200 protein-coding genes, 1 pseudogene, 1 riboswitch and 1 other annotated feature (1 of these 203 running past the window's edge) are annotated in these 230,686 nt (G+C 54.7%); of the genes and pseudogenes, 120 read left to right on the plus strand and 81 right to left on the minus strand.

The annotated features are described in order from the left end of the window. Positions 1-19 precede the first annotated feature (19 nt). Positions 20-1,402: a DNA repair protein RadA gene (radA, locus tag OGX84_RS04690; RefSeq protein WP_024130728.1), complete on the plus strand. Its 1,383-nt coding sequence runs from the start codon at positions 20-22 to the stop codon at positions 1,400-1,402. 138 nt (positions 1,403-1,540) lie between these two features. Further along, on the plus strand, positions 1,541-2,773 hold the full coding sequence (gene nadR / locus OGX84_RS04695) for a multifunctional transcriptional regulator/nicotinamide-nucleotide adenylyltransferase/ribosylnicotinamide kinase NadR (protein WP_012134180.1): 1,233 nt from the start codon (positions 1,541-1,543) through the stop codon (positions 2,771-2,773). A 71-nt stretch (positions 2,774-2,844) separates the two neighbouring features. Here the strand turns inward: nadR and ettA are convergent, their stop codons facing one another. Next, positions 2,845-4,512 carry an energy-dependent translational throttle protein EttA gene (gene ettA, locus OGX84_RS04700; RefSeq protein WP_024130727.1) on the minus strand — a complete coding sequence of 556 codons (1,668 nt, stop codon included), beginning with the start codon at positions 4,510-4,512 and terminating at the stop codon, positions 2,845-2,847. A 214-nt stretch (positions 4,513-4,726) separates the two neighbouring features. Between ettA and sltY the strand changes: the two genes are divergently transcribed. Together sltY and trpR are read left to right on the plus strand one after the other, a co-directional pair. Then, the gene (gene sltY, locus OGX84_RS04705; protein WP_112001211.1) at positions 4,727-6,664 is read left to right on the plus strand and encodes a murein transglycosylase; all 1,938 of its coding nucleotides are present in this window, start codon (positions 4,727-4,729) and stop codon (positions 6,662-6,664) included. Positions 6,665-6,754: 90 nt separating this feature from the next. Then, complete coding sequence (gene trpR / locus OGX84_RS04710) at positions 6,755-7,084, plus strand: trp operon repressor (protein ID WP_024130726.1); 330 nt, start codon at positions 6,755-6,757, stop codon at positions 7,082-7,084. A gap of 179 nt (positions 7,085-7,263) precedes the next feature. On the opposite strand, the gene yjjX is transcribed toward trpR, so the two are convergent. Beyond that, the gene (gene yjjX / locus OGX84_RS04715; RefSeq protein WP_049010538.1) at positions 7,264-7,779 is read right to left on the minus strand and encodes an inosine/xanthosine triphosphatase; all 516 of its coding nucleotides are present in this window, start codon (positions 7,777-7,779) and stop codon (positions 7,264-7,266) included. Positions 7,780-7,830: 51 nt separating this feature from the next. On the opposite strand from yjjX, the gene gpmB reads away from it, so the two are divergent. Continuing rightward, positions 7,831-8,478 carry a 2,3-diphosphoglycerate-dependent phosphoglycerate mutase GpmB gene (gpmB, locus tag OGX84_RS04720; protein ID WP_012134175.1) on the plus strand — a complete coding sequence of 216 codons (648 nt, stop codon included), beginning with the start codon at positions 7,831-7,833 and terminating at the stop codon, positions 8,476-8,478. Here gpmB and robA read toward each other — a convergent pair. Continuing rightward, on the minus strand, positions 8,475-9,344 hold the full coding sequence (gene robA, locus OGX84_RS04725) for an MDR efflux pump AcrAB transcriptional activator RobA (protein ID WP_012134174.1): 870 nt from the start codon (positions 9,342-9,344) through the stop codon (positions 8,475-8,477). The two genes, gpmB and robA, sit on opposite strands and share 4 nt — an antisense overlap. 211 nt (positions 9,345-9,555) lie before the next feature. On the opposite strand from robA, the gene creA reads away from it, so the two are divergent. Next, positions 9,556-10,026 (plus strand): protein CreA, encoded by a 471-nt coding sequence (gene creA, locus OGX84_RS04730; protein WP_024130725.1) that lies wholly within the window; start codon positions 9,556-9,558, stop codon positions 10,024-10,026. Positions 10,027-10,135: 109 nt separating this feature from the next. Here the strand turns inward: creA and arcA are convergent, their stop codons facing one another. Then, complete coding sequence (gene arcA, locus OGX84_RS04735) at positions 10,136-10,852, minus strand: two-component system response regulator ArcA (RefSeq protein WP_001194359.1); 717 nt, start codon at positions 10,850-10,852, stop codon at positions 10,136-10,138. A 95-nt stretch (positions 10,853-10,947) separates the two neighbouring features. Between arcA and yjjY the strand changes: the two genes are divergently transcribed. The 7 genes from yjjY to OGX84_RS04770 all read left to right on the plus strand — a co-directional run bounded on the left by yjjY (position 10,948) and on the right by OGX84_RS04770 (position 17,744). After that, entirely contained in the window at positions 10,948-11,088 is a 141-nt protein-coding gene (gene yjjY / locus OGX84_RS04740) for a YjjY family protein (RefSeq protein WP_001541509.1), read from the plus strand. A gap of 398 nt (positions 11,089-11,486) precedes the next feature. After that, positions 11,487-12,173: a tRNA/rRNA methyltransferase gene (locus tag OGX84_RS04745; RefSeq protein WP_104867795.1), complete on the plus strand. Its 687-nt coding sequence runs from the start codon at positions 11,487-11,489 to the stop codon at positions 12,171-12,173. Between the two features lie 212 nt (positions 12,174-12,385). After that, a complete protein-coding gene (gene thrL, locus OGX84_RS04750; protein ID WP_060815970.1) occupies positions 12,386-12,451 on the plus strand; it encodes a thr operon leader peptide in 66 nt (21 codons plus the stop codon). Beyond that, positions 12,387-12,507, plus strand: a sequence feature (Thr leader region). It overlaps the preceding gene by 65 nt. Positions 12,508-12,532: 25 nt before the next feature. Next, entirely contained in the window at positions 12,533-14,995 is a 2,463-nt protein-coding gene (gene thrA / locus OGX84_RS04755; protein ID WP_112001209.1) for a bifunctional aspartate kinase/homoserine dehydrogenase I, read from the plus strand. Position 14,996: 1 nt separating this feature from the next. Next, positions 14,997-15,926 (plus strand): homoserine kinase, encoded by a 930-nt coding sequence (gene thrB, locus OGX84_RS04760; RefSeq protein WP_012134169.1) that lies wholly within the window; start codon positions 14,997-14,999, stop codon positions 15,924-15,926. Between the two features lie 3 nt (positions 15,927-15,929). Continuing rightward, the gene (gene thrC, locus OGX84_RS04765) at positions 15,930-17,216 is read left to right on the plus strand and encodes a threonine synthase (protein WP_071257499.1); all 1,287 of its coding nucleotides are present in this window, start codon (positions 15,930-15,932) and stop codon (positions 17,214-17,216) included. 237 nt (positions 17,217-17,453) lie between these two features. Then, entirely contained in the window at positions 17,454-17,744 is a 291-nt protein-coding gene (locus tag OGX84_RS04770) for a DUF2502 domain-containing protein (RefSeq protein ID WP_012134167.1), read from the plus strand. 98 nt (positions 17,745-17,842) lie between these two features. Here the strand turns inward: OGX84_RS04770 and yaaA are convergent, their stop codons facing one another. After that, the gene (yaaA, locus tag OGX84_RS04775) at positions 17,843-18,619 is read right to left on the minus strand and encodes a peroxide stress protein YaaA (protein WP_047459033.1); all 777 of its coding nucleotides are present in this window, start codon (positions 18,617-18,619) and stop codon (positions 17,843-17,845) included. A gap of 77 nt (positions 18,620-18,696) precedes the next feature. Then, positions 18,697-20,127, minus strand: coding sequence for an alanine/glycine:cation symporter family protein (locus OGX84_RS04780; protein WP_024130724.1), 1,431 nt, complete (start codon positions 20,125-20,127; stop codon positions 18,697-18,699). Positions 20,128-20,413: 286 nt separating this feature from the next. Here OGX84_RS04780 and tal point away from each other — a divergent pair, with 286 nt between their 5' ends. The 3 genes from tal (at position 20,414) to OGX84_RS04795 (ending at position 23,500) form a co-directional block, all read left to right on the plus strand. After that, positions 20,414-21,367 carry a transaldolase gene (tal, locus tag OGX84_RS04785; RefSeq protein ID WP_012134163.1) on the plus strand — a complete coding sequence of 318 codons (954 nt, stop codon included), beginning with the start codon at positions 20,414-20,416 and terminating at the stop codon, positions 21,365-21,367. 113 nt (positions 21,368-21,480) lie between these two features. Next, positions 21,481-22,068 carry a molybdopterin adenylyltransferase gene (mog, locus tag OGX84_RS04790; RefSeq protein WP_012134162.1) on the plus strand — a complete coding sequence of 196 codons (588 nt, stop codon included), beginning with the start codon at positions 21,481-21,483 and terminating at the stop codon, positions 22,066-22,068. Between the two features lie 124 nt (positions 22,069-22,192). After that, complete coding sequence (locus OGX84_RS04795) at positions 22,193-23,500, plus strand: MFS transporter (protein ID WP_071257506.1); 1,308 nt, start codon at positions 22,193-22,195, stop codon at positions 23,498-23,500. 33 nt (positions 23,501-23,533) lie between these two features. Here OGX84_RS04795 and satP read toward each other — a convergent pair whose 3' ends face one another. After that, positions 23,534-24,100 (minus strand): acetate uptake transporter, encoded by a 567-nt coding sequence (gene satP / locus OGX84_RS04800; protein WP_012134160.1) that lies wholly within the window; start codon positions 24,098-24,100, stop codon positions 23,534-23,536. Between the two features lie 401 nt (positions 24,101-24,501). Here satP and dnaK point away from each other — a divergent pair, with 401 nt between their 5' ends. The 4 genes from dnaK (at position 24,502) to nhaR (ending at position 29,954) form a co-directional block, all read left to right on the plus strand. Beyond that, positions 24,502-26,418, plus strand: coding sequence for a molecular chaperone DnaK (gene dnaK / locus OGX84_RS04805; RefSeq protein ID WP_012134158.1), 1,917 nt, complete (start codon positions 24,502-24,504; stop codon positions 26,416-26,418). 87 nt (positions 26,419-26,505) lie between these two features. Continuing rightward, complete coding sequence (gene dnaJ / locus OGX84_RS04810) at positions 26,506-27,639, plus strand: molecular chaperone DnaJ (RefSeq protein ID WP_047463780.1); 1,134 nt, start codon at positions 26,506-26,508, stop codon at positions 27,637-27,639. 184 nt (positions 27,640-27,823) lie between these two features. Then, positions 27,824-28,990: a Na+/H+ antiporter NhaA gene (nhaA, locus tag OGX84_RS04815; protein WP_012134155.1), complete on the plus strand. Its 1,167-nt coding sequence runs from the start codon at positions 27,824-27,826 to the stop codon at positions 28,988-28,990. 67 nt (positions 28,991-29,057) lie between these two features. Continuing rightward, positions 29,058-29,954, plus strand: coding sequence for a transcriptional activator NhaR (nhaR, locus tag OGX84_RS04820; RefSeq protein WP_012134154.1), 897 nt, complete (start codon positions 29,058-29,060; stop codon positions 29,952-29,954). 97 nt (positions 29,955-30,051) lie between these two features. Here the strand turns inward: nhaR and rpsT are convergent, their stop codons facing one another. Beyond that, positions 30,052-30,315: a 30S ribosomal protein S20 gene (rpsT, locus tag OGX84_RS04825; RefSeq protein WP_001518655.1), complete on the minus strand. Its 264-nt coding sequence runs from the start codon at positions 30,313-30,315 to the stop codon at positions 30,052-30,054. A 102-nt stretch (positions 30,316-30,417) separates the two neighbouring features. On the opposite strand from rpsT, the gene OGX84_RS04830 reads away from it, so the two are divergent. From OGX84_RS04830 to ispH, 6 genes are all read left to right on the plus strand, one after another. Next, on the plus strand, positions 30,418-30,618 hold the full coding sequence (locus OGX84_RS04830; protein ID WP_049008862.1) for a DUF2575 family protein: 201 nt from the start codon (positions 30,418-30,420) through the stop codon (positions 30,616-30,618). A gap of 25 nt (positions 30,619-30,643) precedes the next feature. After that, positions 30,644-31,582, plus strand: a complete 939-nt coding sequence (gene ribF, locus OGX84_RS04835; protein WP_012134153.1) for a bifunctional riboflavin kinase/FAD synthetase — start codon at positions 30,644-30,646, stop codon at positions 31,580-31,582. 37 nt (positions 31,583-31,619) lie between these two features. Then, positions 31,620-34,436: an isoleucine--tRNA ligase gene (ileS, locus tag OGX84_RS04840; RefSeq protein ID WP_115609635.1), complete on the plus strand. Its 2,817-nt coding sequence runs from the start codon at positions 31,620-31,622 to the stop codon at positions 34,434-34,436. Continuing rightward, on the plus strand, positions 34,436-34,924 hold the full coding sequence (gene lspA, locus OGX84_RS04845) for a signal peptidase II (RefSeq protein WP_047459022.1): 489 nt from the start codon (positions 34,436-34,438) through the stop codon (positions 34,922-34,924). The genes ileS and lspA overlap by 1 nt, the downstream gene beginning before the upstream one ends. 180 nt (positions 34,925-35,104) lie before the next feature. After that, positions 35,105-35,554 (plus strand): FKBP-type peptidyl-prolyl cis-trans isomerase, encoded by a 450-nt coding sequence (gene fkpB, locus OGX84_RS04850; protein ID WP_112001207.1) that lies wholly within the window; start codon positions 35,105-35,107, stop codon positions 35,552-35,554. Position 35,555: 1 nt separating this feature from the next. Beyond that, positions 35,556-36,506 carry a 4-hydroxy-3-methylbut-2-enyl diphosphate reductase gene (ispH, locus tag OGX84_RS04855; protein ID WP_012134149.1) on the plus strand — a complete coding sequence of 317 codons (951 nt, stop codon included), beginning with the start codon at positions 35,556-35,558 and terminating at the stop codon, positions 36,504-36,506. Positions 36,507-36,553: 47 nt separating this feature from the next. Here ispH and OGX84_RS04860 read toward each other — a convergent pair whose 3' ends face one another. Further along, a complete protein-coding gene (locus OGX84_RS04860) occupies positions 36,554-37,246 on the minus strand; it encodes a response regulator (RefSeq protein ID WP_049010161.1) in 693 nt (230 codons plus the stop codon). Further along, positions 37,236-38,873, minus strand: a complete 1,638-nt coding sequence (locus OGX84_RS04865; RefSeq protein WP_012134147.1) for an ATP-binding protein — start codon at positions 38,871-38,873, stop codon at positions 37,236-37,238. Before OGX84_RS04865 ends, OGX84_RS04860 begins: the two co-directional genes overlap by 11 nt. 333 nt (positions 38,874-39,206) lie before the next feature. On the opposite strand from OGX84_RS04865, the gene OGX84_RS04870 reads away from it, so the two are divergent. From OGX84_RS04870 to rihC, 3 genes are all read left to right on the plus strand, one after another. Then, on the plus strand, positions 39,207-40,574 hold the full coding sequence (locus OGX84_RS04870) for a 2-hydroxycarboxylate transporter family protein (RefSeq protein WP_012134145.1): 1,368 nt from the start codon (positions 39,207-39,209) through the stop codon (positions 40,572-40,574). 24 nt (positions 40,575-40,598) lie between these two features. Continuing rightward, on the plus strand, positions 40,599-41,462 hold the full coding sequence (locus tag OGX84_RS04875; protein ID WP_112001203.1) for a fumarylacetoacetate hydrolase family protein: 864 nt from the start codon (positions 40,599-40,601) through the stop codon (positions 41,460-41,462). A 148-nt stretch (positions 41,463-41,610) separates the two neighbouring features. Further along, positions 41,611-42,525 carry a ribonucleoside hydrolase RihC gene (rihC, locus tag OGX84_RS04880; RefSeq protein WP_112001202.1) on the plus strand — a complete coding sequence of 305 codons (915 nt, stop codon included), beginning with the start codon at positions 41,611-41,613 and terminating at the stop codon, positions 42,523-42,525. A gap of 1 nt (position 42,526) precedes the next feature. Here the strand turns inward: rihC and OGX84_RS04885 are convergent, their stop codons facing one another. After that, complete coding sequence (locus OGX84_RS04885; protein ID WP_012134142.1) at positions 42,527-43,426, minus strand: LysR family transcriptional regulator; 900 nt, start codon at positions 43,424-43,426, stop codon at positions 42,527-42,529. Positions 43,427-43,516: 90 nt separating this feature from the next. Between OGX84_RS04885 and OGX84_RS04890 the strand changes: the two genes are divergently transcribed. From OGX84_RS04890 to caiF, 5 genes are all read left to right on the plus strand, one after another. Further along, positions 43,517-44,146, plus strand: a complete 630-nt coding sequence (locus OGX84_RS04890; protein ID WP_286457500.1) for an alanyl-tRNA editing protein — start codon at positions 43,517-43,519, stop codon at positions 44,144-44,146. A gap of 186 nt (positions 44,147-44,332) precedes the next feature. Next, positions 44,333-45,154, plus strand: coding sequence for a 4-hydroxy-tetrahydrodipicolinate reductase (gene dapB / locus OGX84_RS04895; protein ID WP_286457501.1), 822 nt, complete (start codon positions 44,333-44,335; stop codon positions 45,152-45,154). A gap of 456 nt (positions 45,155-45,610) precedes the next feature. Next, positions 45,611-46,759: a glutamine-hydrolyzing carbamoyl-phosphate synthase small subunit gene (carA, locus tag OGX84_RS04900; RefSeq protein ID WP_112001201.1), complete on the plus strand. Its 1,149-nt coding sequence runs from the start codon at positions 45,611-45,613 to the stop codon at positions 46,757-46,759. A gap of 18 nt (positions 46,760-46,777) precedes the next feature. Further along, positions 46,778-50,002, plus strand: a complete 3,225-nt coding sequence (carB, locus tag OGX84_RS04905) for a carbamoyl-phosphate synthase large subunit (RefSeq protein ID WP_012134136.1) — start codon at positions 46,778-46,780, stop codon at positions 50,000-50,002. Between the two features lie 258 nt (positions 50,003-50,260). Beyond that, a complete protein-coding gene (gene caiF / locus OGX84_RS04910; protein WP_012134135.1) occupies positions 50,261-50,653 on the plus strand; it encodes a carnitine metabolism transcriptional regulator CaiF in 393 nt (130 codons plus the stop codon). 84 nt (positions 50,654-50,737) lie between these two features. Here caiF and caiE read toward each other — a convergent pair whose 3' ends face one another. The 6 genes from caiE to caiT form a co-directional block, all read right to left on the minus strand. Then, positions 50,738-51,331 carry a carnitine operon protein CaiE gene (gene caiE, locus OGX84_RS04915; RefSeq protein WP_012134134.1) on the minus strand — a complete coding sequence of 198 codons (594 nt, stop codon included), beginning with the start codon at positions 51,329-51,331 and terminating at the stop codon, positions 50,738-50,740. A gap of 96 nt (positions 51,332-51,427) precedes the next feature. Further along, positions 51,428-52,213: a crotonobetainyl-CoA hydratase gene (gene caiD / locus OGX84_RS04920; RefSeq protein WP_058668554.1), complete on the minus strand. Its 786-nt coding sequence runs from the start codon at positions 52,211-52,213 to the stop codon at positions 51,428-51,430. A 40-nt stretch (positions 52,214-52,253) separates the two neighbouring features. Next, positions 52,254-53,807, minus strand: coding sequence for a crotonobetaine/carnitine-CoA ligase (gene caiC / locus OGX84_RS04925; protein WP_047459004.1), 1,554 nt, complete (start codon positions 53,805-53,807; stop codon positions 52,254-52,256). A gap of 65 nt (positions 53,808-53,872) precedes the next feature. Then, on the minus strand, positions 53,873-55,090 hold the full coding sequence (gene caiB, locus OGX84_RS04930; protein ID WP_024130718.1) for an L-carnitine CoA-transferase: 1,218 nt from the start codon (positions 55,088-55,090) through the stop codon (positions 53,873-53,875). A gap of 55 nt (positions 55,091-55,145) precedes the next feature. Further along, on the minus strand, positions 55,146-56,288 hold the full coding sequence (gene caiA / locus OGX84_RS04935) for a crotonobetainyl-CoA dehydrogenase (protein ID WP_286457502.1): 1,143 nt from the start codon (positions 56,286-56,288) through the stop codon (positions 55,146-55,148). A gap of 33 nt (positions 56,289-56,321) precedes the next feature. Then, complete coding sequence (gene caiT / locus OGX84_RS04940) at positions 56,322-57,839, minus strand: L-carnitine/gamma-butyrobetaine antiporter (RefSeq protein ID WP_012134129.1); 1,518 nt, start codon at positions 57,837-57,839, stop codon at positions 56,322-56,324. A gap of 480 nt (positions 57,840-58,319) precedes the next feature. On the opposite strand from caiT, the gene OGX84_RS04945 reads away from it, so the two are divergent. The 9 genes from OGX84_RS04945 to folA all read left to right on the plus strand — a co-directional run bounded on the left by OGX84_RS04945 (position 58,320) and on the right by folA (position 66,684). Next, entirely contained in the window at positions 58,320-59,090 is a 771-nt protein-coding gene (locus OGX84_RS04945; protein WP_024130717.1) for an electron transfer flavoprotein FixA, read from the plus strand. Between the two features lie 15 nt (positions 59,091-59,105). Further along, positions 59,106-60,047, plus strand: a complete 942-nt coding sequence (locus tag OGX84_RS04950; RefSeq protein ID WP_286457504.1) for an electron transfer flavoprotein subunit alpha/FixB family protein — start codon at positions 59,106-59,108, stop codon at positions 60,045-60,047. A gap of 61 nt (positions 60,048-60,108) precedes the next feature. Then, positions 60,109-61,395 carry an FAD-dependent oxidoreductase gene (locus OGX84_RS04955; protein ID WP_110494690.1) on the plus strand — a complete coding sequence of 429 codons (1,287 nt, stop codon included), beginning with the start codon at positions 60,109-60,111 and terminating at the stop codon, positions 61,393-61,395. Then, entirely contained in the window at positions 61,392-61,679 is a 288-nt protein-coding gene (fixX, locus tag OGX84_RS04960; protein ID WP_012134124.1) for a ferredoxin-like protein FixX, read from the plus strand. Before OGX84_RS04955 ends, fixX begins: the two co-directional genes overlap by 4 nt. 117 nt (positions 61,680-61,796) lie before the next feature. Beyond that, the gene (locus OGX84_RS04965) at positions 61,797-63,128 is read left to right on the plus strand and encodes an MFS transporter (protein WP_058669147.1); all 1,332 of its coding nucleotides are present in this window, start codon (positions 61,797-61,799) and stop codon (positions 63,126-63,128) included. 102 nt (positions 63,129-63,230) lie between these two features. After that, positions 63,231-63,464: a YgdI/YgdR family lipoprotein gene (locus OGX84_RS04970; RefSeq protein WP_012134122.1), complete on the plus strand. Its 234-nt coding sequence runs from the start codon at positions 63,231-63,233 to the stop codon at positions 63,462-63,464. Positions 63,465-63,568: 104 nt separating this feature from the next. Then, positions 63,569-64,099, plus strand: coding sequence for a glutathione-regulated potassium-efflux system oxidoreductase KefF (kefF, locus tag OGX84_RS04975; RefSeq protein ID WP_047458991.1), 531 nt, complete (start codon positions 63,569-63,571; stop codon positions 64,097-64,099). Beyond that, a complete protein-coding gene (kefC, locus tag OGX84_RS04980; RefSeq protein WP_275166247.1) occupies positions 64,092-65,954 on the plus strand; it encodes a glutathione-regulated potassium-efflux system protein KefC in 1,863 nt (620 codons plus the stop codon). Before kefF ends, kefC begins: the two co-directional genes overlap by 8 nt. Positions 65,955-66,204: 250 nt before the next feature. Next, the gene (gene folA / locus OGX84_RS04985) at positions 66,205-66,684 is read left to right on the plus strand and encodes a type 3 dihydrofolate reductase (protein WP_012134119.1); all 480 of its coding nucleotides are present in this window, start codon (positions 66,205-66,207) and stop codon (positions 66,682-66,684) included. Between the two features lie 116 nt (positions 66,685-66,800). Here folA and apaH read toward each other — a convergent pair whose 3' ends face one another. The 6 genes from apaH to lptD are packed head-to-tail and all read right to left on the minus strand — an operon-like array spanning position 66,801 to position 73,544. Next, the gene (gene apaH / locus OGX84_RS04990; protein WP_047458985.1) at positions 66,801-67,649 is read right to left on the minus strand and encodes a bis(5'-nucleosyl)-tetraphosphatase (symmetrical) ApaH; all 849 of its coding nucleotides are present in this window, start codon (positions 67,647-67,649) and stop codon (positions 66,801-66,803) included. 10 nt (positions 67,650-67,659) lie between these two features. After that, positions 67,660-68,037, minus strand: coding sequence for a Co2+/Mg2+ efflux facilitator ApaG/CorD (apaG, locus tag OGX84_RS04995; protein WP_012134116.1), 378 nt, complete (start codon positions 68,035-68,037; stop codon positions 67,660-67,662). A gap of 2 nt (positions 68,038-68,039) precedes the next feature. After that, positions 68,040-68,861 carry a 16S rRNA (adenine(1518)-N(6)/adenine(1519)-N(6))-dimethyltransferase RsmA gene (gene rsmA, locus OGX84_RS05000; protein WP_012134115.1) on the minus strand — a complete coding sequence of 274 codons (822 nt, stop codon included), beginning with the start codon at positions 68,859-68,861 and terminating at the stop codon, positions 68,040-68,042. Beyond that, the gene (gene pdxA / locus OGX84_RS05005; protein ID WP_112001192.1) at positions 68,858-69,847 is read right to left on the minus strand and encodes a 4-hydroxythreonine-4-phosphate dehydrogenase PdxA; all 990 of its coding nucleotides are present in this window, start codon (positions 69,845-69,847) and stop codon (positions 68,858-68,860) included. The genes rsmA and pdxA overlap by 4 nt, the downstream gene beginning before the upstream one ends. Next, positions 69,847-71,133 carry a peptidylprolyl isomerase SurA gene (gene surA, locus OGX84_RS05010; protein ID WP_047458976.1) on the minus strand — a complete coding sequence of 429 codons (1,287 nt, stop codon included), beginning with the start codon at positions 71,131-71,133 and terminating at the stop codon, positions 69,847-69,849. The genes pdxA and surA overlap by 1 nt, the downstream gene beginning before the upstream one ends. Positions 71,134-71,186: 53 nt before the next feature. Continuing rightward, positions 71,187-73,544: an LPS assembly protein LptD gene (gene lptD, locus OGX84_RS05015; RefSeq protein ID WP_049011438.1), complete on the minus strand. Its 2,358-nt coding sequence runs from the start codon at positions 73,542-73,544 to the stop codon at positions 71,187-71,189. A gap of 376 nt (positions 73,545-73,920) precedes the next feature. On the opposite strand from lptD, the gene djlA reads away from it, so the two are divergent. Next, complete coding sequence (gene djlA / locus OGX84_RS05020) at positions 73,921-74,736, plus strand: co-chaperone DjlA (RefSeq protein ID WP_200024054.1); 816 nt, start codon at positions 73,921-73,923, stop codon at positions 74,734-74,736. Between the two features lie 99 nt (positions 74,737-74,835). Here the strand turns inward: djlA and rluA are convergent, their stop codons facing one another. From rluA to araB, 6 genes are all read right to left on the minus strand, one after another. Continuing rightward, complete coding sequence (gene rluA, locus OGX84_RS05025; protein ID WP_012134110.1) at positions 74,836-75,495, minus strand: bifunctional tRNA pseudouridine(32) synthase/23S rRNA pseudouridine(746) synthase RluA; 660 nt, start codon at positions 75,493-75,495, stop codon at positions 74,836-74,838. 11 nt (positions 75,496-75,506) lie between these two features. Next, entirely contained in the window at positions 75,507-78,413 is a 2,907-nt protein-coding gene (rapA, locus tag OGX84_RS05030; protein WP_012134109.1) for an RNA polymerase-associated protein RapA, read from the minus strand. Between the two features lie 131 nt (positions 78,414-78,544). Next, entirely contained in the window at positions 78,545-80,896 is a 2,352-nt protein-coding gene (polB, locus tag OGX84_RS05035) for a DNA polymerase II (protein ID WP_012134108.1), read from the minus strand. Between the two features lie 97 nt (positions 80,897-80,993). After that, positions 80,994-81,689: an L-ribulose-5-phosphate 4-epimerase gene (gene araD / locus OGX84_RS05040; protein ID WP_049008529.1), complete on the minus strand. Its 696-nt coding sequence runs from the start codon at positions 81,687-81,689 to the stop codon at positions 80,994-80,996. A gap of 98 nt (positions 81,690-81,787) precedes the next feature. Beyond that, positions 81,788-83,290: an L-arabinose isomerase gene (gene araA / locus OGX84_RS05045; RefSeq protein WP_047458964.1), complete on the minus strand. Its 1,503-nt coding sequence runs from the start codon at positions 83,288-83,290 to the stop codon at positions 81,788-81,790. 10 nt (positions 83,291-83,300) lie between these two features. Then, entirely contained in the window at positions 83,301-85,010 is a 1,710-nt protein-coding gene (gene araB / locus OGX84_RS05050; RefSeq protein WP_112001191.1) for a ribulokinase, read from the minus strand. A gap of 339 nt (positions 85,011-85,349) precedes the next feature. Here araB and araC point away from each other — a divergent pair, with 339 nt between their 5' ends. Together araC and OGX84_RS05060 are read left to right on the plus strand one after the other, a co-directional pair. After that, positions 85,350-86,195, plus strand: a complete 846-nt coding sequence (gene araC, locus OGX84_RS05055; protein WP_012134104.1) for an arabinose operon transcriptional regulator AraC — start codon at positions 85,350-85,352, stop codon at positions 86,193-86,195. Between the two features lie 119 nt (positions 86,196-86,314). After that, a complete protein-coding gene (locus tag OGX84_RS05060) occupies positions 86,315-87,082 on the plus strand; it encodes a DedA family protein (RefSeq protein ID WP_012134103.1) in 768 nt (255 codons plus the stop codon). A gap of 92 nt (positions 87,083-87,174) precedes the next feature. Here OGX84_RS05060 and thiQ read toward each other — a convergent pair whose 3' ends face one another. The 4 genes from thiQ to sgrR form a co-directional block, all read right to left on the minus strand. After that, on the minus strand, positions 87,175-87,873 hold the full coding sequence (gene thiQ / locus OGX84_RS05065) for a thiamine ABC transporter ATP-binding protein ThiQ (RefSeq protein WP_047458959.1): 699 nt from the start codon (positions 87,871-87,873) through the stop codon (positions 87,175-87,177). Continuing rightward, positions 87,857-89,467 (minus strand): thiamine/thiamine pyrophosphate ABC transporter permease ThiP, encoded by a 1,611-nt coding sequence (gene thiP / locus OGX84_RS05070; protein ID WP_047458956.1) that lies wholly within the window; start codon positions 89,465-89,467, stop codon positions 87,857-87,859. Before thiP ends, thiQ begins: the two co-directional genes overlap by 17 nt. After that, positions 89,443-90,426: a thiamine ABC transporter substrate binding subunit gene (thiB, locus tag OGX84_RS05075; protein WP_047458953.1), complete on the minus strand. Its 984-nt coding sequence runs from the start codon at positions 90,424-90,426 to the stop codon at positions 89,443-89,445. The genes thiP and thiB overlap by 25 nt, the downstream gene beginning before the upstream one ends. A 31-nt stretch (positions 90,427-90,457) precedes the next feature. Beyond that, positions 90,458-90,579, minus strand: a riboswitch (TPP riboswitch). 33 nt (positions 90,580-90,612) lie between these two features. Next, the gene (gene sgrR / locus OGX84_RS05080) at positions 90,613-92,268 is read right to left on the minus strand and encodes an HTH-type transcriptional regulator SgrR (protein WP_012134099.1); all 1,656 of its coding nucleotides are present in this window, start codon (positions 92,266-92,268) and stop codon (positions 90,613-90,615) included. A gap of 93 nt (positions 92,269-92,361) precedes the next feature. On the opposite strand from sgrR, the gene sgrT reads away from it, so the two are divergent. Together sgrT and OGX84_RS05090 are read left to right on the plus strand one after the other, a co-directional pair. Next, positions 92,362-92,484 (plus strand): glucose uptake inhibitor SgrT, encoded by a 123-nt coding sequence (gene sgrT / locus OGX84_RS05085; RefSeq protein ID WP_024130713.1) that lies wholly within the window; start codon positions 92,362-92,364, stop codon positions 92,482-92,484. Between the two features lie 122 nt (positions 92,485-92,606). After that, on the plus strand, positions 92,607-93,785 hold the full coding sequence (locus OGX84_RS05090; protein ID WP_286457508.1) for a sugar efflux transporter: 1,179 nt from the start codon (positions 92,607-92,609) through the stop codon (positions 93,783-93,785). Between the two features lie 91 nt (positions 93,786-93,876). Here OGX84_RS05090 and leuD read toward each other — a convergent pair whose 3' ends face one another. The 5 genes from leuD to leuL all read right to left on the minus strand — a co-directional run bounded on the left by leuD (position 93,877) and on the right by leuL (position 98,735). Next, the gene (gene leuD, locus OGX84_RS05095; protein WP_112001189.1) at positions 93,877-94,482 is read right to left on the minus strand and encodes a 3-isopropylmalate dehydratase small subunit; all 606 of its coding nucleotides are present in this window, start codon (positions 94,480-94,482) and stop codon (positions 93,877-93,879) included. A gap of 10 nt (positions 94,483-94,492) precedes the next feature. Continuing rightward, positions 94,493-95,893, minus strand: a complete 1,401-nt coding sequence (gene leuC, locus OGX84_RS05100) for a 3-isopropylmalate dehydratase large subunit (RefSeq protein ID WP_012134093.1) — start codon at positions 95,891-95,893, stop codon at positions 94,493-94,495. Between the two features lie 2 nt (positions 95,894-95,895). After that, the gene (gene leuB / locus OGX84_RS05105) at positions 95,896-96,987 is read right to left on the minus strand and encodes a 3-isopropylmalate dehydrogenase (protein ID WP_012134092.1); all 1,092 of its coding nucleotides are present in this window, start codon (positions 96,985-96,987) and stop codon (positions 95,896-95,898) included. Next, the gene (gene leuA / locus OGX84_RS05110) at positions 96,987-98,558 is read right to left on the minus strand and encodes a 2-isopropylmalate synthase (RefSeq protein ID WP_012134091.1); all 1,572 of its coding nucleotides are present in this window, start codon (positions 98,556-98,558) and stop codon (positions 96,987-96,989) included. The genes leuB and leuA overlap by 1 nt, the downstream gene beginning before the upstream one ends. 90 nt (positions 98,559-98,648) lie before the next feature. Then, entirely contained in the window at positions 98,649-98,735 is an 87-nt protein-coding gene (gene leuL / locus OGX84_RS05115; protein ID WP_047458945.1) for a leu operon leader peptide, read from the minus strand. Between the two features lie 659 nt (positions 98,736-99,394). Between leuL and leuO the strand changes: the two genes are divergently transcribed. The 23 genes from leuO (at position 99,395) to mutT (ending at position 126,753) form a co-directional block, all read left to right on the plus strand. Beyond that, positions 99,395-100,339, plus strand: coding sequence for a transcriptional regulator LeuO (gene leuO / locus OGX84_RS05120; protein ID WP_012134089.1), 945 nt, complete (start codon positions 99,395-99,397; stop codon positions 100,337-100,339). 318 nt (positions 100,340-100,657) lie between these two features. Beyond that, positions 100,658-102,382 (plus strand): acetolactate synthase 3 large subunit, encoded by a 1,725-nt coding sequence (ilvI, locus tag OGX84_RS05125; RefSeq protein WP_286457511.1) that lies wholly within the window; start codon positions 100,658-100,660, stop codon positions 102,380-102,382. A 2-nt stretch (positions 102,383-102,384) separates the two neighbouring features. Beyond that, a complete protein-coding gene (gene ilvN, locus OGX84_RS05130) occupies positions 102,385-102,876 on the plus strand; it encodes an acetolactate synthase small subunit (protein WP_003829566.1) in 492 nt (163 codons plus the stop codon). Between the two features lie 264 nt (positions 102,877-103,140). Continuing rightward, positions 103,141-104,145 (plus strand): catabolite repressor/activator, encoded by a 1,005-nt coding sequence (cra, locus tag OGX84_RS05135; RefSeq protein WP_024130712.1) that lies wholly within the window; start codon positions 103,141-103,143, stop codon positions 104,143-104,145. A gap of 643 nt (positions 104,146-104,788) precedes the next feature. After that, on the plus strand, positions 104,789-105,247 hold the full coding sequence (mraZ, locus tag OGX84_RS05140) for a division/cell wall cluster transcriptional repressor MraZ (RefSeq protein ID WP_012134081.1): 459 nt from the start codon (positions 104,789-104,791) through the stop codon (positions 105,245-105,247). A 2-nt stretch (positions 105,248-105,249) separates the two neighbouring features. Then, positions 105,250-106,191 (plus strand): 16S rRNA (cytosine(1402)-N(4))-methyltransferase RsmH, encoded by a 942-nt coding sequence (gene rsmH, locus OGX84_RS05145; protein ID WP_024130711.1) that lies wholly within the window; start codon positions 105,250-105,252, stop codon positions 106,189-106,191. Further along, positions 106,188-106,553, plus strand: a complete 366-nt coding sequence (gene ftsL / locus OGX84_RS05150; RefSeq protein ID WP_012134079.1) for a cell division protein FtsL — start codon at positions 106,188-106,190, stop codon at positions 106,551-106,553. Before rsmH ends, ftsL begins: the two co-directional genes overlap by 4 nt. A 15-nt stretch (positions 106,554-106,568) precedes the next feature. After that, the gene (ftsI, locus tag OGX84_RS05155; protein ID WP_012134078.1) at positions 106,569-108,335 is read left to right on the plus strand and encodes a peptidoglycan glycosyltransferase FtsI; all 1,767 of its coding nucleotides are present in this window, start codon (positions 106,569-106,571) and stop codon (positions 108,333-108,335) included. Next, entirely contained in the window at positions 108,322-109,809 is a 1,488-nt protein-coding gene (gene murE, locus OGX84_RS05160) for a UDP-N-acetylmuramoyl-L-alanyl-D-glutamate--2,6-diaminopimelate ligase (protein ID WP_058668566.1), read from the plus strand. The genes ftsI and murE overlap by 14 nt, the downstream gene beginning before the upstream one ends. Continuing rightward, positions 109,806-111,164 (plus strand): UDP-N-acetylmuramoyl-tripeptide--D-alanyl-D-alanine ligase, encoded by a 1,359-nt coding sequence (gene murF, locus OGX84_RS05165; RefSeq protein WP_286457513.1) that lies wholly within the window; start codon positions 109,806-109,808, stop codon positions 111,162-111,164. Before murE ends, murF begins: the two co-directional genes overlap by 4 nt. Continuing rightward, positions 111,158-112,240 (plus strand): phospho-N-acetylmuramoyl-pentapeptide-transferase, encoded by a 1,083-nt coding sequence (mraY, locus tag OGX84_RS05170; protein WP_012134075.1) that lies wholly within the window; start codon positions 111,158-111,160, stop codon positions 112,238-112,240. The genes murF and mraY overlap by 7 nt, the downstream gene beginning before the upstream one ends. A 2-nt stretch (positions 112,241-112,242) precedes the next feature. Then, a complete protein-coding gene (gene murD, locus OGX84_RS05175) occupies positions 112,243-113,559 on the plus strand; it encodes a UDP-N-acetylmuramoyl-L-alanine--D-glutamate ligase (RefSeq protein ID WP_286457515.1) in 1,317 nt (438 codons plus the stop codon). Further along, on the plus strand, positions 113,559-114,803 hold the full coding sequence (ftsW, locus tag OGX84_RS05180) for a cell division protein FtsW (protein WP_024130710.1): 1,245 nt from the start codon (positions 113,559-113,561) through the stop codon (positions 114,801-114,803). The genes murD and ftsW overlap by 1 nt, the downstream gene beginning before the upstream one ends. Then, on the plus strand, positions 114,800-115,867 hold the full coding sequence (gene murG / locus OGX84_RS05185; protein WP_112001186.1) for an undecaprenyldiphospho-muramoylpentapeptide beta-N-acetylglucosaminyltransferase: 1,068 nt from the start codon (positions 114,800-114,802) through the stop codon (positions 115,865-115,867). Before ftsW ends, murG begins: the two co-directional genes overlap by 4 nt. 52 nt (positions 115,868-115,919) lie before the next feature. After that, positions 115,920-117,395 (plus strand): UDP-N-acetylmuramate--L-alanine ligase, encoded by a 1,476-nt coding sequence (murC, locus tag OGX84_RS05190; RefSeq protein WP_012134071.1) that lies wholly within the window; start codon positions 115,920-115,922, stop codon positions 117,393-117,395. Next, on the plus strand, positions 117,388-118,308 hold the full coding sequence (locus OGX84_RS05195) for a D-alanine--D-alanine ligase (RefSeq protein ID WP_286457519.1): 921 nt from the start codon (positions 117,388-117,390) through the stop codon (positions 118,306-118,308). Before murC ends, OGX84_RS05195 begins: the two co-directional genes overlap by 8 nt. 1 nt (position 118,309) lies before the next feature. Continuing rightward, positions 118,310-119,140, plus strand: a complete 831-nt coding sequence (gene ftsQ, locus OGX84_RS05200; protein WP_012134069.1) for a cell division protein FtsQ — start codon at positions 118,310-118,312, stop codon at positions 119,138-119,140. Further along, positions 119,137-120,399, plus strand: a complete 1,263-nt coding sequence (ftsA, locus tag OGX84_RS05205; RefSeq protein WP_003018755.1) for a cell division protein FtsA — start codon at positions 119,137-119,139, stop codon at positions 120,397-120,399. Before ftsQ ends, ftsA begins: the two co-directional genes overlap by 4 nt. Before the next feature lie 61 nt (positions 120,400-120,460). After that, the gene (gene ftsZ, locus OGX84_RS05210) at positions 120,461-121,612 is read left to right on the plus strand and encodes a cell division protein FtsZ (protein WP_004857884.1); all 1,152 of its coding nucleotides are present in this window, start codon (positions 120,461-120,463) and stop codon (positions 121,610-121,612) included. Positions 121,613-121,712: 100 nt separating this feature from the next. After that, positions 121,713-122,630 carry a UDP-3-O-acyl-N-acetylglucosamine deacetylase gene (lpxC, locus tag OGX84_RS05215; RefSeq protein WP_012134068.1) on the plus strand — a complete coding sequence of 306 codons (918 nt, stop codon included), beginning with the start codon at positions 121,713-121,715 and terminating at the stop codon, positions 122,628-122,630. A 401-nt stretch (positions 122,631-123,031) separates the two neighbouring features. Then, on the plus strand, positions 123,032-123,538 hold the full coding sequence (secM, locus tag OGX84_RS05220; RefSeq protein ID WP_024130709.1) for a secA translation cis-regulator SecM: 507 nt from the start codon (positions 123,032-123,034) through the stop codon (positions 123,536-123,538). A 61-nt stretch (positions 123,539-123,599) separates the two neighbouring features. Beyond that, positions 123,600-126,305, plus strand: a complete 2,706-nt coding sequence (secA, locus tag OGX84_RS05225; RefSeq protein WP_047458916.1) for a preprotein translocase subunit SecA — start codon at positions 123,600-123,602, stop codon at positions 126,303-126,305. Positions 126,306-126,363: 58 nt separating this feature from the next. Continuing rightward, complete coding sequence (mutT, locus tag OGX84_RS05230; protein ID WP_047458913.1) at positions 126,364-126,753, plus strand: 8-oxo-dGTP diphosphatase MutT; 390 nt, start codon at positions 126,364-126,366, stop codon at positions 126,751-126,753. Positions 126,754-126,841: 88 nt separating this feature from the next. Here mutT and yacG read toward each other — a convergent pair whose 3' ends face one another. Genes yacG through coaE form a run of 3 tightly spaced genes read right to left on the minus strand, consistent with a single transcriptional unit; the run spans position 126,842 to position 128,409 of the window. Next, entirely contained in the window at positions 126,842-127,036 is a 195-nt protein-coding gene (gene yacG, locus OGX84_RS05235; RefSeq protein WP_012134064.1) for a DNA gyrase inhibitor YacG, read from the minus strand. Between the two features lie 9 nt (positions 127,037-127,045). Continuing rightward, positions 127,046-127,789: a cell division protein ZapD gene (gene zapD, locus OGX84_RS05240; RefSeq protein ID WP_012134063.1), complete on the minus strand. Its 744-nt coding sequence runs from the start codon at positions 127,787-127,789 to the stop codon at positions 127,046-127,048. Continuing rightward, positions 127,789-128,409 (minus strand): dephospho-CoA kinase, encoded by a 621-nt coding sequence (gene coaE, locus OGX84_RS05245; RefSeq protein WP_112001185.1) that lies wholly within the window; start codon positions 128,407-128,409, stop codon positions 127,789-127,791. Before coaE ends, zapD begins: the two co-directional genes overlap by 1 nt. Before the next feature lie 225 nt (positions 128,410-128,634). Here coaE and OGX84_RS05250 point away from each other — a divergent pair, with 225 nt between their 5' ends. After that, entirely contained in the window at positions 128,635-129,678 is a 1,044-nt protein-coding gene (locus tag OGX84_RS05250) for a GMP reductase (protein WP_012134060.1), read from the plus strand. Between the two features lie 33 nt (positions 129,679-129,711). On the opposite strand, the gene hofC is transcribed toward OGX84_RS05250, so the two are convergent. The 4 genes from hofC to nadC form a co-directional block, all read right to left on the minus strand. Then, complete coding sequence (hofC, locus tag OGX84_RS05255; protein ID WP_112001183.1) at positions 129,712-130,914, minus strand: protein transport protein HofC; 1,203 nt, start codon at positions 130,912-130,914, stop codon at positions 129,712-129,714. Then, the gene (gspE, locus tag OGX84_RS05260) at positions 130,904-132,289 is read right to left on the minus strand and encodes a type II secretion system protein GspE (RefSeq protein WP_024130708.1); all 1,386 of its coding nucleotides are present in this window, start codon (positions 132,287-132,289) and stop codon (positions 130,904-130,906) included. Before gspE ends, hofC begins: the two co-directional genes overlap by 11 nt. Positions 132,290-132,299: 10 nt before the next feature. Continuing rightward, positions 132,300-132,737, minus strand: a complete 438-nt coding sequence (gene ppdD / locus OGX84_RS05265; protein WP_012134057.1) for a prepilin peptidase-dependent pilin — start codon at positions 132,735-132,737, stop codon at positions 132,300-132,302. Positions 132,738-132,981: 244 nt separating this feature from the next. After that, a complete protein-coding gene (gene nadC, locus OGX84_RS05270) occupies positions 132,982-133,875 on the minus strand; it encodes a carboxylating nicotinate-nucleotide diphosphorylase (protein WP_104869076.1) in 894 nt (297 codons plus the stop codon). Between the two features lie 87 nt (positions 133,876-133,962). On the opposite strand from nadC, the gene ampD reads away from it, so the two are divergent. Continuing rightward, positions 133,963-134,526 (plus strand): 1,6-anhydro-N-acetylmuramyl-L-alanine amidase AmpD, encoded by a 564-nt coding sequence (ampD, locus tag OGX84_RS05275; RefSeq protein WP_012134055.1) that lies wholly within the window; start codon positions 133,963-133,965, stop codon positions 134,524-134,526. Continuing rightward, positions 134,523-135,377 carry a beta-lactamase regulator AmpE gene (ampE, locus tag OGX84_RS05280; protein WP_049008868.1) on the plus strand — a complete coding sequence of 285 codons (855 nt, stop codon included), beginning with the start codon at positions 134,523-134,525 and terminating at the stop codon, positions 135,375-135,377. Before ampD ends, ampE begins: the two co-directional genes overlap by 4 nt. Positions 135,378-135,466: 89 nt before the next feature. On the opposite strand, the gene OGX84_RS05285 is transcribed toward ampE, so the two are convergent. The 3 genes from OGX84_RS05285 to aroP all read right to left on the minus strand — a co-directional run bounded on the left by OGX84_RS05285 (position 135,467) and on the right by aroP (position 139,352). Further along, a complete protein-coding gene (locus OGX84_RS05285; RefSeq protein WP_049008867.1) occupies positions 135,467-136,417 on the minus strand; it encodes a glycoside hydrolase family 43 protein in 951 nt (316 codons plus the stop codon). Then, positions 136,417-137,823: a glycoside-pentoside-hexuronide (GPH):cation symporter gene (locus OGX84_RS05290; protein WP_047458898.1), complete on the minus strand. Its 1,407-nt coding sequence runs from the start codon at positions 137,821-137,823 to the stop codon at positions 136,417-136,419. The genes OGX84_RS05285 and OGX84_RS05290 overlap by 1 nt, the downstream gene beginning before the upstream one ends. Before the next feature lie 155 nt (positions 137,824-137,978). Next, a complete protein-coding gene (aroP, locus tag OGX84_RS05295) occupies positions 137,979-139,352 on the minus strand; it encodes an aromatic amino acid transporter AroP (protein WP_012134051.1) in 1,374 nt (457 codons plus the stop codon). A gap of 539 nt (positions 139,353-139,891) precedes the next feature. Between aroP and pdhR the strand changes: the two genes are divergently transcribed. The 4 genes from pdhR to lpdA all read left to right on the plus strand — a co-directional run bounded on the left by pdhR (position 139,892) and on the right by lpdA (position 147,014). Further along, positions 139,892-140,656: a pyruvate dehydrogenase complex transcriptional repressor PdhR gene (gene pdhR / locus OGX84_RS05300; RefSeq protein WP_012134049.1), complete on the plus strand. Its 765-nt coding sequence runs from the start codon at positions 139,892-139,894 to the stop codon at positions 140,654-140,656. 163 nt (positions 140,657-140,819) lie between these two features. After that, positions 140,820-143,483: a pyruvate dehydrogenase (acetyl-transferring), homodimeric type gene (aceE, locus tag OGX84_RS05305; RefSeq protein ID WP_012134048.1), complete on the plus strand. Its 2,664-nt coding sequence runs from the start codon at positions 140,820-140,822 to the stop codon at positions 143,481-143,483. Positions 143,484-143,497: 14 nt separating this feature from the next. Beyond that, positions 143,498-145,387: a pyruvate dehydrogenase complex dihydrolipoyllysine-residue acetyltransferase gene (gene aceF, locus OGX84_RS05310; RefSeq protein ID WP_047458895.1), complete on the plus strand. Its 1,890-nt coding sequence runs from the start codon at positions 143,498-143,500 to the stop codon at positions 145,385-145,387. Positions 145,388-145,589: 202 nt separating this feature from the next. Then, on the plus strand, positions 145,590-147,014 hold the full coding sequence (lpdA, locus tag OGX84_RS05315; RefSeq protein ID WP_047463778.1) for a dihydrolipoyl dehydrogenase: 1,425 nt from the start codon (positions 145,590-145,592) through the stop codon (positions 147,012-147,014). Between the two features lie 125 nt (positions 147,015-147,139). Here the strand turns inward: lpdA and OGX84_RS05320 are convergent, their stop codons facing one another. Together OGX84_RS05320 and OGX84_RS05325 are read right to left on the minus strand one after the other, a co-directional pair. After that, positions 147,140-147,931: a DUF2950 family protein gene (locus OGX84_RS05320; RefSeq protein WP_286457550.1), complete on the minus strand. Its 792-nt coding sequence runs from the start codon at positions 147,929-147,931 to the stop codon at positions 147,140-147,142. 12 nt (positions 147,932-147,943) lie between these two features. Further along, positions 147,944-149,485, minus strand: a complete 1,542-nt coding sequence (locus OGX84_RS05325) for a DUF3300 domain-containing protein (RefSeq protein WP_110494673.1) — start codon at positions 149,483-149,485, stop codon at positions 147,944-147,946. Between the two features lie 400 nt (positions 149,486-149,885). On the opposite strand from OGX84_RS05325, the gene acnB reads away from it, so the two are divergent. Both acnB and yacL read left to right on the plus strand, forming a co-directional pair. Further along, the gene (gene acnB / locus OGX84_RS05330) at positions 149,886-152,483 is read left to right on the plus strand and encodes a bifunctional aconitate hydratase 2/2-methylisocitrate dehydratase (protein WP_047458888.1); all 2,598 of its coding nucleotides are present in this window, start codon (positions 149,886-149,888) and stop codon (positions 152,481-152,483) included. Between the two features lie 176 nt (positions 152,484-152,659). After that, positions 152,660-153,022 carry a protein YacL gene (yacL, locus tag OGX84_RS05335; RefSeq protein WP_012134038.1) on the plus strand — a complete coding sequence of 121 codons (363 nt, stop codon included), beginning with the start codon at positions 152,660-152,662 and terminating at the stop codon, positions 153,020-153,022. A 33-nt stretch (positions 153,023-153,055) separates the two neighbouring features. Here yacL and speD read toward each other — a convergent pair whose 3' ends face one another. The 3 genes from speD to OGX84_RS05350 form a co-directional block, all read right to left on the minus strand. Beyond that, on the minus strand, positions 153,056-153,850 hold the full coding sequence (gene speD, locus OGX84_RS05340) for an adenosylmethionine decarboxylase (RefSeq protein WP_012134037.1): 795 nt from the start codon (positions 153,848-153,850) through the stop codon (positions 153,056-153,058). A gap of 15 nt (positions 153,851-153,865) precedes the next feature. After that, a complete protein-coding gene (gene speE, locus OGX84_RS05345; RefSeq protein WP_012134036.1) occupies positions 153,866-154,732 on the minus strand; it encodes a polyamine aminopropyltransferase in 867 nt (288 codons plus the stop codon). A 118-nt stretch (positions 154,733-154,850) separates the two neighbouring features. After that, complete coding sequence (locus OGX84_RS05350; RefSeq protein WP_012134034.1) at positions 154,851-155,198, minus strand: YacC family pilotin-like protein; 348 nt, start codon at positions 155,196-155,198, stop codon at positions 154,851-154,853. Positions 155,199-155,365: 167 nt separating this feature from the next. Between OGX84_RS05350 and cueO the strand changes: the two genes are divergently transcribed. Then, positions 155,366-156,931, plus strand: coding sequence for a multicopper oxidase CueO (gene cueO, locus OGX84_RS05355; protein ID WP_112001181.1), 1,566 nt, complete (start codon positions 155,366-155,368; stop codon positions 156,929-156,931). 91 nt (positions 156,932-157,022) lie between these two features. Here the strand turns inward: cueO and OGX84_RS05360 are convergent, their stop codons facing one another. Next, a complete protein-coding gene (locus OGX84_RS05360) occupies positions 157,023-159,413 on the minus strand; it encodes a glucose/quinate/shikimate family membrane-bound PQQ-dependent dehydrogenase (protein WP_071257587.1) in 2,391 nt (796 codons plus the stop codon). Between the two features lie 205 nt (positions 159,414-159,618). On the opposite strand from OGX84_RS05360, the gene hpt reads away from it, so the two are divergent. After that, the gene (hpt, locus tag OGX84_RS05365; RefSeq protein ID WP_024130701.1) at positions 159,619-160,155 is read left to right on the plus strand and encodes a hypoxanthine phosphoribosyltransferase; all 537 of its coding nucleotides are present in this window, start codon (positions 159,619-159,621) and stop codon (positions 160,153-160,155) included. 86 nt (positions 160,156-160,241) lie between these two features. On the opposite strand, the gene can is transcribed toward hpt, so the two are convergent. Beyond that, a complete protein-coding gene (can, locus tag OGX84_RS05370; protein WP_012134030.1) occupies positions 160,242-160,904 on the minus strand; it encodes a carbonate dehydratase in 663 nt (220 codons plus the stop codon). 232 nt (positions 160,905-161,136) lie between these two features. Here can and OGX84_RS05375 point away from each other — a divergent pair, with 232 nt between their 5' ends. The 3 genes from OGX84_RS05375 (at position 161,137) to OGX84_RS05385 (ending at position 163,373) form a co-directional block, all read left to right on the plus strand. Beyond that, complete coding sequence (locus tag OGX84_RS05375; RefSeq protein ID WP_012134029.1) at positions 161,137-162,063, plus strand: ABC transporter ATP-binding protein; 927 nt, start codon at positions 161,137-161,139, stop codon at positions 162,061-162,063. Beyond that, entirely contained in the window at positions 162,060-162,830 is a 771-nt protein-coding gene (locus OGX84_RS05380; protein ID WP_012134028.1) for an ABC transporter permease, read from the plus strand. The genes OGX84_RS05375 and OGX84_RS05380 overlap by 4 nt, the downstream gene beginning before the upstream one ends. 102 nt (positions 162,831-162,932) lie before the next feature. Next, complete coding sequence (locus OGX84_RS05385) at positions 162,933-163,373, plus strand: PTS sugar transporter subunit IIA (RefSeq protein ID WP_012134027.1); 441 nt, start codon at positions 162,933-162,935, stop codon at positions 163,371-163,373. A gap of 55 nt (positions 163,374-163,428) precedes the next feature. On the opposite strand, the gene OGX84_RS05390 is transcribed toward OGX84_RS05385, so the two are convergent. From OGX84_RS05390 to thpR, 16 genes are all read right to left on the minus strand, one after another. Further along, a complete protein-coding gene (locus tag OGX84_RS05390; RefSeq protein ID WP_112001179.1) occupies positions 163,429-164,544 on the minus strand; it encodes a fimbrial protein in 1,116 nt (371 codons plus the stop codon). A gap of 8 nt (positions 164,545-164,552) precedes the next feature. Further along, the gene (locus tag OGX84_RS05395) at positions 164,553-165,161 is read right to left on the minus strand and encodes a fimbrial-like protein (protein ID WP_012134025.1); all 609 of its coding nucleotides are present in this window, start codon (positions 165,159-165,161) and stop codon (positions 164,553-164,555) included. Positions 165,162-165,179: 18 nt separating this feature from the next. Continuing rightward, the gene (locus OGX84_RS05400; RefSeq protein ID WP_012134024.1) at positions 165,180-165,746 is read right to left on the minus strand and encodes a fimbrial protein; all 567 of its coding nucleotides are present in this window, start codon (positions 165,744-165,746) and stop codon (positions 165,180-165,182) included. 26 nt (positions 165,747-165,772) lie between these two features. Then, positions 165,773-166,405, minus strand: a complete 633-nt coding sequence (locus tag OGX84_RS05405; protein WP_052194418.1) for a fimbrial protein — start codon at positions 166,403-166,405, stop codon at positions 165,773-165,775. Between the two features lie 27 nt (positions 166,406-166,432). Further along, a complete protein-coding gene (locus OGX84_RS05410; protein ID WP_024130698.1) occupies positions 166,433-169,033 on the minus strand; it encodes an outer membrane usher protein in 2,601 nt (866 codons plus the stop codon). Positions 169,034-169,097: 64 nt separating this feature from the next. Then, positions 169,098-169,841 (minus strand): fimbrial chaperone, encoded by a 744-nt coding sequence (locus OGX84_RS05415; protein ID WP_047458866.1) that lies wholly within the window; start codon positions 169,839-169,841, stop codon positions 169,098-169,100. A gap of 80 nt (positions 169,842-169,921) precedes the next feature. Beyond that, entirely contained in the window at positions 169,922-170,512 is a 591-nt protein-coding gene (locus tag OGX84_RS05420; protein WP_112001175.1) for a fimbrial protein, read from the minus strand. Between the two features lie 421 nt (positions 170,513-170,933). Then, positions 170,934-171,314: an aspartate 1-decarboxylase gene (panD, locus tag OGX84_RS05425; protein ID WP_012134019.1), complete on the minus strand. Its 381-nt coding sequence runs from the start codon at positions 171,312-171,314 to the stop codon at positions 170,934-170,936. Between the two features lie 92 nt (positions 171,315-171,406). Then, positions 171,407-172,261: a pantoate--beta-alanine ligase gene (gene panC / locus OGX84_RS05430; RefSeq protein WP_024130695.1), complete on the minus strand. Its 855-nt coding sequence runs from the start codon at positions 172,259-172,261 to the stop codon at positions 171,407-171,409. Positions 172,262-172,379: 118 nt separating this feature from the next. Next, on the minus strand, positions 172,380-173,171 hold the full coding sequence (gene panB, locus OGX84_RS05435; protein ID WP_012134017.1) for a 3-methyl-2-oxobutanoate hydroxymethyltransferase: 792 nt from the start codon (positions 173,169-173,171) through the stop codon (positions 172,380-172,382). 120 nt (positions 173,172-173,291) lie between these two features. After that, positions 173,292-173,771, minus strand: coding sequence for a 2-amino-4-hydroxy-6-hydroxymethyldihydropteridine diphosphokinase (gene folK, locus OGX84_RS05440; protein ID WP_112001173.1), 480 nt, complete (start codon positions 173,769-173,771; stop codon positions 173,292-173,294). Beyond that, complete coding sequence (pcnB, locus tag OGX84_RS05445) at positions 173,768-175,165, minus strand: polynucleotide adenylyltransferase PcnB (protein WP_204267647.1); 1,398 nt, start codon at positions 175,163-175,165, stop codon at positions 173,768-173,770. The genes folK and pcnB overlap by 4 nt, the downstream gene beginning before the upstream one ends. A gap of 69 nt (positions 175,166-175,234) precedes the next feature. Next, positions 175,235-176,131 (minus strand): tRNA glutamyl-Q(34) synthetase GluQRS, encoded by an 897-nt coding sequence (gene gluQRS / locus OGX84_RS05450; RefSeq protein WP_112001679.1) that lies wholly within the window; start codon positions 176,129-176,131, stop codon positions 175,235-175,237. Positions 176,132-176,276: 145 nt separating this feature from the next. Next, positions 176,277-176,732: an RNA polymerase-binding protein DksA gene (gene dksA / locus OGX84_RS05455; RefSeq protein ID WP_001155232.1), complete on the minus strand. Its 456-nt coding sequence runs from the start codon at positions 176,730-176,732 to the stop codon at positions 176,277-176,279. 177 nt (positions 176,733-176,909) lie between these two features. Beyond that, positions 176,910-177,614 (minus strand): DNA/RNA nuclease SfsA, encoded by a 705-nt coding sequence (sfsA, locus tag OGX84_RS05460; RefSeq protein ID WP_012134013.1) that lies wholly within the window; start codon positions 177,612-177,614, stop codon positions 176,910-176,912. 34 nt (positions 177,615-177,648) lie between these two features. Beyond that, a complete protein-coding gene (thpR, locus tag OGX84_RS05465; RefSeq protein WP_112001172.1) occupies positions 177,649-178,179 on the minus strand; it encodes an RNA 2',3'-cyclic phosphodiesterase in 531 nt (176 codons plus the stop codon). A 73-nt stretch (positions 178,180-178,252) separates the two neighbouring features. Between thpR and hrpB the strand changes: the two genes are divergently transcribed. The 6 genes from hrpB (at position 178,253) to fhuB (ending at position 189,708) form a co-directional block, all read left to right on the plus strand. Next, positions 178,253-180,682 (plus strand): ATP-dependent helicase HrpB, encoded by a 2,430-nt coding sequence (gene hrpB / locus OGX84_RS05470; protein WP_181574521.1) that lies wholly within the window; start codon positions 178,253-178,255, stop codon positions 180,680-180,682. 170 nt (positions 180,683-180,852) lie between these two features. Next, positions 180,853-183,393 carry a bifunctional glycosyl transferase/transpeptidase gene (mrcB, locus tag OGX84_RS05475; RefSeq protein WP_012134009.1) on the plus strand — a complete coding sequence of 847 codons (2,541 nt, stop codon included), beginning with the start codon at positions 180,853-180,855 and terminating at the stop codon, positions 183,391-183,393. 350 nt (positions 183,394-183,743) lie between these two features. After that, a complete protein-coding gene (fhuA, locus tag OGX84_RS05480; protein ID WP_012134008.1) occupies positions 183,744-185,993 on the plus strand; it encodes a ferrichrome porin FhuA in 2,250 nt (749 codons plus the stop codon). A 48-nt stretch (positions 185,994-186,041) separates the two neighbouring features. Then, positions 186,042-186,839: a Fe3+-hydroxamate ABC transporter ATP-binding protein FhuC gene (gene fhuC, locus OGX84_RS05485; RefSeq protein WP_286457531.1), complete on the plus strand. Its 798-nt coding sequence runs from the start codon at positions 186,042-186,044 to the stop codon at positions 186,837-186,839. After that, on the plus strand, positions 186,839-187,729 hold the full coding sequence (fhuD, locus tag OGX84_RS05490; protein ID WP_112001169.1) for a Fe(3+)-hydroxamate ABC transporter substrate-binding protein FhuD: 891 nt from the start codon (positions 186,839-186,841) through the stop codon (positions 187,727-187,729). The genes fhuC and fhuD overlap by 1 nt, the downstream gene beginning before the upstream one ends. Beyond that, entirely contained in the window at positions 187,726-189,708 is a 1,983-nt protein-coding gene (gene fhuB, locus OGX84_RS05495; protein WP_058668589.1) for a Fe(3+)-hydroxamate ABC transporter permease FhuB, read from the plus strand. Before fhuD ends, fhuB begins: the two co-directional genes overlap by 4 nt. Positions 189,709-189,778: 70 nt before the next feature. Here fhuB and hemL read toward each other — a convergent pair whose 3' ends face one another. Beyond that, a complete protein-coding gene (hemL, locus tag OGX84_RS05500; protein WP_101744224.1) occupies positions 189,779-191,059 on the minus strand; it encodes a glutamate-1-semialdehyde 2,1-aminomutase in 1,281 nt (426 codons plus the stop codon). 170 nt (positions 191,060-191,229) lie between these two features. On the opposite strand from hemL, the gene clcA reads away from it, so the two are divergent. The 3 genes and pseudogenes from clcA to erpA all read left to right on the plus strand — a co-directional run bounded on the left by clcA (position 191,230) and on the right by erpA (position 193,076). Then, on the plus strand, positions 191,230-192,651 hold the full coding sequence (gene clcA / locus OGX84_RS05505; RefSeq protein ID WP_130028353.1) for a H(+)/Cl(-) exchange transporter ClcA: 1,422 nt from the start codon (positions 191,230-191,232) through the stop codon (positions 192,649-192,651). 28 nt (positions 192,652-192,679) lie between these two features. After that, a pseudogene (gene yadW / locus OGX84_RS05510) lies at positions 192,680-192,739 on the plus strand (small protein YadW). After that, positions 192,732-193,076, plus strand: coding sequence for an iron-sulfur cluster insertion protein ErpA (gene erpA / locus OGX84_RS05515; RefSeq protein ID WP_012134001.1), 345 nt, complete (start codon positions 192,732-192,734; stop codon positions 193,074-193,076). The pseudogene yadW and the gene erpA overlap by 8 nt, the downstream one beginning before the upstream one ends. A gap of 105 nt (positions 193,077-193,181) precedes the next feature. On the opposite strand, the gene OGX84_RS05520 is transcribed toward erpA, so the two are convergent. The 3 genes from OGX84_RS05520 to mtnN are packed head-to-tail and all read right to left on the minus strand — an operon-like array spanning position 193,182 to position 195,333. Beyond that, complete coding sequence (locus OGX84_RS05520; RefSeq protein ID WP_012134000.1) at positions 193,182-193,805, minus strand: TRIC cation channel family protein; 624 nt, start codon at positions 193,803-193,805, stop codon at positions 193,182-193,184. Positions 193,806-193,841: 36 nt separating this feature from the next. Further along, positions 193,842-194,642: a vitamin B12 ABC transporter substrate-binding protein BtuF gene (gene btuF / locus OGX84_RS05525; RefSeq protein ID WP_012133999.1), complete on the minus strand. Its 801-nt coding sequence runs from the start codon at positions 194,640-194,642 to the stop codon at positions 193,842-193,844. Then, on the minus strand, positions 194,635-195,333 hold the full coding sequence (gene mtnN, locus OGX84_RS05530; RefSeq protein ID WP_012133998.1) for a 5'-methylthioadenosine/S-adenosylhomocysteine nucleosidase: 699 nt from the start codon (positions 195,331-195,333) through the stop codon (positions 194,635-194,637). Before mtnN ends, btuF begins: the two co-directional genes overlap by 8 nt. Positions 195,334-195,416: 83 nt before the next feature. On the opposite strand from mtnN, the gene dgt reads away from it, so the two are divergent. From dgt to cdaR, 3 genes are all read left to right on the plus strand, one after another. Continuing rightward, positions 195,417-196,931: a dGTPase gene (dgt, locus tag OGX84_RS05535; RefSeq protein WP_112001166.1), complete on the plus strand. Its 1,515-nt coding sequence runs from the start codon at positions 195,417-195,419 to the stop codon at positions 196,929-196,931. 132 nt (positions 196,932-197,063) lie between these two features. Further along, positions 197,064-198,485 carry a serine endoprotease DegP gene (gene degP / locus OGX84_RS05540; RefSeq protein ID WP_012133996.1) on the plus strand — a complete coding sequence of 474 codons (1,422 nt, stop codon included), beginning with the start codon at positions 197,064-197,066 and terminating at the stop codon, positions 198,483-198,485. Positions 198,486-198,643: 158 nt separating this feature from the next. Further along, positions 198,644-199,801, plus strand: a complete 1,158-nt coding sequence (gene cdaR, locus OGX84_RS05545) for a DNA-binding transcriptional regulator CdaR (protein ID WP_047458822.1) — start codon at positions 198,644-198,646, stop codon at positions 199,799-199,801. Positions 199,802-199,891: 90 nt separating this feature from the next. Here cdaR and OGX84_RS05550 read toward each other — a convergent pair whose 3' ends face one another. From OGX84_RS05550 to map, 4 genes are all read right to left on the minus strand, one after another. Beyond that, positions 199,892-200,278 (minus strand): DUF3461 family protein, encoded by a 387-nt coding sequence (locus OGX84_RS05550; protein WP_286457535.1) that lies wholly within the window; start codon positions 200,276-200,278, stop codon positions 199,892-199,894. A gap of 109 nt (positions 200,279-200,387) precedes the next feature. Beyond that, positions 200,388-201,212: a 2,3,4,5-tetrahydropyridine-2,6-dicarboxylate N-succinyltransferase gene (gene dapD / locus OGX84_RS05555; RefSeq protein ID WP_012133993.1), complete on the minus strand. Its 825-nt coding sequence runs from the start codon at positions 201,210-201,212 to the stop codon at positions 200,388-200,390. Between the two features lie 30 nt (positions 201,213-201,242). Next, positions 201,243-203,915 (minus strand): bifunctional uridylyltransferase/uridylyl-removing protein GlnD, encoded by a 2,673-nt coding sequence (gene glnD, locus OGX84_RS05560; protein ID WP_110494659.1) that lies wholly within the window; start codon positions 203,913-203,915, stop codon positions 201,243-201,245. Positions 203,916-204,021: 106 nt separating this feature from the next. Beyond that, positions 204,022-204,816 (minus strand): type I methionyl aminopeptidase, encoded by a 795-nt coding sequence (gene map / locus OGX84_RS05565; RefSeq protein ID WP_012133991.1) that lies wholly within the window; start codon positions 204,814-204,816, stop codon positions 204,022-204,024. Positions 204,817-205,140: 324 nt separating this feature from the next. Here map and rpsB point away from each other — a divergent pair, with 324 nt between their 5' ends. From rpsB to tilS, 20 genes are all read left to right on the plus strand, one after another. After that, positions 205,141-205,866 carry a 30S ribosomal protein S2 gene (rpsB, locus tag OGX84_RS05570; RefSeq protein ID WP_012133990.1) on the plus strand — a complete coding sequence of 242 codons (726 nt, stop codon included), beginning with the start codon at positions 205,141-205,143 and terminating at the stop codon, positions 205,864-205,866. Between the two features lie 134 nt (positions 205,867-206,000). Continuing rightward, positions 206,001-206,852 carry a translation elongation factor Ts gene (gene tsf, locus OGX84_RS05575; RefSeq protein WP_024130688.1) on the plus strand — a complete coding sequence of 284 codons (852 nt, stop codon included), beginning with the start codon at positions 206,001-206,003 and terminating at the stop codon, positions 206,850-206,852. A 147-nt stretch (positions 206,853-206,999) separates the two neighbouring features. Next, on the plus strand, positions 207,000-207,725 hold the full coding sequence (gene pyrH, locus OGX84_RS05580) for a UMP kinase (protein ID WP_012133987.1): 726 nt from the start codon (positions 207,000-207,002) through the stop codon (positions 207,723-207,725). 272 nt (positions 207,726-207,997) lie between these two features. Beyond that, positions 207,998-208,555: a ribosome recycling factor gene (gene frr, locus OGX84_RS05585; RefSeq protein ID WP_024130687.1), complete on the plus strand. Its 558-nt coding sequence runs from the start codon at positions 207,998-208,000 to the stop codon at positions 208,553-208,555. A gap of 95 nt (positions 208,556-208,650) precedes the next feature. Beyond that, a complete protein-coding gene (gene ispC / locus OGX84_RS05590) occupies positions 208,651-209,847 on the plus strand; it encodes a 1-deoxy-D-xylulose-5-phosphate reductoisomerase (protein WP_112001163.1) in 1,197 nt (398 codons plus the stop codon). Positions 209,848-210,102: 255 nt separating this feature from the next. After that, positions 210,103-210,861: a (2E,6E)-farnesyl-diphosphate-specific ditrans,polycis-undecaprenyl-diphosphate synthase gene (gene ispU / locus OGX84_RS05595; protein ID WP_049007937.1), complete on the plus strand. Its 759-nt coding sequence runs from the start codon at positions 210,103-210,105 to the stop codon at positions 210,859-210,861. A 12-nt stretch (positions 210,862-210,873) separates the two neighbouring features. Further along, a complete protein-coding gene (gene cdsA / locus OGX84_RS05600) occupies positions 210,874-211,731 on the plus strand; it encodes a phosphatidate cytidylyltransferase (RefSeq protein ID WP_012133982.1) in 858 nt (285 codons plus the stop codon). Between the two features lie 11 nt (positions 211,732-211,742). Further along, positions 211,743-213,095, plus strand: a complete 1,353-nt coding sequence (gene rseP, locus OGX84_RS05605) for a sigma E protease regulator RseP (RefSeq protein WP_012133981.1) — start codon at positions 211,743-211,745, stop codon at positions 213,093-213,095. Positions 213,096-213,126: 31 nt separating this feature from the next. Next, positions 213,127-215,556, plus strand: coding sequence for an outer membrane protein assembly factor BamA (gene bamA / locus OGX84_RS05610; protein WP_012133980.1), 2,430 nt, complete (start codon positions 213,127-213,129; stop codon positions 215,554-215,556). Positions 215,557-215,678: 122 nt separating this feature from the next. Beyond that, entirely contained in the window at positions 215,679-216,164 is a 486-nt protein-coding gene (skp, locus tag OGX84_RS05615) for a molecular chaperone Skp (RefSeq protein ID WP_024130685.1), read from the plus strand. A 3-nt stretch (positions 216,165-216,167) separates the two neighbouring features. Then, the gene (gene lpxD, locus OGX84_RS05620; RefSeq protein WP_047458811.1) at positions 216,168-217,193 is read left to right on the plus strand and encodes a UDP-3-O-(3-hydroxymyristoyl)glucosamine N-acyltransferase; all 1,026 of its coding nucleotides are present in this window, start codon (positions 216,168-216,170) and stop codon (positions 217,191-217,193) included. Between the two features lie 103 nt (positions 217,194-217,296). Further along, positions 217,297-217,752 (plus strand): 3-hydroxyacyl-ACP dehydratase FabZ, encoded by a 456-nt coding sequence (fabZ, locus tag OGX84_RS05625; RefSeq protein ID WP_003018528.1) that lies wholly within the window; start codon positions 217,297-217,299, stop codon positions 217,750-217,752. Between the two features lie 3 nt (positions 217,753-217,755). Next, positions 217,756-218,544: an acyl-ACP--UDP-N-acetylglucosamine O-acyltransferase gene (gene lpxA / locus OGX84_RS05630; protein ID WP_024130684.1), complete on the plus strand. Its 789-nt coding sequence runs from the start codon at positions 217,756-217,758 to the stop codon at positions 218,542-218,544. Beyond that, positions 218,544-219,692, plus strand: coding sequence for a lipid-A-disaccharide synthase (gene lpxB / locus OGX84_RS05635; protein WP_012133975.1), 1,149 nt, complete (start codon positions 218,544-218,546; stop codon positions 219,690-219,692). The genes lpxA and lpxB overlap by 1 nt, the downstream gene beginning before the upstream one ends. Beyond that, a complete protein-coding gene (rnhB, locus tag OGX84_RS05640) occupies positions 219,689-220,285 on the plus strand; it encodes a ribonuclease HII (protein ID WP_012133974.1) in 597 nt (198 codons plus the stop codon). The genes lpxB and rnhB overlap by 4 nt, the downstream gene beginning before the upstream one ends. Before the next feature lie 36 nt (positions 220,286-220,321). Continuing rightward, positions 220,322-223,804 carry a DNA polymerase III subunit alpha gene (dnaE, locus tag OGX84_RS05645; RefSeq protein WP_024130683.1) on the plus strand — a complete coding sequence of 1,161 codons (3,483 nt, stop codon included), beginning with the start codon at positions 220,322-220,324 and terminating at the stop codon, positions 223,802-223,804. 12 nt (positions 223,805-223,816) lie between these two features. Further along, the gene (accA, locus tag OGX84_RS05650; RefSeq protein WP_286457539.1) at positions 223,817-224,776 is read left to right on the plus strand and encodes an acetyl-CoA carboxylase carboxyl transferase subunit alpha; all 960 of its coding nucleotides are present in this window, start codon (positions 223,817-223,819) and stop codon (positions 224,774-224,776) included. A 129-nt stretch (positions 224,777-224,905) separates the two neighbouring features. Next, positions 224,906-227,044, plus strand: coding sequence for a lysine decarboxylase LdcC (gene ldcC / locus OGX84_RS05655; protein WP_286457541.1), 2,139 nt, complete (start codon positions 224,906-224,908; stop codon positions 227,042-227,044). 59 nt (positions 227,045-227,103) lie between these two features. Beyond that, entirely contained in the window at positions 227,104-227,493 is a 390-nt protein-coding gene (locus OGX84_RS05660) for a VOC family protein (RefSeq protein WP_071257623.1), read from the plus strand. 62 nt (positions 227,494-227,555) lie between these two features. Further along, positions 227,556-228,872, plus strand: a complete 1,317-nt coding sequence (gene tilS / locus OGX84_RS05665) for a tRNA lysidine(34) synthetase TilS (protein ID WP_286457543.1) — start codon at positions 227,556-227,558, stop codon at positions 228,870-228,872. 83 nt (positions 228,873-228,955) lie between these two features. Here tilS and rof read toward each other — a convergent pair whose 3' ends face one another. Further along, positions 228,956-229,216, minus strand: coding sequence for a Rho-binding antiterminator (rof, locus tag OGX84_RS05670; RefSeq protein ID WP_024130681.1), 261 nt, complete (start codon positions 229,214-229,216; stop codon positions 228,956-228,958). After that, the gene (locus tag OGX84_RS05675) at positions 229,203-229,403 is read right to left on the minus strand and encodes a YaeP family protein (protein WP_012133967.1); all 201 of its coding nucleotides are present in this window, start codon (positions 229,401-229,403) and stop codon (positions 229,203-229,205) included. The genes rof and OGX84_RS05675 overlap by 14 nt, the downstream gene beginning before the upstream one ends. Before the next feature lie 199 nt (positions 229,404-229,602). On the opposite strand from OGX84_RS05675, the gene OGX84_RS05680 reads away from it, so the two are divergent. The 3 genes in view from OGX84_RS05680 to nlpE are tightly spaced (at most 30 nt apart) and all read left to right on the plus strand, a layout consistent with a single transcriptional unit that may run on beyond the window. After that, on the plus strand, positions 229,603-230,148 hold the full coding sequence (locus OGX84_RS05680; protein WP_012133966.1) for a YaeQ family protein: 546 nt from the start codon (positions 229,603-229,605) through the stop codon (positions 230,146-230,148). After that, positions 230,145-230,567, plus strand: coding sequence for an alternative ribosome rescue aminoacyl-tRNA hydrolase ArfB (gene arfB / locus OGX84_RS05685; protein WP_012133965.1), 423 nt, complete (start codon positions 230,145-230,147; stop codon positions 230,565-230,567). Before OGX84_RS05680 ends, arfB begins: the two co-directional genes overlap by 4 nt. 30 nt (positions 230,568-230,597) lie before the next feature. Further along, a protein-coding gene (gene nlpE, locus OGX84_RS05690; protein WP_012133964.1) for an envelope stress response activation lipoprotein NlpE crosses the window boundary here: on the plus strand, positions 230,598-230,686 show its 5' end (the start). It continues 616 nt past the right edge of the window; only the first 89 of its 705 coding nucleotides appear in the window; the start codon lies at positions 230,598-230,600; its stop codon lies beyond the right edge, outside the window.

The raw sequence follows: 230,686 nt of genomic DNA on the forward strand, positions 1-230,686 counted from the left end.
TGAAATAAAGAGGTAAACCGTGGCAAAAGCTCCAAAACGCGCCTTTGTTTGTAATGAATGCGGGGCTGATTATCCGCGCTGGCAAGGGCAATGCAGCGCCTGTCATGCCTGGAACACCATCACCGAGGTGCGTCTTGCCGCGTCGCCAACGGTGGCGCGTAATGAGCGACTCAGCGGCTATGCCGGTAACGCAGGCGTGGCAAAGGTGCAGAAATTGTCTGACATCAGCCTTGAGGAGCTGCCGCGTTTTTCCACCGGGTTTAAAGAGTTCGACCGTGTGCTGGGCGGCGGTGTCGTGCCCGGCAGCGCCATCCTGATTGGCGGCAACCCCGGTGCGGGGAAATCCACGCTGCTGCTGCAAACGCTTTGCAAACTGGCCGAGCAGATGAAAACCCTGTACGTCACGGGCGAAGAATCCCTGCAACAGGTAGCGATGCGCGCGCATCGGCTGGGATTGCCGACGGCTAACATGAATATGCTGTCAGAAACCAGTATTGAACAGATCTGCCTGATTGCGGAAGAAGAACAACCGAAGCTGATGGTGATCGACTCCATCCAGGTGATGCATATGGCGGATATCCAGTCCTCGCCGGGCAGCGTGGCCCAGGTGCGTGAGACGGCCGCTTATCTGACGCGCTTTGCCAAAACGCGCGGCGTGGCTATCGTGATGGTTGGTCATGTAACCAAAGACGGCTCGCTGGCTGGCCCGAAGGTGCTGGAGCACTGCATTGACTGCTCGGTGCTATTGGATGGCGACGCTGACTCCCGTTTTCGCACGCTGCGTAGCCATAAAAACCGTTTTGGCGCGGTAAACGAGCTGGGCGTTTTTGCGATGACGGAGCAGGGGCTGCGTGAAGTCAGCAACCCGTCCGCAATTTTCTTAAGCCGTGGCGATGAGGTGACTTCCGGCAGTTCGGTCATGGTGGTGTGGGAAGGGACGCGCCCGCTGCTGGTAGAGATTCAGGCGCTGGTCGATCACTCGATGATGGCGAATCCGCGTCGCGTGGCGGTCGGCCTGGAACAAAACCGTCTGGCGATCCTGCTGGCGGTGCTGCACCGTCATGGCGGATTGCAGATGGCCGATCAGGATGTATTCGTCAATGTCGTGGGCGGCGTGAAGGTCACGGAGACCAGCGCGGATCTCGCGCTATTGCTGGCGATGGTCTCCAGCCTGCGCGACAGGCCGCTGCCGCAGGATCTGGTGGTGTTTGGCGAAGTGGGGCTGGCGGGGGAAATTCGCCCGGTGCCCAGCGGTCAGGAACGTATTTCTGAAGCGGCTAAACACGGTTTCCGCCGCGCTATCGTACCGGCTGCCAACGTGCCGAAAAAGCCGCCGGAAGGGATGCAGGTTTTTGGCGTTAAAAAGCTTGCGGATGCGTTAAGTGTGTTTGACGACTTATAATCATCTGTATGCACTGATGTTGTATAATTTGCCGGATAGCGACGCAGTGCGTCTTATCCGGCCTACGGATTGATGTTGTAGGCCTGATAAGCGAAGCGCCATCAGGCATTGTTACGCGTTTTTTAGCAGGAGGCTCTTGTGTCATCGTTCGACTATCTCAAAACCGCGATCAAGCAAAAGGGGTGTACCCTGCAACAGGTGGCGGATGCCAGCGGCATGACCAAAGGGTATTTGAGCCAACTTCTGAACGCGAAGATTAAAAGCCCCAGCGCGCAAAAGCTGGAGGCGCTGCATCGTTTTTTGGGGCTGGAGTTTCCCCGGCAGCGGAAAAACATCGGCGTGGTGTTTGGCAAGTTCTACCCCCTGCATACCGGGCATATCTATTTGATTCAGCGCGCCTGTAGCCAGGTGGATGAACTGCATATCATTATGGGTTATGACGATACCCGCGACCGCGAACTGTTTGAAGACAGCGCCATGTCGCAACAGCCTACCGTGTCGGATCGTCTGCGTTGGCTACTACAGACCTTTAAATATCAGAAGAATATTCGTATTCATGCCTTCAATGAGGAAGGGATGGAGCCGTACCCGCATGGCTGGGATGTGTGGAGCAACGGCATCAAAGCCTTTATGGAAGAGAAGGGGATTCAGCCCAACTGGATCTACACGTCCGAGGAAGCCGATGCGCCGCAGTATCTCGAACACCTGGCTATTGAAACGGTGCTGGTCGATCCGAAACGAACCTTTATGAGTATCAGCGGGGCGCAGATCCGTGAAAACCCGTTCCGCTACTGGGAATACATTCCGACGGAAGTGAAGCCCTTTTTCGTGCGCACCGTGGCGATATTAGGCGGGGAGTCGAGCGGGAAATCCACGCTGGTGAACAAGCTCGCCAATATTTTTAATACCACCAGCGCGTGGGAGTACGGGCGCGACTATGTCTTCTCGCATCTGGGCGGTGACGAGATGGCGTTACAGTATTCTGATTACGATAAGATCGCGCTGGGCCATGCACAATATATTGATTTTGCGGTGAAATACGCCAATAAAGTGGCCTTTATCGATACCGATTTCGTTACCACGCAGGCCTTTTGTAAAAAATACGAAGGGCGCGAGCATCCGTTTGTACAGGCGTTGATCGATGAATACCGCTTTGATCTGGTGATCCTGCTGGAGAACAATACGCCCTGGGTCGCGGATGGGTTACGGAGTCTGGGCAGTTCGGTGGATCGTAAAGAGTTCCAGAATCTGCTGGTGGATATGCTGCGGGAGAACAACATCAATTTCGTCCACGTAGAAGAGGCCGATTACGATGGTCGATTTTTGCGCTGCGTGGAGTTAGTGAAAGAGATGATGGGCGAGCAGGGTTAAGCCTGAAGCGCCGGATGGCGGCCTACAAGGTGTAGGCCGGATAAGCGTAGCGCCATCCGGCATCTGATACATTACTTGGCGATACGTTTGTACTTGATACGCTTCGGCTCCAGCGCGTCGGCGCCCAGCGTGCGTTTCTTGTACTCTTCGTACTCGGTAAAGTTACCCTCGAAGAACTCCACCTTGCCTTCATCCTGGTAATCCAGAATGTGCGTGGCGATACGGTCGAGGAACCAACGGTCGTGCGAGATAACCATTGCACAGCCCGGGAACTCCAGCAGGGCGTTTTCCAGCGCACGCAGGGTTTCGATATCCAGGTCGTTGGTCGGTTCATCGAGCAGCAGCATATTGCCGCCAACCTGCAACAGCTTCGCCAGATGCAGGCGACCGCGCTCACCGCCGGACAGTTCGCCCACGCGTTTACCCTGATCGACGCCTTTGAAGTTAAAGCGGCCCACATAGGCGCGGCTTGGCATTTCGGTGTTGCCGATCTTCATGATATCCAGCCCGCCGGAAACTTCTTCCCACACGGTTTTGCTGTTATCCATCGCGTCACGGAACTGGTCAACGGAAGCCAGTTTTACGGTTTCCCCCAGCGTGATGGTGCCGCTATCCGGCTGTTCCTGACCGGACATCATGCGGAACAGGGTGGATTTACCCGCGCCGTTCGGACCGATGATGCCGACAATCGCGCCTTTCGGTACTGAGAAGCTGAGATCGTCGATCAGCAGGCGATCGCCGTAGGATTTACGCAGGTTGCTGACTTCAACGACCTTGTCGCCCAAACGTGGTCCAGGTGGAATAAACAGTTCGTTGGTTTCGTTACGTTTCTGGTATTCGGTGCTGTTCAGCTCTTCAAAGCGCGCCAGACGGGCTTTGCCTTTAGACTGGCGGCCTTTAGTACCCTGACGCACCCACTCCAGCTCTTTCTCAATGGATTTACGGCGGGCCGCTTCCTGAGAGGCTTCCTGCGCCAGACGCTGATCTTTCTGTTCCAGCCAGGAGGAGTAGTTGCCTTCCCACGGAATCCCTTCGCCACGGTCAAGTTCGAGGATCCAGCCCGCTACGTTGTCGAGGAAGTAACGGTCGTGGGTAATCGCCACAACGGTGCCTTCGAAGTCGTGCAGGAAGCGTTCCAGCCACGCGACGGACTCCGCATCCAGGTGGTTGGTCGGTTCGTCGAGCAGCAGCATGTCCGGTTTTTCCAGCAGCAGACGGCACAGCGCGACGCGGCGGCGCTCACCACCGGAAAGATTCGCGATTTTGGCATCCCAGTCCGGCAGACGCAGGGCGTCAGCGGCGCGCTCCAGCTGTACGTTCAGGTTGTGGCCGTCATGCGCCTGGATGATCTCTTCCAGCTTGCCCTGTTCGGCGGCCAGCTTGTCAAAGTCCGCATCTGGATCGGCGTACAGCGCGTACACTTCATCCAGACGTTTCAGGGCGCCGACCACTTCGGCCACCGCCTCTTCGATCGATTCGCGAACGGTGTGTTCAGGGGTGAGCTGAGGTTCCTGCGGCAGGTAGCCAATTTTGATGCCTGGCTGTGGGCGAGCTTCGCCCTCAATATCTGTATCGATGCCAGCCATAATGCGCAGCAGGGTAGACTTACCGGCGCCGTTCAGACCCAGTACGCCGATTTTCGCCCCAGGGAAGAAGCTCAGCGAGATGTTTTTCAAAATATGACGTTTCGGCGGAACCACTTTGCCGACACGATGCATGGTATAAACGAATTGAGCCACGTTGGACTTCGCCTCTATAGGTTTATCGTGATGAAGAATAATTTTCAAAGGCGAAGTGTAGCCTTTTTCCCGGGCTAATCCCAGCCAGCAACTCTCACTCGCAATAAAAGTAAAAAAGTGTCCGTAACGTGGCGCATTTAGCAATGTCTGGTTAGCATAAATTCATTACGCGGCATGATGCTGCATTGATGTATTACGACAAGAGGAAGAGCTTGTGGACAAAGCCAAACCATTTACCTGGCGTCTTATCGCCGCCAGCGTATGCCTGCTGACGGTAAGTCAGGCGGCGCGAGCGGATTCTCTGGATGAGCAGCGCAATCGCTATGCGCAAATCAAACAGGCCTGGGATAACCGACAGATGGATGTCGTTGAGCAGATGATGCCTGGCCTGAAGAATTACCCGCTGTATCCCTATCTTGAGTATCGCCAGATCACCGACGATCTGATGAACCAGCCTGCGGTCACCGTCACCCAGTTTGTGCGCGCCAACCCTACGCTTCCTCCTGCGCGTACGCTGCAATCGCGTTTCGTTAATGAGCTGGCGCGTCGCGAAGACTGGCGTGGACTGTTAGCGTTCAGCCCCGAGAAGCCGGGCACCACCGAAGCGCAATGTAATTACTACTACGCGAAATGGAATACCGGGCAGACGGAAGAGGCCTGGCAGGGGGCGAAAGCGCTTTGGCTGACCGGGAAAAGCCAGCCGAACGCCTGTGACAAACTGTTCAGCGTCTGGCGCGCTTCCGGCACCCAGGACCCGCTGGCCTGGCTGGAGCGCATCCGCCTGGCGATGAAAGCAGGCAACACGGGGCTGGTAACGGTGCTGGCCGGGCAGATGCCTGCGCAGTACCAGACCATTGCTTCGGCGATCATCGCGCTGGCGAACGATCCCAATAGCGTGATGACTTTTGCGCGTACGACCGGCGCGACCGATTTTACCCGTCAGATGGCGGCAGTGGCCTTTGCCAGCGTGGCGCGTCAGGACGCAGAGAATGCGCGTTTGATGATCCCGTCACTGGTGCAGGCCCAGCAGCTTAATGAGGAGCAAACTCAGGAACTGCGCGATATCGTCGCCTGGCGGCTGATGGGGAACGATGTGACCGATGCGCAGGCGAAGTGGCGCGATGATGCGATTATGCGCTCGCAATCCACCACGCTGGTGGAACGCCGCGTGCGGATGGCGCTGGGCACCGGCGATCGGCGTGGGCTGAATACCTGGCTTGCCCGACTGCCGATGGAAGCGAAGGAGAAGGATGAATGGCGCTACTGGCAGGCGGATTTGTTGCTTGAGCGCGGGCGTGAGGCAGAGGCAAAAGAGATCCTCCATGCGCTGATGCAACAGCGTGGTTTCTACCCGATGGTCGCCGCACAAAAGCTGGGTGAAGCGTATGTACTGAAGATCGACAAAGCGCCGACGACAGTGGATGCTTCGCTTACGCAGGGCGCGGAAATGGCGCGAGTACGCGAACTGATGTACTGGAACCTGGATAATACGGCGCGCAGCGAGTGGGCGAATCTGGTCTCCAGCAGGACGAAGTCGGAGCAGGTGCAGCTGGCGCGTTATGCTTTCAATAACCACTGGTGGGATCTGAGCGTGCAGGCGACGATCGCAGGGAAACTGTGGGATCATCTGGAAGAGCGTTTCCCGCTGGCGTACAAGGATCTTTTCGCCCGTTACACCGGCGGCAAAGCGATCTCGCAAAGTTACGCTATGGCGATTGCGCGTCAGGAGAGCGCCTGGAATCCGAAAGTGAAATCCCCGGTAGGAGCCAGCGGTCTGATGCAAGTTATGCCGGGCACGGCGACGCATACGGTGAAAATGTTCTCGATACCGGGCTACAGCAGCCCCAGCCAGCTGCTTGACCCGGAGACGAACATCAACATTGGCACCAGTTACCTGCAATACGTTTATCAACAGTTTGGTAATAACCGTATTTTCTCTTCAGCGGCTTACAATGCCGGGCCGGGGCGCGTTCGTACCTGGCTTGGCAACAGCGCAGGGCGCATCGACGCCGTCGCGTTTGTTGAAAGTATTCCGTTCTCAGAAACGCGGGGCTACGTGAAGAACGTGCTGGCTTATGATGCCTACTATCGCTACTTCATGGGCGATAAACCAACGTTGATGAATGACGCAGAATGGCAGCGCCGTTACTGATCGCATCGGTTATGTTATGCTATCGTACTCGTTAAAGAGTACAATCGGGGGAGGCAGATACGTTTCCCCCTGCAACGATGGCGACATTCTATGACTCAGCAATCACCCTATTCAGCAGCGATGGCAGAACAGCGTCACCAGGAGTGGTTACGCTTTGTTGAGCTGCTCAAGCACGCTTGTGCGGAAGACCTGCATCTTCCCTTACTCAATTTGATGCTGACGCCGGATGAGCGTGAGGCGCTGGGAACGCGCGTGCGTATCATTGAAGAGTTGTTACGCGGTGAAATGAGCCAGCGCGAGCTTAAAAATGAGCTGGGGGCGGGCATCGCCACCATTACGCGCGGTTCCAACAGCCTGAAATCCGCACCGGTAGAGTTACGCCAGTGGCTGGAGCAGGTGTTGCTCAAGAGCGAAAGGTAATTTCGCCTGATGGCGCTACGCTTATCAGGCCTACGGGAATGGTGAACGCTCACGCCTGATGGCGCTATGCTTATCAGGCTTACAGGAATGACGGACGTTCACGCCTGATGACAGGCCTACAGAAACGGTGAACGTAGGCCGGATAAGGCGAAGCCGCCATCCGGCGTGGATCGCGAGCCTTACCGATACACCGCATTATGAAACGGACTGAGCGCCAGAATCACCGCCTGGTGATAAACGCTGGAGCGGGTCAGTTTTCCGGCGGTAAACACCCCGATAGCCCCCTCTTTACGGCCAATCTCATCAATACCGGTATACTGCGACATCACCGGGCCGAGCGCTTCGCCCTGACGAACTTTTTCAAGGATAACCGCAGGAAGCGGCAGCGTTGCCGATCGCGCCTCGCCTCGCTGGGCGGCACTCTCTATCACCACCCAACTGAACGTACTGTCATCATCAATCCCCGCTTCGATAGCCACCCAAAAATCGGCCTGAGGACGCAGACAGCGCGCATTTTCTACCCGATTCCGTGCGCCAGCGCGCGTTTCCTGACTTCCAAAAGGTTGTTCCGGCACGCCGCTCTCGACGGAGACGGACTCAATATGGCAGGATCCTTCACCGAAAATCTCGTTAAATGCTTGCAGAATTGCCTGAATTTTAGCGGGATTGGTGGTTGCTGAGACAACATGGTGCATAATCAGAATTACTCAGAAATGAATGTCATCGCAGTATAACGGATAAAAAGCATGTTACAGGTATACCTTGTTCGCCACGGTGAAACGCAGTGGAACGCCGAGCGACGTATTCAAGGCCAGTCTGACAGTCCGCTGACCGCTAAAGGTGAGCAACAAGCTATGCAAGTGGGAGAACGCGCCAGAACGCTCGGCATCACCCATATCGTCAGTAGCGATCTCGGTCGCACCCGCCGCACGGCTGAAATCATCGCCCAGGCATGCGGTTGCGATATCACTTTCGACGCCCGTCTGCGTGAGCTGGACATGGGCGTGCTGGAAAAACGGCACATCGACACCCTCACCGAAGAAGAAGAGAACTGGCGTCGCCAGTTAGTGAACGGCACGGTTGACGGGCGCATTCCTGATGGCGAATCCATGCAGGAACTGAGCGATCGCGTCAATGCCGCTCTCGCGTCCTGTCTGGAACTGCCGCAGGGCAGCCGCCCGCTGCTGGTCAGTCACGGTATCGCGCTGGGTTGCCTGGTCAGCACCATTCTGGGATTACCGGCCTGGGCGGAGCGTCGGTTACGTCTGCGTAACTGCTCTATTTCCCGCGTCGATTATCAGGAAAGTTTGTGGCTGGCGCCTGGTTGGGTCGTTGAAACGGCAGGGGACGTCTCGCATCTCGATGCCCCTGCGTTAGATGAGCTACAGCGTTAACGGCGAACGGGGATCAGGAATTCGCAACGCAGGTTAATAGGGCGACCACCTGTTTTGGCATCTTCTGCCGGGTAGTATCGCTCTATATCCTGCCCTTTACGGCGGGTCAGGTTCAGCATCGGCATACAGGTGCCGTATACCGTCAGGATAAACTCCTGTACCCCGGTTCCTAAACCTTCGTAGGTGAACATCACATATTCGCCGCCCTGTAGGGTAACAGGCTGCGCTGACGGCACATACCCGTTGGCATGTTCTTGCGGTAGCGCGGTGGTGTAGAACACCTCCTGTTCGTCATCTTTCTCAAGGCTGGGGCGCGTTTCGTTAAGGCCGTAGAGCAGCGGAGGAATCGTTGGCGCCTGGCTGAGAAAGTCTTGCCAGAACTGTACGCGCATTTCGTGTCGAAAATCGGAGATTTGCTCCAGCGAACAGGAATAGCTCTGGGTGGTGCCGAGCAGTTGCGTATCTTCCAGGGTGACAAACTGATGTTCAGGCATGGCGAACTCACCCAGACGCATCGGCGGACGAATGCCAAAGGCGCTCCATTCTGGAGAACGGCGATATAACGCCGGCGTCTGAGAGAACTGCTTTTTAAACGCGCGGGTAAAGGTTTGCTGAGAATCGAAGCGGTACTGCAACGCGATATCCAGAATCGGACGCGCCGTCAGGCGCAGGGCCACGGCGGATTTAGATAAGCGGCGAGCGCGGATGTAAGCGCCAATAGCATGGCCCGTCACGTCCTTAAACATTCTTTGCAGGTGCCACTTGGAATAACCTGCTTTTGCCGCCACATTGTCAAGCGACAGAGGCTGATCCAGATGGCCTTCCAGCCAGGTTAAGAGGTCGCGAATAATGCCAGCCTGATCCATAAAATATCCTCATCCTTTCCACAACGAGCACCTGACATCAGGTAAGTGGATAATAGCATTTTTTGCTGTTTTAGCATTCGGTGTTTTTTTTGCTCATCTGTGCTTTTTTGGGGCACACTAAAGCATGATTATTCTAATCCTGTGATCTGTAAACAGTTTATCCAGACGTGTCGAATAATTGCGCAGTGTAACTTTTATGAATGGTAACAATATGAAATACAAGAGCTTAATACTTTCCTCAATTCTGTTGATGCTGGGGCAGTTTGCGCATGCAGAACAGGTGGGTTCCGTCGATACCGTATTTAAAATGTTTGGGCCTGACCATAAAATCGTCGTCGAAGCGTTTGACGATCCCGACGTCAAAAATGTGACGTGCTATGTAAGTCGGGCGAAAACGGGGGGGATTAAAGGCGGTCTGGGACTGGCCGAAGATACCTCCGACGCGGCGATCTCCTGTCAGCAGGTAGGGCCGATTGAGCTGAGCGATAAAATTAAGAACGGGAAAGCGCAAGGGGATGTCGTTTTCCAGAAACGCACGTCGCTGGTGTTTAAAAAATTACAGGTCGTGCGTTTTTATGATGCCAAACGCAATACGCTGGCGTATCTGGCCTATTCTGACAAGGTCGTTGAAGGGTCGCCAAAAAATGCCATAAGCGCGGTGCCCGTTATGCCGTGGCGGTAACGTTCCTGACGCGTCATCTGGAAGTGATTCCCGTTATGGTCGGATAAGTCATTGACAGACAATAAAAAACGGCGCGTTTTGCGCCGTTTTTGCTGCCGGTGGTAACCGATTAGTCCTGTAGATCACCGCAGAAACGGTAACCTTCACCGTGAATGGTCGCGATGATTTCCGGGGTATCCGGCGTGGATTCGAAATGTTTACGAATACGACGGATAGTCACGTCAACAGTACGGTCATGCGGCTTCAGCTCGCGACCGGTCATTTTCTTCAGCAGTTCTGCACGAGACTGGATCTTGCCAGGGTTCTCGCAGAAGTGAAGCATGGCGCGGAATTCGCTGCGTGGCAGTTTGTACTGCTCACCATCTGGGCCGATCAAAGAACGGCTGTTGATATCGAGTTCCCAACCGTTGAACTTGTAGCTTTCGACGCTACGGCGCTCTTCACTGACCGTACCCAGATTCATAGTACGGGACAACAGGTTGCGCGCACGGATAGTCAGTTCGCGTGGGTTAAACGGCTTGGTGATGTAATCGTCTGCGCCGATTTCGAGGCCGAGGATTTTATCGACTTCGTTATCGCGGCCAGTCAGGAACATCAACGCAACGTTAGCCTGTTCGCGCAGTTCACGCGCTAACAGAAGACCGTTTTTCCCTGGCAGGTTGATATCCATGATCACCAGGTTGATGTCATATTCAGAGAGGATCTGATGCATTTCCGCGCCATCTGTCGCTTCGAATACATCATAGCCTTCCGCTTCGAAAATACTTTTCAACGTGTTGCGTGTTACCAACTCGTCTTCAACGATAAGAATGTGCGGGGTCTGCATGTTTGCTACCTAAATTGCCAACTAAATCGAAACAGGAAGTACAAAAGTCCCTGACCTGCCTGATGCATGTCGCAAATTAACATGATCGGCGTAACATGACTAAAGTACGTAATTGCGTTCTTGATGCACTTTCCATCAACGTCAACAACATCATTAGCTTGGTCGTGGGTACTTTCCCTCTGGACCCGACAGTGTCAAAAACGGCTGTCATCCTAACCATTTTAACAGCAACATAACAGGCTAAGACGTACCGGACACCCAATAAAACTACGCTTCGTTGACATATATCAAGTTCAATTGTAGCACGTTAACAGTTTGATGAAATCATCGTATCCAAATGCTAGCGTTCATCACAAATTTGCAATAATCCAACTAGTTGCGCATGCCAACTAATAAATGTAATGAATCCAATAGGTGTGATTCATTCTAAATTAAATTACCCTAAATAAACAGAAGGATATGTAGTATTTCTTAACATAAAACGCAATAGTAAAGATAAGAAATAGTTTAGTGCCTTTTACTGAATGTGAAATGGTTTTTCAACGGTTTTCGTTAAAAAATTGTAAATTCGTGCTGCGTAATATGTTGACACTGGTCACATTATTGCCAGCGGTTGGTCAAAAAGAGAATCGAAATGCGTGTAACAATTATTCTGGTCGCACCGGCCAGAGCGGAAAATATTGGCGCGGCGGCACGGGCAATGAAGACGATGGGTTTTGGCGATATGCGTATTGTCGACAGCCAGGCGCACCTGGAGCCGGCGACCCGTTGGGTCGCACATGGTTCCGCTGATGTTATTGATAATATTAGTGTTTATCCAACGCTGGCGGAAGCGCTGCACGATGTTGATTTCACTGTCGCCACCACGGCCCGCAGTCGCGCGAAGTTCCACTACTACGCAACGCCCGCAGAACTGCTGCCGCTGTTGCAGGAAAAATCGCAGTGGATGAACCATGCGGCGCTGGTTTTTGGCCGGGAAGATTCGGGCCTGACGAACGAAGAACTGGCGCTGGCGGACGTTTTAACCGGCGTGCCAATGGTTGCTGATTATCCTTCACTCAATTTAGGGCAGGCGGTAATGGTGTATTGCTATCAATTAGCAGGCTTAATGCAACAACCGGCGAAACAAACAGAGGTGACTGACGCACCTCAATTGCAGGCGTTACGCACACGCGTTTCGCAGTTACTGGCGACGCTGGATGTTGCTGATGACATCAAACTGGCGGACTGGCTGCAACAACGACTGGGGCTGTCAGGGCAGCGCGACACGGCCATGCTGCACCGTTTATTGCATGATATTGAGAAAAATATAACAAAATAAAATCTTGTTAAATTACTTAATGTAAGATTTTAAATCTGGTTTCAAGAGGTTGCTTCATTCCGTATTGGTTGAAAATAAATGCGCAAGCAGCAGCTCGTGAACATGTTGCGGAATGTGATCAAATTAAAAATTTATTGACTTAGGTCACGAGATACTTTAACCCTTTAAAGATACAAGACAGACAGATAATAATTACAGAGTACACAACATCCATGAATCGCATCAGCACCACCATTACCACAACCATCACCATTACCACAGGTAACGGTGCGGGCTGACGCGTACAGGAAACACAGAAAAAAGCCCGCACCTGAACAGTGCGGGCTTTTTTTTCGACCAAAGGTAACGAGGTAACAACCATGCGAGTGTTGAAGTTCGGCGGTACATCAGTGGCAAATGCAGAGCGCTTTCTGCGTGTTGCCGATATTCTGGAAAGCAATGCCAGGCAGGGGCAGGTAGCGACTGTTCTTTCTGCCCCCGCCAAAATTACTAACCATCTGGTGGCGATGATTGAAAAGACCATCAGCGGTCAGGATGCTTTACCGAATATCAGCGATGCCGAACGTATTTTTTCCGAACTTCTTACGGGTCTTGCAGCCGCTCAGCCGGGGTTCCCGCTGGCGCAGTTGAAAGTTTTCGTTGAGCAAGAATTTGCGCAAATCAAACATATCCTGCACGGAATCAGCCTGCTGGGCCAGTGCCCGGATAGCATCAATGCTGCGCTGATCTGCCGTGGCGAGAAGATGTCGATCGCGATCATGGCTGGCCTGCTGGAAGCGCGCGGTCATGGCGTGACGGTTATCGATCCGGTCGAAAAATTGTTGGCGGTCGGGCATTACCTCGAATCGACCGTTGATATCGCCGAATCTACGCGCCGTATCGCGGCGGGCCGCATTCCGGCTGACCACATGGTGCTGATGGCAGGTTTCACCGCCGGTAACGAAAAAGGCGAGCTGGTCGTGCTGGGCCGCAACGGTTCTGATTACTCCGCTGCGGTGTTGGCTGCCTGCTTACGCGCCGACTGTTGTGAGATCTGGACTGACGTCGACGGCGTGTATACCTGCGATCCGCGCCAGGTGCCGGACGCCAGGTTGCTGAAGTCGATGTCCTATCAGGAGGCGATGGAGCTTTCTTACTTCGGCGCCAAAGTCCTTCATCCTCGCACCATCACCCCCATTGCCCAGTTCCAAATCCCATGCCTGATTAAAAACACCGGAAACCCGCAAGCCCCTGGTACGCTGATCGGCGCCAGCGTGGATGAAGACGAACTGCCGGTGAAAGGGATTTCGAACCTGAACAATATGGCGATGTTCAGCGTTTCCGGCCCTGGAATGAAAGGGATGATCGGGATGGCGGCGCGCGTCTTCGCGGCAATGTCCCGCGCGGGGATCTCCGTGGTGCTGATCACGCAATCCTCTTCTGAATACAGCATCAGTTTCTGCGTACCGCAGGGCGACTGCGCGCGGGCCCAGCGTGCAATGCAGGATGAGTTCTACCTGGAACTGAAAGAAGGGTTGCTGGAGCCGCTGGCGGTGACTGAACGTCTGGCGATCATCTCGGTGGTTGGCGACGGTATGCGCACGCTGCGCGGCATCTCGGCGAAGTTCTTTGCGGCGCTGGCGCGCGCGAATATCAATATTGTCGCGATTGCGCAGGGCTCGTCCGAACGATCGATTTCGGTGGTCGTGAATAACGATGACGTCACAACGGGCGTGCGTGTTACCCACCAGATGCTGTTCAATACCGATCAGGTGATTGAAGTGTTCGTTATCGGCGTTGGCGGCGTTGGCGGCGCGTTACTTGAGCAGCTGAAACGCCAGCAGTCCTGGCTGAAAAACAAGCATATCGACCTGCGCGTCTGCGGCGTGGCGAATTCGAAAGCGCTGTTGACCAATGTGCATGGCCTGAACCTGGATAACTGGCAGGCGGAACTGGCGGAAGCGAAAGAACCGTTTAATTTAGGGCGCTTAATTCGCCTGGTGAAAGAGTATCACCTGCTTAACCCGGTTATTGTTGACTGTACCTCCAGCCAGGCGGTGGCGGATCAATACGCCGACTTCCTGCGTGAAGGCTTCCATGTGGTAACGCCGAACAAAAAAGCCAACACGTCGTCGATGGATTACTACCATCAACTGCGTTTTGCCGCGGCGAAATCCCGACGTAAGTTCCTGTACGACACCAACGTAGGCGCGGGCTTACCGGTTATCGAGAACCTGCAAAACCTGCTGAACGCGGGTGACGAACTGCAACACTTCTCCGGCATCCTGTCTGGATCGCTCTCTTTTATTTTCGGCAAGCTGGATGAAGGCATGAGCCTTTCGGCCGCGACCACGATGGCGCGCGAGTTGGGCTATACCGAACCCGATCCGCGTGACGATCTTTCCGGGATGGATGTGGCGCGCAAATTGCTGATCCTCGCTCGTGAAACGGGACGTGAGCTGGAACTGTCCGATATCGTGATTGAGCCGGTGCTACCGGAAGGTTTCGACGATTCCGGCGATGTCGCCACGTTTATGACCAATCTGTCGCAGCTTGACGACGCGTTTGCCGCCCGCGTGGCGAAAGCCCGTGATGAAGGCAAAGTATTGCGCTATGTTGGCAACATTGAAGACGACGGCGTGTGTCGCGTGAAGATCGCCGAGGTTGACGGCAACGATCCGCTGTTTAAAGTGAAAAACGGGGAGAACGCGCTGGCGTTTTACAGTCACTATTATCAACCGCTGCCGCTGGTTCTGCGCGGTTACGGTGCGGGGAACGATGTGACGGCGGCGGGTGTTTTTGCCGATCTGCTGCGCACCCTTTCATGGAAGTTAGGAGTCTAAAATGGTGAAAGTCTATGCTCCGGCTTCCAGTGCCAATATGAGCGTCGGATTTGATGTGCTTGGGGCGGCCGTCACGCCGGTTGATGGCTCACTGCTGGGCGATGTGGTCTCGGTGGATGCGGCAGAAAGCTTCACGCTGAATAATTTAGGGCGTTTTGCCGACAAGCTGCCGTCAGCGCCGCGTGAAAATATCGTTTATCAGTGCTGGGAGCGTTTTTGCCAGGAGTTAGGTAAACAGATTCCGGTGGCGATGACGCTGGAAAAGAACATGCCGATTGGTTCCGGGTTAGGATCCAGCGCCTGTTCCGTGGTCGCCGCGCTGGTGGCGATGAATGAGTTCTGTGGCAAACCGCTGAACGACACGCGTCTGCTGGCGATCATGGGGGAACTGGAAGGGCGTATCTCTGGCAGCATTCATTACGATAACGTCGCGCCGTGCTTTCTCGGCGGCATGCAGTTGATGATCGAAGAAAACGGCATTATCAGCCAGCAGGTGCCAGGATTTGATGAGTGGCTGTGGGTACTGGCCTATCCGGGGATTAACGTTTCGACGGCTGAAGCGCGGGCGATTTTACCCGCGCAGTATCGCCGTCAGGACTGTATCGCCCACGGGCGGCATCTGGCCGGGTTTATTCATGCCTGCTATTCCCGTCAGCCGCAGCTTGCTGCAAAGCTGATGAAGGATGTGATTGCCGAACCGTACCGCGCTCGTCTGCTGCCGGGCTTCAGCCAGGCGCGTCAGGCGGTGGCGGAAATTGGCGCGCTGGCCAGCGGTATTTCCGGGTCCGGGCCGACGCTTTTCGCGCTCTGTGATAAGCCGGATACGGCGCAGCGTGTAGCAGACTGGCTGGGTAAAAATTACCTGCAAAATCAGGAAGGCTTTGTTCATATTTGTCAGCTGGATACGGCGGGCGCACGAGTACTGGGATAAACAATGAAACTCTACAATCTGAAAGATCATAATGAGCAGGTCAGCTTTGCGCAGGCCGTTACGCAGGGGCTTGGCAAGAATCAGGGGCTCTTTTTCCCGCACGACCTGCCGGAATTTAGCCTGACTGAAGTTGATGAGATGCTGAATCAGGACTTTGTGAGTCGTAGCGCAAAGATCCTTTCCGCGTTTATCGGGGATGAGATCCCGCAGGAAATCTTAGAAGAGCGCGTCCGCGAGGCATTCGCTTTTCCGGCGCCGGTGCGTCAGGTGGAAGGCGATGTCGGGTGCCTGGAGTTGTTCCACGGCCCGACGCTGGCCTTTAAGGATTTTGGCGGTCGCTTTATGGCGCAAATGCTGACGCACATCAGCGGCGACAAACCGGTGACTATCCTGACGGCGACCTCTGGCGATACCGGCGCGGCAGTTGCTCACGCATTCTACGGTCTGAAAAATGTACGCGTCGTGATCCTCTACCCACGCGGCAAGATCAGCCCGTTGCAGGAAAAACTGTTCTGTACGCTGGGCGGCAACATCGAAACGGTTGCGATTGACGGTGATTTCGATGCCTGCCAGGCGCTGGTAAAACAGGCGTTTGATGATGAAGAACTGAAGGCGGCGCTGGGGCTGAATTCGGCGAACTCCATCAACATCAGCCGTCTGCTGGCGCAGATTTGCTATTACTTTGAAGCGGTCGCTCAACTGCCGCAGGACGCGCGTAATCAGTTAGTGATTTCCGTGCCCAGCGGTAACTTTGGCGACCTGACGGCGGGGCTGTTGGCGAAGTCGCTCGGCCTGCCGGTGAAACGCTTTATCGCCGCCACTAACGTCAACGATACGGTGCCGCGCTTCCTGAAAGAGGGGCAGTGGTCGCCGAAAGCGACGCAGGCTACCTTGTCGAACGCGATGGATGTCAGCCAGCCCAATAACTGGCCGCGTGTGGAAGAGCTGTTCCGCCGTAAAATCTGGCGTCTGACGGAGCTGGGCTACGCTGCGGTTGACGATGAGACGACGCAGGAGACCATGCGCGAACTGAAAGCGGCAGGTTATACCTCTGAACCGCACGCTGCCGTGGCGTACCGCGCGCTGCGCGATCAGCTGCACCCGGGGGAGTATGGCTTGTTCCTCGGGACCGCGCATCCGGCGAAATTCAAAGAGAGTGTGGAGGCGATTCTTGGTGAAACATTGGATCTGCCAAAAGAGCTGGCGGATCGTGCCGACCTGCCGCTGCTCTCACATAATCTGCCTGCCGATTTTGCCGAATTGCGTAAGCTGATGATGACACGCGGCTAACAGTTGTGCCCGGTGGCGCTTCGGGGCTATTGTAGCTATTGTAGGCCGGATAAGGCGTTAGCCGCCATCCGGCTTTTTTATGGAGAAAATAAGGAGAAATTTAGCAGGTAAAAAGGAGTAATTCTCAATAAATGCGGTAACTTAGAGATTAGGATTGCGGAGAATAACAACCCGCGTTCTCATCAAGTAATCTCCTTTCATCGACCCAAATCGGGCAATGGTAAAAAGGAGTACCTCATGAACAAGTTGAAACCCGTGCTTCTTGCACTTTCCATGATGCTGGTGGCTCCCCTCGCAGCACAGGCTGCCGAAATTACCCTCGTACCGGCAGTTAAACTTCAGATTGGCGATCGCGATAACCACGGTAACTACTGGGATGGCGGTCACTGGCGTGACCACGGCTGGTGGCAGAAGCATTATGAGTGGCGAGAAAACCGCTGGCAGCCACATGGACCACGTCCGCAACCGCATCATAATAAGCATGACGAGCATCGTCATGATGATCGCCGCGACGACCACCGCCATTAAGCACGCAAGCCTGATAAGCGTAGCGCTATCAGGCAGTTATGCGGTTTTAGCGCCGGATAGCGACAAAAGGCGTCTTATCCGGCCTGCGCTTCAGGGCATCAGTTTTGCTCGTGGCGTTTAAACACCAGTTCGCCTTTTCCTGACGCTTGCTCATCATAGAAATAGCCTTCGCTGTTAAATGCGGTGAGCTGTTCCGGCTTCGTCAGCCGGTTTTCAATGATGTAACGGCTCATCAGGCCGCGCGCTTTTTTGGCGTAGAAGCTGATAACTTTGAATTTGCCGTTTTTCTCGTCAAGGAACACGGGCTTGATAACCTCCGCATTCAGCTGCTTCGGCTTCACGGATTTATAATATTCATCCGAGGCCAGGTTGATGACGATTTTATCGCCTTGCGCAGCCAGCGCTTCGTTCAGCTTATCGGTAATCACATCGCCCCAGAACTGATAAAGGTCTTTCCCTTTGGCGTTCTCAAGGCGAATACCCATCTCCAGACGGTAAGGCTGCATCAGATCCAGCGGACGCAGGACGCCGTACAACCCGGAAAGCATACGCAAATGCTGCTGCGCGAAATCAAAATCGGCTTCGCTGAACGTTTCCGCCTGTAGTCCGGTATAGACGTCGCCTTTAAACGCCAGAATCGCCTGGCGGGCGTTTTCAGGGGAGAAGTCAGGCTGCCAGTCATGAAAACGGGTGGCATTCAGATCGGCCAGTTTGTCGCTAATGCCCATTAGCTTGCCAATCTGCGGCGCCGAGAGCTTGCGCGCCTCGCGGATCAACTGCTGGGAGTAATCCAGCAGTTCAGGCCGCGTATAGCGCGTCGTGGCCAGCGGGCTTTGGTAATCGAGCGTTTTTGCAGGTGAAATCAGAATCAGCATATCCAGTCCTTGCAGGAAATTTACTGCGACTTTAGCAAAAAAACCGACCGATTTGATCGATGGTTGTGATTGCCGCGCTAGTGACGCGGCAACTCATCCCATGTATCCGGCGCCAGTTGCTGCTCAATTTCAGGGTAGCGGAACGGGTCGAACACGGGTTGTACGCCGAGCTTACGCTGTCGCAGATAGTCGCTGGCGATCGTATGTACCACCGGCGAGAGCAGCAGAATCGCCGTCAGGTTGGTGATGGCCATACAGGCCATAATAATGTCGGCCAACTGCCAGACGAGCGGAAAGCTGAGTAACGTGCCCGCCACGACCATCCCGACGGTGACAATACGCAGCGCCCAGCGCATTCGCAGACTGTCCAGACGCAGAAAAATCAGGTTATTTTCGGCGTAAACGTAGTTGGCGACAATCGAGCTGAAGGCGAACAACACCACAATAAACGCGACAAGGCTTGCGCCCCATTCTCCGGTCAGTGAAATCATTGCCTGTTGCACCAGCTGGATGCCTTCCGTTGGCATATGCGAGGCGCCATTGCCTGCCAGCAGAATAATCATCGCGCTGGCGGTGCAGATAATAATGGTATCGGTAAAGACGCCGATCATCTGCACAATTCCCTGCGCGGCAGGGTGCGGCGGCCAGGATGAAGCGGCGGCCGCAATGTTAGGCGCAGAACCCATTCCCGCTTCGTTGGAGAACATGCCGCGCTGGAAACCGCTGGTAATCGCCTGGCTGAGCGTATACCCAGCCGCCCCAGCAGTGGCTTCCTGCCAGCCGAATGCGCTTTTCACAATCGACGCGATAATGTCGGGCAACTGTTCGATGTGCCAGAGGCAAATCACTAAACCGGTGAGCGTCCACAGAAGGGCCATCGCAGGGACGAACCATTGCATGAGCTTTGCGACATCTTTAATGCCGCGAACGATGACAAAAAAGGCCGCCAGCGCCAGCACGATACCGGAGATAATGGGCGGTATGTCAAAGGCAAAAGCGAGCGCCCGCGAGACGGAGTTCGCCTGTACGCTATTAAAAATCAGACCATACGCAATGAGTAAGAAAATCGCGAAGAGAACGCCCATCCAGCGCATACCCAGACCACGCGCCATATACCATGCCGGGCCGCCGCGATACTGTCCTGTGCTGTCGCGCTCTTTGTAGAGCTGGGCCAGAGAGCATTCGGCAAACGAGGTCGCCATGCCGATAAGCGCAGATACCCACATCCAGAATACGGCGCCTGGCCCGCCTGCGGCGATAGCCAACGCAACGCCTGCCAGGTTGCCGCTGCCAATACGCGCGGCAAGGCTGGTACACAGCGCCTGAAATGACGTAAGCCCGCCCGGCTGGGGATGTATGCTGTTTTTAAGACTTTTGCCAAACTGGCGGATATAGCGAAACTGAACGAATCCGGTACGGTAAGTAAACCAAAACCCTGCGCCAAGCAGGAGGTAGATCATTACCGAACCCCAGAGTATTTCATTAATAAAGGCGAAGAAATCAGGCATTAACATCCCTCTTGTTGATGCCGGTACGCTTTTGGGTTCCAGTGTAAGCGTTACCAATTCACGAACAGTATAGACCCTGTCAGGCTATTGAATGGGGGGAGTCTACCATACTATATGGCAATATCCTTTAATTGCGCGCAGCCCTGGCGAGGGGCTGAAAAAGGGGCAAACAAAGAGGGGGGTGGGATAACCGCATTGTCTGCGGTTGCGCTGTGAGTGCGTCGTGTTATCATCAAGGCAGACCGGTTACATCCCCCTAACAAGCTGTTTAAAGAGAAACACTATCATGACGGACAAATTGACCTCCCTTCGTCAGTTCACCACCGTGGTGGCCGACACCGGAGACATCGCGGCAATGAAGCTGTACCAGCCGCAGGATGCCACAACCAACCCTTCTCTCATTCTTAACGCAGCACAGATCCCGGAATACCGTAAGCTGATTGACGATGCCGTTGCCTGGGCGAAACAGCAGAGCAGCGATCGCGCGCAGCAGATTGTTGACGCGGCCGACAAGCTGGCGGTGAACATTGGTCTGGAGATCCTGAAACTGGTCCCTGGCCGTATCTCCACCGAAGTTGACGCTCGTCTGTCCTACGACACCGACGCGTCTATCGCCAAAGCAAAACGCATCATCAAGCTCTACAACGACGCGGGCATCAGCAACGATCGCATCCTGATCAAACTGGCGTCTACCTGGCAGGGGATTCGTGCTGCTGAACAGCTGGAAAAGGAAGGTATCAACTGTAACCTGACTCTGCTGTTCTCCTTCGCGCAGGCGCGTGCTTGTGCGGAAGCGGGTGTATACCTGATCTCTCCGTTCGTGGGCCGTATTCTTGACTGGTACAAAGCCAATACCGACAAGAAAGAGTACGCTCCGGCAGAAGATCCGGGCGTGGTTTCCGTTACGGAAATCTACGAATACTACAAACAGCACGGTTATGAGACAGTGGTGATGGGCGCGAGCTTCCGCAACGTCGGCGAAATTCTGGAGCTGGCGGGTTGCGATCGTCTTACCATCGCTCCGGCGCTGCTGAAAGAGCTGGCGGAAAGCGAAGGCGCTATCGAACGTAAACTGTCCTTCTCTGGCGAAGTGAAAGCGCGTCCAGAACGCATCACCGAGTCTGAGTTCCTGTGGCAGCACAACCAGGACCCGATGGCGGTAGACAAGCTGGCGGACGGTATCCGTAAGTTTGCTATTGACCAGGAAAAACTGGAAAAAATGATCGGCGATCTGCTGTAATCATTCGGCGTGACCAGACAGGTTTCTGGTCACGCTACCTCTTCTGAAACCTGTCTGTCCTTCCCTTTGCAGTGTATCATTCTGTTTAACGAGACTGTTTAGACGGAATAATCATGAACACCTTACGTATTGGTTTAGTTTCCATTTCTGACCGCGCGTCCAGCGGCGTATACCAGGATAAAGGCATTCCTGCTCTTGAAGAGTGGCTGGCCTCCGCGCTGACTACCCCTTTTGACGTGCAAACCCGACTGATCCCGGATGAGCAGGCGATCATTGAGCAAACGCTGTGTGAGCTGGTGGATGAAATGAGCTGTCACCTGGTACTGACGACGGGCGGTACGGGGCCAGCGCGTCGTGATGTCACGCCTGACGCGACTCTGGCCGTCGCCGACAGAGAAATGCCCGGCTTTGGCGAGCAGATGCGCCAGATCAGCCTGCACTTTGTTCCTACGGCGATCCTTTCCCGCCAGGTTGGCGTGATCCGTAAGCAGGCGCTGATCCTGAACTTACCGGGGCAGCCAAAATCCATCAAAGAGACCCTGGAAGGGGTGAAAGATGCCGAGGGTAAGGTTGTTGTGCCGGGAATTTTCGCAAGCGTACCGTATTGTGTACAGTTGCTTGAAGGGCCTTATGTGGAAACCGCAGCGGAAGTGGTAGCATCTTTCCGCCCGAAAAATGCCAGACGCGACATAAACGCCTGAAGTTGGCCTTTCTGTGACATAAATTACGCAGGTGGTGGAGTATTGAATTGTTTACGATATAGTAATTTTTGATTTACACATATCGATAAGCGCCCTCAATAACTCCACTGACTCATGGTTTGCTATGTCACAACACACACGACCTCTGAATCGCCAGGATTATAAGACTCTTTCACTTGCCGCTCTCGGCGGCGCGCTCGAGTTTTACGACTTCATCATCTTTGTTTTCTTCGCAGCGGTTGTGGGCGAACTATTTTTCCCCGCCGATATTCCTGAGTGGCTTCGTCAGGTTCAGACGTTTGGGATCTTCGCCGCCGGTTATCTGGCGCGCCCGCTGGGCGGCATTATCATGGCGCACTTTGGCGATCTGGTAGGGCGCAAGAAGATGTTCACCCTGAGTATTCTATTGATGGCTGTTCCAACGCTGGCGATTGGCCTGCTGCCGACTTACGCCTCAATGGGCATCCTTGCGCCGTTGTTATTGCTGCTGATGCGTATTTTGCAAGGCGCAGCGATTGGCGGCGAAGTGCCGGGAGCGTGGGTGTTTGTGGCTGAACATGTGCCGGAGCGCCGTATCGGCATCGCCTGCGGCACGCTGACTGCGGGACTGACGGTCGGTATCCTGCTTGGTTCTGTCGTGGCGACGCTGGTGAATACCAGTATGACCCAGCAGGCGGTGCATGATTATGGCTGGCGTATTCCCTTCCTGCTCGGCGGCGTATTTGGTCTGATTGCGATGTATTTACGTCGTTGGTTGCAGGAAACGCCCATCTTCCTTGAAATGCAGCAGCGCAAAACGCTCGCGCAGGAATTGCCCGTCAAAGCGGTAGTGGTGAAACATAAAAAAGCGGTGGCGATTTCGATGCTGCTGACCTGGTTGTTATCGGCCGGCATTGTCGTCGTGATTTTGATGTCGCCGGTCTGGTTGCAAAAGCAGTACGGGTTTGCGCCCGCGTTAACTTTACAGGCAAATAGCGTGGCGACCATTATGCTGTGCGTGGGATGCCTGCTGGCAGGGTTCATTGTCGATCGGGTTGGCGCCAGCAAAACCTTTATTGTAGGCAGTTTTCTGCTGGCCTGCTCAAGCTGGATCTTCTATCACCTGTCTGGTGCGCATCCCGAGCAGTTGTTTTTATTATACGGACTGGTGGGGCTGTGTGTTGGTGTTGTTGGCGCGGTGCCGTACGTAATGGTGCGAGCCTTCCCGGCGGAAGTGCGTTTCACCGGCATCTCTTTTTCTTACAACGTCTCGTATGCCATTTTTGGCGGCCTGACGCCAATTGCGGTCACCATGTTGATGGGCGTGTCGCCAATGGCGCCGGCCTGGTATGTGCTGGCGTTGTCACTGGTGGGGCTGGGGTTGGGCGTCTGGTTGCGACAGGATATTTATTATCGCGATGCGGATGTGCAGGCAGAATTACAACAGCTGTAAAAATTATCCCCCCGGTCGGGGGATAACGGAAGATTAGTGCGCTTCACCGATTGGCAGGATGGTGCGGCCAAACTGTTCGTTCAGCACTTCGCCCATCGCCAGGTAAATGGCGCTGGCGCCACACACTAAGCCAATCCAACCCGCAACGTGGATCACCGCTTCATTACCCGCGATGTTGCCGAAGGCCAACAGGGCGAACAGTACGGTCAGGCTCAGGAAGACAAACTGTAGCGCGCGAGCGGCTTTCAGCGTGCCAAAGAACATGAACAGTGTGAACACGCCCCACAGCCCCAGGTAGGCGCCCAGGAACTGCGCGTTCGGCGCTTCTGTCAGACCCATTTTCGGCATTAACAGGATCGCGACCAGCGTCAGCCAGAAAGAACCGTAAGAGGTAAATGCGGTTAAGCCGAAGGTATTGCCTTTTTTATATTCCAGCAGGCCAGCAAAAATTTGCGCGATACCGCCGTAGAAAATGCCCATCGCCAGAATAATGCCGTCTAAAGCGAAGAAACCCGCGTTGTGCAGGTTAAGCAGAATGGTGGTCATGCCGAAGCCCATCAGGCCCAGCGGAGCCGGGTTAGCCAACTTAGTGTTGCCCATAATTCCTCAAAATCATCATTAATCGAATGGTGAAATAGTTTCCCCGAACAACCGATACCGTATTCGGGGCGCGGCATGATAATCAGGGGAATAGAGGCTGTCTATGATCTAATAGGGGGAAAATGAAATATTTCCCCTTGTGATGACGATCACGGAAGAAAAAGGCTTAACCGCCGCACAGGCAGAGGTGTTTTCCGTATGCCCGGTGAAGAAAATTATCGTTTTTCGCAAAAAAAATTTTTCATGCCCCCCTTGATGACGTGGGTTACGACCCCATCTTGTAGTCAACCGCAGTGAGTGAGTCTGAAAAAAAACGATTCAGGGTAGTTGAAACCGCACGTTTCGCCCTTATTACAGATTCACAACCACATGATGACCGAATTTTTAGTGGAGACGTTTAGATGGGTAAAATTATTGGTATCGACCTGGGTACTACCAACTCTTGTGTAGCGATTATGGATGGCACAACTGCACGTGTGCTGGAGAACGCCGAGGGCGATCGCACCACGCCTTCTATCATTGCTTATACCCAGGATGGTGAAACTCTGGTTGGTCAGCCGGCTAAACGTCAGGCAGTGACAAACCCGCAAAACACCCTGTTTGCGATTAAACGCCTGATTGGCCGCCGCTTCCAGGACGAAGAAGTTCAGCGTGACGTTTCCATCATGCCGTACAAAATCATCGGCGCCGATAACGGCGACGCATGGCTTGATGTGAAAGGTCAGAAAATGGCACCGCCGCAGATCTCTGCTGAAGTGCTGAAAAAAATGAAGAAAACCGCAGAAGATTACCTGGGCGAACCGGTAACTGAAGCTGTTATCACCGTACCTGCCTACTTCAACGATGCTCAGCGTCAGGCAACGAAAGATGCCGGTCGTATCGCAGGTCTGGAAGTAAAACGTATCATCAACGAACCAACCGCCGCCGCGCTGGCTTATGGTCTGGATAAAGAAGTCGGCAACCGTACTATCGCGGTTTACGACCTCGGTGGTGGTACTTTCGATATCTCTATTATCGAAATTGACGAAGTTGACGGCGAAAAAACCTTCGAAGTTCTGGCAACCAACGGTGATACCCACTTGGGTGGTGAAGACTTCGACAGCCGTATGATCAACTACCTGGTTGAAGAATTTAAGAAAGATCAGGGCATTGACCTGCGTAACGACCCGCTGGCGATGCAGCGTCTGAAAGAAGCGGCAGAAAAAGCGAAAATCGAGCTTTCTTCCGCACAGCAGACCGACGTGAACCTGCCGTACATCACCGCAGATGCCACCGGTCCGAAACACATGAACATCAAAGTGACTCGCGCGAAACTGGAAAGCCTGGTCGAAGACCTGGTGAACCGTTCCATCGAGCCGCTGAAAGTCGCGTTGCAGGATGCTGGCCTGTCCGTATCTGATATCAACGACGTTATCCTCGTTGGTGGTCAGACGCGTATGCCGATGGTGCAGAAAAAAGTGGCGGAGTTCTTTGGTAAAGAACCGCGTAAAGACGTTAACCCGGACGAAGCTGTTGCTATCGGCGCAGCGGTGCAGGGCGGCGTACTGACCGGTGATGTGAAAGACGTTCTGCTGCTGGACGTTACCCCGCTGTCTCTGGGTATCGAAACCATGGGCGGCGTAATGACGGCGCTGATCAGCAAAAACACCACTATCCCGACCAAGCACAGCCAGGTGTTCTCTACCGCTGAAGACAACCAGTCAGCGGTAACCATCCATGTGTTGCAGGGTGAGCGTAAACGCGCGTCTGATAACAAATCTCTGGGTCAGTTCAACCTGGATGGCATCAACCCGGCGCCGCGCGGTATGCCGCAGATCGAAGTCACCTTTGATATCGATGCTGACGGTATCCTGCACGTTTCCGCGAAAGACAAAAACAGCGGTAAAGAGCAGAAGATCACCATCAAGGCTTCTTCTGGTCTGAACGAGGACGAAATTCAGAAAATGGTTCGCGATGCTGAAGCGAACGCAGAATCTGACCGTAAGTTCGAAGAGCTGGTTCAGACGCGCAACCAGGGCGACCATCTGCTGCACAGCACGCGTAAGCAGGTTGAGGAAGCGGGCGATCAGCTGCCAGCAGACGACAAAACGGCTATCGAGTCTGCACTGAGCGCGCTGGAAACGGCGCTGAAAGGTGAAGACAAAGCGGCTATCGAAGCGAAAATGCAGGAACTGGCGCAGGCTTCCCAGAAACTGATGGAAATCGCTCAGCAGCAGCATGCACAGCAGCAGGCTGGCGGCGCTGACGCTTCTGCAAACAACGCGAAAGATGACGATGTTGTCGACGCTGAGTTTGAAGAAGTGAAAGACAAAAAATAATCGCCCTTTGAACGGGTAAAATACTGGCACGGGCGAAGAGGGTTCCTCTCCGCCCGTGCACGCATGTTAGGGGCAGATAAAAAAAAGATGGCTAAGCAAGACTATTACGAGATTTTAGGCGTTTCCAAAACAGCGGAAGAGCGTGAAATCAAAAAGGCGTACAAGCGCCTGGCCATGAAATATCACCCGGACCGTAACCAGGGTGATAAAGAGGCCGAGGCCAAGTTCAAAGAGATAAAGGAAGCCTACGAAGTTCTGACCGATGCGCAAAAACGTGCGGCATACGATCAGTACGGGCACGCCGCGTTTGAACAAGGCGGTGGTGGATTTGGCGGCGGCTTCGGCGGCGGCGCTGACTTCAGCGATATCTTTGGTGACGTTTTCGGCGATATCTTTGGCGGCGGACGTGGTCGTCAGCGCGCAGCGCGTGGTGCTGATTTACGTTACAACATGGATCTCACCCTGGAAGAAGCCGTACGTGGCGTGACCAAAGAGATCCGTATTCCGACGCTGGAAGAGTGCGACGTTTGCCACGGTAGCGGTGCGAAAGCAGGCACTCAGCCGCAGACCTGTCCAACCTGTCATGGCTCTGGTCAGGTGCAGATGCGTCAGGGCTTCTTCGCCGTGCAGCAAACCTGCCCGCACTGTCAGGGGCGCGGTACGCTGATTAAAGATCCGTGCAACAAATGCCACGGTCATGGTCGTGTAGAGAAAACCAAAACCCTGTCGGTTAAAATCCCGGCGGGTGTGGACACCGGCGATCGTATTCGTCTCTCCGGCGAAGGTGAAGCGGGCGAGCATGGTGCGCCAGCGGGCGATCTGTACGTTCAGGTGCAGGTGAAGCAGCACCCGATCTTCGAGCGTGAAGGCAACAACCTGTATTGCGAAGTGCCGATTAACTTTGCAATGGCGGCGTTAGGTGGCGAGATTGAAGTCCCGACGCTGGATGGCCGTGTGAAGTTGAAAGTGCCGCACGAAACGCAAACCGGCAAGCTGTTCCGTATGCGCGGAAGAGGCGTGAAATCCGTACGCGGCGGCGCACAGGGCGATCTGCTGTGCCGTGTTGTGGTTGAAACGCCGGTAGGTCTGAACGAGAAGCAGAAGCAGTTGCTGAAAGATCTGCAAGAAAGCTTCGGTGGCCCGACAGGCGAGAAAAACAGTCCGCGTTCGAAGAGTTTCTTCGACGGTGTGAAGAAGTTTTTCGATGATTTGACGCGTTAATCACCGCTGTTACATTGCATAAAAAGCCCGGGATTGCACAATCCCGGGCTTTTTTTGTTTGTCGGCGGCGATTATTTTATTTCGTAAAAACCGAACATTTCACCATAAATAATCTAATTTTAACGATAGATCATGCGAGGTAAGATAGACGCCACGAGGTTTGATTATATTGAGAGAATAAAAAGTGAAACACCTGCATCGTTTTTTTAGCAGTGATGCCTCCGGGGGCATCATTCTCATTATCGCCGCTGTGCTGGCTATGCTGATGGCGAACAGCGGATTCACCAGCGGATGGTATCACGCCTTTCTGGAGACGCCCGTTCAGCTACGGGTTGGGGCGCTTGAGATCAACAAAAATATGCTGCTGTGGATCAACGACGCGCTAATGGCGGTATTTTTCCTGCTGATTGGTCTGGAGGTCAAGCGTGAGCTTATGCAGGGCTCGCTTGCCAGTTTACGTCAGGCGGCGTTTCCGGTGATTGCCGCCATTGGCGGTATGATTGTTCCGGCGCTGCTCTATCTGGCTTTTAACTATTCCGACCCGATTACGCGCGAAGGCTGGGCGATCCCGGCGGCAACGGATATTGCTTTTGCGCTGGGCGTATTGGCCTTGCTGGGCAGCAGGGTGCCGCTGGCGTTGAAGATATTCCTGATGGCGCTGGCTATTATTGACGACCTGGGCGCGATTGTGATCATTGCGCTGTTCTACACCAGCGATCTTTCGATGGTCTCGCTGGGGGTGGCGGCATTTGCGATTGTGCTTCTGGCCGTGCTGAACCTGTGTGATGTCAGACGAACAGGGGTTTATATCCTGGTCGGCGTGGTGCTGTGGACTGCCGTATTGAAATCTGGCGTTCATGCCACTCTTGCCGGGGTGATCGTCGGCTTCTTCATCCCATTGAAGGAGAAGCATGGTCGTTCTCCGGCGAAGCGTCTGGAACATGTGCTGCACCCGTGGGTGGCGTATCTGATTCTGCCGCTGTTCGCCTTCGCCAATGCGGGCGTCTCGCTACAGGGGGTAACGCTTGACGGGCTGACCTCAATACTCCCGCTGGGAATCATTGCCGGGTTGCTGATCGGTAAACCGCTGGGGATTAGCCTGTTTTGCTGGCTGGCGCTGCGTCTCAAACTGGCGAAGCTGCCGGAAGGAACACGTTTTCAGCAAATAATGGCAGTCGGTATTCTGTGCGGGATCGGTTTTACGATGTCGATTTTCATCGCCAGTCTGGCGTTTGGTAGTGTAGATCCGGCACTGATTAACTGGGCGAAGCTGGGGATTTTGATTGGTTCTCTGCTTTCGGCAGTGATCGGCTACAGCTGGTTACGTACACGTTTAAGCCCGGTGGTCTGAGTGGGGACAGAGGGTTGGGGGGCTGATGTGGCCCCCCTTGCGACACAGATCAGGGAGAGGAGTGAGCATGTCTCATATTAACTACAACCACCTTTATTATTTTTGGCATGTGTATAAAGAAGGTTCCGTTGTCGGGGCGGCAGAAGCGCTTTACCTGACGCCGCAAACTATCACCGGTCAGATCAAAGCCCTTGAGGAGCGCTTGCAGGGAAAATTATTCAAGCGTAAAGGGCGTGGGCTGGAGCCCAGTGAATTAGGGGAACTGGTGTTTCGCTATGCGGACAAAATGTTTACCTTAAGCCAGGAAATGCTGGATATCGTTAACTACCGCAAAGAGTCTAACCTGCTGTTTGATGTCGGCGTGGCGGATGCGTTGTCAAAACGTCTGGTCAGCAATGTGCTGGATGCGGCCGTGGTTGACGACGAACAAATTCATTTGCGCTGTTTTGAATCCACCCATGAGATGCTGCTTGAGCAGCTTAGCCAGCATAAGCTGGATATGATTATCTCGGATTGCCCAATCGACTCTACCCAGCAGGAAGGGCTGTTTTCGGTGAAGATAGGTGAATGCAGCGTGAGCTTCTGGTGTACGAAACCACTGCCTGCAAAACCCTTCCCGGCGTGTCTGGAAGAGCGTCGGCTGCTGATCCCTGGCCGTCGCTCTATGCTCGGTCGCAAATTATTAAACTGGTTTAATTCGCAGGGCTTAAATGTCGAAATCCTCGGCGAGTTTGATGATGCGGCGCTGATGAAAGCGTTTGGCGCTACCCACAATGCGATTTTCGTCGCGCCGACGCTCTATGCGCATGACTTTTACGCCGATGAGTCGATCGTTGAGATTGGCCGTGTGGAAAACGTCATGGAAGAGTATCACGCCATTTTTGCCGAGAGGATGATTCAGCACCCGGCCGTACAGCGTATTTGTCACGCGGATTATTCGGCGCTATTTAGCCACAAAGGGTAAGCGCTACAGGCCGGATAAGGCGTTTGCCCGCCATCCGGCAGACATAAAAAAACCCGCTTGCGCGGGCTTTTTTACAAAGCTGATAACAAGCGGGCGATTAAGCCAGTTTGTTGATCTGTGCAGTCAGGTTTGCTTTATGACGTGCAGCTTTGTTTTTGTGGATCAGACCTTTAGCAGCCTGACGGTCCACGATCGGTTGCATTTCGTTAAATGCTTTCAGTGCAGCAGCTTTGTCGCCAGCTTCGATAGCTGCGTATACTTTCTTGATGAAAGTACGCATCATAGAGCGACGGCTTGCGTTGTGCTTACGAGCCTTTTCAGACTGAACGGCGCGCTTCTTAGCTGATTTGATATTAGCCAAGGTCCAACTCCCAAATGTGTTCTATATGGACAATTCAAAGGCCGAGGAATATGCCCTTTTAGCCTTCTTTTGTCAATGGATTTGTGCAAATAAGCGCCGTTAATATGGCGGCACTCGTTACGTAGTGATGGCGCAGGATTCTACCAGCTTGCGGGTCGTGAATACAGCTTTTCCACGATAAAAATTACATTGAATGGGCAGTTTCTTGTTCTGATTTGCCCCATAACAATGAAAACAATCTTCTTTATGTTTCACAGGGGCAATCGTCGGTTAACCTTGACCGCTGTACAAGGTATACTCTGACGATTTTCACTGTTTTGAGCCAGACATGAAGCTGATACGCGGCATACATAATCTCAGTCAGGCCCCGCATGGGTGTGTGCTGACTATTGGTAATTTCGACGGTGTGCATCGTGGCCATCGTGCATTGCTGCAGGGCTTGCGGGAAGAAGGGCGCAAGCGGGGTTTACCAGTGATGGTAATGATTTTCGAACCGCAGCCGCTGGAACTCTTCGCTACGGAAAAGGCCCCTGCGCGCCTGACCCGCCTGCGGGAAAAACTGCGTTACCTGGCGGAATGCGGCGTGGACTACGTGCTGTGCGTACGCTTCGATCGCCGCTTTGCCGCCCTGACCGCACAAAACTTTATCAGCGATCTGCTGGTGAAGCGTCTCGGCGTGCGGTTCCTCGCTGTCGGTGATGATTTCCGTTTTGGCGCTGGTCGCGAAGGCGATTTCTTGTTATTACAGAAAGCCGGAGCGGAGTACGGTTTTGACATCACCAACACGCAGACCTTTTGCGAAGGTGGCGTACGCATCAGCAGTACGGCCGTGCGTCAGGCGCTGGCGGAGGACAACCTGCCGCTGGCTGAAAGTTTGCTGGGGCATCCGTTTACCATCTCCGGGCGTGTCGTCCACGGCGATGAGTTAGGGCGCACCATTGGTTTCCCGACGGCGAATTTACCGCTGCGTCGTCAGGTCTCCCCGGTAAAAGGGGTTTATGCGGTGGAAGTGATGGGGCTGGGTGATAAACCCATGCCTGGCGTTGCCAATATCGGCACGCGTCCGACAGTGGCAGGCGTACGCCAACAGTTAGAAGTGCATCTGCTGGACGTTGTAATGGACCTCTATGGTCGCCATATAGATGTAATACTGCGTAAAAAAATACGCAACGAACAGCGATTCGCGTCGCTGGATGAACTAAAAGCGCAGATTGCGCGTGATGAGTTAACTGCCCGCGATTTTTTTGGGCTATCAAAACCGGCTTAATGCCTATACGAGTTTTAAATACGGAACCGAGAATCTGATGAGTGACTATAAATCAACCCTGAATTTGCCGGAAACAGGGTTCCCGATGCGCGGCGATCTCGCCAAGCGTGAACCGGGAATGCTGGCGCGTTGGACCGATGATGACCTGTACGGCATCATTCGTGCGGCCAAAAAAGGCAAAAAAACCTTCATTCTGCATGATGGCCCTCCTTATGCGAATGGCAGCATTCATATTGGTCACTCGGTTAACAAGATTCTGAAAGACATTATCGTGAAGTCCAAAGGACTCGCGGGATTTGACTCGCCTTACGTTCCGGGCTGGGACTGCCACGGTCTGCCGATCGAGCTGAAAGTCGAGCAGGAATACGGTAAGCCGGGCGAAAAATTCACGGCTGCGGAATTCCGTGCGAAGTGTCGCGAATACGCCGCCACCCAGGTTGACGGCCAGCGTAAAGACTTCATCCGTCTGGGCGTGCTGGGCGACTGGTCGCATCCGTATTTGACGATGGACTTCAAAACTGAAGCCAACATCATTCGCGCGCTGGGTAAAATCATCGGCAACGGCCATCTGCATAAAGGCGCGAAGCCGGTGCACTGGTGCGTGGACTGCCGTTCCGCGCTGGCGGAAGCGGAAGTTGAATATTATGACAAAACATCTCCGTCTATCGACGTGGCGTTCCACGCCGCTGACCAGGATGCGGTGAAAGCGACGTTTGGCGTTTCCAGCGTCAATGGCCCGATCTCGCTGGTTATCTGGACCACCACCCCGTGGACGTTACCTGCGAACCGCGCGATCTCTCTGGCGCCGGATTTTGATTATGCGCTGGTACAAATTGATGGCCAGGCGCTGATTCTGGCGAAAGACCTGGTGGAAAGCGTGATGCAGCGCCTTGGCGCGGCTGACTATACCGTCCTCGGCACCGTAAAAGGCGCGGAGCTGGAGCTGTTGCGCTTTACCCATCCGTTTATGGACTTCGACGTTCCGGCGATCCTCGGCGATCACGTCACGCTGGATGCCGGTACGGGGGCGGTGCATACCGCGCCTGGTCATGGCCCGGACGACTATGTCATCGGTCAAAAATACGGTCTGGAAACCGCTAACCCGGTCGGACCGGACGGCGCTTACCTGCCAGGCACGTATCCGACGCTCGATGGTGTGAACGTTTTCAAAGCGAACGATATCGTCGTTGCGCTGCTGCGTGAAAAAGGCGCGCTGCTGCACGTTGAGAAGCTGCAACACAGCTATCCGTGCTGCTGGCGTCACAAAACGCCGATCATCTTCCGTGCGACGCCGCAGTGGTTCGTCAGCATGGATCAGAAAGGCCTGCGCGAGCAGTCGCTGAAAGAGATCAAAGGCGTACAGTGGATCCCGGACTGGGGTCAGGCACGTATTGAATCAATGGTTGCGAACCGTCCTGACTGGTGTATTTCCCGTCAGCGTACCTGGGGCGTGCCGATGTCTCTGTTCGTACATAAAGACACCGAAGAGCTGCACCCGCGCGCCATCGAACTGATGGAAGAAGTGGCGAAGCGCGTTGAAGTGGACGGCATTCAGGCATGGTGGGACCTCGATCCGAAAGAGATCCTCGGCGACGACGCTGACCAGTACGTAAAAGTGCCGGATACGCTGGACGTCTGGTTTGACTCCGGTTCGACGCACGCTTCTGTGGTCGATGTGCGTCCTGAGTTTGCCGGTCATGCGGCGGATATGTATCTGGAAGGTTCCGACCAGCATCGCGGCTGGTTCATGTCCTCCCTGATGATCTCCACTGCGATGAAGGGCAAAGCGCCGTACCGTCAGGTACTGACCCACGGCTTCACCGTGGATGGTCAGGGCCGCAAAATGTCCAAATCCATCGGTAACACCGTTTCTCCGCAGGATGTGATGAACAAACTGGGCGCGGATATTCTGCGTCTGTGGGTGGCGTCTACCGACTACACCGGCGAAATGGCCGTTTCCGACGAGATCCTGAAACGCGCTGCCGACAGCTATCGTCGTATCCGTAACACCGCGCGCTTCCTGCTGGCGAACCTGAACGGGTTTGATCCGGTAAAAGATATGGTGAAACCGGAAGAGATGGTGGTGCTGGATCGCTGGGCGGTGGGCTGCGCGAAAGCGGCGCAGGACGATATCCTGAAAGCCTACGAAGCCTATGATTTCCACGAAGTGGTACAGCGTCTGATGCGCTTCTGCTCCGTTGAGATGGGCTCGTTCTACCTCGACATCATCAAAGACCGCCAGTACACCGCGAAAGCCGACAGCGTGGCGCGTCGTAGTTGCCAGAGTGCGCTGTACCATATCGCAGAAGCGCTGGTGCGCTGGATGGCGCCGATCATGTCCTTCACCGCAGATGAAATCTGGGGTTATCTGCCAGGCGATCGTGAGAAGTACGTCTTTACCGGTGAGTGGTATGAAGGTCTGTTTGGCTTAGGCGAAACCGAAGCGATGAATGACGCTTACTGGGACGAGCTGCTGAAAGTGCGTGGCGAAGTGAACAAGGTTATCGAGCAGGCGCGTGCGGACAAGAAAGTCGGTGGTTCTCTCGAAGCGGCTGTCACCCTGTACGCTGAACCGGAACTGGCGGCGAAGCTGACTGCACTGGGCGATGAATTACGATTTGTCCTGTTGACCTCTGGCGCGAAAGTCGCTGACTATGCGGAGGCTTCTGCTGATGCGCAGCAGAGCGAACTGCTCAAAGGGCTGAAAGTCGCGTTGAGTAAAGCCGAAGGTGAGAAGTGCCCACGCTGCTGGCACTACACCACGGATGTCGGCAAGGTAGCGGAACACGCAGAGATCTGCGGCCGCTGTGTCAGCAACATCGCCGGTGATGGCGAAAAACGTAAGTTTGCCTGATGAGTAAGCCTCTTTGTTCAACAGGACTGCGCTGGCTGTGGCTGGTGGTGGTCGTGCTGATTATCGATTTAGGCAGCAAGTACCTGATCCTCCAGAACTTTGCTCTGGGGGATACGGTGTCGCTGTTCCCGTCGCTTAATCTGCACTACGCGCGTAATTATGGTGCGGCGTTTAGCTTCTTAGCCGACAGCGGCGGCTGGCAGCGCTGGTTCTTTGCCGGTATCGCCATCGGTATTTGCGTTATCCTGATGGTGATGATGTATCGCTCGAAGGCGACGCAAAAGCTGAACAACATCGCTTATGCGTTAATCATTGGCGGTGCGCTGGGCAATTTGTTCGACCGTCTGTGGCACGGCTTCGTTGTCGATATGATCGACTTCTATGTCGGCGACTGGCATTTCGCCACCTTTAACCTGGCCGATAGCGCGATTTGTATCGGTGCGGCGTTGATTGTGCTGGAGGGTTTCCTGCCGAAAAAGCAGGCGTAATAAAATGCCGGATGGCGGCGTAAGCGCCTTATCCGGCCTACAAAATAGCGCGATTCTTGTAGGCCCGGTAAGCGTAGCGCCACCGGGCAAACAGGTAGCCCAAAACAAGCCTCTTGTAGGCCCGGTAAGCGTAAGCGCCACCGGGCAAACAGGTGACCCAAAACAAGTGAGCAAACCTGCATGTCTAAATCAGTACAGAGTAACAGTGCGGTGCTGGTGCACTTCACCTTAAAGCTTGACGATGGCTCTACCGCTGAGTCAACGCATAACAATGGTAAGCCAGCGCTATTCCGCCTGGGTGACGGCTCCCTGTCTGAAGGGCTGGAGCAGCATCTTCTGGGACTGAAAGACGGCGACAAAACCACGTTTTCTCTGGAGCCGGATGCCGCGTTTGGCGTACCGAGCCCGGACCTGGTTCAATACTTCTCTCGCCGCGAGTTTATGGACGCGGGCGAGCCTGAAGTGGGGGCAATTATGCTCTTTACCGCAATGGACGGCAGTGAGATGCCTGGTGTGATCCGCGAAATTAACGGTGACTCGATTACCGTCGATTTCAACCATCCGCTGGCCGGGCATACCGTTCATTTTGATATTGAAGTGCTGGAAATCGATCCGGCACTGGAGGCGTAAAATGCAGATCCTGTTGGCCAACCCGCGCGGCTTTTGCGCAGGTGTAGACCGCGCTATCAGCATTGTAGAAAACGCGCTGGCTATTTACGGCGCGCCAATTTATGTCCGTCACGAAGTGGTGCACAACCGCTACGTGGTGGATAGCCTGCGTGAGCGCGGGGCGATTTTCATTGAGCAGATCAGTGAAGTGCCGGACGGCGCGATCCTGATTTTCTCCGCACACGGGGTTTCCCAGGCGGTACGTAACGAGGCGAAAAGCCGCGATCTCACCGTTTTTGACGCCACCTGTCCGCTGGTAACAAAAGTGCATATGGAAGTGGCGCGCGCCAGCCGTCGCGGCGAAGAGTCAATCCTGATCGGCCATGCCGGGCACCCGGAAGTGGAAGGGACGATGGGGCAGTACAGCAACCCGGAAGGGGGCATGTATCTGGTCGAGTCGCCGGACGACGTTTTGTCGCTTGATGTCAAAAACGAAGGCAAACTCTCCTTTATGACCCAGACGACGCTCTCCGTCGACGACACGTCTGATGTGATTGACGCGCTGCGTCAACGCTTCCCGAAAATTGTCGGGCCGCGTAAAGATGACATTTGCTACGCCACGACGAACCGCCAGGAAGCGGTGCGCGCGCTGGCGGAACAGGCCGATGTTGTGCTGGTGGTCGGTTCGAAAAACTCCTCCAACTCCAACCGTCTGGCTGAACTGGCGCAGCGTATGGGGAAAGCGGCGTTTCTGATCGACGATGCCACCGACATCCAGGAAGCCTGGGTGAAAGAGGCGAAGTGCGTTGGCGTGACCGCTGGCGCTTCCGCACCGGATATTCTGGTGCAGAACGTGATCGCTCGCCTGCAAGAGCTTGGCGGCGGCGAAGCCATTCCGCTGGAAGGCCGCGAAGAGAACATTGTTTTCGAAGTACCGAAAGAACTGCGTGTGGATGTTCGTGAAGTAGAGTAATTACGCTTTGACGCCGGTCTGCTATCCGACCGGCATCTTTTATGCCATTACGTTTCGCTCAGGCGATACATCCTGCGCGGATGTCCTGGCTTGCCATACAGCATCTCGACGCGAAGAAACCCCGTCTCGACACCGTGTTCAACATAGCGGCGTGCCGTGGTTTTACTTAACCCCGTTCCGGCAACCACATCGTCAACGGAGAAGCTGCGCGTGCTGTTTTCTGTAAAAAGCTTCTGCACCAGCGCCAGCGTGATTTCTTCAATCCCCTTACTGCCATTCTCCTGACGGTAATTTTTCGCCTGTAACAGGTAGAGTGAATCGACGTTTTGCTGATCGACAATTTTCCATACCCGCTGCTGTTCGGCAAACTGGACAAAACGTTCCAGCGACTGGCTGAGCCGTTTCCACGAGATTGGCTTCAGGATATAGTCAAACGCGCCGTTGCGAATCGCCAGGCTACAGGTATCCATATCACTGGCGGCAGTAATAAAGATCACTGAGCAATTCGTGTTCATGACTAACGGATCGCTGATGAGCGTAATACCCTTACCATCCGGTAGATAGTTGTCCAGCAGCAGTAGCTGAGGCCGCAGCTGGTTGAGTTTTTGCCGGGCATCGGCAAGCGTGGAGGCAATGCCAGCCAGTCGGAGTCTCGGATGTTTGTCGATCAGTTCAGCGTGCAGCTGCGCCAGTTCGTTCTCGTCCTCAACGATCAGGACATCGATAAGTTCAGGTTGCATAATCGGTACCTTCCAGTTCCTGTACGGGACTGCGGGAAATTCCCGTAGCGGGAATAAACAACGTAAATATGGCGCCGCGCGGTGAATTATCAGCGACTTCTATCACCCCTCCCGCCTGAGTGACATAACTTTCAATCAGATACAATCCAATGCCATGATCGCCCCGGGTTTTCGTGGTGACGCCACGTTCGAAAATATGCTCGCGAATCTCCGGTTTAATACCGACTCCCTGATCGGCCACTTCGATAATCAGCTCATGCTCGTTGAGTCTGATCAGCACGTCCACTGGCGCATGCGGTAATGGCGATCGCTGCGTTGCTTCGATCGCGTTATCGAGTAAATTGCCCAGGATCGAAATCAGTTCTGATTCTGCAAGTGGCGGAAAAGGCCTATCCATCCGGCAGCTGGGATCGAAATTCAGTTCCACCCCTTTTTCACCCGCTCTTGCCGCTTTACCTAACAGCAGGCCGCACAACGTCGGTGAACTGAAGCGCGATGAGATAAAGTCCAGCAGCTCCTGGGCATGTTCCGACTGGGCCTGAATATAATCAATGGCTTCATTGTAACGACCCATATGCAGTAAACCAGAAAGGGTCGTCATGCAATTGAGCTGCTCGTGGCGCATGATGCGCAAATTATCTACGTAACGTTTTACCTGGCTTAGCTGAGCGCTCAAACTGTCTATTTCATTGCGATCGCGGAAGGTTATCACCCATCCCTGAAGCGAGTTCTCCAGCATGATGCGCACCCGGCTGGCGATAACCGTCAATTCATTGAAACGGCAGATTTCATCATGAGTGTCATTCTTCAGCATTACCTCTTTAAGGAAGAAGGGGGATGGCGTAATCACTTCGGTAATGTGTTGACCGCGTATCGCCTGCGCAGGCTGGCCTAAACCCAGCAGCTCGCGGGCAGCCTGATTGATCACCTCAATGTGCAAATTATTATCAATGGCGATTACCCCTTCATAAATCGATTCCATCATCGCTTTTTGCTGACGAACCAGCAGGCCTATCTCTCGCGGCTCCAGTGAAAAAATCTGTTTTTTAATACTGCGGGTGAAGAACCAGGAAAAGACAAAAAGGGATATCAGCAGCAGGATGGCGGCAACCAGGATACTGACGGCTTTATTCACCGTAATGGTGTTGAGGTAACTGGTGAGGTATCCAACGGAGACGATACCAATAACCTCGCCCTGATCGTCAACAATGGGCGCTTTACTGCGCAGGGAGATGCCCAGGCCGCCACGGCGAATTGTCGTGGTGCTCTTTCCGTGAAGCACTTCAGTGTTATCGTCGCCAACCAGCTTTTTTCCTACTCTGTCGGCATAAACCGAATGAAACAGATGGATGCCTTCTTTATCTCCGATAACAATAAAACTGGCGTCGCTATGCGCGGCTATTTTTTGCATAAATTGATGAATCGCCGTGGTATCTCTTTCCACGACTTCTTTTCGCAAATTCGGAATAAGCGCAATTTCTTCCGCCTGTATTTTCGCCCTGGCTCCCATCTCCTGATAAAGCTGCTTTTCTACGTGCATATAATAGTATCCACCCAGTAAGGCAAATAATATGGAGAAAAAAGCAATCAGCGATATAAACAGTTTGATCTGAAATGAAACTTTCATAATGTTCAGGCATCGTCATCAGGGATACGTCACTGTATCATCTTTTGGCCTGAATGAAGCGATTTTGCCAGAAACCTGTGATCTTTTGCACAGCAGAATATATTGCGGTAGGCAGCGCGCAGGCGCAACGGTGTTACCAAACGTTGCTTTAAATACGCGCTGAAAAGAAACCATAAAAACCACGGCGTTAAATAAGAGATAAATCACATAAAATAATAGAAACCATTAAAACTATAGAGACCATTAAAACTTCTTTTTGAATTCGTCAGCACTCACACAAAGTAAATATTGAAGCCCATAAACTAGCCCTGAAAAATAACCGAGGGCTTAATAATGAGCACGACTGATGATTCTTTCTCTGTTACTCATGAACCGTTAAACATTCAGCGCTTGTCACTTAAAGAGCGCTGGTGGCACATTATGGATACATGGAAAATCGGTATTATTCCATTACCGATGTTTTTGTTGGCCGGCGCATTAATCGCGATTGATTGCCTGGGCGGGAAGCTGCCGAGCGATATTGTCGTGATGGTCGCCACGCTGGCTTTTTTTGGCTTTGCCTGCGGAGAGTTTGGAAAGCGTTTGCCCATCGTCGGCAAACTGGGGGCCGCCGCAATTTGCGCGACCTTTATTCCTTCCGCGTTAGTTTACTATGGCCTGCTGCCGGATGTGGTGGTGGAGTCGACGACCAAGTTCTATAAATCTACCAACATCCTGTATCTCTATATCTGCTGCATTATCGTCGGCAGTATTATGAGTATGAATCGCACCGTGCTGATTCAGGGTTTCCTGCGTATTTTCTTCCCAATGTTATGCGGTGAAATCGTCGGCATGGTTGTTGGTATGGGCGTCGGCCTGGCGCTTGGCCTCGAACCCTTTCAGATTTTCTTCTTTATTATTTTGCCCATCATGGCCGGCGGCGTTGGCGAAGGCGCCATTCCGCTTTCAATCGGCTATGCGACCCTGTTACACATGGATCAAGGGGTGGCGCTCGGTCGTATCTTACCGATGGTGATGCTGGGCAGTCTGACCGCCATTATCATCTCCGGCTGCCTGAACCAACTGGGCAAGCGCTTCCCGCATCTGACCGGCGAAGGTCAATTGATGCCAAACCGTGCGAATGCCGATGAACAATCGCCGTCACTGGCGGAAGGCGTCTCTGGCAAAACGGATGTGACCACGATTGCCGCAGGCGCGCTGTTGGCGATACTGCTCTATATGCTGGGGATGTTAGGGCACAAGCTGATTGGCTTGCCCGCACCGGTTGGCATGTTGTTTGTGGCTGTGCTGGTCAAGTTAGTTAACGGCGTATCGCCCCGCGTTCTTGAAGGCTCGCAGGTGGTGTACAAATTCTTCCAGACTTCAGTGACTTATCCCATTCTGTTCGCGGTTGGCGTCGCCATTACGCCGTGGGAGGAGCTGGTGAACGCCTTCACCCTGACCAATCTTCTGGTCATTATCAGTACCGTTGCTGCGCTGGTCGCGACAGGATTCTTCGTTGGTAAAAAAATCGGTATGCATCCTATTGATGTCGCCATTGTCTCCTGCTGTCAGAGTGGGCAAGGCGGTACGGGCGACGTAGCGATTTTAACCGCAGGCAACCGCATGAGCCTGATGCCATTCGCACAAATTGCGACGCGTATCGGCGGGGCGATAAATGTTTCCATTTCGCTGCTGGTGCTGGGTAACTTTCTTATTTAATTGAAGTATGCAGGATTGATAATTATGAAACTCGCAAGCTTTCTTTATCAGGGCACTCGCAGCTATGGCATCGTTACTGCCGAAGGCGTTATTGATTTGGGGAACCGCATCGGCGACCAGTATCGGGACCTGAAGGCGCTATTGCAGGGGGATGGTCTGGAGCAGGCGCGGCGCTTCGCGCAGGCGCCGGTCGATCTAAAAATGGATGCAATCACCTTTTTACCGGTGATAGAGCGACCGGAAAAAATACTCTGTGTCGGCATGAACTACGCCGAAAAGCGCCAGGAGTTCGATCAGCATGACCCCGCGCCGACGCTGTTTGTTCGTTTTGCGGATTCGCAAACCGGGCACAACATGCCGGTACTCAAGCCACGCCATTCGCATGAGTTTGATTACGAGGGGGAGCTGGCGGTGATCATCGGTAACGGTGGCGAGAATATCTCCCGCGACCATGCGCTTGACCATGTCGCCGGATACAGCTGCTATATGGATGGCTCCGCACGCGACTGGCAGCACAGCTGGTTTACTGCGGGGAAAAACTGGCGGCAGACCGGCGCTTTTGGCCCGTGGATGGTCACTGCCGATGAAATTCCCGACCCGCATCAGCTAGCGATCCGCACCTGGCTCAACGGCCGCATGGTACAGGAAGATAACACCAGCAGTATGATCCATAAAGTTGCTGAATTAATTGAGTATATAAGCACTTTCACCCGTCTTAATTCCGGGGACGTCATCATTACGGGCTCGCCGGGCGGCGTAGGGAAAAAGAGGAATCCGCCGTTATTCATGCAGGAAGGCGATCGTATTGAGGTGGAGATTGAGCACATTGGCCATCTGAGTAATGTCATTATGGAAGCCCCGCTACAGGCCTTTGCGGCGGCGCATTAATACGATGAGCCAACACGTTTTGGCGTATGGGATTAATGACAAATTTTGTTTCGTCTCCTTTTGTCGGTCGGTCGCTTGCCAACCGGCAAAAGGTTTGCCAATAATCGGATGCCAACCCTGGAGCTTGTCATCTTTTTATGGAGGAAACATGCGCCTGCCCATTATTCTGGATACCGATCCGGGTATCGACGATGCCGCCGCTATTGTCGCCGCCCTGTTTGCCCCGCAGCTTGACCTGCAACTGATGACCACCGTCGCGGGGAATGTCTCCGTAGAGAAAACCACCCGCAACGCGCTGCAACTGCTGCATTTCTGGAACATGGATATCCCGCTGGCGCAGGGGGCCGCCACGCCGCTGCTGCGCCCGTTGCGCGATGCTGCTTACGTCCACGGCGAGTCGGGCATGGAAGGCTATGACTTTGTCGCCCATGATTGCCAGCCATTGGCAAAACCGGCCTTTATCGCCATTCGGGATGCCCTGATGAGCGCCCCGGAACCCGTCACGCTGGTCGCGATCGGCCCGTTAACCAATATTGCGCTGCTGCTGACTCACTACCCGGAATGCGCTTTTAACATTCGTCGTCTGGTGATCATGGGCGGCTCTGCGGGGCGGGGGAACTTTACGCCGAACGCCGAATTCAATATTGCTGTCGACCCGGAAGCCGCTTCCCGCGTTTTTCAGAGTGGGATAGAGATTGTGATGTGCGGGCTGGACGTGACCAACCAGGCCCTGCTGGCGCCGGATTATCTGGCAAAACTGCCCGAACTTAACCGGACGGGAAAAATGCTGCATGCGTTGTTTAGCCACTACCGCAGCGGCAGCATGAACACCGGGCTGCGCATGCACGATCTCTGCGCCATCGCCTGGCTGGTTCGCCCGGATCTGTTCACCGTTAAACCCTGTTTTGTCGCGGTAGAGACGCAGGGGGAATACACCGCAGGCACAACGGTTGTTGATATTGAAGGCCGGCTGGGTAAAAGCCCTAACGTGCAGGTGGCGCTGGAGATTGATGTGGCTGGCTTCCAGCAGTGGGTCGCCGACGTGCTGGCGCTGGCGCCCTAGGCTAGGATTTTAGTTGTTGGCTAAGGTAATCAATCATGGCCCGTATTTTGAGCGGCATATGCTTGTTTCCAGCCCACAAAAGCCATAGCTCGCCGGAGTAGTTGCTGATAAACGTCCACTCCGGCAACACCTGCATGATTTCGCCGTCTTGTAACGCTTCTCTGGCCGTGAATGCAGGGAGACTGCCAATTCCCAGATGGCGCTTTACTGCGTCCAGTCTTACACCCGTATGATTAGCCGCATAGCGCCCCGTTGTTTGAACGACTTCTGTCTTGCCTTGTTTACGAAATTTCCAGCGTGAGTCCGTTGGCGTCTCTCCGAGGCTAATGCAACTGTGCTGACGTAAATCTTCCGGGTGCGTCGGTGTCCCCTGCTTTTGCAGATACTCTGGCGTGGCGCAGAGGATGTGGGTGATTGGCATTAACGGCTTGCCATGCAACCCGGGCGAGGGGGTATTGGTGATTTGCAGCGCCAGATCGACACCATCATCAATGAGATCCATATAGCGGTCTTCGAGCCTCAGGCAAACATCAACCAGGGGAAAACGTTCAAGAAATTGCGGGATCAGTGGATGAATAACGAAGCGTCCGACGGCTTTGGGTACGCTGAGCGTAATCTTTCCCTGAGGAACGTGTTGTACGCTTCCCCCGGAATCAATGGCCTGTCGCGCTGCTTCCAGCATCATTTTTGCATGTTCATACACCATCTTTCCTGTTTCACTTAATGCCAGCTTACGTGTTGAACGATGCAACAACTGGCTGCCCGTTTCGCGTTCAAGGCGTGAAACGCTGCGGCTCATGGCTGATGGGGTCACACCTGCTGCGCGCGCTGCGGCAGAAAAGCTACCGTGATCAACAATCAACACAAAAGTGGCCAGATCGGGAAGGAGTGTCAAATTCATTTGTGTTTCTCAGGCAAAGATTCATTGCCGGGCAGGCGGATTATCTGCTCCGGGATAAATAATATACTGCCCTTCACGACAGGAGGACATATGACAGAACGTCTTTATTACAACACCGATGATACAGAAGGCATGGCATGTGTGACGGGGTGCTCTCCACAAATGGATGGCCTGTATGCCGTTACGCTCGATAAAACATTATTCCACCCTCAGGGAGGTGGACAACCCGCAGACAAAGGCTGGATTGCGGATATTCCAGTTTGCGGAATCATGTTACGTGATAATCAAATTATACATATTCTGCCGCAACCCGTTGCAGCGGGAGTGGTGCAGCTAAAAGTCGATGCACAGACACGTTTGCTCAACTCTCGTCTGCATTCAGCAGGCCATCTTATCGGGTGTGCGGGAGAAACATGGGGTTGGTCGCCAGTGAAAGCGCACCACTGGCTGGGTGAGGGGCGCATTACCTTTTCAGCAGGTGAACATGCTCGTCTTCCTGATGCTGAAAATCTGCTGGCGTGTATTGAGCAGTGGCAGGCGAAGGATTATGCCCGTCGAATTGAGTTTGACGGTGAGCGACGTAAAGTGGGGTTTGGCGAACTTCCGATGTACTTCTGTGGAGGAACACATGTCACTTCGCTCGGCCAACTTGGTCGTATAATGATCGGTGGGATCAAAATGAAGAAAGGGCAGCTCATCATTAACTATTCCATTGAATAGCGTCCATTTGCTCTTGATCGCAGGCCGAGTTGCCTGCGGCGTCCCGCTTTTCCCGCATATAGCTTTTACTGATATCTCTCCCTGTTTATCATTAAATTCTAATTATCGACGTTTTTGGCTAGCGGCGCGGCGTGGCGCTGGTTAATCTGAAAACGATTTACGCAAAATTAACAAAAGAGAATAGCTATGCATGATGCACAAATCCGCGTTGCCATCGCGGGAGCCGGGGGACGCATGGGACGTCAGCTCATTCAGGCCGCCCTGGGGATGGACGGCGTTCAACTCGGCGCGGCGCTGGAGCGGGAAGGTTCTTCATTACTGGGCAGCGATGCCGGTGAATTAGCAGGCGCAGGGAAAACGGGCGTCACCGTGCAAAGTAGCCTGGAAGCGGTAAAAGATGATTTTGACATCTTTATCGATTTCACTCGCCCGGAAGGGACGCTGGCGCACCTGGCGTTTTGCCGTCAGCACGGTAAAGGCATCGTCATTGGCACGACGGGATTTGATGACGCAGGCAAGCAGGTCATTCGCGATGCCGCGCAGGATATCGGCATTGTGTTCGCTGCCAACTTTAGCGTCGGTGTTAACGTCATGCTGAAGCTACTTGAGAAAGCGGCGAAAGTGATGGGCGACTATACCGATATTGAAATTATCGAAGCGCACCATCGCCATAAAGTGGATGCGCCGTCAGGCACCGCGCTGGCGATGGGGGAAGCGATCGCCCACGCGCTGGACAAAGATCTGAAAGCGTGTGCGGTATACAGTCGTGAAGGTTATACCGGCGAACGCGTGCCGGGCACCATCGGTTTTGCGACGGTTCGTGCTGGCGACATTGTGGGTGAACATACCGCGATGTTTGCTGATATCGGTGAACGTATTGAAATCACGCATAAGGCCTCCAGCCGTATGACGTTTGCGAATGGCGCGGTCAGATCGGCTATCTGGCTAAAATCAAAGCCAAATGGTCTTTTTGATATGCGAGATGTGCTGGATTTAAACAATTTATAGCTGGTTTTTACCCTTCGTGATGTGGTTATGGTAATCATAATTTGTTGATTACATAGGGCAATAATTTATTGCCCTATTATTTTTAACTTTATCTTTCTATTTTTTATTTAAACTCGTGAATTAATCTTTTTTCTTCTGTTTATTTGTTGCTTTTATGTAAATTTTGACCAAGTGGTCCACTTTTTTCTTCTCACTGGTTTCATAATGCATTCTTTCAGCCACGCAAGCGTTTTCCAGGACAGGTTAGCTGATCTTTTTGCCTGTTAAATCAGAACATCCTTCCCTGAGTCGTAAAACAATACAAAAAATACCGCCTTTAAGTTGACTTTTACCCGCCTTATCTTCAGAATGCCGCCGTTTGCCAGAAATCCACGGGTAAGCAGATTTGCATTGATTCAGGTTATATAAATGAATTAATATGCAAATAAAGTGAGTGAATATTCTCTGGAGGGTGTTTTGATTAAGTCAGCGCTATTGGTTCTGGAAGACGGAACCCAGTTTCACGGTCGGGCCATAGGGGCAACAGGTTCGGCGGTTGGGGAAGTCGTTTTCAATACTTCAATGACCGGTTATCAAGAAATCCTCACTGATCCTTCCTATTCCCGCCAAATTGTCACTCTTACTTATCCTCATATCGGTAATGTCGGCACCAATGAAGCCGATGAAGAATCCTCTCAGGTTCATGCGCAAGGTCTGGTCATTCGCGATCTGCCGCTGATTGCCAGCAACTTCCGCAATACTGAAGACCTCTCTTCTTACCTGAAACGCCATAACATCGTGGCGATTGCCGATATTGATACCCGTAAGCTGACGCGCCTGCTGCGTGAGAAGGGCGCACAGAACGGCTGCATTATCGCGGGTGATAACCCGGATGCGGCACTGGCGCTGGAGAAAGCGAAAGCCTTCCCGGGCCTCAACGGAATGGATCTGGCGAAAGAAGTGACCACCGCTGAATCCTATAGCTGGACGCAGGGAAGCTGGACGCTTGCAGACGACCTGCCGGAAGCCAAATCAGAAACTGACCTGCCGTTCCACGTTGTGGCTTACGACTACGGCGCGAAACGCAACATCCTGCGTATGCTGGTAGACAGAGGCTGCCGCCTGACGGTGGTTCCGGCGAAGACCTCCGCCGAAGAGGTGCTGAAGATGAACCCGGACGGTATCTTCCTCTCTAACGGCCCTGGCGATCCGGCGCCGTGCGACTACGCTATCGAGGCGATTCAGGCATTCCTCGAAACCAATATTCCGGTTTTCGGCATCTGCCTCGGCCATCAGTTGCTGGCGCTGGCGAGCGGCGCGAAAACCATCAAGATGAAGTTCGGCCACCACGGCGGTAACCATCCGGTAAAAGATATCGATAACAATACCGTGATGATAACGGCGCAGAACCACGGTTTTGCGGTGGATGAGGCTTCTATGCCTGCAAATCTGCGAGTGACGCACAAATCGCTGTTCGACGGCACTCTGCAAGGGATTCATCGCACCGATAAACCGGCGTTCAGCTTCCAGGGGCACCCTGAGGCGAGCCCTGGCCCGCATGATGCCGCGCCATTGTTCGACCACTTTATCGAGTTAATTGAGCAGTACCGTCAGTCCGCGAAATAATCAGGAGTAAACAGAGCCATGCCAAAACGTACAGACATAAAAAGTATCCTGATTCTGGGTGCGGGCCCGATTGTTATCGGCCAGGCGTGTGAGTTTGACTACTCTGGCGCCCAGGCGTGTAAAGCGCTGCGTGAAGAAGGTTATCGCGTCATCCTGGTGAACTCTAACCCCGCGACCATCATGACCGACCCGGAAATGGCCGATGCGACCTACATCGAGCCGATTCACTGGGAAGTGGTGCGTAAAATTATTGAGAAAGAGCGCCCGGATGCGGTGCTGCCGACGATGGGCGGCCAGACGGCGCTGAACTGCGCGCTGGAGCTGGAGCGTCAGGGCGTGCTGGCTGAGTTCGGCGTGACCATGATCGGCGCCACTGCCGATGCGATTGATAAAGCCGAAGACCGCCGCCGTTTCGACGTGGCGATGAAGAAAATCGGCCTCGACACTGCCCGCTCCGGTATTGCGCATACGATGGAAGAGGCGCTGGCGGTTGCCGCTGACGTCGGTTATCCGTGCATTATCCGTCCATCCTTTACGATGGGCGGCACCGGCGGCGGTATTGCCTACAACCGCGAAGAGTTCGAAGAAATTTGCGCGCGCGGTCTGGATCTCTCCCCAACCAACGAACTGCTGATAGATGAGTCGCTGATTGGCTGGAAAGAGTACGAAATGGAAGTGGTGCGTGATAAGAACGATAACTGCATTATCGTCTGCTCCATTGAGAACTTTGACGCGATGGGCATTCACACCGGTGACTCCATCACGGTGGCTCCGGCGCAAACGCTGACGGACAAAGAGTACCAAATCATGCGTAACGCCTCGATGGCGGTACTGCGTGAAATCGGCGTGGAAACCGGCGGTTCCAACGTTCAGTTTGCGGTGAACCCGAAAAACGGTCGTCTGATTGTCATCGAAATGAACCCGCGCGTCTCCCGCTCCTCGGCGCTGGCGTCAAAAGCCACCGGCTTCCCGATTGCCAAAGTGGCGGCGAAACTGGCGGTGGGTTACACCCTCGACGAACTGATGAACGACATCACCGGCGGCCGTACTCCGGCATCGTTCGAACCGTCCATCGACTACGTTGTCACCAAAATTCCTCGCTTCAACTTTGAAAAATTCGCGGGCAGCAACGACCGTCTCACCACCCAGATGAAATCCGTCGGCGAAGTGATGGCGATTGGCCGCACTCAGCAGGAATCCTTACAGAAAGCGCTGCGCGGTCTGGAAGTGGGCGCCGCCGGTTTTGACCCGAAAGTGAGCCTGGATGACCCGGAAGCGCTGACCAAAATTCGTCGCGAGCTGAAAGATGCGGGCGCCGAGCGTATCTGGTACATCGCTGATGCGTTCCGCGCGGGGCTGTCTGTCGATGGCGTCTTTAACCTGACCAACATCGACCGCTGGTTCCTGGTGCAGATTGAAGAACTGGTTCGTCTGGAAGAAAAAGTGGCAGAGCTTGGCATCACCGGCCTCGACGCTGACTTCCTGCGGATGCTGAAGCGCAAAGGCTTCGCCGATGCGCGTCTGGCTAAACTGGCGGGCGTGCGCGAAGCGGAAGTGCGCAAATTGCGCGACCAGTTCAACCTGCACCCGGTTTACAAGCGCGTGGACACCTGTGCGGCGGAATTTGCTACCGACACCGCCTACATGTACTCCACTTATGAAGATGAGTGCGAAGCGAATCCGAACCAGGATCGCGACAAAATCATGGTGCTCGGCGGCGGCCCGAACCGTATCGGCCAGGGGATTGAATTTGACTACTGCTGCGTACACGCCTCGCTGGCGCTGCGCGAAGACGGTTACGAGACCATTATGGTCAACTGTAACCCGGAAACGGTCTCCACCGACTACGACACCTCCGACCGCCTGTACTTCGAGCCGGTCACGCTGGAAGATGTGCTGGAAATCGTGCGCGTCGAGAAACCGAAAGGCGTCATCGTACAGTACGGCGGCCAGACTCCGCTGAAACTGGCGCGCGCGCTGGAAGCGGCAGGTGTGCCAGTTATCGGCACCAGCCCGGATGCGATTGACCGCGCGGAAGACCGTGAGCGCTTCCAGCAGGCGGTTGACCGTCTGAAACTGAAACAGCCTGCTAACGCCACCGTGACGGCGATTGAACAGGCCGTTGAGAAGGCAAAAGAGATTGGCTATCCGCTGGTGGTTCGCCCGTCCTACGTGCTGGGCGGCCGCGCGATGGAAATCGTTTACGACGAAGCTGACCTGCGTCGTTACTTCCAGACCGCAGTCAGCGTCTCTAACGATGCGCCGGTACTGCTGGACCGCTTCCTTGATGACGCGGTGGAAGTGGATGTGGATGCTATCTGCGACGGCGAAATGGTGCTGATTGGCGGCATCATGGAACACATCGAACAGGCGGGCGTGCACTCCGGTGACTCCGCATGTTCTCTGCCGGCCTACACGTTAAGCAAAGAGATTCAGGACGTGATGCGCCAGCAGGTGCAGAAGCTGGCCTTTGAGTTGCAGGTGCGTGGTCTGATGAACGTGCAGTTCGCGGTGAAAGACAACGAAGTCTACCTGATTGAAGTGAACCCGCGTGCGGCGCGTACCGTACCGTTCGTCTCCAAAGCGACCGGCTTACCGCTGGCGAAAGTGGCGGCGCGCGTGATGGCGGGCAAATCGCTGACCGAGCAGGGCGTGACGAAAGAAATCATCCCGCCGTACTACTCGGTGAAAGAAGTGGTGCTGCCGTTCAACAAATTCCCGGGCGTTGACCCGCTGTTAGGGCCAGAAATGCGCTCTACCGGGGAAGTGATGGGCGTCGGCCGCACCTTCGCTGAAGCGTTCGCCAAAGCGCAGCTTGGCAGCAGCTCGACGATGAAGAAATCGGGCCGTGCGCTGCTCTCCGTTCGTGAAGGCGACAAAGAACGCGTGGTGGACCTGGCGGCGAAGCTGCTGAAACAGGGCTTCGAACTGGATGCGACTCACGGTACGGCGATTGTGCTGGGTGAGGCGGGTATCAACCCGCGTCTGGTCAACAAGGTGCATGAAGGTCGTCCGCACATTCAGGACCGTATCAAGAATGGCGAATACACCTACATCATCAACACCACCGCAGGTCGTCAGGCGATTGAGGACTCTAAACTGATTCGCCGCAGCGCGTTGCAGTATAAAGTGCATTACGACACGACCCTGAACGGCGGCTTCGCCACGACGATGGCGCTGAACGCCGATGCGACTGAAAAGGTGATCTCCGTACAGGAAATGCACGCGCAAATTACGAAGTAAGCGGCTGACGCATTTATCTGGTGATATAAAAAGGTTCCTGCAAAGGAACCTTTTTTTACGCCATAAGGTCATTCCTGGTCACATACGCTTCCTGGATGTGGTTTTCAATGTAACAAGCACGATTTCGCTCACACTAATCAACAATTAAGTCGCATACTATCCCCTTATATCCACAATTTATTTATGGTTAATGGCGTTATTTATATTCAGGCCATAACGAACCGTAGCAAGATTTTTAATTTGTAAAATGGTGTGCTTATGAGTGAAAAATATGTTGAGAAACCACTTTATTTGTTAATTGCTGATTGGGTAATGGCAGAAAACCGGTGGGTGAGCGCCAAAGAGATCGCGAAGCAATTTAATATGGATTATTGCAAAGCGATTAATACGGTTTCGTATATTCTTTCTGAAGTGGGGGAAATAGAGTGCGAGACCAGGACGATCCCTAATCAGCTGGAAGGGCGAGGATGCCAGTGCCAACGCCTGGTGCGTATTAAGCGTATTGACGCGCAGCTCTATGCGCGTTTGGGTCATAGCGCGCAGGAGAAGATGGTAAAAGCGGAGAGAACCCCGCGAATGCCGGTTCCGCCCGCAGAGCTAAACCGCGAGCAGAAATGGCAGATGATGCTATCAAAAAGTATGCGTCGGTAATGTCGGCGTAAATGCCTTATCCGGCCTGCAACGGTGTGTTGACTCGTAGGCCGGATAAGTGTCAGCGCCATCCGGCACAAAGCGTTACGCCGATTTTGGCTTCACCTCCGTCGTGCCTTTCAGGCGCGGCCGGTTCTTTTCGACCTGGGTTAAGGGTTGCGTTTCACATAGCGATGCCCGACAGCGTACCGCGAGATCCTGATATTCCTGCGTGTTGAGCCGTTTCCAGTGCAGCTCTTCATCCGTGACATCACGTTTGACGCGTGCAGGCGCGCCAACCAGCAGCTGCCTGGGCGCGCCGACAAAACCCGCTTTTACAAAACTCATGGCGGCGACGATACTCTCTTCGCCGATGATTGCGCCATCCATGATTACGCTGTTCATGCCCACCAACGCATCACGACCAATCACGCAGCCGTGAAGGATTGCGCCGTGCCCGATATGCCCGTTTTCATGCACGATGGTGTCGGTATCGCAATAACCGTGCATGATGCAGCCATCCTGAAGGTTAGCGCCCGCCTCAAGAATCAGACGCCCATAGTCGCCGCGCAGCGATGCAAGCGGGCCGATATAGACGCCGGCGCCGACGATGACATCGCCAATCAACACGGCGCTGGGATGCACGTACGCCTCTGGATGTACTACCGGAATCAGGCCTTCAAAGGCGTAATAGCTCATGGTTATTCCTCCGTGATTGTTGTCGGATGGCGGCTGCGCCTTATCCGACCGACGGCAGTAGGCGGATAAGCGTTAGTGTCATCCGGCAGCGCGGCGCTAGCGGCCTTTCCAGACCGGATCGCGTTTTTCGGCAAACGCCTGCGGGCCTTCGATCGCATCTTCAGAGTGCAGTACCGACGGGTAATGCTTCAATGCGCCGCTGCGAATGTAGCGATAGCCTTCTTCCACCGGCATTTCGCTGGTTGCGCGGTAGATCTCTTTGAGGGCGGCGATCGCCAACGGCGCGCTGTTCACCAACTGTTGCGCCAGTTCGCGGGCGCTGTCCATTAACGCTTGCTGGCTGACAACCCGGTTCACAATTCCCCAGCGCAAGGCTTCTTCTGCGTCCATTCGTCTGCCGGTCATCAGCATTTCGTTGACGATAGCAGGCGGTAGTAGCTTAGGCAGGCGCAGCACGCCGCCGCTGTCAGGCACAATGCCGAGCTTTGCTTCAGGCAGCGCGAAACTGGCGTTATCGGCGCAGACGATAAAATCCGCCGCCAGCGCCAGTTCGAACCCGCCGCCGAAGGCATAGCCGTTAACGGCGGCAATCACCGGTTTATCCAGGTCAAAGATCTCGGTTAAACCGGCAAACCCGCCGGGGCCAAAATCGGCGTCCGGGGCTTCGCCTTCGGCCGCCGCTTTTAAATCCCAGCCTGCGGAGAAGAATTTTTCGCCGCCACCGGTGATGATCGCCACACGCAATTCGGGATCGTCACGGAAATTGAGAAAAACTTCGCCCATCTCAAAACTGGTTTTTGCGTCTATTGCATTCGCTTTCGGGCGATCCAGCGTAATTTCCAGAATCGGGCCGTGACGGGTCAAATGTAATGATTCACTCATATCTTCACTCCATTATTTAAAATCGGACGGGTAAGAATGCTTATTTCAGGTTCTTTTTAATTATTTTTCCTGAACAATTTCGGGGCAGATCATTTCTTATCTCAAGAAAAGAGGGGACTTTGAATTTCGCCATATTCTGTTCACAGAAAGCGAAAAACTCCTCTTCCGTTAATGTTTCACCTTCATTAAGCACCACAAAGGCTTTAATGGCTTCATCGCGGATCGAATCGTGAATACCAATAACGACGATGTCCTGAATTTTGGGATGAGCCGAAATAATGTTTTCCAGTTCGACGCAGGAGACATTTTCGCCGCCGCGTTTAATCATGTTGCAACGCCTGTCAACGAAATAGAAAAATCCCTCCTCATCCCGATAGCCGGAATCACCGGTATGCAGCCAGCCGTTGGCTTCCAGCGCTTTGGCGGTGGCTTCCGGCCTGGCGTAATACTCTTTAAAGATGGTTTTTCCCGGCACGCCTTTAATACAGATTTCACCGATTTCTCCGGCGGGCAGCGAGCGGTTCTGCTCATCGCGGATGTCCGCCTCATAGCAAAATCCAGGGCGACCAATAGATGGCCAGCGCCGTTTATCGCCGGGACGATCGCCAATAATGCCGACAATGGTTTCCGTCATCCCGTAAGAGGTCAGCAGTCGGACGCCGAAACGTGCAATAAAAGCGTCTTTTTCCTGCACGGAAAGGTTGAGATAGAACATCACTTCGCGCAGACAATGCTGCCTCTCTTCCGGGGAAGCGGGCTGCACCATCAGCGTCCTGATCATCATCGGAATACATTCCGTGACGGTGGCACGATACTTTCGTACCTGTCCCCAGAACGCGCGGGCGCTGTATTTTTCGATCAGCACAAAGGTGCTGCCTGCGGAGAATGCCGCCATTGCCGCAGTACACTGACAGTCAATATGAAAGGCGGGCATCACCGTCAGATAGACGTCATCTTCACGCAGCGCACACTGCCAGGAGGAGTAGTAACCCGCAAAACGCAGGTTGTAATGGGTAATGACCACGCCTTTGGGCCGCGAGGTGGTGCCAGACGTAAACAGAATCTCCGCCGTGTCGTCAGTGGATAACGGCGGCGCATAGCACAATGTGGCAGGCTGCTGGTCTTTCAGTTGAGAAAAATGGCTAACGTTATCTTCAACGGGCGCATTTTCGCCAATCAGACAGATATGATTGAGCAGGGTATCGTCCTCAAGCAGTATCTGGCGATACATCGGATAAAATTCAGCGCTGGTGACGATGAGCTGCGCGCGGCTGTTTTGTAAAATCCAGGCGCTCTCTTCGCGCAGGAGCCTGGCATTGATCGGCACCATGATGGCGCCAATTTTGGCCAGACCAAACCAGCAGAAAAAGAACTCCGGGCAGTTATCCAGATGCAGCGCGACGTTATCGCCTTTCTGAATGCCTGAGGCGAGGAAAAGGTTCGCCGTGCGGTTGATCTCCTCATTCAGCGACGCGTAGCTGAATTGCCGGACAACGCCTTCGCTGGATTCAAAAATAAGCGCCGTTTTATTTCCGTATACCTCGGCCAGGTCGTCCCACATCTGACGTAAGTTTTGTCCGCCAACGATATCCATTGCACTGTTATCCGTTCGAAAATAGGCATGCGCGCTAACCGGATAAACCGGTTAGCGCTTTGCGTTTAATCCTCAACTTTGGCCAGACCCTTGCTGACCAGTTCCTGTATATCTGCTTCGTTGTAACCGATGTTTTTTAGAATGGCGGCGGTGTCCATGCCATGCGACGGCATGCCACGCCAGATTTTCCCTGGGTTGTTTTTGAATTTCGGCATGATGTTTGGCCCTTTACAGGTGCGGCCATCCATCGTGTGCCACTCGGTAATGGATTCGCGGGCGACGTACTGCGGGTTGCTTTCCAGTTCTGGAATGGTCAGCACTTTCGCGCAGGCGATATTCAGCTCGGCGAAACGCGCCTGCACGTCGGCGATGGAACGGGTCGCCAGCCACGCATCCAGTTTTTCCTCGACTAACGGCCCGTAAGGGCACTCAACGCGATGGATAAGCTGGGTGCCTTCCGGCACCTCTGGCGTACCCAGAATGTGCGCCAGGCCGATATCCTTAAAGCACTCGTTGATCTGCGTAATGCCGACCAGCTCCATCACGATGTAACCGTCTGCGCATTTATACAGCCCGCATCCGGCGTAGTAGGGGTCTTTGCCTTTGGTCATGCGCGGGCAAATTTCGCCGCCGTTGAAGTAATCCATCATGAAGTACTGACCCATGCGCAGCATCACTTCATACATCGCCACATCAATGCTTTCGCCTTTGCCGGTTTCACGCACTCTGTGCAAAGCCGCCAGCGCGGCGGTGGTGGCGGTCATCCCGGAAAAATAGTCCGCCGTATACGGGAACGCGGGCATGGGTTGATCGACATCGCCGTTCTGAATCAGGTAGCCGCTAAAGGCCTGGGCGATGGTGTTGTAAGCCGGGAGGTTGGTGTACTCCTCCGTGCCGTACTGGCCGAAACCGGAAAGGTGGGCGATCACCAGTTTGGGGTTGTGTTCCCACAGCACGTCATCGGTAATTCCGCGACGGGCAAACGCCGGGCCTTTGCTGGCTTCGATGAAGATGTCAGTGGTTTCCATGAGCTTCAGAAACGCTTCCCGACCTTCATCTTTGAAGATGTTAAGGGAGAGAGCATGCAAGTTTCGGCGTGAAAGCTGCGGATAGTTCGGCTGGACGCGAATGGTATCGGCCCAGGCGACATTTTCAATCCAGATCACTTCCGCGCCCCATTCTGCGAACATTTGTCCGGCGAACGGCCCGGCGATTTCAATCCCGGAGAACACGACCCGCAATCCGGCGAGCGGCCCGAAAGTGGGCATCGGTAAACGGTTCATAAATAAATTCCTGCATTTTTGTAGGCCCGGTAAGCGCAGCGCCACCGGGCAATGTTTAACGGTATTGCTTCAGCACGGCGCGGCCGAGCGTCAGGATCTGCATTTCGTCAGAGCCGCCGGAGACGCGGTCAACGCGCAGGTCACGCCAGAAACGCGTAATGCGGTGGTTGCCCGCAATCCCGACGCCGCCCAATACCTGCATGGTGCTGTCTACCACGTCAAACGCGGCGTTGGCGCAGAAGTATTTACACATCGCGGCATCGCCCGAGGTGATGGTGCCGTTATCCGCTTTCCACGCGGCTTCCAGCAGCATGTTTTTCATGGAGTTTAATTTGATCGCCATATGCGCGAACTTCTCCTGAATCAGCTGGAAGCGACCGATCGTCTCGCCAAACTGCACACGCTGATTGGCGTAACGCGCGGCGTCTTCGAACGCGCACATCGCCGTACCGTAGTTGGTTAAAGCCACCAGGAAACGTTCGTGGTCGAACTCTTCTTTTACGCGGTTAAAGCCATTACCTTCCCGGCCGAACATGTCTTTTTCGTCCAGCTCAACATCGTCAAAATTGATTTCACAGCAGCTGTCCATGCGCAGGCCGAGCTTCTCAAGTTTGTTAACCTTGATGCCGGGTTTGCTCATATCGACAAACCATTCGGTATAAATCGGTTTGTCCGGGGAGGCGCCGTCCCGTGCCATCACCACGATGTAGGGGGTGTAGGCGCTACTGGTGATGAAACACTTGCTGCCGTTAAGATAAACCTTACCATTTTTACGGGTATAGGTAGTTTTTAAACTGCCAACATCCGATCCCGCTCCCGGTTCGGTGATCGCCGAGTTCCACATCTGCTTGCCGGTTCCCTGGAACGCCATGATTTTATCAATTTGCTCCTGGGTCCCTTCACGCAGGAAAGTGTTAAAACCTCCCGGCAATTGGTACAACACGTAAGTTGGCGCGCCCAGACGCCCCAGTTCCATCCATACGGCGGCAACGGTGACGAAACCGGCTTCCAGCCCGCCGTGTTCTTCCGGGATCAACAGGCTGTCGATGCCCATATCCGCCAGCGCTTTCACAAAACGTTCCGGGTAGACGCTGTCGCGATCGCACTCGGCAAAGTAGGCTTCCCAGTTCTCACTGGCCATCAGTTCACGAATACCGGCGACAAACAGTTCCTGCTCGTCATTCAAATTAAAATCCATCTTCCAGCCTCATTTGTAAGGAGTTTATTGCGTTTATTTATCTTTCCAGTGCACTTTGGCGTCTTTGATAAAGGAGAGCGTTACCATGATGTTGACGAAGAACAGCGGGCATCCTCCGGCGATAATCGCGGTTTGAATGGGTTTTAACCCGCCGAGCGCTAACAGGACGATGCCGATAACGCCAACCAGCACCGACCAGCCGATACGTACCAGCAGCGGCGGCTCTTCACCGTCGCGCACTTCGCGGCAGGTGGACATGGCCAGCGTGTAGGAGCAGGCGTTAATCAGCGTGACGGTAGCGATAAAGCAGAGGATGAAGAATCCCCACATCGTAGCCGTGCTGAATGGCAGTGCGGCCCAAGTTTCGATGATGGCGCGCGCCACGCCGTGCTGTTCGATCAGTTGTGGAATATTGAGGATATTTTTATCCATCAGCAGCAGGGTGTTGCTGCCAAGAACGGTCCACAGAATCCAGGTGGAGGCGGTCAGGCCGAGCACCATCCCAAAGCACAGTTCGCGCACGGTACGGCCGCGGGAAATACGCGCGAGGAAGATACTCATCTGGATGGCATAAATGACCCACCATGCCCAGTAGAAAACGGTCCAACCCTGCGGGAAGCCGCCTTTGCCGATCGCATCGGTGTAGAACAACATGCGTGGCAGATACATCAACAGCATACCGACGGAATCGGTGAAGTAGTTCATGATGAAGCTGGCGCCGCTGACGATAAACACCCAGCCGAGCATCAGGAAGCTGAGATAGCTACGCACGTCACTGGCGATTTTCACCCCTTTTTGCAGGCCGCAGGCCACGCAAATGGCGTTCAGAACGATCCAGCAGGTAATGATGATGGCGTCCAGTTCCAGCGTATGAGGGATGCCGAACAGATACTGCATACACTCTGTCACCAGCGGCGTCGCCAGACCGAGGCTGGTGCCCATCGCGAAGATCAGCGCCACCAGATAGAAGTTATCGACAATAGTACCGAATAACCCTTTCGCGTGTTTCTCGCCCACTAAAGGCACCAGCGTGGAGCTGGGACGAATCACGTCCATTTTGCGAACAAAAAAGAAGTAGGCGAACGCGACGGAGAGGAAGCTGTAAGTCGCCCACGGTAACGGCCCCCAGTGAAACAGGCTGTAGGCGAGGCCGATCTCTTTGGCGCCGTTGGAGCCAGGTGCCAGAGCAAAGGGCGGCGTCGAGATGTAATAATAAATTTCGATTGAGCCCCAGAACAGCACGGCGGCGGAAGTGCAGGAGGCGAACATCATGAAAATCCAGCTGGCGGTGCTGAATTCCGGCGGTTCATCACCTAATCTTTTTTTAGCGTAAGGGCCGAAGACCAGCCAGAACCAGCCAAAAAGCATCACCACCATGTACCATTCAAATGCCCAACCCCAGATATTTGTGACATAACTGAAGACGGCATTAATAACAATATTCGCAGCGTCGAGATCTCTGACGGTTAGCCAACAAAGTATCCCTACAATTATTAACGGCGGGAAAAAAACCTTAGGTTCAATCCCGGACTTTCTCTTTTCATTTTTCATGAGTCAATTCCAGTGTCAAAACGAAATTTATGTTACGTTCCCGTTTGTTATATTTTGTTTATTTTTCTTAGTAATAATCTGATGACAGTTAGACCTCAGAGTCGCTTTGGCGAGTAACTCATAATGGGTATTCATTTTGCGGTAATCCGTTATGTTGATCACACTTTTTTGTCTGGTATTTTTGACCCTTATTTTCAAATAAAATCAATGTAAAACAATTGGATGTGTTGCATTTTGGTCGAATTGTGCGCATCTCTCATTCAATATTGGTGATCCATCAAACAATATTGAAATTTTTTATGTTCTACGGGGGCTGTTCAATATTAGTGAGGTGCTTAACAATATTGAAAGTTGTAAATATCAGCGTGTGACATTTTCAATATTGGTGATTAAAGTTTTATTTCCGAATTAAAGAGCGTGATATCTGTATTTAACACCGCCGATATGGATGACGTTTCCTTCATGATTTCTGGAGATGCAATGAAGATAATTACTTGTTACAAGTGCGTGCCTGATGAACAGGATATTGCGATCAATAATGCCGATGGTTCATTAGATATCAGCAAAGCGGATGCCAAAATCAGTCAGTACGATCTGAATGCGATTGAAGCTGCCTGCCAGTTAAAGCAGCAGACAAGCGATGCCCAGGTGATTGCCATGAGCGTAGGCGGCAAGGCGCTGACCAACGCCAAAGGGCGTAAAGATGTGCTTTCCCGTGGGCCAGATGAACTGGTCGTGGTGATAGACGAGCAGTTTGAACAGGCTTTGCCGCAACGCACCGCCGCAGCGCTTGCCGCCGCCGCGCAAAAATCGGGCTTTGATCTGATCGTTTGCGGCGACGGTTCCTCCGACCTTTATGCCCAGCAGGTCAGCCTGCTGGTGGGTGAAACGCTGAACATTCCGGCCATCAACGGCGTGAGCAAAATCCTCTCCCTGACGGAAAGTGCGCTTACCGTTGAGCGTGAACTGGAAGATGAAATTGAAACCCTGAGTATTCCCCTGCCTGCGGTGGTGGCGGTCTCCACAGACATTAACGCTCCGCAGATCCCGTCGATGAAAGCGATTCTGGGCGCGGCAAAAAAACCGGTGCAGGTCTGGTCTGCGGCGGATATTGGTTTCAGTGCGCCAGACGCGTACTCCGTCCAGAAGGTCGCCGCACCGAAACAACGCGAGCGTCAGCGCATCGTTATTGAAGGCGATGGTGAAGAGCAGATCGCCGCGTTCGCCGAACATCTGCGCAAAATCATTTAATTACCGGGGGATATTATGAACACGTTTTCTCATGTCTGGGTATTCAGCGATACCCCTTCTCGTCTGCCGGAACTGATGAGCGGCGCACTGGCTTCAGGCGAGCAGATTCATGCGTTTGTGCAGCACGACGCCGAGGGCGAGACGGCACGCCAGCTGGGGGCGAATCACATCTGGCATTTACGCGGTAAACCGGACGACTGCATGGTGGAAGATTACGCCGGGGTGATGGCGCAGACGATTCACCAGCAGAGGGATTCGGGTCTGGTGCTGCTGCCTAATACCCGCCGTGGCAAACTGCTGGCGGCAAAGCTGGGATTTCGTCTCGCGGCGGCCGTCTCTAACGACGCCAGTGCGGTAACGCAGCAGGAGGGCCATGCGACCGTCCGGCATATGGTCTACGGCGGGCTGGCGATTGGCGAAGAGACCATCACATCACCGTATGCGGTGATCACCGTCGGCAGCGGCACGTTCGAGGCGCAACAGGCGGACGCGTCCCGCCACGGCGAGTCGCATGACGTGCAGTGGCAGTCGCCAGATGTCGTCGTAACGCGCACCGCAACGCAGGCGCGCCAGAGCAACACGGTCGATCTTGATAAAGCGCGACTGGTGGTTAGCGTTGGGCGCGGCATCGGCAGCAAAGAGAATATCTCGCTGGCCCAGGCGCTGTGTCAGGCCATTGGCGCGGAACTGGCGTGTTCTCGTCCGGTGGCGGAAAACGAAAAATGGATGGAGCACGAGCGTTATGTCGGCATCTCCAACCTGATGCTTAAACCAGAGCTTTACCTCGCGGTGGGCATTTCCGGGCAGATCCAGCACATGGTGGGCGCGAACGGTTCACAAACCATCTGCGCCATCAACAAAGATAAAAATGCGCCGATATTTCAATACGCTGATTACGGCATTGTCGGCGATGTGATGAAGATTCTGCCTGCGCTTACGAGCGCTTTAGCACGCTGATCCACTCGGGCAGGGCTTGTGGGTATCGGCCCTGCCGCTGACAGGTAAATCTGGAGTTCTTATGTCCGAAGATATCTTTGATGCCATCATCGTGGGGGCCGGGCTGGCGGGTTCCGTCGCGGCGCTGGTGCTCGCCCGCGAAGGGGCACAGGTGCTGGTTATTGAGCGCGGCAATTCCGCTGGCGCGAAGAATGTCACCGGCGGGCGCATCTACGCGCACAGTCTGGAGCGCATTATCCCCGGTTTTGCTGAACATGCCCCGGTTGAACGCGTGATCACCCATGAAAAACTCGCTTTTATGACCGAAAAAGGGGCGATGGCGGTGGATTACGTCAATGGCGAGGATGCCGCGCCTTCGCAGGTCTCTTATTCCGTATTGCGCAGTAAATTTGACGCCTGGCTGATGGAACAGGCTGAAGAGGCGGGCGCGCAGCTGATAACCGGCATCCGCGTGGATAATCTTGTTCAGCGCGACGGCAAAGTGGTGGGCGTTGAGGCGGATGGCGACGTTATTGAAGCGAAAACGGTCATTCTCGCTGATGGCGTGAACTCGCTGTTGGCGGAAAAACTGGGAATGGCGAAACGTGTAGATGCCGCCCATGTCGCGGTAGGCGTAAAAGAGTTAATTGAGTTGCCTGAATCGGTCATTGTGGATCGCTTCGGATTACAGGGAAATGAAGGCGCAGCCTGTCTGTTTGCCGGTTCTCCGACCGATGGTCTGATGGGCGGCGGCTTCCTCTATACCAATAAAACGACCCTCTCTTTGGGGCTGGTTTGCGGTCTGCATCATCTGAAAGAGGCGAAAAAGTCGGTTCCACAAATGCTGGAAGATTTTAAACAGCATCCGGCGGTGGCGCCGCTGATTGCGGGCGGAAAACTGCTGGAGTACGCCGCGCACGTCGTCCCGGAAGCGGGAATGAATATGCAGCCGGAGCTGGTGGGCGACGGCGTGCTGATTGCCGGTGACGCCGCCGGTATGTGTATGAACCTCGGTTTTACGATTCGCGGTATGGACCTGGCCGTCGCGGCAGGGGAAGCGGCGGCGAAGACCGTACTTTCGGCCATGCAGAGCAACGATTTCAGCCGACAGGGGCTGGCGGAATATCAACAGCATCTCGACAACGGGCCGATGCGGGATATGCGTATGTACCAGCGCTTACCGGCGTTTCTGGACAACCCGCGTATGTTCACGCGCTACCCTGAAATGGCGGTGGGCATTGCCCGCGATCTGTTTACCGTCGATGGCAGCGCTCCCGTCCCTGTGCGTAAAAAAATCCTGCGCCACGCGAAGAAAGTGGGCTTCATCAACCTGATGAAGGATGGCATCAAAGGAGTGACCGTATTATGACTTCTCCCGTCAATGTGGACGTCAAACTGGGCGTCAATAAATTCAATGTGGATGAAGACAATCCGCACATCATCCTGAAAACCGAACCGGATAAGCAGGCGCTGGAGGTGCTGATCAAGGCGTGTCCGGCCGGGTTGTATAAAAAGCAGGACGACGGCAGCGTGCGCTTTGATTACGCCGGGTGCCTGGAGTGCGGCACCTGTCGAATTCTCGGGTTGGGGACGGCGCTGGAGAAATGGGAATACCCGCGCGGCACCTTTGGCGTGGAATTTCGCTACGGCTGAGGTTGATGCCGGATGGCGTCGCTGACGCGTCTTATCCGGCCTACAAAATACGTGATTCGTAGGCCTGATAAGCGTAGCGCCATCAGGTATCAAGTGAAAACAAAACAGGACGCGGCTATGCAGCAGCCCAGGAACTTTGACGACATTAAATTTTCCTCCATTCACCGTAGAATTATGCTGTGGGGAAGCGGCGGGCCGTTCCTGGACGGTTACGTACTGGTCATGATTGGCGTGGCGCTGGAGCAGCTCACGCCTGCGCTGAAGCTGGATGCGCAGTGGCTGGGGTTACTGGGGGCAGGCACGCTGGCCGGGTTGTTTGTCGGTACGTCGCTGTTCGGCTATATCTCAGACAAAGTGGGGCGACGTAAAATGTTCCTCATCGATATCATCGCCATTGGGGTGATATCGGTAGCGACGATGTTTGTCTCATCGCCGATGGAGTTGCTTGTCATGCGCGTGCTGATTGGGGTGGTGATTGGCGCGGATTATCCTATCGCCACCTCGATGATCACCGAGTTTTCCAACACCCGCCAGCGCGCCTTCTCGATCAGTTTTATTGCCGCGATGTGGTACGTCGGCGCCACCTGCGCCGATCTGGTCGGCTACTGGTTGTACGATGTGGCGGGCGGATGGCGCTGGATGCTGGGGAGCGCGGCAATTCCCTGCATTATGATCCTGATCGGGCGCTTCGATCTTCCCGAATCACCGCGCTGGCTGTTGCGTAAGGGGCGGGTGAAAGAGTGCGAGGAGATGATGATTAAACTGTTTGGCGAGCCGGTGGCGTTCGATGAAGAACCGCCCCAGAAGACGCGCTTCTTACAGCTGTTTAATCGCCGTCACTTCCCGTTTGTTTTGTTTGTCGCCGCCATCTGGACCTGCCAGGTCATCCCGATGTTCGCCATCTATACCTTTGGCCCGCAGATTGTCGGCCTGCTGGGGCTGGGCGTCGGGAAAAGCGCGGCGCTGGGCAATGTGGTGATCAGTTTGTTCTTTATGCTGGGCTGCATTCCGCCGATGTACTGGCTGAACAGCATAGGGCGACGGCCATTGCTGATCGGCAGCTTTGTCATGATGACGCTGGCGCTGGCTGTGCTGGGGCTGATCCCAGAAATGGGGATCTGGCTGGTGGTTGCGGCCTTTGCGGTGTACGCCTTTTTCTCCGGCGGCCCGGGGAACCTTCAGTGGCTCTACCCGAATGAGCTGTTCCCGACGGATATTCGCGCGTCTGCCGTGGGCGTCATTATGTCCCTGAGTCGAATTGGCACCATCCTTTCAACGTGGGCGCTGCCGATCTTCATCACCAGATATGGGATCAGCTACGTCATGCTGATGGGGGCGGGAATTTCACTTATCGGTCTGCTTATTTCCATCGCTTTTGCGCCGGAGACGCGTGGACTGACGCTTGCCCAGACGAGCAGTATGACGATTCGCAACAAGCCTCTGTGCTAGGGGATATCTTCAGAGTGTTCTGTATTTTCTTTTAAGGTCAGTCAGTTAGTCTATAGTTAATGGGTATACCACTGAAAATGACTGAAAAGCAGGGAGAACACCATGCAAAAACAACTTCTTATTGCGTCTCTTTTTGCCGCTGCGACGGTATTTACCGTAGCGGGCTGTTCATCAAACCAGGCCATAAAAACCACCGACGGCAAGACGATCGTCACTGATGGTAAACCACAGGTCGATGATGATACCGGACTGGTGTCCTACAAAAACGCAGAAACCGGTAAAACGGAACAGATCAACCGCGATCAGGTGAAGAACATGAGCGAACTGGATAATTAATTCAGTTTTATCCATTTAGCTGCTCAATAATATTCACTATTAGCCTGTTAAATTACTGACTACACTCTGTGGTAAAACAGAGATGTAAAATAACAGGCTACTTCATGATCCTCATTATTTATGCCCATCCGTATCCGCAGCACTCGCATGCGAATAAACGGATGCTGGAACAGGCAAGGACGCTGGATGGCGTCGAAATTCGTTCGCTCTATCAACTTTACCCTGACTTCAATATTGATGTTGCCGCCGAACAGCAGGCGCTGGCGCGCGCGCGTCTTATCATCTGGCAGCATCCAATGCAGTGGTACAGCGTTCCCCCTTTACTCAAACTCTGGATGGACAAAGTCCTCGCGCATGGCTGGGCCTACGGGCATGGCGGCACGGCGCTCCGGGGCAAAGATCTGATGTGGGCCGTGACGACCGGCGGAGGCGAAAGCCACTTCGCTATTGGTGCCTATCCGGGCTTTGACGTGCTCTCGCAGCCGTTACAGGCTACCGCGCTCTATTGTGGGCTCAACTGGCTGCCGCCTTTTGCGATGCACTGTACGTTTGTCTGTGATGACGAAACGCTCCAGGCGCAGGCGCGCCACTATAAGCAACGTTTGCTGGCGTGGCAGGAGGCAAATCATGGATAGCCATACGCTGATACAGGCGCTGATTTACCTGGGGTCGGCCGCGCTGATTGTGCCGATTGCCGTCCGGCTGGGCTTAGGGTCGGTGCTGGGCTACCTCATTGCCGGGTGTATTATCGGCCCGTGGGGGCTGCGTCTGGTGACGGACGCTGAAGCTATTCTTCATTTCGCCGAAATTGGCGTGGTGCTGATGCTGTTTGTGATTGGGCTGGAGCTGGACCCGCAGCGTTTGTGGAAATTGCGTGCGTCGGTTTTTGGCGGCGGCGCGTTGCAGATGGTGGTATGCGGTGGGTTGATTGGCCTGTTCTGTATGTTCCTCGGTCTGCGCTGGCAGGTGGCGGAGCTGATCGGCATGACGCTGGCGCTCTCTTCCACGGCGATTGCGATGCAGGCGATGGATGAGCGTAACCTGACCGTCTCGCAAATGGGCCGTAGCACATTCGCCGTGCTGCTGTTTCAGGATATTGCCGCTATTCCACTGGTGGCGATGATCCCCTTACTGGCCGCCAGCAGCGCCTCAACGACGCTGGGCGTCTTTGCGCTGTCTGCGTTAAAAGTGGCGGGAGCGCTGGCGCTGGTGGTGCTGTTAGGGCGCTATGTCACGCGCCCGGCGTTGCGTTTTGTCGCGCGTTCCGGTTTGCGTGAAGTGTTCAGCGCCGTGGCCCTGTTTCTGGTCTTTGGCTTCGGCTTGCTGCTGGAAGAAGTGGGGCTGTCAATGGCGATGGGGGCGTTTCTGGCGGGCGTGTTGCTGGCAAGCTCGGAATACCGGCATGCGCTGGAAAGCGACATAGAGCCATTTAAAGGGCTGCTGCTGGGGCTGTTCTTTATCGGCGTCGGCATGTCTATCGACTTTGGCACGCTGATCGATAATCCGTTACGCATTCTTATCCTGCTGGTCGGTTTCCTGGTAATTAAAACGGTAATGCTGTGGCTGGTCGCCAGGCCGCTACGGGTGCCGAATAAGCAACGTCTCTGGTTTGCCGTATTATTAGGACAGGGGAGTGAGTTTGCCTTTGTGGTATTCGGCGCGGCGCAAATGGCCAGTGTACTCGACCCGGAATGGGCGAAGGCGTTGACGCTCACCGTTGCGCTCTCAATGGCGGCGACGCCCATTTTTCTGGTGCTCCTGAGCCGTCTGGAAAAATCCGCAATCGGTGAAGCGCGTGAAGCGGATGAGATCGATGCGGAGCAACCGCGCGTGATTATCGCCGGATTTGGCCGTTTTGGGCAGATTACGGGGCGTTTGCTGCTGTCGAGCGGGGTAAAAATGGTGGTTCTCGACCATGACCCGGATCATATTGAAACGCTGCGCAAATTTGGCATGAAGGTCTTTTACGGTGACGCGACGCGCATGGATCTGCTGGAGTCTGCCGGTGCGGCGAAAGCGGAAGTGCTGATCAACGCGATTGACGATCCGCAAACCAGTTTACAACTGACAGAAATGGTAAAAGCCCATTTCCCCGACCTGCAAATTATTGCCCGCGCCCGCGATGTCGATCACTACATTCGTTTGCGACAGGCCGGTGTTGAGATGCCGGAGCGTGAAACGTTTGAAGGCGCGTTAAAAACAGGGCGTCAGGCGCTGGAGAAATTAGGGCTGGGACGCTACGAGGCGCGCGAGCGTGCCGATCTGTTCCGTCGTTTTAATACGCAGATGGTGGAAGAGATGGCGAAAGGGGAAAACGATCCAACGTCCCGCGCGGCTGTCTATAAACGCACCAGCGCTATGTTGAGCGAGATTATTACTGAAGACCGTGAACATTTATCGTTAATTCAACGCCACGGCTGGCAAGGCACGGATGAAGGTAAACATACGGGTGATGCAGCTGATGAGCCGGAAGTGAAACCGTCATCGTAGGCCAGGTAAGGCGTTTATGCCGTCATCCGGCAATTTGCCCGGTGGCGCTGCGCTTACCGGGCCTACAAACCATCGTAGGCCGGATGGCGCGTCTGATTGCCTGATGGCGGCCTGCGAGCTGACACCGCTTTAAATAAGTCGGGTTGCCAGCAGAACGGAAAATTTTCGTGCTATTCCTCTTTTCGTTAGTCGACGAAAGATTGCTCTTTCCGTATAGTGGCGACAATTTTTTGTATCCAGGAAATATTCAATGATCAGTCTGATTGCGGCGTTAGCGGTAGATCGCGTTATCGGCATGGAAAACGCCATGCCGTGGAACCTGCCTGCCGATCTCGCCTGGTTTAAACGTAACACCTTAAACAAGCCTGTGGTTATGGGGCGCCATACCTGGGAATCCATCGGGCGACCGCTGCCAGGGCGTAAAAACATCGTCATCAGCAGCCAGCCTGGCACTGACGATCGCGTGCAGTGGGTGAAATCGGTCGATGAAGCGATTGCCGCCTGCGGCGATGCGCCAGAGATTATGGTGATTGGCGGCGGACGCGTGTACGAACAGTTCTTGCCGAAAGCGCAGAAACTGTATCTGACGCATATTGATGCCGAAGTGGAAGGGGACACCCATTTCCCGGACTACGAACCGGATGACTGGGAATCGGTCTTCAGCGAGTTCCACGACGCCGATGAGCAGAATTCTCACAGCTACTGCTTCGAGATTCTGGAACGTCGTTAATCCGGCATGTTGTAATGCGGATTTGTAGGCCTGATAAGCGAAGCGCCATCAGGCAATAATGTGGCGTGAATGCCGGATAGCGGCGTAAATGCCTTATCCGGCCTACAAAATAACGCTCAGGCGTTTACCGCCTCGCCTTTGCCTGAATCAAGATGACGATTCGACGGCTGCACGAAGTAGCGCTTATCTTCCCAACGCAGGCAGGTTAAATCCCCGCCCCAGCAGCAGCCGGTATCCAGACCATAAATGCCTTCCGGCGTCCCTTTACCTTCCAGCGACGCCCAGTGACCAAAGACAATGCTGTATGCTTCGCTAACCGGTCCCGGAATGGCGAACCAGGGTTTCAGCGGCGCAGGGGCGTTTTCCGGCGACTCTTTGCTGTACATATCCAGTTGGCCGTTCGGGAAACAGTAACGCATACGGGTGAAGGCATTCGTGATAAAACGCAGCCGCGCCAGACCCGTTAGCTCCGGCGTCCAGTTGTTCGGCATATCGCCGTACATCGCGTCGAGGAAAAAGGGGTAGGAGTCGCTCGACAGCACGGCTTCAACATCGCGCGCGCAGTCTTTCGCTGTCTGTAAATCCCACTGCGGCGTAATGCCCGCATGCGCCATCACCAGCTTCTTCTCTTCGTCTACCTGCAACAGCGGCTGACGGCGCAGCCAGTTGAGCAGTTCGTCGGCGTCTGGCGCTTCCAGCAGCGGAGTCAGCCTGTCTTTCGGCTTATTGCGGCTAATGCCCGCAAAGACGGCCAACAGATGTAAATCGTGATTGCCAAGCACCAGACGCACGCAGTCGCCCAGTGATTTCACGTAGCGGAGCACTTCCAGAGAACCAGGGCCGCGAGCGACCAGATCGCCGGTAAGCCACAGGGCATCTGAACCGGGGGTAAATTCCACCTGGTGTAACAATGCGATCAGTTCGTCGTAGCAACCGTGAACGTCGCCAATGAGGTATGTTGCCATTGCTTTAGTTTTAATGAATAAGTGTTGGAACGGCGAGTCGGAACACGGGAATATCGATAGTAAAGGCGACGCCTTTTTCATCGATCATTTCGTAGTGACCCTGCATGGTGCCCAGCGGCGTTTCAATAACGGCGCCGCTGGTGTACTGGTACTCTTCTCCGGGCGCGATGTGCGGCTGCACGCCAACCACACCTTCGCCCTGTACTTCGGTTTCGCGGCCATGACCATTGGTTATCAGCCAATAACGCCCCAACAACTGCACTGGCGCTCGCCCCAAATTGCGGATGGTTACCGTGTATGCGAATACGTAACGTTCATCATCAGGTGAAGATTGCGCTTCAATGTAGACGCTCTGAACCTGAATACACACTCGGGGCGAATTGATCATGCTTAACTCTCCTTCGAAGGCGCGTTTTCTGACAGATAGTTCGCCATCTGGCAATATTGCGCGACAGAGATATTTTCCGCTCGCAATGCCGGGTCAATGCCCAGTTCCGTCAGCACCTCGACGCTGAACAGATTGCCGAGGCTGTTGCGAATCGTTTTACGACGCTGGTTAAACGCCTCGGTGGTGATGCGGCTCAACACGCGTATGTCTTTCACCGGATACGGCATCGTCGTGTGAGGCACCAGACGCACAACGGCGGAATCGACTTTAGGCGGCGGCGTGAAGGCGGATGGTGGCACTTCCAGCACCGGGATCACCTGGCAATAATATTGCGCCATGACGCTTAATCGACCATACGCCTTACTGTTCGGCCCTGCAACCAGACGATTGACCACTTCTTTTTGCAACATAAAGTGCATGTCGGCAATGGCATCAGTATAGCTAAAGAGGTGGAACATCAACGGGGTGGAGATGTTGTAGGGCAAGTTGCCGAATACGCGCAGCGGCTGACCTATCTTCTCAGACAGCTCACCGAAGTTCATGGTCATGGCATCTTGCTGATAAATCGTCAGTTTCGGCCCCAAAAACGGGTGCGTTTGCAGACGCGCGGCCAGATCGCGGTCAAGTTCGATCACCGTGAGCTGGTCCAGACGTTCGCCGACAGGCTCCGTCAGCGCCGCCAGACCGGGGCCGATTTCGACCATTGCCTGACCCTTTTGCGGGTTAATGGCGGAGACAATACTGTCGATCACAAACTGATCGTTGAGAAAGTTTTGCCCGAAGCGTTTACGGGCTAAGTGGCCCTGATGGACTCGATTATTCATTGGGTATTAACAATCATTTTGATGGCGAGATTAAGCGCCGTAATAAAACTGCCGACATCCGCTTGCCCCCGACCCGCCAGTTCAAGCGCGGTGCCGTGGTCTACGGATGTTCGAATAAAAGGCAGGCCCAGCGTGATATTCACGCCGCGACCAAATCCCTGGTATTTTAGCACGGGGAGACCCTGATCGTGGTACATCGCCAGCACGGCATCGGCATGATCGAGATATTTAGGCTGGAAAAGCGTGTCGGCGGGCAAAGGGCCGCTTAAGCGCATCCCCTGAGCGCGCAGATCATCCAGTACCGGAACGATCGTGTCGATCTCTTCGGTTCCCATATGGCCGCCTTCACCCGCATGCGGATTTAGCCCGCACACCAGAATATGCGGATTGGCAAGGCCGAATTTCGTGCGTAAATCATGATGCAGAATGCCGATCACCTCATGCAGCAAAGCGGGGGTAATGGCGTCGGCAACCGCTCTTAACGGCAGGTGCGTTGTCGCCAGCGCGACCCGCAGCTCCTCGGTGGCCAGCATCATCACCACTTTCTTCGCCTGCGAACGCGCTTCAAAAAACTCCGTGTGTCCGGTAAACGGTACGCCAGCGTCATTGATGACGCCTTTGTGAACCGGACCGGTGATCAGCGCCGCAAATTCCCCTTGCAGACAACCGTCGCAGGCGCGCGCCAGCGTATCCACCACATACTGCCCATTCTCAACGCTGAGTTGACCTGGGGTGACAGGAGCGCGAAGCGCTGTCGGCAACAGGGTCAGCGTGCCGGCGGATTGCGGTTTTACAGGGTGATTTGGCGAGTAGGGAAGAAGCGAGAGGGGCAAACCGAGCAACGCGGCCCGGTCGGTTAACAGACGGGCATCTGCGCAGACGACGAGTTCGACCGGCCACTCACGCTGTGCGAGCTGAACGACTAAGTCAGGACCAATCCCGGCGGGTTCGCCGGGAGTGATAACAACGCGTTGAACAGTAGCCATTAATTGCTCAGGATTTTGACGTAAGCGCTGGCGCGTTGTTCCTGCATCCAGGTCGCCGCTTCTTCCGAGAACTTACGGTTCATCAGCATACGGTAAGCTCTGTCTTTCTGCGCCGCGTCGGTTTTATCAACGTTACGCGTATCCAGCAGTTCGATCAGGTGCCAGCCAAATGAGGAGTGCACCGGGGCGCTCATCTGGCCTTTGTTGAGGCGGGTCAGCGCGTCGCGGAAGGCAGGATCGAAAATATCCGCTGCCGCCCAGCCCAGATCTCCGCCCTGGTTGGCAGAACCTGGGTCCTGTGAAAACTCTTTCGCTGCGGCAGCAAAGGTCGTTTTGCCGCTCTTAATGTCTGCTGCGATCTCTTCCAGTTTCAGGCGCGCCTGTTGATCGGTCATGATCGGCGAGGGTTTCAGCAGAATATGGCGGGCATGAACTTCAGTGACGGAGATGCTCTGGCTCTGGCCACGCAGATCGTTCACTTTCAGAATGTGGAAGCCAACGCCGGAACGAATCGGGCCAACGATGTCGCCTTTTTTCGCCGTGCTCAGCGCCTGCGCGAAAATGCCCGGCAGCTCCTGAATACGTCCCCAGCCCATCTGGCCGCCTTTCAGCGCCTGTTGGTCGGCGGAGTAGGTGATCGCCAGTTTGCCGAAATCACTGCCGTTACGCGCTTCATCAACAATCGAACGCGCCTGGGCTTCCGCTTCGCTTACCTGATCCGACGTCGGGTTTTCCGGCAGCGGGATCAGAATGTGGCTCAGGTTCAGCTCTGTGCTGGCATCGTTCTGGTTACCGACCTGTTGGGCCAGCGCATCCACTTCCTGCGGCAGGATGGTGACGCGACGGCGCACTTCGTTGTTACGCACTTCGGAGATGATCATCTCTTTGCGGATCTGGCTACGGTAGGTCGAGTAGCTCAGACCATCGTAAGCCAGACGGCTGCGCATCTGGTCCAGCGTCATGTTGTTCTGTTTAGCGATATTGGCGATAGCCTGATCCAGCTGTTCATCAGAGATTTTCACCCCCATCTTCTGACCCATCTGGAGAACGATTTGATCCATGATCAAACGTTCCAGGATCTGATGACGTAGCGTGGCATCATCAGGAAGCTGCTGACCAGCCTGACCCGCATTAAGTTTTACTGATTGCATTAAGCCATCAACGTCGCTTTCCAGCACGACGCCGTTATTGACGACGGCTGCGACTTTATCGACCACCTGCGGGGCAGCGAAACTGGTATTCGCGATCATGGCGATACCGAGAAGCAGCGTTTTCCAGTTCTTCATACTTTTTCCATTTCAATTAACCGCAATGCGGATTACGTGGTAAATCAATCAAATCACAGAGAGCTTTGATACGGCAAAATGTTCGAACGCAACATCTCTTTGGTGCCGAGACCGTAGTTGGAGCTCAGACCACGCAATTCAATGTTAAAGCCGATCACGTTGTCATAAACAGCGTGTTCTTTATCGTTATCCCAACCGTTCAGCTTACGCTCATAACCGAAGCGAATCGCATAGCAGCAGGAGTTGTACTGCACGCCGAGCATCTGGTCGGCAGGCTTATTCACATTGGTATCAAAGTAGTAAGCGCCTACGATAGACCAACGATCGGCAATCGGCCAACTGGCAACGCCCCCGACCTGGGAAATCCCGTTTTTATACTGCTCCGCAGTGGAATAAGACGGCAGCGTAGCCTGAATATATTCCGCGCTGGCATAACGGTAGTTCAACTGTAAGAGACGATTTTCATCGCGACGGTATTCGATTGTACTGCTGCTGGTCGCGACGCTGTCCAGACGCGTGTCGTACTGAATGCCGCTACGCAGTCCCCAGCGGTCGGAGATACGCCAGTAGGTGTCGCCCGCCCAAACCAGTGAGCCCGTTTTGTCGTCATTCTCCCAGGTTATGTTGTCATCGCCGGTGCGAGACTCCGTGAAATAGTAGATTTGACCCACGGAAACATTAAAACGTTCAATTGCGGCATCATCATAAATACGCGATGTGACGCCGGTCGTGACCTGGTTTGCGGAGGCGATACGGTCCAGACCGCCATATGTGCGGTCGCGGAACAGGCCGCTGTAGTCGGACTGCAATAATGAGGAGTCGTAGTTATTGATGCTGCTCTGGTTACGATAGGGAACGTACAGATACTGCGCGCGCGGCTCCAGCGTCTGGGTGTAACCCGGCGCCAACGTCGTCATATCGCGTTCAAACACCATCCTGCCATCGACTTTGAACTGCGGCATTACGCGGTTAACCGACTCATCGAGTTTATTGACGTTTCGCGAATTGTTGTTGTACGAGTCCAGATTGGTTTGCTGGTAGTGCGTCGCCAGCAGCTTCGCTTCAGTATTGATGCTGCCCCACTGATTCGATAACGGCAGATTGATGGTTGGCTCCAGGTGAACGCGAGTCGCTTCCGGCATGTTGTCTCGGGTGTTCACAAACTTCACGGCCTGGCCGTAAATACGCGTATCGAATGGACCAACGTCATTCTGGTAGAAGTTAACGTCTAACTGCGGCTCAGCGGAGTAACTGCTGGTATTCTGATCGCTGAATACCTGGAACTGTTTGGTTGACACCGTGGCATCAAAGTTCTGCACGGCATAGCCGACGCTGAATTTCTGCGTGGCGTAACCGTCGGTACTGGAACCGTACTTATTGTCAAAGTCATTGAAGTAGCTGGAGTCGCTGACCTTGGTATAGTCGACATTAAAGCGCCATACCTGATCCATCACGCCGCCATGACGCCAGTAGAACAACCAGCGACGGGAGTTGCTGTCGTTCGGATGCTCATCGTCGTAAACGCGATCGGAATTCAGATAGTCGAACTCCATTAAACCCGCGCCCGCCTGGCTGAGGTAGCGGAACTCATTCTCCCACATGACACCGCCACGGCGGTGCATATAATGCGGCGTAATGGTGGCGTCCATATTGGGCGCGATGTTCCAGTAATACGGCAGGTAGAACTCAAAATAGTTCTTGGTGGTGTACTTCGCGTTCGGAATCAGGAAACCGGAGCGGCGTTTGTCACCGACCGGCAGCTGTAAATAAGGGCTGTAAAAGACGGGAACCGGACCCAGTTTAAAACGGGCGTTCCAGATTTCCGCTACCTGCTCTTCACGATCGTGAATCACTTCGCTGCCCACAACGCTCCAGGTATCGGAGCCTGGCAGACAGGAGGTAAAGCTGCCATTTTCCAGAATGGTATAGCGGTTTTCGCCACGCTGCTTCATCAGATCCGCTTTCCCGCGCCCCTGACGGCCGACCATCTGGTAGTCGCCTTCCCACACGTTTGTGTCTTTGGTGTTCAGGTTCGCCCAGCCTTTCGGCCCCTTCAGAATAACCTGATTGTCGTCATAATGGACGTTGCCGAGCGCATCGACGGTACGCACCGGTTCCGGCTGGCCTGGCGCCTCTTTTTGATGGAGTTGCACCTCATCAGCTTGCAGGCGACTGTTACCCTGGTTGATATCGACATTACCGGTGAATACCGCGTCGTCCGGGTAGTTCCCTTTCGCGTGATCGGCGTTGATCGTCACGGGTAATTCGTTCGTCTCGCCTTTCACCAGAGGACGGTCGTAGCTTGGCACACCCAACATGCACTGCGAGGCAAGGTCGGCGGCCAGGCCCTGCTGACTATAAAGGGCGCTGGCGATCATGGTGGCCAGGAAAGTGGGAATACGTTTTTTCATACGTTGTATTTATTGTTCCATCATCAGTAGCGTTGCGCGTGACAAACGGTCAGAGACTAACGTACTCATCTTCACTACGCTAGTGTTAATCCTGTCCCTTTTCTACCCGTCGTCTTTCAGGTTGCGCTTTCGTGGACGTTATTCGCACGCCCCCGGCGACTTGCCTGGATAAGCGTCTGGCGGCTGTGCGGCGGTCTTGCTGCAACGTGAAATCCAATGGGTATGTGTCTGTGGTGTTAGGCACGGCATTGAATGACAGGTATGATAATGCAAATTATAGGCGATGTCCCACAATTGACCGCAGCCTTCATTCCAGGAAAAGCACTCTATATTGTGGGACATAGCCTCACTGTCAGCGTAAAGATTTGGGGAGTCTATGCAGTACTGGGGAAAGATTGTAGGTGTCGCAGTGGCGCTGATGATGGGAGGCGGCTTCTGGGGCGTGGTATTAGGTCTGCTGATAGGCCACATGTTCGACAAAGCCCGCAGCCGCAAAATGGCATGGTTCGCCAATCAGCGTGAACGGCAGGCACTGTTTTTCGCCACCACTTTTGAGGTCATGGGGCATTTAACCAAATCGAAAGGGCGCGTGACGGAAGCGGATATCCATATTGCCAGCCAGTTGATGGACCGGATGAACTTACACGGCGAATCACGTACCGCCGCCCAACACGCGTTTCGCGTGGGAAAATCGGATAATTACCCGTTACGTGAAAAAATGCGCCAGTTTCGCAGCGTCTGCTTTGGGCGGTTTGATCTGATACGGATGTTTCTGGAAATTCAGATTCAGGCGGCGTTTGCGGATGGAACGCTCCATCCGAACGAGCGGGAAGTGCTGTACGTTATCGCCGAGGAGCTGGGAATTTCCCGCGCTCAGTTCGATCAGTTCTTACGCATGATGCAGGGCGGGGCGCAGTTTGGCGGCGGTTATCAGCAACAGCAGGCCGGCGGCGGCTGGCAGCAGGCGCAGCGTGGCCCTACGCTGGAAGATGCCTGCAACGTGCTGGGGGTTAAGTCGACAGATGATGCGACAACCATTAAACGCGCGTACCGCAGACTGATGAGCGAACACCACCCGGACAAACTGGTCGCAAAAGGGTTGCCGCCGGAGATGATGGAGATGGCGAAGCAAAAAGCGCAGGAAATTCAGAAAGCGTATGAAATGATTAAAGAGCAGAAAGGTTTTAAATAATGGTTTTGCCGGATGGCGACGTAAAGCGTCTTATCCGGCCTACGTTGAGAACGGTAGGCCGGGCAAGCGAAGCGCCCCCGGCACAAATGGGCACAAAATTTAAAAATCTACCGGGGCTTTAAAGGTCATACTGTTGCCATACGCGGGATGGGTGATGGTTAGCGTTTCGGCATGCAGCAACAGACGCGGTGCCATCGCCAGCGCTTCTGGTGACGCGTAGAAGCGATCGCCGAGAATGGGGTGTCCCAACGCCAGCATATGCACACGTAGCTGATGAGAACGCCCGGTAATCGGTTTAAGCACCACCCGTGCGGTGTTATCCGCAGCGAAGTCCACCACCTCATACCCGGTTTGCGCAGGCTTACCTGTCTCATAGCACACTTTCTGTTTCGGCCTGTTCGGCCAGTCGCAGATCAGCGGTAAATCAACCAGCCCTTCGGCAGGGGCTGGATGCCCCCACACGCGCGCAACGTACTGTTTTTTCGGTTCACGCTCGCGGAACTGGCGTTTCAGTTCCCGTTCCGCCGCTTTGGTCAGCGCCACTACAATCACGCCGCTGGTCGCCATATCCAGACGATGCACCGACTCCGCCTGCGGATAATCGCGTTGAATACGCGTCATCACGCTATCTTTGTGCTCCTCAAGGCGGCCCGGCACGGACAACAAGCCGCTGGGCTTGTTGACCACCATAATGTGCTCATCCTGATACAGGATAATCAGCCAGGGCTCCTGCGGCGGATTGTAGTTTTCCATCCCCATTTTTTGCTCCGTTACTGATGCGTGACGACGATAAGACGCAAGGCATCCAGACGCCAGTTGGCCTGATCCAGGCTTTCCATTACCTGCTGACGGTTACTGTCGATCGCCGCAAGTTCATCATCACGGATGTTCGGGTTAACGGCGCGCAGCGCTTCCAGACGCGACAGTTCGGCAGACAGTTTTTCATCCGCTTCGCTACGCGCGGCGTCGATCAGCGCCCGGGCCGATTTCTCCGCCTGCGCTTCGCCCAGTTGCAGAATCGCGTGTACGTCCTGTTGCACCGCGTTGACCAGCTTGCTGCCGGTATGACGGTTAACGGCGCTCAGCTGGCGGTTGAAGGTTTCAAACTCCACCTGCGCGGCCAGGTTATTGCCGTTTTTATCCAGCAGCATGCGCACCGGCGTCGGCGGCAGGAAACGGTTAAGCTGTAAATGTTTCGGCGCCTGCGCTTCAACGACATACACCAGTTCCACCAGCAGCGTTCCCACCGGCAACGCTTTGTTTTTCAACAGCGAAATCGTGCTGCTGCCGGTATCGCCAGACAGAATCAGATCCAGGCCGTTGCGAATCAGCGGATGTTCCCAGGTAACAAACTGCGCATCTTCACGCGACAGCGCCACATCACGCTCGAACGTAATGGTGCAGCCATCTTCCGGCAGGCCAGGGAAGTCTGGCACCAGCATATGATCGGAAGGCGTCAGCACAATCAGGTTCTCACCACGGTCATCCTGGTTAATCCCGACGATATCAAACAGGTTCATGGCGAAGGCGATCAGGCTGGTGTCGTCATCCTGTTCTTCAATGCTCTCTGCCAGCGCCTGCGCTTTCTCGCCGCCGTTAGAGTGGATCTCCAGCAGACGGTCGCGCCCTTGCTCCAACTGCGCCTTCAGCGCTTCGTGCTGCTCGCGGCAGGTTTTGATCAGCGCGTCAAAACCGTCGGTGTTTTCAGGCGTCGCCAGGTAAGCGATCAGATCGTGATACACCGTATCGTAGATGGCGCGACCGGTTGGGCAGGTGTGCTCAAAGGCATCCAGCCCTTCGTGATACCAGCGAACCAGCACGGACTGCGCGGTTTTTTCCAGATACGGAACGTGGATCTGAATATCGTGCGCCTGGCCGATACGGTCCAGACGGCCAATACGCTGCTCCAGCAAATCCGGGTTAAACGGCAGGTCAAACATCACCAGGTTGCTGGCGAACTGGAAGTTACGGCCTTCAGAACCGATTTCCGAGCACAGCAGAACCTGCGCGCCGCTGTCTTCTTCGCTAAACCACGCGGCGGCGCGGTCGCGTTCAATAATGGACATGCCTTCATGGAATACGGCGGCGCGGATGCCTTCGCGCTCGCGCAGCACCTGCTCCAGTTGCAGCGCGGTGGCGGCTTTCGCGCAGATCACCAGCACTTTCTGCGAGCGGTGGCTGGTCAGATGCCCCATCAGCCACTCCACGCGCGGGTCGAAGTTCCACCAGGTGCCGCTATCCCCTTCGAATTCCTGATAAATCTGCTCCGGGTAGAGCATATCGCGCGCTCTGTCCTCCGCGCTTTTACGCGCGCCCATAATGCCGGAGACTTTAATCGCCGTCTGATATTGCGTTGGCAGCGGCAGCTTGATGGTGTGCAGCTCGCGTTTCGGGAAGCCTTTGACGCCGTTACGGGTGTTGCGGAACAGTACGCGGCTGGTGCCGTGTCTGTCCATCAGCATGGAGACCAGTTCCTGGCGGGCATTCTGCGCGCCATCGCGGTCGCTGTTCGCCGTTTGCAGCAGCGGTTCGATGTCCTGCTCGCCAATCAGGTCGCCGAGCATGTTCAGCTCTTCGTTGCTCAGCTTGTTGCCTGCCAGCAGCATGGCGACGGCGTCGGCGACCGGGCGATAATTTTTTTGCTCTTCGACAAATTGTTCGAAGTCGTGGAAACGGCTCGGGTCGAGCAGACGCAGACGGGCGAAGTGGCTTTCCATTCCCAGCTGTTCCGGCGTTGCGGTCAGCAGCAGGACGCCAGGCACGCGTTCCGCCAGTTGTTCAATCGCCATATATTCGCGGCTTGGCGCGTCTTCGCTCCACACCAGGTGGTGAGCTTCATCGACGACCAGCAGGTCCCATTGTGCGTCGCACAGATGTTCCAGACGCTGTTTGTTGCGACGCGCGAAGTCCAGCGAGCAGATAACCAGTTGCTCGGTTTCAAACGGGTTGTAGGCATCGTGCTGGGCTTCGGTGTAACGTTCGTCGTCGAACAGCGCGAAGCGCAGGTTGAAGCGGCGCAGCATTTCAACCAGCCACTGATGTTGCAAAGTTTCCGGGACGATGATCAGCACGCGTTCCGCCGCGCCAGACAGCAGCTGTTGGTGCAGGATCATCCCGGCTTCGATGGTTTTTCCTAAGCCCACTTCATCTGCCAGCAGGACGCGCGGCGCGTGGCGGCGACCGACATCATGGGCAATGTTGAGCTGGTGGGGAATCAGGCTGGTGCGCTGACCGCGCAGGCCGCTCCACGGCATGCGGTACTGCTCGCTCTGAAATTTACGTGCGCGGTAGCGCAGAGCGAATCGGTCCATCCGGTCGATTTGCCCGGCGAACAGGCGATCCTGCGGTTTACTGAAAACCAGTTTGCTGTCGAGCAGGACTTCACGCAGCGTGACGGCGGTTTCTTCGGTATCAAGGCGGGTGCCAGTATAGGCAAGCAGACCGTTTTCTTCTTTTACTTCATCGATTTGTAGCTGCCAGCCTTCATGGCTTGTAATCGTATCACCAGGGTTAAACATCACGCGGGTCACGGGGGAGTCACTGCGCGCATACAGACGGTTTTCACCTGTCGCCGGGAAAAGTAAGGTGACAGTTCGCGCATCCATCGCGACGACGGTTCCAAGTCCCAGTTCGCTTTCTGTATCGCTGATCCAGCGTTGACCAAGTGTAAAAGGCATATATGTTCGGCTCTATATCTTTAATTGCAGGCAATAATCACCCGCTACCAAAATAGAATGGCAGCAGTGTTAATTGGGTCCAGGAATGGAAAGGGCGCTATGGTAATGGATGGCGGCGCATTCGTCACGCGTCAAAATAACCCCAGTTGTCCTGTGAGTAGTGTAGCAAAATTATCATCGATGAAGGGAAGTATTCCCTCTGCGACCGGCTGTAGCTGGCGGGTTAAATAGTGCTCGTAATCCAGCGGTGAATGCCGGTAATCCAGCGGCTCAGGGCCGTTAGTCGTCCACACGTATTTGATCGTGCCGCGGTTCTGATACTGCGCCGGGCGCCCCAGTTTGATGTTTTGTTCATCGGCGAGCCGGGCGGCGCGAACGTGCGGCGGAACGTTACGCTGATATTCGCTCAACGGGCGGCGCAGTCGCTTGCGGTAAACCAGCTGTTCATCCAGCTTGCCCGTCATCAGGTTATCGATGGTTTCCCGGACATACTCCTGATAGGGTTCCTGGCGGAAGATACGCAGGTAAAGCTCCTGCTGGAATCGCTGCGCCAGCGGCGTCCAGTCGGTGCGCACGGTCTCCAGCCCTTTAAATACCATTCGCTGCTTCTCGCCTTCCTGAATCAGCCCGGCATAGCGCTTTTTGCTGCCGGTGTCCGCCCCGCGAATGGTCGGCATCAGAAAGCGGCGGAAGTGGGTTTCAAACTCTAATTCCAGCGCGCTGGTCAGCTTTTGCTGTTGCAGGGATTGCGTCCACCAGTCATTCACATGACGCACCAGCTCGCGGCCAATCCTTGCCGCCTCGTCTTCAGAATGCGCGCCTTTCAGCCAGACGAAAGTGGAATCCGTATCGCCGTAGATCACGTCATAGCCCTGCGCCTCGATCAGCGCTTTGGTCTGACGCATGATCGCGTGGCCGCGCATGGTGATCGACGAGGCCAGTCGGGGATCGAAAAAGCGGCAGGCCGTCGTCCCGAGCACGCCGTAAAACGCATTCATGATGATCTTCAGCGCCTGGGACAGCGGTTTATTGCCGTGGCGTTTGGCCTCATCGCGCCCGTGCCAGATCTGCGTGACGATCTCCGGGAGACAGTGCGTTTCTCGCGAGAACCAGGCGTCAAGAAAGCCTTCGGTGCTGTGTGTCGGGTCCGGTTGCGCCATCCCTTCCACCAGCCCAACCGGGTCGATCAGGAACGTGCGAATGATCGACGGGTACAGGCTCTTATAATCCAGCACCAGTACGGAGTCATACAGGCCAGGGCGCGAGTCCATCACGTAACCGCCAGGACTGGCATGCGGCGGGACTTCACCGAGATTCGGCGCAACGTAACCGGCGCGATGCATACGGGGAAAATAGAGATGACCGAAGGCGGCGACAGAACCACCGTGGCGGTCAGCGGGTAGACCGTTAACGGTGGCGCGCTCCAGTAAAAACGGCATGATCTCCGTCTTATGAAAAATCTGCGTCACCAGCTCGCAGTCCTTGAGGTTATATGTGGCGAGCGCGGGCTTATCTTCGGCGAAACGGCGGTCAATCTCGTCCATTCTGTCCCAGGGATTATCGATCGATTTCCCTTCGCCAAGCAGCTCCTGGGCCACGGTTTCCAGTGAAAATGATGAGAAATTCCAGAACGCGGATTTGAGCGCTTCAATGCCGTCAATGATCAACCGCCCTTTGGCCTGGGCGAAAAACACGCCGTTCTTGAAACCGTGCTCGCGCCATTCCAGCTCGGTGTTGTCGCGCCCCAGACGTAAAGGGATACGATAGCGCTCGGCATGTTTTTGCAGGACGCGTAAATCAAACTGCACCACGTTCCAGCCGATGATCACATCGGGATCGTGCCGGGCAAACCAGTCGTTGAGTTTTTCCAGCAGCAGCGGGCGGCTCGCCGCATACTCAAGCTGGAAATCCAGCGCCGATGCATCGCCATTCGCCGGGCCGAGCATAAAAACGACGCGTTGCCCGCAGCCTTGCAGGCCAATGCAGTACAGCTCGCCGTGTCGGGTGGTTTCAATATCCAGCGATACCCATTTCAGCGGGGGGCGGTAGTCTGGGTGCGGTTTCAGGCGGGCATTGACGATCGCGCCGTCTTTTGTGTCGCCCTCCAGCCAAACGGGAGCGGTGATAAACCGCTCCATCAGGTAACGTTCCGGCGGGCGTACATCGGCTTCATAGACCGTTACGCCCTGTTCTTTCAGCTGTTTTTCCAGACGCATCAGCTGTCGGTGCGAGCGGCAGTACAACCCCGAGACGGGCTGGCGATGAAAATCCTGCAAATTGAGCGGCGTCAGGCGATAGCCGTTTTCTGTGCGCAGCAGCGAGGTGACGCGGGCGGCCTGATGCGTAGGGATAAACGCGACCGACTCCTGCGGCGCGAGCGTGACCTGCAAAGGACCGGTGTCCGTTGCCAGCCAGAATGAGACCTCTGTTCCTTGCGGGGTATCCCGCCAGTGCCGGGTTAAAATAAAACCTGCCTGCGCCACGCTGCGTACTCATTAAAAAACCAGGCATGATTATAGCCTGGTTCGGAACGTTTTGCTGTGGTTTTATACAGGTATGGTTGCGCCGTCGGGCTATCCATTACTGCCCGTAATAGGCCTTCGCCCCGTGTTTGCGCAGGTAGTGCTTATCCAGCAGCGTTTGCTGCATATCCGGCAACTGTGGCGCAAGCTGGCGGCAGAAGATGCCCATACAGGCGACCTCCTCCAGCACAATGGCGTTATGCACCGCGTCTTCGGCGTTTTTTCCCCAGGTGAACGGACCGTGTGAATGCACCAGCACGCCCGGCATCTGCGCGGCATCGATACCCTGTTTTTCAAAGGTTTCGACGATGACGTTGCCCGTCTCCCATTCATATTCGCCGTTGATCTCCGCATCGGTCATTTTGCGCGTGCAGGGGATCGTGCCGTAAAAATAGTCCGCATGGGTCGTCCCCGTCGCCGGGATGGATTGCCCGGCCTGCGCCCAGATGGTCGCGTGGCGCGAATGGGTGTGGACGATGCCGCCAATCGACGGGAAAGACTGATACAACAGACGGTGGGTCGGCGTATCGGAGGAGGGCTTTTTCGTTCCTTCCACCACTTCACCCGTGGCAATGCTGACCACCACCATATCCTCTGCGCTCATCACGCTGTAGTCGACGCCGGAAGGTTTAATGATGAAGACGCCGCGCTCGCGATCGATGGCGCTGACGTTCCCCCAGGTGAGAGTCACCAGATTGTGTTTTGGCAGCGCCAGATTGGCTTCCAGCACCTGACGTTTGAGATCTTCTAACATAGCTGTCTCCACGCCGGATGGCGCTGCGCTTATCCGGCCTACAAGGTTGGTGCGACCTGTAGGCCGGATAAGGCATTTACGCCGCCATCCGGCAACTGTTAACGTTTGAAACCGTAATAAACTTCGTTCCAGCGCAGCGCGTCTTTAAAGGCGGGCAGACGGGTATCGTTATCGATGACGGTGATTTCGATATCGTGCATCTCTGCGAACTGGCGCATATCGTTCAGATCCAGCGCATGGCTGAAGACGGTGTGGTGCGCGCCACCGGCGAGAATCCACGCTTCGGATGCGGTGGTCAGATCCGGCTGGGCTTTCCACAGCGCGTTGGCGACCGGCAGCTTCGGCAGGTCATGCGGCGTTTTTACGGTGTCGATGCAGTTGACCAGCAGACGATAGCGATCGCCGAGGTCGATCAGGCTGGCGACGATCGCCGGGCCGGTTTGGGTGTTGAAGATCAGACGGGCGGGCGCGTCTTTACCTCCGATGCCGAGGTGCTGCACGTCGAGGATCGGTTTTTCTTCCACCGCGATAGACGGGCATACTTCCAGCATGTGCGAGCCGAGCACCAGATCGTTGCCCTTCTCAAAGTGGTAGGTGTAATCCTCCATAAATGAGGTGCCGCCCGGCAAACCGCCAGACATCACTTTCATGATGCGAAGCAGCGCGGCGGTTTTCCAGTCGCCTTCGCCAGCGAAACCGTAGCCCTGTTGCATCAGGCGCTGTACGGCCAGTCCTGGGAGCTGCTTCAGGCCGTGCAAATCTTCAAACGTCGTGGTGAACGCGTGGAAGCCGCCCTGTTCCAGAAAGCGCTTCATGCCCAGTTCAATACGCGCGGCTTCCAGCACGTTCTGCCGCTTGTCGCCGTGAATTTGCGTCGCGGGCGTCAGGGTATAGCGGCTTTCGTATTCATCCACCAGCGCGTTAATGTCGCCGTCGCTAACCGCATTCACGACCTGCACCAGGTCGCCCACCGCCCAGGTATTCACCGAGAAGCCGAACTTGATCTGCGCCGCCACTTTATCGCCGTCGGTCACGGCCACTTCACGCATGTTGTCGCCAAAGCGGCACACTTTCAGGTGGCGGGTATCCTGTCTGGAGACCGCCTGGCGCATCCATGAGCCGATACGCGCGTGCGCGTGTTTATCCTGCCAGTGACCGGTCACTACCGCGTGCTGCTGGCGCATACGCGCGCCGATAAAACCAAACTCGCGTCCGCCATGTGCGGTCTGATTCAGGTTCATAAAGTCCATGTCGATGCTGTCCCACGGCAGGGCGGCATTGAACTGGGTGTGGAACTGCAACAGCGGCTTGTTGAGAATACTCAGCCCGTTAATCCACATTTTCGCGGGCGAGAAGGTGTGCAGCCAGACCACCAGGCCCGCACAGCGATCGTCATAACTGGCATCACGACAAATCGCGGTGATCTCGTCAGGCGACGTCCCCAGCGGCTTCAGCACCAGTTTGCAGGGCAGTTTTGCTTCGGTATTCAGCGCCTTTACCACATGTTCGGCATGCTGAGTAACCTGGCGCAGCGTTTCAGAGCCATACAAATGCTGGCTGCCAATCACAAACCACACTTCATAGTTGTCAAAAATCGTCATTGTCGTGTCCTTAATGGGTCAGGGTTGCCTGGCTGACCGGGGTTTTTGGCGCCGGGGCGGCAGTCGGAAGATAGTGTTGTTCAGCGCTGACCGCCCACTGCCGGTAGCGCTGATAAAGCTGTTCGAAGCGTTGAGCCTGTTCCGGGCGCGGTTGCAGGGTGTTCTCTACGGCGCTGGCCATTTTTTGTTGTGCGGCAGGGATATCGACATGCGCTTTTGCGGCGACGGCGGCAAAAATGGCGGCGCCTAACGCGCAGCACTGATCTGAGGCGACAATCTGTAGCGGGCGGTTGAGCACGTCGCAGCAGGTCTGCATGATCACCTGATTCTTACGGGCGATGCCGCCCAGCGCCATCACGTTGTTGACGGCAATGCCCTGTTCGGTAAAGCATTCCTGAATGGCGCGTGCGCCGAAGGCGGTGGCGGCGATCAGCCCGCCAAACAGCGCTGGCGCATCGGTAGCGAGATTCAGATCGCTAATCACCCCTTTCAGACGCTGATTAGCGTTCGGCGTGCGGCGACCGTTAAACCAGTCGAGCACCACGGGCAGATGATCCAGCGATGGATTCTTCGCCCACGCCTCGGTCAGCGCCGGGAGTAGCTGCTTTTGGCTGATGGCGATTTGGTCTTTCAGTTCAGGATGCTGCGCCGCAAGCTGCTCCAGCGGCCAGCCGAGAATGCGGCCAAACCAGGCATAGATATCGCCGAATGCCGACTGTCCCGCTTCCAGACCAATAAAATCAGGCACGACGCTGCCGTCTACCTGGCCGCAAATGCCTTTCACCGCGCGGTCGCCGACGCTCTGCTTGTCGGCAATCAGAATGTCGCAGGTCGATGTGCCGATCACTTTCACCAGCGCATTCGGCTGCGCGCCCGCGCCAACCGCGCCCATATGGCAGTCAAACGCGCCGCCAGAGATGACCACGCTTTCCGGCAGGCCGAGGCGTTGCGCCCACTCCGCGCACAGCGTGCCAACTGGCAGATCGGCAGTGAAGGTGTCGGTAAACAGCGGCCAGGCGAGGTGGCGGTTGATGATGGGATCGAGGTCATCGAAGAAACTGGCGGGCGGCAAACCGCCCCAGCTCTCATGCCACAGCGATTTATGTCCGGCGCTACAGCGACCACGGCGAATATCCTGCGGGCGCGTGGTGCCGGAGAGCAGGGCAGGCACCCAGTCGCACAGCTCAATCCAGGAGGCGGCAGCCTGCGCGACGGCGCTGTCCTGACGCGTAACGTGCAGAATTTTCGCCCAGAACCATTCGCTGGAGTAAATGCCGCCGATGTAGCGGGAATAATCGGTTTTGCCCGGCGTATGGCACAGGCGGGTGATGGCTTCCGCTTCTTCGACCGAGGTGTGATCTTTCCACAGGACGAACATCGCATTCGGGTTTTCGGCGAACTCAGGACGCAGCGCCAGTACGTGGCCGTCGGCATCAATGGGGGCAGGGGTGGAGCCGGTGCTGTCGACGCCGATGCCGACCACCTCGCCACGCTGTGACGCGCTCAGGGTCGCGAGGACGTTTTTCAACGCGGCTTCCATTGACTCTATGTAGTCGCGTGGATGATGGCGGAACTGGTTGTTCGGGGCGTCGCAATAGCGCCCTTCCTGCCAGCGAGGATACCACTCTACGCAGGTGGCGATCTCTTCCCCGGTGGCGCAATCCACCGCCAGAGCACGAACTGAATCACTGCCAAAATCGAGGCCAATTGCAATCGCCATCGTCTTACTCCATCGAAAAAAACAGGTATGGAGAAACAGTAGATAGCGGGGATAAAAACCGTCAGGCAGGATCCGCTAATCTTATGGATTAAAATGCTATGGCATTGCAAAGTGTGACGCCGTGCAAATATTCAATGTGGACATTTCTGTCGTAGTTATAGACACTTTTGTTACCCGTTTTTATCGCCTTCGCAATCGGCCTTTGTTACAAATCTCTTTTCGCAAGCGGGGTTGATGGTCCGTAACCGCAATGACGGCGGGGCGCAGAGGGGAAGGTGAAGATGTCTCACTCAATATGGACAATTGGTTTCTTCTCAGAACGCCGGGAGTATTGAATTTATGGCTGAAACGCAAAATGATCCCCTGCTGCCGGGTTATTCGTTTAATGCGCATCTGGTTGCCGGGCTGACGCCCATTGAGGCGAACGGCTATCTGGATTTTTTTATCGACCGCCCGCTGGGGATGAAGGGGTATATCCTTAATCTTACGATTCGCGGGGAAGGGGTGATCAATAACCACGGCAAACAGTTTGTCTGCCGTCCGGGGGATATTTTGCTGTTTCCGCCTGGCGAGGTACACCACTACGGTCGCCATCCCAACGCGAGCGAATGGTATCACCAGTGGGTGTACTTCCGACCGCGCGCCTACTGGCAGGAGTGGCTCACCTGGCCGACGATTTTTGCGCAGACCGGTTTTTTCCGCCCTGACGAAGCGCACCAGCCGCGCTTTAATGAGCTTTTTGGTCAAATCATCAATGCCGGGCAGGGGGAAGGGCGCTACTCTGAACTGCTGGCGATTAACCTGCTGGAGCAGCTTCTGCTGCGACGTATGGAGGCGATCAATGAATCGTTGCATCCGCCGATGGACAGCCGGGTGCGCGACGCCTGTCAGTACATCAGCGATCATCTGGCGGACAGCCAGTTTGATATTGCCAGCGTGGCGCAGCACGTCTGTCTGTCGCCGTCCCGCCTGTCGCACCTGTTCCGCCAACAGTTAGGCATTAGCGTACTGAGCTGGCGCGAGGATCAGCGCATCAGCCAGGCGAAGCTGCTGCTCAGCACGACGCGGATGCCGATAGCCACCGTCGGGCGCAATGTCGGGTTTGACGATCAGCTTTATTTCTCTCGCGTCTTTAAAAAATGTACTGGGGCCAGCCCGAGCGAGTTCCGCGCTGGTTGTGAATAAAAAGTGAATGATGTGTCTGCAAAGATGTCATAACGCGTAATCTATTCAGACAATTGGCGACTTGACGAAGCGGGTGAGGGTTAGCAGAATCGCTGCTTCGTAAATCTGACGGACACATTATGCAAGCATTGCTGGAACACTTTATTCTCCAATCCGCTCTGTACTCGCTAATTGCGGTGGCGCTGGTGGCCTTTCTGGAGTCGCTGGCGTTGGTCGGTCTGATTCTGCCCGGTACGGTGATGATGGCGGGGCTGGGGGCGCTTATCGGCAGCGGTGAGCTGAATTTCTGGCATGCGTGGCTGGCGGGCATTATCGGTTGCCTGCTGGGGGACTGGATCTCCTTCTGGTTGGGCTGGCGCTTCAAAAAGCCGCTGCACCGCTGGTCTTTTATGAAAAAGAACAAAGCGCTGCTGGACAAAACCGAACACGCGCTGCATCAACACAGCATGTTCACTATTCTGGTCGGGCGTTTTGTCGGCCCGACGCGGCCGCTGGTGCCGATGGTGGCGGGGATGCTGGATCTGCCCGTCGCGAAATTTATCGTGCCGAATATTATTGGCTGCGTGCTGTGGCCGCCGTTCTATTTCTTGCCGGGGATTCTGGCGGGCGCTGCGATCGACATTCCGGCCGATATGCAGAGCGGCTATTTCAAATGGCTGTTGTTGGCAACGGCGCTGCTGCTGTGGCTGGCGGCCTGGCTGTGCTGGCGGTTATGGCGTAGCGGTAAGGCCGCCGCCGATCGCTTAACGCCGTTTTTACCGCGAGGCCGCCTGTTATGGCTGGCGCCGGTGATGCTCGGCGCGGGCATTGTCGCGCTGGTGATGCTGCTTCGTCATCCGCTGATGCCGGTGTATATCGATATTCTGCGTAAAGTCGTGGGTTACTGAGGAATCTTTTGCCGGATGGCGCTGATGCTTATCCGGCCTACAACGGATGCCTGTCCGTAGGCCCGGTAAGCGTCGCGCCACCGGGCATCCCATTACGCTTTAATGCCCAGTAATGCCGAAGCGCTGGTATTGCCGCTTAATAACTCATCCGTTTTGCCCTGCCATGCGATACGCCCGTCGGCCACGACAATCGAGCGTGACGCAATGCGCGCGGCATCCTCCACGCTATGCGACACCATCAGCAGGGTTAATTGCTGGTCGCGGCAGACGTCGCTGACCAGCGTCAGCATCTCCTGCCGCAGGGCGGGATCGAGAGCGGAAAACGGCTCGTCGAGCAGCAATACCGGCTGCTCGCGCACCAGGCAGCGCGCAAGCGCCACGCGTTGGCGTTGCCCGCCGGAAAGCTCGCCCGGCAGGCGCTCCAGCAGATTTTCGATCCCCATCTGGCGTGCAATATGATGCAGCTTCTCCCGCTGAGCCGCGTTCAGCTTTAGCCCTGGGTTTAACCCCAGCCCGATGTTCTGCTGCACGTTGAGGTGGCTGAACAGATTATTTTCCTGAAACAGCATGGAAACGGGACGGCGGGAGGGCGGTGTCGTGGTGTGATCCTGACCTTCAATCATTATTGTGCCGCTGGCCGGTGTCAGAAACCCGGCGATTAAATTCAGCAACGTACTTTTCCCGGCGCCGCTTGGCCCGAGAACCGCCACCTGTTCACCGCGCGCTACCGACAGTGTAAAGCGCATGGGCAAATGGTGATAAAGCCAGGTGATATCAGTCAGTTTTAACATTTCGCCCCGGTAATTTTTCGATAACGGTAAACAGCATAAAGCAGAGCATCAGCAGTAATAATGCGGTAACTGCGCCATCCTGGCTGCGATAGGAGCCAATTTGCTGATACAGATAAAACGGCAGCGTGCGGAAATCGTCGTTGCCAAACAGCGCCACCACGCCAAAATCACCGATGGAGAGCACGCAGGCAAAGGCCAGCGCCTGCGCCAGAGGGCGTTTCAGGGCGCGCAGTTCCACCACCTTCAGTCGCGACCATCCCTCAATGCCCAATGACTGACACAGCATACTGTAGCGTGCGGTCACGTCGCGCATGGGGTTTTCCAGCACTTTTAGCGCATAGGGAATCGCCATTAGCGCGTTGGTGAAAATCACAATACCGTCAGCCGACTCCGGTAGTCCAATGCTGTTGTTGAGCAGTAAAAAGAAGCCGGTCGCCAGCACGATGCCGGGCATGGCAAGGATCAACATCCCGCTCAGTTCCAGCGCCTGACCTGCCAGCACCTGCTGGCGGGCGCGCAGTTCGCGGCTGCTCCATAAAAGCATCATCGTCAGGATGACGCACAGCACTCCCGCCGCCAGCGCAATGCGCAGAGAGGTCCACAGCGCCTGCCACAAAATGGGTTGCGCCAGCACGTCCAACAGGCTGCGATTGACGCCATCAATAATAACCGCCAGCAGCGGCGGGAGAAGCAACAGCAGCGCCAGGGCGATCAGCAGGCTGTCCGTCAGGCGGCTGTGGAGCCGATCGTCAGGGTCGCGCCAGCCTTGCACCAGCGTGACGCCGGGGGCAATGGCTTTACTCAGCCGCTGGCTCAGCAGCACCAGCGCCAGACAACATATCATCTGGATCAGCGCCAGCATGGCCGCACGGGCAGGATCGTAGTCGTAGCTCAGCGCCTGATAGATGGCCAGCTCGATAGTGGTAGCCTGCGGGCCGCCGCCAAGTGACAACACGGTGGCGAAACTGGCGAAACAGAGCATAAAAATCAGCGCCGCCACCGGCGGGATTTGACGACGCAGCCACGGCCATTCAACAAAGCGGAAGAAGTGCCAGCCGCGCATACCTAGCTGCGCGGCGAGCTGTCGCTGTTCGCCGGGAATGTTTTCCAGCGCCTGAAGCAGCAGGCGGCTTGCCATCGGCAGGTTAAAAAAGACGTGCGCCAGTAAAATCCCCTGCAAGCCGTAGGGCGAGAAATGCCACTCCAGCCCCAGCGTATGCCACAGCGAGGCCAGCCAGCCCTGACGACCGTAGACGCTGAGGATACCGAAAACGGCGACCAGCACCGGTAAAATCAGCGTCATGGCGCACAGGCGCAATAACGCCAGACGTCCGGGAAAACGGCGACGATAGAGCGCTCTGGCGAGGAAAATCGCCGGGATGACGGAGAGCAGCGCCGACAGGAACGCCTGCCAGAACGAGAAACGCACGACGTGCCACAGGTAGCTGTCCTGCCACAGCGACGACCATTCACCCTGCGGCGCGTTAAGCCATAGCGCCAGAAATGCCGCCAGAGCCACTGCCACCATCAGCGCGGCGGCAGAAAGCCCGGGTATCAGCCAGCCGGGAATTAGCGGCTGACGGCGCGTTGCCATTCGCTAATCCATGCCTGACGCTGGGATGCCACTTCCGCAGGCGTAAATTCCAGCGTGGTGGATGGCTTCGTCAGTTGTTCAAATCCTGCGGGCAGGGCGACGTCAGCGACCGGATACATCCAGTTGCCGGTGGGAATGGCGTTCTGGAATGCTGGTGAAACCATAAACTTGAGGAATTTTTCTGCCAGTTCCGGCTGTTTGCTGGCGGCAGTGCGCGCAGCCACTTCCACCTGTAGGTAATGACCTTCGCTGAAGCTGGCGGCGGCGTAGTTATCTTTTTTCTCTTCGATGATGTGATATGCCGGAGAGGTGGTGTAGCTCAGCACCAGATCGCTTTCGCCTTTCAGGAACAGGCCGTAGGATTCGCTCCAGCCTTTGGTGACGGTGACCGTTTTGGCCGCCAGTTTTTGCCAGGCTTCCGGCGCGTTATCGCCGTAGACTTTCTGCATCCACAGCAGCAGACCCAGCCCTGGTGTACTGGTGCGCGGGTCCTGATAAATCACGCGCCATTTCCGATCGCTCTCTACCAGTTCTTTCAGGCTTTTCGGCGGATTTTTCAGTTTGTTTTTGTCATAGATGAAGGCGAAGTAGCCATAATCAAACGGCACGAATGTGTCGTTATGCCAGCCGCCTGGCACGTTAACCGCATCAGGTGCAATGCCGCTTTTCGCGAACAGGCGGGTTTGCGTGGCGGCTTCCAGCAGGTTGTTGTCCAGGCCAAGCACCACGTCGGCTTTGCTGTTTTTCCCTTCCATTCGCAGGCGGTTGAGCAGCGAAACGCCATCTTCCAGCGCCACCAGCTTCAGTTCGCAATCACAGTCAGCTTCAAAGGCTTTTTTGATTGTCGGGCCAGGCCCCCAGTCGGCAGCGAAGGAGTCATAGGTATAGACGGTCAGAACAGGTTTGGCGAAGGCAGGCGCTGCGCACAGGAGTAGCAAGGGAAGACATTTTTTTAACACTTTGCACCTCATAAAGTGGGTGGCAAAGGACTTGAGAAGCAGTCTCAAATCCCTTCGCCGGCGTTATCCGGATCAGGTTCGACGGGTATTTTCTCAGCCCATACACTTCACGAATGGTTTTGCGTATGTTTATCAGCACCCCGTTGAGGACGGCGTTAGTGTAGTGATTTTGTTGCTAAGCGGCAATCATGGGTCGGGTGGCGCAAACCATGCCGATTTGAAGTCAAACCAGCCGAGGGTGTTCATACGTAGCCCGCGCATACTGCGCTGCCCCTGGATGATCAGCCAGTGGTGGATCAGCGGGACGATCGCTTTACTGGCGAGCAATTGCTGGCACCACACTGCCAGGTTCATCTCGCCGTTTCGCCACTGCGCGGCGTCGCCCTCCCAGTCCAGCGGGATGCAATGCTGCAACAGCGGGACTTCGCACAGGTGCGCAAACAGGGAAAAATCGAGCGGTAGCGTAAAGTTGGCGCTGTTGAGCCAGATGTCGCTAGTGACCTCCCCCGCATGCCATTGATCGTAGTCGATCTCATGGATATCCAGATGGACCTGATGTTCAGCCAGCAGCTGGCTCATGATCTGCGCGATCACCCGATGTTCGATGTGGTCGTGGTAGTAGGTCAGCGTGATTGTCTCCAGCCCGGCGGGTTTTTCGCCGTGTCCCGGGCGGGCATGGTGCCAGCGGGGCAGTAATCCGTAAGCCGGGAACCAGTGGCGCTGGTATTGCTCGTCGGCATAGAAGAGCAAATTGCTGGGGGAGAGCACGCGGCTTATCCACTCTCTGACTTCCTGATTCGCGCCGCGATTCGTCCGGGCGTCGAACAGCATATAGTAGCAGCCCTCTTCCAGCCGGCTTTCGATGGCTTTTTCATCTTCGGTCGGCCCTTTTAACGTCAGACCGCCGTTCGGCTCGTCGCCAATGTCCGGCAATACCCAGACGTTCACTTCATCAATCAGCGCCCGATAGCCGAAGAAATCATCAAAGGCGTGGATTTTTAACTGGTTGCGCGTATTACGCATCACCGCGTAAGGGCCGGTGCCGATCGGATGGCTGGAGAAGTTATTCAGCGTTTCCCACTCCCGCGGCAGGATCATCGCCGGAACCTGACCCAGCAGCCACGGCAGCCAGCGATCCGGCTGCGACAGGTGAATATCCAGCGTCCAGGCGGTGGGGGAGACTATCTCGGTAATGTGCGAGTAGAGCGGCAGGGCGTTGATGCGCGTTAGTGAGGCAATGACATCCTCCATCTCCAGCTCACGTCCGTGATGGAAGTGAATCCCCGGACGAAGAAAAAAACGCCACTGCAAAGGGGAAATCTGTTGCCAGTGGTGGGCAATATCGGCTTCCAGTTCCCCATTTTCCTCATTTACGCGCGTCAGTGCGCTGAAAATTTGCCGGGCGATATGGGTTTCTGAACGACGCAATGCGGTGCCAGGCAGCAGGTTGTGCATTGGACGATAGTAGAGCACGCGCAGAATATGCCGCCCCTGGCGAAAGCTGCGCCCCAGGTGGGACACCAGCATTTGCCGCACGGCGGTTTTGTCGCCCACCAGCTGTACCAGCTGGTCGATGCGATCTTGCTCCAGCAGGTCTTCCGCCCGCTGCTGCTGTAGCGCCAGCCCGGTATAGAGGAAGGTCAGACGGGAGCGTTTCCCGCGTCCAACCTCCGCCTCCCACGTCAACCAGCCACGTTCCTGCATGGTATTCAGCAGCGTACGCATATGGCGGCGGGAGCAGCTCAGCAGGTCCGCCAGCTCGTTGAGCGTGGTGTCTTGCGTTTTGCCGTCGCAGCATTGCCACAGACGGATGAACTGTTGTTGCAGACGACCTGAAGACATAAAAGGGGAACTCCTGCGCAAAACTCAGCAATTTTACTATCCCCATATTAGGTCAATAATGGATTCCGATGAAGCAATATGGAGAGGTCTTCGATGCGTCAGTTTTATTTGAAGTACTTTACCGCGACAGAAGGGTTGTCCTGGTTGGCTTGTCCGAGCGCGCCGCAGCGCTTAAAGATGCTTGAAGAACTGATGCAGTGGGAGGTGACTGCCTGACCTCGGATTTCCGAATTGCAGACATCATGTGTGACTGAGTATTGGTGTTTATCGCCGCGCCAGCAGATAATTCCTGCTGGCTTTTTTCGTTTCGGCTGCGTTTATCCATAAAAAGGGAAAGTATGCTTTGGTTAATGACGATGGGACGGCGCCTCAACGGTGTTTATGCCGCTTTTATGCTGGTTGCCTTTATGATGGGCGTGGCGGGAGCGGTACAGGCACCGACGCTGAGCCTGTTTTTGAGTCGTGAAGTCGGTGCGCAGCCGTTCTGGGTCGGCCTTTTTTACACGGTCAACGCGATTGCCGGGATTCTGGTCAGCCTTGCATTAGCAAAACGCTCGGACAGTAAAGGCGATCGCCGTAAGCTGATTATGTTCTGCTGCCTGATGGCGATTGGCAACGCGCTACTGTTCGCCTTCAATCGCCATTATCTCACCCTGATCACCTGCGGCGTGTTATTCGCGTCGCTGGCCAATACCGCCATGCCGCAGCTATTTGCGTTGGCGCGGGAATATGCCGATAACTCCGCGCGTGAAGTGGTGATGTTCAGCTCGGTAATGCGTGCGCAGCTTTCACTGGCATGGGTGATTGGCCCGCCGCTGGCTTTTATGCTGGCGCTGAACTATGGCTTCACGGCGATGTTTTCCATTGCCGCCGGCATATTCGCCATCAGCCTGGCGTTGATTGCTTTTATTCTGCCCTCGGTGGCGCGCGTTGAGCAGCCTGCCGATGTTCCGGTCACGGAAGCGGGCGGCTGGCAGGATAAAAACGTCCGTATGCTGTTTATCGCCTCCACGCTGATGTGGACCTGCAACACCATGTACATCATTGATATGCCGCTATGGATAAGCCTTGAGCTGGGTTTACCGGATAAACTGGCCGGAATATTGATGGGAACCGCAGCAGGTCTGGAGATCCCGGCGATGATTCTGGCTGGCTACTCGGTGAAGCGCTTCGGTAAGCGGCGGATGATGGTTATCGCCGTGGCTGCGGGGGTACTGTTTTATCTCGGCCTGATTTTCTTTCACAGCCAGACGGCGTTGCTTATCCTGCAACTGTTTAACGCGGTGTTTATCGGCATTGTGGCGGGGATTGGCATGTTGTGGTTTCAGGATTTAATGCCTGGCCGCGCTGGTTCAGCCACCACGCTGTTTACCAACAGTATCTCCACGGGAGTGATTCTGGCCGGGGTGATTCAGGGCGCGGTCGCGCAAAGCTACGGGCATTTCGCTGTTTACTGGGTGATAGCGGCGATTTCGCTGGTGGCGCTGGTGATGACCGGGCGGGTGAAGGATGTGTAAAAAATGCCGGATGACGGCTTCGCCTTATCCGGCCTACACAGAGTGGCAGGCCGGATAAGGCGAAGCCGTCATCCGGCAGGTATGCTGAGAATCAGCGCATAAACGACGGTTGTTTCTCTTCGTATGCCGCAATTGCGCTTTCGTGTTGCAACGTCAGGCCGATGCTGTCCAGACCGTTCAGCATGCAGTGGCGGCGGAAGTCGTCGATTTTAAAGCTGTAGGACTTATCGCCCGCTTTTACTATCTGCGCTTCCAGATCCACTTCAAATTTAATCCCCGGATTGGCTTTCACCAGGGCGAACAGTTCATCGACCTCTTCATCGCTCAGTTTCACCGGCAGCAGTTGGTTGTTAAAGCTGTTGCCATAGAAGATATCCGCGAAGCTCGGCGCGATGACCACTTTAAAGCCGTAATCGGTCAGCGCCCACGGCGCGTGCTCGCGCGATGAACCGCAGCCGAAGTTTTCCCGCGCCAGCAGAATCGACGCGCCTTTATATTCCGGGAAGTTCAGCACGAACTCCGGGTTCGGCTGCTGACCTTTTTCATCCAGAAAACGCCAGTCATTGAACAGATGCGCGCCAAAACCGGTGCGGGTGACTTTCTGTAAAAACTGTTTCGGTATAATCGCGTCGGTATCGACGTTAGCAGCATCCAGCGGGACGACCAGGCCGGTGTGTTGGGTAAATTTCTCTGCCATGGTGTGCTCCTTATTTGATGCTGCGAATATCGGCGAAATGACCGGTGACGGCGGCAGCGGCAGCCATCGCCGGGCTAACCAGATGCGTGCGTCCGCCGCGCCCCTGACGACCTTCAAAGTTACGGTTGCTGGTGGAGGCGCAGCGCTCGCCCGGATTCAGTCGGTCGTTGTTCATCGCCAGGCACATGGAACAGCCTGGTAAACGCCATTCAAAACCGGCTTCGATAAAGATCTTATCCAGACCTTCCGCCTCTGCCTGCGCTTTTACCGGGCCGGAGCCGGGAACCACCAGAGCCTGAACGCCCGGTGCAACTTTACGCCCTTTGGCGATTTCCGCCGCCGCGCGTAAATCTTCAATACGCGAGTTGGTGCAGGAACCGATAAACACTTTGTCGATCGCCACGTCGGTTAACGGAATGCCCGGTTTCAGCCCCATATAGGCCAGCGCTTTTTCGGCGCTTGCGCGCTCGACAGGATCGGCAAACGAGGCCGGATCGGGGATATTGTCGTTGACGGAGATAACCTGACCCGGGTTGGTTCCCCAGGTAACCTGCGGCGCAATGTCTTCCGCTTGCAGGGTCACGACGGTATCGAACGTTGCGCCGTCGTCGGTTTTCAGGGTTTTCCAGTATGCGACGGCATCGTCAAAATCGCTGCCTTTCGGGGCGTGCAGACGCCCTTTTACGTAGTTGAAGGTGGTGTCATCCGGCGCGACCAGACCGGCTTTGGCACCCATCTCGATCGCCATGTTGCACAGGGTCATACGACCTTCCATGCTCAGATTGCGAATTGCTTCGCCGCAGAACTCGACCACATGGCCCGTACCGCCCGCGCTGCCGGTTTTACCGATAATCGCCAGCACGATATCTTTCGCCGTAATGCCCGGCGCAGCCGTGCCTTTCACCTCAATCTTCATGGTTTTTGCGCGGCCCTGTTTCAGGGTCTGCGTCGCCAGAACGTGTTCAACTTCGGAGGTGCCGATGCCAAACGCCAGCGCGCCGAATGCGCCGTGCGTGGCGGTATGGGAATCGCCGCAAACAATGGTCATCCCCGGTAAGGTCACGCCCTGTTCCGGCCCCATTACGTGGACGATCCCCTGATACGGGTGATTCAGGTCATACAGCTCCACGCCGAACGCTTTGCAGTTTTTGATCAACTCCTGCATCTGAATCCGCGCCATCTCGCCAGAGGCGTTGATGTCTTTGGTTTGCGTAGAGACGTTATGATCCATCGTCGCGAAGGTTTTACCCGGCTGGCGAACCGGACGACCGTGGGCGCGCAGACCGTCAAACGCCTGCGGGGAGGTTACTTCATGCACCAGATGCCTGTCGATGTACAGCAGCGGGGTTTCGTTCTGCGCCTCATAGACCACATGCGCATCGAACAATTTTTCATACAACGTTTTAGCCATGATTACACCCCTTCGGCGACATAACGGGCAATGATGTCGCCCATCTCATCAGTACTGACAGCGGCAGCGCCACGGGCTAAATCACCGGTGCGAATACCTTCTTCTAATGCGCGGTTAATGGCGCTTTCAATGGCGGTTGCCGCATCGTCGGCATCCAGGCTGTAACGCAGCAGCAACGCCAGCGACAGGATCTGCGCGATCGGGTTGGCGATGTTTTTCCCGGCGATATCCGGCGCAGAACCGCCCGCAGGTTCATACAAGCCGAAACCCTGCTCGTTCAGGCTGGCGGAAGGCAACATCCCCATTGAGCCGGTGATCATCGCGCATTCGTCAGACAGAATGTCGCCAAACAGGTTGGAGCACAGCAGCACGTCAAACTGAGAGGGATCTTTAATCAACTGCATCGTGGCATTGTCGATGTACATGTGCGCCAGTTCGACATCCGGGTACGCTTTGGCGACCTCATTGACGATCTCGCGCCACAGAATAGACGTTTGCAGGACGTTGGCTTTGTCGATCGACGTAACTTTACGGCGACGTTTACGCGCCGATTCGAAGGCGATGCGCGCAATACGTTCGATTTCAAAACGGTGATACACCTCGGTATCGAAGGCTTTTTCATGTTGCCCGCTGCCTTCGCGGCCTTTCGGCTGACCAAAATAGATCCCGCCGGTTAATTCACGCACGCACAGGATGTCGAAACCGTTGGCCGCGATGTCGGCGCGCAGCGGACAGAAGGCTTCCAGCCCCTGGTACAGCTTTGCCGGACGCAGGTTGCTGAACAATTTGAAGTGTTTACGCAGTGGCAGCAATGCGCCGCGTTCCGGTTGGCTGTCCGGTGGCAGATTTTCCCATTTCGGGCCGCCGACGGAGCCAAACAGAATGGCATCCGCTTGTTCACAGCCTTCAACGGTCGCCTTCGGCAGCGGTTGACCGTGGTTGTCGATAGCGGCGCCGCCGACATCGTAATGGCTGGTGGTAATGCGCATGGCAAAACGACTGCGAACGGCTTCCAGGACTTTCAGGGCTTGCGCCATCACTTCCGGGCCAATACCGTCACCCGGCAAAACAGCAATATGGTAATTCTTCGACATCACACGGTTTCCTTATTGTTCTCTTTATTCTGAGCTTTGCGTTGCAATTCTTTTTCGACTTCGGCGGCGCGCCAGATGTTGTTCAGGACATGCACCATCGCTTTCGCGGAGGATTCGACGATATCGGTCGCCAGACCGACCCCGTGGAAGCGACGGCCGTTATAGTTGGCGACGATATCCACCTGGCCCAGCGCATCTTTGCCGTGGCCTTTCGCCGACAGGCTGTATTTCACCAGTTCGATGTTGTAATCGGTGATGCGGTTGATGGCCTGGTAAATGGCATCGACCGGGCCGTTGCCGTTCGCGGCTTCCGCTTTGATGTCGTCGCCGCAGGCCAGTTTGACGGAGGCCGTGGCGATATCGTTAGAGCCGGACTGCACGCTGAAATAGTCCAGACGGAAATGCTCTGGCTCTTCCTGTTGTTTATTGATGAAGGCCAGCGCCTCCAGGTCGTAATCGAATACCTGACCTTTTTTATCCGCCAGCTTCAGGAAAGCGTCGTACAGGTTGTCCAGATTGTATTCACTCTCTTTATAGCCCATCTCGTCCATACGGTGTTTTACGGCCGCACGCCCGGAGCGAGAGGTCAGGTTCAACTGGATCTGGTTCAGGCCGATAGACTCTGGCGTCATGATTTCGTAGTTTTCACGGTTTTTCAGCACGCCGTCCTGGTGAATGCCGGAGGAGTGGGCGAACGCGCCGCTGCCGACAATCGCTTTGTTCGCCGGGATCGGCATGTTGCAGATCTGACTGACCAACTGGCTGGTGCGCCAGATCTCCTGGTGATTGATGCGGGTATGCACATTCAGAATGTCCTGGCGTACCTTGATCGCCATGATGACTTCTTCCAGCGAGCAGTTACCGGCACGTTCGCCGATACCGTTCATGGCGCCTTCAACCTGACGCGCGCCCGCGTGGACGGCCGCCAGCGCGTTGCCGACGCCCAGACCTAAATCATCATGGGTATGTACGGAGATGATGGCCTTGTCGATATTCGGTACGCGCTCATACAGCCCGGAAATAATACCGCCGAACTCGAAGGGCATGGTGTAGCCCACGGTATCGGGAATGTTGATTGTTTTCGCACCCGCATTGATCGCCGCTTCCACGACGCGAGCGAGATCGTCAATCGGGGTACGGCCTGCGTCTTCGCATGAGAACTCCACGTCATCAGTGTAATTACGTGCACGCTTAACCATATAGATAGCACGCTCAATCACTTCATCCAGCGTGCTGCGCAGCTTGGTGGCGATATGCATCGGCGAGGTGGCGATAAAGGTATGGATGCGGAAAGCGTCCGCGACCTTCAGTGATTCTGCCGCGACGTCGATGTCTTTTTCCACGCAGCGGGCTAACGCGCAAACGCGGCTGTTTTTGACCTGGCGGGCGATAGTCTGTACCGACTCAAAATCGCCAGGTGAAGAGACGGGAAAACCCACTTCCATCACATCGACGCCCATACGTTCAAGGGCCAGGGCAATTTGCAGCTTTTCTTTCACACTCAGGCTAGCCTGTAACGCCTGTTCACCGTCGCGTAAAGTGGTATCGAAAATAATGACTTGCTGGCTCATGGTTTAGGTCCTTGTCTCTTTAGGGCGCCTTGCTTCGAGCATAAAAAAACCCGCGCAACGGCGCGGGTTTTTAATCTTACTGATGCTGACTTAATGCTGAATGTCGCTCACCAGTCTACCGCGCAACGAAGATGCGTTTAGTAGTAGTAGACCGTTAAAGCGAGCGATACGAATCATTAAATCAACTCCAGATGAATGCGATATGCTTTTAGTGGTACTGGATACGCTGCGCGATGTCAACCCTGTTGCAGATAAACCCTCCCATGCAGAGGGGATCTTGCGTTCTGTACTTTAGCTAATTGTGCTGAACTTTCAGGCGAATGCAAAATAAATCGACAGGAGGTGCGTACATACTTTTCACTGTTTGACATATTTGAGCATGTTTATTTGCAACTACAGCAAGCTGAAAGGGGGGTAAAGGTATTGCAAAGGTCGTACTTATCTTTTTGATTTTATTTATTTTTATATCTTTCGTGAATAAATTAATGAATCCGTTGCACACGTTATTGATAAATTATTGTTAAGAGTAAAAGCACAACTAATATAAACAATTAATTAAAACTTAATTTATTATTCACCAAAAGCATGATTGTGTATTCGCCACGCTTATGTTTATATTGCTTTTGTAATTTAAACATTATGAATCATCGTGCTGTGGCCTCTGCCGTATTGTACTGGCATGGGCTTTCGCCTTTTCCTGAACGATGCCTTTATGTTTTCCTAATTTTTATGTTTTCTCTTTTTCTTATTTTATATGCATGATAAATCATATTTCCTGAGATTATTTCTGCATTTCGTCAAGAAAAAGGGAGTTTAGTGTGACAGTGGAGTTAACTATGCCAGAGATAGAAATAGATAAACCGCATCCGATAGAAATGGTTAAGCCTCAGCTTCGTATGGTTGATCTGAATTTACTGACCGTCTTTGACGCCGTGATGCAAGAGCAGAATATCACGCGGGCGGCCCACTCCCTGGGGATGTCGCAGCCCGCAGTCAGTAATGCGGTGGCGCGTCTGAAAGTCATGTTTAATGACGAGCTGTTTGTCCGGTACGGACGCGGTATCCAGCCAACGGCGCGCGCTTATCAGCTATTTGGTTCCGTTCGCCAGGCGTTACAGTTGGTGCAAAATGAGTTGCCCGGTTCAGGTTTTGAACCCGCCAGCAGCGAGCGTGTATTCCATCTTTGCGTGTGCAGCCCGCTGGATAATATTCTGACGTCGCTTATTTATAATCGCGTTGAAAAGATTGCGCCGAATATTCATGTCGTTTTTAAATCATCGTTAAATCAAAATACGGAACATCAGCTGCGTTATCAGGAAACGGAATTTGTTATTGGGTATGAAGAGTTTCGCCGTCCTGAGTTTACCAGCGTATCGTTATTTAAAGATGAAATGGTGCTTGTCGCCAGCAGAAAACATCCGCGTATCAGCGGTCCGTTGCTGGAGAGCGATGTTTATAATGAACAACATGCGGTCGTTTCACTCGATCGCTATGCCTCATTTAGCCAGCCGTGGTATGACACGCCAGACAGACAAAGCTGTATCGCTTATCAGGGAATGGCATTGATCAGCGTGCTTAATGTTGTCTCTCAAACGCAACTGGTGGCAGTTGCGCCGCGTTGGTTAGCCGATGAATTTGCTGAGTCATTAGCGTTACAGATATTACCGTTGCCTTTAAAACTGAATAGCCGGACCTGTTATCTTTCCTGGCATGATGCCGCGGGTCGGGATAAGGGTCATCAATGGATGGAAGAGTTATTGGTTTCTGTCTGTCAAAAGTGAATACGGGCGGAATAAATCAGAGTGAAATATCTGGTTTATTCTGCTTTTTCGTCTGTGTGTGAAATTTTATACTGAATTGTGCATCCAGGCGTTTTACGCATATCGCAAAAAATGGCGATATTGCTGTAAGTCCCCATTTTTAAGCGATTATTTATCATCACATCTGCTTATCCTGGTGTAATTCGCCGTTTCTTCTGCGCTTTCATCTCATTTATTCTTATTTATCTTCGAACGACGACATCAGCCTGAATTGCCTGCGTCATGGTGAGCAGTTAATGTGTTAGCAAAAGGTAAATCATCATAATAGTGGAGCAAGCCATGGAGATGTTGTCTGGAGCCGAGATGGTCGTCCGATCGCTCATCGATCAGGGCGTGAAGCAGGTATTCGGTTATCCCGGGGGCGCGGTCCTCGATATTTATGATGCGCTGCACACGGTCGGTGGTATTGATCATGTGCTTGTCCGTCATGAACAAGCGGCTGTGCATATGGCGGATGGTCTGGCGCGGGCAACAGGTGAAGTCGGGGTCGTTCTGGTCACTTCCGGGCCAGGCGCCACGAATGCGATCACCGGTATTGCCACGGCCTATATGGACTCCATTCCTCTGGTCATCCTTTCCGGGCAAGTGGCGACGTCGTTGATTGGCTATGACGCCTTTCAGGAATGCGACATGGTGGGGATCTCACGTCCGGTGGTGAAACACAGCTTCCTCGTTAAACAGACGGAAGACATCCCGCAGGTGCTGAAAAAAGCGTTCTGGCTGGCGGCAAGCGGGCGTCCTGGACCCGTGGTCGTGGACCTCCCGAAAGATATTCTGAATCCGGCGAAAAAGTTGCCCTACGTCTGGCCGGAGTCGGTCAGTATGCGCTCTTATAACCCGACCACGACAGGGCATAAAGGGCAGATTAAGCGCGCGCTGCAAACGCTGGCGGCGGCAAAAAAACCGGTGGTCTACGTCGGCGGCGGTGCAGTGAATGCGGGTTGTCATGAACAACTGCGGCAAACCATTGAAGCGCTCAACCTGCCGGTCGTCTCGTCGCTGATGGGGCTGGGCGCATTCCCGGCCACGCATCGTCAGTCGTTAGGGATGCTGGGGATGCACGGCACCTATGAAGCCAACATGACCATGCATCATTCCGATGTGATTTTTGCCGTCGGGGTGCGTTTTGACGATCGCACGACCAATAATCTGGCGAAATACTGCCCGAATGCGACCGTGCTGCATATCGATATCGATCCGACGTCTATCTCTAAAACCGTGACGGCGGATATTCCCATTGTGGGCGATGCGCGCCTGGTTCTGGAGCAAATGCTGGAATTACTGCCGCAGGAAGTCGCGCAGCAGCCGCTGGATGATATTCGCGACTGGTGGCAACACATTGAACGCTGGCGCGCCCGTCAGTGCCTGAAATATGACATCCAAAGCGAGAGCATTAAACCGCAGGCGGTGATCGAGGCTATCTGGCGTCTGACGAAAGGCGATGCGTATGTCACTTCTGATGTCGGCCAGCACCAGATGTTCGCCGCGCTCTATTACCCCTTTGATAAGCCGCGTCGCTGGATTAACTCCGGCGGTCTCGGCACGATGGGCTTTGGCCTGCCAGCGGCTCTGGGCGTGAAGATGGCGCTGCCGGATGAAACGGTGGTGTGCGTCACGGGAGATGGCAGCATTCAGATGAACATCCAGGAGCTGTCGACGGCGCTACAGTACGAACTGCCGGTACTGGTGCTCAACCTGAATAACCGCTATCTGGGAATGGTGAAACAGTGGCAGGACATGATCTACTCCGGGCGTCATTCGCAATCTTATATGCAATCGCTGCCGGATTTTGTACGCCTTGCCGAGGCTTATGGGCATATCGGTATCCAGATTAATCATCCAGATGAACTGGAGAGCAAGCTGGGCGAAGCGCTGGAACATGTGCGTAACCATCGTCTGGTGTTTGTCGATGTCACCGTCGATGGCAGTGAGCATGTCTACCCGATGCAGATTCGTGGGGGCGGGATGGATGAAATGTGGTTAAGCAAAACGGAGAGGACCTGATTATGCGCCGGATATTATCAGTATTGCTGGAAAACGAGTCGGGTGCATTGTCGCGTGTGATTGGCCTCTTCGCCCAGCGTGGATACAACATTGAAAGCCTTACCGTCGCGCCGACCGACGATCCGACGTTATCGCGTATGACCATCCAGACGGTTGGCGATGAGAAAGTCCTGGAACAGATCGAAAAGCAGCTTCACAAGCTGGTGGATGTTCTGCGCGTAAGCGAACTTGGGCAGGGCGCGCACGTTGAGCGAGAAATCATGCTGGTGAAGATTCAGGCCAGCGGATACGGAAGGGAAGAGGTGAAGCGCAACACGGAGATTTTCCGTGGGCAGATTATTGATGTCACGCCTTCTATTTATACCGTTCAGCTGGCAGGCACCAGCGATAAGCTGGACGCGTTTCTGGCGACGCTGCGTGAAGTGGCGAAAATTGTTGAAGTTGCCCGTTCCGGCGTCGTCGGGCTTTCGCGCGGCGACAAGATCATGCGTTAATCATTGTTTTGTCTTTCAATTGTAGGCCTGATAAGCGAAGCGCCATCAGGCATTATACCCTGCCGGATGGCGCTAATGCTTATCCGGCCTACAGGTGACGTCTCGACCTCCGCCGACGCTACCCGTTGGCTTTTTTTTGCGAAATCAGTGGTAACCCGGAATAAAAGCGGTTGCCGCAGTCACTATTCTGCGCTTAGATGTTAAGAAATTTAACCCATGCCGTCACAATGGTTATGGTTTGTACATTTTACGCAAGGGGCAATTGTGAAACTGGATGAAATCGCTCGGCTGGCCGGTGTATCGCGAACGACTGCAAGCTACGTTATTAACGGAAAAGCAAAGCAATACCGCGTGAGCGACAAGACCGTCGAGAAAGTCATGGCGGTGGTGCGTGAGCATAATTACCACCCGAATGCTGTGGCCGCCGGGCTGCGTGCTGGACGCACACGTTCTATCGGACTGGTCATTCCCGATCTGGAGAACACGAGTTATACCCGTATCGCAAACTACCTGGAGCGCCAGGCGCGCCAGCGCGGTTATCAACTGCTGATTGCCTGCTCAGAAGATCAGCCGGATAACGAAATGCGGTGTATCGAACATCTTCTACAACGCCAGGTGGATGCGATCATTGTATCAACCTCGTTACCGCCGGAGCATCCGTTCTACCAGCGCTGGGCCAATGGTTCCTTCCCCATCGTGGCGCTGGATCGCGCGCTGGATCGCGAACATTTCACCAGCGTTGTCGGGGCGGATCAGGATGATGCGGAAATGCTGGCGGCAGAGTTACGTAAATTCCCGGCGGAAACGGTGCTTTACCTGGGCGCGTTGCCGGAGCTGTCCGTCAGTTTCCTGCGCGAGCAGGGGTTCCGTACCGCATGGAAAGACGATCCGCGCGAAGTACACTATCTGTATGCCAACAGCTACGAGCGGGAAGCGGCGGCGCAGCTGTTCGAAAAATGGCTGGAAACTCACCCGATGCCGCAGGCGCTGTTTACCACGTCGTTTGCGCTCTTGCAGGGCGTGATGGATGTAACGTTACGTCGTGACGGGAAGCTGCCTTCCAACCTGGCGATCGCCACCTTTGGCGATAATGAGCTGCTCGACTTCTTGCAGTGTCCGGTTCTGGCGGTCGCACAGCGTCATCGTGATGTTGCTGAACGCGTCCTGGAGATCGTCCTGGCCAGCCTGGATGAGCCGCGTAAACCGAAGCCAGGTTTAACGCGAATCAAACGTAATTTGTACCGTCGCGGTATTCTTAGCCGCAGTTAGTCCATTTCTGTCGGCCGGATAAGGCGGTTATGCCGCCATCCGGCAAATCGCCCGGCGGCGTTGTCGCTGACCGGGCAAATATTCACCTGCCAACAATACTCACACCATAATTAAGATTATTCCTTAGAATTATCCGACTTATCTTTCAAATATGCTGATTTTAAACCTGTCGATACCGACTTCAGGTTTATTGAGACGTCGTATTGAACCCGTTTTGTATTATTTTGTTACATGCGGGCGACGAATTGCCGAATTAACAAACACTTTTTTTCGATGTGGCCTTCACGTCGCGGCTGGCTTGTCGGTGCGGGGCGTAGAGAGCGATAAACAGGTACTGTTATCTCGCTGCATATTGTCCTAAAATGCCGCTCGCGTCGCAAACTGACACTTTATATTTTTATCAGATGATATTGAGTCGTTTTAAACGGTGATGAGTTTTTGGATCTTTTTTCTTACAAATATTCATGACGTTAATTTGCTTCGCTCGTTGGACGGAATTTAATCAACGCTGATATTAGCCGTATACATTGGGTTTTTTACTCCGGTAAGCGTCCTGACTTGCTTGACAAGCTTTTCCTCCGCTCCGTAAACTCCTTTAAGTGGGAATTTGTGGGGCAAAGTGGTAATAAGGGGTGAGGCTGGCATGTTCCGGGGAGCAACGTTAGTCAATCTCGACAGTAAGGGGCGCTTATCTGTGCCCACCCGTTACCGGGATCAACTGATCGAGAACGCTACCGGTCAAATGGTTTGTACCATTGACATCCATCACCCGTGCCTGCTGCTTTACCCCCTGCCTGAATGGGAAATTATCGAGCAAAAATTATCGCGTCTGTCGAGCATGAACCCGGTTGAGCGCCGCGTGCAGCGTTTACTGTTGGGGCATGCCAGCGAATGTCAGATGGATAGCGCGGGTCGCTTATTGATCGCGCCGATTCTGCGGCAACATGCCGGGCTGACGAAAGAAGTGATGCTGGTTGGACAGTTCAATAAGTTTGAACTGTGGGATGAAACGACCTGGTATCAACAGGTCAAGGAAGATATCGACGCTGAGCAGTCAGTAACCGAAACCTTGTCGGAACGACTGCAGGACTTGTCTCTATAATGATGATGGAAAATTTTAAACACACTACGGTGCTGCTGGACGAGGCCGTAAATGGTCTGAACATTCGCCCTGACGGCATCTACATTGATGGGACATTTGGTCGCGGCGGCCACTCACGTCTGATCCTCTCCCGGCTTGGCGAAGAGGGACGTTTGCTGGCGATCGATCGCGATCCGCAGGCTATTGCCGAAGCCCAGGCCATCAATGATCCTCGCTTCTCCATCATTCATGGACCTTTCTCTGCGCTTGCTGATTATGTAAGTGAGCGCGAACTTATCGGCAAGATCGACGGGATTCTCCTTGATCTTGGCGTCTCTTCACCGCAACTCGATGATGCTGAACGTGGTTTTTCTTTTATGCGCGATGGCCCGCTGGATATGCGTATGGATCCAACGCGCGGTCAGTCTGCCGCAGAATGGCTGCAAACCGCGGAAGAAGCCGATATTGCCTGGGTGCTGAAAACCTTTGGCGAAGAGCGTTTTGCGAAACGTATTGCCCGCGCCATTGTGGAGCGCAACCGCGAACAGCCCATGACCCGCACCAAAGAACTGGCGGAAGTGGTCGCAGCGGCGACGCCGGTGAAGGACAAATTCAAACATCCCGCGACCCGTACCTTCCAGGCGGTGCGCATTTGGGTGAACAGTGAACTGGAGGAGATAGAGCAGGCGCTAAAAAGCTCGCTCAGCGTGCTGGCCCCGGGTGGGCGGCTTTCCATTATCAGTTTCCACTCGCTGGAAGACCGTATTGTGAAGCGCTTTATGCGTGAGCAAAGCCGCGGTCCACAGGTTCCAGCAGGGTTGCCGATGACGGAAGAGCAGCTCAAAAAACTGGGCGGTCGTGAGCTAAGAGCATTAGGCAAGTTGATGCCGGGCGAAGAAGAAGTGGCGGAAAATCCACGCGCCCGTAGTTCAGTTCTGCGTATTGCAGAGAGGACGAACGCATGATCAGCAGAGTGACAGAAGCCCTGAGCAAAGTGAAGGGATCGACGGGAATCACCAATCGCCATGCTTTGCCTGGCGTGATCGGTGACGATCTTTTGCGATTTGGGAAGCTGCCACTCTGCCTGTTCATTTGCATCATTTTAACGGCGGTCACCGTCGTGACAACGGCGCACCATACGCGCCTGTTAACCGCGCAGCGCGAGCAACTGGTGCTGGAGCGTGATGCGCTGGATATCGAATGGCGCAACCTGATTCTTGAAGAAAACGCGCTCGGCGATCATAGCCGGGTAGAACGGATCGCAACGGAAAAGTTGCAGATGCAGCATGTCGATCCCTCACAAGAAAATATCGTAGTGCAAAAATAAGGATAAACGCGACGCATGAAAGCAGCGGCAAAGACGCTCAAACCAAAACGCCAGGAAGAACAAGCCAACTTTGTCAGTTGGCGTTTTGCGTTGCTGTGCGGCTGCATTCTGCTGGCGCTGGGTTTCCTGCTGGGGCGTGTGGCCTGGCTGCAAATTATTGCGCCTGACATGTTAGTGCGTCAGGGCGACATGCGCTCTCTGCGTGTACAGGAAGTCTCCACCTCTCGCGGCATGATCACCGACCGCTCTGGTCGCCCACTGGCGGTGAGCGTGCCGGTAAAAGCCATCTGGGCGGACCCGAAAGAGCTGCATGATGCAGGCGGGATCACGCTGGACAACCGCTGGAAAGCGCTGGCGGACGCGCTGAAAATGCCGCTCGACCAACTGGCGGCTCGCGTCAATGCGAACCCGAAAGGCCGCTTTATCTATCTGGCGCGTCAGGTTAACCCGGATCTCGGCGACTACATCAAAAAACTGAAGCTGCCAGGCATTCATCTGCGCGAAGAGTCCCGCCGTTACTATCCTTCCGGGGAAGTGACCGCTCACCTCATTGGCTTCACTAACGTCGATAGCCAGGGGATTGAAGGCGTCGAGAAGAGCTTCGATAAGTGGCTGACCGGCCAGCCAGGCGAACGTATTGTACGTAAAGACCGTTATGGCCGGGTTATTGAAGATATCTCTTCTACCGACAGCCAGGCCGCGCACAATCTGGCGCTGAGCATTGATGAGCGCCTGCAAGCGTTGGTCTATCGCGAACTGAACAACGCCGTGGCCTTCAACAAAGCGGAGTCAGGCAGCGCCGTGCTGGTGGATGTCAATACTGGCGAAGTGCTGGCAATGGCGAACAGCCCGTCCTACAACCCGAATAATCTGACCGGTACGCCGAAAGACGCTATGCGTAACCGTACCATCACGGACGTGTTTGAACCCGGTTCAACCGTCAAACCGATGGTGGTGATGACCGCGTTACAGCGCGGGGTCGTGCGTGAAAACACCGTGCTGAACACGGTGCCATATCGAATTAATGGTCACGAAATCAAAGACGTGGCGCGTTACAGCGAATTGACCCTGACCGGGGTTTTACAGAAGTCGAGTAACGTCGGCGTTTCTAAGCTGGCGTTAGCGATGCCGTCCTCAGCGTTAGTAGATACTTACTCACGTTTTGGGCTAGGAAAGGCGACCAATTTGGGGTTGGTCGGAGAACGCAGTGGCTTATATCCTCAAAAACAACGGTGGTCTGACATAGAGAGGGCCACCTTCTCTTTCGGCTATGGGCTAATGGTAACCCCGTTACAGTTAGCGCGAGTCTACGCAACGATTGGCAGCTACGGCGTTTATCGTCCGCTGTCGATTACCAAAGTTGATCCTCCTGTACCGGGCGAGCGCGTCTTCCCGGAAGCGACCGTTCGTACCGTCGTCCACATGATGGAAAGCGTGGCGCTGCCGGGCGGCGGCGGCGTGAAGGCGGCGATCAAAGGTTATCGCATCGCCATTAAAACCGGTACGGCGAAAAAAGTGGGGCCGGATGGCCGCTACATCAACAAATACATTGCTTATACCGCAGGCGTTGCGCCTGCGAGTCAGCCGCGCTTCGCGCTGGTGGTTGTTATCAACGATCCGCAGGCGGGTAAATACTACGGCGGCGCCGTTTCCGCGCCGGTATTCGGTGCCATTATGGGCGGCGTACTGCGCACCATGAACATCGAACCGGATGCGCTGGCAACGGGCGAAAAAAGTGAATTTGTAATTAACCAAGGCGAGGGAACAGGTGGCAGATCGTAATTTGCGCGACCTTCTCGCTCCGTGGGTGCCTGGCGCACCGGAGCGAGCACTGCGGGAGATGACACTCGACAGCCGTGTGGCTGCATCGGGCGATCTCTTTGTGGCAGTGGTGGGTCATCAGGCGGACGGGCGTCGATATATCCCGCAGGCGATAGCGCAAGGTGTGGCTGCCATTATTGCAGAGGCCAAAGATGAGGCGACCGACGGGGAAATCCGTGAAATGCACGGTGTGCCGGTTATCTATCTGAGCCAGCTAAACGAGCGTTTATCTGCACTGGCGGGCCGCTTCTACCACGAGCCATCTGAACATATGCGTCTGGTCGGCGTGACCGGAACGAACGGAAAAACCACCACCACGCAACTGCTGGCGCAGTGGAGCCAACTGCTTGGCGAAACCAGCGCGGTAATGGGAACGGTGGGTAATGGCCTGTTGGGCAAAGTGATCCCGACGGAGAACACAACCGGTTCCGCCGTTGACGTACAGCATGTGCTGGCCGGTCTGGTTGAGCAGGGCGCAACATTTGGCGCAATGGAAGTCTCTTCCCACGGCCTGGTGCAGCACCGGGTCGCCGCGCTGAAATTTGCCGCCTCTGTTTTCACGAATTTAAGCCGCGATCACCTTGATTATCACGGTGACATGGAACATTACGAAGCGGCGAAATGGATGCTCTATTCAACGCACCATTACGGCGAGGCTATCGTCAATGCCGATGATGAAGTCGGACGCCGATGGCTGGTGAGGTTGCCGGATGCCGTTGCGGTTTCGATGGAGGATCATATCAACCCGAACTGCCACGGACGTTGGCTGAAAGCGGTTGAGGTGAAGTACCACGATAGCGGCGCGACGATCCGTTTCGACTCCAGTTGGGGCGAAGGCGAGATTGAAAGCCGTCTGATGGGCGCGTTTAACGTCAGCAACCTGCTGCTGGCGCTGGCAACGTTGCTGGCGCTTGGCTACCCCCTGGCGGATCTGCTGAAAACCGCCCCCCGACTGCAACCGGTTTGCGGGCGGATGGAGGTGTTCAGCGCGCCGGGCAAAACTACGGTGGTGGTCGATTACGCCCACACGCCGGATGCGCTGGAAAAAGCGTTGCAGGCTGCGCGGTTGCACTGTACTGGTCAACTGTGGTGCGTCTTTGGCTGCGGCGGCGATCGCGATAAAGGTAAACGTCCGCTGATGGGGGCGATTGCCGAAGAGTTCGCGGACGTGGTGGTCGTGACGGACGATAACCCTCGTACCGAAGAGCCGCGCGCGATCATTAATGACATTCTGGCGGGTATGCTGGATGCCGGGCACGCGAAAGTGATGGAAGGCCGCGCAGAGGCGGTGACCTGCGCCATTATGCAGGCGAAAGAAAACGACGTGGTTCTGGTCGCGGGTAAAGGGCATGAGGATTACCAGATTGTCGGTACTCAACGCCTTGATTACTCCGACCGCGTGACGGCTGCGCGTCTGCTGGGGGTGATCGCATGATTAGCGTAACGCTCAGCCAACTGGCCGGTATTCTGCACGGCGAATTACAGGGCGCCGACCTGACGATTGACGCAGTCACGACTGATACGCGTAAAGTGACGCCGGGCTGCCTGTTTGTGGCGCTGAAAGGCGAGCGTTTCGATGCCCATGATTTTGCGGATAACGCGAAAGCGGGCGGTGCCGGTGCGCTGCTGGTGAGTCGCCCGCTGGATTGCGATCTGCCGCAGCTGATCGTCAAAGATACGCGGCTGGCCTTCGGCGAACTGGCCGCATGGGTTCGGGCGCAGGTTCCCGCTCGCGTCGTGGCGTTAACCGGCTCCTCCGGCAAAACATCCGTTAAAGAGATGACCGCCGCCATTCTGAGTCAGTGTGGCAACACCTTATACACCGCGGGCAACCTGAATAACGATATCGGCGTACCGATGACGTTGCTGCGGTTAAACAACGATTATGACTATGCCGTCATTGAGTTAGGCGCCAATCACCAGGGCGAAATTGCCTGGACCGTCGGCCTGACGCGTCCTGAAGCGGCACTGGTTAATAATCTGGCGGCAGCGCATCTGGAAGGATTCGGTTCGCTGGCGGGCGTGGCGAAAGCGAAAGGCGAAATCTATACCGGCTTGCCGGTGAATGGAATCGCTATTATGAATGCCGATAACAACGACTGGCTGAACTGGCAGGGCATTATTGGCGATCGCAAAGTGTGGCGTTTTTCACCGAATGCCGCCAACAGCGATTTTACCGCGACCAATATCCATGTGACCTCGCACGGTACGGAATTCACGCTGCAAACGCCGACGGGCGACATTGACGTCCTGCTGCCGCTGCCTGGTCGCCACAATATTGCAAACGCGCTGGCGGCGGCTGCGCTGTCGATGGCGGTAGGGGCTACCCTTGACGCCATTAAAACCGGTCTGGCGAACCTGAAAGCCGTGCCGGGGCGCCTGTTCCCCATCCAGTTGAATGACAACCAGCTGTTACTTGATGACTCCTATAACGCCAACGTCGGTTCGATGACCGCCGCTGTGCAGGTGCTGTCTGAAATGCCGGGCTACCGGGTGCTGGTGGTCGGCGATATGGCGGAGCTGGGCGCGGAAAGCGAAACATGCCATGTTCAGGTCGGTGAAGCGGCAAAAGCGGCGGGTATCGACAGCGTGCTGAGTACAGGAAAACTGAGTCAGGCGATCGGCAATGCCAGCGGCGTTGGCGAACATTTTGCGGATAAATCGGCTCTGGTCGCGCGTCTTAACACGCTGATTGCGGAGCATCAGATTATTACTATTTTAGTGAAGGGTTCACGTAGTGCCGCCATGGAAGAGGTAGTACGCGCATTACAGGAGAATGGAACATGTTAGTTTGGCTGGCCGAACATTTGGTCAAATATTATTCCGGCTTTAACGTCTTTTCCTATCTGACGTTTCGCGCCATCGTCAGCCTGCTGACCGCGCTGTTCATCTCCTTGTGGATGGGCCCGCGTATGATTGCCCGCTTACAAAAATTGTCTTTTGGCCAGGTCGTGCGTAATGACGGCCCGGAATCGCACTTTAGCAAGCGCGGTACGCCAACAATGGGCGGCATTATGATTCTGACGGCGATTGTGGTCTCCGTCCTGCTGTGGGCTTACCCGTCTAACCCGTACGTCTGGTGCGTGCTGGTGGTGCTGGTGGGCTACGGCATTATTGGTTTTGTCGATGATTACCGCAAAGTGGTGCGTAAAGACACCAAAGGGCTGATCGCTCGCTGGAAATATTTCTGGATGTCGGTGATTGCGCTGGGCGTGGCGTTCGCGCTGTATCTGGCAGGGAAAGACACGCCGGCCACCGAACTGGTGGTGCCGTTCTTTAAAGACGTGATGCCGCAACTGGGTCTGTTCTACGTGCTGCTGGCGTACTTCGTGATCGTCGGAACGGGCAACGCGGTTAACCTGACCGATGGACTGGACGGCCTGGCGATTATGCCGACCGTATTCGTCGCCGCCGGTTTTGCGCTGGTGGCGTGGGCAACCGGCAACATGAACTTCGCCAACTACCTGCATATTCCGTACTTACGCCATGCCGGTGAACTGGTGATTGTCTGTACGGCGATTGTCGGCGCGGGCTTGGGCTTCCTGTGGTTTAACACCTATCCGGCGCAGGTCTTTATGGGAGACGTCGGGTCGCTGGCGCTGGGCGGCGCGCTGGGCATCATCGCGGTGCTGCTGCGTCAGGAGTTTTTGCTGGTGATTATGGGCGGTGTGTTTGTGGTGGAAACCCTGTCAGTCATTTTGCAGGTCGGTTCCTTTAAATTGCGCGGGCAGCGCATCTTCCGCATGGCGCCGATTCATCATCACTATGAACTGAAAGGCTGGCCGGAACCGCGCGTTATCGTGCGCTTCTGGATTATTTCGCTGATGCTGGTCCTGATTGGCCTGGCAACGCTGAAGGTACGTTAATCATGGCTGATTACCAGGGTAAAAAAGTCGTCATTATTGGTCTGGGATTGACCGGACTTTCCTGCGTGGACTTTTTCCTGGCGCGCGGCGTAACGCCGTGCGTAATGGATACCCGTGCGACGCCGCCGGGTCTGGACAAATTACCGGAAGCGGTAGAGCGTCACGTCGGCAGCCTGAATGATGACTGGCTACTGGCGGCGGATCTGATTGTCGCCAGCCCTGGTATTGCTCTGGCGCACCCTTCACTGAGCGCTGCCGCCGATGCGGGTATTGAGATTGTCGGCGATATCGAACTGTTCTGTCGCGAAGCGCAGGCGCCGATCGTGGCGATCACCGGATCGAACGGTAAAAGCACCGTGACCACGCTGGTAGGCGAGATGGCGAAAGCGGCGGGCGTGAACGTGGGCGTTGGCGGTAACATCGGTCTGCCTGCGTTGATGCTGCTGGACGCCGCTCGCGAGCTGTACGTACTGGAGCTTTCCAGCTTCCAGCTGGAAACGACATCCAGCCTACAGGCCGTTGCCGCAACCATCCTGAACGTTACCGAAGACCATATGGACCGATATCCGTTTGGCCTGCAACAGTATCGAGCGGCAAAACTGCGCGTGTATGAGAATGCGAAAGTTTGCGTGGTGAATGCCGATGACGCGCTGACCATGCCGGTACGCGGCGCGGATGCGCGTTGCGTCAGTTTTGGCGTCAACATGGGGGATTATCACCTCAATCGCCAGCAGGGCGAGACCTGGCTGCGGGTGAAGGGTGAAAAAGTGTTGAACGTGAAAGAGATGAAGCTTTCCGGCCAGCACAACTACACCAATGCGCTGGCGGCGCTGGCGCTGGCCGATGCGGCGGGTTTACCGCTCGCCAGCAGCCTGAAAGCGTTGACGACCTTTACCGGCCTGGCGCATCGCTTCCAGCTGGCGCTGGAGCATAACGGCGTGCGCTGGATTAACGATTCCAAAGCCACCAACGTAGGCAGCACGGAAGCGGCGCTGAATGGCCTGCACGTAGACGGTACGCTGCACCTGCTGCTCGGCGGCGATGGTAAATCGGCAGATTTCTCTTCGCTCACCCGTTACCTGGGCGGCGATCGCGTTCGCCTGTACTGCTTTGGTCGTGATGGCGCGCAGCTGGCGGCGCTGCGCCCGGAAATCGCAGAACAAACTGAGACGATGGAAGAGGCGATGCGTCTGCTGGCGCCGCGTTTGCAACCGGGCGATATGGTCCTGCTGTCTCCGGCCTGCGCCAGCCTCGATCAGTTTAAGAATTTTGAGCAACGGGGCGATGTCTTTACCCGTCTGGCGAAGGAGTTAGGTTGATGCGTTTATCTCTCCCTCGCCTGAGAATGCCGCGCCTGCCGGGATTTGGAATCCTGGTATGGGTCTTTACGGCGCTTAAAGGCTGGGTGATGGCGTCGCGCGATAAAGACGACGATAGCCTGATCATGTACGACCGCACGTTGCTCTGGCTGACATTTGGCCTGGCGGCGATCGGTTTCATCATGGTGACGTCGGCGTCAATGCCTGTCGGACAACGTCTGGCGAACGATCCTTTCCTGTTTGCCAAGCGTGACGCGCTGTACATACTCCTGGCGTTTTGCCTGGCGATGATCACGCTGCGTTTACCGATGGAGTTCTGGCAAAAGTACAGCACCACGATGCTGATCGCGTCGATCATCATGTTGTTGATCGTGCTGGTGGTGGGTAGCTCAGTTAACGGGGCATCGCGTTGGATTGCGCTGGGGCCGCTGCGTATTCAGCCTGCGGAATTTACCAAACTGTCGCTGTTCTGCTACCTCGCCAACTATCTGGTGCGCAAAGTTGATGAAGTGCGTAATAACCTGCGCGGCTTCTTAAAACCGATGGGCGTGATTCTGGTGCTGGCGATTTTGCTGCTGGCGCAGCCCGATCTCGGGACGGTGGTGGTGCTGTTCGTTACCACGCTGGCGATGCTGTTTCTCGCCGGGGCGAAGTTATGGCAGTTCATTGCCATCATCGGCATGGGGATATCGGCGGTGATCCTGCTGATCCTCGCCGAACCGTATCGTATTCGCCGTGTGACCTCTTTCTGGAACCCCTGGGAAGATCCGTTTGGCAGCGGCTACCAGCTGACGCAATCCCTGATGGCATTTGGCCGTGGTGAGATGTGGGGGCAGGGGCTGGGGAACTCGGTACAAAAACTGGAGTATCTGCCGGAAGCGCATACTGACTTCATCTTCGCCATTATTGGGGAAGAACTGGGTTATATCGGTGTGGTACTGGCGCTTTTAATGGTATTCTTCGTCGCTTTTCGCGCGATGTCGATTGGCCGTAAGGCGCTGGAGATTGATCACCGTTTTTCAGGATTCCTGGCCTGCTCGATTGGAATCTGGTTCAGCTTCCAGGCGCTGGTCAACGTCGGCGCGGCGGCAGGCATGCTGCCAACGAAGGGTCTGACGCTGCCGCTGATCAGTTATGGTGGTTCCAGTTTGCTGATCATGTCGACGGCTATCATGTTTTTGTTACGTATTGATTATGAAACGCGTCTGGAAAAAGCGCAGGCGTTTACACGAGGTTCACGATGAGTGGTCAACCGAAGCGGTTAATGGTGATGGCGGGCGGTACTGGCGGACATGTGTTCCCAGGACTGGCCGTCGCGCACCATTTAATGGACCAGGGCTGGCAAGTACGCTGGCTCGGAACCGCCGATCGTATGGAAGCGGATTTAGTGCCGAAGCATGGCATTGAGATTGATTTTATTCGCATTTCCGGTTTGCGCGGAAAAGGCGTGAAAGCGCTGCTGGCGGCACCGCTGCGTATTTTTAACGCCTGGCGTCAGGCGCGGGCGATCATGAAGCGGTTTAAGCCTGATGTGGTGCTCGGCATGGGCGGCTATGTCTCTGGCCCCGGCGGTCTGGCGGCGTGGTCGCTGGGTATTCCGGTTGTGCTGCATGAGCAAAACGGCATTGCAGGGTTGACCAATAAGTGGCTGGCGAAAATCGCCACGACGGTGATGCAGGCTTTTCCCGGCGCGTTTCCGAAAGCGGACGTGGTCGGAAACCCGGTACGTACTGACGTACTGGCGCTCCCCTTGCCGCAAGAACGCCTGGCCGGACGTGAAGGGCCGATTCGCGTGCTGGTGGTGGGCGGCTCTCAGGGGGCGCGGGTATTAAACCAGACGCTGCCGCAGGTTGCGGCAAAACTGGGCAATACGGTCACTATCTGGCATCAAAGCGGTAAAGGCGCGCAGCAGACCGTAGAGCAGGCTTATGCCGGGGCGGGGCAACCGCAGCATAAGGTGACGGAATTTATTGATGACATGGCCGCAGCCTATGCGTGGGCGGATGTTGTCGTTTGCCGCTCTGGCGCGTTAACGGTGAGTGAAATCGCCGCCGCCGGTTTGCCCGCGCTGTTTGTGCCGTTTCAGCATAAAGACCGGCAGCAGTACTGGAATGCCCTGCCGCTGGAGAAAGCGGGGGCCGCCAAAATTTTTGAGCAGCCGCAGTTTACTGTGGATGCCGTCGCCAGCACCCTGTCCGGGTGGTCGCGAGAAACGTTATTAACCATGGCAGAACGTGCCCGCGCTGCATCCATTCCAGATGCCACCGAGCGTGTTGCAAATGAAGTGAGCCGGGCTGCCCGGGCGTAATTGTGGCGGTGCCTTTTGCACCGCATGAATTGAGAAGTGAATGGCGTAAAGAATGAATACACAACAACTGGCAAAACTGCGTTCCATCGTGCCCGAAATGCGTCGCGTTCGGCACATCCACTTTGTCGGCATCGGTGGTGCCGGTATGGGCGGTATTGCCGAAGTTCTGGCCAATGAAGGGTATCAGATCAGTGGTTCTGATTTAGCGCCGAATCCGGTTACGCAGCAACTGGCGAGCCTTGGCGCCACCATTTTCTTCAATCATCGCCCGGAAAACGTGCGCGATGCGAGCGTGGTGGTGGTTTCCAGCGCGATCTCTGCGGATAACCCGGAGATTGTCGCGGCGCATGAAGCGCGTATTCCGGTGATCCGTCGCGCGGAGATGCTGGCGGAGTTAATGCGTTTTCGTCACGGCATCGCCATTGCCGGGACGCACGGTAAAACAACGACCACCGCGATGGTCTCCAGCATTTACGCGGAAGCGGGACTGGACCCGACCTTCGTCAACGGTGGGCTGGTGAAAGCGGCGGGCGTGCATGCGCGTTTAGGCCACAGCCGTTATCTGATTGCGGAAGCGGATGAGAGCGATGCGTCGTTCCTGCATCTGCAACCGATGGTGGCGATTGTCACCAATATTGAAGCCGACCATATGGATACTTACCAGGGCGACTTCGAAAATTTGAAGCAGACCTTTATTAATTTCCTGCACAATTTGCCGTTTTATGGTCGTGCAGTGATGTGTGTTGACGATCCGGTGATCCGCGAGCTGCTGCCGCGCGTGGGCCGTCAGACCACAACTTATGGTTTTAGCGACGACGCTGACGTGCGTGTGGAAGAGTACCAGCAGGTTGGGCCGCAGGGGCATTTTACGCTGCTGCGTCAGGATAAACCTGCAATGCAGGTGACGCTGAATGCGCCGGGCCGCCACAATGCGCTGAACGCGGCGGCTGCCGTGGCGGTGGCGACCGAAGAGGGGATTGACGACGAGGCGATTCTGCGCGCGCTGGAAAGCTTCCAGGGTACCGGGCGTCGCTTCGATTTCCTCGGCGAATTCCCGCTTGAGCCGGTAAACGGTAAAGCAGGGACGGCGATGCTGGTCGATGATTACGGCCATCATCCAACGGAAGTTGACGCCACCATTAAGGCCGCGCGTGCAGGCTGGCCGGATAAAAATCTGGTGATGGTTTTCCAGCCGCACCGCTTCACGCGTACGCGCGATCTGTACGACGATTTCGCCAACGTGCTGACGCAGGTTGACGCGCTGTTAATGCTGGATGTTTACGCCGCAGGCGAAGCGCCAATTCCGGGAGCGGACAGCCGTTCGCTGTGCCGTACGATTCGCGGTCGCGGTAAAATTGACCCGATTCTGGTCTCCGATCCGGCGCAGGTTGCGCAAATGCTGGCACCGGTATTAACCGGTAATGATTTGATTTTGGTGCAAGGCGCGGGAAATATCGGCAAAATTGCGCGCACCTTAGCTGAAATTAAACTGAAGCCGCAAACCCAGGAGGAGGAGCAACATGGCTGATAAAATCGCGGTCCTGTTGGGTGGAACCTCCGCCGAACGTGATGTTTCGCTGAATTCCGGCGCGGCGGTGCTGGCCGGGTTACGCGAAGGCGGCGTGGATGCGCATCCGATCGATCCGAAAGAGGTTGATGTCACCCTGCTGAAATCAATGGGTTTTCAGAAGGTGTTTATTGCGTTGCATGGTCGCGGCGGCGAAGATGGCACGCTGCAAGGGATGCTGGATCTGATTGGCCTGCCCTATACCGGCAGCGGGGTGATGGCTTCAGCAATCTCAATGGATAAACTGCGCAGCAAATTGCTGTGGCAGGGCGCCGGATTACCGGTTGCGCCGTGGGTGGCATTGACGCGCGCTGAGTTTGAAAAAGGGCTTAGCGACGACGCGCTAACGCGAATTTCTGCGCTGGGTTTGCCGCTGATTGTGAAGCCGAGCCGTGAAGGTTCCAGCGTCGGCATGTCGAAAGTGGTAGAAGAAAATGCTTTGCAGGCAGCATTAGCATTGGCTTTTCAGCATGATGAAGAAGTACTGATTGAGAAATGGCTCAGTGGCCCGGAATTTACGGTTGCGATACTCGGTGAAGAAATTTTACCGTCAATTCGTATCCAACCCGCCGGAACCTTCTATGATTATGAGGCGAAGTATCTCTCTGATGAGACACAATATTTCTGCCCGGCAGGTCTGGAAGATGAACAAGAGGCTATTTTGCAGACATTGGTCCTGAAAGCGTGGACCGCGTTGGGTTGCAAAGGATGGGGCCGCATTGACGTCATGCTGGACAGCGATGGCCAGTTTTATCTGCTGGAAGCGAATACCTCGCCGGGTATGACCAGCCACAGTCTGGTGCCGATGGCGGCGCGTCAGGCGGGCATGAGCTTCTCGCAGTTGGTGGTACGAATTCTGGAGTTGGCGGACTGATATGTCGCAGGCTGCGCTGAACACGCGAAACAGTGATGAAGAGGTGTCTTCTTCACGGCGCAATAATGGAACGCGTCTTGCAGGAATACTGTTCCTGCTGACGGTGCTCTGCACCGTGTTTGTCAGCGGCTGGGTTGTGTTGGGCTGGATGGAAGACGCGCAGCGTTTGCCGTTGTCGAAACTGGTGTTGACCGGCGAGCGGCATTACACGCGCAATGATGACATCCGCCAGTCGATTCTGGCGTTGGGCGCGCCGGGTACGTTTATGACTCAGGATGTGAACATTATCCAGAGCCAGATAGAGCGTTTACCGTGGATTAAACAGGCCAGCGTCAGAAAGCAATGGCCTGATGAATTGAAGATTCATCTGGTTGAATATGTGCCGATTGCGCGTTGGAATGATCAGCATATGGTTGATGCCGAAGGCAATACCTTCAGCGTACCGGCAGAGCGAACCAGTAAACAGGTATTACCCATGTTGTATGGCCCGGAAGGCAGCGCGAGTGAAGTGTTGCAGGGGTATCGCGATATGGGGCAGGTGCTGGCTAAGGACAGATTCACCCTGAAGGAAGCGGCAATGACCGCGCGTCGTTCCTGGCAGTTGACGCTGAATAACGATATTAAGCTCAACCTCGGCAGGGGCGATACGATGAAACGTTTGGCTCGCTTTGTAGAACTTTATCCGGTTTTACAGCAGCAGGCGCAAACCGATGGCAAACGGATAAGCTACGTTGATTTGCGTTATGACTCGGGGGCGGCAGTAGGGTGGGCACCCTTACCTCCAGAGGAATCTAATCAGCAACAGAATCAGGCACAGGCAGAACAACAATGATCAAGGCGACGGACAGAAAACTGGTAGTAGGACTGGAGATTGGCACCGCGAAGGTTGCCGCTTTAGTAGGGGAAGTTCTGCCCGACGGTATGGTCAATATCATTGGCGTGGGCAGTTGCCCGTCGCGAGGTATGGATAAAGGCGGGGTGAACGACCTCGAGTCAGTGGTGAAATGCGTACAGCGCGCCATTGACCAGGCGGAGCTGATGGCGGATTGCCAGATCTCCTCGGTGTATCTGGCGCTTTCTGGCAAGCACATTAGCTGTCAGAATGAAATTGGTATGGTGCCGATCTCCGAAGAAGAAGTGACGCAGGAAGATGTGGAAAACGTCGTGCATACCGCGAAGTCGGTGCGCGTGCGTGATGAGCATCGTGTACTGCATGTCATTCCGCAGGAATATGCGATCGATTACCAGGAAGGCATTAAGAATCCGGTTGGCCTTTCCGGCGTGCGTATGCAGGCAAAAGTGCACTTGATCACATGCCACAACGACATGGCGAAAAACATCGTTAAAGCGGTGGAACGTTGTGGCCTGAAAGTTGACCAACTCATATTTGCCGGGTTAGCGGCCAGTTACTCCGTTTTAACGGAAGATGAACGTGAACTGGGCGTCTGCGTGGTTGATATCGGTGGTGGTACAATGGATATCGCCGTTTATACTGGCGGGGCGTTGCGCCATACCAAGGTAATCCCTTACGCAGGGAATGTCGTGACCAGCGATATCGCGTATGCCTTCGGTACGCCGCCGAGCGATGCTGAAGCCATCAAAGTGCGTCACGGCTGCGCGCTGGGTTCTATCGTCGGCAAAGACGAAAGCGTTGAAGTGCCGAGCGTGGGCGGTCGTCCGCCGCGTAGTCTGCAACGTCAGACGCTTGCGGAGGTGATTGAGCCGCGTTACACCGAGCTGCTCAACCTGGTCAACGAAGAGATTTTGCAATTACAGGAACAGCTTCGCCAGCAGGGTGTGAAACATCATCTGGCGGCGGGGATTGTATTAACCGGCGGCGCGGCGCAAATTGAAGGTCTTGCTGCCTGTGCTCAGCGCGTGTTCCATACGCAAGTGCGTATTGGCGCGCCGCTGAATATTACCGGACTGACGGATTATGCCCAGGAGCCGTACTACTCAACGGCGGTGGGGCTGCTTCACTACGGGAAAGAGTCCCACTTAAGTGGCGAAGCGGAAGTGGAAAAACGTGTTACGGCATCAGTTGGCTCGTGGATCAAGCGACTTAATAGCTGGCTGCGAAAAGAGTTTTAATTTTTATGAGACCGGCGACTATTAACGGTCTCAGGCGACAGGCACAAAACGGAGAGAAACTATGTTTGAACCTATGGAACTGACCAACGACGCGGTGATTAAAGTCATCGGCGTCGGTGGCGGCGGCGGTAATGCCGTTGAACACATGGTGCGCGAGCGCATCGAAGGTGTTGAATTCTTCGCGGTGAATACCGACGCTCAGGCGTTGCGTAAGACTGCGGTTGGGCAGACCATTCAGATTGGTAGCGGCATCACCAAAGGTCTGGGCGCGGGTGCAAACCCGGAAGTCGGTCGCAATGCGGCGGACGAAGATCGTGAAGCACTGCGTGCAGCGCTTGACGGCGCAGACATGGTGTTTATCGCAGCAGGCATGGGCGGCGGTACCGGTACCGGTGCAGCGCCAGTGGTTGCGGAAGTGGCAAAAGATTTAGGTATCCTGACCGTTGCCGTGGTGACGAAGCCTTTCAACTTCGAAGGCAAGAAGCGCATGGCATTCGCGGAGCAGGGTATTACTGAGCTGTCCAAACATGTGGACTCGCTGATCACCATCCCGAACGACAAGCTGCTGAAAGTGCTGGGACGCGGTATCTCCCTGCTGGATGCGTTTGGCGCGGCGAACGACGTGCTGAAAGGCGCGGTGCAGGGTATCGCTGAGCTGATTACCCGCCCGGGTCTGATGAACGTCGACTTTGCAGACGTGCGCACCGTGATGTCCGAAATGGGCTACGCGATGATGGGCTCCGGCGTGGCAAGCGGTGAAGACCGTGCGGAAGAAGCGGCAGAAATGGCGATCTCTTCTCCGCTGCTGGAAGATATCGATCTGTCTGGCGCGCGCGGCGTGCTGGTTAACATCACTGCGGGCTTCGACCTGCGTCTGGATGAGTTCGAAACCGTTGGTAACACCATCCGTGCTTTTGCGTCGGATAACGCGACCGTGGTTATCGGTACTTCTCTGGACCCGGATATGAACGACGAACTGCGCGTCACCGTTGTGGCAACCGGTATTGGTATGGACAAGCGTCCTGAAATCACCCTGGTGACCAACAAACAGGTACAGCAGCCGGTGATGGATCGTTACCAGCAGCACGGCATGGCGCCGCTGACGCAAGAGCAGAAGCCGGTCGCAAAAGTGGTGAACGACAATACGCCGCAAACGGCAAAAGAACCGGATTATCTGGATATCCCTGCGTTCCTGCGTAAGCAAGCCGATTAAGAATTGGCTGGAATTTGGGATTCACGGCTCTTTGTGCTAAACTGGCCCACCGAATGTATAGTACACTTCGGTTGGATAGGTAATTTGGCGAGATTATACGATGATCAAACAAAGGACACTTAAACGTATCGTTCAGGCGACAGGTGTCGGTTTACATACCGGCAAGAAAGTCACCCTGACCTTACGCCCTGCGCCGGCCAACACCGGGGTCATCTATCGTCGCACCGACTTGAATCCACCGGTAGATTTCCCGGCCGATGCCAAATCTGTGCGTGATACCATGCTCTGTACGTGTCTGGTCAACGAGCATGATGTACGGATTTCAACCGTAGAGCACCTTAACGCTGCTCTGGCGGGTCTGGGCATCGATAATATCGTTATCGAAGTCGATGCGCCGGAAATCCCGATCATGGATGGCAGTGCTGCTCCGTTTGTCTACCTGCTGCTTGATGCGGGTATTGATGAGCTGAACTGCGCCAAAAAATTTGTACGCATCAAAGAGACGGTTCGCGTCGAAGATGGTGACAAGTGGGCTGAATTTAAGCCGTACAATGGTTTTACGTTGGATTTCACCATCGACTTTAACCATCCGGCGATTGATTCCAGCAGCCAGCGCTATGCGATGAACTTCTCTGCGGACGCGTTCATGCGCCAGATCAGCCGTGCGCGTACCTTCGGTTTCATGCGTGATATCGAATATTTGCAGTCCCGTGGCCTGTGCCTGGGCGGCAGCTTCGATTGTGCCATCGTTGTTGACGATTATCGCGTACTGAACGAGGACGGCCTGCGTTTTGAAGACGAATTTGTTCGTCACAAAATGCTCGACGCGATCGGTGATTTGTTCATGTGTGGTCACAACATTATTGGTGCGTTTACCGCGTATAAGTCCGGTCACGCATTGAATAACAAACTGTTGCAGGCTGTCCTGGCGAAACAGGAAGCCTGGGAATATGTGACCTTCCAGGACGACGCAGAACTGCCGTTGGCTTTCAAAGCGCCTTCGACTGTACTGGCATAATAGCTATACACAAAATCATTCAAGTTGCATCAAGACGGCAACTGAGCGAATTCCCAGGAGTGTACAACCAGTACGTGACTGGGGTGAGAGAAGGCAGCCAACAAAGAGGCAGCTTGAAGGATGAAGTGTATACCTGTCGCATAAATTCGACTGGTTAATCTGGCACCCTCTCCGGCCAGGTAAGCCAGTCGTTTTTTTATCTCTTCCGTCCGGCGTTTGCCTTCGCCTTTTTCTCTGCCGCTGAACCGAAATACAGTGCGTTCGCTGCTTTCTTAAGCATTTTTATCCTCAGCGCCATGTCATTACTGCTGTAGAGCGTACGCTTTAATGGTAAGATTTGTGCGCAAAAAACGTTTTGAATTCGTAAGCCCACATGCCGGGCATATCAGGGTGGCAATGACGTGAGTGGAATACTGACGCGCTGGCGACAGTTAGGTAGACGGTACTTCTGGCCGCATCTCTTATTGGGGATGGTCGCGGCTAGCTTTGGTCTGCCCGCTCTCAGTAACGCAGCCGAGCCTAATACGCCGGCGAAAGCGACCGCCAGTAATCACGATCAATCCGTTAAGGTTAACTTCAGCCAGCTCGCGCTGCTGGAGGCGAGTAACCGCCGCCCGAATTTTACCGTCGACTACTGGCATCAGCATGCGATTCGCACGGTTATCCGCCATCTCTCTTTTGCCATGGCGCCGCAAACGCTGCCGGTTGTTGAAGAGTCTTCGCCACTTCAAGCGCACCATATTGCGTTACTGAACACGCTCAGCGCGATGCTGACGCAGGAAGGCACACCGCCAACGATTGTACGTCGCGTCGCCCGTGCGCACTTTACGCCTCAGGCCTCATTTAGCGTTCCCGCCTGGATAAGTCAGGCGCAGGGAATCCGCGCTGGCCCTCAACGCCTCAGCTAAAAACAAAAAACCTTCAACTAATTATAGAGACTCCGCATCGCGGGGCGTTTGAGATTTTATTATGCTAATCAAATTGTTAACCAAAGTATTCGGTAGTCGTAACGATCGTACCTTGCGTCGTATGCGTAAAGCGGTCGGCATCATCAATGCCATGGAACCGGAGATGGAAAAACTCTCCGATGACGAACTGAAAGGGAAAACGGCAGAGTTCCGCGCGCGTCTGGAGAAAGGCGAAAGCGTTGAAAGCCTGATCCCGGAAGCGTTCGCCGTGGTTCGTGAAGCGAGTAAGCGCGTATTCGGCATGCGTCACTTTGACGTCCAGTTGCTGGGCGGTATGGTGCTGAACGATCGCTGTATCGCGGAAATGCGTACCGGTGAAGGTAAAACCCTGACCGCAACGCTGCCTGCTTACCTGAACGCGTTAAGCGGTAAGGGCGTACATGTCGTCACAGTGAACGACTATCTGGCGCAACGTGATGCTGAAAACAACCGCCCGCTGTTTGAATTCCTCGGGATGAGCGTCGGTATTAACCTGCCGGGCATGCCTGCTCCAGCAAAACGTGAAGCTTACGCCGCCGACATCACTTACGGCACCAACAACGAATACGGCTTTGACTACCTGCGCGATAACATGGCGTTCAGCCCGGAAGAGCGCGTACAGCGTAAACTGCACTATGCGCTGGTGGATGAGGTCGACTCCATCCTGATCGATGAAGCGCGTACGCCGCTGATCATTTCCGGCCCGGCTGAAGACAGCTCGGAAATGTACAAGAAAGTAAACAAGATCATCCCGCACCTGATTCGCCAGGAGAAAGAAGACTCTGATACCTTCCAGGGTGAAGGCCACTTCTCCGTTGATGAGAAAGCGCGTCAGGTCAACCTGACGGAACGCGGTCTGGTGCTGATCGAAGAACTGCTGGTGAAAGAAGGCATTATGGATGAAGGCGAGTCCCTGTACTCTCCGGGCAACATCATGCTGATGCACCACGTAACCGCCGCGCTGCGCGCGCACGCGCTGTTTACCCGCGACGTGGATTACATCGTTAAAGATGGCGAAGTGATTATCGTTGACGAACACACCGGTCGTACCATGCAGGGTCGCCGCTGGTCCGACGGTCTGCACCAGGCAGTGGAAGCAAAAGAAGGCGTGGAAATCCAGAACGAGAACCAGACGCTGGCATCCATCACCTTCCAGAACTACTTCCGTCTGTATGAGAAACTGGCCGGTATGACCGGTACAGCGGATACCGAAGCGTTCGAATTCAGCTCCATCTATAAGCTCGATACCGTTGTGGTTCCGACTAACCGTCCGATGATCCGTAAGGATATGCCGGATCTCGTCTACATGACCGAAGCGGAAAAAATTCAGGCGATCATTGAAGACATCAAAGAGCGTACCGCGAACGGCCAGCCGGTGCTGGTGGGTACGATCTCGATCGAAAAATCTGAAGTGGTCTCTAATGAGCTGACCAAAGCGGGCATCAAGCATAACGTTCTGAACGCCAAATTCCACGCTAACGAAGCGGCGATTGTCGCGCAGGCGGGCTACCCGGCTGCGGTCACTATCGCCACCAACATGGCCGGTCGTGGTACGGACATCGTGCTGGGCGGTAGCTGGCAGGCTGAAGTGGCGGAGCTGGAAAACCCAACGCCAGAGCAGATCGCGCAGATCAAAGCGGACTGGCAGGTTCGTCATGAGGCGGTGCTGGCGTCAGGCGGTCTGCACATCATCGGTACTGAGCGCCACGAATCTCGCCGTATCGACAACCAGTTGCGTGGTCGTTCCGGTCGTCAGGGTGATGCGGGCTCTTCCCGTTTCTACCTGTCAATGGAAGATGCGCTGATGCGTATTTTTGCCTCTGACCGTGTGTCGGGCATGATGCGTAAACTGGGTATGAAACCAGGTGAAGCCATTGAGCACCCGTGGGTGACTAAAGCGATTGCTAATGCGCAGCGTAAAGTTGAAAGCCGTAACTTCGATATTCGTAAGCAGCTGCTGGAATACGACGATGTCGCGAACGATCAGCGTCGCGCTATTTACACCCAGCGTAACGAACTGCTGGATGTCAGCGACGTCAGCGAAACCATCAACAGCATTCGTGAAGACGTCTTTAAAGTGACGATCGATGCGTACATTCCGCCGCAGTCGCTGGAAGAGATGTGGGATATTCCGGGTTTGCAGGAACGTCTGAAAAACGACTTCGATCTGGATATGCCAATTGCCGAGTGGCTGGATAAAGAGCCGGAGCTGCACGAAGAGACGCTGCGTGAGCGTATTCTGGCGCACTCAATCGAAGTGTATCAGCGTAAAGAAGAAGTGGTTGGCGCAGAGATGATGCGTCACTTCGAAAAAGGCGTCATGCTGCAAACTCTCGATTCGCTGTGGAAAGAGCACCTGGCGGCGATGGATTACCTGCGTCAGGGTATCCACCTGCGTGGCTATGCGCAGAAAGATCCGAAGCAGGAATACAAACGCGAGTCCTTCTCCATGTTTGCAGCAATGCTGGAATCGCTGAAGTATGAAGTGGTCAGTACGCTGAGCAAAGTTCAGGTTCGTATGCCTGAAGAAGTGGAAGCGATGGAACAACAGCGCCGCGAAGAAGCCGAGCGTTTAGCGCAGATGCAGCAGCTCAGTCATCAGGATGACGACAGCGCAGCGGCGGCCGCTCTGGCAGCGCAAACGGGCGATCGTAAAGTGGGTCGTAACGATCCTTGCCCTTGCGGTTCCGGTAAAAAATACAAACAGTGCCACGGCCGTCTGAGCTAAGGTCTGAATAAAGACAATGAGGCGCAGGTGACTGCGCCTTTTTTATGGATGTAACCGTATGAAAAAACTGCAAATCGCTGTCGGGATTATTCGCAACCCGAACCACGAAATTTTTATTACCCAACGTGCGGTCGATGCTCATATGGCCAACAAACTGGAGTTTCCCGGCGGGAAAATCGAAGCGGGCGAAACGCCGGAGCAGGCGCTGATCCGGGAGTTGCAGGAAGAAGTGGGGATCACCCCGCGTGAAGCGACGCTATTTGAAAAGCTGGAATATCAGTTCCCGGACAGGCACATCACACTGTGGTTTTGGTTAGTTGATCACTGGGAAGGGGAGCCGTGGGGAAAAGAGGGGCAACCGGGGCGGTGGATTGCGCAAGATGCTCTGAATGCGGAAGATTTCCCGCCCGCGAATGCGCCAGTAATTGAAAAGCTGATTGCTGGCTAATGGTGTTTGTAGGCCGGATAAGGCAACGCCGCCATCCGGCAAATTATGGCGGGGGCGCTACGCTTGCCCGCCCTACGTTTTAGTGGAATTACTTCTGCTCTTCACTCCAGTCGTCGCTTTCTGACAAGTCGCCAGAGCTTGGAATACGCTTCTCTTCAGCGGCCCACTCGCCGAGATCGATCAACTGGCAGCGTTTAGAACAAAATGGACGGAACGGACTCACTTCGCCCCAGACAACGGTTTTCCCGCAGGTTGGGCAGTTAACGGTGATAGTTTCTGACATCTTTACTCCTTAACAACATGCCAGTTCGAAATCGAGGCGCTCAGGCACCAGGCCATTTTCGCTATCCAGCGGCATAAAGCGAATCGCAAAGCGGCTCTTATGCCCGGAAATTTGTGGATAGAGCTGTGAATCAAGCGCCAGTTGCAAACGCAGCAGGTCGGCATCATCGCCATTGTCCTGATAAAAACCATTCAGGCTGGTTTGCTTACGGAACGGCGAGGAATTACGAATCAAATCCAGGATCAGCGTTAATGCCTGATTGAGCGGATTCAGGCTGGCGATCCAGGTTTCAACCTGCGCATCACGCTGTTCCTGCGGCAAATGCAGCCAGATATGCAGGGTCGGCAAATCAAAACTACAACAACCGCCAGGAATACTCAGGCGCTGACGAACCAGAGCAATCAGGCGATCTTCACGTAGCTGCTGCCCGATACGCGGAGCTGAAATCAAAATGCTGCCCGCCGTCTTCAATTGCTGGCGCAGAGCCTCAATTCGACTCTGGTCAACCCCCGGCACTTCAACCCAGGCCTGAAGTTTGCGCTGCTGACGCTCAAGCTCTTTTAGCAACTCGGTCCGCACTTCACCACGTTCGAACACATCCAGCAAATCCCCGATGTTACGGAAAAAATGCAGAGCGTCCGCATGATCTGCAAGGGGCAAATTGACGGAGAGTTGCTGAATCAGAAACTCAATGCGCAGCCATGTACGCATCTTCTCATTGAGAGGGTGTTCAAAAAGGACCTGGGTGTGCATTACGGTTTTTCCTGTGAGACAAACTGCGACGCAAGCTGTAAATAGCGCGCGTGCAGGCGGGCGACATCCGACGCGATAGCGTCCGGTGCGCCATTATTATCAATAACATCATCTGCCACGGTAAGGCGTGCTTCACGCGTTGCCTGGGCAGCCAGAATTTGTTCAACATGTTCACGCGTCACATCATCGCGCTGCATGGTTCGCAAGAGCTGCGTTTCGGGCGTCACGTCGACCACCAGAACGCGATTGGCTTGTTTATACAGCGCATTTTCGACGAGCAGGGGCACAACCCATAGCACGTAAGGGGACGTTGCCTGCTGAAACTGACGCCGGGTTTCCTGCTGAATTAACGGATGGAGCAGGGCATTCAGCCAGGATTTCTCTTCAGGACTGGCAAAGATACGTTCGCGCAACATCCGGCGTTGTAGCGAACCGTCTGGCGCGATAAGTGCAGAACCAAAATGTTCAGCGATCGCCATAAGGGCGGGTTGACCGGGTTCAACCACCTGACGCGCAATAATATCGGCGTCGATAACGTTTATTCCGAGGTCAGCGAATGCATTCGCAACGGTGCTTTTACCACTGCCAATGCCGCCGGTTAAGGCTACTGTATACCTCATAAGTCCAGATCCTGGGATTTAGGTTTGATAATCAAATGGTTAAAAGTTGAGCGCACGAAGGCGATATTACTGTAGGCATTATCTACTATTCGCCAGGTAAATTTATGGGATTGTAGCGTAAAAAAAGAGAATTTCGCAGTCTTGCGCAAGCCTGATTAGTGCGTATGATAACGTCACTGGAGTTGTGAGTTTCGCTTTTTTGCCATTAACCCCAGGAATCCGCACATGCGTATCGAAGAAGATCTGAAATTAGGTTTCAAAGACGTTCTTATCCGCCCTAAACGCTCTACTCTCAAAAGTCGTTCTGATGTTGAACTGGAACGTCAATTCACCTTTAAACATTCAGGTCAGACCTGGTCCGGCGTGCCGATTATCGCGGCCAATATGGACACCGTCGGGACTTTCGAGATGGCAAGCGCTCTGGCATCGTTCGACATTCTGACTGCCGTACATAAGCACTATTCCGTTGAGGACTGGAACGCCTTCACCAGTACCGCCTCTGAGGATGTTCTCAGGCATGTGATGGTTTCAACAGGCACCTCCGATGCTGATTTCGAAAAAACCAAACAGATTCTGGCGCAGAGCCCGGCACTGAACTTTGTTTGTATTGATGTGGCAAATGGTTACTCCGAACACTTCGTGCAGTTTGTTTCAAAGGCGCGTGAAGCATGGCCGACAAAAACCATTTGTGCCGGTAACGTGGTGACCGGTGAAATGTGTGAAGAGTTGGTTCTCTCCGGCGCGGATATTGTAAAAGTCGGGATTGGTCCTGGCTCCGTATGTACCACGCGTGTGAAAACTGGCGTGGGCTATCCGCAGCTTTCTGCGGTGATTGAATGCGCCGATGCCGCACATGGTCTGGGCGGTATGATTGTCAGCGATGGCGGTTGCACCATGCCTGGCGATGTCGCAAAAGCGTTCGGCGGCGGCGCGGATTTCGTGATGCTGGGCGGTATGCTGGCAGGCCATGAAGAAAGCGGCGGTAAAATTGTTGAAGAGAATGGCGAGAAATTTATGCTGTTCTATGGCATGAGTTCTGAATCCGCTATGACCCGTCACGTTGGCGGCGTTGCGCAATATCGTGCAGCAGAAGGGAAAACCGTTAAGCTGCCGCTGCGTGGCCCGGTGGAATACACCGCGCGTGATATCCTCGGCGGCCTGCGTTCAGCCTGTACTTACGTTGGCGCCTCCCGTCTGAAAGAGCTGACGAAACGCACGACGTTTATTCGGGTACAGGAACAAGAAAACCGCGTTTTCAATAGCCTGTAATCCCCTGCGCTGGCGCAGTACAATGCGCCAGCATTATCCCATACCGCTCATCGCATCCCCCAGATGGAAAACGGGCAAATACATTGCCACGACCAACGTACCAATAATGACCCCTGTGATAACAAGCAAGGCGGGTTCCAGTAGCGCCGCCAGGTTATCCGCCAGCGATAGCGTATTCTCGCCGTGGTGCCGGGCAAGGTTATGCAACATTGCATCCAGCGCGCCGGAAGTTTCACCGGTCATGACCAACTGTATGCACAATGGGCTGAACTCACCGGCATTTTTAAGCGCCTGCCAGACCGGTTTTCCGGCATGAATATCGCGATGAACCTGAGCTAAACGCTGAGACCAGTAAGGGCAATTCAGGGTTTCTGCGACACTTTCCAGCCCTTGTGAAAAGGGGATTCCGGCGCGTTGCGTTAATGCCAGGATGGTGAAAATCTGCGTGAGTTTTTGGCCTCTGACCAGGCGTGCAATAACGGGACAGCGCAGCAGAAGACGCTGGCGTTGAATCTGCCAGTACGGTTTTTTTATTATCAAACCGTAGATTACCCCCGTTGCGATACCGAGCAGCGCCATCAGCCAGCCCCATTGGGCACTCCACTGCGCCAGTGTGATGATGCCCTGCGTCAGTGCCGGTAACGGCGTATTGAATGTCCGGTAGATAGCGGCAAACTCTGGCAGGACAAAGTGCAGCATGGCGAAAACAACCATCACGGCCATCGTCAGAATTATGATGGGATAACGCAGCGCTTTTTTGACTTTGTCAGCAAGCTGTTTTTGGGCATTTTGCTGACGCGCCAGCTCAAAGCAGCATTCATCGAGTTTTCCGGTAAGTTCCCCGGTACGGATCATCGCCTGATAGAGTGGAGGAAAGACCTGCGGCCATTGCGCCAGCGCGGAAGAAAGCGGGGCGCCTTGCTCCAGGTTATGGGCCAGCGTTTGCAGCAGCGCCTGCCATTGTCGACTGGGATGCTGCCCGGCAAGCAATGTCAGTCCTTCGGAAAGCGTAAGCCCCGCTTTGAGAAGCGTCGCCAGTTGGTGGACGATCTCCGCGCTTTGCTCTGCGCGCCAGTGTGCCGCTTTAATGCTCAAGCGTTTTGCGCGTATCGGCATGATGTGCTGATGTTCCAGAGCAACGAGCAGTGCGGCACGATCGTCAGCCCATAAGGCCCCTTCTTCCGAATGGCCCGTGGCGTTAATCCCTTGCCAGCGCCAAAGCTGTTTAGCCGACATGGGGTAGCCCCAGAACGCGCAGGAGTTCTTCAAAGGTCGTCAATCCTTGTTCAACCGCATGACAGCCGTTCTCAAAAAGCGTACTCATCCCTTCCTGTCGGGCGCAGGACTCCAGCGCCTCAACGGTTGCATTGTTGATAAGCAACTGTCGCAATGCGGGCGTAACAGGTAAAACCTCGAAGAGTGCGGTACGCCCATAAAATCCGTGGTAGCAACGTTCGCAACCGGGTGCTTGCCAGCGGGGAAGCGTGGTAGGCCATAGCGCGGCGGGAAGTGAGACAGACTCTGCGGCAAGATGACGGCAGTACGGACATAATTTTCTGACCAGTCGCTGGGCGACGACCAGCGTCAGGGCGGATGAGATCATCCAACGCGCGACGCCCATCTGTTGTAAACGTATCAGCGTTTCACTGGTGGAGTTGGTGTGCAGCGTGGACAGCACCAGGTGGCCGGTTTGCGCGGCTTTAATCGCAATTTCTGCCGTTTCGCCATCACGGATTTCGCCCACCATTATAATGTCGGGGTCCTGACGCAGCAGCGCGCGTAATACGCTCTGAAAAGTAAGTCCGGCGCGCGGATGAATTTGTGTCTGATTAAGGCCCTCGACAGGGATTTCGACCGGGTCTTCTACGCTACAGAGATTCACATCCTGGGTGTTGCGCGCCTGTAGCGCGCTGTAGAGCGTTACGGTTTTTCCACTGCCGGTAGGGCCAGTTACCAGAACCAGTCCCTGCGGTTGCCGTAGTGCCTGCATGAACAGGGCGAGTTGCGTATCAGGCATGCCTAACGCGTTGAGATCAAGCGCCTGCTCGACCTGGTGAAGTAACCGCAGCACCACTTTCTCACCGTCCCGGCAGGGGAGGACCGCGACACGAAATGAAACCGCATTGCCCGCAAGCGTCACGGTAAATTGCCCGTCTTGCGGGAGTCGATGTTCGGCAATATCCAGATTGCCCAGTACCTTTAACCTTGCCGTCAGTGCCGCGCCGGTGACGGATGACACGCCGGGCAAGGCATGAAGTACGCCATCCACGCGCAGCCTGATTCGGTAGTGGTTTTCCGCAGGTTCAATGTGGATGTCGGAAGCGCGTTTTGCCAGAGCGGATTCCAGCGTCTGCTGCAAAAGTTCCGCCGCCGTGCGGCTATCGTCGGCGATGACGGCCGGGAGCATTTTTCGGGGCTTATGCATATGGCCTTCCATTTGTTGACGAGTCCAGCAGACAATGTCGATCCGCTTTGTTGTGGCAAAGTGCAGGGCGTCCAGCAGTTCATGGGACGGTGAATCCACGACAGCGACGTGAACCACCTCGTTATCGGCATCGAGCAATATTCCCTGATGACGCAGGCACAGCGCCGTAAGTTGCGTGATGTTCATCGCGTTCTCCTTAGCTGGCGTCAAAGCGGAAAACATCTTCACAAGCCTGTTGCAGCGCGCTGTCGCTCTGGATGTTGCAACTGCGCGTCCAGCCGGTGATGCCGTTGGCGTTATCCCAGTTGGGCGTCATGGTGATGCTCAGGCCGTTGAGACTCTCCTGCCCGGTGAGCATTACCACGCCTTTTTCTATGCTCATGCCAGAGACATAGCGGGTGGTGGTCGGAGAGGGGATGCCGTTGCTGCTGGCGTCGCAGGTTGTAATGCCGCCGTGTTCCAGCGCGCAGAGTTCGACGGCGGTGCGGTAAGGAACGAATGTCTGCAACATATCCGTCAGTGCGGCTTTGCGCAGGTAGTTCTGGTAGGCCGGAATGCCGATGGCGCTCAGGATGGCGATAATGCCGATCACCACCATCAGTTCGATAAGCGTAAATCCGCGTTGTTTGTCCATTGTCTGCTCCTTGAGTTAACAGGCGCTACTTTGACAAACGTAGGGGATAATTCGCGAGCGGCAAAAATCGAAACGGGAAAGAGGATTCAGAAGATTGTTAGCGGGTTGCATAGCAAGGCAACAGGTTTGCGAGGCCGCTCGAAAAAATGTGCCGGATGGCGGCGTAAACGCCTTATCCGGCCTACGGATTTACATCATTTGTAGGCCCGATAAGCGAAGCGCCATCGGGCATGACAATTCGGCGTTAGCGAAAACGCATGGAGAGATCGAGCGCTCTCACATGTTTGGTCAGCGCGCCAACGGAGATAAAATCCACGCCGGTTTCGGCAAATTCGCGCAGGGTTTCATCAGTGACATTGCCGGAAACTTCCAGCCGCGCCTGTCCGTTGGTGCGTTTCACCGCTTCACGCATCTGATCCGTTTCGAAGTTATCCAGCATGATGATGTCTGCGCCCGCTTTCAGCGCGTCGTCCAGCTCATCCAGATTCTCAACTTCAACTTCAACCGGCACATCAGGATGCAGCCAGAAGGCTTTCTCGACCGCCTGACGCACTGAGCCGGAAGCGATGATGTGGTTCTCTTTAATCAGAAAGGCGTCGGAAAGCCCCAGACGGTGATTCGCGCCGCCGCCGCACAATACGGCGTATTTTAATGCGGTTCGCAGACCCGGCAGGGTTTTGCGGGTGTCCAGCAGTTGCGTTTTTGTCCCCGCCAGCAAATCAACGTATTTACGGACTTCGCTTGCGACGCCGGAAAGCGTCTGAACAAAGTTCAACGCGGTGCGCTCGCCGGTCAGCAGGATGCGAGACGGGCCGTCCAGTTCAAACAGCGGCTGGTTGGTTTTAATGCTGTCGCCGTCCTGTACGCGCCAGGTGATGCTGACATCATCGCCGGCCAGTTGAATAAAGACCTCTTCTACCCAACGTTTTCCGCAGAATACGCCATCTTCACGGGTAATCACCGTGGCGTGAGAACGGGTGTTCTCCGGTAAAAGCTGCGCGGTAATATCGTTATTTGCGTCAACTTCTCCGCCTAAATCTTCACGCAGCGCCTGGGCGACAGCGGTGGGGATATCCAGATTTATGCGTTCCAACAGCGCGTCACGTCGGTAGTCGGGGTTGTAGCGGCGAGGCGGCATGATAAAACTCCAAATTGGTAACGAATCATAAGGTAGAAACATGCTACTCTGAACCGGATAACTGCACCATATAAAAGGAGGTTCTGTATGCTGTTAGACAAGGGCTGGCTGGCGGAGGCGCGACGCGTCCCCTCTCCCCATTTTGACTGCCGCCCGGATGACGAAACCCCTTCTTTGCTGGTGGTGCACAATATCAGCCTGCCGCCAGGCGAGTTTGGCGGTCCGTGGATTGATGCGCTATTCACCGGAACACTCGATCCCGCTGCCCATCCTTTTTTTGCCGAGATTGCCCATTTGCGCGTTTCGGCACATTGTCTGATTCGCCGCGATGGCGAAATTGTGCAGTATGTCCCTTTCGATAAACGTGCCTGGCATGCGGGCGTGTCGAACTATCAGGGGCGTGAGCGCTGTAATGATTTTTCCATTGGTATAGAGCTGGAGGGAACGGACACGCTGGCTTATACCGATGCGCAGTATCAGCAACTGGCCGCCGTGACGCGCACGCTGATTGCGCTTTACCCGGCGATAGCCGACAACATGACCGGACACTGCAATATTGCGCCTGAGCGTAAAACCGATCCCGGTCCGTCTTTCGACTGGGCGAAGTTTCGCGCGCTGGTCACCGCCTCGTCACACAAGGAGATGACATGACGCTGTTTACGACATTACTGGTGCTGATTGTTGAGCGCCTGTTCAAGCTGGGTGAGCACTGGCATCTCGACCACCGACTGGAGGTCCTGTTCCGCCGGACGACGCATTTTTCGATGGTGCGTACGTTGGGGATGACGATTGTTGCGATGGCGGTGACGTTCCTGCTGCTGCGTGCGCTGGAAGGTTTACTGTTTAACGCTCCCACGCTGGTGGTCTGGATACTGATTGGTGTGTTGTGTATTGGTGCAGGGAAGGTTCGTCTGCATTATCACGCGTACCTGAACGCAGCTTCCCGTAATGATGCCCATGCCCGTGAAGCGATGGCTAACGAACTGACGCTGATCCACGGCGTGCCGCCAGACTGCAATGAACGGGAGTTTTTGCGCGAGCTGCAAAATGCGCTGCTCTGGATAAATTTCCGCTTCTATCTGGCGCCGCTGTTCTGGTTTATTGTCGGCGGCCCGTGGGGGCCGGTGACGCTGGTCGGCTATGCGTTTCTGCGCGCCTGGCAGTCCTGGCTGGCGCGTTATCAAACGCCGCATCAACGTTTGCAGTCCGGCATTGACGCGATTCTTCATGTTCTGGACTGGATTCCGGTGCGTCTGGCTGGCGTGGTTTATGCGCTGCTGGGGCATGGCGAGAAGGCGCTGCCCGCCTGGTTTGTTTCGCTGGCGGATCTGCGCACGTCTCAGTACCAGGTGTTGACGCGTCTGGCGCAGTTCTCACTGGCCCGCGAGCCGCACACGGATAAGGTCGAAACGCCGAAAGCCGCTGTCTCAATGGCGAAGAAAACGTCTCTGGTGGTGGTGGTGGCGATCGCACTTCTGACCATTTACGGAGCGCTGGTGTAATGTCGTTTTGCCGGATGGCGCTGCGCTTATCCGGCCTACGTTTGCACGGACTGTAGGCCCGGTAAGCGCAGCGCCGCCGGGCAACGTGCTCAGACGGTATCCGCAGGCGGGATGCCAAAATCTGGCATTCCGTTTTCGTCCCAGCGAATCAGCTTCAGGCGGGTATGACGGTTCGGATCGTACAGCGGATCGCCTTCAATCTCCGTATAATTTCGTGCATGGTAGACCAGTACATCATCGCCTTCCGGCGTTTGGGTAAAGCTGTTGTGCCCTGGCCCATACTGGCGGTTTTCATTGCTGGTGGTAAAGACCGGACGCGGTGATTTGTGCCAGTTTGCCGGATTTTGCGGATCGGCATGCATATCAATCCACAGCAGACCCATACAGTAGTTTTCGTCGGTGGCGCTGGCGGAATAGCTGATAAACAGCTTATCGCCGTGCGTGATAACCGCAGGCCCTTCATTGACGCGAAAACCCCGACACTCCCAGTCATATTCCGGCTTGCTGAGCATCACCGGCGCGCCTTTGATCGTCCACGGATTTTCCAGCCCGGCAAGATAGATATTGGAATTTCCGGCGATATCCGGCGCTTTCTGCGCCCACAAATACCACTGTTTTCCCTGATGGCTAAAAGTCGTGGCATCCAGCGCGAAGGTATCAAATGGTGTTTTGATCTGACCTTTTTCTTCCCAGACGCCGCTGAGCGGGTCGGCATCTGTACACTCCAGGACAAACATACGGTGCTGGAACATTCCCAGTTTGTCGAGCGCCTGGGTATGCGCGGCGGCGAAATAGATGTACCACTTGCCGTCGATGCGGTGAATCTCTGGCGCCCAGATAAGCTCGCACATCGGGCCGCTTTCAGGTTTACGCCAGACGACGACAGGGGAGGCGGTGCGTAAGTTTTCCAGCGAGTTTGCCCGACGGATCTCCAGCCGGTCATACTCCGGCACCGAGGCGATAAAGTAATAATGGTTGCCGTCGCGAAGAATAAACGGATCGGCGCGTTGTTCAATAAACGGGTTGGGCCAGTTTTGCATCAGGCTTTCCTTACTGTTTCAGCGACGTTAAATTGCGGGTCATCGTTGAGCTCGCGGTAGTTGGCGCGGCGTTTTTCCAGGTCCTTCTGAATCTGTTTCATCAGTTCGCGATCCACTTTCAGCAGGCGAACCACGCCGGCGGTGATCAGATAGCCGACGCCGGGGATCACCGTGAAGAGCAGAACAATACCGCCGATTGCCGTGTCGCTCTGCGCTTTGGCGCCAGCGTCGTAGCCATACCAGGATAACAGGAAACCGACCATTGCTCCGGCAATCGCCAGACCCAGTTTCAGGAAGAACAGGTTGCCGGAAAAACTGATGCCGGTGATGCGCTTGCCGGTTTTCCATTCGCCGTAGTCATCGACGTCTGCCATCAGCGACCAGTGCAGCGGGGAAGGGATCTGATGCAGGATGTTAAGCAGGAAGTAAAGCACCACGATAAGCGTAGTGGCTTTTGGATCGAAGAAGTAAAAGGCGCAGGAGAACAGCGCCAGCGCGATATTGGTCCAGAAGAAGACCTTCAGTTTGCACCAGCGGTCGGTCAGCACTTTCGCCAGCATACTGCCGATCATCATTCCCACCACGCCAAGGCTAATGAAAAGGGTGGCGAAGTGAGTGCTTTGCCCCATTACCCAGGTCACGTAATACATGGTTGCCGCCATGCGGATAAAACCCGGACAGACGTTGCACAATGTCAGCAGCAGGATGCGCACCCATTGATCGTTTTTCCATACGTCTTTGAAATCGTTCTTCATGTCATCATGGGTAGGAACGGCAGGACGAATGCGTTCACGAACGGTGGCGAAGCAGAACAGGAACATGCACATGCCGATAATCGCCAGTACGGTCATCGCCATCTGGTAGCCTTTGGCTTTATTGTCGCCGCCAAACCACTCCACCATCGGCAGCAGCGTTAATGACAACAGCAGAGTGGCAATCCCGACCAGCACAAAACGGTATGACTGGCAGGCCACGCGCTCTTGCGGATCGTTGGTGATGACGCCGCCTAATGAGCAGTAGGGAATATTGATGGCGGTGTAGGTAATCGATAGCAGGAAATAGGTGACAAACGCATAGATAACCTTGCTGTTATATGTCCATTCCGGGGTGGTGAACATCAGGATGCTGAACAGCGCATAAGGGAAGGCAATCCACAGTAGCCAGGGACGAAATCGCCCGTATTTGCTTTGGGTACGATCGGCGATTGCGCCCATAATCGGGTCGGTAACGGCATCAATCACGCGAACGGAGAGGAGTAATACACCGACCAGAGCGGGAGCCAGCCCAAAAATATCTGTATAAAAATAGTTAACAAACAGCATTATGGCGCCAAAGATGATGTTGCATCCGGCGTCACCCATGCCATAGCCGATTTTTTCTTTTATCGACAGCTTACCCTTTTCCATTGAAACGTCTCCCATCAGATGATGTAGAGAATTATTCTGCGCAAGCGAAGTAATTGCGTTGCAGGATAACGCCGCTGATATGGATAAAATGGCTATACAGAGGAAAATGTGAGGCAGGTTGCAACCCTCACTCTTGCAAGTGAGGGCTGTGGGGATTAATGCGCTTTAACGGTTTTTGCGGTTTTCTGTTTACACAGATAGCCTACGCCCAGAATGACAATCCACACCGGAATCAGGTAGACCGAGATGGCCATGCCTGGCGTCATCAGCATAATGACCAGCACCGCCGCCATAAACAGCAGGCAGACCCAGTTACCCAGCGGGTAGAACAGCGCCGGGAAGCGAGTTTTCACTCCCTGCTGCTGTTTGGCGCGACGGAACTTTATGTGCGCGAGGCTGATCATTGCCCAGTTGATCACCAGAGCAGAGACCACCAGCGCCATCAGCAAGCCAAATGCCGAGTCCGGCGCCATATAGTTAATCAGCACGCAGAGCGCGGTAACCAGTGCGGAAACCAGAATGGTGTTCACCGGTACGCCGCGTTTATCCACGCTTAAAAACACTTTCGGCGCGTTGCCCTGCTGAGCCAGGCCGAACAGCATACGGCTGTTGCAGTATACGCAGCTGTTATAGACGGACAGCGCCGCGGTCAGTACCACGATATTCAGCGCGTTGGCTACGAGGGTATCGCCCAGTTCGTGGAAGATCAGGACGAACGGGCTGGTATCCGCCGTTACGCGCGTCCACGGCAGCAGAGAAAGCAGCACCGCCAGCGAACCAATATAGAAAATCAAAATACGGTAGATAACCTGGTTCGTCGCTTTCGGAATGCTTTGCTCCGGGTTGTCCGCTTCCGCCGCCGTGATCCCGACCAGCTCCAGTCCGCCGAAGGAGAACATGATAATCGCCATCATCATGACCAGCCCGGTGAAGCCATGCGGCAGAAAGCCGCCCTGTTCCCACAGGTTACGCACGGTTGCCTGCGGGCCGCCGTTGCCGCTAAACAGCAGCCAGCCGCCGAAGAGGATCATCGCCACCACTGCGATAACTTTAATGATGGCAAACCAGAACTCCATCTCACCAAACACTTTCACGTTGGTCAGGTTGATGGCGTTGATGAGCACAAAGAAGGCCGCAGCGGAGACCCAGGTGGGGATTTCAGGCCACCAGAACTGAATGTATTTCCCGACCGCCGTCAGTTCCGCCATTGCAACCAGCACATACAGCACCCAATAGTTCCAGCCGGAAGCGAAGCCTGCAAATCCGCCCCAGTATTTATAGGCGAAGTGGCTGAACGAACCGGCAACCGGCTCTTCAACCACCATTTCACCTAACTGACGCATGATCAGAAAAGCGATAAAGCCCGCGATGGCATAACCCAGAATAATCCCTGGCCCTGCTGACTGGATAACGGATGCGCTGCCCAGAAACAGCCCGGTACCGATTGCGCCCCCCAGGGCGATTAGCTGGATATGGCGGTTTTTAAGACCGCGCTTTAGCTGCTCACCATGCTGTTGACCTTCCATCATGAAACCTCGTGTGTGGTTATTTTTGAACTACGCAGTGACGCGTGTGTAAGTTTGCAATTCCATTTGTTGTATTAATATGTTTACGCTGATGAAATCTTAATTGTTACCGAAAGTCTTTCGTCGGCTAAAGAATAATGGTATGCGGGCGTTAAAGCACCTGCTTTATGAAGGGACGATGACGAGTTGAATAAAAAGAAACCATTTGTAAATACCACCTCTCCCACCTCAAATTTTAGCTGATAAATATTTATTCATTATTTGTGAATATAAAGTCATTAAATAAGCGGTTGAATCGGTTCAGATAAAATTTTTCCTCGTTTCAATTACGTTAAATCTACTCCCGGGGGAGTAAATTTAACATTTGTGCATAGTTACATCTTTGAAACGTTATTTCTGTAATCTTGTTAAAATGTGCGTGGTTTACTGATTTCAATCAAAACCTGTATGGACAGAAGGTGAATACTTTGTTACTTTAGCGTCACGAACGTGAAATTGGTAAGACCAATTGACTCCGGGCAAATGGCTTAAGACAGGAAATCATGGCCTACAGCAAAATCCGCCAACCAAAACTATCCGATGTGATTGAGCAGCAGCTGGAGTTTTTAATTCTTGAGGGGACTTTGCGCCCCGGCGAAAAACTCCCACCGGAACGTGAACTGGCTAAACAGTTCGACGTCTCCCGCCCCTCTTTACGCGAGGCGATCCAACGTCTCGAAGCGAAGGGTTTGCTGCTTCGTCGCCAGGGCGGCGGAACTTTTGTACAGAGCAGTCTGTGGCAGAGCTTTAGCGACCCACTGGTAGAACTGCTCTCCGATCATCCTGAATCCCAATTTGACCTGCTTGAGACGCGCCATGCGCTGGAAGGCATTGCCGCTTATTACGCGGCATTGCGTAGCACGGATGAAGACAAAACCCGCATTCGTGAACTCCATCATGCTATCGAGCTTGCTCAACAGTCCGGCGATCTGGATGCCGAATCCGACGCGGTTCTCCAGTATCAAATCGCTGTCACCGAAGCGGCGCACAATGTGGTGCTGCTCCATCTGCTAAGGTGTATGGAGCCGATGCTGGCGCAAAACGTTCGTCAGAACTTTGAATTGCTGTATGCGCGCCGGGAGATGCTTCCGCTGGTGAGCAGTCATCGCACCCGTATTTTTGAAGCGATCATCGCCGGTAACCCGATCGATGCGCGTGAAGCGTCGCATCGTCACCTGGCGTTTATCGAAGAGATTCTCCTGGACAGAAGCCGTGAGGAAAGCCGTCGTGAACGCGCCTTACGCCGTCTGGAGCAACGAAAGAATTAGTGATTTTTCTGGCAGAACGTTAACCAGAAGATGTTGTAAATCAAGCGCAAATTATAGCGCGCGGCAACTAAACGCAGAACCTGTCTTATTGCGCTTTCTAGCGAAAGCTCAATGGGACAGGTTCCAGACAAATCAACGTATTAGATAGATAAGGAATACCCCCATGTCAGAACGTTTCCCAAATGACGTGGATCCGATCGAAACTCGCGACTGGCTACAGGCGATCGAATCGGTCATCCGTGAAGAAGGTGTTGAGCGTGCTCAGTATCTGATTGACCAGCTTCTTTCTGAAGCCCGCAAAGGCGGCGTGAAAGTAGCGGCAGGTGCAGGGGCTAGCAACTATGTAAACACTATTGCCGTTGAAGATGAACCGGAATACCCGGGCAATCTGGAACTGGAGCGTCGTATCCGTTCAGCTATCCGCTGGAACGCCATCATGACCGTACTGCGTGCGTCTAAAAAAGACCTCGAACTGGGTGGCCACATGGCTTCCTTCCAGTCTTCCGCAACTGTTTATGATGTTTGCTTCAACCACTTCTTCCGCGCACGCAATGAGCAGGATGGCGGCGACCTGGTATACTTCCAGGGCCACATCTCCCCGGGCGTGTATGCACGCGCATTCCTGGAAGGCCGTCTGACTGAAGAACAGATGGACAACTTCCGTCAGGAAGTTCATGGCAAAGGACTCTCTTCCTACCCGCACCCGAAACTGATGCCGGAATTCTGGCAGTTCCCGACCGTATCTATGGGTCTGGGCCCAATCGGTGCGATCTACCAGGCTAAATTCCTGAAATATCTGGAACACCGTGGTCTGAAAGACACGTCCAAACAGACCGTTTACGCTTTCCTGGGCGACGGCGAGATGGACGAGCCGGAATCCAAAGGGGCTATCACCATCGCCACCCGTGAGAAACTGGACAACCTGGTCTTCATCATCAACTGTAACCTGCAACGTCTGGACGGCCCGGTAACCGGTAACGGCAAGATCGTTAACGAACTGGAAGGCATCTTTGACGGCGCTGGCTGGAACGTGATCAAAGTGATGTGGGGCGGTCGTTGGGATGAGCTGCTGCGTAAAGACACCAGCGGTAAACTGATCCAGCTGATGAACGAAACCGTTGACGGCGACTACCAGACCTTCAAATCCAAAGATGGCGCTTACGTACGTGAGCACTTCTTCGGTAAATATCCAGAAACCGCAGCCCTGGTTGCTGACTGGACTGATGAGCAGATCTGGGCACTGAACCGTGGTGGTCACGATCCGAAGAAAGTCTACGCTGCACTGAAAAAAGCGCAGGAAACCAAAGGCAAAGCAACAGTAATCCTGGCCCATACCATCAAAGGTTATGGCATGGGTGACACTGCCGAAGGTAAAAACATCGCGCACCAGGTTAAGAAAATGAACATGGACGGCGTTCGTTACGTCCGCGATCGTTTCAACGTGCCGGTATCCGATGCTGATATCGAAAAACTGCCGTACATTACCTTCCCGGAAGGTTCTGAAGAGCACACTTATCTGCACGCACAGCGTCAGAAACTGCACGGCTACCTGCCGAGCCGCCAGCCGAATTTCACTGAGAAGCTGGAACTGCCGACCCTGGAAGACTTCGGCGCGCTGCTGGAAGAGCAGAACAAAGAGATCTCCACCACTATCGCTTTCGTTCGTGCCCTGAACGTGATGCTGAAAAACAAGTCGATCAAAGATCGTCTGGTTCCGATCATCGCCGACGAAGCGCGTACTTTCGGTATGGAAGGTCTGTTCCGTCAGATCGGTATTTACAGCCCGAACGGCCAGCAGTACACCCCGCAGGACCGTGAGCAGGTTGCTTACTACAAAGAAGACGAGAAAGGTCAGATTTTGCAGGAAGGCATCAACGAGCTGGGCGCAGGTTCTTCCTGGCTGGCCGCTGCGACCTCTTACAGCACCAACAACCTGCCGATGATCCCGTTCTACATCTACTACTCCATGTTCGGGTTCCAGCGTATCGGCGACCTGTGCTGGGCAGCAGGTGACCAACAGGCGCGCGGCTTCCTGATCGGTGGTACTTCCGGTCGTACTACGCTGAACGGCGAAGGTTTGCAGCACGAAGATGGTCACAGCCACATTCAGTCTCTGACTATCCCGAACTGTATCTCTTACGATCCGTCTTACGCGTACGAAGTTGCGGTCATCATGCACGATGGTCTGGAGCGTATGTACGGTGAGAAACAAGAGAACGTTTACTACTACATCACCACGCTGAACGAAAACTACCACATGCCAGCCATGCCGGAAGGTGCTGAGGAAGGTATCCGTAAAGGTATCTACAAACTCGAAACCCTCGAAGGTAAGAAAGGTAAAGTTCAGCTGCTGGGCTCCGGTTCTATCCTGCGTCACGTTCGTGAAGCAGCAGAGATCCTGGCGAAAGATTACGGCGTAGGTTCTGACGTTTACAGCGTCACCTCCTTCACTGAACTGGCGCGTGATGGCCAGGATTGTGAGCGCTGGAACATGCTGCACCCGCTGGAAACTCCACGCGTTCCGTACATTGCTCAGGTAATGAACGACGCGCCGGCAGTGGCATCGACTGACTATATGAAACTGTTCGCCGAGCAGGTTCGTACTTATGTACCGGCTGATGATTACCGTGTACTGGGTACTGACGGTTTCGGCCGCTCTGACAGCCGTGAGAACCTGCGTCACCACTTCGAAGTGGATGCATCTTATGTGGTTGTTGCGGCTCTGGGCGAGCTGGCTAAACGTGGCGAAATCGATAAGAAAGTGGTAGCGGAAGCCATCACCAAATTCAACATCGATGCAGATAAAGTTAACCCGCGTCTGGCGTAAGAGGTAAAAGAATAATGGCTATCGAAATCAACGTACCGGACATCGGGGCTGATGAAGTTGAAATCACCGAGATCCTGGTCAAAGTGGGCGACAAAGTTGAAGCTGAACAGTCGCTGATCACCGTAGAAGGCGACAAGGCTTCTATGGAAGTTCCATCGCCGCAGGCGGGCGTCGTTAAAGAGATTAAAGTCTCTGTTGGCGACAAAACCGCGACGGGCGCACTTATCATGATTTTCGATTCCGCCGACGGTGCAGCTGACGCTGCGCCTGCTCCGGCAGAAGAGAAGAAAGAAGCCGCTCCGGCAGCCGCTCCTGCTGCTGCGGCAGCGAAAGACGTACACGTACCGGATATCGGCGGCGACGAAGTTGAAGTCACCGAGATCCTGGTGAAAGTGGGCGACACCGTTGCGGCTGAGCAGTCGCTGATCACCGTAGAAGGCGACAAAGCCTCTATGGAAGTGCCGGCGCCGTTCGCGGGTACGGTTAAAGAGATCAAAGTCAACGCTGGCGATAAAGTGTCTACCGGCTCTCTGATCATGGTCTTCGAAGTAGCGGGCGCTGCGCCTGCTGCTGCGCCCGCTCAGGCGGCAGCACCAGCAGCGGCGGCTCCGGCAGCAGCAGCTGGCGCGAAAGACGTTAACGTACCGGACATCGGCGGCGACGAAGTTGAAGTCACCGAAGTGATGGTTAAAGTCGGTGATAAAGTTGAAGCTGAACAGTCGCTGATCACCGTAGAAGGCGACAAGGCCTCTATGGAAGTGCCGGCGCCGTTCGCGGGCGTGGTTAAAGAGCTGAAAGTTAACGTTGGCGACAAAGTGTCTACCGGCTCTCTGATTATGGTCTTCGAAGTGGAAGGCGCTGCCCCTGCCGCGGCTCCGGCTGCTGCTCCGGCACCTGCCGCTGCACCTGCTCAGGCCGCTAAACCGGCCGCTGCGCCTGCGGCAAAAGCGGAAGGCAAATCTGAGTTTGCTGAAAACGACGCTTACGTTCACGCGACCCCGCTGATTCGCCGCCTGGCGCGCGAGTTTGGCGTTAACCTGGCGAAAGTGAAGGGTACTGGCCGTAAAGGTCGTATCCTGCGCGAAGACGTTCAGGCTTACGTGAAAGACGCTATCAAGCGCGCTGAATCCGCGCCAGCGGGCGCAACCGGCGGTTCTCTGCCGGGTCTGCTGCCGTGGCCGAAAGTGGACTTCAGCAAGTTTGGTGAAGTGGAAGAAGTTGAACTGGGCCGCATCCAGAAAATCTCTGGTGCTAACCTGAGCCGTAACTGGGTGATGATCCCGCACGTTACGCACTTCGACAAAACGGATATCACCGATCTGGAAGCGTTCCGTAAGCAGCAGAATGCGGAAGCTGAAAAACGTAAGCTGGACGTGAAATTCACGCCAGTGGTCTTCATCATGAAAGCCGTTGCCGCTGCTCTGGAACAGATGCCGCGCTTCAACAGCTCTCTGTCTGAAGACGGTCAGCGCCTGACGTTGAAGAAGTACATCAACATTGGTGTCGCGGTCGACACGCCGAACGGTCTGGTTGTTCCGGTGTTCAAAGATGTGAACAAGAAGAGCATTACTGAGCTGTCCCGTGAACTGACGACCATCTCTAAGAAAGCGCGTGATGGTAAGCTGACCGCTGGCGAAATGCAGGGCGGTTGCTTCACTATCTCCAGCATCGGCGGCCTGGGCACCACCCACTTCGCGCCGATTGTGAACGCGCCGGAAGTGGCTATCCTCGGCGTTTCTAAGTCCGCAATGGAACCGGTGTGGAATGGTAAAGAGTTTACTCCGCGTCTGATGATGCCGATTTCTCTCTCCTTCGACCACCGCGTGATTGACGGTGCTGATGGTGCTCGCTTTATCACCATCATCAACAACACGCTGTCTGACATTCGCCGTCTGGTGATGTAAGCAAGCAAAAAAGTCGGCCTGATGGCCGGCTTTTTTCTGGTAATCTCATGAAGTGAGTGAGGTTATCGTGCGAAAGACAAATCGGTTGCCGTTTGTTGTTTCAAAATTGTTAACAATTTTGTAAAATACGGGCGGATAGAACGACCCGGTGGATGATGGGCGACAAGACCAGGGATCGCCGGGAATAAATTAAGAGGTCATGATGAGTACTGAAATCAAAACTCAGGTCGTGGTACTTGGGGCAGGCCCGGCAGGTTACTCTGCTGCCTTCCGTTGCGCTGATTTAGGTCTGGAAACCGTAATCGTAGAACGTTACAACACCCTTGGCGGTGTTTGTCTGAACGTCGGCTGTATCCCTTCTAAAGCTCTTCTGCACGTAGCAAAAGTTATCGAAGAAGCCAAAGCACTGGCTGAACACGGTATCGTTTTTGGCGAGCCGAAAACCGATATCGACAAAATTCGTACCTGGAAAGAGAAAGTTATCACTCAACTGACCGGCGGTCTGGCTGGTATGGCGAAAGGCCGTAAAGTGAAAGTGGTAAACGGTCTGGGTAAATTCACCGGGGCCAACACCCTGGAAGTGGAAGGCGAGAACGGCAAAACCGTGATCAACTTCGACAACGCGATTATCGCAGCAGGTTCCCGTCCGATCCAACTGCCGTTTATTCCGCACGAAGATCCGCGCGTCTGGGACTCCACCGACGCACTGGAACTGAAATCCGTACCGAAACGTCTGCTGGTTATGGGCGGCGGTATCATCGGTCTGGAAATGGGTACGGTGTACCATGCGCTGGGTTCAGAGATCGACGTGGTTGAAATGTTCGACCAGGTTATCCCGGCGGCTGACAAAGACATCGTTAAAGTCTTCACCAAACGCATCGGCAAGAAATTCAACCTGATGCTGGAAACCAAAGTGACTGCCGTTGAAGCGAAAGAAGACGGTATTTACGTTTCCATGGAAGGCAAAAAAGCACCAGCAGAAGCACAGCGTTACGATGCGGTGCTGGTGGCTATCGGCCGTGTGCCGAACGGTAAAAACCTCGATGCTGGCAAGGCTGGCGTAGAAGTTGACGACCGTGGCTTCATCCGCGTAGACAAACAGCTGCGCACTAACGTACCGCACATCTTTGCTATCGGCGATATCGTCGGTCAGCCGATGCTGGCGCACAAAGGTGTTCACGAAGGTCACGTTGCCGCTGAAGTTATCGCCGGTAAGAAACACTACTTCGATCCGAAAGTTATTCCGTCCATCGCCTACACTGAGCCAGAAGTTGCATGGGTAGGTCTGACGGAGAAAGAAGCGAAAGAGAAAGGCATCAGCTACGAAACCGCCACCTTCCCGTGGGCTGCATCTGGCCGTGCTATCGCTTCTGACTGCGCAGACGGTATGACCAAGCTGATTTTCGACAAAGAATCTCACCGTGTTATCGGTGGTGCGATTGTCGGCACCAACGGCGGCGAGCTGCTGGGCGAAATCGGTCTGGCGATCGAGATGGGCTGTGATGCTGAAGACATCGCGCTGACTATCCACGCTCACCCGACTCTGCACGAGTCCGTTGGCCTGGCAGCCGAAGTGTTCGAAGGCAGCATCACCGACCTGCCGAACCCGAAAGCGAAGAAGAAATAATCTTCTGAGTTGATAAAGAAAAAGCGGCTTAGCGGCCGCTTTTTTATTGGGTCAAATCCTGCCCCGGGTTTTGCCGGATGGCGGCATCAACGCCTTATCCGGCCTGTAATCTTTGATAACCGCTTTTACTCAACGGTCTGCCAGTGGGCATCGGCATTGAATTTATTGATTGTCGCGACGTTCTTCTCCGTCTCTCTTCCCAGGTTCGCCTGATACACCTTATCGTCCTGATTCACCATAAAGCTCATGACGCCCGTCTTCCCCCAAATTACCGGCCAGGCCAGCAGGGCGAAACCGTTCTCTGTGCTATCGGGAATAATGCGGAAATGGTAGCCGTGATAACCCTCACCGGGTGCCGAAGGACTGAATGCCGGGCCTAACGGGCTGGGCATCTCGCCGGGTTGTGCCGGCCAGTACAGTCCATCCTGCTGACCTTTGCTACTGATGAGTTTTGTCGCGAACCTCTGTTTGCGTTGCCAGTAATCGTATTGGGCATCCACATAGGCGCGCATCGCTTCTATCGCCGACAGTTCATTGCGGCCGATGGCGCGGGTGAGGATCTCGTCCTGTGCGGCCGCCATATCAAAATGCCAGCCATCAGCATCTTTCATCATCGGTACAGGCAGTTGCCACTCGTCGCGCCCGACGTTCAGGTGCGCGGTATCGTCTTGCTGTACGATACGGTGGCTGATTTTCCAGTCGCGGTTAAAGCGGGCAACGGCTTCGGGGTCGGCGCCTTCCTGCGGCAGAAACTGTCGCCAGTTGTCGCCCAATAGCGCCGTCAACTGCGCCTCGTTTTGTGTGGCGACTGCGGTCGCGAACGCCGTTGCCGCGTCGTCAGGCGAAGGGAAGCGTTGTTGCGCGTAGCTCAACAACGGCAGCGACAGCAGCAGGGGGCTTAACAGGATTTTTTTCATCATCGACTCCGGTTAACGACGGCGAAATTCATGGCGCTCGGAAAGGTGTTCACGCGCAGCGGCACGCTGTTCAGTATTGAGATTGCCGACGTGACGACTCTGCTGGCCGCGCTGCTGCTGAGATTGCCAGGAGGGCGAACGGCTGTCGTTACCGCTGAACACATTGGCATGGTTCTGCCGGAAGGTCTGACGCTGCTGCGGCGTGGCGGATGCGACGCGCTGGTGAACGGTCTCCCGTTGCTGCTGTGACAGTGAATGTGACTGAACCGACTCCCTGTGAACGCTGTCTTGCCGGGTGTCGTAGCCGCGATAGTTATTCCGCTGGGCAATCTGGTTTAGCTGCTGCGAGGCCGCTTTGCGCTGAGCATCGCGGGACGTCGCGCCAGGTGGTTGGGTTCGCGTGGCGGGAGACGCGTGGCTATGCTGCTGGAATTGCGCCATCGCCGCCTGACGCTGGCCGTCGCGGGAGGCTGGCGTCTGTTGAGTAGCGCTTAACCCGCCGCTGACATCGGTTTGATGAAAACGTTGGGACACCGCGTTGTTCTGATAGGGCACGCCGTTGCGATACGCCGGGTTGTGCTGCCAGGCCATTGTCTGCCCTTTGAGATTTTGCCCGGTAATGTGATTGAAGTTATTCACATTGATATTGATGTTATCCCCGTTGTGCTGGTAGCCATTGCCGCCGTGATGGTCGTTATCATCGTGGTGGTGATGGTCATCGTCGTGGTGATGATGATCGTCGTCCCAGTCGATGCTGCTGAACAACGCGTAGGTGGTGGCGACGCCGAGGCTATAACCAAAGCCTTTCACGAAACTGTCGGCGAATTGCTGTCCGGGAGGCGGCGGCAGATACACGGGCGGGTAAGTGGTATTCGGCCAGGCGCCGTAAACGGTCGCGGGATTATAGTTGGGAACATAGACGACCTGTGGATCGGCGGGCTCAATTTTGATCACCGTCGGCGTCGTGCTTTGTACGTTAGCGGCGGCGCTCTGCTTTGGCGTGCTGCTAACCGTTTGCTGCGGCGTGGATTTCAGCGAGCCGGTTTGCTGCGCCAGTAAACGCAGCCGTTGCACCGCGTCCATGACGTCCTGCGGCTGGGCCAGAAAAGCGTCGCCAAGGTTTTGTACCCACGTTGGGTTTTCGCCCATCAGCGCCATCAACTGGGGAAACGCCACCAGTGATTTCACGCTCGGGTCCCAGGGCTGACCGGAGACGGCCTGTATTGCCGCATCGCCTTGCAGGGTTGGGTTGTCATGCGACCACTGCACTGCCTGAACCACGTTCGCCGGATAGGTGGCGGCCATCAGCACCTGAGAAAGCAGCGAGTCAGGGTAGAGCGCTATCGGGGCGACCCATTGATCGATTTGCGCTGCGGTAAACGCGGCTTTTGCTTCAGGTTCCGCGGCGGCGGTCGGCTGCGGCTGCACGGCGACGGGCGCGGGTTGAAGCGGGGCTTCGGGCGTGCGGCTTTTTACATACAACACACCCGAAGCGGCAAATAACCCTGCGCTGCATACCAGCGCAATTACATGGGGCTTAAAGGGCAACGTCATTTTATCTCTCCCGATTCCTGAAGAATCGTCATGGTCATTATGCCTGCCGCCAGCGGGTGCGGTGTTGCGTGAGTATAGGGCGGCGGGAGTTTAATTTTTGACTAATATTGGGATCGCTACCGTCAGGTGATGATTAGCGTTCGAAATAATGTGAGCAAACGTTGCAGGGGAAAATGTCTCTTTCCTGGAAAGGCGAAGGGCAATAGACCATGCGTAACGATTCAGCCACTTTTTTATGTTGCTTTTTTGTAAACAGATTAACACCCCACTAAAATCCTGCTATTCTGCCCGTTGCGGTATCGGGCATTTACCCTACAAACTGCTGTCTCACAGGAGCGTGAAGAGAATCGCCCATATACAAAAGCGCCGCACTATGACAATGAGAGCGAGGAGAACCGTCGTGCTAGAAGAATACCGTAAGCACGTAGCTGAGCGTGCCGCCCTTGGGATTGTGCCCAAACCCTTAGATGCAACCCAAATGGCCGCACTTGTCGAGCTGCTGAAGACCCCGCCTGTGGGCGAAGAAGAATTCCTGTTAGACCTGTTAATCAACCGTGTTCCCCCTGGCGTCGATGAAGCCGCCTATGTAAAAGCGGGCTTTCTCGCTGCCGTCGCGAAAGGCGACACCACCTCCCCGCTGGTTACTCCAGAAAAAGCCATTGAACTGCTGGGCACCATGCAGGGTGGTTACAACATTCATCCGCTGATTGACGCGCTGGACGATGCCAAACTGGCGCCGATTGCCGCCAAAGCGCTGTCTCATACCCTGCTGATGTTCGACAACTTCTACGATGTAGAAGAAAAAGCCAAAGCGGGCAACGAATATGCGAAGCAGGTGATGCAGTCCTGGGCCGATGCCGAATGGTTCCTGAACCGTCCTGCTCTGGCTGAAAAAATCACCGTTACCGTCTTTAAAGTGACCGGTGAAACCAACACCGACGACCTTTCTCCGGCGCCAGATGCCTGGTCCCGCCCGGACATTCCGCTGCACGCGCTGGCGATGCTGAAAAACGCCCGTGAAGGCATTGAGCCGGATCAGCCTGGCGTGGTGGGGCCGATCAAACAGATCGAAGCGTTGCAGCAAAAAGGCTATCCGTTAGCCTACGTGGGCGACGTTGTCGGCACCGGTTCTTCGCGTAAATCCGCCACCAACTCCGTGTTGTGGTTCATGGGCGATGACATCCCGAATGTGCCGAACAAACGCGGCGGCGGTCTGTGTCTTGGCGGCAAAATTGCGCCTATCTTCTTTAACACGATGGAAGATGCGGGCGCGCTGCCCATTGAAGTGGACGTGAATAACCTGAATATGGGCGATGTGATTGACGTTTACCCGTACAAAGGTGAAGTCCGCCATCACGAAACCGGCGAACTGCTGGCGAGCTTTGAACTGAAAACCGACGTGCTGATCGACGAAGTGCGCGCGGGCGGTCGTATTCCGCTGATCATCGGTCGCGGCCTGACCACCAAAGCGCGTGAAGCGCTGGGTCTGCCGCACAGCGATGTGTTCCGTCAGGCGAAAGACGTGGCGGAAAGCGCTCGCGGCTACTCGCTGGCGCAGAAGATGGTGGGCCGCGCCTGCGGCGTTGCCGGTATCCGTCCGGGCGCTTACTGCGAACCGAAAATGACCTCCGTAGGTTCTCAGGATACCACTGGCCCAATGACCCGTGACGAACTGAAAGACCTAGCGTGCCTGGGCTTCTCGTCTGACCTGGTGATGCAGTCTTTCTGCCATACTGCGGCGTATCCGAAGCCGGTTGACGTAACTACGCACCACACGCTGCCGGATTTCATCATGAACCGTGGCGGCGTCTCTCTGCGTCCGGGCGATGGCGTAATCCACTCCTGGCTGAACCGTATGCTGCTGCCGGATACCGTTGGTACCGGCGGCGACTCCCATACCCGTTTCCCGATTGGCATCTCCTTCCCGGCGGGTTCTGGCCTGGTGGCGTTTGCGGCGGCGACCGGCGTCATGCCGCTGGATATGCCGGAATCAGTGCTGGTGCGCTTTAAAGGCAAAATGCAGCCGGGTATCACCCTGCGCGATCTGGTACACGCGATCCCGCTGTACGCGATCAAACAGGGTCTGCTGACCGTTGAGAAGAAAGGTAAGAAAAACATCTTTTCTGGCCGTATTCTGGAAATCGAAGGGCTGCCGGATCTGAAAGTGGAACAGGCGTTTGAGCTGACCGATGCCTCTGCGGAGCGTTCTGCGGCAGGCTGTACTATTAAGCTCAACAAAGAGCCGATCATCGAGTACCTGAACTCCAACATCGTTCTGCTGAAGTGGATGATCGCGGAAGGTTATGGCGATCGCCGCACCCTGGAGCGCCGTATTCAGGGCATGGAAAAATGGCTGGCGGACCCGCAGTTGCTGGAAGCGGACGCAGATGCCGATTATGCGGCGGTGATCGAGATCGATCTGGCTGATATCAAAGAGCCGATCCTCTGCGCGCCGAACGATCCTGACGATGCGCGTCTGCTGTCTGATGTGCAGGGCGAGAAGATTGACGAAGTCTTTATCGGTTCCTGTATGACCAACATCGGTCACTTCCGTGCGGCAGGTAAACTGCTGGATGCGCACAAAGGCCAGCTGCCGACCCGCCTGTGGGTGGCGCCGCCAACCCGTATGGATGCCGCGCAGTTGACCGAAGAGGGCTACTATAGCGTCTTTGGTAAGAGCGGCGCGCGGATTGAAATTCCAGGCTGTTCACTGTGCATGGGGAATCAGGCGCGTGTGGCTGACGGGGCGACGGTTGTTTCTACCTCAACCCGTAACTTCCCGAACCGTCTGGGAACCGGGGCGAACGTCTATCTGGCTTCTGCGGAACTGGCGGCGGTTGCGGCGCTGATCGGCAAACTGCCGACGCCGGAAGAGTACCAGACCTACGTTGCGCAGGTGGATAAAACCGCCGTGGATACCTACCGTTATCTGAACTTCGATCAGCTTTCCCAGTACACCGAGAAAGCCGACGGCGTGATTTTCCAGACCGCGGTGTAACGGCTCCGACCTGTTCTGCGTAAAAACGCATCAATGCCCGGTGAACCTTGCGTCACCGGGCATTTTTATTTCTATTCCTTCCGCCCGTTCCGCTTTTTTTCTTCCGTTGTGCTGCGATAATTACAGCATGGGCGCAATGCGGTAATGGCGCATTGCCGGGAGCAGAGGAACACATTATGGATTACGAATTTCTGCGCGATATTACCGGAGTGGTAAAAGTGCGAATGTCCATGGGCCACGAGGTGGTGGGGCACTGGTTTAACGAAGAAGTGAAAGAGAACCTGGCCTTGCTTGATGAAGTGGAACAAGCGGCGCGTGCGCTAAAGGGCAGTGAGCGTTCCTGGCAACGGGCGGGACATGAATATACGCTCTGGATGGATGGCGAAGAGGTGATGGTTCGCGCTAATCAACTGGAGTTTACCGGCGACGAAATGGAAGAGGGGATGAACTACTACGACGAAGAGAGCTTATCGCTCTGCGGCGTGGAGGACTTTCTTCAGGTTGTTGCGGCTTACCGTCATTTCATTCAACAACGCTAAATACGGTGGAGCCTCCGTGCTCCGCCGTTACGCTTATACCGCAGGGATATTGCGGCCGTAGTAAATCTCGCGCATCTCTTTCCACAGCGCAGCGGTAATCTCTTTGCGCTCGGTTTCCGTCAGATCTTCCGGTTTAGTGTGGAACATGTAGTGCTTAAGATCGAACTCTTTAAGCAGCATCTTGGTATGGAAGATATTTTCCTGATACACGTTCACATCCACCATGTCATACAGCGACTTCATGTCGTCGGACATAAAGTTCTGAATGGAATTAATCTCATGATCGATAAAGTGTTTCATGCCGTTGACGTCGCGGGTAAACCCACGCACGCGGTAGTCGATGGTGACGATATCGGACTCTAACTGGTGGATCAGGTAATTCAGCGCCTTCAGCGGGGAAATCACGCCGCAGGTCGAAACTTCAATGTCGGCGCGGAAGGTGCACAATCCGCCTTCCGGGTGGCTTTCCGGGTAGGTATGCACGCAGATATGGCTCTTATCCAGATGGGCGACGACGGCCTCGGGCAGCGGGCCGGGATGCTCTGTTTTGTCGATAAGCTGCGGGTCGACCGGCTCTTCGCTTACCAGAATAGTGACGCTGGCGCCCTGGGGTTCATAATCCTGGCGGGCGATATTCAGGATATTCGCGCCGATGATGGAGCACGTCTCTGACAGAATTTCCGTCAGGCGATTGGCGTTATAGAGTTCATCGATATAGGCAATGTAACCATCGCGCTCTTCTGCGGTTTTGGCGTAGCAGATATCGTAAATACAAAAACTCAGACTTTTGGTCAGATTATTAAAGCCATGCAGTTTCAGTTTTTTCAATTTCTTATCTTCTCCTTAGGACGACGGTGTTGCGAGCGCGTCTTGCAAATACTGAGGTAAGGCAAAAGCTGCCGTGTGAACAGACGGATTGTAGTAACGGCATTTCAGGCCGGAGGTATGGAAACGCGCCTGAATAATCTCGGTCGACAGGTGGCGCAGCGCGTCATTGTCCGTCGCCCACGCGAAGGTCATAATGCCGCCGTAGTAGGTCGGAATGGCTGCCTGGTAGAAGCTGACATCGCCAAAGTAATGGCTGAGCTTGCGGTGGCTGTCAATGGCTTCATCCTGTTGCAGGAAGCAGACGCCGTTCTGTGCGACAAAGATCCCGCCCGGATTCAAACAGCGCTTGCAACCTTCATAGAAGGTTGAGGTGAACAGACTCTCGCCGGGGCCGATTGGATCGGTACAGTCGGAGATGATCACATCAAAGGTCTGGCTGGTCTGATTCACGAAGTTAACGCCATCGTCGATCACCAGATTAAAACGCGGATCGTCATAGCTGCCTGCGTTGTGATTCGGCAGATACTGACGGCAGAAAGAGACCACGCCTGCGTCGATCTCCACCATCGTGATCGTTTCGACATTTTTATGCCGTGTTACTTCACGCAGCATTGCGCCGTCGCCGCCGCCGATGATCAGCACATGTTTCGCGTGGCCGTGTGCCAGCAGCGGAACGTGGGTCATCATCTCGTGATAGATAAACTCATCGCGCTCGGTGGTTTGCACCACGCCGTCCAGCGCCATTACGCGGCCAAACGCGGCGTTCTCGAAAATAATCAGATCCTGGTGATCGGTTTTCTCGTGATACAGCACGTTGTCCACAGCAAAGTACTGACCAAACTGGTCGTGTAGCGTTTCATGCCACTTCGTATTTTCGGCCATTGGCTGATACCTCCATTGTTAACACCCGTAAAAAATGGGCGCAACATAATAGCTAACAATGACCGATGATGCACGGTCATTATTTCAGCAATAAGGTATCCGTTGGGTATAACGCGAGTTATTTTACGTAGGCCAGCAAACTCAGGGAATCGCGCGCCAGCGCTTTGCATTTTTTGGCGACGGGAATACCGATGCCGCTCAGATCGCGGTAGCTGTCTTCACCGAGGGATTTCATGTCGAAGGAGTCGTAATTGCTGAGGTCCCACTGGTTTTGCTGGGCAAAAAAGACCAGTGCGCGACGAATCTGACCGTTCGGGAGATTCTGGTAACCGCAGTCATTTTTCAGAAAGACGAACACCGCCGTTAAATCTGCCATATCTTCGGCTTCGGATTCACTGAGCGCATAGCTGTTTGCGCATACGGCCATCAGGCTGCCGAACAACACTGTTCTGAAAAACGTCTTCATTGCTTCTACCACTGCATCACGGAAATTAAACGTTAGCACACTGCGGGCGAGGCGACGACATTTATTATTGTATCCGACGGACGTCTGTGACTTGACCTTCCCGTAAGGGGAGGGTCTATGCTCAAAGGTCAGACTGCGTCCCGCCGGTTGAAAATAAGGAAGTGATTATGCAACGTCGTGATTTCTTAAAATATTCTGTGGCGCTTGGGGTCGCATCGGCACTGCCGTTGTGGAGCCGCGCCGTGTTTGCTGCGGAACGTCCCGCGTTACCCATTCCCGATCTTTTAACCGCCGACGCGCGCAATCACATTTCGCTGATTGTCAAAGCCGGACAGTCGACCTTCGCGGGTAAAACGGCAACGACCTGGGGCTACAACGGCACGCTACTCGGGCCGGCGCTTAAGCTGCACAAAGGTCAGCGTATTACCGTGGATATTCATAACCAGCTTGCCGAGGAGACGACGCTGCACTGGCATGGGCTGGAAGTTCCCGGCGAGGTGGACGGCGGCCCGCAGGGGGTGATTGCGGCGGGCGGCAAGCGCTCCGTCACCTTCACGCCTGAACAGCGTGCGGCAACCTGCTGGTTCCACCCTCATCAGCATGGGAAAACCGGTCGTCAGGTGGCGATGGGACTGGCGGGCCTGGTACTGATTGAAGATGAAGACATTGGCAAACTGCTCCTGCCAAAACAGTGGGGGATAGACGATGTGCCGGTGATTATTCAGGACAAACAGTTTTCCCCTGACGGACAAATCAATTATCAGCTGGATATGATGACCGCCGCCGTTGGGTGGTTTGGCGACACGCTGCTGACCAACGGGGCGATTTATCCGCAACATGCTGCGCCAAAAGGCTGGCTGCGTCTGCGCCTGCTGAATGGCTGCAACGCGCGTTCATTGAACATCGCCACCAGCGACAACCGCCCGCTGTATGTTATCGCCAGCGATGGCGGCCTGCTGGCGGAGCCGGTGAAGGTAAACGCACTGCCCATGTTAATGGGGGAGCGTTTCGAAGTGCTTATCGACATCAGCGACGGCAAAGCGTTTGAGTTGATGACGCTGCCCGTCAGCCAGATGGGGATGACGATCGCGCCGTTTGATAAACCGCACCCGGTTATGCATATTCAGCCGCTGGCGGTCACGGCCTCCGGCACTTTGCCGGATACGCTGACCACGATGCCTGCGTTGCCTTCTCTTGATGGCCTGACGCAGCGAAAACTGCAACTGTCGATGGACCCGATGCTCGACATGATGGGTATGCAGATGCTGATGCAAAAGTATGGCGATCGGGCGATGGCGGGAATGGATCATGGGCAGATGATGGGGCATATGAATCATGGTTCAATGGATCACGGCAATGGTGGACATATGAACCACGGCGGGAAGTTCGATTTCCACAATGCCAATAAGATCAACGGCCAGGCGTTTGATATGACGACACCGATGTTTGCCGCCGCCAAAGGGCAGTATGAGCGCTGGGTTATTTCCGGCGAAGGCGACATGATGCTGCATCCGTTCCATATTCATGGTACGCAGTTCCGCATCCTGTCGGAAAACGGCAGCGCTCCGGCGGCGCATCGCGCAGGCTGGAAGGATACGGTGCGGGTTGAAGGCGGGATCAGCGAGGTGCTGGTGAAGTTTGATCACGAGGCATCGCAAGAACATGCTTACATGGCGCACTGCCATCTGCTGGAGCATGAAGATACAGGCATGATGCTTGGCTTTACGGTATAAACATGCCGGATGGCGCTGGTGCTTATCCGGCCTACAGTAAAATGAGCATCCTGTAGGCCGGATAAGGCGAAGCCGCCATCCGGCATAAACGTTACTGCGCGTCGTCAGGCAGAGCGTACGCGACAATATAGTCGCCCATCTTCGTCCCGAACGAACCGTGACCCCCGGCGGAAATCACGACGTACTGCTTACCGTTGACTTCATACGTCATCGGCGTTGCCTGACCGCCTGCGGGCAGACGGCCTTCCCACAGTTTTTCACCATTGCTCATGTTGTAAGCGCGCAGGTAGTTATCTGCGGTCGCGGCAATAAACAGCACGTTGCCAGCGGTAGAGATTGGGCCGCCCAGCATTGGCATTCCCATATTGAACGGCACCTTAAACGGCATCGGGAACGGCATGCTGTCCTGCGGCGTACCAATACGTTTTTTCCAGACAACTTCGTTGGTTTTCAGATCCAGCGCGGAGATGTAACCCCAGGCAGGCTGTTTACACGGCAGACCAAACGGCGACAGGAACGGGTTCAGCGTCACGCCATACGGCACGCCATACTGCGGCTGAATACCCGATTCTGAACCAGTGCCTTTGGCATCTTCCGGCGGCTCCATCGGATTACCCGGGCCGCGTGGGATCAGTTTAGAGACAAACGGCAGCGCCATCGGGTTGGCAATCGCCACCTGACGGTTCGGATCGACGGAAATGCCGCCCCATTCGAACATACCGAGGTTGCCCGGGAAGACCAACGTGCCTTTTTCTGACGGAGGGGTAAAGATCCCTTCATAACGCATCTGATGGAACATCACGCGGCACACCAGCTGATCGAACATGGTGGCGCCCCACATATCTGCACCGGTCAGGTCTTTCGTCGGACGGAAGCTCAAATCAGAGAACGGCTGCGTTTTGGTGACGTAATCCCCTTTGGCCGCGCCCTGCGGCACCGGTTTTTCCGGGGCAGGCACCACAAGCTGACCATTGCGACGGTCCAGCACGAAAATATTACCGGTTTTTGCCGGGGCGTAGATGACCGGAACGGTTTGCCCTTTCACGGTGATATCCGCCAGCGTCGGCTGGGACGGCATATCCATATCCCACAGATCGTGATGAACGGTCTGATAGCTCCAGGCCAGTTTACCGGTCGTTGCATTGAGCGCCAGGATCGAGCTGGCATAGCGCTCCTGCTCTGGCGTACGGTTGCCGCCCCAGATATCCGGGGTGGTGACGCCCATCGGCAGATAGACCAGATCCAGCTTCGCGTCATACGCGGCTGGCGCCCAGGAGTTTGGCGAGTTTGGCGTGAAGTGGTGCTCATCCGACGGGATCGCGTTCGGGTCTTTCGCACCGGGATCGAATGCCCACAGCAGTTTACCGCTGTTCACGTCAAAGCCGCGAATAACCCCGGACGGCTCGCGGGTAGAGAAGTTATCGGTGACGGCGCCTGCAATGACGATCACCTTGTCGGTCACGACCGGCGGTGATGTGGGTTCATACATGCCCGGCGTAGTGACCGGCATATTGGTTTGCAGGTTCAGAATGCCGTTGTTGGCAAAGGATTCGCACAGCTTGCCGTTGTCTGCGTTGAGGGCGAAAATACGGCCATCGTTCACCGGCAGAATAATGCGGCGCGGGCAGTCTGAAACGACATCCGGCGAGGCGTTATCGGCCGTGGCTTCATGATAGGAGACACCACGGCAGGTGACATGCTGGAAGCTGGGATCGGTATTGAGCTGCGGGTCGAAATGCCACTTCTCTTTCCCGCTCGCCGCGTCCAGCGCGAACAGACGCTGGTGGGCGGTACACAGATACAGCGTATCGCCGACTTTAATCGGGGTCACTTCGTTGGTGATTTCACCCGGATCGTTCGGCTGCTTCAGATCGCCGGTACGGAACACCCACGCTTCTTTCAGGTTGTGGACGTTATCAGCCGTGATCTGCTTCAGCGGAGAGTAGCGCTGCCCTTCCTGATTGCGGCCATAGGCAGGCCAGTCCTGGTCCGCAACCGGAGAGATCGGTTCGGCAGGCACCGCGTCCGCGCTTAGCGTACCGTTGATCTCTTGCGGGTCGTTGAAGCCAGCCCAGGTGAGGATGCCGCCGCTTATCAGCAGGGCAACCACCAGTGCGCTGACAGCGCCGCTGGAAGGGACGCTCAGGCGATGCCAGACAAACGGTAAAATCAGCCAGATGCCGAAGAAGACCAGAATGTCGCTACGCGGGGTTAGCGCCCAGAAGTCGAAGCCGACTTCCCACACGCCCCAGATCATGGTGGCGAGGAGCAGGGCGGCATACAGCCACAGCGCGGAACGCTTGCTGCGCCATAATAGCCCGGCGACGCCAAGCATGACGATGCCCGCAATCGGGTAGTACCAGGAGCCGCCGATGGCGACCAGCCAGCCGCCGCCGATCAGCAGATACAGCCCGCAGAGTGCAGCGAAGAGGGCTGTCAGCGTCACGAGAAGCCGTGGCGCTTTTGCGTTGTTATTTGCCATAAAAAGATACCATCTCAATTTGTTAATTTTTTAGTAGCAATTAATTATAGGATTTAACAAGTGTGATCGTCATCACAAAATGAGCTTTATTAACAGATGCCGCGAATAAATACTTTTGCTGGTATACTGCGTGCCTTGCGCTTCGATGCTGTCTTATCAAGAGCAGGCATGAAGTGATTTGTTTTTAAATCATATGGTTAGAGATATGAAACATACTGTAGAAGTAATGATCCCCGAAGCGGAGATCAAAGCGCGCATTGCCGAACTGGGTCGTCAGATTACTGAACGTTATAAAGACAGCGGCAGTGACATGGTGCTGGTAGGTCTGCTGCGTGGCTCATTTATGTTTATGGCGGATCTGTGCCGCGAGGTACAGGTGTCTCATGAAGTCGATTTTATGACCGCCTCCAGCTACGGTAGCGGCATGTCCACCACTCGCGATGTGAAAATTCTCAAGGACCTGGATGAAGATATCCGTGGCAAGGATGTGCTGATTGTCGAAGATATTATCGATTCCGGGAATACGCTGTCGAAAGTGCGGGAAATCCTGAGCCTGCGTGAGCCAAAGTCTCTGGCGATTTGTACGCTGCTGGATAAGCCGTCTCGCCGTGAGGTTGACGTCCCGGTTGAGTTTATCGGTTTCTCGATCCCGGATGAGTTCGTTGTGGGTTACGGCATCGACTATGCTCAGCGTTATCGCCATCTGCCGTATGTTGGTAAAGTGGTGCTGCTGGACGAGTAAGAACGTTGTGCCGGATGGCGCTACAGGTGCTATGTCCGTAGAAATGTAGGCCGGGTAAGGCGTAGCCGCCACCCGGCAATACACGTTTACTTGTGGTTAATATGCTTTTTGCTGAGGTTTGAAACCCCCCGACGATAGCGCTGTTCCAGCGTTTCACGGTTGGTCGCCGTGACTTCCAGATCGCGCAGCAGGCCGTCGTGAATACCGTAGGCCCAGCCGTGAATCGTCACTTTCTGACCGCGTTTCCACGCGGACTGCATGATGGTTGAGTGGCCCAGGTTGTATACCTGTTCCATCACGTTCAACTCGCACAGGGTATCGATTCGACGCTCCTGCGGCATTTCTCCGAGTAATGAGCTATGTTTGAACCAGATATCGCGAATGTGCAGCAACCAGTTGTTAATTAACCCCAGTTCCGGGTTTTCAACAGCCGCCTGGACGCCGCCACAACCGTAGTGACCACAAATAATAATGTGTTCAACTTCCAGTACATCGACGGCATACTGCACCACGGAGAGGCAGTTGAGATCGGTGTGAATGACCAGGTTGGCAACATTGCGGTGAACAAATAATTCGCCCGGCTCAAGGCCGGTTAAACGTTCTGCGGGAACGCGGCTGTCGGAACATCCAATCCATAGAAAGCGCGGTTTTTGCGCTTGCGCCAGTTTCTCAAAAAATCCGGGATCCTCTTCCACCAGCATTTTTGACCATAGTGCATTGTTGCTGATGAGTGTATCTATGTCTTTCATGGAGGTTAACGACCTGTAACCAAATAAGTGCGTTGGGCTAATATAGGGCAACTCCGGGATTATTTAAACCATATACTCGTCATTCTTCACGTTGCAGGTGCGTTGGCTTCCTCGCTCACCCCGGTCACTTACTGGTGTAAGCTTCCGGGGATTCACTGCGTTGCCGCCTTCCTGCAACTCGAATTATTTAGAGTGTAAATAAAGTGTAAGAACGTAAGGTAAGTAAAAATTCATGACCATTGCACTGGAACTTCAGCAACTTAAAAAAACGTATCCGGGCGGCGTTCAGGCGCTCCGTGGGATCGATTTGCAGGTTGAGGCGGGTGATTTTTATGCGCTTCTGGGGCCAAACGGGGCGGGGAAATCAACCACCATTGGCATTATCAGCTCGCTGGTTAACAAAACCTCCGGGCGCGTCTGCGTCTTTGGTTACGACCTTGAAAAAGATGTGGTCAACGCCAAACGCCAGCTTGGCCTGGTGCCGCAGGAATTTAACTTCAACCCGTTTGAAACCGTCCAGCAGATCGTCGTCAATCAGGCGGGGTACTACGGCGTTGAGCGTAAAGAAGCCGTTGCGCGCAGCGAAAAGTATCTGAAACAACTCGATCTGTGGGAAAAACGTAACGAACGTGCGCGTATGCTCTCCGGCGGGATGAAGCGTCGTTTGATGATCGCCCGGGCGCTGATGCATGAGCCGAAACTGTTGATTCTGGATGAACCCACCGCAGGGGTGGATATTGAACTTCGCCGCTCAATGTGGGGCTTTTTGAAGGATTTAAACGACAAAGGCACCACGATTATCCTGACGACGCACTATCTTGAAGAAGCGGAAATGCTGTGTCGCAACATCGGTATCATTCAGCACGGCGCGCTGGTGGAAAACACCTCAATGAAAAATCTGCTCTCTAAGCTGAAATCCGAGACGTTTATTCTCGATCTGGCGGCGAAAAGCCCGCTGCCGAGGCTGGAAGGCTATCAGTACCGTCTGGTGGATACCTCGACGCTGGAGGTCGAAGTATTGCGGGAACAGGGCATCAATAGCGTCTTTTCGCAACTGAGCAGCCAGGGCGTTCAGGTTCTCAGTATGCGTAACAAGGCAAACCGCCTGGAAGAACTGTTTGTCTCTCTGGTGCATGATAAAAAAGGAGATCGCGGATGATGCAGCTGTATTGGGTCGCGCTGAAAAGCATCTGGGCGAAAGAGATTAACCGCTTTATGCGTATCTGGGTGCAGACGCTGGTGCCGCCGGTCATCACCATGACGCTCTATTTTATTATCTTCGGTAATCTGATCGGCTCACGCATTGGCGAGATGCACGGTTTTAGCTATATGCAGTTTATCGTGCCGGGCTTAATCATGATGGCGGTGATCACCAACGCATATGCCAATGTGGCCTCATCCTTCTTTAGCGCCAAATTCCAGCGCAACATTGAAGAGCTGCTGGTGGCGCCTGTCCCGACGCACGTCATTATCGTCGGATATATTGGCGGCGGCGTGGCGCGCGGGCTGTGCGTAGGGGTTCTGGTTACGGTGATTTCGCTGTTCTTTGTGCCGTTCCAGGTACACTCCTGGGTGTTCGTGGCGTTAACGCTGGTGCTGACGGCGGTGCTGTTTTCGCTGGCAGGGCTGCTGAACTCGGTCTTTGCGAAAACCTTTGATGATATCAGCCTGATCCCGACGTTCGTGCTGACGCCGCTCACCTACCTGGGCGGGGTGTTTTATTCCCTGACGCTGCTACCGCCGTTCTGGCAAGGATTGTCGCATCTGAACCCGATTGTCTACATGATCAGCGGCTTCCGCTATGGTTTCCTGGGCATTCACGATGTACCTCTGGTCACTACGTTCGGCGTGCTGGCCGTGTTTATCCTGGCGTTTTACCTGCTGTGCTGGTACTTAATCCAGCGCGGACGCGGCTTGCGCACGTAATGTTTTTCCTCTCCTCCGCCGGGGGAGGGGCAGACTTTGACGTTTATCACCCTTACTCATTTATCACACTGATAAACTACTTGCTTGCTAAGGAGGTAGGCTATGTTGGGTTGGGTGATTACCTGTCATGACGATCGCGCGCAGGAGCTACAGGATCGTCTGGAAGAAAAACATGGCCCGCTGGCGCAGTGCCGGGCGGTGAACTTCTGGCGCGGTCTGAGTACCAATATGCTCAGCCGTATGATGTGTGAAGCATTACACCAGGCGGATTCCGGCGATGGGGTGATCTTTTTAACGGACACGTCCGGCGCCGCACCTTATCGTGTGGCGTCGCTGATGAGCCATAAACATTCCGGCTGCGAAGTGATTGCCGGTGTGACGTATTCATTGCTTGAAGAAATGCTTGCCGCACGGGAATCCATGAGCAGCGCGGCGTTCCGTGACACCATTGTTTCTCTCGGCGCGCCCGATGTCACCAGTCTCTGGCATCAACAGCAAAAAAATCCGCCTTTTGTGCTGAAGCATGATTTGTACGCGTACTGACGGTCAATTAGTGGAGGCGATGATGCGTCTGACAGGCAGTCAGCCGCAGGGAACGTTATTCGTAGCTGAGGGTGAAAGTACCGACGGTTTCAAAAGTGCCGGCTTTAATTGTACCGATTTTGATTAACTGCCCGGTGAAATCCAGACCAATAGATTCATGATACCACTCGCGATTTCCGCTGTAGGTGATACCGACATGCTCCGAACCGTCTACCTTCATTGTTTGTGTGTTGTTATTGATAATGGAACGAATTTTTACGCCCACGCCCTCGGCGCTCCCTGAAGAGTTGGTGAGAATCGTATTGTCTGCGCCATGATTGCCGGTCAGGGTGACGGTAACGGTCGTCAATGAGCAGCGGAATAAGTTAAACGTAAACGGCTTTTCTACCGACTCGCCCGTTTTTTCGAAATCGGAACGGTAAAAGTCGCCAAAATCCACGTCCCGATCGTATTCGTCATTATTTATCCCCATTCCCTGGCAGGTCGGCTCCATGACGGAAAACGCCATCGATGCTCCACTCATCATAAGGTCGAGATCGTTTTGCCCGGCATCTCCTATGTGCAGAGTACCGATTTTCCCTGGCAGCGCGTTCCCGTCCGTCTGACCATTTCGGGGGTGGTAGTCTGGCGTCTGATACATCGTGACGAAGATATCCCAGTTGCGTGTTGCGCTAGGCCCCGTCCAGGGGGCATCGCCATGGCTTGGGAAGGTTGACGTTCCTCCGGGCAGCGGCAGGTTTAAATCCAGATCGTTAGTGTTGTTGCCGTTGTGGCAGTTCCCGATACACCTCACGGAATAGGTGTAAACAATGCCGGGAATCGAGGTTTTGAGCAGCCCGGTAGGGCCATCTGACCCCTGAGTGGTATATTGATCCCACAAATTGGCGTCGGTAGGGCCGGTCAACGTTACGGCATTGCTCCCACTACCTCCGCATGTGATGGGCGCCGCTCCCTGGAATAAAGGGAAATCACCCTCCATAGACTGAGGGTTCATAATGATGAGCGGCGTATCGATGCCTCCGATGGGGCCGATGAGCGTTCTGGCAGTCCAGAAAGCAGGTATACTGGCCTGCTGTGTCGTAAAATGACATGCGGTGTCTGCTAACGCTTGCCTGGCGAAAATGGAGAGCACGCAAAATAATAGCGGCAGTAAATAGCGTAATTTCATCATAAATCCCTTTACTGATAGGTTACATTGACCACCACATTGCTGGTCACCAGTCCGTTGCCGACATCGCCCGTGTTCTGGTAGCGGGCGTAAAACACATAATCTGCTGGAAAGAGCGGTGCCGCTTGCCCGCTAAGGTCATACGCTACGTCGGAACTGCCATCGCTATTCAATACGTTCGTGTGGTGTGTGGCGGAAAAAACAACCACACCGACATTTCTGGCCTGATCGCTGACCGCGTTATTGATAAATACCTGGCTGTTGTCGGGGTTTATACCGAATTGCGGTTCAAATCGAAAATGAAGCTGCTGGCTTCCTTCGCTTCCTGCTGGCGGCACGTCGCAGTTGACAACCTGAATGGTAAACGTTGTACCGCCAGCGTCCGTTTCCGGCCGCAGGCGATCGCTGTTGTCCGTATTGTAAAACCAACTGCGCGTGACGGTTGGCAACTCGACATTACCGCCATTTTCCAGGCTTACTTGGCAGGTATTGGCCAGAATCTTCGCCTTAAAATTGACGTCCATTCCGCTGTCGTCAGCCTGACTGACGACAGGCCACAGTCCTGCCAGGCCCACCAGCAGGGCGAAAGTAAATCGCATAAAAAATAGTGTCTGTCGCATAGTTGCCCGCTGGCTACATTACTGGTAGGTGACTAAAAAGGTGATAAGCGACGTCGCTTCACCTGTTGTGATATCAGCGGCTGTTTTACCATTCGCAACGACCCAGCGAGCCACCAGAGGATAGGTGTAGCTCTGGTTCATATTCTTCGAACCAAACGAATGCGTCAGTACATTCGAAGGGTTGCCCGTCTGGCAGGCTAACTGGGTGCCTGAGTCTGCGGCGGTTTCCCAGATCTCAACAGCGGTATTCGTGGCGCCTGTTGTCGCGTAGGAGTCGCCGGAACAGGTATTGCCCGCCCCTGGCTGAGCCGCTACGGTTGTGGTTAACACGCCCGCGCATTCGGTCAGTGCGATATTAAAGGATTCGGTACGCGTACCGACTTCGTTCTTATACAGATCGCCGAAGTCAATCGTGCTGGTCGGGCCATCTGCATCCGTCACCTGGGTGTTACAGGTGCCGGGGAGGATCTCAGTGGTAAAGATAGCCTGCAACTGATTGGTGCCTGTCACCGGGGCGGCGTGGGTCAGGCCGCTGAATAATCCACCAGCTACCGCCAGCGCGAGAAAAAGAGAATTAGATTTCATTATGATGCTCCGTTATATCGCAGGAATTATTCATAGCTAAAGTTAAAGGTTGCTGTTGCCTGGAAGGCGCCAACCGCCGGGGTTGTACCGGAGATCCTTGTCGTCACCAGACGCGCCACAAGGTCGACCTGTTTGCTGTCTATTTCAGCAGGACTCCATTTAATCACCTCGGCATCGTTATCTGAGGTCTCCGTTTCGTTGGCAAAAATAGCAAAATAGCTGGTTGGCGCACTGACACGAGAGAATTTCAGGCCAATCCCGGTGGGGCCTGTCTCACCCGTACCGGGGAGGAGGATGGTTTTCGGCGTACCGCCGTCGTAACCGGAGGTCGTGCCGCTGATGGAGGCTTTAATTCCGGTTACGGATTCCGGGCAGTTTTTAATTTTCAGGGCGAATTGCGCCATCGTTGGCCCTGACGCTGTCTCGCTGGTCTGGTATTTAATGATATCGCCCAGCGACACTTTGCCGTCGGCGCCGATGATGATGGTGGAGCTACTGTCCGAGTCATTAATCGTCATATCACAGGTTGTGTCCCGGATATTGGCTCGGAAGGTAATGTCGATGCTGTCGCCGTTGTCTGCATGAACGGATGAACACACCGCCAGCGCTAACATAGCGACAGGTAAACTGCGGAGATATTTATTACTTTTTAAAGTCATTAAGGGAACTCCCTGTAGAAAAATAACTTATTGCATATGACAGAGTTGATTGTTCAGGATTGTGGTTAATCCTGCCTTTTGTGCGCTGTCGGTAATGTGATAATTCACCGTACAGGCGCTACCTGCTTCTTTACCCCAGACAACTCGCAGGGTGCCCTGATCTTCTACGCCGCGCACATAAGCCTGCCCGGCCTGACCGACGGCGCCGACCAGCTCGCCTTTATCGGTCAGGACGTCTGCGCCGAGTGGAATAAAGCCTTTATCGTTGCGTAGAAGTTCAAGGATGAGAGAACGACCTTCGTCGGTTTCGAAGTTGACCAGCACCACGGCGCCATCACGCGGGACGATGGTTTCACTGGTGTTTTTGACCTCGACGTCGGCGTCCAGAGAACTGATATTCAGCCCAACGCGGTTCTCACGGTAAGCCGAGGCATACGGCATAATCGCGTATCCTGAACGACCTATTTCACCTTTGCCGTAACCGAGCTGCGCGCCTTTTGCGCCGCTGGCATGAACCAGAATGATGGGGCCGGTGTCACTTAACGTTCCTGGCGCCATCGTCAGGCCGCCAGTGTGAACCACCATGCCGCCGCTATAGTTGGCGGAATATTGTTTGCTGCTGTCATCGCTAAAAGAGGTAGAGACTGACAGGGGGCCATACGGACTGCTCCACGAGCCGTAACCGCTGATCTGATTCAAATCGCCATAATCACCGGTATTGCTTGCCGTACTGATGGAGTAGTTAATCTTACCGTCTTCAGTATTACCGCTGGCGGTGTTGTTAAAGTTGGCGCTGCCTTCCATATCCGTACGCGCGCTCATATTGACGTTGTTAAAACCGGCAATATTTTTACGTTCACTGGAGAACGTGCTTAACGGAATGCTGACGTTGAGATAAACGCTGTCATCTTTTTCGCCATCTTCATCATAGGTACGCTGGAGCGAGATGCTGTAGCTGCCATAGCGGAAGTCATTGCTGTAACCTGCGCTGTAGTTTGAGGTGGAACCACTCTCATTCCAGTAGTCTTCCCAGGTGCCGGTGACATAGAGCGAGCCGTAGTTTTCACCATTGAACGCCAGCGGTTGACTGACGCTAATCTGAAACTGGTTTTTCATACGCTGATAGTCAGAATAGAGTTCGTCGCTGGACTCATATGACTGATTCTTATAGCTGCCGTATTTCACGTCGTCCTGTAGCGCGGCGGCGTCCCGCAAGCTGAGGTAGTCTTCCGTCGAGAAACGGTATGCCGCCACATTGAATGAGGTGTCGGTGGTTTCGATGACCTTGCTGTACGTCAGGCGATAGCTTTGGCCGGTCAGCGTCCCCAGCTCGTCAATTTGTGCATGTGACTGCGTGACGTCTAACGCGAAGGCGCCGATCGCGGTGTTCATCGCCACGCCAAGCAAACCGGCGTAAAAATCCATGTCGCTGTACTGCACGCCCGCGTAGCCGGTAAAGGTGTTGTTGAGACCGTAATACCAGGTGGCGTAACCAATGTTCGGTCTGTCATGCAGCGAATCGTCGTTCAGTTCGCCCGCGCCAAACTCCCAGCGTGAGGTTCCCGGACGCATCATCTGCGTAACCGAGGAAAAAGGAACCGTGAAGGTTCTCTTGCTGCCGTCAGACTCTTCTACAGTCACCTGTAGATCGTTACCGTAGCCGGTGGTGCTGAGATCGCTCAGTTCAAACGGGCCTGGCGGTACGGTGGTTTCATAAATTTTGCTGCCGCTTTGCATGACGGTGACTTTGGCGTTGCTGTTAGCGACGCCACGAATGACCGGTGAGTAGTTGGTACGGCCTTCCGGGCGCATGCGATCGTCGCTGTACAGGCGCATCCCGCGCAGGCTGACGGAGTCGAAGGTATCGCCGTTGGTGTAGGTTTCGCCCGCCACAACCTGCGCGGTTAACGCCGGAATGTCGCGCTGGAGGTAAATGTCCTGGCTGGAGTAATCCGAACCGTTGTCTTTATCCCAGTTGTAGGTGCCGCGGGAGCGCAGCCGCCATGCGCCCAAATTCAGCCCATATTGCAGACCGGCGTAAGCCGTGTCGGAATTATTGCCATCGCTTTCGCTATGCCAGGCGTTGAGGTTGTACGACAGCAACGCCGCCGGAATACCTGCATCCCATAATGATGGATCGACATATCCCGCCGGGCGTTTGAGAACGTAAAGCTGCGGCATCGTCAATTCCAGAGTAAGTTTTGAGGTATCGAAATTCACCGACGAGTGGGGGTAATATTTTTTGATATCAATACAGGTTGTATCATCGTCGGAAATAGTATTCCCCAGCACGCTACTATCAACGCCCGCTTGTTTCAGCAACAATGCGGTAATACATGGCGTGGCGCGTGGCGTTCCGTTATCTTTAAATTCGATGTTTTGCGTCGATTTATTTTCACCGTTCAGGCTTATTTTCGCCCGGTAGGTTCCCGGTAATATTGGATTACCCTGAGCATAACGGCTTACATCGACTGCACTCCCCATATTCAGCAGGAATTGATCGTTAAACTCTACCATTTCCTCTGAGTCGGGAGCAGAGGACTGTGCAGGCGTATTTCCCGTCGCATGAACAGAGAACGGCAATGCCGCACTAATGGCGAGACATAATAGAGATCGTCGAAAAATCATAACAAGTCCAGTCGATTAAAGCGGGTTGCCGTTATATAAGAAGAAAAAATATATTTTTAATTTATTAATTAACGTTGGCGGTGAGTTTTTCCGTTCCGCCAAAATCATTGATAGCGATATACACCACTTCTCCGCTGGCGCTATTCGTTAATCCTTTAACCGTCATGGTTTCGCTGGAGAACGGCTTAATCGACTTACTGTCAATTTCATACTCTTTGGCGCCGACCTTAAACGTTGCGCTGGAGAGTGAAACGTTATAGGGCGAGTCGTTACGGCCAACTAAAGACAGGGTGTTGCCCTGGCGCGTTTGCGACCATTTAACCTGCTTCATCGCCTCACCTGGGGTGCCTTTTAAACCGTCCGGGCGGAAAAATAGCTTAATACGGGTACGGAAAGCGAGTTGCAGTTGGTTCTGGCTTTCGCCGTCTTTCGCCGTTGCTTTTTTGGGAATTTCCAGCACGTTAAACCAGAATAAGGATTCCCGATCCTGCGGCAGCGGCTGCTGTAAATATGTCACACGCACAGACTGGCCTTTCCCTGGATCGATGCGTGAAATGGGCGGGGTAATGACAAAAGGCAGTTTTAATTCCTGCGGGTTAACGTTCGGGCTCCCGTCATCCAGCCAGATCTGAAGTAACAGCGGGTTTTTGCCTCGGTTATCCAGGTTCACAATCACATCTTTCATGGATTGTTGATATACGATGCGTGTGCCGGAGATAACAACGTCGGCGCATGCCTGAAAAGAGGCGATGCCGATCATGGCGGCGGTGAGGGTTTTTAATCCGGTTTTTAACGTCAGGCTGAACATAATGCTACCCACTCCCTGTTGGATGTAACGAAAACATCCTCTGGCTTAAGCCAGAGGATGAAGAACAACAGTCCTGTTGCTTATTGGTAGTTCATGGTGAAGGCAACCTGTGCCTGCACGGAACCGCTGGTTACGCCAGTAGCCGGGCCCATATAAGCGACGGTGTAGTTCAGTTCGCCTTTGCCATCAGTCAGCGTGGTTGACTGAGTGTTGTTAGGATGATCGATTTTGATCAGATCGGTCTTCGTGTTGCCATCGTTGTGCAGAACCAGGCTTACGTTGGTTGCTGAACCTTGCAGGCCAGTTGGTGGAACCAGCGCGCCTTCGTTGCTCGCGGAAGAACCGCCCCAGGAATCAAACTGCGCATCAGCAGACTGCAACTGAGTATCCTCACAGGAAACGGACAGCGCGAACTTAGCCTGGCCCAGGGTACTGTTAACGTCGGCAGCAGTACCTGGGGTGAAGTCTTCTACTGACACGGTCGGCAGAGTGACGTTGAAGTCTTTAGTTGTCTGGGAGCTCAGTGGATCATCTTTCAGCGTGATGTTACAGGTATTCGGGGTGACCAGGCCGTGGAAGGTGATGGTGCCACGATCCGCGTCTGCTGCGAATGCTGAACTGGAAATAGTTGCCAGAACTGCCGCAGCTAATGCGTATTTTTTCAATGCCATTTTGATAAACATCCGTATTAGATAATAAGTGTACTTTACGTTTTTAGAAAAAGTACTTCGTCTGTTAAGCGTAAAGGCCGGCCGGGGAATTACATTAACTTTGCGGAGTATAGGAAAATATTTATTGATAATTGTAATTATCTTTACTTAAATGGTGTTTAAGTAAACTTAACTGATGGTTATTTTGTTGAAAGGTAAGTGTTTTTATTTTTGGTTATTCACCTGATGAATTTGTGAGGAAAAGAATTTAATGATATAAATAAATATAACGATGGATTGTTGAACGTTTGTTTAAATTTTCTGATAACGCCTCCACTAATATTATTAGTTGTCCTGATAAGAAAGGCCGGAATTATTTAAAATAAAAGGAGCTGAAGTTTTTCGGCTCCTTTTATTAATATAATAATATATTTGGGAAATATCAGGCAACCTGTACCGGGATCGCTTTCGCGGTGCGCTTCATTTCATTATCGCCTTCAAAATAGGCGACGTTGGGCTGCCAGCGACGCGCTTCTTCGTCTGACATGGTAACGAAACTTGCGATGATCACGATATCGCCCACCGCAGCGCAGTGCGCCGCTGCGCCGTTCACGGAGATGATTCTGGAACCACGCTCGGCGGCAATCGCATAGGTTGAGAAGCGCTTGCCGTTAGTCACGTTCCAGATATCAATGGCTTCATTTTCAAGAATACCGGCTGCGTCCAGAAAATCTTGATCAATGGCGCAGGAACCTTCGTAGTGCAGGTCCGCCTGAGTCACTTTCACGCGGTGGAGTTTGCCCTGCAGCATAGTGCGAATCATAACTTCTACCTTTAAATCTTAGCGATAACGAAGCAGGCGTCGCCTGCTTTGAGGAAATTCTCAGGCAGTATTGCCTGATTTTTAACCCCTGTCTACTGGGTTAATGTAACGGACTGATTGTCGATCAGGCGAGCCTGACCCAGCCATGCCGCCATCAGGATCACCGCGCGTTTGCTGCTATCGGTGAGTTCCAGCAGCGTGTCCGCGTCGCGAATCTGAATGTCATCGGCGCGGAAGCCTTTTTCATTCAGCTCCTGCTCGGCGACGGCGATCATCTCTTCCAGATCGCGATTACCCGCCAGCAATTTCTCGGCGACGCTGTTCATCACCTTATTTAAGCCAGGAGCAATTTTGCGCTGTTCGGCGGTCAGGTAACCGTTACGCGAACTCAGCGCTAAACCATCTTTGGCGCGAATAATCGGTACGCCGACGATCTCGATGTCGTAGCCCATATCGGCCACCATCTTGCGGATTAAAGCCAGTTGCTGGAAGTCCTTTTCGCCAAAGCAGGCGATGTCCGGCTGGACGAGATTGAAGAGTTTGCTGACGATGGTGGAAACACCACGAAAATGGCCCGGACGGCTGGCGCCTTCCAGCATGGTGGACAGCCCAGGAACATCAACGTAAGTCTGGCCGTCGGTGCCTTGCGGGTAAATTTCCGCTGGCGCCGGCGCGAACACGAAATCCACTTTGCGTTTGTTCAGCTTTTCGCAATCTTCCTGCAACGTTCGTGGGTAGCGTACCAGATCGTCCGGGCGGTCAAACTGCATTGGGTTCACGAAAATACTGACCACCACGACGTCAGCGCGCGCTTTCGCTTCCTCTACCAGTTTCATATGACCATCGTGCAGGTTGCCCATCGTTGGCACCAGCGCAATGCGTTTACCGTCCTGGCGCAGGCGGCGAATATGCTGTCGCAGCAGCGGCAGGGTTTCAATAATTAGCACAACAAGACTCCTTAAGTTGCCTGATGGACCGTGGTTTGTAGGCCTGATAAGCGTAGCGCCATCAGGCATTTTGCCGGATGGCGACGCAGGGCGTTTTATCCGGCCTACAAGCACCCCATTAATGGAAGCTGTGTTCTTCGCCCGGATAGACGCTGGACTCAACCTCGGCAATATACTGCCGCACGGCGGCGCGCATGTCGCCTGCTTCCGCCAGGAAATTTTTAGCAAATTTCGGAATGTGGCCGCCGGTAATGCCGAAGGCGTCGTGCATCACCAGGATCTGACCGTCGGTTACGTTGCCTGCGCCAATGCCAATGACCGGAATAGAGAGCGCTTCGGTGACGCGTTTAGCAAGCTCAACCGGTACGCATTCCAGCACCAGCAACTGCGCGCCTGCCGCTTCCAGCGCCAGCGCATCATCCAGCAGTACCTGCCCCGCATCGCCGCGCCCCTGGATCTTATAGCCGCCAAAGATGTTGACGGACTGCGGCGTCAGGCCCAGATGGCCGCACACCGGCACCGCGCGTTCGGTGAGCATTTTTACCGTATCGACCAGCCAGGCGCCGCCTTCGATTTTGACCATATTCGCCCCCGCGCGCATCACCACGGCGGCGTTTTCAAACGCCTGCTCCGGGGTGGCATAGGCCATAAACGGCAGGTCGGAGAGCAGGAGACAGTTAGGCGCGCCACGGCGCACCGCACGCGTGTGGTAAGCGATATCTTCTACGGTAACAGGCAGGGTGGAATCGTGTCCCTGAACCGTCATGCCCAGCGAGTCGCCTACCAGCATCACGTTGATACCCTCGTCAGCGAAGAGTCTGGCAAAGCTGTAATCGTAGGCGGTGATAGTTGCGAAGCGCTTTTTCTCTTGCTTACATTTTTGCAGCAAGGCGATAGTCGTCGGTTTCATAACGTTTCCTGATGGTGGAGGTCATATTAACCGGCATTTTAACAGCAGCATTGATGGGGGCAATGGATTTAAGCAATCGATTAACCCGAAAGCAGTAAACGCTAAAGAGGGGCGGGCAATTTACCAGTGGGCAGGTTTTTCTGCTGCGAGACGCGTGAGGTAATGATGCAGCGTGACGCCGTCCGGGAACACCAGGTTGGGGGCGATTTCAAAGAGCGGCCACAGCATAAAACCGCGATTTTTCATGTCGTAGTGCGGTATCGTCAGACGGGGCGTGTTTATTACGTTATCACCAAACAGCATGATGTCGAGATCGAGCGTGCGCGGCCCCCAGCGTTCGGCTTTGCGAACGCGGCCCTGTTGTAACTCAATACGCTGCGTGTGGTTGAGCAGTTCTTCCGGCGCCAGTTGGGTTTCCAGCGCAACGGCGGCGTTCAGGTAGTCGGGCTGATCCTGCGGGCCTAGCGGGGGAGTGCGGTAAAACGAGGAAACGGCAACAATGCGGCTGTCCGGGATGTCGCCGACAGCCTTCACGGCAGCATTAACCTGCTCCAGCGGAGAGGCTAAGTTGCTGCCGAGCGCGATATAGGCAACCGTCACGCGGTTCCCTCGCGGCGTGGCGCGCGTTTGCGCGGACGACGATGGCGGCGGCGCGGCGCGGGGTCTTCATCCAGTTCATTCAGCATGCCTTTCTGATCGGGCGGCGCTGAAACCTGGAACTCGCCCCACCACTGCGCCAGACGTTGCAGTTCAGCGTTGTTTTCCACCTCGGCGCGCAACGCCAGCAGATCGTATGCGGCGCGGAATTTCGGGTGCTCCAGCAGCTTCCAGGCGCGTTTGCCCTGGCGGCGGGACATCCGCAACTGGAGTTGCCAGATATCACGGGTTAACGTGGTGAGGCGTTTCGGGATCGCCAGCGAACGGCACGCTTCGTCCAGCACCTCGTTCATGGCCAGCGCAAAGGCGTCGTAATAGGCCAGGCCGCTCTCCTGAGCGATTTTCTGCGCCATTTCCAGAAGCGGATACCAGAACATGGCGGCAAACAAGAACGCCGGGTTAACGCGCATGTCGTTATGAATGCGGTTATCGGTATTTTTCAGCACCTGCGCAATGATGCGCTCCATCGCGCTGTCGCCGTTTTCGGTGAAATAACGCGTAATGGTGGGGAACAGGGGCTGGAACAGGCTGTATTCACGCAGCTTTTTGTAGGTTTCGAAACCATATCCCGCTTGCAGAAGCTTCAGGGACTCTTCAAACAGACGCGCGGGCGGAATATCGTTGAGTAAGGTCGCCAGGCGCGGAATCGGCTCTGCGGTTTCCGGGCTGATGCGCATATCGAGTTTTGCGGCGAAACGGACTGCACGCAGCATTCGCACCGGATCTTCGCGGTAACGCGTTTCAGGGTTGCCGATCAGGCGAATCACGCCGTCTTTCAGATCCTGCATACCGCCGACGTAATCGCGCACGGTGAAATCCGCCACGCTGTAATAGAGGCTGTTAATGGTGAAGTCGCGACGCTGGGCGTCTTCTTCAATGGAGCCGAAGATGTTATCGCGCAACAGCATGCCGTTTTGCCCGCGCTGGGAGGTGGCGCGGTCGCTGTCGTTGCCTTCATGGTGACCACGAAATGTCGCCACTTCGATAATCTCCGGGCCGAACATGACGTGCGCCAGACGGAAACGGCGACCCACCAGACGACAGTTACGGAACAACTTCCGCACCTGATCCGGCGTTGCATTGGTGGTGACATCGAAATCTTTCGGTTTTTTGCCGAGCAGAAGATCGCGCACGCCGCCGCCAACCAGCCAGGCCTCATATCCCGCTTTATTGAGCCTGTACATTACTTTCAGAGCATTTTCACTGATATCTTTGCGGGAAATAGCGTGCTGCTCACGCGGGATTACCGTCATATGTGGACGGGCGACGGCAAGCTCGGCCTCGCTCTCCTCGCGGTTTAGCACCTTGCGGCAAAAATTAGCGACTCGGGTAAAAATAGTGCACCTCGGTAGTGTCAAACATCAATCAGGACAAGTTACTGCGTAAAAATAGCGGCTAATCATAGCTCAGCAAGACGCATTTGAGAATGCTGGATTTACACTTGCCGATTTCGGCACCGTCGTAAGCGTCCAGTTATCCACCGCATACTGCAATAATTCGTCGGTATGCATATCCTGCCATTGCGCCGTGGCGTTCTGGCCCAGAAAGCGCAGCGCGGCAATGAGTACGGGGCGTGGATCACCCTCCGGCAAGGCTGGGGCATGATTCTGTTTGGAAAGTTTAGCGCCTTGTTCGTTGAGCGCCAACGGCAGATGAATATAGTCCGGCGCGCGCCAGCCGAACTGCTGGTACAACGAAATTTGCCGTACCGTGGGTTCGATTAAATCCGCGCCGCGCACGATTTCCGTGACGCCCTGAAAATGATCGTCCACGACCACCGCCAGGTTATAGGCGAACAGACCATCGCGGCGATGAATAATAAAATCCTCGCGCGCCAGCAGCGGGTCGGCCTGGATATCGCCGCGCAGCACGTCATGAAATTGCATCACCGGACTGAACTGTTTAATCCGCACGGCGGCATTTTCCGGCCCATGCTGCAAGGTTCGGCAATGGCCGTCGTAAACGCCGCCGATGCGTTGAATACGCGCGCGCGGGCAGGTGCAGTAATAGCTTAAATTCTGCTGGCGCAGCCAGGCGAGCGCGTCGCGGTAGGCGTCATGGCGTTGGGACTGCCACAATATATCGCCATCCCAGTGCAGGCCGTAATGTTCCAGCTGACGCAGAATTGTCTCTGCGGCACCGGGAACTTCACGAGGGGGATCGATATCTTCAATGCGTACTCGCCAGATCCCATGCTGAGAGCGGGCTCGCAGGTAACTACCGAGGGCGGCGATCAGTGAACCAAAGTGCAGCTCGCCAGAGGGGGACGGGGCGAAGCGGCCAATATAGTGTGCGTTGGTCATACCGGTGGACAATATAAAAGAATAAGGCGGGAGATAACCCCGCCCGGATTTTGCCGGATGGCGGCGCAAACCCTTCATCCGGCCTATGAATTGTTGCCAGGCAGGATAAGCGTAGCGCCATCCGGCGTTCTACGGTCTGACGGGATTAGCCCGCCATTTGTTTTTCGCGGATCTCAGCCAGCGTTTTGCAGTCGATGCACAGATCGGCTGTTGGACGCGCTTCCAGACGGCGAATACCAATTTCGACACCGCAGGATTCGCAGTAGCCAAAATCTTCGTCTTCCACTTTCTTCAGCGTTTTCTCGATCTTTTTGATCAGTTTGCGCTCACGGTCGCGGTTACGCAGCTCAAGGCTAAATTCTTCTTCCTGCGCGGCACGGTCAACCGGATCAGGGAAGTTAGCCGCTTCGTCCTGCATATGAGTCACAGTGCGATCGACTTCATCCCTGAGTTGATTACGCCATGCTTCAAGAATACGCTTGAAGTGCGACAGCTGGGCTTCGTTCATATACTCTTCGCCCGGTTTCTCCTGGTACGGCTCCACCCCAGCGATGGCGAGAATACTCAGGGACGATGTTTTACGGTTTTGCCCTTCTTGCATGTTGCTTCTCCTTAACACGCACTATCGATCCCCATTGTCGGGGGAAAAATCAGGTCGCTATAAATAGCAGATGCTTTTCAGGATAGCAATTATCTAAACGTAACACTTGACAACCCTGTGAGGAAAAGCGTATTTGCGTACGCGACCAGAATACTAATTAACCGATTGTTTACGCCATTATAAAGTCATGGGTAACGGTTCTTTTAGAGTCATACCTTCGGCAGAAAGTTCGGCTTTATAAACCAGAATTTCTACCCCCTTTAGCTGTGCTTCAATCAATAGTTGCGCATATTTTGCATCGATATGCCGCGCGGGTGAAAACCGTGTAATGGCTGAATGCAGCACCGCGAATAACACCACGGCGCGATGGCCTTCAGCCGCTACGCTCATCAGTTCCCGAAGGTGTTTTTGCCCCCGTAAGGTGACGGCATCGGGAAAATAACCATACTCTTGTTCCGCTAATGTGACCGATTTCACTTCAATATAGCAGTCGGGTCGGGAATCTGCCTGTAACATGAAATCAATACGGCTGCGTTCCGCGCCGTATTTTACTTCGCTTTTTAACAGGCTGTAGCCTGAAAGTTCTGAAAGCTGCTCATTCTGAATCGCTTCCTTCGTTAATCTGTTTGCCCACAGGGTGTTAACGCAGATAAGTGCGCCTGTCCGGGTTTGCGTTAATTCCCAGGTGTGCGGATATTTGCGTTTAGTATTTTCTGATGTCGAATACCAGACGGTATCGCCCGGCGTGGCGCATCCGGTCATCGCACCGGTATTTGGGCAGTGTAACGTTAATTCCGTGCCGTCCGGTGTAATGACATCGGCTAAAAAACGTTTGTAGCGCTGAATTAAGGTGGCACGCTGTAATGGCGGAGAGAACTGCATGTGATTTCCTTAAAGCCTGCTTTTGCAGACTATTTTATTCGGTAAGCGTCCAGCGCTGTAGTTGTGTGTAACGTGTGCGGCCGCGTTCGAACGACGAGGCATAAAGCGCAAATTCAGTGACCGGAAACGACCAGCAAAAACCCGGCGCTGGAATGGCGACCGCATGGCTGGCGTCGCGCAGCAGAGTAATATGCGGATGAAAAGGCTGCGGGCTTTGATAACAACCGCTGCGCGCCGCCTGGGCGCGTAACATGTTCGCCAGTTGCAGCAGCCCGCGCGGCGGCTGTCGCATCCCCAGCCAGACGACCCGCGAACGTAGCCACTGGCCCGCGTCATCCAGCCTGAGCGTAAAGCCCGGCTGACGGATGCGTCCGGCAAGCTGTGATAACGCCTGTTGCTTGCTCGCGCTCACCTCGCCTAAAAACGCCAGCGTCAGGTGCAAATTCGCTGCGGCGACCGGCCTGCCGTCGTCCGGGGAAAAATGACCGGCGCGCCAGGCGATGATCTGCTCACGAACCTCGTCGGGCAATTCAATGGCAAAGAACAGCCTTTTCGGCTCAGACATGATGGGTACTCGGTTATGAATTAACGCGATGCTACAATGCAGCGCGAAGAATGTTAACCCTCTGGAGCCATTTGTGACGTCGTTGCCCGTTGCCGCCGTACTGCCCGAATTACTTGCCGCGCTTGAAAGCGCGCCCCAGGTTTTGCTCACTGCCCCAACCGGCGCGGGGAAATCGACCTGGCTGCCGTTGCAGTTTCTGACGCATAAAGGCATTCAGGGGCGAATTATCCTGCTGGAGCCGCGCCGCCTGGCGGCACGCAATGTGGCGCAGCGGCTGGCGGAACTCCTGAACGAGAAGCCCGGCGAGACGGTCGGTTATCGGATGCGCGCGCAAAGCTGTGTTGGCCCGCAGACGCGGCTTGAAGTGGTGACGGAAGGGGTGCTGACAAGAATGATCCAGCGCGATCCCGAGCTGAACGGCATCGGGCTGGTGATCCTCGATGAATTTCATGAGCGTAGTTTGCAGGCGGATCTGGCGCTGGCCTTGCTGCTGGACGTGCAGCAAGGGCTGCGTGACGATCTGAAACTGCTGATCATGTCTGCGACGCTGGACAACGGGAAGCTGCAACAGCGGCTTCCTGATGCGCCGCAGGTGGTGTCTGAGGGGCGTGCCTGGCCCGTTGAGCGTCGCTACCAGTCACTTCCGGCCCAACTGCGTTTTGATGAGGCGGTGGCCATCGCCACGGCAGATTTGCTGCGTCACGAAACCGGCTCTCTGCTGCTGTTTTTACCGGGCGTTGGGGAAATTCTGCGCGTACAGGAACACCTGGCCGCGCGCGTGGCGGATGATGTGCTGTTATGCCCGCTGTATGGCGCGTTGTCTCTGGAGGCGCAGCGTAAAGCGATACTGCCTGCGCCGCGCGGGATGCGCAAAGTCGTGCTGGCGACCAATATTGCCGAAACCAGTTTAACCATCGAGGGTATCCGTCTGGTGGTGGACAGCGCGCAGGAGCGCGTGGCGCGCTATGACGTGCGAACCGGCCTGACGCGGCTGATTACCCAGCGCGTCAGTCAGGCCTCCATGACGCAGCGAGCCGGACGCGCCGGGCGTCTGGAACCGGGCGTGTGTGTTCACCTGCTGGCGAAAGAGCAGGCGGAAAGGGCGGCGGCGCAAAGCGAGCCGGAGATTTTACAAAGCGATCTGTCCGGTTTATTGCTGGAGCTGTTGCAATGGGGATGCAGCGATCCCGCGCAACTCAACTGGCTGGACCTTCCCCCGGCCGCCAACGTGCAGGCAGCCCGGCGGCTGTTGCAGATGCTGAATGCGCTGGATGGTGAGCGGCTGAGCGCGACGGGGCAGAAAATGGCGCGGCTTGGCAACGACCCCCGTCTGGCGGCGATGCTGGTCAGCGCCGGCAATGACAGTGAAAAGGCGACGGCGGCGAAACTGGCGGCGATTCTGGAGGAGCCGCCGCGCGCGGGCAATACCGACCTCAGCGTGGCGTTTTCGCGCCAGCAACCGGGCTGGCAGCAGCGTAGCCAGCAGCTCCTGAAACGGCTCAACGGGCGAGGCGGCGAGGTGGACGGCACGATGCTGGCGCCGCTGCTTGCGCAGGCGTTTGCCGATCGTATCGCGCGTCGACGCGGTCAGGAAGGGCGCTATCAACTGGCGAATGGCATGGGCGCGGTGCTCGACGCCGATGACGCGCTGGGTCGCCATGAGTGGCTTATCGCACCGTTGCTGTTGCAGGGGAGCGCGTCGCCGGATGCCCGTATTCTGCTGGCTTTACCGCTGGATATCGAGGCGCTTATTCAGGCATGTCCGGCGCTGTTGCAGCAGTCTGACACGGTAGAGTGGGACGACGCGCAGGGAACGTTAAAGGCGCTGCGCCGAATGCGCATCGGGCAACTGACGGTAAAAGTTCAGCCGCTGGCTAAGCCTTCGGAAGAGGAACTGCACCAGGCGATGCTCAATGGCATTCGCGATAAAGGGCTAAGTGTGCTCAACTGGACGCCGGAGGCTGAACAGTTCCGCCTGCGTCTGCTGCGCGCGGCGCAATGGTTGCCGGAGTACGACTGGCCCGCCGTTGATGACGCTTCTCTTCTGGCGACGCTGGAAAGCTGGCTGCTGCCGCACATGACGGGCGTTCATACGCTGCGCGCCCTGAAAGCCCTGAATATTACCCAGGCGTTACGCGGCCTGCTGGACTGGTCTATGCTGCAACGTCTGGATAGTGAGCTGCCCGCGCATTACACTGTGCCGACGGGAAGCCGGATAGCCATTCGTTATCACGAAGATAACCCGCCAGCGCTGGCGGTCAGAATGCAGGAGATGTTTGGCGAAGCGAATACGCCTGCTATCGCGCAGGGGCGTGTGCCGCTGGTGCTGGAGTTGCTCTCACCGGCTCAACGCCCGCTACAGATTACGCGCGATTTAAGCGCGTTCTGGCAGGGAGCGTACCGCGAGGTACAAAAAGAGATGAAAGGGCGTTATCCCAAACATGTCTGGCCGGACGATCCGGCGAATACCGCGCCGACGCGGCGCACGAAGAAGTATTTATGACTGCCGGATGGCGCTGTGCTTATCAGGCCTGCTCGCTCAAATGTAGGCTGGATAAGGCGAAGCCGCCATCCGGCATAAACATGGCAGAAAATTGAGAGATTTCTTCTTCTGTCGACTGACGGAAGGACAGAGAATCGGGCCTTTGCGCCTGTATGTTGCGGAGAAAAAGCATGGCCGGGAATGACCGCGAGCCAATTGGACGCAAAGGGAAACCACCGCGTCCGGTGAAACAAAAGGTAAGCCGTCGTCGACTCAGAGATGAAGAGTACGACGACGATTATGATGATGACTATGAGGATGAAGAACCGATGCCGCGTAACGGTAAGGGCAAAGGGCGTAAGCCTCGTGGCAAGCGTGGCTGGCTCTGGCTACTGCTAAAACTGTCGATTGTTTTTGTCGTGCTGATTGCGATCTACGGCGTCTATCTGGATCAAAAAATCCGTAGCCGTATTGATGGCAAAGTCTGGCAGCTTCCTGCGGCGGTATATGGCCGGATGGTTAACCTTGAGCCGGAAATGCCCGTCAGCAAGAATGAAATGGTGAAATTGCTGGAGGCCACCCAGTACCGTCAGGTGACGAAAATGACGCGTCCCGGCGAGTTTACCGTGCAGGCGAACAGCATCGAGATGATCCGCCGTCCGTTTGACTTCCCGGACAGCAAAGAAGGGCAGGTGCGTGCGCGTCTGACCTTTGACGGCGGCCATCTGGATACGATCGTGAATATGGATAACAACCGCCAGTTTGGTTTCTTCCGTCTCGATCCGCGCCTGATCACCATGCTCTCTTCGCCGAACGGCGAACAGCGCCTGTTCGTGCCGCGCAGCGGTTTCCCGGATCTGCTGGTGGATACGCTGCTGGCGACGGAAGACCGTCATTTCTATGAGCACGATGGCGTTAGCCTGTATTCCATCGGTCGTGCGGTGCTGGCGAACCTTACCGCCGGGCGCACGGTTCAGGGGGCGAGTACGCTGACGCAACAGCTGGTGAAAAACCTGTTCCTCACCAGCGAACGCTCCTACTGGCGTAAAGCGAACGAAGCTTACATGGCGCTGCTGATGGATGCGCGCTACAGCAAGGACAGGATCCTTGAGCTGTACATGAACGAAGTCTATCTCGGCCAGAGCGGCGATAACGAGATTCGCGGCTTCCCGCTGGCGAGCCTGTACTACTTTGGCCGCCCGGTTGAAGAGTTGAGTCTCGATCAGCAGGCGCTGCTGGTGGGGATGGTGAAAGGGGCGTCAATCTACAACCCGTGGCGTAACCCGAAACTGGCGCTGGAGCGTCGTAATCTGGTGCTGCGTCTGCTGCAACAACAGCAGGTGATCGACCAGGAGCTGTACGACATGCTGAGCGCGCGTCCGCTGGGCGTGCAGCCGCGCGGCGGGGTGATCTCGCCACAGCCAGCCTTTATGCAGATGGTGCGTCAGGAGTTGCAGGCGAAGCTCGGCGACAAAGTGAAAGACCTTTCTGGCGTGAAGATCTTCACCACTTTTGATTCCGTGGCGCAGGATGCGGCTGAAAAAGCGGCCGTTGAGGGCATTCCGGCGCTGAAGAAACAGCGCAATCTGAGCGATCTGGAAACCGCGATTGTGGTGGTAGACCGCTTCAGCGGCGAGGTGCGTGCGATGGTCGGCGGGGCGGAGCCGCAGTTCGCCGGGTACAACCGTGCGATGCAGGCGCGCCGTTCTATCGGCTCTCTGGCAAAACCGGCAACCTATCTGACGGCGTTAAGCCAGCCGAAGCTGTATCGCCTGAACACCTGGATTGCCGACGCGCCGATCGCGCTTCGTCAGCCGAACGGGCAGGTCTGGTCTCCGCAGAACGATGACCGTCGTTACAGCGAAAGTGGCAAAGTGATGCTGGTGGACGCGCTGACGCGCTCCATGAACGTGCCGACGGTGAATCTGGGGATGGCGCTGGGGCTTCCTGCCGTCACCGATACCTGGATGAAGCTGGGCGTGCCGAAAGATCAGCTGCATCCGGTTCCGGCCATGCTGCTGGGGGCGCTGAACCTGACGCCAATCGAAGTGGCGCAAGCGTTCCAGACCATCGCCAGCGGCGGCAACCGGGCGCCGTTGTCAGCATTGCGTTCGGTGATTGCGGAAGACGGTACGGTGCTGTATCAGAGCTTCCCGCAGGCTGAGCGCGCGGTTCCGGCGCAGGCGGCGTATATGACGTTGTGGACGATGCAGCAGGTTGTGCAGCGCGGCACCGGGCGTCAGCTGGGCGCGAAGTATCCGGGCCTGCATCTGGCGGGTAAAACCGGGACCACCAACAACAATGTCGATACCTGGTTTGCAGGGATTGATGGCAGCCAGGTGACGATTACCTGGGTGGGTCGCGATAATAACCAGCCGACGAAACTGTACGGCGCCAGCGGCGCGATGTCGATTTATCAGCGTTATCTGGCGAACCAAACGCCAACGCCGCTGACGCTGACGCCGCCGGAAGATGTGGTGGATATGGGCGTTGATTACGACGGTAATTTCGTCTGTAGCGGTGGAATGCGTGCGCTGCCGGTCTGGACGACCGACCCGGACGCGCTGTGCCAGCAGGGCGAAATGATGCAACAGCAGCAGCCGACCGGGAATCCGTTCGATCAGTCTTCTTCACAGCAACAGCAGCCTCAACAGCAGCAACCGGCGCAGCAGGAGAAGAAAGACAGCGACGGCGTGGCGGGGTGGATCAAGGATATGTTTGGTAGTAACTAACCGTTGTGCCTGATGGCGCTGCGCTTATCAGGCCTACAGAACCAATAAACGCATTGGATCTTGTAGGCCGGATAAGGCGCGTCAGCGCCGCCATCCGGCAAGATGGCAAAAACAGGCGCGAACCGTAGGCCGGATAAGGCGCGCCAGCGCCGCCATCCGGCAAATTTCCGCAGAATAACATTCCAGCCTAAATCATTAACCCTTCCTTTTCATCTGGTTATTTCTTAACCCCTTAGTTTTGATAGGGGCGCGTATTGCTTGCTATCGCGCCAACGTTTCGAATATTATGCTGCGGTCATAAGAATAATTCTCGTTTACGTTATCATTCACTTTTCATTAGAGATATACCAATGGCGCGTCTTAAAACTGCTCAGCCAAACTCTTCGCTGCGTAAAATCGCAGTCGTAGTAGCCACAGCGGTTAGCGGCATGTCTGTCTATGCACAGGCGGCGGTTGAACCGAAAGAAGAAACTATCACCGTAACCGCTGCACCTGCCCAGCAGGAAAGTGCCTGGGGGCCGGCGGCGACCATCGCGGCCAGACAATCCGCCACCGCGACCAAAACGGATACCCCCATTCAAAAGGTGCCACAGTCTATTTCTGTGGTAACTGCCGAGGAGATGGCGCTGCATCAGCCTAAATCTGTGAAAGAGGCGCTCAGCTACACTCCTGGTGTTGCCGTGGGCACCCGTGGCGCGTCTAACACTTATGATTACCTGATCATCCGCGGTTTCGCCGCTGACGGCCAAAGTCAGAACAACTATCTGAATGGCCTGAAGATGCAGGGTAACTTTTACAATGATGCGGTGATTGACCCTTATATGCTGGAGCGCGCTGAAGTCATGCGCGGCCCGGTTTCCGTTCTCTACGGAAAAAGCAACCCTGGTGGTTTGTTGAACATGGTCAGCAAGCGTCCAACCACGGAACCGCTGAAAGAAGTTCAGTTCAAGATGGGTACCGACAGCCTGTTCCAGACCGGTTTTGACTTTAGTGATGCTCTGGATGACGATGGTGTTTACTCTTATCGCTTAACCGGCCTTGCGCGTTCTGCGAATGCCCAGCAGCAAGGTGCGGAAGAGCAGCGTTATGCCATCGCGCCATCTTTCAGCTGGCGTCCGAATGATAAAACCAACTTTACCTTCTTGTCTTATTTCCAGAATGAACCGGAAACAGGTTATTACGGCTGGCTGCCGAAAGAAGGGACAGTGACTAAGTTACCGAACGGTAAGCGTCTCTCTACCGATTTCAACGAAGGTGCGAACAACAATACCTATTCTCGTAACGAGAAGATGGTGGGCTACAGCTTCGACCACGAATTTAACGACACCTTTACCGTGCGTCAGAACCTGCGTTACGCGCAAAATAAAGTCTCGCAGAACAGCGTGTATGGCTACGGTATGTGCTCCGATCCGCTCTATACAAAGGATCCGGCTAATAGTCCTTGCGCCAGCGTTCCTCAGTCAGATTGGGGTCATACGCTGACTCGTCAGTACGTTATCGATAATGAGAAATTGCAGAACTTCGCTGTCGATACCCAACTGCAAAGCAAGTTTGCAACGGCCGATGTGGATCACACGCTGCTGACCGGCGTTGACTTTATGCGTATGCGTAACGATATTGACTCCTGGTTTGGCTATGCTGGTTCTGTAACGCCGTCCGACATCTATAACCTTGATCGCAGTGACTTCGATTTTGGCTCACACCCTGGCCCTTCAGGCCCTTACAAAGTGCTGAACAAGCAGAAGCAGACTGGCTTGTACGTGCAGGATCAGATGCAATGGGATAAGGTGCTGGTTACCCTGGGTGGTCGTTATGACTGGGCTGACCAGGAGTCCTTCAACCGTGTTTACGGTACTACCGATAAGCGCGATGACAAACAGTTCACCTGGCGTGGCGGTGTTAACTACCTGTTCGACAATGGCGTAACCCCGTATTTCAGCTATAGCGAGTCGTTTGAACCGGCTTCGCAGACGGGGGAAAGCGGTAATATCTTTGCTCCATCCAAAGGTAAGCAGTACGAAGCTGGTGTGAAATACGTGCCGAGCGATCGTCCGATCGTGATTACCGGTGCAGTGTATCAGCTCACCAAAACCAACAATCTGATGCCCGACCCGAATGGATCGTCCTGGTCAGTCGAAGGCGGTGAAATTCGTTCACGTGGTGTGGAAATTGAAGCGAAAGCCGCGCTGTCTGCAAGCGTCAACGTGGTTGGTTCTTATACCTATACCGATGCGGAATACACTACCGACACCAGCTACAAAGGCAACACGCCTGCTCAGGTGCCTAAACATATGGCATCATTGTGGGGTGATTACACCCTCTATGACGGCGCGCTTTCCGGGCTGACGTTGGGTACGGGTGTTCGTTATACTGGCTCCAGCTATGGCGACCCGGCAAACTCCTTCAAAGTGGGGAGCTATACGCTGGTGGATGCGTTAGTACGTTACGATCTGGCGCGCGTTGGTATGGCTGGGTCTAACGTGGCGCTGCATGTGAACAACTTGTTTGACCGTGAGTACGTCGCAAGCTGCTTTAACACCTATGGCTGCTTCTGGGGCGCGGAGCGTCAGGTCGTTGCAACCGCAACCTTCCGTTTCTAATTTCTCTTTGGGCACGGTTCGCCGTGCCCGCTTTACAAGTTGGCCGCTATGCAGGAAAACACAACCCGTCCCGACACGACTTTTGCCCTACGTAATGTCTCCTTTCGTGTGCCTGGCCGCACGCTTCTGCATCCTCTTTCGCTGACCTTTCCGGTGGGTAAAGTTACCGGGCTTATTGGTCACAACGGTTCAGGTAAATCAACCTTACTGAAAATGCTGGGGCGGCATCAACCGCCGTCGGAAGGCGACGTGTTGCTCGACGATCAGCCGTTGAACAGCTGGAACAGTAAAGCGTTTGCCCGCAAGGTCGCCTATCTGCCGCAGCAGCTTCCGCAGGCGGAAGGGATGACGGTGCGCGAGCTGGTGGCGATTGGGCGTTATCCGTGGCACGGCGCGCTGGGGCGTTTTGGCGTAACCGACAGAGAAAAAGTGGAAGAGGCGATTACGCTGGTGGGACTAAAACCACTGGCGCACCGTCTGGTGGACAGCCTCTCCGGCGGGGAACGTCAGCGGGCGTGGATCGCCATGCTGGTGGCCCAGGATAGCTGCTGCCTGCTACTCGACGAACCCACCTCCGCGCTGGATATCGCGCATCAGGTTGATGTGCTGGCGCTGGTGCACCGCTTAAGCCAGCAGCGTGGGCTGACGGTGATTGCCGTTTTGCACGACATCAACATGGCGGCCCGCTACTGTGATTATCTGGTGGCGCTGCGCGGTGGCGAAATGATTGCCCAGGGTACGCCAGCAGAGTTGATGCGTGGTGAAACGCTGGAGCTGATTTATGGCATCCCGATGGGAATTTTGCCGCATCCGGCTGGTGCCGCACCCGTGAGTTTTGTCTATTAATGAGCGGCTTACATTCTATTACCCGACGTCGATTGTTAACGGCGATGGCGCTTTCTCCTCTGCTCTGGCAAATGGGGCAAGCCCGGGCCGCAACCGTCGATCCTCATCGTATTGTCGCCCTGGAATGGTTGCCGGTAGAGTTGCTGTTAGCGCTCGGCATCATGCCTTACGGCGTGGCGGATATTCCCAATTATCGCCTGTGGGTTAACGAGCCCGCATTGCCGGAGTCGGTCATTGACGTTGGGCTGCGTACCGAACCTAATCTGGAACTGCTGACCGAAATGAAGCCCTCATTTATGGTCTGGTCGGCAGGCTATGGCCCTTCGCCTGAAAAGCTGGCGCGTATCGCGCCGGGGCGCGGCTTTAGCTTCAGCGATGGCAAAAAGCCGTTAGCGGTAGCGCGTCAGTCGTTAATTGAAATGGCGCAACTGCTTAATCTTGAGTCTGTGGCCAGCCGCCATCTGGCGGAATACGATAGCTTTATCGACAGCCAGAAACCGCGCTTTGCCCGGCGTGGCGACCGGCCTCTGCTGCTGATGACGTTGCTCGATCCGCGCCATATGCTGGTTTTCGGCCCGAACTGCTTATTCCAGGAGACGCTGGACGCGTTCGGCATTCGCAATGCCTGGCAGGGGGAAACCAATTTCTGGGGCAGCACTGCGGTCGGTATCGACCGGCTGGCGGCCTATAAAGACGCTGACGTCCTCTGTTTTGATCACGGCAATAACCCGGATATGGCTGCGCTGATGGCGACGCCGCTGTGGCAGGCGATGCCGTTTGTGCGCGCCGGACGTTTTCAGCGCGTGCCTGCCGTCTGGTTTTATGGCGCGACGCTGTCGAGCATGCGTTTCGTGCGCATTCTGGATAATGCGCTGGGAGGTAAAGCGTGAGTCGACGTATTGCGCTATTTCCGGCGTTGCTGCTGGCGGTGTTATTTATCGCTGCTGCCTGGTTGACCTGGTTTAACTTCTCCATCGCATTGCCGCGCAGCCAGTGGCAGCAAGCGTTCTGGTCGCCGGATATCGACAGCATTGAGCAAATGATTTTCCACTATAGCCTGCTGCCACGCCTGGCGATCGCCTTGCTGGTCGGGGCCGGACTTGGGCTGGTGGGCGTATTGTTCCAGCAGGTGCTGCGTAACCCGCTGGCGGAGCCAACGACGCTCGGCGTGGCGACAGGGGCGCAGCTCGGGATTACGCTAACGACGCTATGGGCGATTCCCGGCGCGATGGCCACGCAATTTGCGGCGCTGGCAGGCGCGTGCGTGGTGGGGGCGCTGGTGTTTGGCGTCGCCTGGGGAAAACGCCTGTCACCGGTTACGCTGATTCTCGCCGGTCTGGTGGTGAGCCTGTATTGCGGGGCGATTAACCAGCTGATGGTGATTTTCCACCACGACCAGTTGCAAAGCATGTTCCTGTGGAGCACCGGAACGCTGACGCAAACCGACTGGAGCGGGGTGCAGAGGCTGTGGCCGCAGTTGCTGGGCGGCGTGATGCTCACCTTGCTATTGCTGCGTCCGATGACCCTGATGGGGCTGGATGACGGCGTAGCGCGCAATCTGGGGCTGGCCTTGTCGCTGGCGCGTCTGGCGGCTTTATCGCTGGCGATCGTGCTCAGCGCGATGCTGGTTAACGCCGTTGGGATTATCGGCTTTATCGGCCTGTTCGCCCCGCTGCTGGCGAAAATGCTTGGGGCGCGTCGCTTACTGGCGCGCCTGATGCTGGCGCCGCTGATTGGCGCGCTGATCCTCTGGCTTTCCGATCAGACCATTTTGTGGCTGACCCGCGTCTGGATGGAGGTCTCTACGGGTTCCGTGACGGCGCTGATTGGCGCGCCGCTGTTGCTGTGGCTGCTGCCGCGTCTGCGCAGCATGAGCGCGCCGGCAATGAACGCTAATGACCGCGTAGCGGCGGAACGCCAGCATGTGCTGAGTTTTGCGCTGGCAGGCGGTGTCGTGCTGCTGTTGGCGGTGTTCGTGGCGCTCTCTTTTGGCCGTGACGCGCACGGCTGGAACTGGGCGAGCGGCGCGCTGCTGGATGAACTGATGCCCTGGCGCTGGCCGCGTATTCTGGCGGCATTGATTGCGGGCGTGATGCTGGCGGTGGCGGGGTGCATTATTCAACGCCTGACCGGAAACCCGATGGCCAGCCCGGAAGTGCTGGGTATCAGCTCCGGCGCGGCGTTCGGCGTGGTGCTGATGCTGTTCCTGGTGCCGGGTAACGCTTTTGGCTGGCTGCTGCCTGCCGGGAGCATCGGCGCGGCGGCGACGTTGCTGATCATCATGGTCGCGGCAGGACGCGGGGGCTTTTCTCCGCACCGTATGCTGCTGGCGGGGATGGCGCTCAGTACGGCGTTTACGATGCTGTTGATGATGTTACAGGCGAGCGGCGATCCGCGCATGGCGGGAGTGCTGACCTGGATCTCCGGTTCGACCTACAACGCGTCGGAAGAACAGGTGGTACGCACCGGCATTGTGATGGTGATTCTGTTGGCGATTACGCCGCTGTGTCGTCGCTGGTTAACCATTTTACCGCTGGGCGGCGAGACGGCGCGGGCGGTGGGTATCGCGTTGACGCCATCGCGTGTTGGGCTGTTGTTGCTGGCGGCCTGTCTGACGGCGACCGCGACGATGACCATTGGGCCGCTGAGCTTCGTCGGGCTGATGGCGCCGCATATCGCGCGGATGCTCGGTTTTCGCCGCACGATGCCGCATATGATTATGTCGGCGCTGGCGGGGGGAATACTGCTGGTTTTCGCCGACTGGTGCGGCAGAATGGTGTTGTTCCCGTATCAAATCCCGGCGGGATTGCTCTCGACGTTTATCGGCGCGCCGTATTTTATTTATCTGTTACGTAAGCAGAGCCGGTAATGGTGCTTTATCCGGCCTACGGCGCCATATGTAGGCCGGGTAAGCGTAAGCGCCACCCGGCAATGACGATTTACAGTTTCGCAAATACCCGACGTGCGGCATCAATGGTGTTGTTGATATCGTCCATGCTGTGCGCTACGGACATAAAGCCTGCCTCGAAGGCGGACGGCGCCAGGTAAACGCCTTCATCCAGCATCATGTGGAAGAAACGTTTGAAGCGCTCAACGTCGCATGCCATTACATCCTGATAGCAGTTTACGGATTCCGCGTCGGTAAAGAAGATGCCGAACATACCGCCGACGTGATTCACCACCAGTGGAATATTGGCTTCCTGCGCGGCATCCAGCAGGCCTTCTGCCAGGCGGGTCGTCAGTTCGTCCAGCGTCTCGTGAATCCCCGGCTGGGCGACTTCGGTCAGGCAGGCGAAACCCGCCGCCATGGCAATCGGGTTGCCGGAAAGCGTTCCCGCCTGGTAAACCGGGCCAGTCGGCGCCAGTGCGTCCATCACATCGCGGCGTCCGCCAAATGCGCCTACCGGCATGCCGCCGCCGATGATTTTGCCCAGACAGGTCAGATCCGGCACTACGCCGTAATAATCCTGTGCGCCCGCCAGCGCCACGCGGAAACCGGTCATCACTTCGTCGATGATCAGCAGCGCGCCGAATTCGTCGCACAGGGCGCGCAGGCCCGGCAGGAATTCCGGCTGCGGAGGGATGCAGTTCATATTGCCCGCCACCGGCTCGACGATAATACAGGCAATCTCTTGCGGATATTGTTCGAACGCCGCGCGTACAGAAGCCAGATCGTTATAGGTGCAGGTCAGGGTATGTCTGGCGAAATCAGCCGGAACGCCCGGTGAGTTCGGCTGGCCCAGCGTCAGTGCGCCGGAACCCGCTTTCACCAGCAGGCAGTCGGCGTGGCCGTGGTAGCAGCCTTCAAATTTGATGATCTTGTCGCGACCGGTGAAGCCGCGCGCCAGGCGAATCGCACTCATTGTGGCTTCGGTGCCGGAGTTCACCATCCGCACCATGTCCATAGTCGGCACCAGTTCGGTGACCAGCTCCGCCATTTTAACTTCCATCTCGGTCGGCGCGCCGAAGCTCAGCCCGCGCGCAGCGGCTTCAATCACTGCATTACGGATGGCGGGGTGGTTATGGCCCAGCACCATCGGACCCCAGGAGCCGACGTAATCGATGTACGCTTTGCCATCGACATCATACAGATACGCGCCGTCTGCTTTTTCGATAAACAGCGGGGTGCCGCCCACGCCAGTGAAGGCGCGAACAGGGGAGTTGACGCCGCCGGGGATAAGCTCGCGCGCTGCGCTGTAGAGGTTTTCAGACTTGCTCATGGATGGGGTTCCTGGTTCGTAGAAAAAGTGAATGCCCTTTATTCTAAGTTATTCACAGAAGGTTATGAACATTTTGCGCATTTGAAACATGACGATTTACAGGGGATTTTCCCGAAACAGGCGGGTACAATGCCGCTTCTGTATTTGTATTACCAATTAATGATCATCTGATGAACACAGACACTCCCACTTTCGAAGCACAGCAAGTTGTGCGCTTACGGCGCGGGGATCTGATCCGCAGACTACTTCAGCGGGATAAAACGCCGCTGGCCATCTTATTAACGGCGGCGGTGGTCGGCACCGTCACGGGTCTTATTGGCGTCGCGTTTGAGAAAGCCGTGACCTGGGTGCAAAACTTACGTATCGGCGCGCTCGTTCAGACGGCCGATTACGCGATTCTGGTCTGGCCGCTGGCCTTTATCCTCTCTGCGCTGCTGGCGATGGTCGGTTATTTTCTGGTGCGTAAGTTTGCGCCGGAAGCCGGTGGGTCGGGCATCCCGGAAATAGAAGGCGCGCTGGAAGAGTTGCGTCCTGTTCGCTGGTGGCGCGTGCTGCCGGTGAAATTTGTGGGCGGTATGGGAACGCTGGGCGCTGGCATGGTGCTGGGGCGGGAAGGGCCGACGGTACAAATCGGGGGCAATATCGGGCGAATGGTGCTGGACCTCTTCCGTATGCGTAGCGCCGAGGCGCGTCACACCTTACTGGCAACCGGCGCGGCCGCAGGGTTATCGGCAGCCTTTAACGCGCCGCTGGCGGGGATCTTATTTATCATCGAAGAGATGCGCCCGCAGTTTCGTTACAATTTAATTTCGATCAAAGCCGTGTTTACGGGCGTGATCATGTCGAGCATTGTGTTTCGTATTTTTAACGGTGAAGCGCCGATTATTGAGGTCGGGAAGCTCTCAAACGCACCAGTTAATACGCTATGGTTATATTTAATCCTCGGCATGATTTTTGGCTGCGTCGGGCCGCTGTTCAATCATCTGGTATTGCGCACTCAGGATATGTTCCAGCGTTTTCACGGCGGCGAAATCAAAAAGTGGGTTCTGATGGGCGGCGTGATCGGCGGCCTGTGCGGTATTCTCGGCTTAATTGAGCCGGAAGCGGCGGGCGGTGGGTTTAATTTGATCCCCATTGCGGCGGCGGGGAATTACAGCGTAGGCCTGCTGCTGTTTATTTTTATCGCCCGCGTCCTTACCACGCTGCTTTGTTTCTCATCCGGCGCGCCGGGCGGAATTTTTGCGCCAATGCTGGCGCTGGGGACGTTGCTCGGCACCGCATTTGGTATGGCGGCGGCTGCGTGTTTTCCGCAGTACCATCTGGAAGCCGGAACATTCGCGATTGCCGGAATGGGCGCGTTGTTGGCGGCGTCGGTGCGTGCGCCTTTAACGGGAATCGTGTTAGTGCTGGAGATGACCGATAACTATCAGCTCATTTTGCCAATGATTATTACCTGTCTTGGCGCAACACTATTAGCACAATTTATGGGTGGAAAACCGCTATACTCCACCATCCTTGCGCGCACGCTGGCGAAACAGGATGCGGAGCAGGCGGCAAAAAGCCAGCGGTCGGCCGCTGGTGAGAATACTTGAATGAAATACCAGGGTATTAGATAATGCCATAACGATTGGGTTATAATTTGCCCAATTGCCAATGTCGTTTGGAGCAAAAAATGAGTGATGACGTAGCGCTGCCACTGCAATTTACTGAAGCAGCAGCCAAGAAAGTAAAAAGCCTGATCGCTGACGAAGATAACCCGAATCTGAAACTGCGCGTGTATATCACCGGCGGTGGTTGCAGCGGTTTCCAGTACGGTTTTACCTTTGATGATCAGGTGAACGAAGGTGATATGACCATCGAGAAGCAGGGTGTTGGCCTGGTGGTTGACCCGATGAGCCTGCAATATCTGGTAGGCGGCGCTGTCGATTACACCGAAGGTCTGGAAGGTTCCCGCTTTGTGGTTACCAACCCGAATGCGAAAAGCACCTGCGGGTGTGGTTCGTCCTTTAGTATCTGATGTATTGCCGGATGGCGACGCAGGGCGTCTTATCCGGCCTACGGTGCGTGTTGCTGCGTTCCTGAATGTAGGCCCGATAAGCGTCAGCGCCATCGGGCAGTGAAATCAACGCCCGTTCTCATCCAGAGCAAACGTCGGTAATTTTAAATGCCAACGAATTGCGGCCAGACGAATCATCAACGTCACAACCATCCCCATCATACTGGCGCTTTCCAGCGGCACGGAAAAGGTATAAAACGCCGTCGCATGCACGATGCCGCCGATAATACAGGCCGTGGCATAAATCTCCGTGCGTAAGATCATCGGCACTTCACGCGCCAGCACGTCGCGGATAATCCCGCCGCCGACGCCGGTAATCACGCCCATACAGATGGCGACCAGCGGGCCTGTTTCGGCAAGGAACGCCTTATTGACGCCGATACCGACGAACACCGCGAGGCCGACGGCATCCAGCACGGGAAGCATCCATTTAGGCAATCGTCTCGGCTGGCGCACCAGCAAAATGGTGAGCATGCTGGTGACCATCGCCACCACCAGATCGGTCGGATCTTTGACCCAAAAGACGGGCCCGTTATCCAGCGCCATATCGCGGATCGTCCCGCCGCCCACTGCGGTCACGACGCCCAACACCAGTACGCCAAACGGGTCCATACGCAACTTTCCGGCCAGCAATACGCCAGAGATAGCAAAGACAGCTGTGCCTACAATATCCAGCCAATAGACGAGCATTATCGAATCCCCACTGAGAACCTGACTGCGCAGGTTCTATTCTACTTGTGAAAGCGCATTACAGAGTTGTTTTGCGGCGAGGATGATACGCGGGCTTGCGCGTTCAAACCAGTCACCATTCAGCGGTATAACCGGGATTTTTAGCTGGTTTTGCCAGTATTGTTCTATTTTAGGAATTTCGCCCGCATCGCCGGTAACGACAATCGCCTGCGGATGTCGGGCCAGCACCTGCTCGCGGCTGACCTGCGGCCAGGGGACGCGACTGCCCGCAAAAATATTTTCTCCGCCGCAGACCTCCAGAACCTGGTGCTGGATGGAGCCTTTTCCGCTGGTGAATAACGGATTCGCGCCAAACTGGAGAAAAACGCGTTTTTTCGGTTTATCAGCGTACTGCGACTTTAGCGCAGCATACTCGTCCAGCAGCGTTTGCGCCGCGCGTCTGGCTTTTTCTGGCTCAGGACTCCATGCGGCAAGCTGGCGCAGTGCGTCGGCGACCTGCTCAATGGTTACGGCATCCACCCACATGATTTTAATGCCCAGGGACGCCAGCTGGTTAACCTGCCGTTCAGCATTGCCTCCTCGCCAGGCGATGACCAGATCGGGTTTGAGCGCCACAATACGTTCCAGATTCATCCCTTGCCAGGTGGAGACTTCTTCGATGTTTTTCGCTTGCGGGGGATAGTCGGAATAACTGCTGACGCCGACGGGCGTGATCCCTGCGGCAAAGGCAAGTTCGGTGTTGGAAGGGGAGAGGGAAACGACGCGCGGTGCGGCGCAAAGCCACAGCGGAAGGGCTAAAAGCAGGGCGGCCAGCGCCCTGGAGAATAATTTAGCCATGCGCCAGTTTCTGCACCAGCGTTTCAACCATCAGACTGGACTGCTTCGCGGCTACGGCCAGGAATTCGTCAAAACTGAGGTGGGATTGCTGATCGGCCACATCAGAGATGGCGCGAACCACCACGAAAGGCACGTTGAAGTTATGGCAGACATGCGCGATCGCGGTCGCTTCCATTTCCACGGCAATCGCCTGCGGGAAATTGTGGCGGATTTTCGCCAGGCCCACGGAACCGTTAATGAAAGCGTCGCCGCTGACGATCAGTCCGCGAACCGCATTCAGGTTGAGTTTTGCGATGCAGGATTCCGCCGCCGCGATCAGCGCGTCGTCGGCTTTAAAACCTGCCGGGCAGCCTGGGAGCTGACCAAATTCATAACCAAACGCGGTAACGTCGGCGTCGTGATAACGCGCTTCATCGGAAACGACGATATCGCCGACTGTCAGCGTCGGGGCCAGACCGCCAGCGGAACCGGTATTAATAATGACATCCGGCTTGCAACGTTCCAGCAGCAACGTTGCGCCCAGCGCCGCCGCGACTTTACCGATGCCGGATTTCAGCAGCGCAATCTCGGTCCCGTTCAGTTGGCCGGTGTAAATTTCACAACCGCCCAGGGTGATCGTCTGACGGTTTTCGATTTTGTCACGCAGCAGCGTAACTTCTTCTTCCATTGCACCAATGATGCCGATTTTCATAGATTTACTCGCGATAAGCCAGATTTGAGGGCATAGTCTATCATGCGCTTAAGGGGAAGCGCATTTCTCAGGCGGGAGAGGACATGGCACAGATCGATTTCCGAAATAAAATTAACTGGCATCGTCGTTATCGTTCACCGCAGGGTGTGAAGACCGAACATGAGATCCTGCGGATCTTTGAAAGCGATCGTGGACGCATCATCAATTCCCCGGCGATCCGTCGGCTTCAGCAAAAAACGCAGGTCTTTCCACTGGAGCGTAACGCCGCCGTTCGGACGCGGTTGACGCATTCTATGGAAGTGCAGCAGGTCGGGCGTTATATCGCGAAAGAGATCCTGAGCCGGTTAAAAGAGTTAAAGCTGCTGGAACAATACGGTCTGGATGAACTGACCGGCCCCTTTGAGAGCATTGTGGAAATGTCCTGCCTGATGCATGACATTGGCAATCCGCCGTTTGGTCATTTCGGCGAGGCGGCGATCAATGACTGGTTTCGCCAGCGCCTGCACCCGGCGGATGCGGAAAGCCAGCCGCTTAGCGACGATCGCTGCGCGGTGGCGGCGTTGCGTCTGCGTGAAGGCGAGGAGTCTTTGAATGATATTCGTCGCAAGGTGCGTCAGGATTTATGTCATTTCGAGGGCAACGCGCAGGGCATCCGCCTGGTGCATACATTAATGCGCATGAATCTGACCTGGGCGCAGGTGGGCGGCATTTTAAAATACACTCGCCCGGCATGGTGGCGAGGAGAAACGCCCGCGACGCACCGTTATTTAATGAAAAAGCCGGGGTATTATCTCTCTGAAGCGCCGTATATTGAGAGGTTACGTAAAGAACTTGCGTTAGCGCCTTACAGCCGTTTCCCATTAACATGGATTATGGAGGCCGCCGATGATATCTCTTATTGTGTGGCCGATCTGGAAGATGCCGTCGAGAAAAGAATCTTCAGCGTTGAGCAGTTATATCACCATCTTTACGAAGCATGGGGCCACCATGAAAAAGGATCGCTGTTTACTCAGGTTGTTGAGAATGCCTGGGAAAAATCTCGCTCAAATTCGCTAAGCCGCAGTACGGAAGATCAGTTCTTTATGTATTTGCGCGTGAATACGCTAAATAAACTGGTGCCCTACGCGGCTCAGCGTTTTATTGATAACCTGCCGCAAATCTTTGACGGCAGTTTCAATCATGCGCTGCTGGAAGACGCCAGCAGCTTCAGCCAGTTGCTTGAGTTATATAAAAATGTGGCGATAAAACATGTGTTTAGCCACCCGGATGTTGAACAACTGGAATTACAGGGCTATCGCGTCATCAGCGGGTTATTAGAAATTTATCAACCGTTATTACGTATGTCCCTGGTCGATTTCAGGGAACTGGTTGAAAAAGAGCGGGTGAAGCGTTTTCCAATAGAATCTCGTTTATTCCAGAAGCTCTCTACGCGCCATCGCCTGGCTTACGTGGAGGCCGTCAGTAAATTATCGTCGGAGGCGCCGGAGTACCCCACGCTGGAATATTATTATCGCTGCCGTTTGATCCAGGATTATATCAGCGGGATGACGGATCTGTACGCCTGGGATGAATACCGGCGTCTGATGGCGGTTGAATAATAAATACGCTTTTGTAAAGATGGACAATAAATTTTTACTTTTTCCAGAAACTTTATTCTGGAACTTCGCGCTATAAAACGAATCTGACGTACACAGCAATTTTGCGTTATCTGTTAATCGAGATTGAAACACATGAAAAAAACCACATTAGCAATGAGTGCACTGGCTCTGAGTTTAGGTTTGGCGCTGTCCCCCCTGTCTGCAACGGCGGCTGAGACGGCGTCTTCGGCAACGACTGCCCAGCAGATGCCAAGTCTGGCACCGATGCTCGAAAAAGTGATGCCATCGGTGGTGAGTATCAACGTGGAAGGTAGCACAACCGTCAACACGCCGCGCATGCCGCGTAATTTCCAGCAGTTCTTTGGCGATGATTCGCCATTCTGCCAGGACGGTTCGCCGTTCCAGAGTTCTCCGTTCTGCCAGGGCGGGGGTCAGGGCGGCGGTCAGCAACAGAAATTTATGGCGCTGGGCTCCGGCGTCATTATTGATGCCGCAAAAGGTTATGTCGTCACCAACAACCATGTGGTGGATAACGCGACGGTCATCAAAGTTCAGCTGAGCGATGGCCGTAAATTTGACGCTAAGGTCGTCGGTAAAGATCCGCGCTCTGATATCGCGCTGGTTCAAATTCAGGACCCGAAAAATCTGACGGCCATTAAGCTGGCGGATTCCGACGCGCTGCGCGTGGGGGATTATACCGTCGCTATCGGCAACCCGTTTGGTCTGGGCGAAACGGTGACTTCCGGTATCGTCTCCGCACTGGGTCGTAGCGGTCTGAACGCGGAAAACTACGAAAACTTTATCCAGACGGATGCCGCCATCAACCGTGGTAACTCCGGTGGCGCGCTGGTGAACCTGAACGGCGAGCTGATCGGGATTAACACCGCGATTCTTGCGCCGGACGGCGGCAACATCGGTATTGGTTTTGCTATCCCCAGCAACATGGTGAAAAACCTGACCTCCCAGATGGTGGAGTATGGCCAGGTTAAACGCGGTGAGTTGGGTATCATGGGGACGGAGCTAAACTCTGAACTGGCGAAGGCGATGAAAGTTGATGCCCAGCGCGGCGCGTTTGTCAGCCAGGTGATGGCGAACTCTTCTGCGGCGAAAGCCGGTATTAAAGCCGGGGACGTGATCACGTCCCTGAACGGTAAGCCGATCAGCAGCTTTGCCGCGCTGCGCGCCCAGGTGGGTACGATGCCGGTAGGCAGCAAAATTAGCCTTGGTCTGCTGCGTGATGGCAAGCCGGTGACCGTCAACCTGGAACTGCAACAGAGCAGCCAGAATCAGGTTGATTCCAGCTCCATCTTCAATGGTATTGAAGGCGCGGAAATGAGCAACAAAGGCCAGGATAAAGGCGTTGTCGTCAGCAACGTGAAGCCGAATACGCCGGCTGCGCAGATTGGCCTGAAGAAAGGGGATGTGATTGTGGGGGCCAACCAGCAGGCGATTAAGAACATCGCTGAGCTGCGTAAAATCCTCGACAGCAAACCTTCTGTTCTGGCGCTGAATATTCAGCGCGGCGATAGCACCATCTATCTGCTGATGCAGTAATTTCCTCTCTTGCCCTTTTCCTGTCCGGGAAAAGGGCATTTCTCACATTCTGTGAGGCCCCCCACAACTCCATACTTCTCTGCTTTAGTTTGTGCAGATGCACAATGATGCAGGTTAGCATCTTCCCTATGCTTGAGCTCTGCTCACAGGAGGGGATTATGGCTGGCTGGCATCTTGATACCAAAATGGCACAGGATATTGTGGCGCGCACAATGCGCATCATCGATACCAATATCAACGTAATGGATGCCCGTGGGCGTATTATCGGTAGCGGCGATCGGGAGCGCATTGGTGAATTGCACGAAGGCGCGCTGTTGGTGCTGTCGCAGGGGCGCGTGGTCGATATTGATGATGCGGTGGCGCGGCATCTCCACGGCGTGCGCCAGGGGATCAACCTGCCGTTGCGCCTGGAAGGGGAGATCGTCGGCGTTATTGGTTTAACCGGTGAGCCGCAACACCTGCGAAAATACGGTGAGCTGGTCTGTATGACTGCCGAAATGATGCTGGAGCAGTCGCGGCTGATGCATCTGCTGGCCCAGGACAGCCGTCTGCGTGAAGAACTGGTGATGAACCTGATTCAGGCTGAGGAAAATACGCCAGCGTTGACGGAGTGGGCGCAGCGGCTGGGTATCGACCTGAACCAACCGCGTGTGGCTGCCGTGGTTGAAGTGGACAGCGGGCAGCTTGGCGTTGACAGCGCGATGGAGGAGTTGCAGCAACTGCAAAATGCGTTAACGACGCCTGAACGCAACAATTTGATTGCTATCGTTTCTTTGACGGAAATGGTTGTGCTGAAACCGGCGCTGAATCAGTTTGGGCGCTGGGATGCGGACGACCATCGCAAGCGTATTGAGCAGTTGATTGCCCGGATGAAAGAGAACGGGCAATTGCGCTTTCGGGTCGCACTGGGGAACTATTTTACCGGCCCGGGCAGTATCGCCCGTTCCTGGCGCACTGCGCGTACTACCATGATGGTGGGCAAGCAGCGTATGCCGGAGCAACGTAGCTACTTTTACCAGGATTTGATGTTGCCAGTGCTGCTGGACAGCCTGCGTGGCGGCTGGCAGGCCAATGAGCTGGCGCGCCCGCTCTCAAAGCTGAAGGCGATGGATAATAACGGGTTGTTACGCCGGACGCTGGCCGCGTGGTTTCGCCATAACGTGCAGCCGCTGGCAACGTCGAAGGCGCTCTTTATTCACCGTAATACGCTGGAATACCGTCTGAACCGCATCTCTGAGTTGACGGGGCTGGATTTGGGCAATTTTGACGATCGGCTGTTGCTGTATGTCGCGTTGCAACTGGACGAGCAACGGTGATTGCCTGATGGCGCGACGCTTATCAGGCCTACCGGGAGTTACCTGTAGGCCGGATAAGGCGTAACACGCCGCCATCCGGCAACACACAGCTTACTTACGCGTTAGTTTTTCCAGATCCGCTTCGATTTCGTTGATCTTGTTGGCGACCACGCTTTCCAGATGACGTAAATCATCCAGGATCTTACGTTTGAGATCGACTTCCGTGCGATCGCGCTGGCAGATCTGATCCAGTTCATCGATCACATAGCGCAGGTTAGGACTGATCTCCTGCACCTCTTTGTAACCTTGTCCGATACCATCGGCGACGACGGTTTTACGCTGGCGGGGATATTTGAACTTTACGCTTTTGGCAAAGAACTCGCCTCTATCCTTCTGGAAATAGATTTTCAGGATATCGTTGTTGGCTTCTTGCCGCAGGCTGTAACGATCGATTTCTTCAGGATTGTTAATGCCCAGACTTTTCAGATTGTCATACATAGCGGTACCCTTCATCTCAACATAACCTATGAATAATTAACGAAAAGTTCTCTTTCCGCCAGCCACAGATGTAAAAAAAGCGGGCTCAGCCCGCTTTTTCAAATCATTGTTAGTCGATGGTACGTAACAACTCGTTGATCCCGACTTTGCCGCGCGTCTTCGCGTCGACTTTTTTCACGATGACCGCACAGTACAGGCTGTATTTACCGTCTTTCGACGGCAGGTTGCCGGAAACCACAACGGAGCCTGCCGGTACGCGGCCATAATGGATTTCGCCCGTTTCGCGATCGTAAATACGGGTGCTTTGACCGATGTACACGCCCATAGAGATGACGGAACCTTCCTCAACGATCACCCCTTCAACCACTTCAGAACGCGCGCCGATGAAGCAGTTATCTTCGATGATTGTCGGGTTCGCCTGTAGCGGTTCCAGTACGCCGCCGATGCCGACGCCGCCGGACAGGTGTACGTTTTTACCAATCTGCGCGCAGGAACCTACGGTCGCCCAGGTATCTACCATCGTGCCTTCATCAACGAATGCGCCGATGTTTACGTAGGATGGCATCAGCACGGTGTTGCGTGCGATAAACGCGCCCTGACGCACAGCGGCAGGCGGCACTACGCGGAAGCCTTCTTTCTGGAAGCGCGCTTCGTCATAGTCGGCGAATTTCATCGGTACTTTATCGAAGTAGCGGCTTTCCGCACCGTCGATAACCTGGTTATCGTTAATACGGAAAGAGAGCAGAACCGCTTTCTTCAGCCACTGGTGAGTCACCCACTGGCCATCAATCTTTTCTGCCACACGCAGCGCACCGGAATCCAGCAGAGAAATGACCTGGTTAACCGCTTCACGGGTCACGGTATCTACATTCGCCGGAGTGATGTCGGCACGGCGCTCGAAAGCGGACTCAATAACGTTCTGTAACTGCTGCATTGTTAAACTCTTTCCATATGAATAAACACACTACCCTTTATCGTTTGGATTGAGGGCCGCTGTCAACCGTTGATGCACTTCCTGCTGTAGCTCATTATTAAGGGCACGCCGGTCGGCTGTCGCGATTATGAATAAATCTTCTACTCGCTCGCCAATGGTTGTAATTCGGGCGCCATGAAGCGAAATTCCCAGATCGGCAAAAATTTGCCCGACCCGCGCCAGCAGGCCCGGCTGATCGAGAGCGATAAGTTCAAGGAACGATTTTCTGTCGGTGTGAGTAGGCAGAAAAGTGACCTCGGTATCGACGGTAAAGTGGCGCAGTTTGGCCGGCTGGCGACGCGGCTGCGGAGGCTGCCAGCTGCTCTGGGTAATCGCCTGCTCCAGTCCAAAACGGATGGCTTCGTGACGGTCGGCGGAGAGAGGGCTGCCGTCCGGCTCCAGCACAATAAAGGTATCCATCGCCATGCCGTCGCGGGTGGTGAAGATTTGCGCGTCATGAACGCTCAGATTGCGCCTGTCCAGCTCTGCGCAAACGGCGGCAAACAGATAAGGGCGGTCAGGACTCCAGATGAAGATCTCCGTTCCGCCGCGCGTGGCCTGTGGGCTGACCAGAATTAGCGGTCGGGTCAGATCGTGCTGTAACAGATGACGCGCATGCCAGGCCAGCTGATTCGGGCTATGGCGCACGAAATAGTTAGCGCGGCAGCGTGTCCAGATTTGATGTAGCGCCTCTTCGTTTATATTGTCCATTCGCAGCAGCGCCAGCGCCTGAAGCTGATGATGGCGCACGCGTTCGCGCATATCCGGCGTGTTTTGCATGCCGCGACGTAGCTGTTTTTCGGTGGCGAAGTACAGTTCGCGCAACAGACTTTGCTTCCAGCTGTTCCACAGCGTTTCGTTAGTGGCGCAAATGTCAGCGACCGTCAGGCATACCAGGAAGCGCAGACGGTGTTCCGTTTGCACCTCTTCGGCGAACTGTTTGATGACCTCTGGGTCCTGGATATCGCGCCGCTGGGCGGTAACCGACATCAGCAGGTGCTGGCGTACCAGCCAGGCGACCAGTTGCGTTTCGCGTGAGTTCAGGCCGTGCAGTTCGGCAAATTTGAGCACGTCCTGCGCGCCCAGTACCGAGTGGTCGCCGCCGCGCCCTTTGGCGATATCATGGAACAGCGCCGCGATCAGGATCAGTTCCGGTTGCCGCAGGCGCGGCCAGAGATCGACGCACAGCGGATGGCGCTGGCGGGTCTCTTCTTTGGCGAAACTTTCCAGCTTCAGCATCACGCGAATGGTGTGCTCATCCACCGTGTAGGCATGGAACAGGTCGAACTGCATTTGGCCGACGATATGCGACCATTGCGGCATGTAAGCCCAAAGCACGCTGTGGCGATGCATTGGCAGCAAACCGCGGCTGACGGCGCCCGGATGACGCAGCATACTGAGAAACAGAGAGCGCGCTTCCGGGATGTAGCACAGCGGCTGGGTCAGGTGGCGGCGGGCATGGCGCAGATGGCGCAGCGTGGTGGAATAGATGCCAGTGATGGTGCTATTGCGCACCATCGTATAAAACATCCGCAGGATCGCTTCCGGCGAACGGATAAACAGATCGTCATCGCGCAGGTCGATCAGCGTGCCGCGCAGTTGAAAATCGTCATCAATCGGGCGAGGTTTTTCATCGGCGGGTAGGGCGAGGATTGCTTCATCAAACAGCTGCAATAGCATCTGGTTCAGTTCGCTCACCCGACGCGTGACCCGGAAATAGTCTTTCATCATGTGCTCAACCGGCTCGTTGCCTTCGCCAGTGTAGTTGAGCCGCTGGGCAACGCTGAGCTGCCTGTCGAACAGCAGGCGGTTGTCGTAACGGCTGACCACCAGGTGCAACGCGAAGCGAATGCGCCACAAAATATGCAGGCATTCGTTTAGCTCGGCGCGTTCTGCCTGGGTTAAGAAGCCGAAGCCGACCATCTCATTGAGAGACGTTGCGCCGAAGTGGCGGCGGGCCACCCATTGCAGGGTGTGGATATCACGCAGGCCGCCGGGGCTGCTTTTAATATCGGGTTCAAGGTTATAGCTGGTGCCGTGATAGCGCTGGTGGCGCTGGTTTTGCTCTTCGACTTTGGCAGCGAAAAATTTCTCCGACGGCCAGAAACCTTCACTGAAAATATGCTTTTGCAGCTCCAGAAAAAGCGCCACGTCGCCGATCAGCAGACGTGTTTCAATCAGATTGGTGGCGACGGTTAAGTCTGACAGCCCTTCCAGCAGACACTCTTCCAGTGTGCGCACGCTATGCCCGACTTCCAGCTTCACATCCCACAGCAAGGTCAGCAGTTCCCCGACTTTTTGCGCCTGAGCGTCGGGCAGCTTTTTACGGCTCAGGATGAGCAGGTCAATGTCGGAAAGCGGATGCAGCTCGCCCCGGCCATAGCCGCCGACGGCCACCAGGGCCAGATCGGCAATTTGCCCGAATCCGGCGTCGATCCACAGTCGTTGCAGCAGCTGGTCGATAAATTCGGTGCGGGCTTCAATCAATTGCTCTGCGGAAATCCCGCTGTCAAAAGCGTCTCCCAGCCACTGCTGGAAAATATCAATGTGGGCTTTAATTCCGCTGACGGTAAGCTCGTCACGCGACCAGGCTCCCGGATTTTGCGGTTGGCCGGGTAGGGTGGGGAGAGCCGTATTCGCGTGCTGTTCAGGGAGAGTATTCATTATGCGCCACCCATTAAAAAGCCGGATGCGGCGTTAACGCCTTATCCGGCCTACGGGTAAACGCTGATTGTAGGCCTGATAAGCGGTAGCGCCATCAGGCAAAAGTTTATGCGTCGTGCGTGATAATCGCCGGGATGGTGTCATCCTTGCGTAACGTCAGAATTTCACAGCCGTTTTCGGTTACCACAATAGTATGCTCGTACTGTGCAGACAAGCTTCTGTCTTTGGTTTTTACCGTCCAGCCGTCTTTCATGGTGCGGATGCGGTAATCACCGGCGTTCAGCATCGGTTCAACGGTGAACGTCATTCCCGGTTGCAGAACCACGCCGCCGTCGTCCGCATCGTAGTGCAGAACCTGCGGTTCTTCATGGAAGCCGCGACCAATCCCGTGACCACAATATTCGCGAACGACAGAGAAGCCTTCGCCTTCCGCGTATTTCTGAATGGCCGCGCCCAGCGTGCGCAGACGGATGCCCGGCTTGACCATTCGCAGCGCCAGATACAGGCTTTCCTGGGTTACACGGCACAGGCGCTCGCCCAGAATCGTCGGTTTGCCGACGATAAACATTTTCGACGTATCGCCGTGGTATTCATCTTTAATTACGGTTACGTCGATATTGACGATATCGCCGTCTTTCAGCAATTTTCCGTCGTCCGGGATACCGTGGCACACCACTTCATTAATGGAGATGCAAACGGATTTCGGATAACCGTGGTAGCCGAGGCAAGCGGAGATCGCGTGTTGTTCATTGACGATGTAGTCGTTGCAGATGCGATCCAGTTCCCCGGTGCTGACGCCCGGTTTGATATACGGTTCGATCATCTCCAGCACTTCAGCGGCCAGGCGGCCAGCGACGCGCATTTTTTCGATTTCTTCAGGGGTCTTGATTGAGATAGCCATGAATTCTGTCCATCGGTGTCGATTATTTCGACAATAATTGTGTAAGTGCTGTCAATGGTATCAGTCCAAAGCGTAGCCTGCCAAATTGAGAATCATTAACAGCACATCGAGCCAACAATTATTGGTGTCTGCGGCGTATTTGTGGTATAAAGCGCGCCGGACTTCCGTTCCATTCGAAGACTACACAAGATGGACTGAAGCGACAAATCTCACTTTGTGTAACAACACACACGTATCGGCACATATTCCGGGGTGCCCTTTGGGGTCGGTAATATGGGATACGTGGAGGCATAACCCCAACTTTTATATATAGAGGTTTTAATCATGGCAACTGTTTCCATGCGCGACATGCTCAAGGCTGGTGTTCACTTCGGTCACCAGACCCGTTACTGGAACCCGAAAATGAAGCCGTTCATCTTCGGTGCGCGTAACAAAGTTCACATCATCAACCTTGAGAAAACTGTACCGATGTTCAACGAAGCGCTGGCTGAACTGAACAAGATTGCTTCTCGCAAAGGTAAAATCCTTTTCGTTGGTACTAAACGTGCTGCAAGCGAAGCGGTGAAAGACGCTGCTAACAGCTGCGACCAGTTCTTCGTGAACCATCGCTGGCTGGGCGGTATGCTGACTAACTGGAAAACCGTTCGTCAGTCCATCAAACGTCTGAAAGACCTGGAAACTCAGTCTCAGGACGGTACTTTCGAAAAGCTGACCAAAAAAGAAGCGCTGATGCGCACTCGTGAGCTTGAGAAACTGGAAAACAGCCTGGGCGGTATCAAAGACATGGGCGGCCTGCCGGACGCACTGTTCGTTATCGATGCTGACCACGAGCACATTGCTATCAAAGAAGCAAACAACCTGGGTATCCCGGTATTTGCTATCGTTGATACCAACTCTGATCCGGACGGTGTTGACTTCGTTATCCCGGGTAACGACGACGCAATCCGTGCTGTTAGCCTGTACCTGGGCGCTGTAGCTGCAACCGTTCGTGAAGGCCGTTCTCAGGATCTGGCTTCTCAGGCGGAAGAAAGCTTCGTAGAAGCTGAATAATAAGGCACGCTCGTTCGAGCCCCCTTATAAACCAGGTAGTATCACGTTTGGTTAGGGGCCCTTTAGGCCCCTTTTTCACTTTTAAATCTGTGCGGTTTGATGCCGGGCAGATCAAATCTTCCGAGGATTTTAGAATGGCTGAAATTACCGCATCCCTGGTAAAAGAGCTGCGTGAGCGTACTGGCGCAGGCATGATGGATTGCAAAAAAGCACTGACTGAAGCGAATGGCGACATCGAGCTGGCAATCGAAAACATGCGTAAATCCGGTGCGATCAAAGCAGCGAAAAAAGCAGGCAACGTTGCTGCTGACGGCGTGATCAAAACCAAAATCGACGGCAACTACGGCATCATTCTGGAAGTTAACTGCCAGACTGACTTCGTTGCTAAAGATGCTGGTTTCCAGGCATTTGCTGACAAAGTGCTGGACGCCGCTGTTGCTGGCAAAATCACTGACGTTGACGTGCTGAAAGCACAGTTCGAAGAAGAGCGTGTTGCTCTGGTGGCAAAAATCGGTGAAAACATCAACATTCGCCGTGTTGCTTCCCTGGAAGGCGACGTTCTGGGTTCTTACCAGCACGGTGCGCGCATCGGTGTTCTGGTTGCGGCTAAAGGCGCTGACGAAGAGCTGGTTAAACAGCTGGCAATGCACGTTGCTGCAAGCAAGCCTGAGTTCGTTAAGCCGGAAGACGTGTCTGCTGAAGTGGTAGAGAAAGAATACCAGGTACAGCTGGATATCGCGATGCAGTCTGGTAAGCCGAAAGAAATCGCAGAGAAAATGGTTGAAGGCCGCATGAAGAAATTCACCGGCGAAGTTTCTCTGACCGGTCAGCCTTTCGTTATGGAACCGAGCAAATCTGTTGGTCAACTGCTGAAAGAGCACAACGCCGACGTAACTGGCTTCATCCGCTTTGAAGTGGGCGAAGGCATCGAGAAAGTTGAGACTGACTTTGCAGCAGAAGTTGCTGCGATGTCCAAGCAGTCTTAATTGTCGAAAAGGAGCCGCCTGAGGGCGGCTTCTTTTTGCGTCCATCTTGTAAATTCAGCCAACCCCTATAGTGGCTGCGCTGAAAAGCGACATACAATGTCGCCGGAATTAACTCATCTCAATCGTTGACAGTCTCAGGAAAGAAACATGGCTACCAATGCAAAACCCGTCTATAAACGTATTCTGCTTAAATTGAGTGGCGAAGCTTTGCAGGGTTCGGAAGGCTTCGGTATTGATGCAAGCATACTGGATCGTATGGCTCAGGAAATCAAAGAACTGGTGGAACTGGGCATTCAGGTTGGTGTGGTGATTGGTGGCGGTAACCTGTTCCGTGGTGCTGGTCTGGCGAAAGCGGGTATGAACCGCGTTGTGGGCGACCACATGGGCATGCTGGCCACCGTGATGAACGGTCTGGCGATGCGCGATGCGCTCCACCGCGCCTATGTGAACGCCCGCCTGATGTCCGCTATTCCGCTGAATGGCGTGTGTGACAACTACAGCTGGGCAGAAGCCATTAGTCTGCTGCGTAATAACCGTGTGGTTATCCTGTCTGCGGGCACCGGCAACCCCTTCTTCACCACCGACTCTGCGGCTTGCCTGCGCGGTATCGAAATTGAAGCGGATGTGGTGCTGAAAGCCACGAAAGTCGATGGCGTATTTACTGCGGACCCGGCCAAAGATCCGTCCGCCACGATGTATGAGCAACTCACCTACGGCGAAGTGCTGGATAAAGAGCTGAAAGTGATGGATCTGGCCGCGTTCACGCTGGCTCGTGACCACAAATTGCCAATTCGTGTCTTCAATATGAACAAGCCGGGCGCGCTGCGTCGCGTCGTGATGGGCGAAAAAGAAGGGACTTTAATCACGGAATAATTCCCGTGATGGCCAATTCCGGGTAAGATTCGCCTTTACCCGGCAGGATTTATATATCCTGTGGCATGAATTAAACGAGACTATACTGAGCATACTCTGTATACACGAAATCATTCATGCTGCATCACGGCGGCAAGAGCGTGAATCCCGAGGCGCGTACACTGGTATGTGGCAGGGAAGAACGTTCGCAGCCAACGCAGAGGCAGCCTGAAGGATGAAGTGTATTGTGTGATTGTCTGGTCGACTGAGACTAGTTTTCAAGGATTCGTAACGTGATTAGCGATATCAGAAAAGATGCTGAAGTACGCATGGAAAAATGCGTTGAAGCGTTTAAAAACCAAATCAGCAAAATTCGCACGGGTCGTGCTTCTCCCAGCCTGCTGGATGGCATTGTCGTGGAATATTACGGCACGCCGACTCCGCTGCGTCAGCTGGCGAGCGTAACGGTAGAAGACTCCCGCACGCTGAAAATCAACGTGTTCGATCGCTCCATGAGCCCGGCGGTTGAGAAAGCGATTATGGCTTCTGACCTCGGCCTGAACCCGAGTTCTGCGGGTAGCGATATCCGTGTTCCGTTGCCGCCGCTGACTGAAGAACGTCGTAAAGACCTGACCAAAATCGTTCGTGGCGAAGCAGAGCAGGCGCGTGTTGCCGTGCGTAACGTACGCCGTGATGCGAACGACAAAGTAAAAGCGCTGCTGAAAGATAAAGAGATCAGCGAAGATGACGATCGCCGTTCTCAGGACGAAGTACAGAAACTGACTGACGCTGCCATCAAGAAAGTTGATGCGGCGCTGACGGAAAAAGAAGCGGAACTGATGCAGTTCTGATTTTCCTGTACGACTAAAACGCCGCTGGTTGACCCTGACGGGTCTTCCGGGCGGCGTTTTGCTTTCTATTCTGTCTCAATTCTTCTGGACGTTTCATGAAGCAACTAACCATTCTGGGCTCAACAGGCTCTATTGGTTGCAGCACGCTGGATGTGGTGCGCCATAATCCTGAAAGCTTCCGTGTTGTCGCGCTGGTTGCGGGTAAAAATGTCACCCGTATGGTAGAGCAGTGCCTGGAGTTTTCGCCGCGTTATGCGGTGATGGACGATGAACAGAGCGCTCAACGGCTGAAAACTGCGCTTCTGGAACATGGAAGCCGCACTGACGTCCTGAGCGGACAACAGGCCGCCTGCGATATGGCTGCGCTGGATGAGGTCGATCAGGTGATGGCGGCTATCGTGGGCGCGGCGGGTCTGCTGCCTACGCTTGCGGCGATTCGCGCCGGTAAAACCATCCTGCTTGCCAATAAAGAGTCGCTGATTACCTGCGGGTGTCTGTTTATGGACGAGGTGAAACGCAGTAAAGCCCGGCTTTTACCGGTAGATAGCGAACATAACGCGATTTTTCAGAGTATGCCCCAACCTATTCAAAACGATCTGGGATACGCTGAGCTGGAGCAAAATGGCGTGATGTCGATTTTGCTTACCGGGTCTGGTGGCCCTTTTCGTGAAACGCCATTGTGCGATCTGGCGGCCATGACGCCCGATCAGGCATGTCGTCATCCGAACTGGTCTATGGGACGAAAAATTTCCGTCGATTCCGCCACCATGATGAATAAAGGTCTGGAATACATTGAAGCGCGTTGGTTGTTTAACGCCAGCGCAAGCCAGATGGACGTGTTGATTCACCCGCAGTCGGTTATTCACTCAATGGTGCGTTATCAGGACGGCAGCGTTCTGGCGCAACTGGGGGAGCCGGATATGCGTACGCCAATCGCGCATACGATGGCGTGGCCGAATCGCGTGAACTCTGGCGTGAAGCCGCTCGATTTTTGCAAGCTCAGTGCGTTGACGTTCTCTGCGCCAGATTATCAGCGCTATCCGTGCCTGAAACTGGCGATGGACGCGTTTGAGCAAGGTCAGGCCGCGACAACCGCGCTGAATGCGGCGAATGAAATCACCGTCGCCGCATTTCTGGCTGAAGAGATTCGCTTTACAGATATTGCTGAGCTCAATTTATCTGTGCTGGAGAAAATGGATTTGCAGGAACCGGGAAGCGTTGACGACGTTCTCAGGGTTGATGCCGTCGCGCGTGACGTCGCCAGAAAACAGGTGATGCGACTCGCAAGCTGATGATAATCCCTCTACACAGGATCGTGCTATTTGTTAGCGTTGGGCTTCAGTGATATAGTCTGCGCCACCCGATCGCAGATATTTGGCTTTATGCGGTCAGGTAAGCCGTGGTTTGACACGGCTTTTTTGTGGATGCACAAAATCATTCAGGTTGCATCATTCATAGCCAACGAAGAGGCAGCCTGAAGGATGAAGCGCAAAAGGCTTCAGTATTCCTGAGTACCGTTAAATCCTTTCAGGGACTAAAAACGCGTTATGTTGTCTGCAACTCAACCACTAAGCGAAAATTTGCCAGCACATGGCTGTCGCCATGTAGCAATCATTATGGATGGCAATGGCCGCTGGGCGAAAAAGCAAGGGAAGATTCGCGCCTTTGGGCATAAGGCCGGAGCAAAATCCGTCCGTCGGGCCGTATCTTTCGCTGCCAACAACGGTATTGATGCGTTAACGCTGTATGCCTTTAGCAGTGAGAACTGGAACCGACCAGCGCAGGAAGTGAGTGCGTTAATGGAGCTGTTCGTGTGGGCGCTGGATAGCGAAGTAAAAAGCCTGCATCGCCATAACGTTCGTCTGCGCATTATTGGCGACACCAGTCGATTTAACTCGCGTTTGCAAGAACGTATTCGCAAGTCTGAAGCGCTTACCGCCCAGAATACCGGGCTGACGCTGAATATCGCGGCGAATTATGGCGGACGTTGGGATATTGTCCAGGGAGTCAGGCAACTGGCAGAACAGGTGCAGGAAGGACTGCTGCGCCCTGATCAGATTGACGAAGAGATGCTAAACCAGAAAATCTGTATGCATGAACTGGCTCCTGTAGATTTAGTAATTAGGACTGGGGGAGAGCATCGCATTAGTAACTTTTTGCTTTGGCAAATTGCCTATGCCGAACTTTACTTTACTGATGTTCTTTGGCCCGATTTCGATGAACAAGACTTTGAAGGGGCGCTGCATGCCTTTGCCAATCGAGAGCGTCGTTTCGGCGGCACCGAGCCCGGTGATGAAAAAGCCTGATGGGGGTCGCTTTTGCTGAAGTATCGCCTGATTTCTGCTTTTGTTTTAATACCCGTTGTCATCGCGGCGCTTTTTTTACTTCCGCCGGTGGGGTTCGCCATTGTCACGCTGGTCGTTTGTATGCTGGCCGCCTGGGAATGGGGACAGTTAAGCGGTTTTACCACGCGTACTCAGCGGGTCTGGCTGGCGGTGCTGTGCGGGTTATTGCTGGCGCTGATGCTGTTTTTGCTGCCTGAATATCACCGCAACATTCATCAACCGCTTGTTGAGGTTTCGCTTTGGGCGTCGTTGGGCTGGTGGGTCGTTGCATTATTACTGGTGTTATTTTATCCCGGTTCGGCGGCGATCTGGCGTAATTCAAAGACATTACGCGTAATTTTCGGGGTGTTAACCATCATTCCTTTTTTTTGGGGAATGCTGGCGCTGCGCGCCTGGCACTATGATGAGAATCATTACAGTGGCGCCATATGGCTGCTCTATGTCATGATCCTCGTCTGGGGGGCAGACTCCGGGGCATATATGTTTGGCAAACTGTTCGGCAAACATAAACTTGCGCCAAAGGTTTCTCCTGGTAAAACCTGGCAGGGCTTTATTGGCGGACTCGCGACTGCCGCCGTGATTTCATGGGGTTACGGCATGTGGGCGAATCTGGATGTTGCGCCTTCAACCTTACTGATTTGTTCTGTCATCGCGGCCCTGGCGTCAGTGCTGGGCGATCTGACTGAGAGCATGTTTAAGCGTGAAGCAGGAATTAAGGACAGTGGTCACTTGATCCCAGGGCATGGTGGTATTCTGGATCGTATTGATAGCCTGACGGCGGCAGTACCGGTCTTTGCTTGCCTGTTGTTACTGGTATTCAGGACACTCTAACGGAAGGTTTTATGCTGAGTATTCTCTGGAATCTGGCTGCATTCATCGTCGCACTGGGTGTGCTTATCACCGTGCATGAATTTGGTCATTTCTGGGTTGCCCGGCGCTGCGGTGTTCGTGTCGAGCGCTTTTCTATCGGTTTTGGGAAAGCGCTTTGGCGGCGTACCGATCGATACGGTACGGAATATGTGATCGCCATGATTCCCCTCGGCGGTTACGTCAAAATGCTGGATGAGCGCGCTGAGCCGGTTGTGCCGGAACTGCGCCACCACGCTTTCAACAATAAAACCGTGGGACAGCGGGCGGCGATTATCGCCGCAGGTCCGATTGCAAATTTTCTTTTCGCTATTTTTGCCTACTGGCTGGTTTTTATCATCGGCGTCCCTGGCGTTCGTCCGGTGGTTGGTGAAATAACACCCAACTCGATTGCCGCCCAGGCGCAAATTCTTCCTGGTACGGAACTTAAAGCCATTGATGGCATCGAAACCCCTGATTGGGATGCGGTGCGCTTACAGCTGGTGTCCAAAATCGGCGATGAGCGTACGACAATCAGCGTGGCGCCGTTCGGCAGTAATCAGCGCCAGGATAAAACGTTAGATTTGCGCCACTGGGCATTTGAGCCAGACAAAGAAGATCCTGTATCTTCTTTAGGGATTCGGCCGCGTGGTCCACAGATCGAACCGGTGCTGTCAGAAGTGCAGGCGAACTCCGCTGCAAGTAAGGCGGGTTTGCAAGCAGGCGACAGGATCGTTAAAGTCGATGGTCAGTCGTTAACGCAATGGATGACGTTTGTGACGCTTGTGCGCAACAATCCAGATAAGCCGTTAGCGCTGGAAATTGAAAGGCAGGGGAGTTCCTTGTCTTTGACGTTAATCCCGGATACAAAGCCGGTTAACGGAAAGGCAGAAGGTTTTGCGGGTGTTGTGCCTAAAATTATTCCTCTGCCGGATGAGTACAAGACTGTACGCCAGTATGGGCCATTCAGTGCCATCCTCGAAGCCACGGACAAGACGTGGCAGTTGATGAAGCTGACGGTCAGTATGCTGGGAAAATTGATAACCGGTGATGTGAAACTGAACAACCTCAGTGGGCCGATTTCTATCGCTCAGGGGGCTGGGATGTCAGCGGAATTTGGGGGCATTTATTACCTGATGTTTCTTGCGCTTATCAGCGTGAACTTAGGGATAATCAACCTGTTTCCGCTGCCCGTTCTTGACGGGGGGCATCTGCTGTTCCTGGCGATTGAAAAGCTGAAGGGCGGGCCGGTATCCGAGCGGGTTCAAGACTTTAGTTACCGCATTGGCGCGATTTTGCTGGTGTTGTTAATGGGGCTTGCACTTTTCAATGATTTCTCTCGGTTGTAAGAGAGTTAGTTAGGAAGAACGCATAATAACGATGGCGATGAAAAAGTTGCTCATAGCGTCGCTGCTGTTTAGCAGCGCCACCGTATACGGTGCTGAAGGGTTCGTGGTGAAGGACATTCATTTCGAAGGCCTACAGCGAGTCGCCGTTGGTGCGGCCCTCCTCAGTATGCCGGTGCGCACAGGCGACACGGTTAATGATGAAGATATCAGTAATACCATTCGTGCTCTGTTCGCCACTGGCAACTTCGAGGATGTCCGCGTCCTGCGCGATGGTGATACGCTTCTGGTTCAGGTAAAAGAACGTCCGACGATTGCCAGCATCACTTTCTCCGGTAACAAATCGGTGAAAGATGACATGCTGAAGCAGAACCTTGAGGCGTCTGGCGTGCGTGTTGGCGAATCACTGGATCGCACCACGCTCTCTGATATCGAAAAAGGACTGGAAGACTTCTACTACAGCGTTGGTAAATACAGCGCCAGCGTAAAAGCGGTCGTCACGCCGTTGCCGCGTAACCGTGTGGACCTCAAACTGGTGTTCCAGGAGGGTGTATCGGCGAAGATCCAACAGATCAATATCGTCGGCAACCATGCCTTCAGCACTGACGAACTCATTTCTCACTTCCAACTGCGCGACGAAGTGCCGTGGTGGAACGTCGTGGGCGATCGTAAATACCAGAAACAGAAACTGGCTGGCGACCTTGAGACACTGCGCAGCTACTATCTGGATCGCGGTTATGCCCGTTTCAACATCGATTCGACGCAGGTCAGCCTGACGCCGGATAAGAAAGGCATCTACATCACCGTTAATATCACCGAAGGCGATCAGTACAAGCTTTCCGGTGTGCAGGTGAGCGGTAACCTGGCTGGACACTCCGCCGAGATTGAGAACCTGACGAAGATCGAACCAGGCGAACTCTATAACGGTACCAAAGTGACCAAAATGGAAGACGACATCAAGAAACTTCTTGGTCGTTATGGCTATGCCTACCCGCGCGTGCAGTCGCAGCCTGAAATCAACGATGCCGACAAAACCGTTAAATTACGTGTGAACGTTGATGCGGGTAACCGTTTCTACGTGCGTAAGATCCGTTTTGAAGGCAACGACACCTCGAAAGATTCCGTCCTGCGTCGCGAAATGCGCCAGATGGAAGGGGCATGGTTAGGCAGCGATCTGGTCGATCAGGGTAAAGAGCGTCTGAACCGTCTGGGTTACTTTGAAACCGTCGATACCGACACGCAGCGCGTTCCGGGCAGCCCGGACCAGGTTGACGTCGTCTATAAAGTGAAAGAGCGTAACACCGGTAGCTTTAACTTCGGTATTGGTTACGGCACAGAAAGCGGCGTGAGCTTCCAGGCGGGCGTTCAGCAGGACAACTGGTTAGGTACGGGTTATTCCGTGGGTATTAACGGGACCAAAAACGACTACCAGACCTATACTGAACTGTCTGTCACTAACCCATACTTCACCGTTGATGGCGTCAGCCTCGGCGGCCGTATCTTCTATAATGACTTCCAGGCAGATGATGCGGATCTGTCCGACTATACCAACAAAAGTTATGGTACAGACGTTACGCTGGGCTTCCCGATTAACGAGTACAACACGCTGCGTGCAGGTTTAGGTTATGTACATAACTCCCTGTCCAACATGCAGCCGCAGGTTGCCATGTGGCGTTACCTGAACTCGATGGGTGAATATCCGTCCAATACGAATGACCGCAACTCATTCAGTGCTAACGACTTCACCTTCAACTACGGTTGGACTTATAACAAGCTGGACCGTGGCTTCTTCCCGACGGAAGGTACGCGTGTCAACCTGAATGGTAAAGTGACCATCCCGGGCTCTGATAACGAATACTACAAAGCGACGCTGGATACCGCGACCTATGTGCCGATCGATGACGATCACAAATGGGTGGTTCTGGGTCGTACTCGTTGGGGTTATGGTGACGGTATTGGCGGCAAAGAGATGCCGTTCTATGAGAACTTCTATGCCGGTGGCTCAAGCACCGTGCGTGGCTTCCAGTCCAATACTATCGGTCCAAAAGCGGTGTACTACCCGGCGAGCAGCCGTCATGACGGCGATGACGACTACGATAACGATTGTAAGAGCACTGAAACTGCGCCATGTAAGTCTGATGACGCAGTAGGCGGTAACGCTATGGCTGTCGCCAGCCTCGAATTCATCACCCCGACGCCGTTTATTAGCGACAAGTACGCTAACTCGGTTCGTACCTCCTTCTTCTGGGACGTAGGTACTGTCTGGGATACGAACTGGGATTCGAACGCGTATGCCGGTTACCCGGACTACAGCGATCCGAGTAATATCCGTATGTCTGCTGGTATCGCATTACAATGGATGTCCCCATTGGGGCCGTTGGTCTTCTCCTACGCCCAGCCGTTCAAAAAGTACGATGGAGACAAATCGGAACAGTTCCAGTTTAACATTGGTAAGACCTGGTAATTGTTCTGTGCAAAGGAATGTAATGGTAGTGTAGCGATGACTTTTGGCGATCTCGTCTGAGATCGCCTGGCCACGCAAAGAACTGTGCCTGCGGGCACAAATGGGATGGTAAGGAGTTTATTGTGAAAAAGTGGTTATTAGCTGCAGGTCTCGGTTTAGCGATGGTAACGTCCGCACAGGCTGCTGACAAAATTGCGATCGTTAATATGGGTAGCCTGTTCCAACAGGTCGCACAGAAGACGGGTGTTTCTAACACGCTGGAAAACGAGTTCAAAGGCCGTGCCAGCGAATTGCAGCGTATGGAAACCGATCTGCAATCTAAAATGCAGCGTTTGCAGTCCATGAAAGCAGGTAGCGAACGTACTAAGCTGGAAAAAGACGTGATGGCTCAACGCCAGACTTTCTCTCAGAAAGCCCAGGCTTTTGAACAGGATCGCGCGCGTCGTTCCAACGAAGAGCGTGGCAAACTGGTTACCCGTATCCAGACTGCTGTGAAATCCGTTGCTAACAGCCAGAGCATCGATCTGGTCGTTGATGCCAACACCGTTGCTTATAACAGCAGCGACGTGAAAGACATCACTGCTGACGTACTGAAACAGGTTAAATAAGTAATGCCTTCAATTCGACTGGCTGATTTAGCAGAGCAGTTGGATGCAGAATTACACGGTGATGGCGATATCGTCATCACCGGCGTTGCGTCCATGCAATCTGCGCAAACAGGCCACATCACGTTCATGGTGAATCCTAAATACCGTGAACACTTAGGCGTATGCCAGGCTTCTGCCGTTGTCATGACGCAGGACGATCTTCCTTTTGCTAAGAGTGCTGCGCTGGTAGTGAAGAACCCCTACCTGACGTATGCGCGAATGGCGCAAATTTTAGATACCACGCCGCAGCCTGCGCAGAATATTGCACCGAGTGCAGCGATCGATGCGACAGCGACGCTGGGTAACAATGTTTCAGTTGGCGCGAATGCGGTAATTGAGTCTGGCGTAGAACTGGGCGATAACGTGATTATCGGCGCAGGTTGCTTCGTCGGGAAAAACACAAAAATCGGTGCAGGTTCGCGTCTGTGGGCGAATGTAACGATTTACCACGACATTCAGATCGGTGAGAATTGCCTGATCCAGTCGAGCACTGTCGTCGGCGCAGACGGTTTTGGTTACGCTAACGATCGGGGTAACTGGGTGAAGATCCCGCAGCTTGGTCGCGTCATTATTGGCGATCGTGTTGAGATCGGCGCCTGTACGACGATTGACCGTGGCGCGCTGGATGACACTGTGATCGGCAACGGCGTTATCATTGATAACCAGTGCCAGATTGCACATAACGTTGTGATTGGCGACAATACGGCGGTTGCCGGTGGCGTCATTATGGCGGGCAGCCTGAAGATTGGCCGTTACTGCATGATTGGCGGGGCCAGCGTGATTAACGGGCATATGGAAATATGCGATAAAGTCACGGTGACGGGTATGGGGATGGTCATGCGTCCTGTCACTGAGCCTGGCGTCTATTCTTCAGGCATTCCGTTGCAGCCTAACAAAGTATGGCGTAAAACCGCTGCACTGGTGATGAACATTGATGATATGAGCAAGCGTCTCAAAGCGATTGAGCGCAAGGTTAATCAACAAGACTAGCGTTCCACCTGTAGTGCCATCCTTTTACGGCCTGTCACATTCATATGATTGCGGCAGGCCGTGTTATTATTGCCTTTTAGTATATTTGGACAGGAAGAGTATTTTGACTACTAACACTCATACTCTGCATATTGAAGAGATTTTAGAACTTCTGCCGCACCGTTTTCCGTTTTTGCTGGTTGACCGTGTGCTGGACTTTGAAGAAGGTCGTTTTCTGCGCGCAGTGAAGAATGTCTCCGTAAATGAGCCTTTCTTCCAGGGCCATTTCCCGGGTAAACCGATTTTTCCGGGTGTGCTGATTCTGGAAGCGATGGCGCAGGCAACAGGGATTCTGGCGTTTAAAAGCGTTGGAAAACTGGAGCCGGGTGAACTGTATTACTTCGCGGGTATTGACGAAGCGCGCTTTAAGCGTCCTGTCGTGCCTGGCGATCAGATGATCATGGAAGTGACTTTCGAGAAAACGCGCCGTGGCCTGACCCGCTTTAAAGGGGTTGCTCTGGTCGATGGCAAAGTTGTGTGCGAAGCAACCATGATGTGTGCTCGTAGCCGGGAGGCCTGATACGTGATTGATAAATCCGCCTTTATTCATCCAACTGCCATTGTGGAAGACGGCGCCTGTATTGGCGCTAATGTTCATATTGGTCCTTTTTGTATTGTTGGACCCCATGTCGAAATTGGTGAGGGTACCGTACTGAAGTCTCACGTTGTCGTGAATGGCCATACAAAAATTGGTCGCGATAACGAGATTTATCAGTTCGCCTCCATCGGTGAAGTAAACCAGGATCTGAAATATGCTGGCGAACCGACCCGTGTGGAAATTGGCGATCGTAACCGCATTCGCGAAAGCGTCACCATTCATCGTGGCACAGTGCAGGGTGGTGGGTTGACGAAGGTGGGCAGCGATAACTTACTGATGATCAATGCCCATGTGGCGCACGATTGTACAGTAGGCAACCGCTGTATTCTGGCCAATAACGCTACGCTTGCGGGCCACGTTTCGCTGGATGATTTTGTCATCATCGGCGGCATGACCGCAGTGCACCAGTTCTGCACCATTGGCGCGCATGTGATGGTTGGCGGCTGTTCTGGCGTTGCCCAGGACGTTCCGCCGTACGTTATTGCTCAGGGCAATCACGCGACGCCGTTTGGCGTCAACATCGAAGGGCTGAAGCGTCGCGGTTTCACCCGCGAAGCGATCACCGCGATCCGCAACGCTTACAAAGCGTTGTACCGCAGCGGCAAAACGCTGGATGAAGCTAAACCGGAAATTGCCGAACTGGCGAAGCAGTACCCGGAAGTGCAACTCTTTAGCGATTTCTTTGCCCGCTCAACGCGCGGTCTGATTCGTTAATGGCGGAACAGCGTCCCTTAACGATAGCCCTGGTCGCCGGAGAAACCTCCGGCGATATTCTTGGTGCAGGCTTAATTCGCGCGCTGAAGGCGCGTGTGCCCAACGCGCGTTTCGTCGGCGTGGCGGGGCCGCGTATGCAGGCTGAGGGCTGCGAAGCCTGGTATGAGATGGAAGAGCTGGCGGTAATGGGCATTGTTGAAGTGCTTGGTCGCCTGCGTCGTTTATTGCATATTCGTGCCGATTTGACCCGCCGCTTTACCGAGCTTCAGCCGGATGTTTTTGTCGGCATTGATGCGCCGGACTTCAATATTACCCTTGAAGGCAACCTGAAAAAGCAGGGCATAAAAACCATCCATTATGTCAGTCCGTCCGTCTGGGCGTGGCGACAGAAACGCGTTTTCAAAATAGGCAGATCCACCAATATGGTGCTGGCTTTTCTGCCTTTCGAAAAAGCGTTTTACGACAAGTTTAACGTGCCATGCCGTTTTATCGGGCATACGATGGCGGACGCTATGCCGCTGGACCCGGATAAAAACGCCGCGCGTGATGTGCTGGGAATCTCGCATGATGCACACTGCCTGGCGCTACTGCCCGGTAGCCGTGGCGCGGAAGTGGAGATGTTGAGCGCGGACTTCCTGAAAACCGCGCAGCTGCTGCGTCAGACCTATCCTGACCTTGAAGTTGTCGTACCGCTGGTGAACGCTAAACGCCGCGAGCAGTTCGAGCGCATTAAAGCTGAGGTTGCGCCGGAGCTTTCCGTGCATCTGCTCGACGGAATGGGACGTGAAGCGATGGTGGCCAGCGACGCCGCATTGCTGGCGTCTGGTACGGCGGCGCTGGAGTGTATGCTGGCGAAATGCCCGATGGTGGTGGGGTATCGGATGAAACCCTTTACCTTCTGGCTGGCGAAGCGCCTGGTAAAGACCGATTATGTTTCGCTGCCTAATCTGCTGGCGGGAAGAGAATTAGTCAAAGAGCTGTTGCAGGAAGAGTGTGAGCCGCATGCGCTTGCAGAGGCCTTGCTGCCGCTGCTGGCGAATGGCAAAACCAGCCATGCGATGCATGACACCTTCCGCGAGTTGCACCAGCAAATCCGTTGCAATGCCGATGAGCAAGCGGCGGACGCTGTCCTGGAGTTAGCACAATGATCGAATTTGTTTATCCGCATACGCAGTTGGTCGCGGGTGTGGATGAAGTTGGACGTGGCCCGCTGGTCGGCGCGGTGGTGACGGCCGCTGTGATCCTCGATCCGGCTCGCCCAATCGTGGGTCTCAATGATTCCAAGAAGCTCTCAGAAAAGCGCCGTCTGGCGCTGTATGATGAAATCAAAGAAAAAGCGTTAAGCTGGAGTCTGGGACGCGCGGAACCTCACGAAATTGATGAGCTGAATATTTTGCACGCCACGATGCTGGCGATGCAGCGCGCCGTTGCCGGTTTGCATATTGCGCCGGAATATGTGCTGATTGACGGCAACCGCTGTCCGGCACTGCCCGTGCCCTCTATGGCGGTGGTGAAAGGCGACAGCCGTGTGGCGGAGATCAGTGCGGCATCTATTATTGCGAAAGTGACGCGCGATGCCGAAATGGCGGCGCTGGACGGTATTTTCCCACAGTATGGTTTTGCCCAGCACAAAGGGTATCCGACCGCTTTTCATCTGGCGGCGCTTGCTGAACATGGTGCGACGGAGCATCATCGACGTAGTTTTGCTCCTGTCAAACGCGCCCTGGGACTTGCGTCCTGATTCTTGTGTCGAGATTAAGTAAACGGGAATCTGAAGATGTCTGAACCACGTTTCGTTCACCTGCGGGTGCACAGCGACTACTCCATGATCGATGGGCTGGCGAAAACTGGGCCGCTGGTAAAAAAGGCGGCCGCGTTAGGCATGCCTGCGCTGGCGATCACCGATTTTACCAACCTTTGCGGTCTGGTGAAGTTCTACGGAACGGGCCACGGCGCAGGGATTAAGCCCATTGTCGGCGCTGATTTCCATGTTCGCGGCACTCCGCTGGGAGATGAACTTTGCCAGTTGACCGTGCTGGCGGCAAATAATACGGGCTATCAGAATCTTACTCTGTTGATCTCAAAAGCCTATCAGCGTGGCTATGGCGCAGAAGGGCCGGTGATCGACAGGGAATGGCTGACTGAATTAAAAGACGGTCTGATTTTGCTTTCCGGTGGTCGGATGGGCGATGTGGGCCGCAGTTTGTTGCGTGGCAACAGTGCGCTGGTGGACGAATGCGTCGCCTTCTATGAAGAACATTTCTCCGACCGCTACTATCTGGAGCTGATCCGCACGGGTCGGCAGGATGAGGAAACGTATCTGCATGCGGCGGTTGAGCTGGCGGAAACGCGTGGCTTGCCGGTTGTCGCAACGAATGATGTCCGCTTTATTAACAGCGAGGACTTTGACGCGCACGAAATCCGCGTGGCTATTCACGATGGTTTTACGCTCGATGATCCTAAACGCCCGCGTAACTATTCGCCGCAGCAATATATGCGTAGCGAAGACGAGATGTGCGAACTGTTCTCCGACATCCCGGAAGCGCTGGAAAACAGCGTTGAGATTGCCAAACGCTGTAACGTGACCGTCCGTCTGGGCGAATACTTCCTGCCGCAGTTTCCGACGGGCGACATGACCACCGAAGACTTCCTGGTCAAGAAATCGAAAGAAGGTCTGGAAGAACGTCTCGAATTCCTGTTCCCTGACGAAGCGGTGCGTAAAGAGAAGCGTCCCCCCTATGACGAACGTCTGGACATTGAACTTCAGGTTATTAACCAGATGGGGTTCCCAGGCTACTTCCTCATCGTGATGGAGTTTATCCAGTGGTCGAAAGATAACGGCGTACCGGTAGGGCCGGGGCGCGGTTCCGGTGCGGGGTCGCTGGTGGCTTATGCGCTGAAAATTACCGACCTTGATCCGCTGGAATTCGACCTGCTGTTCGAACGTTTCCTTAACCCGGAACGTGTCTCCATGCCTGACTTCGACGTTGACTTCTGCATGGAGAAACGCGACCAGGTTATCGAACACGTAGCGGATATGTACGGCCGCGATGCGGTATCTCAGATTATTACCTTCGGTACGATGGCGGCGAAAGCGGTTATCCGCGACGTGGGGCGCGTGCTGGGGCACCCGTACGGTTTCGTGGATCGTATCTCGAAGCTGGTGCCGCCTGACCCGGGCATGACGCTGGCGAAAGCGTTTGAGGCGGAACCGCAACTGCCGGAAATTTACGAGGCGGATGAGGAAGTTAAAGCGCTGATCGATATGGCGCGCAAGCTGGAAGGCGTCACGCGTAACGCCGGTAAGCACGCCGGTGGCGTGGTTATCGCGCCGACCAAAATCACCGATTTTGCGCCGCTGTACTGTGATGAGGCCGGTCAGCACCCGGTAACGCAGTTTGATAAAAACGACGTGGAATACGCCGGGCTGGTCAAATTCGACTTCCTGGGGCTGCGCACGCTCACCATCATTAACTGGGCGCTGGAGATGATCAACGCCCGCCGCGAGAAGAATGGCGAACCGCCGTTGGATATCGCGGCGATCCCGCTGGATGACAAGAAAAGTTTCGACATGCTGCAACGCTCGGAAACCACGGCGGTCTTCCAGCTTGAATCCCGCGGCATGAAAGATCTGATTAAGCGTCTACAACCTGACTGCTTCGAAGATATGATCGCGCTGGTGGCGTTGTTCCGCCCCGGCCCGTTGCAGTCGGGCATGGTGGATAACTTCATCGACCGTAAGCATGGCCGTGAAGAGATTTCCTATCCAGACGTGCAATGGCAGCATGAAAGCCTGAAACCCGTACTGGAGCCGACCTACGGCATCATCCTGTACCAGGAACAGGTTATGCAGATTGCCCAGGTGCTTTCCGGTTACACCCTTGGCGGCGCGGATATGCTGCGTCGTGCGATGGGTAAGAAAAAGCCGGAAGAGATGGCGAAACAGCGTTCCGTCTTTGAAGAGGGCGCCAGAAAGAACGGCATCGACGGCGAACTGGCGATAAAAATCTTCGACCTGGTGGAAAAGTTCGCCGGGTACGGGTTTAACAAATCGCACTCCGCCGCCTATGCGCTGGTGTCTTACCAGACGCTGTGGCTGAAAGCGCACTACCCGGCAGAGTTTATGGCGGCGGTAATGACCGCCGATATGGACAACACCGAAAAAGTGGTCGGTCTGGTGGATGAATGCTGGCGCATGGGGCTTAAAATCCTGCCGCCGGATATCAACTCAGGGCTGTATCACTTCCACGTTAACGACGACGGCGAAATTGTTTACGGCATCGGCGCGATCAAAGGTGTGGGTGAAGGCCCGATTGAAGCTATCATCGAGGCGCGCAATAAAGACGGTTACTTCCGCGAGCTGTTTGATTTATGTGCCCGCACGGACACGAAAAAGCTCAACCGCCGGGTACTGGAAAAACTGATCATGTCCGGGGCGTTTGACCGCCTTGGGCCGCACCGCGCCGCGCTGATGAACTCGCTGGGCGACGCGCTGAAAGCCGCCGATCAGCATGCCAAAGCGGAAGCGATCGGGCAGGCGGACATGTTTGGCGTACTGGCTGAAGAGCCGGAACAAATTGAACAATCCTATGCCAGCTGCCAGCCGTGGCCGGAACAGGTGGTGCTGGACGGGGAACGTGAAACGTTGGGGCTTTACCTGACGGGGCACCCTATCAATCAGTATTTAAAAGAAATTGAGCGCTATGTCGGAGGCTACCGGCTGAAAGACATGCATCCGACAGAACGTGGTAAAGTCACCACGGCTGCGGGGCTCGTGATTGCTGCAAGGGTTATGGTCACCAAGCGCGGCAATCGTATCGGCATCTGTACGCTGGATGACCGCTCTGGACGTCTGGAAGTTATGCTGTTTACCGACGCTCTGGATAAATATCAGCAATTGCTGGAAAAAGACCGCATACTTATCGTCAGCGGACAGGTCAGCTTTGATGACTTCAGCGGCGGGCTTAAAATGATGGCCCGTGAAGTCATGGATATTGACGAAGCCCGGGAAAAATATGCTCGCGGGCTTGCTATCTCGCTGACGGACAGGCAAATTGATGACCAGCTTTTAAACCGACTCCGTCAGTCTCTGGAACCCCACCGCTCGGGGACAATTCCAGTACATCTCTACTATCAGAGGGCGGATGCACGCGCGCGGTTGCGTTTTGGCGCGACGTGGCGTGTCTCTCCGAGCGATCGTTTGCTAAACGATCTCCGTGGCCTCATTGGTTCGGAGCAGGTGGAACTGGAGTTTGACTAATACAGGAATACTATGAGTCTGAATTTCCTTGATTTTGAACAGCCGATTGCAGAGCTGGAAGCGAAAATCGATTCTCTGACAGCGGTAAGCCGCCAGGACGAGAAACTGGATATTAATATCGATGAAGAAGTGCATCGTCTGCGTGAAAAAAGCGTAGAACTGACGCGCAAAATCTTTGCCGATCTTGGCGCATGGCAGGTTGCTCAACTGGCGCGCCATCCGCAACGTCCATACACCCTGGATTATGTTCGCCTGGCGTTTGATGAATTTGACGAACTGGCGGGCGATCGCGCCTATGCGGATGATAAAGCTATCGTCGGCGGCATCGCGCGTCTGGATGGTCGTCCAGTGATGATTATTGGTCATCAGAAAGGCCGTGAAACAAAAGAGAAAATCCGTCGTAACTTCGGCATGCCGGCACCTGAAGGGTATCGCAAAGCGCTGCGTCTGATGGAAATGGCTGAGCGTTTCAACATGCCGATCATTACCTTTATCGACACCCCTGGCGCTTACCCTGGCGTGGGCGCGGAAGAACGCGGTCAGTCTGAAGCGATCGCACGTAACCTGCGTGAAATGTCACGCCTGAGCGTACCGGTGATTTGTACCGTCATTGGCGAAGGGGGTTCCGGCGGCGCGCTGGCGATTGGCGTGGGCGATAAAGTGAATATGTTGCAGTACAGCACCTATTCCGTTATCTCCCCGGAAGGCTGTGCGTCCATTCTGTGGAAAAGCGCGGACAAAGCGCCATTGGCCGCAGAAGCGATGGGTATTATCGCGCCGCGCCTGAAAGAGCTGAAGCTGATTGATTCCATCATTCAGGAACCGCTGGGTGGCGCGCACCGTAACCCGGAAACGATGGCGGCTTCTCTGAAAGCGCAACTGCTGGCTGATCTCGCCGATCTCGACGTGTTGAGCAAAGACGATTTGAAAAACCGTCGTTATCAGCGCCTGATGAGCTACGGCTACGCGTAAACATCATCAATGCCTGATGGCGCTTACGCTTATCGGACATGGAGTAAAAAGGGTCACATTTTGTGGCCCTTTTTTTTATCTGCGGTTTGACCAGGCTATGATTAGCTAAGGTTTTTCCAGGAGGAACGCATGAATATCATTGCCATCATGGGGCCGCATGGCGTTTTTTATAAAGACGAACCCATCAAGGAACTTGAGCTTGCCCTACAGTCGCAGGGGTTTCAGATTATCTGGCCGCAAAATAGCGTCGACCTGCTGAAATTCATTGAACACAATCCGCGAATCTGTGGCGTCATTTTTGACTGGGATGAGTACAGCCTCGATTTGTGTAGCGATATCAACCAGCTAAATGAGTACCTGCCGTTGTATGCGTTTATCAATACGCATTCGACGATGGATGTCAGCGTGCATGATATGCGTATGGCACTGTGGTTTTTTGAATACGCGCTCGGCCAGTCAGAAGATATTGCAACCCGCATCCGCCAGTATACGAATGAATACCTTGATAATATCACGCCGCCGTTCACCCGGGCGCTGTTTACCTATGTGAAGGAAGGGAAGTATACCTTCTGTACGCCGGGGCATATGGCGGGAACGGCGTACCAGAAAAGCCCGATTGGCTGTCTGTTTTATGACTTCTTCGGGGGGAATACGCTAAAAGCGGATGTGTCTATTTCCGTGACCGAACTGGGTTCGCTGCTGGACCATACCGGGCCGCACCTGGAGGCGGAAGAGTATATTGCCCGCACCTTCGGCGCCGAGCAGAGTTATATGGTGACCAACGGCACCTCCACATCGAACAAAATTGTCGGCATGTACGCGGCGCCGTCGGGCAGCACGCTGCTGATTGACCGCAACTGCCATAAATCTCTCGCGCACCTGTTGATGATGAGCGATGTGGTGCCCCTCTGGCTGAAACCCACGCGCAACGCACTCGGTATTCTGGGGGGCATTCCTAAGCGTGAATTTACGCGTGAGAGTATTGAACATAAGGTTTCGGAGACGGCGCAGGCGCAGTGGCCGGTACATGCGGTTATCACCAACTCGACCTATGACGGCCTGCTGTACAACACCAACTGGATTAAACAAACGCTGGATGTCCCTTCGATCCATTTCGACTCGGCCTGGGTGCCCTATACCCATTTTCACCCGATTTATCAGGGGAAAAGCGGGATGAGCGGCGAGCGGGTGCCGGGAAAAGTCATCTTCGAAACGCAGTCGACGCATAAAATGCTGGCGGCGCTGTCCCAGGCATCGCTTATTCACATTAAAGGGGATTACGATGAAGATACCTTTAATGAAGCGTTTATGATGCACACCTCAACATCGCCAAGCTACCCCATCGTGGCGTCGATTGAGACGGCTGCGGCAATGCTGCGTGGCAATCCGGGTAAACGATTGATCAATCGCTCCGTGGAGCGGGCGCTTCATTTTCGCAAAGAGGTACAGCGGCTGCGCGAAGAGTCAGAAGGCTGGTTCTTTGATATCTGGCAACCGGAAGAGGTGGATGAAGCGGAATGCTGGCCCGTTGCGCCCGGCGAGGAGTGGCACGGTTTTACCGATGCGGATGCCGACCATATGTTTCTCGATTCGGTGAAAGTCACCATTTTGACGCCCGGTATGGATGAGCAGGGCAACATGAGCGAGGAGGGGATTCCCGCCGCGCTGGTGGCGAAGTTTCTTGATGAGCGTGGCGTGGTGGTAGAAAAAACCGGGCCTTATAACCTGCTGTTCCTGTTCAGTATTGGTATTGATAAAACCCGGGCGATGGGATTGCTGCGCGGCCTGACGGAGTTTAAACGCGCTTACGATCTTAATCTGCGCGTTAAAAATATGCTGCCGGATCTGTACGCCGAAGATCCCGATTTTTATCGTAATATGCGGATTCAGGATCTGGCGCAGGGTATCCATAAACTGATCCGCCAGCACGATCTTTCCGGGTTGATGCTACGGGCGTTCGACACATTGCCCGAAATGAAAATGACGCCGTATCAGGCCTGGCAGAGGCAGATAAAAGGCGAAGTGGAGACCATCGCGATTGATCGACTGGTGGGGCGTATTTCCGCCAGTATGGTGCTGCCGTATCCGCCAGGCGTGCCGTTGCTGATGCCGGGGGAGATGATCACCGAAGCGAGCCGTGCGGTACTCGATTTTCTGCTGATGCTGTGTTCCATCGGCCACCATTACCCTGGCTTTGAGACCGATATTCATGGCGCAAAACAGGATGAAGATGGCGTTTACCGAGTGAGAGTCTTAAAAACGGCATGATGGCTTGCCTGAGCGACTGCAAGGCGGGTAACGTGCTGATAACACATTAAGGAGACGCTATGCTGGGATTAAAACAGGTTCACCATATTGCGATTATTGCGACGGATTATGCGGCGAGCAAAACGTTTTATTGTGACGTACTGGGCTTCACGCTGTTGAGTGAAGCGTACCGGGAAGAACGTGATTCCTGGAAAGGCGACCTGGCGTTAAACGGGCAATATGTGATTGAGCTTTTTTCTTTTCCCTTCCCGCCTGCGCGACCGAGCCGACCGGAGGCCTGCGGTCTGCGGCATCTGGCGTTCAGCGTGGAAGACGTAGACAAAGCGGTAGCGCATCTGGAGGCGAACAACGTTAAATGCGAGTCGGTTCGCGTTGACCCGTTTACGAATAAACGTTTTACCTTTTTCAACGATCCAGACGGACTACCGCTCGAACTGTATGAGCAGTAAAACTTGTCATCACGGTTTCTGCCCGGTAACGTGCCGGGCAGTGCCACAGTTAAGCAATGATCATGACAACACTCACCCTGAACGCCTCACTCCTGCCATACCGCCAGATTCTGGTGGCCTTTAGCGGCGGGCTGGATTCTACCGTACTGCTGCATCAACTGGTGCAATGGCGAGAACAGCAGCCTGATGTCACGCTGCGCGCCATCCATATTCATCATGGGTTAAGCTCTCATGCCGATAGCTGGGTGACGCATTGCGAGGCTGTGTGCCAGCAGTGGCAGGTGCCGCTGGTTGTCCGACGAGTGCAGCTTCAGGATGAGGGGTTGGGGATTGAGGCTCAGGCGCGCCAGGCGCGATACGCGGCCTTTGCACAGGTGCTGCATCCCGGTGAAGTCCTGGTCACGGCCCAGCATCTTGACGATCAATGTGAAACGTTTCTGCTGGCGTTGAAGCGCAGCAGCGGCCCGGCGGGATTGTCCGCTATGGGGGAACGCTCGTCGTTTGCCGGAACGCAGCTGATCCGCCCGCTACTTGGGGAAACCCGTGCGGCGCTGGAGCAGTGGGCAAAACGCTATGCGCTGCGCTGGATTGAGGATGAAAGCAATCAGGATGATGCCTACGATCGTAATTTCCTGCGCCTTAGGGTGCTACCGCTGCTGCAACAACGCTGGCCGCATTTTGCTGAAGCGACTGCCCGTAGCGCCGCGCTTTGCGCAGAACAGGAGCGCCTGCTGGATGAGCTTCTGGCAGAGGATTTAGCGGGCTGTATCACCGCTGATGGAGCATTGCAGTTAGCGCCGTTAATGGCGATGAGCGGCCCGCGACGTGCTGCGCTATTGCGCCGCTGGCTGGCTGCGAAGCATGCGCCGATGCCTTCCCGAGACGGGCTGGAACGTATCTGGCAGGAGGTGGCGCTGGCGCGTGAGGACGCCGCTCCCTGTTTGCGCTTTGGCGAGTACGACATTCGCCGTTATCAGTCACAGCTATGGTGGATAAAATCCGTTACCGGCCAAAGCGCGACGGTGATCCCGTGGCCATCGTGGCAAACACCGTTATCGCTGCCCGTTGGACTTGGGACGGTGCGGCTCGTTCCAGGAGGCGACCTGCGCATGCCGCGTGCCGACGAGCCAGTTAGCATACGCTTTAAGGCATCTGGGTTACTGCATATTATCGGGCGCAATGGCGGGCGTAAGCTAAAGAAAATCTGGCAGGAGCTGGGCGTACCGCCCTGGCGGCGGGATACCACGCCGCTGCTGTTTTATGGCGAGACGTTGATTGCTGCCGCAGGTATTTTTGTTACCTGTGATGGTCTGGCGGAGGAGGGAGCGGGCGTCAGGCTGGAATGGAAGGAAGAGACGTCGTCATCGCGTAATGCCTGATGGCGCTGCGCTTATCAGGCCTACGTATCGCATGGAAAGTAGGCCGGATAAGGTGCTTGCACCGCCATCCGGCAACAAAAGAATCAGGATTCGCTGACGATTACAGTACCGATTTGTGGATGACTGAAGCTGGTAATTTTGTCCAGACGCAGCTCGCGTGTTTCACCGGCGACATCCGCGATCAGATATTCCACGTTTTTGCGCGACACCAGATCGTTGGCTTTCGCCTGTAAAACTTCTCCATCCTTAAGTTCCAGCGTCAGTAACAGATGATGCTGGCAGGCGAGCTCAAGATTGTCGTAATCATCGCAGTTGATGGGTTGATACGTTTCATTCATTGACATAATCGCTCACCAGTAAGTTCGCGGCAGCATATGCCGCCTTTTCCCTGACCGACTCTGAAAGGGCATCGTCTGCTGCCACTTCATTAAGCACTTTCAATACACAACCCAGCGCATCCGGGACATACCCTAAGTCTCCGCTGGCGATTTCCGCATACCGCTTGCGTATTAACTCACAATATTTTTCCACATGCCCTCCTGTCAGCACTCTGACTTAACCGTGGATGCAAGTCTAAGCCTACGAAGATAAACTCTGTTTAGCAAGGTGACTATAACATACCCATCCAGGCAATATCAGCAGGTTGACGGTGCAGGTATACGACATCCGTTAACAGCCTTTTGACGCAGATTTCGCTACAATGTGTCCCTGATTCGAAAGGAGTTCTCTCATGGCGCTTAAAGCGACGATTTATAAAGCCGTAGTCAATGTGGCGGATCTTGACCGCAACCAGTTTCTTGACGCGGCATTGACGCTGGCGCGTCACCCTTCTGAAACGCAGGAGCGCATGATGCTGCGCCTGCTGGCCTGGATTAAATATGCCGATGAGCGCCTACAGTTCACGCGTGGTCTGAGCGCAGAAGATGAGCCTGAGGCATGGCTGCGTAACGACCATCTGGGGATTGATTTATGGGTTGAGCTGGGGCTGCCGGATGAGCGCCGCATTAAGAAAGCCTGTACCCAGGCTGCGGAGGTTGCGCTGTTTGCCTATAATAGTCGTGCCGCGCAAATCTGGTGGCAGCAGAACCAGAGTAAATGCGCGCAGTACGCTAACCTGTCCGTGTGGTATCTGGATGATGAGCAACTGGCGAAACTGAGTGATTTTGCCGGCCGAACCATGACGTTGCAGGCAACGATTCAGGATGGCGCCATCTGGCTGTCGGATTCTCAGAATAATCTGGAAATTCATCTGGCTGCATGGCAACAGCCTTCATGATTGTCATCTCCCGAAATGTCTCGATTCCCGACAATGAGCTGGAAATCACAGCCATTCGTGCGCAGGGAGCGGGTGGACAGCACGTTAATAAGACCTCAACGGCTATCCATTTGCGCTTTGACATTCGGGCCTCTGGCCTGCCAGAGTATTATAAGGAACGTTTGTTGGCTGCCAGCCATCATCTTATTAGCAGCGATGGCGTCATTATTATCAAGGCGCAGGAGTATCGCAGCCAGGAGCTCAACCGGGAGGCGGCTATCGCCCGGCTGGTGGCAGTCATCAAAGAATTAACCGCAGTGCAAAAAAGCCGACGGGCAACCCGCCCTACGCGCGCGTCGAAAGAACGCAGGTTGTCATCGAAGGCACAAAAATCCACAGTGAAGGCGCTTCGCGGTAGAGTTCGTCGTCCTCAGGAGTGACGAGCGGGGATAACATTTCATAAGGAATTTATGGTGAAAACAGCGATATTGTCAGTAGCGGCAGCATGTACGCTCTTTGCCTTGATCGGATGTAATAATCGTACTGAAGTGGAGGCGCT

The organism is Citrobacter sp. CK202, from assembly GCF_030333225.1.
GTDB lineage: Bacteria > Pseudomonadota > Gammaproteobacteria > Enterobacterales > Enterobacteriaceae > Citrobacter_B > Citrobacter_B koseri.

Bases quoted from the DNA above. Each gene is read 5' to 3' on its own strand.
- araA (WP_047458964.1), bottom strand. From the start codon at position 83,290: ATGACGATTTTTGACAACTATGAAGTGTGGTTTGTGATTGGCAGCCAG.
- ampD (WP_012134055.1), top strand. From the start codon at position 133,963: ATGCTGTTAGACAAGGGCTGGCTGGCGGAGGCGCGACGCGTCCCCTCT.
- ispH (WP_012134149.1), top strand. From the start codon at position 35,556: ATGCAGATCCTGTTGGCCAACCCGCGCGGCTTTTGCGCAGGTGTAGAC.
- OGX84_RS05360 (WP_071257587.1), bottom strand. From the start codon at position 159,413: ATGGCAAATAACAACGCAAAAGCGCCACGGCTTCTCGTGACGCTGACA.
- caiT (WP_012134129.1), bottom strand. From the start codon at position 57,839: ATGAAAAATGAAAAGAGAAAGTCCGGGATTGAACCTAAGGTTTTTTTC.
- yaaA (WP_047459033.1), bottom strand. From the start codon at position 18,619: ATGCTGATTCTGATTTCACCTGCAAAAACGCTCGATTACCAAAGCCCG.
- arcA (WP_001194359.1), bottom strand. From the start codon at position 10,852: ATGCAGACCCCGCACATTCTTATCGTTGAAGACGAGTTGGTAACACGC.
- clcA (WP_130028353.1), top strand. From the start codon at position 191,230: ATGAACACAGACACTCCCACTTTCGAAGCACAGCAAGTTGTGCGCTTA.
- caiF (WP_012134135.1), top strand. From the start codon at position 50,261: ATGAGTGAAAAATATGTTGAGAAACCACTTTATTTGTTAATTGCTGAT.
- mtnN (WP_012133998.1), bottom strand. From the start codon at position 195,333: ATGAAAATCGGCATCATTGGTGCAATGGAAGAAGAAGTTACGCTGCTG.
- OGX84_RS04860 (WP_049010161.1), bottom strand. From the start codon at position 37,246: ATGCAACCTGAACTTATCGATGTCCTGATCGTTGAGGACGAGAACGAA.
- ftsZ (WP_004857884.1), top strand. From the start codon at position 120,461: ATGTTTGAACCTATGGAACTGACCAACGACGCGGTGATTAAAGTCATC.
- fkpB (WP_112001207.1), top strand. From the start codon at position 35,105: ATGTCTAAATCAGTACAGAGTAACAGTGCGGTGCTGGTGCACTTCACC.
- tilS (WP_286457543.1), top strand. From the start codon at position 227,556: ATGACAACACTCACCCTGAACGCCTCACTCCTGCCATACCGCCAGATT.
- speE (WP_012134036.1), bottom strand. From the start codon at position 154,732: ATGGCCGAAAATACGAAGTGGCATGAAACGCTACACGACCAGTTTGGT.
- btuF (WP_012133999.1), bottom strand. From the start codon at position 194,642: ATGGCTAAATTATTCTCCAGGGCGCTGGCCGCCCTGCTTTTAGCCCTT.
- OGX84_RS05410 (WP_024130698.1), bottom strand. From the start codon at position 169,033: ATGATTTTTCGACGATCTCTATTATGTCTCGCCATTAGTGCGGCATTG.
- murC (WP_012134071.1), top strand. From the start codon at position 115,920: ATGAATACACAACAACTGGCAAAACTGCGTTCCATCGTGCCCGAAATG.
- OGX84_RS04870 (WP_012134145.1), top strand. From the start codon at position 39,207: ATGAGCACGACTGATGATTCTTTCTCTGTTACTCATGAACCGTTAAAC.
- caiB (WP_024130718.1), bottom strand. From the start codon at position 55,090: ATGAACCGTTTACCGATGCCCACTTTCGGGCCGCTCGCCGGATTGCGG.
- hpt (WP_024130701.1), top strand. From the start codon at position 159,619: ATGAAACATACTGTAGAAGTAATGATCCCCGAAGCGGAGATCAAAGCG.
- OGX84_RS05285 (WP_049008867.1), bottom strand. From the start codon at position 136,417: ATGCAAAACTGGCCCAACCCGTTTATTGAACAACGCGCCGATCCGTTT.
- carB (WP_012134136.1), top strand. From the start codon at position 46,778: ATGCCAAAACGTACAGACATAAAAAGTATCCTGATTCTGGGTGCGGGC.
- tal (WP_012134163.1), top strand. From the start codon at position 20,414: ATGACGGACAAATTGACCTCCCTTCGTCAGTTCACCACCGTGGTGGCC.
- OGX84_RS05320 (WP_286457550.1), bottom strand. From the start codon at position 147,931: ATGAAAAAAATCCTGTTAAGCCCCCTGCTGCTGTCGCTGCCGTTGTTG.
- OGX84_RS05060 (WP_012134103.1), top strand. From the start codon at position 86,315: ATGCAAGCATTGCTGGAACACTTTATTCTCCAATCCGCTCTGTACTCG.
- caiE (WP_012134134.1), bottom strand. From the start codon at position 51,331: ATGAGCTATTACGCCTTTGAAGGCCTGATTCCGGTAGTACATCCAGAG.
- ilvN (WP_003829566.1), top strand. From the start codon at position 102,385: ATGCGCCGGATATTATCAGTATTGCTGGAAAACGAGTCGGGTGCATTG.
- murD (WP_286457515.1), top strand. From the start codon at position 112,243: ATGGCTGATTACCAGGGTAAAAAAGTCGTCATTATTGGTCTGGGATTG.
- ampE (WP_049008868.1), top strand. From the start codon at position 134,523: ATGACGCTGTTTACGACATTACTGGTGCTGATTGTTGAGCGCCTGTTC.
- ldcC (WP_286457541.1), top strand. From the start codon at position 224,906: ATGAATATCATTGCCATCATGGGGCCGCATGGCGTTTTTTATAAAGAC.
- yacL (WP_012134038.1), top strand. From the start codon at position 152,660: ATGGATTACGAATTTCTGCGCGATATTACCGGAGTGGTAAAAGTGCGA.
- hemL (WP_101744224.1), bottom strand. From the start codon at position 191,059: ATGAGCAAGTCTGAAAACCTCTACAGCGCAGCGCGCGAGCTTATCCCC.
- rpsB (WP_012133990.1), top strand. From the start codon at position 205,141: ATGGCAACTGTTTCCATGCGCGACATGCTCAAGGCTGGTGTTCACTTC.
- OGX84_RS04955 (WP_110494690.1), top strand. From the start codon at position 60,109: ATGTCCGAAGATATCTTTGATGCCATCATCGTGGGGGCCGGGCTGGCG.
- ftsA (WP_003018755.1), top strand. From the start codon at position 119,137: ATGATCAAGGCGACGGACAGAAAACTGGTAGTAGGACTGGAGATTGGC.
- leuC (WP_012134093.1), bottom strand. From the start codon at position 95,893: ATGGCTAAAACGTTGTATGAAAAATTGTTCGATGCGCATGTGGTCTAT.
- thrB (WP_012134169.1), top strand. From the start codon at position 14,997: ATGGTGAAAGTCTATGCTCCGGCTTCCAGTGCCAATATGAGCGTCGGA.
- OGX84_RS04865 (WP_012134147.1), bottom strand. From the start codon at position 38,873: ATGAAAGTTTCATTTCAGATCAAACTGTTTATATCGCTGATTGCTTTT.
- folA (WP_012134119.1), top strand. From the start codon at position 66,205: ATGATCAGTCTGATTGCGGCGTTAGCGGTAGATCGCGTTATCGGCATG.
- cueO (WP_112001181.1), top strand. From the start codon at position 155,366: ATGCAACGTCGTGATTTCTTAAAATATTCTGTGGCGCTTGGGGTCGCA.
- fhuD (WP_112001169.1), top strand. From the start codon at position 186,839: ATGAGCGGCTTACATTCTATTACCCGACGTCGATTGTTAACGGCGATG.
- yjjX (WP_049010538.1), bottom strand. From the start codon at position 7,779: ATGCACCATGTTGTCTCAGCAACCACCAATCCCGCTAAAATTCAGGCA.
- mutT (WP_047458913.1), top strand. From the start codon at position 126,364: ATGAAAAAACTGCAAATCGCTGTCGGGATTATTCGCAACCCGAACCAC.
- OGX84_RS04945 (WP_024130717.1), top strand. From the start codon at position 58,320: ATGAAGATAATTACTTGTTACAAGTGCGTGCCTGATGAACAGGATATT.
- fixX (WP_012134124.1), top strand. From the start codon at position 61,392: ATGACTTCTCCCGTCAATGTGGACGTCAAACTGGGCGTCAATAAATTC.
- ftsL (WP_012134079.1), top strand. From the start codon at position 106,188: ATGATCAGCAGAGTGACAGAAGCCCTGAGCAAAGTGAAGGGATCGACG.
- can (WP_012134030.1), bottom strand. From the start codon at position 160,904: ATGAAAGACATAGATACACTCATCAGCAACAATGCACTATGGTCAAAA.
- apaG (WP_012134116.1), bottom strand. From the start codon at position 68,037: ATGATCAATTCGCCCCGAGTGTGTATTCAGGTTCAGAGCGTCTACATT.
- kefC (WP_275166247.1), top strand. From the start codon at position 64,092: ATGGATAGCCATACGCTGATACAGGCGCTGATTTACCTGGGGTCGGCC.
- OGX84_RS05660 (WP_071257623.1), top strand. From the start codon at position 227,104: ATGCTGGGATTAAAACAGGTTCACCATATTGCGATTATTGCGACGGAT.
- rihC (WP_112001202.1), top strand. From the start codon at position 41,611: ATGCGCCTGCCCATTATTCTGGATACCGATCCGGGTATCGACGATGCC.
- OGX84_RS05385 (WP_012134027.1), top strand. From the start codon at position 162,933: ATGTTGGGTTGGGTGATTACCTGTCATGACGATCGCGCGCAGGAGCTA.
- OGX84_RS05405 (WP_052194418.1), bottom strand. From the start codon at position 166,405: ATGACTTTAAAAAGTAATAAATATCTCCGCAGTTTACCTGTCGCTATG.
- OGX84_RS05325 (WP_110494673.1), bottom strand. From the start codon at position 149,485: ATGACGTTGCCCTTTAAGCCCCATGTAATTGCGCTGGTATGCAGCGCA.
- OGX84_RS05400 (WP_012134024.1), bottom strand. From the start codon at position 165,746: ATGAAATCTAATTCTCTTTTTCTCGCGCTGGCGGTAGCTGGTGGATTA.
- lspA (WP_047459022.1), top strand. From the start codon at position 34,436: ATGAGTAAGCCTCTTTGTTCAACAGGACTGCGCTGGCTGTGGCTGGTG.
- sgrR (WP_012134099.1), bottom strand. From the start codon at position 92,268: ATGTCTTCAGGTCGTCTGCAACAACAGTTCATCCGTCTGTGGCAATGC.
- panD (WP_012134019.1), bottom strand. From the start codon at position 171,314: ATGATTCGCACTATGCTGCAGGGCAAACTCCACCGCGTGAAAGTGACT.
- thrA (WP_112001209.1), top strand. From the start codon at position 12,533: ATGCGAGTGTTGAAGTTCGGCGGTACATCAGTGGCAAATGCAGAGCGC.
- nadC (WP_104869076.1), bottom strand. From the start codon at position 133,875: ATGCCGCCTCGCCGCTACAACCCCGACTACCGACGTGACGCGCTGTTG.
- dapB (WP_286457501.1), top strand. From the start codon at position 44,333: ATGCATGATGCACAAATCCGCGTTGCCATCGCGGGAGCCGGGGGACGC.
- rof (WP_024130681.1), bottom strand. From the start codon at position 229,216: ATGTCAATGAATGAAACGTATCAACCCATCAACTGCGATGATTACGAC.
- degP (WP_012133996.1), top strand. From the start codon at position 197,064: ATGAAAAAAACCACATTAGCAATGAGTGCACTGGCTCTGAGTTTAGGT.
- panB (WP_012134017.1), bottom strand. From the start codon at position 173,171: ATGAAACCGACGACTATCGCCTTGCTGCAAAAATGTAAGCAAGAGAAA.
- yjjY (WP_001541509.1), top strand. From the start codon at position 10,948: ATGACTAAAGTACGTAATTGCGTTCTTGATGCACTTTCCATCAACGTC.
- dnaJ (WP_047463780.1), top strand. From the start codon at position 26,506: ATGGCTAAGCAAGACTATTACGAGATTTTAGGCGTTTCCAAAACAGCG.
- murF (WP_286457513.1), top strand. From the start codon at position 109,806: ATGATTAGCGTAACGCTCAGCCAACTGGCCGGTATTCTGCACGGCGAA.
- glnD (WP_110494659.1), bottom strand. From the start codon at position 203,915: ATGAATACTCTCCCTGAACAGCACGCGAATACGGCTCTCCCCACCCTA.
- ftsW (WP_024130710.1), top strand. From the start codon at position 113,559: ATGCGTTTATCTCTCCCTCGCCTGAGAATGCCGCGCCTGCCGGGATTT.
- dnaE (WP_024130683.1), top strand. From the start codon at position 220,322: ATGTCTGAACCACGTTTCGTTCACCTGCGGGTGCACAGCGACTACTCC.
- OGX84_RS04745 (WP_104867795.1), top strand. From the start codon at position 11,487: ATGCGTGTAACAATTATTCTGGTCGCACCGGCCAGAGCGGAAAATATT.
- rseP (WP_012133981.1), top strand. From the start codon at position 211,743: ATGCTGAGTATTCTCTGGAATCTGGCTGCATTCATCGTCGCACTGGGT.
- bamA (WP_012133980.1), top strand. From the start codon at position 213,127: ATGGCGATGAAAAAGTTGCTCATAGCGTCGCTGCTGTTTAGCAGCGCC.
- OGX84_RS04780 (WP_024130724.1), bottom strand. From the start codon at position 20,127: ATGCCTGATTTCTTCGCCTTTATTAATGAAATACTCTGGGGTTCGGTA.
- rapA (WP_012134109.1), bottom strand. From the start codon at position 78,413: ATGCCTTTTACACTTGGTCAACGCTGGATCAGCGATACAGAAAGCGAA.
- thiP (WP_047458956.1), bottom strand. From the start codon at position 89,467: ATGGCAACGCGCCGTCAGCCGCTAATTCCCGGCTGGCTGATACCCGGG.
- OGX84_RS04965 (WP_058669147.1), top strand. From the start codon at position 61,797: ATGCAGCAGCCCAGGAACTTTGACGACATTAAATTTTCCTCCATTCAC.
- araD (WP_049008529.1), bottom strand. From the start codon at position 81,689: ATGTTAGAAGATCTCAAACGTCAGGTGCTGGAAGCCAATCTGGCGCTG.
- aroP (WP_012134051.1), bottom strand. From the start codon at position 139,352: ATGATGGAAGGTCAACAGCATGGTGAGCAGCTAAAGCGCGGTCTTAAA.
- map (WP_012133991.1), bottom strand. From the start codon at position 204,816: ATGGCTATCTCAATCAAGACCCCTGAAGAAATCGAAAAAATGCGCGTC.
- ftsQ (WP_012134069.1), top strand. From the start codon at position 118,310: ATGTCGCAGGCTGCGCTGAACACGCGAAACAGTGATGAAGAGGTGTCT.
- ftsI (WP_012134078.1), top strand. From the start codon at position 106,569: ATGAAAGCAGCGGCAAAGACGCTCAAACCAAAACGCCAGGAAGAACAA.
- lpdA (WP_047463778.1), top strand. From the start codon at position 145,590: ATGAGTACTGAAATCAAAACTCAGGTCGTGGTACTTGGGGCAGGCCCG.
- OGX84_RS05420 (WP_112001175.1), bottom strand. From the start codon at position 170,512: ATGGCATTGAAAAAATACGCATTAGCTGCGGCAGTTCTGGCAACTATT.
- mraZ (WP_012134081.1), top strand. From the start codon at position 104,789: ATGTTCCGGGGAGCAACGTTAGTCAATCTCGACAGTAAGGGGCGCTTA.
- kefF (WP_047458991.1), top strand. From the start codon at position 63,569: ATGATCCTCATTATTTATGCCCATCCGTATCCGCAGCACTCGCATGCG.
- coaE (WP_112001185.1), bottom strand. From the start codon at position 128,409: ATGAGGTATACAGTAGCCTTAACCGGCGGCATTGGCAGTGGTAAAAGC.
- OGX84_RS05380 (WP_012134028.1), top strand. From the start codon at position 162,060: ATGATGCAGCTGTATTGGGTCGCGCTGAAAAGCATCTGGGCGAAAGAG.
- OGX84_RS05195 (WP_286457519.1), top strand. From the start codon at position 117,388: ATGGCTGATAAAATCGCGGTCCTGTTGGGTGGAACCTCCGCCGAACGT.
- mog (WP_012134162.1), top strand. From the start codon at position 21,481: ATGAACACCTTACGTATTGGTTTAGTTTCCATTTCTGACCGCGCGTCC.
- leuB (WP_012134092.1), bottom strand. From the start codon at position 96,987: ATGTCGAAGAATTACCATATTGCTGTTTTGCCGGGTGACGGTATTGGC.
- nhaR (WP_012134154.1), top strand. From the start codon at position 29,058: ATGTCTCATATTAACTACAACCACCTTTATTATTTTTGGCATGTGTAT.
- aceF (WP_047458895.1), top strand. From the start codon at position 143,498: ATGGCTATCGAAATCAACGTACCGGACATCGGGGCTGATGAAGTTGAA.
- zapD (WP_012134063.1), bottom strand. From the start codon at position 127,789: ATGCACACCCAGGTCCTTTTTGAACACCCTCTCAATGAGAAGATGCGT.
- OGX84_RS04770 (WP_012134167.1), top strand. From the start codon at position 17,454: ATGAACAAGTTGAAACCCGTGCTTCTTGCACTTTCCATGATGCTGGTG.
- gspE (WP_024130708.1), bottom strand. From the start codon at position 132,289: ATGAACATCACGCAACTTACGGCGCTGTGCCTGCGTCATCAGGGAATA.
- araC (WP_012134104.1), top strand. From the start codon at position 85,350: ATGGCTGAAACGCAAAATGATCCCCTGCTGCCGGGTTATTCGTTTAAT.
- pdhR (WP_012134049.1), top strand. From the start codon at position 139,892: ATGGCCTACAGCAAAATCCGCCAACCAAAACTATCCGATGTGATTGAG.
- thiQ (WP_047458959.1), bottom strand. From the start codon at position 87,873: ATGTTAAAACTGACTGATATCACCTGGCTTTATCACCATTTGCCCATG.
- cdaR (WP_047458822.1), top strand. From the start codon at position 198,644: ATGGCTGGCTGGCATCTTGATACCAAAATGGCACAGGATATTGTGGCG.
- OGX84_RS05090 (WP_286457508.1), top strand. From the start codon at position 92,607: ATGCTTTGGTTAATGACGATGGGACGGCGCCTCAACGGTGTTTATGCC.
- pyrH (WP_012133987.1), top strand. From the start codon at position 207,000: ATGGCTACCAATGCAAAACCCGTCTATAAACGTATTCTGCTTAAATTG.
- hofC (WP_112001183.1), bottom strand. From the start codon at position 130,914: ATGTCGGCTAAACAGCTTTGGCGCTGGCAAGGGATTAACGCCACGGGC.
- leuL (WP_047458945.1), bottom strand. From the start codon at position 98,735: ATGATTCGTATCGCTCGCTTTAACGGTCTACTACTACTAAACGCATCT.
- leuO (WP_012134089.1), top strand. From the start codon at position 99,395: ATGCCAGAGATAGAAATAGATAAACCGCATCCGATAGAAATGGTTAAG.
- OGX84_RS04875 (WP_112001203.1), top strand. From the start codon at position 40,599: ATGAAACTCGCAAGCTTTCTTTATCAGGGCACTCGCAGCTATGGCATC.
- lptD (WP_049011438.1), bottom strand. From the start codon at position 73,544: ATGAAAAAACGTATTCCCACTTTCCTGGCCACCATGATCGCCAGCGCC.
- secA (WP_047458916.1), top strand. From the start codon at position 123,600: ATGCTAATCAAATTGTTAACCAAAGTATTCGGTAGTCGTAACGATCGT.
- lpxD (WP_047458811.1), top strand. From the start codon at position 216,168: ATGCCTTCAATTCGACTGGCTGATTTAGCAGAGCAGTTGGATGCAGAA.
- leuA (WP_012134091.1), bottom strand. From the start codon at position 98,558: ATGAGCCAGCAAGTCATTATTTTCGATACCACTTTACGCGACGGTGAA.
- mrcB (WP_012134009.1), top strand. From the start codon at position 180,853: ATGGCCGGGAATGACCGCGAGCCAATTGGACGCAAAGGGAAACCACCG.
- ispC (WP_112001163.1), top strand. From the start codon at position 208,651: ATGAAGCAACTAACCATTCTGGGCTCAACAGGCTCTATTGGTTGCAGC.
- rluA (WP_012134110.1), bottom strand. From the start codon at position 75,495: ATGGGGATGGAAAACTACAATCCGCCGCAGGAGCCCTGGCTGATTATC.
- rnhB (WP_012133974.1), top strand. From the start codon at position 219,689: ATGATCGAATTTGTTTATCCGCATACGCAGTTGGTCGCGGGTGTGGAT.
- fhuA (WP_012134008.1), top strand. From the start codon at position 183,744: ATGGCGCGTCTTAAAACTGCTCAGCCAAACTCTTCGCTGCGTAAAATC.
- ilvI (WP_286457511.1), top strand. From the start codon at position 100,658: ATGGAGATGTTGTCTGGAGCCGAGATGGTCGTCCGATCGCTCATCGAT.
- surA (WP_047458976.1), bottom strand. From the start codon at position 71,133: ATGAAGAACTGGAAAACGCTGCTTCTCGGTATCGCCATGATCGCGAAT.
- sgrT (WP_024130713.1), top strand. From the start codon at position 92,362: ATGCGTCAGTTTTATTTGAAGTACTTTACCGCGACAGAAGGGTTGTCC.
- trpR (WP_024130726.1), top strand. From the start codon at position 6,755: ATGACTCAGCAATCACCCTATTCAGCAGCGATGGCAGAACAGCGTCAC.
- yacG (WP_012134064.1), bottom strand. From the start codon at position 127,036: ATGTCAGAAACTATCACCGTTAACTGCCCAACCTGCGGGAAAACCGTT.
- thpR (WP_112001172.1), bottom strand. From the start codon at position 178,179: ATGTCTGAGCCGAAAAGGCTGTTCTTTGCCATTGAATTGCCCGACGAG.
- OGX84_RS05390 (WP_112001179.1), bottom strand. From the start codon at position 164,544: ATGATGAAATTACGCTATTTACTGCCGCTATTATTTTGCGTGCTCTCC.
- mraY (WP_012134075.1), top strand. From the start codon at position 111,158: ATGTTAGTTTGGCTGGCCGAACATTTGGTCAAATATTATTCCGGCTTT.
- thrC (WP_071257499.1), top strand. From the start codon at position 15,930: ATGAAACTCTACAATCTGAAAGATCATAATGAGCAGGTCAGCTTTGCG.
- rsmH (WP_024130711.1), top strand. From the start codon at position 105,250: ATGATGGAAAATTTTAAACACACTACGGTGCTGCTGGACGAGGCCGTA.
- rsmA (WP_012134115.1), bottom strand. From the start codon at position 68,861: ATGAATAATCGAGTCCATCAGGGCCACTTAGCCCGTAAACGCTTCGGG.
- OGX84_RS05550 (WP_286457535.1), bottom strand. From the start codon at position 200,278: ATGTATGACAATCTGAAAAGTCTGGGCATTAACAATCCTGAAGAAATC.
- fhuC (WP_286457531.1), top strand. From the start codon at position 186,042: ATGCAGGAAAACACAACCCGTCCCGACACGACTTTTGCCCTACGTAAT.
- caiD (WP_058668554.1), bottom strand. From the start codon at position 52,213: ATGAGTGAATCATTACATTTGACCCGTCACGGCCCGATTCTGGAAATT.
- OGX84_RS04970 (WP_012134122.1), top strand. From the start codon at position 63,231: ATGCAAAAACAACTTCTTATTGCGTCTCTTTTTGCCGCTGCGACGGTA.
- caiA (WP_286457502.1), bottom strand. From the start codon at position 56,288: ATGGATTTTAATTTGAATGACGAGCAGGAACTGTTTGTCGCCGGTATT.
- robA (WP_012134174.1), bottom strand. From the start codon at position 9,344: ATGGATCAGGCTGGCATTATTCGCGACCTCTTAACCTGGCTGGAAGGC.
- OGX84_RS05350 (WP_012134034.1), bottom strand. From the start codon at position 155,198: ATGAAGACGTTTTTCAGAACAGTGTTGTTCGGCAGCCTGATGGCCGTA.
- arfB (WP_012133965.1), top strand. From the start codon at position 230,145: ATGATTGTCATCTCCCGAAATGTCTCGATTCCCGACAATGAGCTGGAA.
- aceE (WP_012134048.1), top strand. From the start codon at position 140,820: ATGTCAGAACGTTTCCCAAATGACGTGGATCCGATCGAAACTCGCGAC.
- OGX84_RS04950 (WP_286457504.1), top strand. From the start codon at position 59,106: ATGAACACGTTTTCTCATGTCTGGGTATTCAGCGATACCCCTTCTCGT.
- OGX84_RS04890 (WP_286457500.1), top strand. From the start codon at position 43,517: ATGACAGAACGTCTTTATTACAACACCGATGATACAGAAGGCATGGCA.
- OGX84_RS05250 (WP_012134060.1), top strand. From the start codon at position 128,635: ATGCGTATCGAAGAAGATCTGAAATTAGGTTTCAAAGACGTTCTTATC.
- ispU (WP_049007937.1), top strand. From the start codon at position 210,103: ATGTTGTCTGCAACTCAACCACTAAGCGAAAATTTGCCAGCACATGGC.
- dksA (WP_001155232.1), bottom strand. From the start codon at position 176,732: ATGCAAGAAGGGCAAAACCGTAAAACATCGTCCCTGAGTATTCTCGCC.
- araB (WP_112001191.1), bottom strand. From the start codon at position 85,010: ATGGCGATTGCAATTGGCCTCGATTTTGGCAGTGATTCAGTTCGTGCT.
- OGX84_RS05375 (WP_012134029.1), top strand. From the start codon at position 161,137: ATGACCATTGCACTGGAACTTCAGCAACTTAAAAAAACGTATCCGGGC.
- caiC (WP_047459004.1), bottom strand. From the start codon at position 53,807: ATGGATATCGTTGGCGGACAAAACTTACGTCAGATGTGGGACGACCTG.
- djlA (WP_200024054.1), top strand. From the start codon at position 73,921: ATGCAGTACTGGGGAAAGATTGTAGGTGTCGCAGTGGCGCTGATGATG.
- dnaK (WP_012134158.1), top strand. From the start codon at position 24,502: ATGGGTAAAATTATTGGTATCGACCTGGGTACTACCAACTCTTGTGTA.
- sfsA (WP_012134013.1), bottom strand. From the start codon at position 177,614: ATGCAGTTCTCTCCGCCATTACAGCGTGCCACCTTAATTCAGCGCTAC.
- lpxB (WP_012133975.1), top strand. From the start codon at position 218,544: ATGGCGGAACAGCGTCCCTTAACGATAGCCCTGGTCGCCGGAGAAACC.
- dgt (WP_112001166.1), top strand. From the start codon at position 195,417: ATGGCACAGATCGATTTCCGAAATAAAATTAACTGGCATCGTCGTTAT.
- gpmB (WP_012134175.1), top strand. From the start codon at position 7,831: ATGTTACAGGTATACCTTGTTCGCCACGGTGAAACGCAGTGGAACGCC.
- OGX84_RS05680 (WP_012133966.1), top strand. From the start codon at position 229,603: ATGGCGCTTAAAGCGACGATTTATAAAGCCGTAGTCAATGTGGCGGAT.
- dapD (WP_012133993.1), bottom strand. From the start codon at position 201,212: ATGCAGCAGTTACAGAACGTTATTGAGTCCGCTTTCGAGCGCCGTGCC.
- ppdD (WP_012134057.1), bottom strand. From the start codon at position 132,737: ATGGACAAACAACGCGGATTTACGCTTATCGAACTGATGGTGGTGATC.
- leuD (WP_112001189.1), bottom strand. From the start codon at position 94,482: ATGGCAGAGAAATTTACCCAACACACCGGCCTGGTCGTCCCGCTGGAT.
- ribF (WP_012134153.1), top strand. From the start codon at position 30,644: ATGAAGCTGATACGCGGCATACATAATCTCAGTCAGGCCCCGCATGGG.
- erpA (WP_012134001.1), top strand. From the start codon at position 192,732: ATGAGTGATGACGTAGCGCTGCCACTGCAATTTACTGAAGCAGCAGCC.
- OGX84_RS04885 (WP_012134142.1), bottom strand. From the start codon at position 43,426: ATGAATTTGACACTCCTTCCCGATCTGGCCACTTTTGTGTTGATTGTT.
- creA (WP_024130725.1), top strand. From the start codon at position 9,556: ATGAAATACAAGAGCTTAATACTTTCCTCAATTCTGTTGATGCTGGGG.
- OGX84_RS04795 (WP_071257506.1), top strand. From the start codon at position 22,193: ATGTCACAACACACACGACCTCTGAATCGCCAGGATTATAAGACTCTT.
- OGX84_RS05415 (WP_047458866.1), bottom strand. From the start codon at position 169,841: ATGTTCAGCCTGACGTTAAAAACCGGATTAAAAACCCTCACCGCCGCC.
- OGX84_RS05520 (WP_012134000.1), bottom strand. From the start codon at position 193,805: ATGCTCGTCTATTGGCTGGATATTGTAGGCACAGCTGTCTTTGCTATC.
- satP (WP_012134160.1), bottom strand. From the start codon at position 24,100: ATGGGCAACACTAAGTTGGCTAACCCGGCTCCGCTGGGCCTGATGGGC.
- gluQRS (WP_112001679.1), bottom strand. From the start codon at position 176,131: ATGACCAACGCACACTATATTGGCCGCTTCGCCCCGTCCCCCTCTGGC.
- OGX84_RS05290 (WP_047458898.1), bottom strand. From the start codon at position 137,823: ATGGAAAAGGGTAAGCTGTCGATAAAAGAAAAAATCGGCTATGGCATG.
- ileS (WP_115609635.1), top strand. From the start codon at position 31,620: ATGAGTGACTATAAATCAACCCTGAATTTGCCGGAAACAGGGTTCCCG.
- lpxC (WP_012134068.1), top strand. From the start codon at position 121,713: ATGATCAAACAAAGGACACTTAAACGTATCGTTCAGGCGACAGGTGTC.
- accA (WP_286457539.1), top strand. From the start codon at position 223,817: ATGAGTCTGAATTTCCTTGATTTTGAACAGCCGATTGCAGAGCTGGAA.
- tsf (WP_024130688.1), top strand. From the start codon at position 206,001: ATGGCTGAAATTACCGCATCCCTGGTAAAAGAGCTGCGTGAGCGTACT.
- murG (WP_112001186.1), top strand. From the start codon at position 114,800: ATGAGTGGTCAACCGAAGCGGTTAATGGTGATGGCGGGCGGTACTGGC.
- apaH (WP_047458985.1), bottom strand. From the start codon at position 67,649: ATGGCAACATACCTCATTGGCGACGTTCACGGTTGCTACGACGAACTG.
- pdxA (WP_112001192.1), bottom strand. From the start codon at position 69,847: ATGGCTACTGTTCAACGCGTTGTTATCACTCCCGGCGAACCCGCCGGG.
- OGX84_RS05395 (WP_012134025.1), bottom strand. From the start codon at position 165,161: ATGCGACAGACACTATTTTTTATGCGATTTACTTTCGCCCTGCTGGTG.